At 67.3% G+C, this 222,211-nt stretch carries 230 protein-coding genes, 1 tRNA gene and 3 pseudogenes (1 of these 234 cut by a window edge); 113 read left to right on the top strand and 121 right to left on the bottom strand.

Annotation, left to right across the window (positions count from 1 at the left end; translation table 11 throughout):
* Positions 1 to 697: the 5' portion of an SDR family oxidoreductase gene (locus tag GNX95_RS23480; protein ID WP_163509539.1), read on the bottom strand. 47 nt of this gene lie to the left of the window's left edge; 697 of the gene's 744 nt are visible here — the first part of the coding sequence; its start codon is at positions 695 to 697; the stop codon falls past the left edge of the window.
* A gap of 103 nt (positions 698 to 800) precedes the next feature.
* Here GNX95_RS23480 and GNX95_RS23485 point away from each other — a divergent pair, with 103 nt between their 5' ends.
* Positions 801 to 1,655 (top strand): helix-turn-helix transcriptional regulator, encoded by an 855-nt coding sequence (locus tag GNX95_RS23485; protein WP_163509540.1) that lies wholly within the window; start codon positions 801 to 803, stop codon positions 1,653 to 1,655.
* Between the two features lie 115 nt (positions 1,656 to 1,770).
* Here the strand turns inward: GNX95_RS23485 and GNX95_RS23490 are convergent, their stop codons facing one another.
* From GNX95_RS23490 to GNX95_RS23500, 3 genes are all read right to left on the bottom strand, one after another.
* Positions 1,771 to 2,334, bottom strand: coding sequence for a kinase (locus GNX95_RS23490; RefSeq protein WP_163509541.1), 564 nt, complete (start codon positions 2,332 to 2,334; stop codon positions 1,771 to 1,773).
* Positions 2,335 to 2,357: 23 nt separating this feature from the next.
* Positions 2,358 to 4,130, bottom strand: a complete 1,773-nt coding sequence (locus tag GNX95_RS23495; RefSeq protein WP_163509542.1) for an alpha/beta fold hydrolase — start codon at positions 4,128 to 4,130, stop codon at positions 2,358 to 2,360.
* Positions 4,131 to 4,230: 100 nt separating this feature from the next.
* The gene (locus GNX95_RS23500) at positions 4,231 to 5,403 is read right to left on the bottom strand and encodes a Gfo/Idh/MocA family protein (RefSeq protein ID WP_163509543.1); all 1,173 of its coding nucleotides are present in this window, start codon (positions 5,401 to 5,403) and stop codon (positions 4,231 to 4,233) included.
* 78 nt (positions 5,404 to 5,481) lie between these two features.
* Here GNX95_RS23500 and GNX95_RS23505 point away from each other — a divergent pair, with 78 nt between their 5' ends.
* On the top strand, positions 5,482 to 7,107 hold the full coding sequence (locus GNX95_RS23505) for a polysaccharide deacetylase family protein (RefSeq protein WP_163509544.1): 1,626 nt from the start codon (positions 5,482 to 5,484) through the stop codon (positions 7,105 to 7,107).
* A gap of 403 nt (positions 7,108 to 7,510) precedes the next feature.
* Here the strand turns inward: GNX95_RS23505 and GNX95_RS23510 are convergent, their stop codons facing one another.
* On the bottom strand, positions 7,511 to 7,909 hold the full coding sequence (locus GNX95_RS23510; RefSeq protein WP_163509545.1) for a PNPOx family protein: 399 nt from the start codon (positions 7,907 to 7,909) through the stop codon (positions 7,511 to 7,513).
* A gap of 53 nt (positions 7,910 to 7,962) precedes the next feature.
* Complete coding sequence (sigI, locus tag GNX95_RS23515) at positions 7,963 to 8,850, bottom strand: RNA polymerase sigma factor SigI (RefSeq protein WP_163509546.1); 888 nt, start codon at positions 8,848 to 8,850, stop codon at positions 7,963 to 7,965.
* 115 nt (positions 8,851 to 8,965) lie between these two features.
* Here sigI and GNX95_RS23520 point away from each other — a divergent pair, with 115 nt between their 5' ends.
* On the top strand, positions 8,966 to 9,802 hold the full coding sequence (locus tag GNX95_RS23520; protein ID WP_163510184.1) for an NmrA family NAD(P)-binding protein: 837 nt from the start codon (positions 8,966 to 8,968) through the stop codon (positions 9,800 to 9,802).
* Positions 9,799 to 10,449, top strand: coding sequence for an NAD(P)-dependent oxidoreductase (locus GNX95_RS23525; RefSeq protein ID WP_163509547.1), 651 nt, complete (start codon positions 9,799 to 9,801; stop codon positions 10,447 to 10,449). The genes GNX95_RS23520 and GNX95_RS23525 overlap by 4 nt, the downstream gene beginning before the upstream one ends.
* A 2-nt stretch (positions 10,450 to 10,451) precedes the next feature.
* Here the strand turns inward: GNX95_RS23525 and GNX95_RS23530 are convergent, their stop codons facing one another.
* Positions 10,452 to 11,390, bottom strand: coding sequence for an AraC family transcriptional regulator (locus GNX95_RS23530; protein WP_163509548.1), 939 nt, complete (start codon positions 11,388 to 11,390; stop codon positions 10,452 to 10,454).
* A 93-nt stretch (positions 11,391 to 11,483) separates the two neighbouring features.
* Between GNX95_RS23530 and GNX95_RS23535 the strand changes: the two genes are divergently transcribed.
* Entirely contained in the window at positions 11,484 to 11,966 is a 483-nt protein-coding gene (locus GNX95_RS23535) for an anthrone oxygenase family protein (protein WP_163509549.1), read from the top strand.
* Here the strand turns inward: GNX95_RS23535 and GNX95_RS23540 are convergent.
* The 3 genes from GNX95_RS23540 to GNX95_RS43860 form a co-directional block, all read right to left on the bottom strand.
* Positions 11,935 to 13,095, bottom strand: a complete 1,161-nt coding sequence (locus GNX95_RS23540; protein WP_163509550.1) for a Bcr/CflA family efflux MFS transporter — start codon at positions 13,093 to 13,095, stop codon at positions 11,935 to 11,937. The genes GNX95_RS23535 and GNX95_RS23540 overlap by 32 nt on opposite strands.
* A 528-nt stretch (positions 13,096 to 13,623) precedes the next feature.
* Positions 13,624 to 14,055, bottom strand: coding sequence for an aminotransferase class I/II-fold pyridoxal phosphate-dependent enzyme (locus tag GNX95_RS43855; RefSeq protein WP_281356944.1), 432 nt, complete (start codon positions 14,053 to 14,055; stop codon positions 13,624 to 13,626).
* Positions 13,961 to 14,377, bottom strand: coding sequence for a hypothetical protein (locus GNX95_RS43860; protein ID WP_281356945.1), 417 nt, complete (start codon positions 14,375 to 14,377; stop codon positions 13,961 to 13,963). The genes GNX95_RS43855 and GNX95_RS43860 overlap by 95 nt, the downstream gene beginning before the upstream one ends.
* 96 nt (positions 14,378 to 14,473) lie before the next feature.
* Here GNX95_RS43860 and GNX95_RS23550 point away from each other — a divergent pair, with 96 nt between their 5' ends.
* Both GNX95_RS23550 and GNX95_RS23555 read left to right on the top strand, forming a co-directional pair.
* The gene (locus tag GNX95_RS23550; protein ID WP_163509551.1) at positions 14,474 to 15,559 is read left to right on the top strand and encodes a carboxylate-amine ligase; all 1,086 of its coding nucleotides are present in this window, start codon (positions 14,474 to 14,476) and stop codon (positions 15,557 to 15,559) included.
* A gap of 146 nt (positions 15,560 to 15,705) precedes the next feature.
* Entirely contained in the window at positions 15,706 to 16,029 is a 324-nt protein-coding gene (locus GNX95_RS23555) for a hypothetical protein (RefSeq protein ID WP_163509552.1), read from the top strand.
* Between the two features lie 38 nt (positions 16,030 to 16,067).
* On the opposite strand, the gene GNX95_RS23560 is transcribed toward GNX95_RS23555, so the two are convergent.
* The gene (locus GNX95_RS23560; RefSeq protein ID WP_163509553.1) at positions 16,068 to 16,283 is read right to left on the bottom strand and encodes a hypothetical protein; all 216 of its coding nucleotides are present in this window, start codon (positions 16,281 to 16,283) and stop codon (positions 16,068 to 16,070) included.
* On the opposite strand from GNX95_RS23560, the gene GNX95_RS23565 reads away from it, so the two are divergent.
* A complete protein-coding gene (locus GNX95_RS23565) occupies positions 16,282 to 17,376 on the top strand; it encodes an alpha/beta hydrolase family protein (protein WP_163509554.1) in 1,095 nt (364 codons plus the stop codon). The two genes, GNX95_RS23560 and GNX95_RS23565, sit on opposite strands and share 2 nt — an antisense overlap.
* Here the strand turns inward: GNX95_RS23565 and GNX95_RS23570 are convergent.
* Positions 17,357 to 17,665 (bottom strand): hypothetical protein, encoded by a 309-nt coding sequence (locus GNX95_RS23570; protein WP_163509555.1) that lies wholly within the window; start codon positions 17,663 to 17,665, stop codon positions 17,357 to 17,359. The genes GNX95_RS23565 and GNX95_RS23570 overlap by 20 nt on opposite strands.
* Before the next feature lie 243 nt (positions 17,666 to 17,908).
* Here GNX95_RS23570 and GNX95_RS23575 point away from each other — a divergent pair, with 243 nt between their 5' ends.
* From GNX95_RS23575 to GNX95_RS23585, 3 genes are all read left to right on the top strand, one after another.
* The gene (locus tag GNX95_RS23575; RefSeq protein ID WP_163509556.1) at positions 17,909 to 18,559 is read left to right on the top strand and encodes a carbonic anhydrase; all 651 of its coding nucleotides are present in this window, start codon (positions 17,909 to 17,911) and stop codon (positions 18,557 to 18,559) included.
* 50 nt (positions 18,560 to 18,609) lie between these two features.
* Positions 18,610 to 19,872: a vanadium-dependent haloperoxidase gene (locus tag GNX95_RS23580; protein ID WP_163509557.1), complete on the top strand. Its 1,263-nt coding sequence runs from the start codon at positions 18,610 to 18,612 to the stop codon at positions 19,870 to 19,872.
* A 379-nt stretch (positions 19,873 to 20,251) separates the two neighbouring features.
* The gene (locus GNX95_RS23585; protein ID WP_222853838.1) at positions 20,252 to 21,139 is read left to right on the top strand and encodes a cytochrome P450 family protein; all 888 of its coding nucleotides are present in this window, start codon (positions 20,252 to 20,254) and stop codon (positions 21,137 to 21,139) included.
* Positions 21,140 to 21,270: 131 nt separating this feature from the next.
* Here GNX95_RS23585 and GNX95_RS23590 read toward each other — a convergent pair whose 3' ends face one another.
* The 4 genes from GNX95_RS23590 to GNX95_RS23605 are packed head-to-tail and all read right to left on the bottom strand — an operon-like array spanning position 21,271 to position 25,433.
* Positions 21,271 to 22,224 (bottom strand): carbohydrate kinase family protein, encoded by a 954-nt coding sequence (locus GNX95_RS23590; RefSeq protein ID WP_163509559.1) that lies wholly within the window; start codon positions 22,222 to 22,224, stop codon positions 21,271 to 21,273.
* On the bottom strand, positions 22,221 to 23,537 hold the full coding sequence (gene melA, locus GNX95_RS23595) for an alpha-galactosidase (protein ID WP_163509560.1): 1,317 nt from the start codon (positions 23,535 to 23,537) through the stop codon (positions 22,221 to 22,223). The genes GNX95_RS23590 and melA overlap by 4 nt, the downstream gene beginning before the upstream one ends.
* Position 23,538: 1 nt before the next feature.
* A complete protein-coding gene (locus tag GNX95_RS23600; RefSeq protein ID WP_222853839.1) occupies positions 23,539 to 24,603 on the bottom strand; it encodes an amidohydrolase family protein in 1,065 nt (354 codons plus the stop codon).
* Between the two features lie 11 nt (positions 24,604 to 24,614).
* On the bottom strand, positions 24,615 to 25,433 hold the full coding sequence (locus tag GNX95_RS23605; RefSeq protein ID WP_163509561.1) for a spherulation-specific family 4 protein: 819 nt from the start codon (positions 25,431 to 25,433) through the stop codon (positions 24,615 to 24,617).
* A gap of 133 nt (positions 25,434 to 25,566) precedes the next feature.
* Between GNX95_RS23605 and GNX95_RS23610 the strand changes: the two genes are divergently transcribed.
* The 6 genes from GNX95_RS23610 (at position 25,567) to GNX95_RS23635 (ending at position 31,093) form a co-directional block, all read left to right on the top strand.
* A complete protein-coding gene (locus GNX95_RS23610; RefSeq protein WP_163509562.1) occupies positions 25,567 to 26,316 on the top strand; it encodes a GntR family transcriptional regulator in 750 nt (249 codons plus the stop codon).
* Positions 26,317 to 26,401: 85 nt separating this feature from the next.
* Positions 26,402 to 27,703 (top strand): ABC transporter substrate-binding protein, encoded by a 1,302-nt coding sequence (locus GNX95_RS23615; RefSeq protein ID WP_163509563.1) that lies wholly within the window; start codon positions 26,402 to 26,404, stop codon positions 27,701 to 27,703.
* A complete protein-coding gene (locus GNX95_RS23620; protein WP_222853840.1) occupies positions 27,700 to 28,614 on the top strand; it encodes a carbohydrate ABC transporter permease in 915 nt (304 codons plus the stop codon). The genes GNX95_RS23615 and GNX95_RS23620 overlap by 4 nt, the downstream gene beginning before the upstream one ends.
* On the top strand, positions 28,614 to 29,492 hold the full coding sequence (locus GNX95_RS23625) for a carbohydrate ABC transporter permease (RefSeq protein ID WP_163509564.1): 879 nt from the start codon (positions 28,614 to 28,616) through the stop codon (positions 29,490 to 29,492). The genes GNX95_RS23620 and GNX95_RS23625 overlap by 1 nt, the downstream gene beginning before the upstream one ends.
* Positions 29,493 to 29,502: 10 nt before the next feature.
* Positions 29,503 to 30,384 carry a 6-phosphogluconolactonase gene (locus GNX95_RS23630; protein ID WP_163509565.1) on the top strand — a complete coding sequence of 294 codons (882 nt, stop codon included), beginning with the start codon at positions 29,503 to 29,505 and terminating at the stop codon, positions 30,382 to 30,384.
* Positions 30,377 to 31,093 carry an L-ribulose-5-phosphate 4-epimerase gene (locus tag GNX95_RS23635; protein WP_163509566.1) on the top strand — a complete coding sequence of 239 codons (717 nt, stop codon included), beginning with the start codon at positions 30,377 to 30,379 and terminating at the stop codon, positions 31,091 to 31,093. The genes GNX95_RS23630 and GNX95_RS23635 overlap by 8 nt, the downstream gene beginning before the upstream one ends.
* On the opposite strand, the gene GNX95_RS23640 is transcribed toward GNX95_RS23635, so the two are convergent.
* Complete coding sequence (locus GNX95_RS23640) at positions 31,018 to 31,371, bottom strand: hypothetical protein (RefSeq protein ID WP_163509567.1); 354 nt, start codon at positions 31,369 to 31,371, stop codon at positions 31,018 to 31,020. The genes GNX95_RS23635 and GNX95_RS23640 overlap by 76 nt on opposite strands.
* A 13-nt stretch (positions 31,372 to 31,384) precedes the next feature.
* Complete coding sequence (locus GNX95_RS23645) at positions 31,385 to 32,227, bottom strand: 3-hydroxyacyl-CoA dehydrogenase family protein (RefSeq protein WP_343034940.1); 843 nt, start codon at positions 32,225 to 32,227, stop codon at positions 31,385 to 31,387.
* A 77-nt stretch (positions 32,228 to 32,304) separates the two neighbouring features.
* Between GNX95_RS23645 and GNX95_RS23650 the strand changes: the two genes are divergently transcribed.
* From GNX95_RS23650 to GNX95_RS23660, 3 genes are read left to right on the top strand one after another with little or no spacing between them, the layout of a single operon-like run.
* Entirely contained in the window at positions 32,305 to 33,282 is a 978-nt protein-coding gene (locus GNX95_RS23650; protein WP_163509569.1) for a LacI family DNA-binding transcriptional regulator, read from the top strand.
* Complete coding sequence (hisD, locus tag GNX95_RS23655) at positions 33,279 to 34,523, top strand: histidinol dehydrogenase (RefSeq protein WP_163509570.1); 1,245 nt, start codon at positions 33,279 to 33,281, stop codon at positions 34,521 to 34,523. Before GNX95_RS23650 ends, hisD begins: the two co-directional genes overlap by 4 nt.
* Positions 34,511 to 35,266, top strand: a complete 756-nt coding sequence (locus GNX95_RS23660; protein WP_343034941.1) for an SDR family NAD(P)-dependent oxidoreductase — start codon at positions 34,511 to 34,513, stop codon at positions 35,264 to 35,266. Before hisD ends, GNX95_RS23660 begins: the two co-directional genes overlap by 13 nt.
* Positions 35,267 to 35,416: 150 nt before the next feature.
* Here the strand turns inward: GNX95_RS23660 and GNX95_RS23665 are convergent, their stop codons facing one another.
* The 7 genes from GNX95_RS23665 to GNX95_RS23695 all read right to left on the bottom strand — a co-directional run bounded on the left by GNX95_RS23665 (position 35,417) and on the right by GNX95_RS23695 (position 41,032).
* Complete coding sequence (locus tag GNX95_RS23665) at positions 35,417 to 35,794, bottom strand: MBL fold metallo-hydrolase (RefSeq protein WP_163509571.1); 378 nt, start codon at positions 35,792 to 35,794, stop codon at positions 35,417 to 35,419.
* Complete coding sequence (locus tag GNX95_RS23670; protein WP_163509572.1) at positions 35,748 to 35,897, bottom strand: hypothetical protein; 150 nt, start codon at positions 35,895 to 35,897, stop codon at positions 35,748 to 35,750. Before GNX95_RS23670 ends, GNX95_RS23665 begins: the two co-directional genes overlap by 47 nt.
* A complete protein-coding gene (locus tag GNX95_RS23675; protein ID WP_163509573.1) occupies positions 35,881 to 36,558 on the bottom strand; it encodes a TetR/AcrR family transcriptional regulator in 678 nt (225 codons plus the stop codon). The genes GNX95_RS23670 and GNX95_RS23675 overlap by 17 nt, the downstream gene beginning before the upstream one ends.
* Before the next feature lie 27 nt (positions 36,559 to 36,585).
* A complete protein-coding gene (locus GNX95_RS23680; RefSeq protein ID WP_163509574.1) occupies positions 36,586 to 37,269 on the bottom strand; it encodes a flavin reductase family protein in 684 nt (227 codons plus the stop codon).
* Positions 37,270 to 37,332: 63 nt separating this feature from the next.
* Complete coding sequence (locus GNX95_RS23685) at positions 37,333 to 38,901, bottom strand: hypothetical protein (protein ID WP_163509575.1); 1,569 nt, start codon at positions 38,899 to 38,901, stop codon at positions 37,333 to 37,335.
* A 67-nt stretch (positions 38,902 to 38,968) separates the two neighbouring features.
* Positions 38,969 to 39,985: a hypothetical protein gene (locus GNX95_RS23690; RefSeq protein WP_163509576.1), complete on the bottom strand. Its 1,017-nt coding sequence runs from the start codon at positions 39,983 to 39,985 to the stop codon at positions 38,969 to 38,971.
* Positions 39,986 to 40,111: 126 nt separating this feature from the next.
* On the bottom strand, positions 40,112 to 41,032 hold the full coding sequence (locus GNX95_RS23695; RefSeq protein ID WP_163509577.1) for an NADP-dependent oxidoreductase: 921 nt from the start codon (positions 41,030 to 41,032) through the stop codon (positions 40,112 to 40,114).
* 101 nt (positions 41,033 to 41,133) lie between these two features.
* Between GNX95_RS23695 and GNX95_RS23700 the strand changes: the two genes are divergently transcribed.
* Positions 41,134 to 41,640 (top strand): MarR family winged helix-turn-helix transcriptional regulator, encoded by a 507-nt coding sequence (locus tag GNX95_RS23700; RefSeq protein ID WP_246281713.1) that lies wholly within the window; start codon positions 41,134 to 41,136, stop codon positions 41,638 to 41,640.
* Here GNX95_RS23700 and GNX95_RS23705 read toward each other — a convergent pair.
* Positions 41,614 to 42,033, bottom strand: coding sequence for a hypothetical protein (locus tag GNX95_RS23705; RefSeq protein WP_163509578.1), 420 nt, complete (start codon positions 42,031 to 42,033; stop codon positions 41,614 to 41,616). The genes GNX95_RS23700 and GNX95_RS23705 overlap by 27 nt on opposite strands.
* 149 nt (positions 42,034 to 42,182) lie before the next feature.
* On the opposite strand from GNX95_RS23705, the pseudogene GNX95_RS43360 reads away from it, so the two are divergent.
* Positions 42,183 to 42,345, top strand: a pseudogene (locus GNX95_RS43360) (integrase core domain-containing protein); the annotation flags it as partial.
* Between the two features lie 140 nt (positions 42,346 to 42,485).
* On the opposite strand, the gene GNX95_RS44380 reads toward GNX95_RS43360, so the two are convergent.
* Positions 42,486 to 42,857 (bottom strand): DUF222 domain-containing protein, encoded by a 372-nt coding sequence (locus GNX95_RS44380; RefSeq protein WP_425483911.1) that lies wholly within the window; start codon positions 42,855 to 42,857, stop codon positions 42,486 to 42,488.
* Here GNX95_RS44380 and GNX95_RS44385 point away from each other — a divergent pair.
* Positions 42,856 to 43,542, top strand: coding sequence for a hypothetical protein (locus tag GNX95_RS44385; protein ID WP_163509580.1), 687 nt, complete (start codon positions 42,856 to 42,858; stop codon positions 43,540 to 43,542). The two genes, GNX95_RS44380 and GNX95_RS44385, sit on opposite strands and share 2 nt — an antisense overlap.
* On the opposite strand, the gene GNX95_RS23725 is transcribed toward GNX95_RS44385, so the two are convergent.
* From GNX95_RS23725 to GNX95_RS23755, 8 genes are all read right to left on the bottom strand, one after another.
* On the bottom strand, positions 43,512 to 44,015 hold the full coding sequence (locus tag GNX95_RS23725) for a hypothetical protein (protein ID WP_163509581.1): 504 nt from the start codon (positions 44,013 to 44,015) through the stop codon (positions 43,512 to 43,514). The two genes, GNX95_RS44385 and GNX95_RS23725, sit on opposite strands and share 31 nt — an antisense overlap.
* Positions 44,016 to 45,254 carry a YeeE/YedE family protein gene (locus tag GNX95_RS23730; RefSeq protein ID WP_163509582.1) on the bottom strand — a complete coding sequence of 413 codons (1,239 nt, stop codon included), beginning with the start codon at positions 45,252 to 45,254 and terminating at the stop codon, positions 44,016 to 44,018.
* Positions 45,255 to 45,264: 10 nt separating this feature from the next.
* Complete coding sequence (locus tag GNX95_RS23735) at positions 45,265 to 46,986, bottom strand: hypothetical protein (protein ID WP_163509583.1); 1,722 nt, start codon at positions 46,984 to 46,986, stop codon at positions 45,265 to 45,267.
* Positions 46,987 to 46,989: 3 nt separating this feature from the next.
* Entirely contained in the window at positions 46,990 to 48,819 is a 1,830-nt protein-coding gene (locus GNX95_RS23740; RefSeq protein ID WP_163509584.1) for a hypothetical protein, read from the bottom strand.
* A 158-nt stretch (positions 48,820 to 48,977) separates the two neighbouring features.
* Complete coding sequence (locus GNX95_RS44390; RefSeq protein WP_425483917.1) at positions 48,978 to 49,058, bottom strand: putative leader peptide; 81 nt, start codon at positions 49,056 to 49,058, stop codon at positions 48,978 to 48,980.
* Positions 49,059 to 49,222: 164 nt separating this feature from the next.
* Positions 49,223 to 49,588: a MerR family transcriptional regulator gene (locus tag GNX95_RS23745; RefSeq protein WP_163509585.1), complete on the bottom strand. Its 366-nt coding sequence runs from the start codon at positions 49,586 to 49,588 to the stop codon at positions 49,223 to 49,225.
* Between the two features lie 10 nt (positions 49,589 to 49,598).
* Positions 49,599 to 50,594, bottom strand: coding sequence for an MDR family NADP-dependent oxidoreductase (locus tag GNX95_RS23750; RefSeq protein WP_222853841.1), 996 nt, complete (start codon positions 50,592 to 50,594; stop codon positions 49,599 to 49,601).
* A 131-nt stretch (positions 50,595 to 50,725) separates the two neighbouring features.
* A complete protein-coding gene (locus GNX95_RS23755; protein ID WP_163509586.1) occupies positions 50,726 to 51,214 on the bottom strand; it encodes a hypothetical protein in 489 nt (162 codons plus the stop codon).
* Between the two features lie 269 nt (positions 51,215 to 51,483).
* Between GNX95_RS23755 and GNX95_RS23760 the strand changes: the two genes are divergently transcribed.
* From GNX95_RS23760 to GNX95_RS23780, 5 genes are read left to right on the top strand one after another with little or no spacing between them, the layout of a single operon-like run.
* Positions 51,484 to 53,931, top strand: coding sequence for a sensor histidine kinase (locus GNX95_RS23760; RefSeq protein WP_163509587.1), 2,448 nt, complete (start codon positions 51,484 to 51,486; stop codon positions 53,929 to 53,931).
* Positions 53,932 to 53,954: 23 nt separating this feature from the next.
* Positions 53,955 to 54,380, top strand: coding sequence for a roadblock/LC7 domain-containing protein (locus GNX95_RS23765; protein ID WP_163509588.1), 426 nt, complete (start codon positions 53,955 to 53,957; stop codon positions 54,378 to 54,380).
* Between the two features lie 4 nt (positions 54,381 to 54,384).
* Positions 54,385 to 54,756: a DUF742 domain-containing protein gene (locus GNX95_RS23770; RefSeq protein ID WP_163509589.1), complete on the top strand. Its 372-nt coding sequence runs from the start codon at positions 54,385 to 54,387 to the stop codon at positions 54,754 to 54,756.
* Positions 54,757 to 54,771: 15 nt separating this feature from the next.
* On the top strand, positions 54,772 to 55,365 hold the full coding sequence (locus GNX95_RS23775; RefSeq protein ID WP_222853842.1) for a GTP-binding protein: 594 nt from the start codon (positions 54,772 to 54,774) through the stop codon (positions 55,363 to 55,365).
* A 20-nt stretch (positions 55,366 to 55,385) separates the two neighbouring features.
* Complete coding sequence (locus GNX95_RS23780; protein WP_163509590.1) at positions 55,386 to 56,729, top strand: FAD-dependent oxidoreductase; 1,344 nt, start codon at positions 55,386 to 55,388, stop codon at positions 56,727 to 56,729.
* Here GNX95_RS23780 and GNX95_RS23785 read toward each other — a convergent pair.
* Positions 56,648 to 57,502 (bottom strand): LysR family transcriptional regulator, encoded by an 855-nt coding sequence (locus tag GNX95_RS23785; protein ID WP_163509591.1) that lies wholly within the window; start codon positions 57,500 to 57,502, stop codon positions 56,648 to 56,650. The genes GNX95_RS23780 and GNX95_RS23785 overlap by 82 nt on opposite strands.
* Positions 57,503 to 57,601: 99 nt before the next feature.
* Between GNX95_RS23785 and GNX95_RS23790 the strand changes: the two genes are divergently transcribed.
* Complete coding sequence (locus GNX95_RS23790; RefSeq protein ID WP_163509592.1) at positions 57,602 to 58,828, top strand: MFS transporter; 1,227 nt, start codon at positions 57,602 to 57,604, stop codon at positions 58,826 to 58,828.
* Here GNX95_RS23790 and GNX95_RS23795 read toward each other — a convergent pair.
* Both GNX95_RS23795 and GNX95_RS23800 read right to left on the bottom strand, forming a co-directional pair.
* Entirely contained in the window at positions 58,825 to 60,309 is a 1,485-nt protein-coding gene (locus tag GNX95_RS23795) for a right-handed parallel beta-helix repeat-containing protein (RefSeq protein ID WP_163509593.1), read from the bottom strand. The genes GNX95_RS23790 and GNX95_RS23795 overlap by 4 nt on opposite strands.
* Before the next feature lie 209 nt (positions 60,310 to 60,518).
* Positions 60,519 to 60,935: pseudogene (locus tag GNX95_RS23800) on the bottom strand (MFS transporter); the annotation flags it as partial.
* Between the two features lie 1,217 nt (positions 60,936 to 62,152).
* On the opposite strand from GNX95_RS23800, the gene GNX95_RS23805 reads away from it, so the two are divergent.
* The 8 genes from GNX95_RS23805 to GNX95_RS23840 all read left to right on the top strand — a co-directional run bounded on the left by GNX95_RS23805 (position 62,153) and on the right by GNX95_RS23840 (position 70,113).
* A complete protein-coding gene (locus GNX95_RS23805) occupies positions 62,153 to 62,494 on the top strand; it encodes a YbaB/EbfC family nucleoid-associated protein (protein WP_163509594.1) in 342 nt (113 codons plus the stop codon).
* Positions 62,495 to 62,499: 5 nt separating this feature from the next.
* Positions 62,500 to 62,826, top strand: coding sequence for a hypothetical protein (locus GNX95_RS23810; protein WP_163509595.1), 327 nt, complete (start codon positions 62,500 to 62,502; stop codon positions 62,824 to 62,826).
* Positions 62,826 to 63,860, top strand: a complete 1,035-nt coding sequence (locus GNX95_RS23815) for a WXG100-like domain-containing protein (protein ID WP_163509596.1) — start codon at positions 62,826 to 62,828, stop codon at positions 63,858 to 63,860. The genes GNX95_RS23810 and GNX95_RS23815 overlap by 1 nt, the downstream gene beginning before the upstream one ends.
* The gene (locus GNX95_RS23820; RefSeq protein WP_163509597.1) at positions 63,847 to 64,131 is read left to right on the top strand and encodes an SAV_915 family protein; all 285 of its coding nucleotides are present in this window, start codon (positions 63,847 to 63,849) and stop codon (positions 64,129 to 64,131) included. The genes GNX95_RS23815 and GNX95_RS23820 overlap by 14 nt, the downstream gene beginning before the upstream one ends.
* Positions 64,121 to 64,414, top strand: a complete 294-nt coding sequence (locus tag GNX95_RS23825; RefSeq protein ID WP_163509598.1) for a YbaB/EbfC family nucleoid-associated protein — start codon at positions 64,121 to 64,123, stop codon at positions 64,412 to 64,414. Before GNX95_RS23820 ends, GNX95_RS23825 begins: the two co-directional genes overlap by 11 nt.
* Before the next feature lie 201 nt (positions 64,415 to 64,615).
* Complete coding sequence (locus GNX95_RS23830; RefSeq protein WP_163509599.1) at positions 64,616 to 66,673, top strand: DNA gyrase/topoisomerase IV subunit B; 2,058 nt, start codon at positions 64,616 to 64,618, stop codon at positions 66,671 to 66,673.
* Between the two features lie 32 nt (positions 66,674 to 66,705).
* Complete coding sequence (locus GNX95_RS23835) at positions 66,706 to 69,192, top strand: DNA gyrase/topoisomerase IV subunit A (protein WP_163509600.1); 2,487 nt, start codon at positions 66,706 to 66,708, stop codon at positions 69,190 to 69,192.
* Positions 69,193 to 69,909: 717 nt separating this feature from the next.
* Positions 69,910 to 70,113 (top strand): hypothetical protein, encoded by a 204-nt coding sequence (locus GNX95_RS23840; protein ID WP_163509601.1) that lies wholly within the window; start codon positions 69,910 to 69,912, stop codon positions 70,111 to 70,113.
* On the opposite strand, the gene GNX95_RS23845 is transcribed toward GNX95_RS23840, so the two are convergent.
* Positions 70,106 to 71,284: a glycoside hydrolase family 64 protein gene (locus tag GNX95_RS23845; protein WP_163509602.1), complete on the bottom strand. Its 1,179-nt coding sequence runs from the start codon at positions 71,282 to 71,284 to the stop codon at positions 70,106 to 70,108. The genes GNX95_RS23840 and GNX95_RS23845 overlap by 8 nt on opposite strands.
* Positions 71,285 to 71,718: 434 nt before the next feature.
* Here GNX95_RS23845 and tuf point away from each other — a divergent pair, with 434 nt between their 5' ends.
* The 4 genes from tuf (at position 71,719) to GNX95_RS23865 (ending at position 74,072) form a co-directional block, all read left to right on the top strand.
* Positions 71,719 to 72,900 (top strand): elongation factor Tu, encoded by a 1,182-nt coding sequence (tuf, locus tag GNX95_RS23850; protein ID WP_163509603.1) that lies wholly within the window; start codon positions 71,719 to 71,721, stop codon positions 72,898 to 72,900.
* Between the two features lie 63 nt (positions 72,901 to 72,963).
* Positions 72,964 to 73,479 carry a mycothiol transferase gene (locus tag GNX95_RS23855; RefSeq protein ID WP_163509604.1) on the top strand — a complete coding sequence of 172 codons (516 nt, stop codon included), beginning with the start codon at positions 72,964 to 72,966 and terminating at the stop codon, positions 73,477 to 73,479.
* Between the two features lie 73 nt (positions 73,480 to 73,552).
* Positions 73,553 to 73,702: a hypothetical protein gene (locus GNX95_RS23860; protein WP_163509605.1), complete on the top strand. Its 150-nt coding sequence runs from the start codon at positions 73,553 to 73,555 to the stop codon at positions 73,700 to 73,702.
* 4 nt (positions 73,703 to 73,706) lie between these two features.
* On the top strand, positions 73,707 to 74,072 hold the full coding sequence (locus tag GNX95_RS23865) for a Uma2 family endonuclease (RefSeq protein ID WP_163509606.1): 366 nt from the start codon (positions 73,707 to 73,709) through the stop codon (positions 74,070 to 74,072).
* Positions 74,073 to 74,084: 12 nt separating this feature from the next.
* Here the strand turns inward: GNX95_RS23865 and GNX95_RS23870 are convergent, their stop codons facing one another.
* From GNX95_RS23870 to GNX95_RS23885, 4 genes are all read right to left on the bottom strand, one after another.
* Positions 74,085 to 74,792, bottom strand: a complete 708-nt coding sequence (locus GNX95_RS23870; RefSeq protein WP_163509607.1) for a 2OG-Fe(II) oxygenase — start codon at positions 74,790 to 74,792, stop codon at positions 74,085 to 74,087.
* Positions 74,789 to 75,265 (bottom strand): methylated-DNA--[protein]-cysteine S-methyltransferase, encoded by a 477-nt coding sequence (locus GNX95_RS23875; RefSeq protein WP_163509608.1) that lies wholly within the window; start codon positions 75,263 to 75,265, stop codon positions 74,789 to 74,791. The genes GNX95_RS23870 and GNX95_RS23875 overlap by 4 nt, the downstream gene beginning before the upstream one ends.
* A 48-nt stretch (positions 75,266 to 75,313) precedes the next feature.
* Positions 75,314 to 76,627, bottom strand: coding sequence for an NAD(P)/FAD-dependent oxidoreductase (locus tag GNX95_RS23880; RefSeq protein ID WP_163509609.1), 1,314 nt, complete (start codon positions 76,625 to 76,627; stop codon positions 75,314 to 75,316).
* Between the two features lie 290 nt (positions 76,628 to 76,917).
* Positions 76,918 to 77,238 (bottom strand): VOC family protein, encoded by a 321-nt coding sequence (locus GNX95_RS23885; protein ID WP_163509610.1) that lies wholly within the window; start codon positions 77,236 to 77,238, stop codon positions 76,918 to 76,920.
* Between the two features lie 47 nt (positions 77,239 to 77,285).
* Between GNX95_RS23885 and GNX95_RS23890 the strand changes: the two genes are divergently transcribed.
* Complete coding sequence (locus GNX95_RS23890) at positions 77,286 to 77,702, top strand: hypothetical protein (RefSeq protein WP_163509611.1); 417 nt, start codon at positions 77,286 to 77,288, stop codon at positions 77,700 to 77,702.
* Here GNX95_RS23890 and GNX95_RS23895 read toward each other — a convergent pair.
* On the bottom strand, positions 77,692 to 78,147 hold the full coding sequence (locus tag GNX95_RS23895; RefSeq protein ID WP_163509612.1) for a nitroreductase family deazaflavin-dependent oxidoreductase: 456 nt from the start codon (positions 78,145 to 78,147) through the stop codon (positions 77,692 to 77,694). The genes GNX95_RS23890 and GNX95_RS23895 overlap by 11 nt on opposite strands.
* 125 nt (positions 78,148 to 78,272) lie before the next feature.
* On the opposite strand from GNX95_RS23895, the gene GNX95_RS23900 reads away from it, so the two are divergent.
* On the top strand, positions 78,273 to 78,965 hold the full coding sequence (locus GNX95_RS23900) for a TetR/AcrR family transcriptional regulator (protein WP_163509613.1): 693 nt from the start codon (positions 78,273 to 78,275) through the stop codon (positions 78,963 to 78,965).
* A 40-nt stretch (positions 78,966 to 79,005) separates the two neighbouring features.
* Entirely contained in the window at positions 79,006 to 79,710 is a 705-nt protein-coding gene (locus GNX95_RS23905; protein ID WP_163509614.1) for an ArsR/SmtB family transcription factor, read from the top strand.
* 10 nt (positions 79,711 to 79,720) lie between these two features.
* On the opposite strand, the gene GNX95_RS23910 is transcribed toward GNX95_RS23905, so the two are convergent.
* Complete coding sequence (locus tag GNX95_RS23910; protein ID WP_163509615.1) at positions 79,721 to 80,203, bottom strand: pyridoxamine 5'-phosphate oxidase family protein; 483 nt, start codon at positions 80,201 to 80,203, stop codon at positions 79,721 to 79,723.
* Positions 80,204 to 80,213: 10 nt separating this feature from the next.
* Positions 80,214 to 81,545: an aminotransferase-like domain-containing protein gene (locus GNX95_RS23915; protein WP_163509616.1), complete on the bottom strand. Its 1,332-nt coding sequence runs from the start codon at positions 81,543 to 81,545 to the stop codon at positions 80,214 to 80,216.
* A 72-nt stretch (positions 81,546 to 81,617) separates the two neighbouring features.
* On the opposite strand from GNX95_RS23915, the gene GNX95_RS23920 reads away from it, so the two are divergent.
* Positions 81,618 to 82,403, top strand: coding sequence for an alpha/beta fold hydrolase (locus GNX95_RS23920; RefSeq protein WP_163509617.1), 786 nt, complete (start codon positions 81,618 to 81,620; stop codon positions 82,401 to 82,403).
* Here GNX95_RS23920 and GNX95_RS23925 read toward each other — a convergent pair.
* Together GNX95_RS23925 and GNX95_RS23930 are read right to left on the bottom strand one after the other, a co-directional pair.
* Positions 82,400 to 83,533 (bottom strand): aminotransferase class I/II-fold pyridoxal phosphate-dependent enzyme, encoded by a 1,134-nt coding sequence (locus GNX95_RS23925; RefSeq protein ID WP_163509618.1) that lies wholly within the window; start codon positions 83,531 to 83,533, stop codon positions 82,400 to 82,402. The two genes, GNX95_RS23920 and GNX95_RS23925, sit on opposite strands and share 4 nt — an antisense overlap.
* Entirely contained in the window at positions 83,517 to 84,191 is a 675-nt protein-coding gene (locus tag GNX95_RS23930) for a PAS domain-containing protein (protein WP_163509619.1), read from the bottom strand. Before GNX95_RS23930 ends, GNX95_RS23925 begins: the two co-directional genes overlap by 17 nt.
* A gap of 138 nt (positions 84,192 to 84,329) precedes the next feature.
* Between GNX95_RS23930 and GNX95_RS23935 the strand changes: the two genes are divergently transcribed.
* From GNX95_RS23935 to GNX95_RS23955, 5 genes are all read left to right on the top strand, one after another.
* Positions 84,330 to 84,713: a GntR family transcriptional regulator gene (locus tag GNX95_RS23935; RefSeq protein ID WP_163509620.1), complete on the top strand. Its 384-nt coding sequence runs from the start codon at positions 84,330 to 84,332 to the stop codon at positions 84,711 to 84,713.
* Positions 84,710 to 85,606 (top strand): ATP-binding cassette domain-containing protein, encoded by an 897-nt coding sequence (locus tag GNX95_RS23940; RefSeq protein WP_163509621.1) that lies wholly within the window; start codon positions 84,710 to 84,712, stop codon positions 85,604 to 85,606. Before GNX95_RS23935 ends, GNX95_RS23940 begins: the two co-directional genes overlap by 4 nt.
* Entirely contained in the window at positions 85,603 to 86,349 is a 747-nt protein-coding gene (locus GNX95_RS23945; protein WP_163509622.1) for a hypothetical protein, read from the top strand. Before GNX95_RS23940 ends, GNX95_RS23945 begins: the two co-directional genes overlap by 4 nt.
* 93 nt (positions 86,350 to 86,442) lie before the next feature.
* Positions 86,443 to 87,588 carry an acyltransferase family protein gene (locus GNX95_RS23950; RefSeq protein WP_163509623.1) on the top strand — a complete coding sequence of 382 codons (1,146 nt, stop codon included), beginning with the start codon at positions 86,443 to 86,445 and terminating at the stop codon, positions 87,586 to 87,588.
* Positions 87,589 to 87,654: 66 nt separating this feature from the next.
* Complete coding sequence (locus GNX95_RS23955; RefSeq protein WP_163509624.1) at positions 87,655 to 88,635, top strand: zinc-binding dehydrogenase; 981 nt, start codon at positions 87,655 to 87,657, stop codon at positions 88,633 to 88,635.
* A gap of 1,113 nt (positions 88,636 to 89,748) precedes the next feature.
* On the opposite strand, the gene GNX95_RS23960 is transcribed toward GNX95_RS23955, so the two are convergent.
* The 9 genes from GNX95_RS23960 to GNX95_RS24000 all read right to left on the bottom strand — a co-directional run bounded on the left by GNX95_RS23960 (position 89,749) and on the right by GNX95_RS24000 (position 97,461).
* Positions 89,749 to 90,990, bottom strand: a complete 1,242-nt coding sequence (locus GNX95_RS23960; RefSeq protein ID WP_163509625.1) for a styrene monooxygenase/indole monooxygenase family protein — start codon at positions 90,988 to 90,990, stop codon at positions 89,749 to 89,751.
* 29 nt (positions 90,991 to 91,019) lie between these two features.
* Positions 91,020 to 91,634, bottom strand: coding sequence for a GTP-binding protein (locus GNX95_RS23965; RefSeq protein WP_163509626.1), 615 nt, complete (start codon positions 91,632 to 91,634; stop codon positions 91,020 to 91,022).
* A complete protein-coding gene (locus tag GNX95_RS23970) occupies positions 91,615 to 91,962 on the bottom strand; it encodes a DUF742 domain-containing protein (protein ID WP_222853844.1) in 348 nt (115 codons plus the stop codon). Before GNX95_RS23970 ends, GNX95_RS23965 begins: the two co-directional genes overlap by 20 nt.
* A 10-nt stretch (positions 91,963 to 91,972) precedes the next feature.
* A complete protein-coding gene (locus GNX95_RS23975) occupies positions 91,973 to 92,428 on the bottom strand; it encodes a roadblock/LC7 domain-containing protein (RefSeq protein WP_163509628.1) in 456 nt (151 codons plus the stop codon).
* A complete protein-coding gene (locus tag GNX95_RS23980) occupies positions 92,425 to 93,774 on the bottom strand; it encodes a sensor histidine kinase (RefSeq protein WP_163509629.1) in 1,350 nt (449 codons plus the stop codon). The genes GNX95_RS23975 and GNX95_RS23980 overlap by 4 nt, the downstream gene beginning before the upstream one ends.
* A 218-nt stretch (positions 93,775 to 93,992) precedes the next feature.
* A complete protein-coding gene (locus GNX95_RS23985; protein WP_163509630.1) occupies positions 93,993 to 94,181 on the bottom strand; it encodes a hypothetical protein in 189 nt (62 codons plus the stop codon).
* A 120-nt stretch (positions 94,182 to 94,301) separates the two neighbouring features.
* On the bottom strand, positions 94,302 to 96,071 hold the full coding sequence (selB, locus tag GNX95_RS23990; RefSeq protein WP_163509631.1) for a selenocysteine-specific translation elongation factor: 1,770 nt from the start codon (positions 96,069 to 96,071) through the stop codon (positions 94,302 to 94,304).
* A complete protein-coding gene (selA, locus tag GNX95_RS23995; RefSeq protein ID WP_163509632.1) occupies positions 96,071 to 97,363 on the bottom strand; it encodes an L-seryl-tRNA(Sec) selenium transferase in 1,293 nt (430 codons plus the stop codon). The genes selB and selA overlap by 1 nt, the downstream gene beginning before the upstream one ends.
* 3 nt (positions 97,364 to 97,366) lie before the next feature.
* Positions 97,367 to 97,461, bottom strand: a tRNA-Sec gene (locus GNX95_RS24000).
* Between the two features lie 80 nt (positions 97,462 to 97,541).
* Between GNX95_RS24000 and selD the strand changes: the two genes are divergently transcribed.
* Positions 97,542 to 98,555 carry a selenide, water dikinase SelD gene (gene selD, locus GNX95_RS24005; protein WP_163509633.1) on the top strand — a complete coding sequence of 338 codons (1,014 nt, stop codon included), beginning with the start codon at positions 97,542 to 97,544 and terminating at the stop codon, positions 98,553 to 98,555.
* A gap of 753 nt (positions 98,556 to 99,308) precedes the next feature.
* On the opposite strand, the gene GNX95_RS24010 is transcribed toward selD, so the two are convergent.
* A complete protein-coding gene (locus GNX95_RS24010) occupies positions 99,309 to 100,832 on the bottom strand; it encodes a UxaA family hydrolase (RefSeq protein ID WP_163509634.1) in 1,524 nt (507 codons plus the stop codon).
* 250 nt (positions 100,833 to 101,082) lie between these two features.
* On the opposite strand from GNX95_RS24010, the gene GNX95_RS24015 reads away from it, so the two are divergent.
* Complete coding sequence (locus GNX95_RS24015; protein WP_163509635.1) at positions 101,083 to 101,916, top strand: GH25 family lysozyme; 834 nt, start codon at positions 101,083 to 101,085, stop codon at positions 101,914 to 101,916.
* A 54-nt stretch (positions 101,917 to 101,970) separates the two neighbouring features.
* On the opposite strand, the gene mobA is transcribed toward GNX95_RS24015, so the two are convergent.
* Both mobA and GNX95_RS24025 read right to left on the bottom strand, forming a co-directional pair.
* Positions 101,971 to 102,726 carry a molybdenum cofactor guanylyltransferase gene (gene mobA / locus GNX95_RS24020; protein WP_281356947.1) on the bottom strand — a complete coding sequence of 252 codons (756 nt, stop codon included), beginning with the start codon at positions 102,724 to 102,726 and terminating at the stop codon, positions 101,971 to 101,973.
* A gap of 14 nt (positions 102,727 to 102,740) precedes the next feature.
* Entirely contained in the window at positions 102,741 to 103,241 is a 501-nt protein-coding gene (locus GNX95_RS24025) for a hypothetical protein (protein WP_163509636.1), read from the bottom strand.
* Positions 103,242 to 103,448: 207 nt separating this feature from the next.
* Between GNX95_RS24025 and GNX95_RS24030 the strand changes: the two genes are divergently transcribed.
* Positions 103,449 to 104,153: a response regulator transcription factor gene (locus GNX95_RS24030; RefSeq protein WP_163509637.1), complete on the top strand. Its 705-nt coding sequence runs from the start codon at positions 103,449 to 103,451 to the stop codon at positions 104,151 to 104,153.
* A gap of 58 nt (positions 104,154 to 104,211) precedes the next feature.
* Here the strand turns inward: GNX95_RS24030 and GNX95_RS24035 are convergent, their stop codons facing one another.
* Both GNX95_RS24035 and GNX95_RS24040 read right to left on the bottom strand, forming a co-directional pair.
* Positions 104,212 to 105,504, bottom strand: coding sequence for a sensor histidine kinase (locus GNX95_RS24035; RefSeq protein WP_163509638.1), 1,293 nt, complete (start codon positions 105,502 to 105,504; stop codon positions 104,212 to 104,214).
* A gap of 36 nt (positions 105,505 to 105,540) precedes the next feature.
* Entirely contained in the window at positions 105,541 to 106,167 is a 627-nt protein-coding gene (locus GNX95_RS24040; protein WP_163509639.1) for an NAD(P)-dependent oxidoreductase, read from the bottom strand.
* A 71-nt stretch (positions 106,168 to 106,238) separates the two neighbouring features.
* Between GNX95_RS24040 and GNX95_RS24045 the strand changes: the two genes are divergently transcribed.
* A complete protein-coding gene (locus tag GNX95_RS24045; protein WP_163509640.1) occupies positions 106,239 to 106,820 on the top strand; it encodes a TetR/AcrR family transcriptional regulator in 582 nt (193 codons plus the stop codon).
* On the opposite strand, the gene GNX95_RS24050 is transcribed toward GNX95_RS24045, so the two are convergent.
* Both GNX95_RS24050 and GNX95_RS24055 read right to left on the bottom strand, forming a co-directional pair.
* Positions 106,817 to 107,107 carry a WhiB family transcriptional regulator gene (locus GNX95_RS24050; RefSeq protein ID WP_163509641.1) on the bottom strand — a complete coding sequence of 97 codons (291 nt, stop codon included), beginning with the start codon at positions 107,105 to 107,107 and terminating at the stop codon, positions 106,817 to 106,819. The two genes, GNX95_RS24045 and GNX95_RS24050, sit on opposite strands and share 4 nt — an antisense overlap.
* Before the next feature lie 131 nt (positions 107,108 to 107,238).
* Positions 107,239 to 107,682: a TIGR03618 family F420-dependent PPOX class oxidoreductase gene (locus GNX95_RS24055; protein ID WP_163509642.1), complete on the bottom strand. Its 444-nt coding sequence runs from the start codon at positions 107,680 to 107,682 to the stop codon at positions 107,239 to 107,241.
* A 77-nt stretch (positions 107,683 to 107,759) separates the two neighbouring features.
* Between GNX95_RS24055 and GNX95_RS24060 the strand changes: the two genes are divergently transcribed.
* Positions 107,760 to 108,527, top strand: a complete 768-nt coding sequence (locus GNX95_RS24060) for a DUF427 domain-containing protein (RefSeq protein WP_222853846.1) — start codon at positions 107,760 to 107,762, stop codon at positions 108,525 to 108,527.
* On the opposite strand, the gene GNX95_RS24065 is transcribed toward GNX95_RS24060, so the two are convergent.
* Positions 108,520 to 109,449, bottom strand: a complete 930-nt coding sequence (locus GNX95_RS24065) for a fumarylacetoacetate hydrolase family protein (RefSeq protein ID WP_163509644.1) — start codon at positions 109,447 to 109,449, stop codon at positions 108,520 to 108,522. The genes GNX95_RS24060 and GNX95_RS24065 overlap by 8 nt on opposite strands.
* 86 nt (positions 109,450 to 109,535) lie before the next feature.
* On the opposite strand from GNX95_RS24065, the gene GNX95_RS24070 reads away from it, so the two are divergent.
* Positions 109,536 to 111,359 (top strand): acyl-CoA dehydrogenase family protein, encoded by a 1,824-nt coding sequence (locus GNX95_RS24070; RefSeq protein WP_163509645.1) that lies wholly within the window; start codon positions 109,536 to 109,538, stop codon positions 111,357 to 111,359.
* A 6-nt stretch (positions 111,360 to 111,365) separates the two neighbouring features.
* Here the strand turns inward: GNX95_RS24070 and GNX95_RS24075 are convergent, their stop codons facing one another.
* Entirely contained in the window at positions 111,366 to 114,158 is a 2,793-nt protein-coding gene (locus GNX95_RS24075) for an AfsR/SARP family transcriptional regulator (RefSeq protein ID WP_163509646.1), read from the bottom strand.
* Positions 114,159 to 114,364: 206 nt separating this feature from the next.
* Here GNX95_RS24075 and GNX95_RS24080 point away from each other — a divergent pair, with 206 nt between their 5' ends.
* The 4 genes from GNX95_RS24080 to GNX95_RS24095 all read left to right on the top strand — a co-directional run bounded on the left by GNX95_RS24080 (position 114,365) and on the right by GNX95_RS24095 (position 118,450).
* Positions 114,365 to 115,789 (top strand): FG-GAP-like repeat-containing protein, encoded by a 1,425-nt coding sequence (locus tag GNX95_RS24080; protein WP_163509647.1) that lies wholly within the window; start codon positions 114,365 to 114,367, stop codon positions 115,787 to 115,789.
* A 10-nt stretch (positions 115,790 to 115,799) separates the two neighbouring features.
* Positions 115,800 to 117,212, top strand: coding sequence for a glucosaminidase domain-containing protein (locus GNX95_RS24085; protein WP_163509648.1), 1,413 nt, complete (start codon positions 115,800 to 115,802; stop codon positions 117,210 to 117,212).
* Between the two features lie 340 nt (positions 117,213 to 117,552).
* Positions 117,553 to 117,948 carry a transposase gene (locus GNX95_RS44395; protein ID WP_425483912.1) on the top strand — a complete coding sequence of 132 codons (396 nt, stop codon included), beginning with the start codon at positions 117,553 to 117,555 and terminating at the stop codon, positions 117,946 to 117,948.
* Positions 117,908 to 118,450: an IS5 family transposase gene (locus GNX95_RS24095; RefSeq protein ID WP_425483895.1), complete on the top strand. Its 543-nt coding sequence runs from the start codon at positions 117,908 to 117,910 to the stop codon at positions 118,448 to 118,450. The genes GNX95_RS44395 and GNX95_RS24095 overlap by 41 nt, the downstream gene beginning before the upstream one ends.
* A 94-nt stretch (positions 118,451 to 118,544) precedes the next feature.
* Here the strand turns inward: GNX95_RS24095 and GNX95_RS24100 are convergent, their stop codons facing one another.
* Positions 118,545 to 119,801, bottom strand: coding sequence for an HNH endonuclease signature motif containing protein (locus GNX95_RS24100; protein ID WP_163509650.1), 1,257 nt, complete (start codon positions 119,799 to 119,801; stop codon positions 118,545 to 118,547).
* A 223-nt stretch (positions 119,802 to 120,024) separates the two neighbouring features.
* Between GNX95_RS24100 and GNX95_RS24105 the strand changes: the two genes are divergently transcribed.
* Both GNX95_RS24105 and GNX95_RS24110 read left to right on the top strand, forming a co-directional pair.
* Complete coding sequence (locus GNX95_RS24105) at positions 120,025 to 120,951, top strand: SPFH domain-containing protein (protein WP_425483913.1); 927 nt, start codon at positions 120,025 to 120,027, stop codon at positions 120,949 to 120,951.
* A gap of 4 nt (positions 120,952 to 120,955) precedes the next feature.
* Positions 120,956 to 121,153, top strand: coding sequence for a type II toxin-antitoxin system antitoxin (locus tag GNX95_RS24110; protein ID WP_163509651.1), 198 nt, complete (start codon positions 120,956 to 120,958; stop codon positions 121,151 to 121,153).
* Here GNX95_RS24110 and araD read toward each other — a convergent pair.
* From araD to GNX95_RS24135, 5 genes are all read right to left on the bottom strand, one after another.
* Positions 121,150 to 122,868, bottom strand: coding sequence for an L-arabinonate dehydratase (gene araD / locus GNX95_RS24115; protein ID WP_163509652.1), 1,719 nt, complete (start codon positions 122,866 to 122,868; stop codon positions 121,150 to 121,152). The genes GNX95_RS24110 and araD overlap by 4 nt on opposite strands.
* Positions 122,865 to 123,773 carry a dihydrodipicolinate synthase family protein gene (locus tag GNX95_RS24120; RefSeq protein ID WP_222853847.1) on the bottom strand — a complete coding sequence of 303 codons (909 nt, stop codon included), beginning with the start codon at positions 123,771 to 123,773 and terminating at the stop codon, positions 122,865 to 122,867. The genes araD and GNX95_RS24120 overlap by 4 nt, the downstream gene beginning before the upstream one ends.
* Positions 123,774 to 123,776: 3 nt before the next feature.
* Positions 123,777 to 124,421, bottom strand: coding sequence for a GntR family transcriptional regulator (locus GNX95_RS24125; protein ID WP_222853848.1), 645 nt, complete (start codon positions 124,419 to 124,421; stop codon positions 123,777 to 123,779).
* Positions 124,422 to 124,580: 159 nt separating this feature from the next.
* Positions 124,581 to 125,255, bottom strand: coding sequence for a nucleotidyltransferase domain-containing protein (locus GNX95_RS24130; protein ID WP_163509653.1), 675 nt, complete (start codon positions 125,253 to 125,255; stop codon positions 124,581 to 124,583).
* A gap of 9 nt (positions 125,256 to 125,264) precedes the next feature.
* Entirely contained in the window at positions 125,265 to 126,614 is a 1,350-nt protein-coding gene (locus GNX95_RS24135) for an MFS transporter (RefSeq protein ID WP_163509654.1), read from the bottom strand.
* 129 nt (positions 126,615 to 126,743) lie between these two features.
* Between GNX95_RS24135 and GNX95_RS24140 the strand changes: the two genes are divergently transcribed.
* Positions 126,744 to 127,574, top strand: a complete 831-nt coding sequence (locus GNX95_RS24140; protein WP_246281715.1) for a helix-turn-helix transcriptional regulator — start codon at positions 126,744 to 126,746, stop codon at positions 127,572 to 127,574.
* On the opposite strand, the gene GNX95_RS24145 is transcribed toward GNX95_RS24140, so the two are convergent.
* Together GNX95_RS24145 and GNX95_RS24150 are read right to left on the bottom strand one after the other, a co-directional pair.
* On the bottom strand, positions 127,541 to 128,191 hold the full coding sequence (locus GNX95_RS24145) for a response regulator (RefSeq protein WP_163509656.1): 651 nt from the start codon (positions 128,189 to 128,191) through the stop codon (positions 127,541 to 127,543). The genes GNX95_RS24140 and GNX95_RS24145 overlap by 34 nt on opposite strands.
* Positions 128,170 to 129,345: a sensor histidine kinase gene (locus GNX95_RS24150; protein WP_163509657.1), complete on the bottom strand. Its 1,176-nt coding sequence runs from the start codon at positions 129,343 to 129,345 to the stop codon at positions 128,170 to 128,172. The genes GNX95_RS24145 and GNX95_RS24150 overlap by 22 nt, the downstream gene beginning before the upstream one ends.
* A 156-nt stretch (positions 129,346 to 129,501) precedes the next feature.
* Here GNX95_RS24150 and GNX95_RS24155 point away from each other — a divergent pair, with 156 nt between their 5' ends.
* From GNX95_RS24155 to GNX95_RS24165, 3 genes are all read left to right on the top strand, one after another.
* Entirely contained in the window at positions 129,502 to 130,086 is a 585-nt protein-coding gene (locus GNX95_RS24155) for a hypothetical protein (protein ID WP_163509658.1), read from the top strand.
* Positions 130,086 to 130,583, top strand: coding sequence for a hypothetical protein (locus GNX95_RS24160; protein WP_163509659.1), 498 nt, complete (start codon positions 130,086 to 130,088; stop codon positions 130,581 to 130,583). Before GNX95_RS24155 ends, GNX95_RS24160 begins: the two co-directional genes overlap by 1 nt.
* Positions 130,584 to 130,722: 139 nt before the next feature.
* Entirely contained in the window at positions 130,723 to 132,306 is a 1,584-nt protein-coding gene (locus tag GNX95_RS24165; RefSeq protein ID WP_163509660.1) for an ABC-F family ATP-binding cassette domain-containing protein, read from the top strand.
* A gap of 61 nt (positions 132,307 to 132,367) precedes the next feature.
* On the opposite strand, the gene GNX95_RS24170 is transcribed toward GNX95_RS24165, so the two are convergent.
* Complete coding sequence (locus tag GNX95_RS24170; RefSeq protein WP_163509661.1) at positions 132,368 to 133,057, bottom strand: SoxR reducing system RseC family protein; 690 nt, start codon at positions 133,055 to 133,057, stop codon at positions 132,368 to 132,370.
* 245 nt (positions 133,058 to 133,302) lie between these two features.
* Here GNX95_RS24170 and GNX95_RS24175 point away from each other — a divergent pair, with 245 nt between their 5' ends.
* Positions 133,303 to 134,061 carry a GntR family transcriptional regulator gene (locus tag GNX95_RS24175; RefSeq protein WP_163509662.1) on the top strand — a complete coding sequence of 253 codons (759 nt, stop codon included), beginning with the start codon at positions 133,303 to 133,305 and terminating at the stop codon, positions 134,059 to 134,061.
* Here GNX95_RS24175 and GNX95_RS24180 read toward each other — a convergent pair.
* The 8 genes from GNX95_RS24180 to GNX95_RS24215 all read right to left on the bottom strand — a co-directional run bounded on the left by GNX95_RS24180 (position 134,043) and on the right by GNX95_RS24215 (position 141,043).
* Positions 134,043 to 134,411 carry a hypothetical protein gene (locus GNX95_RS24180; protein WP_163509663.1) on the bottom strand — a complete coding sequence of 123 codons (369 nt, stop codon included), beginning with the start codon at positions 134,409 to 134,411 and terminating at the stop codon, positions 134,043 to 134,045. The two genes, GNX95_RS24175 and GNX95_RS24180, sit on opposite strands and share 19 nt — an antisense overlap.
* Positions 134,412 to 134,455: 44 nt before the next feature.
* The gene (gene soxR / locus GNX95_RS24185; RefSeq protein ID WP_281356959.1) at positions 134,456 to 134,890 is read right to left on the bottom strand and encodes a redox-sensitive transcriptional activator SoxR; all 435 of its coding nucleotides are present in this window, start codon (positions 134,888 to 134,890) and stop codon (positions 134,456 to 134,458) included.
* 105 nt (positions 134,891 to 134,995) lie between these two features.
* Positions 134,996 to 135,865 carry a S1 family peptidase gene (locus GNX95_RS24190; RefSeq protein WP_222853849.1) on the bottom strand — a complete coding sequence of 290 codons (870 nt, stop codon included), beginning with the start codon at positions 135,863 to 135,865 and terminating at the stop codon, positions 134,996 to 134,998.
* Positions 135,866 to 136,181: 316 nt separating this feature from the next.
* On the bottom strand, positions 136,182 to 136,949 hold the full coding sequence (locus GNX95_RS24195; RefSeq protein WP_163509666.1) for an SDR family NAD(P)-dependent oxidoreductase: 768 nt from the start codon (positions 136,947 to 136,949) through the stop codon (positions 136,182 to 136,184).
* Positions 136,946 to 137,938: an NAD(P)-dependent alcohol dehydrogenase gene (locus GNX95_RS24200; protein ID WP_163509667.1), complete on the bottom strand. Its 993-nt coding sequence runs from the start codon at positions 137,936 to 137,938 to the stop codon at positions 136,946 to 136,948. The genes GNX95_RS24195 and GNX95_RS24200 overlap by 4 nt, the downstream gene beginning before the upstream one ends.
* Positions 137,935 to 138,741, bottom strand: a complete 807-nt coding sequence (locus GNX95_RS24205; protein WP_163509668.1) for a carbohydrate ABC transporter permease — start codon at positions 138,739 to 138,741, stop codon at positions 137,935 to 137,937. The genes GNX95_RS24200 and GNX95_RS24205 overlap by 4 nt, the downstream gene beginning before the upstream one ends.
* Positions 138,738 to 139,604, bottom strand: a complete 867-nt coding sequence (locus tag GNX95_RS24210; protein WP_222853850.1) for a carbohydrate ABC transporter permease — start codon at positions 139,602 to 139,604, stop codon at positions 138,738 to 138,740. Before GNX95_RS24210 ends, GNX95_RS24205 begins: the two co-directional genes overlap by 4 nt.
* A complete protein-coding gene (locus GNX95_RS24215) occupies positions 139,601 to 141,043 on the bottom strand; it encodes an ABC transporter substrate-binding protein (RefSeq protein WP_163509669.1) in 1,443 nt (480 codons plus the stop codon). The genes GNX95_RS24210 and GNX95_RS24215 overlap by 4 nt, the downstream gene beginning before the upstream one ends.
* 112 nt (positions 141,044 to 141,155) lie before the next feature.
* Here GNX95_RS24215 and GNX95_RS24220 point away from each other — a divergent pair, with 112 nt between their 5' ends.
* The 3 genes from GNX95_RS24220 to GNX95_RS24230 all read left to right on the top strand — a co-directional run bounded on the left by GNX95_RS24220 (position 141,156) and on the right by GNX95_RS24230 (position 144,210).
* The gene (locus tag GNX95_RS24220; RefSeq protein WP_163509670.1) at positions 141,156 to 142,082 is read left to right on the top strand and encodes a sugar-binding transcriptional regulator; all 927 of its coding nucleotides are present in this window, start codon (positions 141,156 to 141,158) and stop codon (positions 142,080 to 142,082) included.
* Between the two features lie 435 nt (positions 142,083 to 142,517).
* Entirely contained in the window at positions 142,518 to 143,603 is a 1,086-nt protein-coding gene (locus GNX95_RS24225; RefSeq protein ID WP_163509671.1) for a hypothetical protein, read from the top strand.
* A gap of 154 nt (positions 143,604 to 143,757) precedes the next feature.
* Entirely contained in the window at positions 143,758 to 144,210 is a 453-nt protein-coding gene (locus GNX95_RS24230; protein ID WP_222853851.1) for a DUF3574 domain-containing protein, read from the top strand.
* Here GNX95_RS24230 and GNX95_RS24235 read toward each other — a convergent pair.
* Positions 144,207 to 144,770 carry a TetR/AcrR family transcriptional regulator gene (locus GNX95_RS24235; protein WP_163509672.1) on the bottom strand — a complete coding sequence of 188 codons (564 nt, stop codon included), beginning with the start codon at positions 144,768 to 144,770 and terminating at the stop codon, positions 144,207 to 144,209. The two genes, GNX95_RS24230 and GNX95_RS24235, sit on opposite strands and share 4 nt — an antisense overlap.
* A gap of 111 nt (positions 144,771 to 144,881) precedes the next feature.
* Between GNX95_RS24235 and GNX95_RS24240 the strand changes: the two genes are divergently transcribed.
* The gene (locus GNX95_RS24240; protein ID WP_163509673.1) at positions 144,882 to 145,811 is read left to right on the top strand and encodes a TIGR03620 family F420-dependent LLM class oxidoreductase; all 930 of its coding nucleotides are present in this window, start codon (positions 144,882 to 144,884) and stop codon (positions 145,809 to 145,811) included.
* Positions 145,808 to 146,710, top strand: coding sequence for a TIGR03620 family F420-dependent LLM class oxidoreductase (locus tag GNX95_RS24245; protein ID WP_163509674.1), 903 nt, complete (start codon positions 145,808 to 145,810; stop codon positions 146,708 to 146,710). The genes GNX95_RS24240 and GNX95_RS24245 overlap by 4 nt, the downstream gene beginning before the upstream one ends.
* Here the strand turns inward: GNX95_RS24245 and GNX95_RS24250 are convergent.
* The 6 genes from GNX95_RS24250 to GNX95_RS24270 form a co-directional block, all read right to left on the bottom strand.
* The gene (locus GNX95_RS24250) at positions 146,703 to 147,398 is read right to left on the bottom strand and encodes a helix-turn-helix transcriptional regulator (RefSeq protein WP_163509675.1); all 696 of its coding nucleotides are present in this window, start codon (positions 147,396 to 147,398) and stop codon (positions 146,703 to 146,705) included. The genes GNX95_RS24245 and GNX95_RS24250 overlap by 8 nt on opposite strands.
* 2 nt (positions 147,399 to 147,400) lie before the next feature.
* On the bottom strand, positions 147,401 to 148,318 hold the full coding sequence (locus GNX95_RS24255) for an alpha/beta hydrolase (RefSeq protein ID WP_163509676.1): 918 nt from the start codon (positions 148,316 to 148,318) through the stop codon (positions 147,401 to 147,403).
* Positions 148,319 to 148,538: 220 nt separating this feature from the next.
* On the bottom strand, positions 148,539 to 148,910 hold the full coding sequence (locus GNX95_RS42610) for an MFS transporter (protein WP_222853852.1): 372 nt from the start codon (positions 148,908 to 148,910) through the stop codon (positions 148,539 to 148,541).
* A gap of 2 nt (positions 148,911 to 148,912) precedes the next feature.
* Positions 148,913 to 150,004 (bottom strand): MFS transporter, encoded by a 1,092-nt coding sequence (locus GNX95_RS24260; RefSeq protein WP_222853853.1) that lies wholly within the window; start codon positions 150,002 to 150,004, stop codon positions 148,913 to 148,915.
* Positions 150,001 to 151,131 (bottom strand): C45 family autoproteolytic acyltransferase/hydrolase, encoded by a 1,131-nt coding sequence (locus GNX95_RS24265; protein WP_163509677.1) that lies wholly within the window; start codon positions 151,129 to 151,131, stop codon positions 150,001 to 150,003. Before GNX95_RS24265 ends, GNX95_RS24260 begins: the two co-directional genes overlap by 4 nt.
* Before the next feature lie 54 nt (positions 151,132 to 151,185).
* On the bottom strand, positions 151,186 to 154,221 hold the full coding sequence (locus GNX95_RS24270) for an ATP-binding protein (RefSeq protein ID WP_163509678.1): 3,036 nt from the start codon (positions 154,219 to 154,221) through the stop codon (positions 151,186 to 151,188).
* Between the two features lie 71 nt (positions 154,222 to 154,292).
* Between GNX95_RS24270 and GNX95_RS24275 the strand changes: the two genes are divergently transcribed.
* The 7 genes from GNX95_RS24275 (at position 154,293) to GNX95_RS24305 (ending at position 160,453) form a co-directional block, all read left to right on the top strand.
* Complete coding sequence (locus tag GNX95_RS24275; protein WP_222853854.1) at positions 154,293 to 155,912, top strand: CocE/NonD family hydrolase; 1,620 nt, start codon at positions 154,293 to 154,295, stop codon at positions 155,910 to 155,912.
* A complete protein-coding gene (locus GNX95_RS24280) occupies positions 155,909 to 156,418 on the top strand; it encodes a GNAT family N-acetyltransferase (protein ID WP_163509680.1) in 510 nt (169 codons plus the stop codon). The genes GNX95_RS24275 and GNX95_RS24280 overlap by 4 nt, the downstream gene beginning before the upstream one ends.
* Before the next feature lie 2 nt (positions 156,419 to 156,420).
* Positions 156,421 to 157,254, top strand: a complete 834-nt coding sequence (locus GNX95_RS24285; RefSeq protein WP_163509681.1) for an endo alpha-1,4 polygalactosaminidase — start codon at positions 156,421 to 156,423, stop codon at positions 157,252 to 157,254.
* An 80-nt stretch (positions 157,255 to 157,334) separates the two neighbouring features.
* The gene (vanH, locus tag GNX95_RS24290; RefSeq protein ID WP_187369679.1) at positions 157,335 to 158,357 is read left to right on the top strand and encodes a D-lactate dehydrogenase VanH; all 1,023 of its coding nucleotides are present in this window, start codon (positions 157,335 to 157,337) and stop codon (positions 158,355 to 158,357) included.
* Positions 158,350 to 159,384: a D-alanine--(R)-lactate ligase gene (gene vanA / locus GNX95_RS24295; RefSeq protein WP_163509682.1), complete on the top strand. Its 1,035-nt coding sequence runs from the start codon at positions 158,350 to 158,352 to the stop codon at positions 159,382 to 159,384. The genes vanH and vanA overlap by 8 nt, the downstream gene beginning before the upstream one ends.
* Complete coding sequence (vanX, locus tag GNX95_RS24300) at positions 159,381 to 159,989, top strand: D-Ala-D-Ala dipeptidase VanX (RefSeq protein ID WP_163509683.1); 609 nt, start codon at positions 159,381 to 159,383, stop codon at positions 159,987 to 159,989. The genes vanA and vanX overlap by 4 nt, the downstream gene beginning before the upstream one ends.
* A gap of 17 nt (positions 159,990 to 160,006) precedes the next feature.
* On the top strand, positions 160,007 to 160,453 hold the full coding sequence (locus GNX95_RS24305) for a GNAT family N-acetyltransferase (protein ID WP_163509684.1): 447 nt from the start codon (positions 160,007 to 160,009) through the stop codon (positions 160,451 to 160,453).
* Here GNX95_RS24305 and GNX95_RS24310 read toward each other — a convergent pair whose 3' ends face one another.
* Together GNX95_RS24310 and GNX95_RS24315 are read right to left on the bottom strand one after the other, a co-directional pair.
* Positions 160,454 to 161,533, bottom strand: a complete 1,080-nt coding sequence (locus GNX95_RS24310; RefSeq protein WP_163509685.1) for a sensor histidine kinase — start codon at positions 161,531 to 161,533, stop codon at positions 160,454 to 160,456. It lies immediately after the preceding gene.
* The gene (locus GNX95_RS24315) at positions 161,526 to 162,206 is read right to left on the bottom strand and encodes a response regulator transcription factor (protein ID WP_163509686.1); all 681 of its coding nucleotides are present in this window, start codon (positions 162,204 to 162,206) and stop codon (positions 161,526 to 161,528) included. The genes GNX95_RS24310 and GNX95_RS24315 overlap by 8 nt, the downstream gene beginning before the upstream one ends.
* An 87-nt stretch (positions 162,207 to 162,293) precedes the next feature.
* Between GNX95_RS24315 and GNX95_RS24320 the strand changes: the two genes are divergently transcribed.
* Positions 162,294 to 162,869: a M15 family metallopeptidase gene (locus GNX95_RS24320; RefSeq protein WP_163509687.1), complete on the top strand. Its 576-nt coding sequence runs from the start codon at positions 162,294 to 162,296 to the stop codon at positions 162,867 to 162,869.
* A gap of 166 nt (positions 162,870 to 163,035) precedes the next feature.
* Here the strand turns inward: GNX95_RS24320 and GNX95_RS44400 are convergent, their stop codons facing one another.
* Genes GNX95_RS44400 through paaZ form a run of 8 tightly spaced genes read right to left on the bottom strand, consistent with a single transcriptional unit; the run spans position 163,036 to position 169,996 of the window.
* Positions 163,036 to 163,587, bottom strand: a complete 552-nt coding sequence (locus GNX95_RS44400) for a DUF222 domain-containing protein (RefSeq protein ID WP_425483914.1) — start codon at positions 163,585 to 163,587, stop codon at positions 163,036 to 163,038.
* Entirely contained in the window at positions 163,526 to 164,320 is a 795-nt protein-coding gene (gene ppk2, locus GNX95_RS24330; RefSeq protein WP_163509689.1) for a polyphosphate kinase 2, read from the bottom strand. The genes GNX95_RS44400 and ppk2 overlap by 62 nt, the downstream gene beginning before the upstream one ends.
* 2 nt (positions 164,321 to 164,322) lie before the next feature.
* Positions 164,323 to 165,378 (bottom strand): 1,2-phenylacetyl-CoA epoxidase subunit PaaE, encoded by a 1,056-nt coding sequence (paaE, locus tag GNX95_RS24335; RefSeq protein ID WP_163509690.1) that lies wholly within the window; start codon positions 165,376 to 165,378, stop codon positions 164,323 to 164,325.
* Entirely contained in the window at positions 165,378 to 165,881 is a 504-nt protein-coding gene (gene paaD / locus GNX95_RS24340; RefSeq protein ID WP_163509691.1) for a 1,2-phenylacetyl-CoA epoxidase subunit PaaD, read from the bottom strand. Before paaD ends, paaE begins: the two co-directional genes overlap by 1 nt.
* On the bottom strand, positions 165,875 to 166,762 hold the full coding sequence (gene paaC / locus GNX95_RS24345) for a 1,2-phenylacetyl-CoA epoxidase subunit PaaC (RefSeq protein WP_222853855.1): 888 nt from the start codon (positions 166,760 to 166,762) through the stop codon (positions 165,875 to 165,877). The genes paaD and paaC overlap by 7 nt, the downstream gene beginning before the upstream one ends.
* Positions 166,759 to 167,043 (bottom strand): 1,2-phenylacetyl-CoA epoxidase subunit PaaB, encoded by a 285-nt coding sequence (gene paaB / locus GNX95_RS24350; protein ID WP_163509693.1) that lies wholly within the window; start codon positions 167,041 to 167,043, stop codon positions 166,759 to 166,761. The genes paaC and paaB overlap by 4 nt, the downstream gene beginning before the upstream one ends.
* A complete protein-coding gene (gene paaA, locus GNX95_RS24355; protein WP_163509694.1) occupies positions 167,040 to 167,972 on the bottom strand; it encodes a 1,2-phenylacetyl-CoA epoxidase subunit PaaA in 933 nt (310 codons plus the stop codon). Before paaA ends, paaB begins: the two co-directional genes overlap by 4 nt.
* On the bottom strand, positions 167,969 to 169,996 hold the full coding sequence (paaZ, locus tag GNX95_RS24360; RefSeq protein WP_163509695.1) for a phenylacetic acid degradation bifunctional protein PaaZ: 2,028 nt from the start codon (positions 169,994 to 169,996) through the stop codon (positions 167,969 to 167,971). Before paaZ ends, paaA begins: the two co-directional genes overlap by 4 nt.
* A gap of 123 nt (positions 169,997 to 170,119) precedes the next feature.
* Here paaZ and paaI point away from each other — a divergent pair, with 123 nt between their 5' ends.
* The 4 genes from paaI (at position 170,120) to GNX95_RS24380 (ending at position 173,328) form a co-directional block, all read left to right on the top strand.
* The gene (paaI, locus tag GNX95_RS24365; protein WP_163510198.1) at positions 170,120 to 170,500 is read left to right on the top strand and encodes a hydroxyphenylacetyl-CoA thioesterase PaaI; all 381 of its coding nucleotides are present in this window, start codon (positions 170,120 to 170,122) and stop codon (positions 170,498 to 170,500) included.
* Positions 170,497 to 171,771, top strand: coding sequence for a phenylacetate--CoA ligase PaaK (gene paaK / locus GNX95_RS24370; protein WP_163509696.1), 1,275 nt, complete (start codon positions 170,497 to 170,499; stop codon positions 171,769 to 171,771). Before paaI ends, paaK begins: the two co-directional genes overlap by 4 nt.
* The gene (locus GNX95_RS24375) at positions 171,768 to 172,361 is read left to right on the top strand and encodes a TetR/AcrR family transcriptional regulator (RefSeq protein ID WP_163509697.1); all 594 of its coding nucleotides are present in this window, start codon (positions 171,768 to 171,770) and stop codon (positions 172,359 to 172,361) included. The genes paaK and GNX95_RS24375 overlap by 4 nt, the downstream gene beginning before the upstream one ends.
* Positions 172,362 to 172,509: 148 nt before the next feature.
* On the top strand, positions 172,510 to 173,328 hold the full coding sequence (locus tag GNX95_RS24380) for a hypothetical protein (RefSeq protein ID WP_163509698.1): 819 nt from the start codon (positions 172,510 to 172,512) through the stop codon (positions 173,326 to 173,328).
* A 95-nt stretch (positions 173,329 to 173,423) separates the two neighbouring features.
* Here the strand turns inward: GNX95_RS24380 and GNX95_RS24385 are convergent, their stop codons facing one another.
* The 3 genes from GNX95_RS24385 to GNX95_RS24395 all read right to left on the bottom strand — a co-directional run bounded on the left by GNX95_RS24385 (position 173,424) and on the right by GNX95_RS24395 (position 175,471).
* Positions 173,424 to 174,356: a CPBP family intramembrane glutamic endopeptidase gene (locus tag GNX95_RS24385; RefSeq protein ID WP_163509699.1), complete on the bottom strand. Its 933-nt coding sequence runs from the start codon at positions 174,354 to 174,356 to the stop codon at positions 173,424 to 173,426.
* 65 nt (positions 174,357 to 174,421) lie between these two features.
* Positions 174,422 to 174,604 (bottom strand): DUF397 domain-containing protein, encoded by a 183-nt coding sequence (locus GNX95_RS24390; RefSeq protein WP_222853856.1) that lies wholly within the window; start codon positions 174,602 to 174,604, stop codon positions 174,422 to 174,424.
* Between the two features lie 18 nt (positions 174,605 to 174,622).
* Positions 174,623 to 175,471 carry a helix-turn-helix domain-containing protein gene (locus GNX95_RS24395; protein WP_163509700.1) on the bottom strand — a complete coding sequence of 283 codons (849 nt, stop codon included), beginning with the start codon at positions 175,469 to 175,471 and terminating at the stop codon, positions 174,623 to 174,625.
* Between the two features lie 315 nt (positions 175,472 to 175,786).
* On the opposite strand from GNX95_RS24395, the gene GNX95_RS24400 reads away from it, so the two are divergent.
* From GNX95_RS24400 to GNX95_RS24410, 3 genes are all read left to right on the top strand, one after another.
* Positions 175,787 to 176,629: a hypothetical protein gene (locus GNX95_RS24400; protein ID WP_163509701.1), complete on the top strand. Its 843-nt coding sequence runs from the start codon at positions 175,787 to 175,789 to the stop codon at positions 176,627 to 176,629.
* Between the two features lie 52 nt (positions 176,630 to 176,681).
* Positions 176,682 to 176,894, top strand: coding sequence for a hypothetical protein (locus GNX95_RS24405; RefSeq protein WP_163509702.1), 213 nt, complete (start codon positions 176,682 to 176,684; stop codon positions 176,892 to 176,894).
* 306 nt (positions 176,895 to 177,200) lie between these two features.
* Positions 177,201 to 178,199 carry a hypothetical protein gene (locus tag GNX95_RS24410; RefSeq protein WP_163509703.1) on the top strand — a complete coding sequence of 333 codons (999 nt, stop codon included), beginning with the start codon at positions 177,201 to 177,203 and terminating at the stop codon, positions 178,197 to 178,199.
* A gap of 3 nt (positions 178,200 to 178,202) precedes the next feature.
* On the opposite strand, the gene GNX95_RS24415 is transcribed toward GNX95_RS24410, so the two are convergent.
* Positions 178,203 to 178,967: an SDR family NAD(P)-dependent oxidoreductase gene (locus tag GNX95_RS24415; RefSeq protein ID WP_163509704.1), complete on the bottom strand. Its 765-nt coding sequence runs from the start codon at positions 178,965 to 178,967 to the stop codon at positions 178,203 to 178,205.
* A gap of 71 nt (positions 178,968 to 179,038) precedes the next feature.
* On the opposite strand from GNX95_RS24415, the gene GNX95_RS24420 reads away from it, so the two are divergent.
* Together GNX95_RS24420 and GNX95_RS24425 are read left to right on the top strand one after the other, a co-directional pair.
* On the top strand, positions 179,039 to 179,197 hold the full coding sequence (locus GNX95_RS24420; protein ID WP_163509705.1) for a hydrophobic protein: 159 nt from the start codon (positions 179,039 to 179,041) through the stop codon (positions 179,195 to 179,197).
* Positions 179,198 to 179,435: 238 nt separating this feature from the next.
* Positions 179,436 to 180,629, top strand: coding sequence for a MarP family serine protease (locus tag GNX95_RS24425; protein WP_163509706.1), 1,194 nt, complete (start codon positions 179,436 to 179,438; stop codon positions 180,627 to 180,629).
* Here the strand turns inward: GNX95_RS24425 and GNX95_RS24430 are convergent.
* Positions 180,616 to 181,197 carry a GNAT family N-acetyltransferase gene (locus GNX95_RS24430; RefSeq protein WP_163509707.1) on the bottom strand — a complete coding sequence of 194 codons (582 nt, stop codon included), beginning with the start codon at positions 181,195 to 181,197 and terminating at the stop codon, positions 180,616 to 180,618. The genes GNX95_RS24425 and GNX95_RS24430 overlap by 14 nt on opposite strands.
* 247 nt (positions 181,198 to 181,444) lie before the next feature.
* Between GNX95_RS24430 and GNX95_RS24435 the strand changes: the two genes are divergently transcribed.
* Positions 181,445 to 182,539: a Kelch repeat-containing protein gene (locus tag GNX95_RS24435; protein ID WP_163509708.1), complete on the top strand. Its 1,095-nt coding sequence runs from the start codon at positions 181,445 to 181,447 to the stop codon at positions 182,537 to 182,539.
* 61 nt (positions 182,540 to 182,600) lie between these two features.
* Here the strand turns inward: GNX95_RS24435 and GNX95_RS24440 are convergent, their stop codons facing one another.
* From GNX95_RS24440 to GNX95_RS24450, 3 genes are all read right to left on the bottom strand, one after another.
* The gene (locus GNX95_RS24440; protein ID WP_163509709.1) at positions 182,601 to 184,280 is read right to left on the bottom strand and encodes an ABC transporter substrate-binding protein; all 1,680 of its coding nucleotides are present in this window, start codon (positions 184,278 to 184,280) and stop codon (positions 182,601 to 182,603) included.
* Positions 184,281 to 184,467: 187 nt separating this feature from the next.
* Complete coding sequence (locus GNX95_RS24445; protein ID WP_163509710.1) at positions 184,468 to 185,346, bottom strand: class I SAM-dependent methyltransferase; 879 nt, start codon at positions 185,344 to 185,346, stop codon at positions 184,468 to 184,470.
* The gene (locus GNX95_RS24450) at positions 185,343 to 186,215 is read right to left on the bottom strand and encodes an arylamine N-acetyltransferase family protein (protein ID WP_163509711.1); all 873 of its coding nucleotides are present in this window, start codon (positions 186,213 to 186,215) and stop codon (positions 185,343 to 185,345) included. The genes GNX95_RS24445 and GNX95_RS24450 overlap by 4 nt, the downstream gene beginning before the upstream one ends.
* Before the next feature lie 108 nt (positions 186,216 to 186,323).
* Between GNX95_RS24450 and GNX95_RS24455 the strand changes: the two genes are divergently transcribed.
* The 6 genes from GNX95_RS24455 to GNX95_RS24480 all read left to right on the top strand — a co-directional run bounded on the left by GNX95_RS24455 (position 186,324) and on the right by GNX95_RS24480 (position 193,724).
* Positions 186,324 to 187,685: an FAD/NAD(P)-binding protein gene (locus tag GNX95_RS24455; protein ID WP_163509712.1), complete on the top strand. Its 1,362-nt coding sequence runs from the start codon at positions 186,324 to 186,326 to the stop codon at positions 187,683 to 187,685.
* Positions 187,682 to 188,221 carry an anthrone oxygenase family protein gene (locus tag GNX95_RS24460; RefSeq protein ID WP_222853857.1) on the top strand — a complete coding sequence of 180 codons (540 nt, stop codon included), beginning with the start codon at positions 187,682 to 187,684 and terminating at the stop codon, positions 188,219 to 188,221. Before GNX95_RS24455 ends, GNX95_RS24460 begins: the two co-directional genes overlap by 4 nt.
* 752 nt (positions 188,222 to 188,973) lie before the next feature.
* Positions 188,974 to 189,927, top strand: a complete 954-nt coding sequence (locus GNX95_RS24465; RefSeq protein WP_163509713.1) for an ATP-binding cassette domain-containing protein — start codon at positions 188,974 to 188,976, stop codon at positions 189,925 to 189,927.
* Positions 189,924 to 190,634 (top strand): ABC transporter permease, encoded by a 711-nt coding sequence (locus GNX95_RS24470; RefSeq protein ID WP_246281716.1) that lies wholly within the window; start codon positions 189,924 to 189,926, stop codon positions 190,632 to 190,634. The genes GNX95_RS24465 and GNX95_RS24470 overlap by 4 nt, the downstream gene beginning before the upstream one ends.
* Positions 190,635 to 190,710: 76 nt before the next feature.
* The gene (locus tag GNX95_RS24475) at positions 190,711 to 192,963 is read left to right on the top strand and encodes an ATP-binding cassette domain-containing protein (RefSeq protein WP_163509714.1); all 2,253 of its coding nucleotides are present in this window, start codon (positions 190,711 to 190,713) and stop codon (positions 192,961 to 192,963) included.
* 8 nt (positions 192,964 to 192,971) lie between these two features.
* Positions 192,972 to 193,724 carry a TetR/AcrR family transcriptional regulator gene (locus tag GNX95_RS24480; protein WP_163509715.1) on the top strand — a complete coding sequence of 251 codons (753 nt, stop codon included), beginning with the start codon at positions 192,972 to 192,974 and terminating at the stop codon, positions 193,722 to 193,724.
* 4 nt (positions 193,725 to 193,728) lie between these two features.
* On the opposite strand, the gene GNX95_RS24485 is transcribed toward GNX95_RS24480, so the two are convergent.
* Positions 193,729 to 194,223 carry a MarR family winged helix-turn-helix transcriptional regulator gene (locus GNX95_RS24485; RefSeq protein ID WP_163509716.1) on the bottom strand — a complete coding sequence of 165 codons (495 nt, stop codon included), beginning with the start codon at positions 194,221 to 194,223 and terminating at the stop codon, positions 193,729 to 193,731.
* A gap of 73 nt (positions 194,224 to 194,296) precedes the next feature.
* Here GNX95_RS24485 and GNX95_RS24490 point away from each other — a divergent pair, with 73 nt between their 5' ends.
* Both GNX95_RS24490 and GNX95_RS24495 read left to right on the top strand, forming a co-directional pair.
* The gene (locus GNX95_RS24490) at positions 194,297 to 194,875 is read left to right on the top strand and encodes a UbiX family flavin prenyltransferase (protein ID WP_222853858.1); all 579 of its coding nucleotides are present in this window, start codon (positions 194,297 to 194,299) and stop codon (positions 194,873 to 194,875) included.
* Complete coding sequence (locus GNX95_RS24495) at positions 194,859 to 196,337, top strand: UbiD family decarboxylase (protein ID WP_163509718.1); 1,479 nt, start codon at positions 194,859 to 194,861, stop codon at positions 196,335 to 196,337. Before GNX95_RS24490 ends, GNX95_RS24495 begins: the two co-directional genes overlap by 17 nt.
* 5 nt (positions 196,338 to 196,342) lie before the next feature.
* Here GNX95_RS24495 and GNX95_RS24500 read toward each other — a convergent pair whose 3' ends face one another.
* Positions 196,343 to 196,987 carry a hypothetical protein gene (locus GNX95_RS24500; protein ID WP_222853859.1) on the bottom strand — a complete coding sequence of 215 codons (645 nt, stop codon included), beginning with the start codon at positions 196,985 to 196,987 and terminating at the stop codon, positions 196,343 to 196,345.
* Between the two features lie 17 nt (positions 196,988 to 197,004).
* Between GNX95_RS24500 and GNX95_RS24505 the strand changes: the two genes are divergently transcribed.
* The gene (locus tag GNX95_RS24505) at positions 197,005 to 197,163 is read left to right on the top strand and encodes a hypothetical protein (protein ID WP_163509719.1); all 159 of its coding nucleotides are present in this window, start codon (positions 197,005 to 197,007) and stop codon (positions 197,161 to 197,163) included.
* Between the two features lies 1 nt (position 197,164).
* Here the strand turns inward: GNX95_RS24505 and GNX95_RS24510 are convergent, their stop codons facing one another.
* Positions 197,165 to 198,406, bottom strand: a complete 1,242-nt coding sequence (locus tag GNX95_RS24510; RefSeq protein WP_163509720.1) for an MFS transporter — start codon at positions 198,404 to 198,406, stop codon at positions 197,165 to 197,167.
* Positions 198,407 to 198,426: 20 nt separating this feature from the next.
* A complete protein-coding gene (locus GNX95_RS24515) occupies positions 198,427 to 199,023 on the bottom strand; it encodes a TetR/AcrR family transcriptional regulator (RefSeq protein WP_163509721.1) in 597 nt (198 codons plus the stop codon).
* Positions 199,024 to 199,073: 50 nt separating this feature from the next.
* Here GNX95_RS24515 and GNX95_RS24520 point away from each other — a divergent pair, with 50 nt between their 5' ends.
* Together GNX95_RS24520 and GNX95_RS24525 are read left to right on the top strand one after the other, a co-directional pair.
* A complete protein-coding gene (locus GNX95_RS24520; RefSeq protein WP_163509722.1) occupies positions 199,074 to 200,216 on the top strand; it encodes an MFS transporter in 1,143 nt (380 codons plus the stop codon).
* Positions 200,206 to 201,396, top strand: a complete 1,191-nt coding sequence (locus GNX95_RS24525; protein ID WP_163509723.1) for a GNAT family N-acetyltransferase — start codon at positions 200,206 to 200,208, stop codon at positions 201,394 to 201,396. Before GNX95_RS24520 ends, GNX95_RS24525 begins: the two co-directional genes overlap by 11 nt.
* A gap of 197 nt (positions 201,397 to 201,593) precedes the next feature.
* Here the strand turns inward: GNX95_RS24525 and GNX95_RS24530 are convergent, their stop codons facing one another.
* Positions 201,594 to 202,709: an FHA domain-containing protein gene (locus tag GNX95_RS24530; RefSeq protein WP_163509724.1), complete on the bottom strand. Its 1,116-nt coding sequence runs from the start codon at positions 202,707 to 202,709 to the stop codon at positions 201,594 to 201,596.
* Positions 202,710 to 202,852: 143 nt separating this feature from the next.
* Positions 202,853 to 203,641 (bottom strand): polysaccharide deacetylase family protein, encoded by a 789-nt coding sequence (locus GNX95_RS24535; RefSeq protein WP_163509725.1) that lies wholly within the window; start codon positions 203,639 to 203,641, stop codon positions 202,853 to 202,855.
* A 198-nt stretch (positions 203,642 to 203,839) separates the two neighbouring features.
* On the opposite strand from GNX95_RS24535, the gene GNX95_RS24540 reads away from it, so the two are divergent.
* From GNX95_RS24540 to GNX95_RS24555, 4 genes are all read left to right on the top strand, one after another.
* Positions 203,840 to 204,340, top strand: a complete 501-nt coding sequence (locus GNX95_RS24540) for an OsmC family protein (RefSeq protein ID WP_163509726.1) — start codon at positions 203,840 to 203,842, stop codon at positions 204,338 to 204,340.
* On the top strand, positions 204,337 to 205,629 hold the full coding sequence (locus tag GNX95_RS24545; RefSeq protein WP_163509727.1) for an O-acetylhomoserine aminocarboxypropyltransferase/cysteine synthase family protein: 1,293 nt from the start codon (positions 204,337 to 204,339) through the stop codon (positions 205,627 to 205,629). Before GNX95_RS24540 ends, GNX95_RS24545 begins: the two co-directional genes overlap by 4 nt.
* Positions 205,626 to 206,108: a CoA-binding protein gene (locus GNX95_RS24550; protein ID WP_163509728.1), complete on the top strand. Its 483-nt coding sequence runs from the start codon at positions 205,626 to 205,628 to the stop codon at positions 206,106 to 206,108. The genes GNX95_RS24545 and GNX95_RS24550 overlap by 4 nt, the downstream gene beginning before the upstream one ends.
* Before the next feature lie 125 nt (positions 206,109 to 206,233).
* The gene (locus GNX95_RS24555) at positions 206,234 to 207,046 is read left to right on the top strand and encodes a LuxR C-terminal-related transcriptional regulator (RefSeq protein WP_246281717.1); all 813 of its coding nucleotides are present in this window, start codon (positions 206,234 to 206,236) and stop codon (positions 207,044 to 207,046) included.
* Here GNX95_RS24555 and GNX95_RS24560 read toward each other — a convergent pair.
* From GNX95_RS24560 to GNX95_RS24570, 3 genes are all read right to left on the bottom strand, one after another.
* Complete coding sequence (locus GNX95_RS24560; RefSeq protein WP_163509729.1) at positions 207,043 to 207,333, bottom strand: hypothetical protein; 291 nt, start codon at positions 207,331 to 207,333, stop codon at positions 207,043 to 207,045. The two genes, GNX95_RS24555 and GNX95_RS24560, sit on opposite strands and share 4 nt — an antisense overlap.
* Before the next feature lie 42 nt (positions 207,334 to 207,375).
* Positions 207,376 to 208,053 carry a GTP cyclohydrolase I gene (folE, locus tag GNX95_RS24565; RefSeq protein ID WP_246281718.1) on the bottom strand — a complete coding sequence of 226 codons (678 nt, stop codon included), beginning with the start codon at positions 208,051 to 208,053 and terminating at the stop codon, positions 207,376 to 207,378.
* Between the two features lie 75 nt (positions 208,054 to 208,128).
* Positions 208,129 to 208,893: an AraC family transcriptional regulator gene (locus tag GNX95_RS24570; protein ID WP_163509730.1), complete on the bottom strand. Its 765-nt coding sequence runs from the start codon at positions 208,891 to 208,893 to the stop codon at positions 208,129 to 208,131.
* 49 nt (positions 208,894 to 208,942) lie between these two features.
* Here GNX95_RS24570 and GNX95_RS24575 point away from each other — a divergent pair, with 49 nt between their 5' ends.
* Entirely contained in the window at positions 208,943 to 209,326 is a 384-nt protein-coding gene (locus GNX95_RS24575) for a helix-turn-helix domain-containing protein (RefSeq protein ID WP_222853860.1), read from the top strand.
* Here the strand turns inward: GNX95_RS24575 and GNX95_RS24580 are convergent.
* Positions 209,239 to 210,774: an MFS transporter gene (locus tag GNX95_RS24580; RefSeq protein WP_222853861.1), complete on the bottom strand. Its 1,536-nt coding sequence runs from the start codon at positions 210,772 to 210,774 to the stop codon at positions 209,239 to 209,241. The genes GNX95_RS24575 and GNX95_RS24580 overlap by 88 nt on opposite strands.
* Before the next feature lie 59 nt (positions 210,775 to 210,833).
* Between GNX95_RS24580 and GNX95_RS24585 the strand changes: the two genes are divergently transcribed.
* Together GNX95_RS24585 and GNX95_RS24590 are read left to right on the top strand one after the other, a co-directional pair.
* Positions 210,834 to 212,105, top strand: a complete 1,272-nt coding sequence (locus tag GNX95_RS24585) for a cytochrome P450 (RefSeq protein ID WP_163509731.1) — start codon at positions 210,834 to 210,836, stop codon at positions 212,103 to 212,105.
* Positions 212,106 to 212,167: 62 nt separating this feature from the next.
* Positions 212,168 to 212,623, top strand: a complete 456-nt coding sequence (locus GNX95_RS24590; protein ID WP_163509732.1) for a COG4315 family predicted lipoprotein — start codon at positions 212,168 to 212,170, stop codon at positions 212,621 to 212,623.
* A 1,121-nt stretch (positions 212,624 to 213,744) separates the two neighbouring features.
* Here GNX95_RS24590 and GNX95_RS24595 read toward each other — a convergent pair.
* Complete coding sequence (locus tag GNX95_RS24595; RefSeq protein ID WP_163509733.1) at positions 213,745 to 215,070, bottom strand: MFS transporter; 1,326 nt, start codon at positions 215,068 to 215,070, stop codon at positions 213,745 to 213,747.
* Positions 215,071 to 215,233: 163 nt separating this feature from the next.
* On the opposite strand from GNX95_RS24595, the gene GNX95_RS24600 reads away from it, so the two are divergent.
* Positions 215,234 to 215,653: a MarR family winged helix-turn-helix transcriptional regulator gene (locus GNX95_RS24600; RefSeq protein ID WP_163509734.1), complete on the top strand. Its 420-nt coding sequence runs from the start codon at positions 215,234 to 215,236 to the stop codon at positions 215,651 to 215,653.
* A gap of 8 nt (positions 215,654 to 215,661) precedes the next feature.
* On the opposite strand, the gene GNX95_RS24605 is transcribed toward GNX95_RS24600, so the two are convergent.
* Positions 215,662 to 216,402, bottom strand: a complete 741-nt coding sequence (locus tag GNX95_RS24605; RefSeq protein WP_163509735.1) for a VOC family protein — start codon at positions 216,400 to 216,402, stop codon at positions 215,662 to 215,664.
* A gap of 76 nt (positions 216,403 to 216,478) precedes the next feature.
* Here GNX95_RS24605 and GNX95_RS24610 point away from each other — a divergent pair, with 76 nt between their 5' ends.
* Positions 216,479 to 217,423: a threonine ammonia-lyase gene (locus GNX95_RS24610; RefSeq protein ID WP_163509736.1), complete on the top strand. Its 945-nt coding sequence runs from the start codon at positions 216,479 to 216,481 to the stop codon at positions 217,421 to 217,423.
* On the opposite strand, the gene mftD is transcribed toward GNX95_RS24610, so the two are convergent.
* On the bottom strand, positions 217,413 to 218,573 hold the full coding sequence (mftD, locus tag GNX95_RS24615; RefSeq protein ID WP_163509737.1) for a pre-mycofactocin synthase MftD: 1,161 nt from the start codon (positions 218,571 to 218,573) through the stop codon (positions 217,413 to 217,415). The two genes, GNX95_RS24610 and mftD, sit on opposite strands and share 11 nt — an antisense overlap.
* 54 nt (positions 218,574 to 218,627) lie before the next feature.
* Here mftD and mftR point away from each other — a divergent pair, with 54 nt between their 5' ends.
* The 3 genes and pseudogenes from mftR to GNX95_RS24630 form a co-directional block, all read left to right on the top strand.
* Entirely contained in the window at positions 218,628 to 219,278 is a 651-nt protein-coding gene (gene mftR / locus GNX95_RS24620) for a mycofactocin system transcriptional regulator (RefSeq protein WP_163509738.1), read from the top strand.
* Positions 219,259 to 220,056 carry a TIGR03084 family metal-binding protein gene (locus tag GNX95_RS24625; RefSeq protein ID WP_163509739.1) on the top strand — a complete coding sequence of 266 codons (798 nt, stop codon included), beginning with the start codon at positions 219,259 to 219,261 and terminating at the stop codon, positions 220,054 to 220,056. Before mftR ends, GNX95_RS24625 begins: the two co-directional genes overlap by 20 nt.
* A gap of 647 nt (positions 220,057 to 220,703) precedes the next feature.
* Positions 220,704 to 222,179: pseudogene (locus GNX95_RS24630) on the top strand (MFS transporter); the annotation flags it as partial.
* Positions 222,180 to 222,211: the final 32 nt, after the last annotated feature.

Raw genomic sequence — 222,211 nt, forward strand, 5'->3', positions numbered from 1 at the left:
GTCCGCCGGCCGGTGTCATGACCTGGCTCGCGATGAACTCGCCGCCGCGCTCGGCCGGCAGCTCCCCGGTGTGCTCGTTCAGATCGGTCGCGCAATAGCCTGGTGACAGAGCGTTGACCCGTACGCCGGCCGCCCGCAGTGTGTTGGCGTAGATGACCGTGACCGCGTTGAGGGCCGCCTTGGACGAGTTGTAGCCGAGCAGGTTGGCGAAGGACGCGTGCGGTGCGCCCTGGTCGGTGAGAAACGCGAACGTCCCCAACCCGCTGGACACGTTGCCGACGCGAGGGTTCCGCGATCGACGCAGCAGCGGAAGCATCGCGTTGGTGACCGCGACGACGCCGAAGACGTTGGTCTCGTAGATCTCTCGCAGGTTGTCGATCGGCAGGTCGGTCGGTCCGTACGGCCGGTCGCGGCTGATCCCCGCGTTGTTGACCAGCACGTCGAGCCGGCCGTGGGTGGACTCGATCAGCTGCGCGGCCGCCTGGATCGTCGTCGGTGCGGTCACGTCGAGGCGTACGAACCGCGCGTCCAAACCCTCTCGCCCCAAGGCCGCCGCTGCCGCCTGTCCGCGTTCGTCGTCTCGCGCGCCGAGCAGGACGACGTGTCCGGCTCGCGCCAGCACCTGCGCGGTGGCGAAGCCGATTCCTTTGTTGGCGCCGGTGATCAGGATGATGTCACGCTCTGCAGTGGAGGTCATGCCGCCAAGGCTGACCCGCGGAGCGTACGGCCGGGAGAGCAGCGGCGAGGCTGGTATCGCCGGTCCCATGGTGACCGGTCGGCAGGGCAGGCACGATGGACGGATGGGACATCTCGACCGCAGCGAGCTGGCCGCGTTCCTGCGCCGCAGCCGAGCGCGCCTGCAGCCGGCGGATGTCGGCCTGGCGGCCGGAAACCGGCGGCGTACGCCGGGACTGCGGCGGCAGGAGGTCGCTCAGCTGGCCGGCATGTCGGTCGACTACTACATCCGGCTCGAACAGGGCCGCGGACCGCGGCCGTCGCGGCAGATGCTGGCCGCGCTCGGTCGCGCGTTGCGGCTGTCCGACAACGCGATGAGCCACCTGCACCACCTGGCCGGCGAGGTGCCGGCGCCGCCGCCGGAGCCGGCCCGGACCGTACGGCCAGGTGTGCTGCACCTGCTCGACCGGCTCGACGACACGCCGGCGTTGGTGTGCGACGCCGCGTACGACGTGCTGGCCTGGAACGCCATGGCGGCGGCGTTGCTGGTGGACTTCTCGGCGATCCCGGCCGACGACCGCAACGTGGTCTGGCGTTTCTTCACCGACCCGGCTGCGCGCGACCGCCACGACGGGGACGGCGCGGAGCGGTTCGCGCGCGAGTCGGTGGCCGACCTACGTGCCGTCGCCGCCCGGTATCCGCGCGCGGCCCGCGTACGCCGGCTGATCGCGCGGCTGCGCGCCGCGAGCCCCGACTTCCGCGCTCGCTGGGACGCCGGAGACGTCGAGACCGGGCGTTCGACGCACAAGCGACTGCATCATCCGCTGGTCGGCTGGCTCGACCTGGACTGCGAGGGCCTGCACGATCCGGTCCAGGACCAGTGGATCGTCTTCTACACCGCCGCGCCAGGCACCCGCTCGTACGACGCGCTTCGGCTGCTCAAGGTGGTCGGCACCCAGAACCTGTCAACACCAGGCTGACAACCGACAGTTGGTGTAATACATGTTTAACAAGACATCAAATCGGAACATTTAGCGCTCCAGCTGGCGCTGGCGCGAGGCAGCCCAACCGCAAACAACGGAAACCCAGCGGTCTTCAGGCGGTGAGATGGGGACGGAAGTCGTCGTCGCGTTCCTCCAGCGGCAGGCCGCTGACCTCGGCGATGGTGGCGATGGCGTCTTCGAGCGAGGTGTCCTCCGGCAGTACGTGCTCGCCGGCGGCACCGAGCAGGTCCCGCGGCTGGTACCACTCGCGCATCTCCTCGGCGGTGAAGTCCGCCGCCTGCGGCCGCGTTTGGTGCCGGCGAAGGGTTTCGGCGAAGCTCACGTCGAGATAGAAGACGGCGGTCCGGCCGCGGTGGTCGCGGCCGAGCCGTAGGAGCATGTCGCGGTATTTGTCGCTGTGCAGGATGCCTTCGACGATCGCGTGATATCCATGGTCGAGGGCGAAGCGCGCGGTGGTCTCGATGAGAGCCGGCGCGGCGCCGCCGGGGAGGTCGCGCTCGCGGAGCACGATCCGCCGGAGGTAATCCTGTTGTACGAGCGCGCAACCGCGGCCGTGGCGCAGCTGCAACTGGCGGGCGATGGTGCTCTTGCCTGATCCGGAGTTGCCGCGTATCACGATCAACCTGGTGTCCGGAAAACCCGCCGCCGCATGCATGACCACGATTATCTCCCGTCCGTTCAGTGACCGGGTATCCGGGTGGTGAACGGACGTCCGTCGACGGTGCCGGTGACGGTCGTCAGGTCCTCGGCCTGAAATGCTTTCCAGGAAAGCGAAACATGCTGTGACCTCAGCGTCAGGTCGGCGATCGCCATGCCGGTCGAGGGATCGATCCTGACCGTGCCGTCCACCGTGGTGCCGGGGAGATAGCCGAATCCGGTCAGGGTCAGCTGGCCGGTTTTCTCGTCATGGTCACGATGTCCTCCACGCAGGCCGGGTTCGCGTGCGGTAACCGGCAGGGACGCGTTGGGGTTGAGCGGACCGATCGCGTCGAGCGCGGTTTGGTACGCCGCCACGATCGTGCTGGCAGCACGGGGAAAACCGCCAAGCAGCCGATAGTTTTCGGCCGTACAAGGCACCTCGATGCCGGCGTCCGGCTCAGCGAGGAAGCCCCGCAGGACCGACTGCGGACAGGCGCCGGCCGGTGTCATGCTCAGCAGCAGACCGTGGCCACCGAAAGGCGTCGTGACGGCTCGGCCACGCGGAAAACGCGAGGCGACTGTGGCCGCGTCGGCAGGTGCGGTGACGGTGTCGAACTGGCCGCTCATCGCCAGTACGGGAACGTCGGGTCGACCGGCGGAAACCGGTGGGCTTTGCCGTTGCGTCGGCCAATAGGCGCACAGCCGGGTCCAGAGCAGGGTCGGGTCGGTCGACTCGGCGCGCGCGTACGGCCAGAAAATCCGGTTCTTGGCGGTGAAAGCGTCGAGCTGCCTGATCCGCTGGTCCGCCGTGGCGTTGCGATCGTACGGAAAACGCGGGTCACCACAGTTGTAGGTAAAAAGCGCAGGCGATAGCGAGTTTCCCAGCGTCGGCGCCGCTTTGACACGCGTGGCCAGCCGATAGAGTGGAGCTCGGTCGCCGTGCAGATACGCGCTGACCGCGGCGAGCTTCTCGCTCGCGTCCGGCACGGAGACCGCGGACGCCAAAGCCGCCGTCGACGACACGGAAAGACGCGGATCGCGGATCGTACGCAGGCGCTGCACCAATGCGGCCCAAAGCGCGGTCGGATTCCGGAAGGTGGTCCGGCACGCCGACGATCGGGCGCAGGCCTGCGTCAAGGCGGACAGCCCCATTCTGTACGGGTTGCGAAATCCCGACGGCTGATAGCCATCGGTCCCGGTGGCGACAACACTGTTGAGCAGCATCGCCCGCGTCGCGTCTGGATATCGGGACGCGTACGCCTGCGCGAACAGCGTTCCGTACGAGTTGCCGACGAACGTCACGTTTCCCGCGCCGACCACCTGACGGACCGCCTCGATGTCGGCGACATGCTGGTCGGTGCTGTAGAAACCGGCCTGGTTTCCGAGCTGCCGAGCGCATGACGTAATCGTCGCCGGCTTCGTCACGTCCAACCCCCGACAGGTCAGCGGCGAGGATTTCCCGAAACCGCGCGGTTCGACCATGAGCACGTCGACGCGATCAGCGAGCGGTCCGAGCAACGCGCCGGTGAGCTCGGCATAGGAGGGATCGAGCGGTCCTGGTCCGCCGCCGTCGGCGACGACCGTGGTCAGTGCCGGCCGGCTTTGATCGGTCCGCGGCACCAGGGTGTACGCGACCGGAATGCGCGGCGATCGCGGATCGGCCCAGTTTGTCGGCACCATCAGCTGTCCGTCGCAGCGTTTCGCGGTCGGTGGACACGCCGACTTCGCCACCGCCGGTGGCTGCCATTCCACCAGGCCGGCAACGAAAACCGACGCGACTGCCATCGCCGCCGTGACTTTTCGAAATCTCATTATCTGTGCTCCAGGTCCGTGCTTCGAAGTGTCGGCAACGAACATAGGAGCGAGGCTCAGGGGGTGGCGTCCTCTTGTGGGCGTAGGTGAGCTGGGGATGTTACCGATCCCGGACCCCCGATACCCTGAGAGCATCCGGTGACTGTCGGTCCGGACTGCCGGGACGGAAGTCCGGCACGGCCTGCGGCTGCGAACCGGCCGCGATCGAAGTGGCGGCCAGGATCGCCGGCGCGGCCGTGTCCATCGCCCGGTAGACGTCCATTTCCGGCTCAGCCACCCCGAAAACGCTGTCGCGAAAGGCGATGTGCGTGTAGTAGTCGGCATCGCCGTGTCCACTGCCGGACGCCTCTGGCGGCGCGTCGGCGCGTTCGTACGTCCACGACTGGTCGACCGGCGCCGGCGTGCCGGCGGTCCACCGCCGCGGCTGGTCGGTCTCGGTACGCCGCCATTCCAGCCGGCCGCCGGTGCCGATCACCTGATACCAATGCCAGCCGGTTTCCGGATGCGGCTGCGCGAAACTCGTGGACATCCGGAGAATCGCGCCGCGCGCGGTTTTCATCAGCGCGGTCTGCAGGTCTGGCTGCGCGATCTCCGGATGCGCACGGCTGACTGGCGCAGTGCTCATCGCCACCACCTCCGTGACCCGGTCGTCCAGCACCTTGAGCATGGGGCTCAATGAGTGCGGCAGATAATGGATCGGCGGCATCCGATGGGACCAGGTGCGGCGCGCGTCGGCGGACGCCGCGCTCGGATGGACCGGGTCGCCGGTCACCGGATCGGCGAACATCCCCTCCGGCAGATAGTGGAAATACTGCGCTTCGGCAAGGGAAATGTCACCGAGCTCGCCGGCCGCGACGATCCGCCGCCAATCGTCCACAAAGGACCAGTAGCGCGTCTGTTCGGCGAGTTGGTAGACCCGGCCGGCACGCTCGGCGGCGAGGACGATCCGCCAGCAGTCCTCGATGGAATGCGCCGCCGGCACCTCGGCATGGACGTGTTTTCCCGCCTCCAGAGCCTGTGCGGCCATCGCACCCTGGTGTTCGGAACGTACGGTCAGCGCGACCGCGTCCACGTCCGGATCGGCGAGCACGGCTGCGTAGCTGTCGTGGCCGCGTACGGACGCCGGCAAGGCGTCGAGCGCACGGCGGGTGCGGACCGCGATCGGATCGTGGATCGCGGTGATGACATAGCCGGGGACCACAGTGAGCATCGGCAGCCAGGTGCCGATGGCGCGCGGCCCGAGACCGACGACGGCTATCCGAATACGGTCCATTTCGGTCCATCCTCTTGTGGTTTGGTGAGATCGATGGATGATATCTCGAAAGAATCTTCGAGATATGGAAGAGGAGTCATGTCCTTCCCGATCCTGAACAGAGGCGGCACGTACGGTCCGTATCTGGCCGAGATCTGCCGCAGCGAAGGATTGCCAGGCGACCTGCTCGATCTGGACAGCGTCGAACTTGCGGCAGTGCTGGCCGACGCGCCGGTGGTGCTGCTCGCGCGCTGTCCGGTCTATCGCGCCGAAGCGGAACTGCTGCGCGATTACGTACGAGATGGCGGCGGACTGGTGCTGATCCGGCCATCGCGGCTGCTCGCCGGATATTTTGGCTTCACACCGGCGGATCGCCACGTACTGCCTGCGTACGTCCAGGTCAGCGACGCCGATCGGATGCAGACCCATGTCGCCGCCGACCTCTACGACGGCCTGCCGGACGGCGCGACGGTGGCAGCGAAACTGGTCGGCGAAGAGGGGCCGGCGATCACCGAGATCGGCCGGATGATCGCTTTTCATTACGACGTGGCGGCGGCGATCACCAGGCTGCGGCAAGGCGATCCGGCCCGCGCCGGCAGCCGCGCGCACGGCGTTTTGCCTTACCGGCAAATGGATCTGCTCAACGAGGATGTCGACCGGTCGTGCTGGCACCAGCCACAGGCCGACATCCACGGCCGGTTGCTGGCCAACGCGGTCGTCCGCGCCGCCAGCCGGCCGGTGCCGCGTTGGTGGTATTACCCCGATCCGGCGATGCGGTCACTGGTCATCCAGGATTCCGACGACGACTGGTCGACCCGGGAACAGTTCGAGAAGATCCTGGAGTCGGTCGAGGAGTTCGGATTCCACGACACGTTCTATCTGATGATGGGTGACCGTCCTGGCGTGCTGACGCCGGCGGACGTGGTCGAGCTGCGCAAGCGCGGCCATTCTTTCGGCATCCACCACGACGCGCTCGGCGACTGGGCCGACGGAGAGGACCAGGAGCTGGTCATCGAGCGCATCGTCCGCGACGATGTGGCGACTTTCCAACAACAGCACGGATTCCGGCCGCTGGTCAACCGGAATCACTGCATGGTCTGGAAAGGCTATGCCGATCTCGCGTACGTGCTGGCGGATGTCGGCGTACGGATGGAGCTGAACACGCACGGCATGGGGGACGTGTGGCTCAACTTCCTGCACGGCTCGTCGCGGCCGATGCGGCACGTCGACGTTGACGGCACCATGATCGACGTTTTCCAGCAGCCGACCCAGGTTTTCGACGACGTGACCATCGTCGACCGGCTCGGCGGCAGTCCGGAGATCGAGGCCGCGGCGGTCGCCGACCACCTCGCCGGACTGATACGCGACGGCCACGGACCGCTGTCGATGCAGTCCCATCCAGTGTCTTTTGCCACGTACAGTGCGAAGTTCTTCCGTGCGGTGTGGAAGGCGGCGCGTGACCTCGGCCTGGAGATCTGGAGCTCCGAGGAATGGGCCGCGTACACGATCGCGCGTGACGCTTCGACGATCTCCGCCGATGCCGACGGATGGACGGTGACGGCGTATGGCGGCTCGCAGACGCTGATGATCCCGACCGAGGCGGTGGTGCGTGTCGATGGCGAGCCGGCGTCAACGACTCGCGCGACGGTGCACGGCATTTCGTACCAGCTGGTCCAGGTCACCGGATCGGCCGACGGCGTCAGGCACCGCATCAGCCTCTCCTGACCGATCACCGGCCGGGGGTGCTTTCGCGTGGCACAACGGCATCGGCCGTGGTCCGACACCGTGGCGCGGTGACTCGATGCTACTCGGCCACACTTTCACCACCCCGGAGCGGCTGATCTTCGGCTAGGACAACAGGGCTACTCACGTGGATAAGAGTCACGTACTCATCGAGTCCACATAGTGGTCCTTTTCGCCACCTGCCGGGGACGCCGTGACGTGTCCGACTTGTCGATCATGGGATTGTCGCGCGCATTTTGATCCTGACGTGCGCGAAAACCCCATGGTCAACAACACACTCTCTCGCGGCGACCCGGCCGGTGCTCGGCAAACCGATGTTGGACATGCTCGCCTTCGTTAGCCGTCACGTCACGCCGGCGCGCCCCTACCCTTTGGAATGAATCGTCTAGGCCCGGCGTACGGTCGGCAGCAACAGGAACATCCGCAGTTTCACCATTTTGATGAACAGCCGCTCGAACGGATTGAAGTCGGTACGGATCGTCGACCGGAGATCGTCAGCGCTGACGATCTCCGGGTCGCCGGCGACGTAGTCGACGCCGTGATATCGGATCTGGCATTCGCCGGCCACCATGATGTTGCGGCACCAGTCGACGGTTTCGCCGTACGGCATCGGGACCAGGAAGCCGTGCTCGGTGAGCCGCGCGTTCACCGGGATCGTGTACGTACGGCCGGACTTGCGGCCGCGGTGGGTGAGCCGGGCCTGCATCGCCAGCCGGCGGCCACCGGCGAGCTTGACCATGTACGGATTCACCGCGCGTGCGATCCGCATTGCTGTTGATGACATTGGATGACCTCCTCGCCATCACGACGAGGCAGGCGTCCCGGAATGTGACATCGTCAGCCGTCCAGCCTGCCGACAAGGTGGACCTTGGCGACCCGCTGACCGACCACGGTGAGGGTGATGACCGCGTACGGCCGGCGCTGCCGGAAGGCGAGCAGGGTCGGCTGACTGGCCCCTGGCAGCGACACCATCGTCGCGTCGGGCCCGTTGAAGCGAACCATGTTCGCGGCGACCAGCTCGCGGCCGTGGTTGACCTGCGGCGGCAGCGGTGCGTCGGCACCGAACTCGGCGACTCCCCAGACCTCCGGACTGAGCACGGCCGTCAACGCCTCGAGGTCGCCGTTGGCGCAGGCGGTGATGAACTTCTCGGTCACCACGTCGTGCTTGTCGTACGTGACCGGTCCACCGTGTTTTCGCGAGTCGGCGATCTTCTGCCTGGCGCGGCGGGCGAGTTGACGGCAGGAGGCGATCGGCCGGCCCAGGGTCTCGGCGATCTCCGCGAACGGCGTTCCGAACACGTCGTGCAGGATGAACGCGACCCGTTCGGCCGGGCCGAGTTGGTGCAGGACAACGGAAAGAGCCGTGCGGACCTCGTCGTCCAGCGTGACGCGGTCGGCCGGGTCGGCCGGCGGCAGGCTGCCGAGCGCCGTCGTCGGCTCCAGTACGGTGGTGTCCCTGGCGTGCTCACGCCGAGCGGCCGCCGAACGCAGGTGGTCCAGGCACAACCTGCTGGTGACCACGGTGAGCCAGGCACGGTCGTCCTCGATCGTGTTCAGGTCGGCGCGGGCCAGTCGCGCGTACGCCTCCTGGACCAGGTCCTCGGCGTGGCCGATGTCGTTGAGCATGCGAAACGCCAGGTTCACCAGATAGGCGTGGTGGGCGTGCCAGGCAGCCGCGAAGCGATCGGTGACTTCGGCCACGGTCAGGTCCCCTGAGTCGTTCATGTCGTCACGACGAGACAGCGACTGGAAAAGTTACCAATCCACGTCGTCACTTTTCTTCCGGCCACTGCGTCCTCGTTGTCGCGCCGCCGCGGATGGCGGCCTGACGAGAGGACACATCATGATCCTGGTGACCGGAGCGACCGGCAACGTGGGACGGCCGCTGGTCGAGATGGTCACGGCACGCGGCGCCGAGGTGCGTGCCGTTACGCGCGACCGGCAGGCGGCCGGCCTGTCCTGTGAGGTTGTCGAAGGTGACGCGGCCAGTCCGGACAGCCTCCGCGGGGTGACCGCGCTGTTCGTCAATCCGCGAGCCGTTGGCACCGAGGTGGACCGGTTGCTGGCGGCAGCCGCGGGCAGTGGCGTACGGCGAGTGGTCGCACTGTCGGCCAACAACGTCGACGACGACTTCAGCCGGCAGCCGTCGCGGTTTCGCGGCGACCGCAACAAAGAAACCGAGGACGCGGTCATCGCGTCCGGCCTGCAGTGGGTGAGCGTACGCGCCAGCACGTTCGCGCCGAACTCGGTCGGCATGTGGGGTGAGCAGATCCGCGCCGGGGACGTCGTCCGCGGCCCGTACGCGAATGCCGCCGAGACGCCGGTCGATCCGCGGGACATCGCCGCGGTTGCCGCCGTCGCGCTGCTGGAGGACGACCTGCTCGGACGCCGGGTCGAGGTGACCGGCCCGCAGACGCTCACGCAGCGCGAAATGGTCGGCGTCATCGGGACCGTGCTCGGGCGGCAGTTGGAGTACGTCGACATCGCGCCGGAGCTGGCCAGGAAGGTCATCCTCGGCAAGGGATTTTCCGAGGCGTTCGTCGATGCCAATCTCGCCCGGCTGGCCGCTTTGGTCGACTCTCCGGCGGTCGTGGCACCTGACGCGGAGAAAATCCTCGGTCGTCCGCCGGCGAGTTTCGCCGACTGGGTCAGCAGGAACGAGGCCGCGTTCCGGTGAAACTCACGGTGGTCGCCGCGACCGGCGGCGTCGGAAAGCACGTGCTGGAACAGGCCATCGCGGCCGGTCATGACGTGACCGTCGTGGCCAGGAACCCAAGCAAACTGCCAATGGACATACGGACGGTGCAAGCAGACCTGCGTACGACCGCGCCGGATGTCGACGGCGCCGACGCTGTCTTGTCGTGCCTTGGCGCGACGACGAACGCCGAGGCCGGCATCGCGTCGGCTGGTACGAGGAAAATCGTGGAGGCCATGCGGATCGCCGGCGTACGGCGGCTCATCGCGATCAGCGCCTCACCGATTTCCACCATGCCATCACCCAACCGACCGCATCCGCCGCGGCACGACCCTGGCGACGGCCTTTTCGTCCGCTATTTTGGTGCGCCGCTGGTAAAGGCGATGTTCCGCAAGCAATACGCGGACCTCGCGGTCATGGAGGACGTGCTGCGGGACAGCGGCCTGGACTGGACCGCGATCCGGCCGCCGCGGCTGGTCGACAAGCCGGTCACCGGCCGCTACCGGGTCGCGGTGGGGGAGAATCTGCCCGGCGGTCTGGCGATTTCTCGCGCCGATCTCGCACACTGCATGTTGAGCCTGGTGGACCGCACCGAGACGTTCCAGCGGACGGTTGGCGTCGCGTACTGACGCTACTTCGGTGTGGGCTGGCCACGGCGATGCTCCTGCGGGCTCATGCCGCGTACGCGCTTGAACGCGGTGCTGAGCGCGAACGACGAGCCATAGCCGACCTGGCGCGCCACCGCGTCGAGCGTCGCGTGTGGCTCGCGGAGCAGGTCGGCCGCGATGGTGAGCCGCAGGTTGGTGAGATAGCCGATCGGCGGCTCGCCAACCAGGTCGGCGAAGCGGCGCGCGAGCACGGCACGTGACACGCCGACGCGGGCGGCCAGGTTGCCGATCGTCCAGGCCTGGTCGGGCGCCTCGTGCAGGAGCTGCAGTGCTTTGCTGACGACCGGGTCGCCGTGCGCGCGATACCAGGCCGGCGCGTCCGGGCGGTCGAGCCAGGCTCGCAGCGCCGCGATGAGCAGCAGGTCGAGCAGCCGGTCCAGCACCGCCTCCTGACCTGGCAGGTCCTTCTCGACCTCGGTGCTCAACAGCGGCAACAGCGGACAGTCCCAGCTGTCGGCCGGCAGCACGACGCGCGTGGGGAGCGTCTCGAGCAGCCGGTGGCCGATTTCGCCGGGCAGCTGGTACGAGCAGGTGATCATCATGACCGAGCCGCGTGGGTTGTCTCCCCAGGCGCGTACGCCGAGATCCATGGCGGCACACAGCTCGCCGCCGCGCAGGTCGGTGGTCCGCTGTCCCGGCTGGACGACGATCTCCGCCTGCCGCGACGGCGTGTCGGCGACCACGTACGGCTCGGTGCCACGGACGAGCGCCACGTCGCCGGGACCCAGCCGCACCGGGTCGTCCTGGCTCGGCACCAGCCAGGCCGCTCCGCGTACCAGGCAGATCAGGGTCAGCGGCGCGTCGTCCTCGATCCGGATACCAAACGGCGGATCGAAGATCGACCGGATGAAGAAGGCGCCCCGGGCCCGCGGACCGTCGAGGAGGCCGGCGAGCGCGTCCATGCCGCCGATTTTAGCCTCAGGAAGACGATCGCGTATGCGACCGAGCGGCCGAGCCATGTCCGGTTCGGCCGCGGACGCGTTGACTTTGTCGGCATGACAACTCATCCCGTCAGAGGCGCCGTGACCGCCTCGGCCACCGTACTGACCGGCCTGCTCGGCGGTGTTTACTACGCGTACGCCTCGTCCGTGATGCCCGGCCTGGCCAAGCTCGACGACCGCGCGTTCTCGGCCGCGATGAACCACATCAACGTGGTCATCGTGAATCCGGTGTTTCTGCTCAGCTTCCTCGGAGCGCCGGCGTTGAACGTCGTCGCGGCGGCGATCTCGTGGCGGCGCGGGTCGCGTACGTCCGCGGCCTGGATCACCGGCGCCGCGCTGCTCAACCTGGTCGGACTCGGCGTCACGGCGGCGGTCAACATCCCGCTCAACGACCAGCTTGCGGCCGGCGGTGACCGGGCCGGCTTCGAGTCGGCGTGGGTTGCGTGGAACATCGTCCGTGCGCTCGCCACCACCGGCGCTTTCGCCGCGCTGACCGTCGGCCTGCTCACCGCGCGTGGCTCAAAACGACCGGCTTGACGACGATCCAGGTCGCCAGCACCGCGACCGCCGAGCAGCCGATCAGGACCGTCGACATGGCCGCCGCGTCGACTTTCCCGAACAATCCCGTCAATGGTGTGACGATCGCCGCGAATGCCAGCGTCGAGAAGCCGAAAATCGACGCGGCGGTGCCGGCCTGCTCGCCGTTGTCGTCGAGGGAAAGCGCGTGCGCGGGCGGAAAACACGTGCCGCAGGCGGTGATGAACAGCCACAACATGACCACGAGCGCCGGCAGGCCGAAGGTGTCGGTCACGATGCGCAGCGCCAGTGCGGTGACCAGCATCGCGACCGTGCCGCAGCCGAGCATGCGCGCCGACCCGAGGCGGCGCGCCAGCATGCCGCCGGCCTGCACGCCGACCACCACGCCGAGCGAGTTGACCAGGAATATCACCGAAAAGGCGGCCGGCGACAGGTGGAATCCGTCTTCGAACAGCAAGGCCGAGGCGGCGACGTACGCGTAGATGCTCGCGTAGACCATGCCGCCAGCCACCACGACACCGAGGAATCGCCGGCTGCCGAGCACCGTACGCGCGCCGGCGAGTACGTCGGCGGATTGTCGAGCCTGTGACCGATTGTCCGGCAGAAGCGTGACAGCGCACAGCAGAAGGCCGCTGAATGCGGCGAGTACGGCGAAAATCATCCGCCAGCCGAAGCCCAGAAGCTGCGCGCCGACGACCGGCGCGAAAAGCGGCGCGACGGTCGTCACGAGGGTCACGCGCGCCAGCATCCGTACCAGCCGCGGCCCCGACGCACGGTCGCGGATCATCGCCAGCACCAGGACATTTCCAGCCGCCGCGCCGAGCCCCTGGCCAAACCGGCACGCAATCAGCACCGGCACCGCCGGCGCGACAGCGCACCCGACACTCGTGACAACATGCAGCCCCGTGGCCGCACCCACCAGCGGCCGCCGCCGCCCGATCCAATCGCTGACCGGCCCCGCGACCAGCTGTCCAACGGCCAACCCAGCGGTCGTCGCCGCCAACGTAAGCTGAAGCTCTGTCGCACTGGCGCCGAACTCCCCACCCAACACCGGAAACGCCGGCACGTACAAATCGATCGTCAGCGGGCCGAGCGCGGTCAGCAGTCCCATGATCAGGATGACCAGCATGGGGTTGATGCTATTACAACGTTGTAAAATATGGGTTTTTGATCGGTGTGCTTTGGGCGGTTACGTCCGCATTTTGTTTGCGTTTGGGGGCGGTCCGGTTTGTCCGTTCTCGCCGACGGGGGAGAACGGACAAACCGGACCAGGAGTGTGGCTGGGGCGCCGGCGGTGCCGTGGCGTCCCGGTGGGTGGCGTGAGGGTCCAGTATGTGGGATCCGGACGCACGTGGAGCGCTAAATGTCCGGCTTGAGAGGTTCGCGGGCGGCATGAATGTCGAGTTACTTGCGCTGGATGCAAGAAACAAGGCTTTCACGCCGCCGCGATCCCTGGAGGCTGTGACGGGTGTGACTACTGAGGCTGACAATGCTGTTGTGACTGCTGGCTGCAACAAATGCCCGTTTTGATGTCTTGTTAAACAAGTATTACGCAGTCAGCCCGCCTCACCCGCATTATCAGCCACGCCAGTCACACCAGCACCACTCCGGACGCTGTGACGGCGTCCAGACCGACGGGTTGCTTCTCACACGTGACCTAGCAAGCCCAGAAAACCCAGCCCCGCCCACAAACGCGCAGCCGCATCCCCAATGCACGCTCGATCGCGGCGCCGATTTTGTGCACGCTGGTCACACAAAGGTCCGCGCCGCGGTCCATGGCCCGCGGCGGCAGATCCGGATGGAACGGCAGATGCGCACCCCAGGCCTCATCGACGATCAGCGTACGGTCGTGCGCACGGCAGGCATCGGCGATTTTCTCGATGTCGCCACATGTTCCGTAATCGGTCGGGGTGACGAGCAGCCCTTTCGCGTCGGAGTCGTCACGTAAGGCCTTCGTCACCTTTTCCGCGCTAGGTGGATGAGCCAGGTGCCGTTCACCATCCCAGTTGGGATGCACCCACACCGGTTCCACGCCACTGCTGATCAGGCCGGAGATCACCGATTTGTGCCCGTGCCGCACGACCAGCATCTTCTCGCGCGGCGCCGGCCACCGCCAGCATCGCGCTCTTGACCGACAGAGAGCTGCCACAGGTGGAAAAGAACGTGTGGTCGGCGCCGACCGCGTCGGTCATGAGGTCCCGCGCCCGGGAAAGTGCGCCATTGCGCATCAGCCGGTCGTCGAGGCCGTTGAGGGAAATGATGTCGGAAGCGAAAACGTCCTTGCCGACCACGTCCAGTACGCGCGGATCGACGCCTCGGCGCTGCTGTGTCCCGGTGCGTTGAACGGCGTGTATTTGCGCGCGTGATAGTCGTGAAGAGCATCCAGCACCGGCCGCGCGTTCGTGGTCCATGCCGCCAGAGTGCCCCGTCGTGGCCGAGCCAAACGGCCTGTCCACAAAGGACCGCCGGCCGGTTTGCCGGCCGGTGAAGCGGGTACCAGCCATCTCGTGGACACGGACCTGACCGTCGGGGTCGAGGAGGAGTTTCTGCTGGTGACGGCGGACGGCGCGCTGTCCGCGATGGGGCCGGCCATTGCCGACAACACGGCTGAGCCGGACGGCGAACTGCAGCGCGAGTTGGCGCGCTGTCAGGTCGAGGCGGCCTCGTCGGTGTGCCGGACCGCGCAGGAGGTGCTCACCGCGTTGAGTGACATGCGCGGCCGGTTGGCACGCGCGGCCGCGCGGCGCGGTGGGCGACTGGTCGCCACCGCGACGCCGATCCTGCCGCAAAACTCGCCGCTGGAGCTGACCCCGGAGCACCGCTATCGCCGGATGGCCGAGCATTTCGGTGAGATCACCCAGACCGGCAGCACCTGCGGCTGCCACGTGCACGTACGCCTGCCGGACCGAGAGACCGGCGTGCGCATCGCCAGTCATCTGCGTCCGTGGCTGCCACTTTTCCTTGCGCTCACAGCGAATTCGCCGTACACCGAAGGCCGCGACACCGGCTATGCGAGCTGGCGCCAGGTGCTGTGGTCACGCTGGCCGTCGTCCGGTCCGCCGCCGGTTTTCGGTTCGCTGGACGAATACGAGGCGTCGGTGGCGGCGATGTTGCGGTCCGGCGCGATGCTCGACCGCGGCATGCTCTATTGGGACGTACGGCTGTCCGACCAGCATCCGACGATCGAAATGCGGGTCTGCGACGTGACCGCCGAGCCGGTGGTCGCGGCGATGGCGGCCGCGCTGGTACGCGCGTTGGTCGCACGCGCGCTCGACGACATCGAGTCCGGCCGGCCGCCGATCGCCGTGCCGACCGAAGTTTTGCGCGCGAGTTTCTGGCGTGCCGCACGCGACGGCCTGTCGGGGTCATGCCTGACGCCAGACGGTCAGAGCCTGCGCCCGGCGGTCGCTCAGCTGCGCGATCTCGTCACCGACCTGGCGCCGACGCTGAAAGCCTTGGGAGACGAGGATTTCATCGACAGTACGTTGCACGACGTGCTGGAAAGTGGTGGCGGAGCCAAGAAACAGCGGGACGCGTACGCGCGCCGGCACGATCTTGCCGACGTCGTCGACGAAATGGTCGTGGCCGGCTAGCCGGACTCCAGCGTCAGCTGTGCACACTCCAGCGCGTCACAACCTTGCAGAAACCTTGCCGCTGATGAGAAATCTGCAAGATTGACCGGTGATGTAACGATTGGCGGGAACTTCCAGTTCGGCGGTTCTCATCGATTGGAGTATCCATGAAGAAACTCGTGTTGGCGGCCGTCGCCGGCGCGGCGATCGCGCTCGCCATCGGAGCCCCGGCTCCGGCATCCGCGGCGACCACCACCTCACCGGAGGCGGTGTCACCGGCGGCCTGGCCATGCGGCTGGTTCGTCGTCGACGGTTGGGGTTACTGGCACAACTGCGACCGGATTCCGCATCGCGTGGAGGTCACGCATTACGACCCACCGCACGAGCGTTACATCTGCGTCGACGCCGGCCAGATCCGCAAGCTCGGCTGGGTCGGCGGCGACTTCGGCGGCATCATCGGCGCCAGCCAGGCCGGCAACTGTCCAGCGTAGAAACCGGGATCGAGTACGCGGTTTTCCCGCCATGGACCCTAATCGCGTACTCGCTCACCGAAACGCCAGCGCAGAAGCGGGTCGCCGGTCGGGTCGCCCAGCACCAACCTGGCCGCGAGGTTCCAGCCGGTGCCGCCGGCACGGACAAGCCGCACAGCCGGGTCGGACCGGTCAAAAGTACGGTTTGCTGCGGCGTCGAACGGTCCTCCAAGTCGATGTCCGGCCACCGCGGCCGGCAGCAAAATGGCGGCCATGCGTAAAAGAACCCATGTTCGATCGGCCGTCGTCGCCGGACTGCTCGTCCTCGTTCTGGCCGTGTCCGGCGCGGCCTCGGCGGCGACCAGCACGCCGTATCTGCCTGAGCCGACCGGTCCTCATCCGGTCGGCACCACCTCGCTGTATCTGAAGGACACCTCGCGCGCGGATCCGTGGGTCCCGTCGGTCAAGGCGCGGGAGCTCATGGTTTCCTTGTGGTATCCGGCGAAGTCGCGTGGCAAGCAGCGAGCGCCTTACATGACGGCAAAAGAGTCGGAGCTGCTGCTGCGCAGCGGTGACATCACCAACGTACCGCTCGACGTGCTCAGCAAAACCCGCACCGACGCCTACCCCGATGCCGCACCGGCCGGCCGCCATCTGCCGCTCGTCGTGCTCTCTCCCGGATTCAACTGGCCGCGCAGCTCGCTCACGTCTTTGGCCGAGGAACTGGCAAGTTGGGGATATCTGGTGGCCGGCATCGACCACACGTACGAGAACGCCGGCATGACCTTTCCCGGTGGCCGGGTCGTCACCTGCCTCGCGTGCGCACAGCAGGACAACCCGGACTTCGAGAAGAAGGTCGTGGAAGGTCGCGCGCGCGATGTTTCTTTCGTGCTCGACGAGTTGACCCGTCGCGCGTTGGTGGACCGGTCCCGGATCGCGATGGTCGGCATGTCGATGGGTGGTGCGAGCGTCGGCGAGACGATGCTGGCCGATCCGCGCGTACGCGCTGGGGCCGACCTGGACGGCACGATGTTCAAGGACCTGCCGGCGAGTGGACTTTCCCGGCCGTTCCTGCTTTTCGGCGAGGATGCCGCGGACCCTTCGTGGGACAGCAACTGGTCGCGCCTGACCGGCTGGAAACGCCGGCTCGCGGTGACCGGCGCGGTGCACGCCTCGTTCACCGACTATGACGTGCTGACCCAGCAGATCGGTGTCGATCTCGGCAGCAAGCTGACAGGCACGCGCTCGGTCGACATCACGCGTGCGTACGTCCGCGCGTTCGTCGACCAGCACCTGCGCGGCATTCCGCGCCGTTTGTTGGACCGGCCCTCGTCGCGGTTTCCCGAGGTCAAACTGACTGGACGTTAGTCCGGCTGGTTTTGGGCGTACGTAACGCCGGGACGGTCTTCGTGATCGCCGCTGCGTTTCCCCGGGACGTGTCCGCGCACATTCGGCAGGTGCAGCGGCCGTCGATCCGTTCGTCCACAAGCCAGCCGTCATCGCCGGCGACCGACCGTAAAGCCACCCAGCTGTAGCAAAAATCGTCGTAGCGCGCGTAAGTCATCCCGCACATGTCGCACTCGATGACGAAATACGGCAGGTCGCCAGTGATGTAGTAGGTCCGACCACTCATGTCCGTCACCTCCGCCGCGGTCACGGTGGCCGCCGTCCGCCAGTACCCGCGGCGATCACGACTAATCGCGAATCGTGTTTGGAATCGAATGTGCGAACGTGGGCCACTTTTGCCGCGGAAGTCGCCCACGCCTGCGCCGTCGATTCGGAGGTGTCCTCCGAATCGCACTGGAAAGTCGGACAATGAGCCGAAGGCAAGCCGGATCTCATTGATCTATGTCACTTTTCCGATTCTCATCGCGGTCGTTCGCGCGGCTAGGCTGCGGTTATGGCCGAGATCGAGTCTCCGACCCCCGCGGACGCGTACGAGCTGCTGCTGGCCGGCAACCGGCGCTTCGTCGACGGCATCGCCGAGCATCCGAACCAGGACGCGGCGCGGCGGGCCGAGATCGCGCCGGCGCAGCGTCCGTTCGCGGTGCTGTTCGGCTGCTCGGACTCGCGGCTGGCCGCGGAGATCATCTTCGACCGCGGCCTCGGTGACCTGTTCGTGGTGCGTACGGCCGGTCACGTGATCGGCCCGGAGGTGCTCGGCAGCATCGAGTACGGCGTGGACCTGCTCGGTTGCCCGCTGGTGGTGGTGCTCGGCCACGACTCCTGCGGCGCGGTCGGGGCCGCGTACGCGGCGCTGGAGGACGGCAAGTCGCCAGCCGGCTATGTCCGAGATGTCATCGAACGCGTCACGCCGAGCATGCTCGCCGCCAGGGCCGCCGGCCGGGTGGCCGCCGACGAGCTGATCGCCGAGCACGTACGGCACACCGTCGACCTGCTCCTGGACCGCTCACGGGTCCTCGGCGAACGGGTCGCCGCCGGCCAGGTCGCCGTCGTCGGCCTGCGCTATCAGCTGGCCGACGGCCGCGCGAACCTCGTCACCACCCGCGGCCTGGAAACGACCACGTCGCTCAGCGAGAACGTGTCGTAACCCTCGTCGCTATCTCCTTTGCGCGAAACCCGATAAGCAGAGGAGACCAGATGAGGAAGGTATTGGCCGTGATCAGCGTCATTATGGCGATGATCGCCACAACCACAACGTCTGCGCCGGCCGCGACGGCTGACACGAGACAGGCGAGTGGAAAGCTGGTCGTCGACTGGAACGCGGCGCTGCTGAAAATCGTCCGAACAGCGGGAGCGCAGCCGGCGACCAAACATCCGACCCGAAGTTTTGCGATCATGCAGGTGGCGATCTACGACGCCGTGCTGTCCGCGACCCACGCCGTACGCGGGGCCAACGCCTCAGAAGCCGCGGCCGCGCAGGCGGCGCACGACTCGCTCGCCGCGCTTTACCCGGCGCAACGGACGGCACTCGACCGCCAGCTCGCCGACGAATTGGGCGCGATTCCCGATGGATCGGCGAAATCCAGCGGCATTCACATCGGTGCGTCCTCGGCCCGCGCCGTGCTCGCCGCGCGTGCGTACGACGGGTCGGACGCGACTCCGCCGCCATTCGTCGCCGGCCACCAGCCCGGTGACTACCAGCTCACTCCGCCGGCGTTTCCGAAGCCGGTTTTCACGCACTGGGCCAATGTGCGGCCATTTGTGTTGACAGGCGCCAACCAGTTCCGGCCGCGGCCGTACCCGGCGTTGAGCAGCCGTCAATACGCACGTGCCATCAACGAGGTGAGCAGCCTCGGCCGCGACAGCAGCACGACGCGTACGGCGGACCAGACAACGCAGGCGAAGTTCTGGGCCGCGCCGATCTGGAACTACTGGAACGAGATCGCGCAGGCGGCGGCGCTGCGGCATCACCTCGGACTGTCCGCGACGGCTCGGCTTTTCGCGGTGCTCGACGTGACGTTCGCCGATGCCACGATCGCCTTCTACGGCGCCAAATATCACTTCGAGCGGTGGCGGCCGGTCACCGCGATCCGCGCCGCCGACACCGACGGCAACCCGGCGACGACCGCCATTCCGGACTGGAATCCGCTGGCCACCACGCCGCCGGACCCGTCGTATCCGGGTGCGCACAGCGTCATCGGCGAGGCAGGCGCCAGCGTCCTCGGCGCGTTTTTCGGCCCGGTTGACCGGTTTATCGTCAGCTCCGAGGTGCTGCCTGGGGTGAGCCGGTCGTTCGTACGCTATCAGGACGCCGCCGACGAGGCCGGCCTGAGCCGCATCTACGCCGGCATCCACACGCGGCTCGACCACGTCGCCGGACAACAACTCGGCCGCCAGGTGGCCGCGTACGTCCTCACCCGCGCCGCCATCCGACAGCGGATCAGCGAACTCGACGTTTGAGACGGCCAAACGTCGAGTTCGCGCCCGGAAAATCCGTGGTGAGGATCCGGTCCGCGGACTAGCGTGGCCGGACATGACCGATGCGATTCTTCCGGCGTCTCTCGACGAAGAGTCCTATTTCCAGGACTCGACGAGGTTTTTCGCGTCGTTGCGCGAGTCCCAGCCGATCGCGCCGGTCCGGTTGCCGGGTCAGACGCGGATCGCTTGGCTCATCACGCGTTACGCCGACGCGCGGCTGGCTTTCGCAGACCCGCGGCTGGCCAACGACCTCCATCGTTGGCCAGGCAGCGCGAGGTCCCGGCCGAGCGAAAGCGCTGGCGGTGTGCACGCGCACCTGCTCAACACCGATCCACCGGACCACACGCGACTGCGTCGGTTGGTGCAGAAGGCGTTCACCCCGCGCAGCGTGGCGCGGCTTCGTCAGCGCGCGGAGCAAACGGTCGCGGTGTTGCTGGACGACCTGGCGGCAGCCGGCGACGAGGTGGTCGATCTCCTCGACGCGTACGCGCGCCCGCTGCCGATCACGATGCTCTGCGACCTGCTGGGGATCCCGGAATCGGACCGCCGCATGATTTCCGCGACCGTGGCCGACTACGACAAACCAGAGCGGGCAGCGCGCGTCACGCAGAAGCTCGGCGCGTATTTCGACGAGCTGATCGCTGTCAAACGCGCGAAACCGGGACAGGACGTGCTGTCGGGGCTCGCTGGCGAGGATGGCCTGACCAATGTCGAAGCTCGGTCCCTCGCTTTCCAGCTCGTCATGGCCGGTTTCGACACCACGGTCAATCTGATCGGCAACGGCATTCTGGCGCTGCTCACACATCCGACTGAGTTGGCACGCCTTCGCGCGGATCCTTCTGTGCTGCCGGCCGCCGTCGAGGAACTGCTCAGGTTTACGAATCCGGTGCGGCATTCGACGGATCGGTTCACCACGCAGGAGACAACGATCGGAGACGTCGTTATTCCGCAAGGCGAGTGGGTTTTCATCGTGACCAGCTCCGCCAACTACGATCCCGCGCAGTTCCCCGATCCCGAACGCCTCGACTTCGACCGAAACACCAGCGCGCATTTGGCGTTTGGTCACGGCATTCATTACTGCCTCGGCGCGTCGCTGGCCCGCATGGAGGCCGAGGTCGCATTCGGCGCTCTGATCCCGCGTTTTCCCGGACTGTCGCTGGCGGTTTCTCCTGAGCAACTCCGCTGGCGTGCCGTCAGCCTCATGCACGGGCTCGAATCGCTCCCCGTCCGTCTCGGCGCCCGTTCGTGAGGTTGGCTTTTCTGTTTTGTTGCGTCGGGAGGGCCGGGCTCTTCATTTTCGTTGCGTTTCGGGTTGGTGGCGCCTTCGCGGCGGCCGACCTCAAAAAGGGCGCTGGATGCAAGTATGGGGCCTTGCGACCATCAGCCGAGGTGAGTGATCGCGGCGGCGACGGATTCCGCCGTGATGTCGGGGTTGATGGTGTGGCGACTGGCGACCTTGAGCATCGCGACGACCGCGCCGTAGGTGGTCGCGTCGTGCAGTCTTTCGCCGCGTACGAGCGCCGTGACCAGACCGGCGAGGTAGGCGTCGCCGGCACCGGCGGTGCTGGCGACCACGGCCGGAAGCGCCGGAGCGTGCACGAGCTCGACGCCGTCCCAGGCCCACGACCCGGATTTTCCAGCCGTGACGACGATGTCGACCTTCGGATAAGCATCGACCACCGCGCCGACGATGTCGACCGGGTCGGTCGCCGCTGTCCGTGCGAGCGCTCGGGCCTCGTCGAGGTTGATCGCGACGAGATCGGTGCGGTCGAGCAGCGACCGCGCTTGTTCGGCCTCTCCGCTGACAAAAGCGGTGACGCGGAGAAAACCGTGGTCGGTGGCGAGGTCGAGCAGCGTGGACCGCGCCGCGATCGGCACCTCTGGTAGCGCCAGCGCGATTCCTTTGCCGCGATGCTCAAGGAAAACCGGCAAGGCCGCGCGTACGTCCGCCGGTCCGACGCTGGAGCTGGCGGAATTCCGCGAGGTGAGGTTGCCGCCTTCGCCGGACGGATAGCTGAAGCACACGGCGAAAAGCGTCGGATGGCTGGTGTCGGTGCGTACGTAGGTGGCGTCGAGGCCGGTCGTGTGAAACTCGTCCAGCAGGCCGGTGCCGCGGTCGTCCGCACCGACCGCTCCGATCGGCACGACCGGAAACTCCGGTCCCAACAACTTACGCAGATAGTGACAGACGATATGGAGTTTGGCATAGTCGCGGCTGTCCAACAGATCGGCGGCGCGGCTCTCCTCGCGGCCGATGGTGTGGTCGGAATCCAGTGCGAAGACGATGCCGGTGCCGATCCCGCCGGTGCCGACGACGGCGTCGTACGCGGTCATCGCGTCAGCTCCGGCAGCCACTGCCGCTGCGCCTCGATCAGGTCGTCGGTCATCGCGCGGATCTGGTCGAGGCTGAGCAGCGAGCTGGTCAGCCGGTCCATGGAAACCGCCGCATACACCACATCCCGCGACCGTTGCCGATAGGCCTCGACCACGCAACCCTGGAAACCGACCGACGCGAGATTCAGGCCGGCGCAGGCGGCCGGCAGCGCGCCGACCTGGGTCGGCTGCACACCGGACGCGTCGACCAGGCACGGCACCTCGACGCAACAACCGTCCGGCAGATTGGTGATCAGGCCGGTGTTGGGCACGTTGCCATAAACCGTACGCGGCGTGTTCGTCACGACCGAGTCGACGATCCGGGCCGCGTATTCTTCGCTGACTTCCAGCTCCCCGGCGGCGAGCTCGTCGGCGAGGTTCTCCTGGTCGGCATCGGTGGTTGCCTTCGTCAACTCCAGATAATCCCAGCGCTGCGGCAGAAAACGCTCGACGTCGGCAGGCGTACGGCGAAAATGCGGGTAATACTCGGACGCGTGGTGGCTGGACTCGGTCTGGAAATATCCGGTGAGCCGCAGGATTTCGGTGCGTACGCCCTCGCGGCCGCCGGCATACCACTCGTCGATCGGCTCGGCCGGCTCGCGTTCGCCGCGTTGGTAGGCCTCGACCGCGGCGGCCAGCTCGGCGCGTACGTCCAGGCCGCGATTCCGGAACTCCAGCATCCAGGCCTGGTGGTTGATGCCGGCCGCGCGAAAGCTCCAGTCCTGGTAGCCGGCGATGGCGGCCAGCTCGTCGGCCGTGTGCTGCACAGAATGGCAGAGGCCGACCGTACGCGCGCCGGCGCCGGCCGCGAACCAGCAGTTGATCGACATCGGATTGGCGTAGTTCAACAACAATGCGTCCGGACACAGCGCGGCCATGTCACCGACGATGTCGTCCAGCGCGCGCATCGACCGCAGGCCACGGAAAACCCCGCCAGGCCCGAGCGTGTCGCCGACGGTCTGGTCGATGCCATAGCGCCGCGGGATCTCCACGTCGTACGCGTATGCCTCGCGGCCGCCGACCTGGAAGCAGGTGACGACGAAATCGGCGTCGGACAGGGCTTTGCGCCGATCCGTGGTCGGCTCGACAACCGCCGGAAAACCCCGGCTGTCGACCAGCCGGCGCGCCAGCCGGTCGGCGCGTTTCAGCGCGATCGGGTCGACGTCCATGAGTGCGTACGTGGCGTCGCGCAGGCTGGGGAAGGACAGGAAGTCGTTCATCAACCGCAGCGGAAACTCGTAGCCACCGGCGCCGATCACCGCGATCTTGGTCATGTCATGTCTCCTCGACCGACAGCCGCGGCAGCAGCCGCAGCGCGTTGCCGGCGTAAATGTTGGCTAATGTGTCGTCCGGCAGATGCAGGCCGGATATCGTCCACCGGCCAAAGGACGGCGGATCGTCCAGCGAGTGCGGGAAGCACTCGTCGGCGGTTTCCAGAAACCGGAAATGGATCGGATAGCTCTCTCCGGTGGACGGGATTTCGTCGCATCCGAACAGGACCCGGTCCGGATGCGCCACCAGCAGAGCGCGGGTCGCCCGGGGTTGCCGGCCGAGCTGCGCGACGCGCGCGGCGATGTCGATGTGCAGATTCGGGTAGGTGTCGAGCATTCGGCTGACCCAGCCGAGATTTTCCGCGTAGTTGCCGCCATGCACTGCCACGAACGTGGTCGACGGATGCGCCGCGACGACCGCTTCCATCGCGTCGATCAGCCGGTGAAAGCGGGGAAACGCGCCGCCCGCGTACGACCAGGCCGGTCGGCCGGCGAGCATTTCCAGGTATTCGTTGCGTTCGTCGACCGGCTCGAAGAAGGCGACCGGATCTGCCACGTGCCACCAGACCGGGACGCCGAGGTCACCGGCGGCCGACCAGAGGTCGAAAAGCCGCGGATCATCGGGCAACACCAGCTCGCCGCGGTGATCGCGTACGTGCAGGCCGAGATCTTTCCAGACCTTGAGGCCAGCCGCGCCGGCGGCTGCCGACGCGGCCAGGCCGGTGACGAGCTGGTCCGCCTGACCGGGTCTGGCCAACGCCGACCAGTCGACGTGGCAGAAAGTGGCGATCCGGCCGGGAAAGGCACGATCGAAGCGATCGAGGTTCGCTTCCAGCTCCGCGCCCCATCTGCCGTCCAGGTTGACGAAGGCACGGACGCCATAGCGATCCATGTCGTCCAGCCATGTCGACACGTCCGGCACCAGCCACTGGCCATCGCGGCCGACCCAGTCGCTGAGCCACCTGCCGAGGTGCGCATGTGCGTCCACGGCGGGAAAACGCGCGCGCTCGACCCGATGTTCAGGCAGAACGAGCTGCGAACGCGGCCGGTAGTCGGACAGGCTCGTCACAGGCGTTCCTCTCAGTCGTAGACGGAGTCGATCTCCTGCTGCCAGTACGGCGGCAGGTGATCCCAACGTTCGTCACCGGTGCCATCGGTCACATAGACGTAGCCTGCCTGCAAAGTCCGCGATCTGGCTACCGCGGCGGCCAGATCGGCGGCGCTGGTCGCATATGCCATGTGCCAGAAATGGCTGGCACCGTTGGGATGGGTGCTGATCCAGCTGGCCACCCAGGCGTCCGGCTGCCAGTCCTGATAGTTGTAGCCGACCGGACTTCCTGACCATGGGCCCTCGAAAATCGCCAGGATATCGGAAATGTCGGCGTACGCCTCGACGGTGTTCTGGCCGGCGTTGAGCACGCGCAGGGCGTTCGGATGGTTTTGCCGGACGTACGCCGACAACGTCCGCACGCCGGCCAGCCGCGCGGTCGTGCCCTGCACCTCGTCGAGGAAAATGCCGGCCGGCTGATATTGCGCGAAACAGCGGTCGATGTCGCGTTTCGCGTCCGCCAGTGGTCGTACGTCAACACCGTTCGCTTCCAGCGTTTCGACGTAACAGACCGCTTTGATGCCTTTTGCCTGAGCGCGGCGTACCACGTCCTGATAATCCGGGTCAGGTGTCGGTCCGGGGCCGAGATTGCCGACGGTGAAGACCACCACGCCGCCGGCGGGCGTGGTGTCGATGAGCTGGTTCCACGCGTCCAGGCCGGCTCCGGGGGACGGGCTGAAATACGCCGGGACCGCGACGTTCTGGGCCGGCGCGCAGTACGCGGCGGCCGGACTCGCGCCGGTGAACAGCATGGCGATCGCGGCGGCGACCGCGAGGCGTTTTCGTGCCATCGCTGGTGTCCTTTCGGTAGCGGGGGATGCGGGAGATAGTGCTTCCCGACGGGCAGACATGTCAATAACTTGTATGAACTTGTTTGGTCCCGCGCCTTGACAGGTATGAATCCCGGCGGGCAGCATGGCGAGCGTGGAGACAGACACCGTCGCGCCGGAAGCGACCGCACCGCGCTGGGAACAGATCGCGGCGGCGCTCGCCGGCGAGCTGCGGACGGCGCCGGCCGGATCCCGGCTGCCGTCCGAAGCCGAGCAGTGCCGCCGTTTCGCGGTCAGCCGGGTGACCCTCCGGCAGGCGCTGACCGAGCTGCAGAACCGCGGCCTGGTCGAGTCGCGCGCCGGCCGCGGCTGGTTCGTGGCGGCTCCGGCCGGCGCGCCGGACCGTACGCCGGTGACCGAGCCGCCCGGCAAGCTGATGAGCTTCACCGAGATGGCCAGGTCCAAGGGACACGTGCCCGATTCCGAAGTGCTCGCGCAGGAACTGCGGCCGGCGACCTTCGAGGAGGCCGAGCGGCTCGGCCTGGTCGCCGGCACGAGCCTGTTTTCGTTGCGGCGACTGCGAAGGCTCAACGGCCTGCCGGTCGCGGTCGATCACAGCCTGGTGCCCGGCGACCTGCTGCCGGACGCACTCGGCACGGATTTCTCCACCGCATCACTGCACGACGCGTTTCGCGCTGCCGCCGCCGCACCGGCCGGCGCCGACCTCGAGATCGAGGCGATCGTGGCGGACGCCGAATTCGCCGGCCTGCTCGGAGTCGAGGAGGGTTTCCCGCTGCTGAAGGTGCGGCAGCTGATCCGCGACGCCGGCGGCCGGCCGATCGAACGCGGCGTCATCGTCTATCGGGCCGACCGGTACCGCTACCGGGCCAGCGTGCATTCGTAGCACGTCGGTTTCGTTCTTTCTTTCACCGTACGCACAAACCCTGGCTTGGCCATGCCCGCGTACGGTCGCACCCCAGGAGGCCGTTATGGCACCCAAAAAACTCGCCTACGCGGTGATCGCCGTGCTGTCCGCGGCCGCACTGCTGCTCACCGGATGCACCAGCGGCGGCCAGAAAGTCGCCGCCGACCCGAGAGCGCCGGTCACGCTGACCTGGTGGACCGGCCAGGCCGGTGAGCCGCAGGCGGTGCTGCAGAAGCTGGCCAAGGACTTTTCCCGGCTGCATCCCAATGTCACCATCCGGCTGTCGTCGGGCGCGCCGACCACCACCGAGCTGCTGCAGAAACTGACGGCCGCCTTCGCCACCACCAACTATCCGGACCTCTCCTACACCTACGGCAGCTGGACCGGGCAGCTGGCGGCCAGCGGCCGTACGCTCGACTTCACCGACCAGGTCAAGGATCCGTCGGTCGACTGGACCGAGTTTTCCAGCACCGCGCGGCATGCCTGCAGTCCCGGCGGCAAGGTGATCGGCTTTCCGTCGCTGGTCGACGATCTCGCCTTGGTCTACAACAAGAAACTCTTCGACGACAACCACATCCCGTATCCGACCGCCAACTGGACCTGGGACGACTTCCGCGCCGCCGCCAAGAAGATCACCAACCCGGCGACGCAGACCTGGGGGACCGCCTTCCACGTGAGCGGCGGCGAGGACACCACCTGGCGGCTGTGGCCGCAGCTGTGGCAGCTCGGCGGGAAGATCGCCGAGCCGAACGGGAAGGCCGCGTTCAACTCGCCGGCCGGCGTAGCGGCGCTGGACTTCTGGCGCGCGATGGCGGTGGACGACAAGAGCGTCTTCATCGACCAGACCGACCAGAAGGCCGAGCCGCTGTTCGCCAGCGGCAAGATGGGGCTGTTCATCACCGGCCCGTGGTCGCTCTACACCTTCGTCCAGGCCAAAACACCGTACGGCGTGCAGATCCTGCCCGGCTACAACGGCGATCATCAGACGGTGTCAGGTCCGGACGTGTGGACCGCTTTCGACCACCAGGACCCCAACCGCGCGTACTGGACCTTCCAGCTGCTGAAGTGGCTGTCGTCGCCGCAGATCGATCCAAGGTGGACGATGGCCACCGGCAACCTGCCGCTGCGCAAGTCCGAGCGGGGATCCGCGGAATACAAGCAGTTCGTCAAGGACTTTCCCGGTGTCGACGTGATGGTCGACAACCTGGCCAACGACAAGCAGGCACGCCCGACCGACGACTGGTATGTGCCGTTGTCGCGCGCCGTCGGCGAGGCGATCGGCCAAGTGCTGCAGGGCACGGTGGGTACGAAGGAAGCGCTGAACGCCGCCGCGCGTAAATCCGACGCGAGTCTGGCGAAAAATTGACCGCGCCGCGCCGCAACCGGTCCCGCGCCCGGCTGGCCGTCGCGGTCAGGCGGAACGCGACGGCGTGGCTGTTCGTCGGCCCGGCCACGCTGATCATCGTCGGCCTGTCGATCTTTCCGGCGGCCTGGTCGCTGCTGATCTCCCAGCAACGCTGGAACGGCATCACCGCGCCGAAACACATCGGGTTCCGGAACTATTCGGCGTTGATGGCCGATCCGGAGATGTACGACGCGGTGCGGCACACGATGGTGTTCACCGGGATCTTCGTGCCGGTGTCCATCCTCGTCGGCATCCTGCTGGCGGTCGCGCTGAACCGGCGGATCAAATTTCTGGCGTTCTATCGTACCTGCATTTTCGTGCCGTTCGTGATGTCCGCGGCGGCGACCGGCATCCTCGCCAACTTCGTCTTCGATCCACGCGCCGGCATCATCAACTCCGCACTGCGGATGGTCGGCATCCCGCCGCAGGGATTCCTGGAGGATCCACAACAGGCGATGTTCGTGCTGTGTGTTGTCGCGCTGTGGGGTGCGCTGGGGTTCACCGTCGTCGTGTATTTGGCCGCGTTGCAGGACATCCCGGCCGAGCTGTACGAGGCGGCGCAGATCGACGGCGCGTCGCGCTGGCAGGCGTTTCGTAGCGTGACCGTGCCGCAGCTGCTGCCGGTGACGGTTTTCACCAGTGTCTGGCAGACGATCACGGCCTTGCAGCTTTTCGACGTGGTCTTCACGACGACCCGCGGCGGCCCGGTCGGCGTGACGCGTACGATCGTGTATTTCGTCTATCACCAGGCTTTCGAGCTCGCCGACTACGGCTATGGCTCGGCCGCGGCGCTGGTGCTGTTCCTGGTCACCATGCTCATCACGATCGGCATGATCGTGTATGCGCGCCTCAAGCGAATCGAGGCGTTCTGATGTTGTCCACCCCTGTCATCGAAAACGCCGTGCCCTCGCCTGAAACGGCCGTACGGCGGCGCCGCTGGCGGCTGCCGTTCAGCCCGTGGCACCTGCTGCTCATGCCGGTCGCGCTGGTCTTCGTCTTTCCGCTGGTGCAGATGATCCTGACCTCGTTCATGTCGTCCGCGGAGATCAACACCTATCCGCCGCGTTATCTGCCGAGCTCGCCACAGATCACCGGCTACATCGGCCTGTTCACGCAGGCGCCGGCGTTGCGCTGGCTCGGAAACTCCGCCATTGTCGCCGGCACGGCGGTGCTGTCGCATCTGGTGTTGTGCTCGGCGGCCGGATACGGCTTCGCCCGGCTGCGGTTTCGCGGCCGGCAGGTCGGTTTTCTCACCATCATCGCCACCATCATGATCCCGACGCAGCTGCTGATGATCCCGACGTACGTGATGTTCAGCCGGCTCGGCCTGGTCGACACGCTGGCCGCCGCGATCGTGCCGTGGCTGTCGTCGGCTTTCGGGATTTTCCTGATGCGGCAGTTCTTCCTGTCGCTGCCCTCGGAGCTGGAGGACGCCGGCCGGATCGACGGATGCTCGACTTTCGGGGTGTTCTGGCGGGTCGTCCTGCCGCTGGCGAAGCCGGCACTGGCGACGCTGACGATCTTCACCCTGCTGGGTTCGTGGAACGACCTGCTGTGGCCGCTGGTGGCGATCAGCGACGAGCGCTGGTACACCATCCAGCTCGGGCTGGCCAACTTCCAGGGTCCGCGGCGCACCGACTGGTCGATGCTGATGAGCGGCAACGTCGTGGCGACCCTGCCGCTGATCATCGGTTTCGTGCTCGTACAACGACAGTTCATCGCGACCATGACCATGTCAGGCCTCAAATGAAGGGCTGCTTGTGAACAAGAAGGATCTGCACACCTGGTGCGGCGTGCCGGTCGACGACCTGCTCGACCACCCGGACCGCCGGGTCGCGCTGCGGCTGTGCGCCGACCGCGCCGAGATGGCGCGGCTGATGGCGACCGAGCTGGTCGAGGACATACGCGCGGCGGCAACGGAAAACCGGCCGTTCCGGGTGATCGTCCCGTGCGGGCCGACCGGCTGGCTGGAGCCGTTTTGCCGGCTGGTCAACGAGCAGTCCGTACGGTTGCGCCACGTCGAGGTGTTCCACATGGACGAATGCCTTGACTGGCAGGCCAAAGTGCTGCCGCGTGCGCATCCGTACTCGTTTCGCGGCTACATGCAGCGGCACTTCTACGACCCGATCCGGCCGGAGCTGGCGGTGCCGGAAGGCAATCGTTACTGGCTGGAGCCGGACACCGTCGACGAGGTGCTGGACGCGATTTCGGCGGCACCGATCGATCTCACGTACGGCGGGTGGGGTCAGGACGGCCACATCGCCTACAACCAGGCCAGGCGCAACGCGCTGAGCACCGTGACGGTCGACGAACTGCGTACGTCTTCGGTGCGGATCCAGGAAAACAACGTCGACACGGTGATCGCGCTGGCGCAACGCAAACTCGGCGGTGCCTACCAGTTCGTGCCGCCGATGTCGGTGACGCTGGGCGTACGCGAAGTGCTGTCGGCCAGGAAGGTGCGGCTGTTCAGCGACACCGGCGGCTGGAAGCAGACCGCGCTGCGGGTCGCGCTGTTCAGCCCGCAGACCGCGGAATATCCGATCACTTTACTGCAGGAGCACGAAAACGCGCTGCTGACCGCGACCGTCGAGACCGCCGACCACCCGATCAGCCGGCATCCGGAATGGGCCTTCGATGTTTGACCGGTTGCGGGCCGAGGTCGCCGCTCTGCACGCCGAGCTGACCGGCCACGGCCTGGTCGCGTGGACCTCCGGCAACGTCTCGGCGCGAGTGCCCGGCGAGGACCTGATGGTGATCAAGCCGAGCGGCGTACGGTATGCCGAGCTGACCGCCGACGCGATGGTCGTCTGCGATCTGGACGGCAACTTGGTCGACGGGAAATGGTCGCCATCCAGCGACACCGCGGCGCACGCGTACGTTTACCGCGAAATGCCGGAGGTCGGCGGCGTGGTCCACACGCATTCGCCCTACGCGTCGGCGTGGGCCGCGCGCGGCGAGCCGATTCCGTGCGTACTGACGGCGATGGCCGACGAGTTCGGCGGCGACATCCCGATCGGGCCGTTCGCGCTCATCGGCGGCGACGACATCGGCCGTGGAATCGTCGCCACGCTGCGAAAGTCACGCTCGCCGGCGGTTTTGATGCGTAACCACGGCGTTTTCGCGATCGGCGGCACGGCCAAGGCGGCGGTCAAGGCCGCGGTCATGTGCGAGGACGTGGCGCGTACGACCCACCTCGCCTGCCAACTCGGCACGCCGCCGCGCATCCAGACCGACGACGTCGACCGCCTGCACGATCGATATCAGCACGTTTACGGTCAGCGCGACGCCGGAAAGAACTGGCGCACCGGCAGCAACAGCCCGCCGAGCGAGAGCACGATGAACACGACCTGATGGATGTGGTCGGTGCCCGGCGGCAGGCCGAACACCAGGTGTGCGAGCCAAAACACCGGATAGAACCACAATGCCCACCAGGCCCACCGCTCGCGCCGCCGGAAGGGGATCACCGCGAGCAGCAGGCCGAAGCCGCCGAGGCCAACGGAGGCGAGGCCGTCGGCGCGGTAGAGCAGGCTGTCGCCGGCCGGCGGCACGATCGTCACCACCGCACCGAAACCGAGAATGCCGACGCTGACCACGGCCAGGCAGAGCCAGCTGGCTCTCATCGCAACCATGCGGCCACCGTACTCACTCAGAAGCCGCCAGGAGGCGTCGATACGTTTCGTCGCGGCGGCTGAGCATCGCGCGCAGTTCTTCCTCCGGATAGCGGCGCAACCCGGCGCCGCTTTTCGTGCCGAGCCGCCCTTCGGCGATCAGATCCCGCAGTTTTTCCGGCAATGCGAAGCGTTCGCCGTACGCGGACCGCAATGAGTCCAGAATCGCGGCATACACGTCCAGACCGGCCATGTCGGCGATCGCCAGCGGACCGAAGGCGCCGAGCCGGAAGCCGAAGGTTTTCCGTACGACGGCGTCGATCTCCTCCGGCTCGGCCAGGCCTTCCTCGACGCACGCCAGCGCCTCGAGGAACAGCACCAGCTGGAGCCGGTTGGCGATGAAGCCGGGCACCGCCTTGACCTGGATCGGCTCCTTGCCGAGGTGGCGCAGGAACGCGAACGTCCGCTCCAGCGTCTCGGCGGACGTACGCGGGCCGGCGGCGACCTCGACGCCAGGCACCAGGTCGGCCGGATTGAAGAAGTGCGCGGCCAGGAACCGCTCCGGATCCGGCACGACCTCCGACAGCGGCTCCAGCGGCAGCGACGAGGTGTTGGTCGCGACGATCGCCTCGCCGGTCAGCTGACCGAGGATCGCGCGTTTCGCGTCGACGTCTTCGGTGACCGCCTCGAAGACCAGCTCTGCCTCGTCCACTGCCTCCGCCAGCGATGAGCTGAGCCGGACGCCGGCCGGCGCCGCGTCGACGTTCGGGTCGTAGGCGCGTACGTCCTCACCGGCGGCGGCGACGACGCCTGCGATCCCTCGTCCCATGGTGCCAAGGCCAAGCACGGCGATCCTCATGACTACGTATTCATGCATATGACGAGCGGCTTTTCAAGACTTGATCGAGGCGTGAGAGGCGATATCGTGTATACGTATTCATCGGCAGGAGGCACATGGTCACCACCAAGGACGTCGCGGCGCTGGCCGGCGTCTCGCAGGCGACCGTCTCCCGTGTCGTGCACAACCATCCCGGAGTGACGGCGCAGACCCGCGAGCGCGTGCGGGCGGTGCTCGCGCAGACCGGATACCAGCCCAACCTGGCCGCGCGGATCATGCGTACGCGCAGGTCAGGCACGGTCGGACTGGTGGTCGACGATGTCGTCAACCCGTTCTATCCGGAGCTGATCCACAGCATCAGCGCCGAGCTGGCCGGCCGCGGCCTGCGGATGATCCTGTGGGACAGCGCCGGTCCCGGCGAGGAGTCGGCGATCGAGGCCATCGACCAGCGCCTCGTCGACGGCCTGGTCTTCACGACCGCGACGCCGCAGTCCAAGGCGCTCTCGCGTGCGATCCAGCGCGGCGCGCCGGTGGTGCTGGTCAACCGTACGGTGGCCGAGCTCGACTGCGACCAGGTCGACGGCGACAACCGCGCCAAGGCGCACGAGGTGGCCGGCTATTTCGCGGCAGCCGGTCACCGGCGGGTCGCGATCGTCGACGGCCCGGCCGCGGCGAGCACGGCCCGCGAGCGCGGCGCGGGCTTTCGCGCCGGCTGTGCCGCGTACGGCCTCGACCTGGTGACCCGCGACGGCGACTTCACCTTCGAGGCGGGTCGCGCGGCCGCAGCCGACCTGGATGGCGCCACCGCGGTCTTCTGCACCAACGACCTCAGCGCGCTCGGCGTCCTGGACGTAGTCGGCAGGCGAGTGCCCGACGAGGTCTGGGTCGTCGGCTACGACGACGTGGCGATGGCCGGCTGGGACACCTTCAGCCTGACCACCGTCCGCCAGCCGCTCGCCGACATGGCGGCCGCGGCGCTGGACCTGCTGCTGCAGCGCATCGAGCAGCCGTCCGCCCCATTCACGCACCGGCGGTTCAAGGACCCGTGGCGGATCCGCCGGTCCACCGCACACACACCTCTGGAGAGCACATGAACGTCAGTGAGACGGTCGCCGCGATCATCGCGGACGTACGGACCCGCGGCGACGAGGCCGTACGCGAACACTCGGCGCGGCTGGACCGCTGGTCGCCGGAGTCGTTCCTGCTCGACCGCGAGGAGGTCGAGCGGATCGTCGGCGGCGTCGACGACCAGGTCATCGAGGACATCCGGTTCGTGCAGCAGCAGGTGCGCCGGTTCGCCGAGCACCAGCGTGCCTCGCTGACCGAGTTCGAGGTCGAGACGCTGCCGGGCGTACGGCTCGGCCAGCGCCACCTGCCGGTGTCCGCCGCCGGCGCGTACGTGCCGGGCGGTCGCTATCCGCTCACCGCGTCGGCGCACATGACGATCGTGACAGCCAAGGCCGCCGGCGTGGAGCGGGTCGCGGCCTGCACGCCGCCGCTGCGCGGCGAGATCCCGCCGGCGACGGTCGCGGCGATGCACCTGGCCGGCGCCGACGAGATCTACATCCTCGGTGGCGTGCAGGCCGTCGCGGCGCTGGCGCTCGGCACCGAGTCGATCGGCAGGGTGGACATGCTCGCCGGCCCCGGCAACGCGTACGTGGCCGAGGCCAAGCGGCAGCTGTTCGGCGAGGTCGGCATCGACCTGTTCGCCGGACCGACCGAGATCCTGGTCATCGCCGACGAGACCGCCGACCCGTTCGTCGTCGCCGTCGACCTGCTCAGCCAGGCCGAGCACGGACCCGACTCGCCGGCCGTGCTGATCACCACCTCACCGGAGCTGGCGGCGGCCGTCGGACAGCACATCGAGGAGCTGCTGCCGGGCATGCCGACCCGCGACTACGCCGAGCCGGCCTGGCGCGACCACGGCGAGATCCACACGGTCGCCTCGCTGGAGGACGCGTACGCGCTGGCCGACCGCTATGCCTTCGAGCACGTCGAGGTGCTGACCGCCGAGCCGCGCAAGGCACTGGACGCGATGCGCGACTATGGCGCGCTGTTCCTCGGCGAGATGACCTGTGTGTCCTACGGCGACAAGGTCATCGGCACCAACCACGTGCTGCCGACCCGCGGCGCGGCGCGCTACACCGGTGGCCTGTGGGTCGGCAAGTTCCTCAAGACCGTGACCTATCAGGAGGTCACCGACCCGGCGTCCAGCGCGATGCTCGGTGAGGTGTGCGGACGCGCGGCGCGGGTCGAGCTGTTCGAGGGACACGCGCGCTCCGGAGACGTACGCGCCGCGAAGTTCGGCGACGGCCAGCTCGCGTGGAAGCCGTGATCGCCGGTCGTACGGCGCTGGTCACCGGCGCCGGCAGCTCGCTCGGCCGCGCGATCTCGGGCGAGCTGTCGGCGCGCGGTGCGCGGCTGATCCTGGTCGGGCGTACGGCGCAGACGCTGTCGTACGCGCTGCCAGGCGAGAGCCGGGTCGCGCTCTGCGATGTCGGCGATCCGGCCTCGGTCGAGGCACTCCGGACCGAGCTGGCCGGCGAGACGATCTCCATCCTGGTCAACAACGCCGGTGTCGCCGGTCCGGTCAAGCCGCTCGTCGAGATCTCGCCGGAGGAGTGGGACGAGGTCTTCGACGTCAACGTCCGCGGTGTCTACCTGATGTGCCAGGCTTTTCTGCCGCCGATGATCGAGCGCGGCGGGGGAGATGTCATCAACATCGCGTCGGTGAGCGGAAAACGGCCGTTGGCGCGGCGTACGCCGTACTGTGCCTCGAAAGCGGCGGTGATCGGCCTGACCACCACGCTGGCCACCGAGGTCGGTCCGTCCGGCGTGGCGGTCAACTCGCTGTCGCCGGGACCGGTGCGGGGTCCGCGGATGGAACGCAACTTCCGGCTCGAAGCCGCGCGTACCGGGACGACGGTCGAGGAGGCGGAGCGTGCGTACGTGTCGCGCGCGGCTCTCGGCCGGATGCTCGAGGAGCGCGAGGTCGGCCTGGCGGTCGCGGCGATGCTGGAGATGCCTGGTTTGACCGCTGCCGACATCGACCTGTCCGCCGGGATGGTCGGTCGCTAGTGGTGCGTTTCCGACAGCCAGCGGTAGGGTCGTGAGGATGTTCAGCCGGTGCAGTGACCGGATCGTGTTCTGCACCTCGGATGGCGCTGGTGGCAACGAAAATCCCCACATCGGCAGGTCGTACAGCTGGTCGAGCGGCTGTCCGGAGTCCTAGCCACGGCGTACGGCGGTGGCGAGGTTTTCCAGATAGCTGACCAAAGCCGACAGCGCCGGCTCGGCGTCGCCGACGAACGCGTGGCCTGGTACGAGCGTGTCGGTGTCGATGACGGCCCGCACGGCTCTGACCGTACGCGCGTACCCGACCGGATCGCCGATCAGCGCCATCGGCGGCATGCCGGGAGAAATGAAGTTGCCGGTCCAGGTGATCTTCGCGTCCGGCACGTGCGCGAGCGCGTCGCCGGCGCCGTTTCCCGGTCCGCAGTGCCACAGCCGTACGACCCGGCCACCGAGGTCGATCGCGCAGTAGCGGTCGAAGGTCAGGTCAGGCAGCCGCCAAGCTGACCACCTCGTCGAGCACTTTTCGGTCACCGTACATGCTTTCCGACCGTATCCGCTTCTCCGCCGGCAGGTCGGTCATCGCGGCTTTGTTGATACGCGAGGAAACGATCGTCCGCTCAGTTGTCTCGTGCACGACGGGAAGCATTTCCGCACCTTTCCGGGACGAGTGCAGCGGCGAGGAAAAATGCGACATGGTCGTCGACCATCTTGCGTGCCGCGGCGAGATCGGTCGGTTTTACGTTGGCGTGCAGGTGAAGCACACGCGGCACCTGCAGCGGAGCGAACAGCTCCCACACAAGCTGCCGCGCCGGCACGTCCGAGCGCAGCAGGCCGGCGCTTTGCCAGCGCTCGAACGGCTTCCGCAGCAGATCGCGGGTGGCCTCGATCGAGTCGGTCAACCCCCGGACGCCGGCCGCGCCGCTGCCATCCTGCAGCATGACGCGCAGGAAGCGGCGCGCTCGCGGAGTGCACCACTGCGTCCAGATTTCGTCGACCAGACGCGGAATCGCCTCAGCTGGAGGAGTGGCGGCCAACGCGTCCACCTCGATCGGCGGCGACTGCGCCGACATCGGTCCGGCCGCCGCGAAGAGCGCGTCGTAGATCGCCTGTTTGCCAGCGAAATGGCCGTAGATCGCGCTGTCGGTGACATCTGCAGCGACGCCGATCTGCCGCACCGTGGTCGCCGCGTACCCCTGCCGCGCGAACAGTTCCAGCGCCGCGTCGAGTAACCGCTCCTTGGTCGCCGCGCCGTCACTGTTCGGCGGCCTGCCGGGCCGGCGCGCTGAGGTGGCCATGCCTGAATTAAATCAGCGCTCACTTAATTATGTAAGCCGCGCGCGATCCACGTCGGGGCTGCGATAGGCACGCTCGGGGATCTGAGCGAGCGTCGACTCGTGCACCTGCGGGCCGAGGCCGTAGAGCTTCTGGAAGCTCATGATCAGCGGCCGCCATTTGTCCGGGTCGATCCTGTTGGCGGTGCCGTCCATCCGGATGTCCTCGTGCACGTGTACGCGCTGGATGCGCACCTCGACGGCGGCGATGCCGCCTTTCTGCTCCGGATCGTCCTCGGCGACCGGATGTACGGCCTCCACGACCGCCTCCAGGTTGACCGGACACTCGGCCACTCTCGGCGCCAGCACGGTCTCCGCGGCCAGCGGCGTCAGGCCGGCACGGCCGAACTTGTCCGGAACGAACCGATAGCCGCGTTCCTGCTTGTACGGCGGCACCGGATTCACGCCGGTCGTCAACGCCAGCCGGTCGACCGCCGCGACGAGCGCGTCAGACGGCAGGTTCAGCACGCATTCGCCGGTGCGCTGCATGTTCCTGACGGTCTGCGACCGCCTACTCATGCCGAGCATCGCTCGCCAGCCGAGCCAGAACGCCGACGACATCGGCGCCAGGTTGGCCGAGCCGTCCTCGTTGCAGGTGGAAATCAGCACCACCGGCGTGCCGAAGTACAGGATGGCCGGCTCGATGCTGGTGTGCGTCGAAATCGTCGTTGTCATGATTTCCATCCTGGCGGCGGATCCGGACCGACGCTGGCGGAAATCGGACGTGTGTTTACCGCACTACCGGTGCGCCGGCTGTGCCGCGCACTCGGTGCTCGGCGCCTGGCCGGGGTCCTGGCAGCTCATCGGTGTGGTCTCGGCCGGGAAAAGGTCGAGGTGATAATGCAGGATCAGCGGTCCGTGCCAGTTGATGCCGGCCGGTGTCGGTGGCGCGGCCGGCGCCGCCGGCCGCTGGCCGTGCTGTCGGCCGGTGGCGGCCTCGCGCCGAAACGTCGTGCTGGCCTCGAAACCGACGTGCCGATAATTGCTTTCCCTGTTGAAATCGTGCGCGACCGTGAAGTCGTTGTAGAGCACGCGCCAGTCGGCGCCGATGCTCCGAGCTGACGCGTCGATGGCACGTAGCATCGCCATTGCCGACTGGTACGGATAAAACCCGCGATGCTCCGGATCGAGCCGGTCGACGGTGTGCAGGTCGATGTCGACGGAAAGGCCAAAGCCGGAAACGTCGCCGGACGCATGCGTGCAGCTGTAGTTGTTGACCGAATAATGGCCAAGCGCGGCGGCGACCGGCGACGGTGCGCTGGACGCGCGGTCGGTTGCTTCGCCGCGCAGCCGGCAGAGGAATTCGCGCAGTGGCGCGGCGATTCCGACACCGGTGCCGTACGGCGCGATCGCCACTCGTGGCGGTCGCGGTCCGGTGAGTGGATGCCAGCCGCGGCCGGCCAGTCCGCGCGGCATCAGCGTCTGGAAGTCCAGCTCCTCGCGTCGTGCGATCGTCCAGCCGCGCCGGATCGTCTGCAGCTGCTCAAGCAACCAGTCATGCTGCCGGCACCATTCGGCCGTCATCTGGCGCGCGTACTCGCCAGCCTCGACCGGCGCCGCCGGCCGCCGGCGTCCCGGTGGTGGTAGGAGTTGGTCGCGCAACCGGTTGAGGCGCGGACGCATCCGCCTGACCCACACCTCGCCACGCAGTCGCGCTATCGCGCCGAGCATCGTTTCGTTGTAATCCGTACGATAATGAGCGAACTGGCGGTCGGACGCGGCCTGGCGACCGGCACTGTCGCGCGGCCGCTGCCGGTCGGCGAAGCAGTCGGCCAGCTGGCGAGCGAAAACGGCCAGCACCGCGATGCTCTCGAAGTCCTCCGCGGCTCGTGGCGGTGTCGGCGGGACCGGCAGTTGGGGTCGCGGACCGGTCGACGGTGGAGGTGTGGTGAGCGCCGGTGGCGCGTCGGGACATGGTGTCGTGACCGGTGGAATGTCTGGCAGCTCCGCGCAAAACACGCGTTCCGGTGGGGCTTGCGGCGCGTTGGGGTCGACCGCCGGCGGTGCCGCGGCTTCACCGGGACACTCACCGGCGGTCGCCTGAGCCGGCGGCGCCGTATCGGTCGCAGCGGCGTCCGGACCGGAGGCGGCGGCATCGCCAGTGTCGCGCTGGAGCTGTGCGGGCCGCTCGTCATCGTGGCAGGGACATTCGGATGGCGGAATCGACCCGCAGCGTTGGATCGCCAGTGTGACGGCGCGATTGCCGGCGGACTGCTGCAACATCAACAGGCCGTGCCGGCCGGCCGGTCCGCGTGGCGTACGCCGAGCGGCCGTCACCGGCGGTGCGTCCACGGCCAGGCGCAGCATCGAATCCTCCGAGGTGGCGGCGGTTTCGACCATGATGCCGGCCGGCCGGGGATCGTCACATGAGTATTCAGGTACTCAGGTTTTCGGCGGGTTCCGCCGTCGTGGCGCGGCGCCGGATCCGCGAGTCCAGCAGGAGGACCAACGCGGCCGTGACAACGGTGACGACGAGCAGGCCGACCTGGTCAAACGTCGTATGCGCCGCCGCGCTGCCGACGAGACTGTGTCCGACCAGCGCGCCACCGGCCAACGCCAAGGCGTGTCGGTCCGTCCAGCCGGCGGCCGCCGACCACCGGCGTATCGGCACGTACGCGCCGACACAGACGGCAGCGGTGGCGACCATCGGCGCCAGGACCCACCAGCCACGTGTGAACGATGGTTGTGTCGCACCGCCAAACGGAAACAGCAGTCCGAGCGCGAGGATGGCGGCCACGCCGCCGACAATCCACAGCACCGGCAACGGCGGCACCTTCACCGAAGTGCGATCGACGTTCGCGACCTTTCGTGGCAGCACCTTCAGCGCGATCACGCCGACAACGACGACCGCCACCACGGTCCCAACCAGGACCCACAACGGCGCGACGTAACCTGGATCCTGGCTCGGCGGCACCGAAATCCGCAGCAACCCCAACCCCAGCAGCGCCACGATCGCGGTCACCACCAGACCAAACGTCTTCAGGTACGGCACATCGCGGTGCGAAGGAAACATCAGGTCGGTCAGCAAGATCGGGATAGCCGCACTGAAAACCACGTGATAGATGGCGTTCAGTTCCCAGTACGGCAGGTTCAGGCCGAAAACCCGCGCACCCCAGTCGGCCGCGTGGTAGAGGTGCGGACTGGACAGCGCCTGCAGGCCGATGCCGTCCTCAACCAGCTCGTACGCGAAGCCGAGCAACAGAATGCTCGGCCAGCCGCGGCCGGCGCGGCGCACCAGCTCGCGCACCAGCAGGATGCCGGCGCCATAGATCGGCAGCCACAACAACACCAGCCACGCCATCCGCAGCGGCGTACTGAAGGCCAGCTCGGCGACCAACGGTGTCACCAACACCAGCACCAGCGCGGCAACACGATTTGGAGTCGTTTTCACGCGGCGAACCTATCGCCGCCGAACACAGGCCGCCATTTATCACGCACCGGCGGACCGGCGGCCGATACGGAAGTGGCAGCGCACACCTACTTTCGGACCATGCCGCCGGTTACCGCTAAAACGCCGTCACGGGGTCAGCACGGTCTTGCCGGTGAGCTTGCCGGCCGCCGCCGCGTCGTGCACCGCGGCGAGGTCGGTGAGCGGCCGCCGATCGACCACGTCGACCACGAGCTCGCCGCGGTCGACGAGGCCGACAAGGTCGGTGAGCTGAGCCGCGTCGCTGCGTACCATGACGTTCCGCGTACGGACGTGGTCCGGACCAGGAGTCGTGGTGCTGACGAAAACGCCGCCATCGGCCACCAATTCCGCCAGCTGTGCGGTTTCCTCGGCGCTGGCGCGTACAAGTTGCAACACGATGTCGAAACGCCGGCCGGCGACCGCCTCGAGCACCGGTGTCGCGGTGTAGTCGACGACCTCGTCGGCACCGTACGACCGGACGCGGTCCTGGCTGCGCCGGCTCGCCGTCGCGGTCACCGTCGCACCGGCGCGTTTCGCCAGCTGTACGGCGAATCCGCCGACTCCGCCGCCGGCGCCGTTGACGAGCACGGTCTGGCCGGCGGTCAGCTCGGCGTACTCGAACAGCGCCTGCCAGGCCGTCAGGCCGGCGACCGGCAGTGCCGCGGCATCGGCCAGCTCACCTGACCGTGGCGCCGCGGCAAGGATTTTCGCCGGCACCACAACGTATTCCGCCGCCGCGCCTGGCTCGGTCGCCGGCAGGAACGCCACCACCGCGTCGCCGACGCTCCAGCCGGTGACACCGTCGCCGACCGCACTGATGACGCCGGACACGTCGACGTTTGGCGTGTGCGGAAACCGTATCGGCATCGCGTCGCGCAGGATCCCCAGCCGGATCGCCACGTCGAGCATGTTGAACCCGGTGCCGGCGACCCGGACGACAACCTGCCCGGCACCGGCCACCGGCTCCCCGGTTTCCTCGTACGCCAACACGTCGCTGTCGCCGTACGCGGGATAACGCATCGCCTTCATGACCACTCCAGTTGCTTCGAAGTTGAAGTACAAGACGAAGCGTAAGTGCTTCGAATTCGAAGTGCAAGCGCTTCGGACTCGAAGCAGGTAAGTTGACGGGAGTGAGTGGATCACTGGTCGATCCCGGCATCGACTCGCCGGAGCCCGAGCAGCTGGCTGCCTATTTCGCGCTCACCGAGGCGGTCAGCCTGCTGCAGCACCAGGTCGAGCTGCAGTTGCGTGCCGACAGCGGACTCAGCTCGGTGCAGTTCGGGATCCTGACGCGGTTGGCCGGCGGCGACGGCCAGCTGACCATGACCCAGCTCGCCGACGGGGTCGTCTACAGCCGCAGCGGACTCACGTATCAGGCCGGCCTGCTGGAAAAAGCCGGCCTGATCACCCGTGGCCCGAGCGTTGACGACGAGCGATCGACGGTGGTCACGATCACCGGGAAAGGCGTGGCGCTGGTCAACCGGCTGTTGCCCGGCCACATCGAGGTCGTCCGCCGGCTGCTGTTCGAGCCGCTGTCCGACCGTGACCTGCGCCGCCTCGGCGACATCATGTCGCGCGTACGCGACCACATGCGGCGGCAGCCGCCACGGTCAGCGACGCCGCGTAAGCGCCGCTAGCAGCCGCGACTGCGCGAGCGCACCGCCGACCACCGCGCACATGGCGCTGATCGCGACGATCGGCAGCAGGAACATGACGCCGTAAAGGATCCAGGCGATCGGATAGATCGTGGCCGGCTCGGTGATCGCCGTGACGATGGCCTCCACGACGGTGACCAGGCCGACGTTGACCAGGGCCGTGACCGCGCCGACGCCGCCCGCGATCGGCACCGGCCGGCGACGTCCGACGACGAAGCCGGCGATGAGGCCGTACGGGACGAGGATGAGGCTGGCGAACAGCGGGACCGGCGCGTCGACGCCGCGCCACCAGTAATCGCAAAACGTCACGAACAGGCCACAAACCAGCCCGTGCAGGCAGCCAGAGGACCAAACGAACCGAGCGGCACCGCTCATCGCGCCCTCCTTCCGCCGCGATTCTAGTTGCACCCGGCCAGGACGTTGGTGGTGGCGCGGCTGGTTGATAGAGGGAGAACCTCCGGGTCGGAGTGGCGTGTCGAGGCCGAGGAGGCCGAGCGTGGCGGCAGGTCTACGCCAGAAACACCGAACGATCGGCCGCCCCTTGCACCATGGCTCCAGCACTACAACACTCAACACCGCCACAGCGCACTCGGAGACAGGCCGCCAATATCTGCTCCCGAGCCGCCCTGCCATGCCAGGCTGAGATGCATGGGGACGCGCTTGGTCCTCGTCTCAACATTCCGATAGCTGAGGCGAGGAAACAAGCGCTTGTGTTGTTGGTTGGTGGTCCACCTGTTCGGTTCAGCCGTACAGGTGGTAGGTATTTCGCAGCGGCTTTTGCTCGTAGTCCACATCGAGTGGTGGGATGAACTCCGGGTGGCCGTTGTTCATCCGTACGGTCCAGTCGGTGTGGTGAATTTTCGCGATGATGGCGGTCGCAGAGCAACACGCAATTTTCCAGACATGTGGTGCCACCGTCCACCCATGACGATGTGGTGCGACCGCGTGTGCCGGACGGGCCGCGTGCATCCGGGCCGGGTGCAGCCTTTGTCTCGTGCGATCAACGCTTTCCGCAGCTCTGGGCCGGCCAGCCGTTCCTTGCGGCCGACGTCCAGTGGTACGCCTTCGGAGTTGAGGATGACCGGAATAATGTCCGCGTCGCAGGCGAGGCGGCGGGCGGTTTCCGGGCTGATGGTGAGGCCTTCGTACGCACGCGCCACACCCAGACAATCGCGGAGCATCTCCCAGGAGATAGGCATGCAACCGGGTGCCGAGCCGGTAGAGCCGACCGGCGTCCATGTGCTTGGCGCACTCCACCACGGCCGCTTCGGCTTCGCGGCGCTGCTGGAAGTCCACGTGCGCCGGCAACCTCGTGATCACCGTACGGATCGCGTCCAACTGCGAGTCCGCGAGGTCGCCGCGGCGCATGGCTTGGGCGGCGAGGTCCAGCTTCGGCGCCAACATCTCACCGTTCAACGCCATGCCCGGGCAGAACGCGCGAGCGCGCTGCACCCGGCGACTGGCCTCGGTCGGGGAGAGCAACAACTGGTCTTCCAACAGCTGCTGGATGTTTTTCGCCTCCAGCTGCTCGTACGCCTCTTTGTGCTCGATCGCGTTCACGATATTCAACACACGCGCCGCGGCCTTGCGATATTCACGCTCGGCGTCACGCAGCATCGCCGCGAGCGCGTCCGCGTCTTCTTCCGGCCATGGGTCACCGACTGGCGCGGTGGTGGCGGAAGGAGTGGTCATGGCTCCAATAATACCGGCCACACCGACAAAACCACGCCACCAACCACGTCGGTGGATAGCATTTTCCCTTCGCTGCGAGTGAAACTGACTTCGAGGCGCCGGCGATTTGAAGCCGACGGCGAGGCGGTGACCTCGGCCAATGTTTTCTGGCGAGGCACCAGCTACCATCTCACCGGGGCGAACTTCGCGTAGCAGACGGCGACTGGCTGGCCGGCCGACGATGACTTGGTGACCGCCACCCTGCCGTCGACGGTGACCGTGCAGGTGACGGTCTTTCCGTCGGCCGCCTGGACAAGCAGTTGTACGACCTGCAGCGGCTGGTCGGCCGGCCACTGGTAGTTGTCCTGCCACGGCAGCGAAACGCCACTTTCCTTGCGCACCAACCCGGTTCCGGTCGTGTCGTAGGTGAGCGACACCGGTCCGGCGCCGGTCACGGCGAGCTTGACGTGCCGCACCGGATGCTTCTTCGGCGCCGGCTGACCGGCGGTCGCACGTCCCTGGTCGACCTCGGCTTTCGGTGTGGTCGTCGACGAAACCGTGGCAGCGGTGGTCGCGCGCTGCTGGCTGGATCTTAGCCAGATCGTGCCGCCGGTCGCGGCCGCGAACACCAGCACGGCCGCGACCGACGAATACAGGACGATCCGGAGCTTGGTGACGGTCGGCATTCAGCACACCGCGTCGGTCGGTTTGGGGTTGGCCAGGCCGAAAAGCGGCCGCAGGCGCAGGCCGGCGTACGTGCCGGCGATGGCCAGCAGGCCCCACAGCCAGCCGTGCAGGCTGAAGGAGGCGATGCCGGAGAAGTACGCGCCGATGTTGCAGCCGCCGGCCAGCCGCGCGCCATAGCCCATCAGCACACCTCCGATCACCGCGCCGAGCGCGAGCTTCCACGGAATTCCGCGGTGCAGCACGAAAGCTCCGGCCGCGGCGGAGGCGATCAGCGCGCCGAGGATGATGCCGAAGTCCATCACCGAGGTCTTGTCGAGCAGGACCGAGGCGTCCAGCGCGGCGGCGTTTTTCGGCACCTGCCAGTAGGCCCAGTGCGCCACGTCGACACCGAACAGTTGCAGGAATTTGGAGCCCCACAACGCAAACGCGAAGGTGATGCCCCACGGGCTTCCGGAGAAGAAGAGCGTCGCCGCGTTGAGCACGGCCAGGCCGATGGCGCCGACCCACAGCGGCCACGCGCCACGGACGGCGCGCAGGAATCCGCTCGCGGTCGGCGGTTCCTCGACCGCCGGAGGCTTGCGGCGCCGCTCGACCCAGTACGAGATGCCGACGATCACCGCCATCGCGGCCAGCGAGATCGCCAACGCACCCGGATATCCGAGCGGTGTCTTGGCCAGCGACACGGTCGGCCCGGTCGGGATCGTCTTGCTCCAGAAGGTGAAGTTGGCGGCGCCCAGCACCGATCCGGCGATGAAACCACCGAGCGTGATGAGGATCGAGGTCTGTCCGCTGCCGACGGCGTACAGCGTGCCGGAGGCGCACGAGCCGCCGAGTTGCATGCCGACACCGAAAAGAAACGCTCCGACGACGACCCCGGCGCCGACCGGTTGCAGCGATGCCTGTGGCGTGGCACCGAAACCGATGCCGCCACCGAGCAGGATCGCGAAGAGCACGCACGCGACCGCGAGCATCAACATGTGTGCGCGCAACGCTTTCGGCTGGCCGACCGCGACGAGCTGCCGCCAGGCCGAGGTGAATCCGAACCGTGAGTGGAAAAGTACCAGACCGAAAAGCAGGCCGAGGACATACAGGATGACCGTCTTGCCGCCGCCGACCGCGAAAATCCAGCCGCCGAGGCCGACGGCCAGCACCGCGCCGACGCCGATCACCGCCCATTTCGCCGGTGGCGCCACCGGTCTCGTGATCCCCGTGGACAGGCTTTCGTCCGCTACCGCCATGTCAAACCTCCTATGATGTCGCCGGATCCGGCAAAGACCCGGTGATCGGTACGACCGTGCCGTCCGGCAGCCAGCCGAGCGCGGCACCTTCGTGATGCATCTCGAACTCGGCCGGCAGGAAGCCGACCGGCGATGCCGCGTAGAGCTGCGTCGGCGCGGCCAGCGGTTTTCCCAGCCAGCCAAGATAACCCGACGCGGTCGGATAGTCAGAGCCGAAACCGCGCGCGACCGCTGCCGCGTACTGGCCGGGCCCGGTCTCGTGCGGGTTGAACCGCAGCGGCAGGATCGACCCGGCGTTGTTGCTGAGCACCGGCGCCGACAGCAGCCACGGCGCCAACCAGACGCCGGCCGTGTACGCCGTGCCGGTCACCTTCAGCTTTTCCGCCGCCGGCGTCCAGCCGGAGACGACGACCAGGGCACCTGGCCGGTTTCCCTTTTTCTCCGCCGAAACCGGCAGGTGCAGCGCGGCCGCGGTGGTGCGTACGAGTGCGGCCGCCGCCTGCGACCGTGGCGACAGGTCCGACAGCACGGTGATGGCTGGCACCTTCCGCGCGGCCAGGAATGTCAACAACGATCGCAAAGACGCGTCGTCGGCGGCCGACAGGCGATCGCTCGGGCAACTGGTCAGTGGCGTGTTTCGACCGGCCACAACGGATCCGAGCGCCGCGCTCGCGCACTCGGCGGCGTCCGGTCCGATCGCGCCGGCGACCGTACGGCCAGCCGCGCCCGTGTCCGCGCGGACGGAAGCGCTGCTGTTTTCGTGTGAGATGGTCAAAGTGCTGCGGCCGGGCGGCAACGTGACCACCGCCCAGCCGCCGGCCGCACCCGGCTGTGCACCTGCGCGTACGGGTGCGCCACCGTCGACTGCAACCGACACGTCGTTGGCATTGGCGCCACCGATGTGCACGAGGTTGAGTCCCGGCCGGCTCGGCGTGACCAGCACCGGTGTGCGTGCGCCGGCCAGGTTCAGCTGACGCAGCAACGGTGTTCCGGGAGTCGGCAGTGGATCCGGTGGCGGGAACGCGGCCAGGCTCGACCAGGCCGCGAGCGCAACCGCGACGCCGGCGGCCTGGAAGGTCGCCAGCGGCACTCGGCGCGCCTGGATGGCCACGCCGGCGATCACCGCGATCGTTTCGATGACGGTCACCAGTCCGTACGGTGTCAGCCACAGCCGCTCGTCGAAGGCCAATCCCTGCAGCGCTGCCAAAACAACCGCGCTGACGAGCACGACGGCGGCAGCCGCGTACGAGATGACGCCGGTCCGTGGTGCCGTCACGGCCCGGTCGCCGGCGGTCCACAACGCGACCGCCGCGCCGAGCCAGACCGCCAGCGCGGTGACGTGGACGAACCCGACCCACGCCACCGCACCGGTGGAGTCGATGACCGCTTCGACCGCGACGAGCACGGCCAGGACCGCGCCGCCGGCGACGCTGAACCGCGACAGGTTTTCGGTTGCCGGCAACGCCGCGACCACCAACGTGACGGCGACCTGCGCCGCGACGACCGGCATCGGCACGCCGTCGCCGGTCGTCGTGAGGCAGGTCAGCGCAGCCACCCCGGCCGCGGCCCAACCGATCCACCTCGCAACGGTGGACGGCGGACCGGCCAGTGGACGCACCAGTGCGCCACCGGCCACCGTGGCGGTGCTGAGGATCAACAGCACGCGGCCGATCGCGGCCAGGGTGAGCTCGCCGGCGTCGGTGCCGCCGGCGTGCGCCATTTCGGTGATCATCTGTTACGCGACATCCTCATCCGCGACGACGAACAGCTCGGAGTGCGGTTTGGCGTTGCCGAGCTTGCCGTGTGGCCACGACTGCCGGTTGAAGTCCACGCACGGCGTGCCCTCGTTCTCGTCCCGGAACGTGGTGTCCAGTGACAGCGCACCGGTTTTCGGGTTGGAGTCGACGATGCAGACCTTGTGGTTGCCGTCGATCCCGGTGCGCGCGACGAAATAGTTCGACGTGGCGATCCGGGTGGTCTGCTTGGTCTCGTGGTAAAGACCGTCGCCGCCCAGCACGAAGTTGTCGAGCGTGCCCCAGTGCGGCCCGCCGTCGATCTTCTGGATGCCGGCGATCGTCGGCGCGTCCGGCTCGTCGCCGCCGCCGGTGATCTCGTCGGCCGTGTCGATGCTGACCTTCGGGTTTTCGCCGGAGGCAAGGAGTTTCTCGATGTTCAGCGACACGACGTAGCCGGGCGAACCGGGATCGCTCGGACCGTAGATGCCGGCCGGTCGGCCGATCACCGCGTGGTAGAGGTATTTGTCGTCCAGGCTGGTCTGCAGCCAACCGCCACCGTCGTTGCCGGCCGGGAACTGCGACGATCCCAGCGCCGCCGCGGCGGTGGTGTCGTCGAACACCTCACGCCACTTCGGATTCGCCGCGGTGATGTCCGGTGTGTAGAAGATCGCACCGCCGGACATGGTCTCCGCGAAGGCCCCCTTGTGGTTGGGCAGGTTGGTGACCGTGGTCTCCATCACCGCGCGGTTTTCGTTGCGCAGTGGATCATCCGGGTTGGACCGCGGACCTTTCGGCAGGTAGTTCACCGACACGACCTTCGGATGCGCGCGGTCCTTGATGTCCCAGATCCGTACGGTCGGACGCCGCAGATAAGGCGACGGCGCCTTTACCGGATCCAGGATGATGTTGCGCGGTTCGGCGTAATCGCTGGTGATCAACCGGTCCAGGTCTTCGCGCACCTGGATGCCGTGCGGGTTGGCGCAGGTCGGCGTCACGGTCGTCGGCAGGTCGAGGCACTGGCTGGCGTCCTCGGCCTTCCCGGTCGCCGCCGGCGCCTGTCCGAGCACCTTGCCGTGCTGGTCGAAATGCACCAGCTCACCGGGAGAACCGGCGAACCCGTTGCCGATCACCGTCTTGCCGTTGGGATAGACGTACGGACCGGGGACCACCGGACCACCCATGTAGGTGCCGTAGGCGGTGCCGTCCTTGAGCACCCAGTACGCGTCCGGCACCGAGCCGCCGAGCGTCTGGGTCGGCAGGCTGATGCCGCTCAGGCTCACCTCTGGCAGCTTCTTCACGTCGAAAACGTAAGTCGCGGCACTGAAAAGTCCACCGGCGTAGATCTTGTCACCCTTGTGCCAGATGTACTGCACGTGGTGTGGCTCGTTTTCCACCAGCGGACCGACGGTGACGGTGTTGACCACCTTGCCGTAGGTCGGCGAGCCTTTCGTCGCGTCGATGACGGCAAGGAAATCGGGGCCAGGCAACGCATCGGTGACCGTCTTGCCGAGCGAACCGAGGTCCACCGACAGGCCGCCGGGCAGGCTCTTGCCGGTTTTCACCGCGGTGTCGGCGATGTTCTCGTCGCCGGCCCAGACGACCAGCCATTCCTTGCGTTTTCCGGTCGCCGCGGTGCTGGCCAGTTGCCGGTCGAGATGGTTGGTCGCGGTGTAGAGCTTTCCGTCCGCGCCGGTCAGGCTCGACACGAGCTGTTCGACACCGGCGCTCGCGGCCTGCTGGCCTGGCAACACCAGCGCCGCCGCCGCCAGGCCGAAGGCTGCCACCAGTGCGGCCGGCCTTCGTCGGCGGGATTTTCCGGGCAGGGGCATCTGCCACTCCTTGCTGGGAAAAGGGGAGAGAGAGGAGTGTGGTTTGGGCACGCGGCACCGACCGGTCCGTACGAACACACCGGTTGTGGCGGGAAAAAAATCAGGAAGCCGGTCGCCGGTTGACCGGGACCGCGAAGAGAATCAGCGCCGCGACGCTCTTATGAGCGCGGACAGACGCTGCTCGCCTGCCGGACAAGATCGACGTACCGGCGAGCGACCAGAAGAAGTCGCCATTCCACGCGGAGGAGTATTCAGACCAGTACACGACAATGTCAAGTCAAGGTGGTCTAAAACGCCCACCATTCGGGAACTTTTTCCGCTCGTACCCCGACCGGGTCGGATTTCCGCTGCTCAGCAACGATATCTCGGGTCCAGAGGAATAAATATCTCTTGATCCGAGTCATCAGCGGCGCACCGTTTGGCTGGCCAGCCGGTCGCGCAGCTCGGTCAGCCGCCGGATTTCCGCGTCGATAACGGCGAGCCGGCGTTCGACGACCCCGCTCGTGCGCGCACACACGCCTTCGCCATAGCGCGGCATTTCGCCGGGCTCCAGCAATCGCAGGCGGTCGGCGCGCGCTGCGAGGTCGTCGACGGTGAGACCAAAGGCCAGCAGCTCGCGGATGACACGTACGCGCGCGATGTCGTCGACGCCGTATTCGCGTTGGCCGGCCGGGGTCCGGCGAGGTGGTGGCAGCAGTCCGCGTTGCTCGTAGAAACGCAGCGCGCGCGGCGTCGTGCCGGCGGCCGCGGCCGCGTCACCAATTCTCACCGGTCACTCCTCACAACTCCACGACGACAGTCCCGATGTGCTTGCCGCTCATCACTTCCTGCAACGCTCGCGGCGCGCTTTCGATACCCGGCACCCGTACGTGCGGAAATACGACGTGCCCGCCGGCCAGCCAACCGCCGAACCGGTCCTGCCATTGCGACCGGATCGCCGGATCGTCGACCCTGCCGACACCGCGGATGCTGATTCCTTTGAGGATGAGCGAAAAGGTGTCCAGCTCGACCGGCGCGGTGGCGCCGTCGCCGGCCGGCGAGAGCTGGCTGGCCAACGTGCCGACCAGGCTCACACGCGCTCCCGTGCGGGCGGCGGCGACCGCGGCACGCAGCTCGTCGCCGCCGACGTTGTCCACGACCACGTCGATGCCGTCGGGCGCCGCATCGGCGATGGACCGCTGACCGCGTACGACTGCCACGTCATAGCCGAGTTCGGACACCATCCGGTCCGCCTTGGCCGGCGATCCGGTCGTACCGATCACCCGCGCCGCACCGAGCTGGCGAGCGATCTGCGCGGCCAGCGAGCCGACACCACCGGTGCCGCCGGTGACGAGTACGGTCTCGCCCGGCCGCAGGTCGGCACACTGGGTCAGCGCCAGATAGGCCGTCCACCCGGAGCCGAGATGGACGACCGGATCGTCGAAGACCTTGCCCAGCGGCGTGCAGGCCCCGGCCGGTACGGCGGCGTACTCGCGCCAGCCGGACCAGTGCGAGACCAGGTCGCCGGCCGCCAGGCCGCTTCCGCCGGGCGCCGTGACGACCTCACCGACCGTCGCCGACGGCAACGAGTCTCCTGGCCGTACGGACGGCAGCGGGGTGCCTTCGGTCGCCCCTGACAGCAACGGACGCAACCGCGCGGAAACCTGGAAGAAAAGATTGCGTACCAGAACCTGGCCGGGTCCGGCGGCCGGTGTCGGCACCTCGACGACGGCGAAGTTTTCCAGCCGTGGCAGGCCGTCTGGCACCGACACGAGCCGGATTTCTTTGGACGACACGATAACGCTTCCCTTGGGTAGGTGACGGAGTCAGGCGCGCCACGCTAACCCCTGACGTCCGCGTCAAAGGCAACACCGCACGTCACGACGATGGCCCGGACGGGAAACCCGCCCGGGCCACGCCGATCGGGTCAGGTGCAGACGAACCGCATGTTGTCGACGTTGTTCTGCGCGGCCGCCGGCAGGTTTCCCCACGCGTTCTCGTCGGCGGTGAACACGACCTTCGCGCCGTCCTTCAACTCCCAGGTCCCGCTGGTCATGTTGTTGATCGAGCCCATCCGGTTTCTGATGCCGGCACCCAACTCGAAGAGCTGTCCGCACGGGATGGTCCCGGAGATGTCGAAAAGCAGCGTTGCCGGATTGGGACCGGTCTGGTCCCAGGCACAGAAATGATAGAGCTGGCAGGGGTAACCCGGCCGTGACGCGGCCGTGACGCTGGCCGAGGCGGCGGTCGGCACCGCCAGCGCCACCCCGGCAACGGCGGCCAGCACGGCCAGCCATCGTTTGTTCGGCATCCAGTTCTTCCCTTCGTACGCGCGGCGACCGCGGCCGCCGCGAACGGAATCGTCGTTGTCACCGCCGTGACAACCGCCGTCGACGCTGTCAGCGACCTGCTTCACCGCCGTCCCGGCGCGGTGTCAGATCTGCTTCAGGGGAGCGCGAGCGGCGCCATTTAGCGGTCAAGTGGTCAGGTTGTCAACCACCGGACGGAAAACTTCGGGGTCGCACATCGCCGTTTCCGGCCAGGAGTAAGCTGCCGGCCACGTGCGGTACGTCGGATGCGGGTAGGTATATTGGCTGCCTTGGAGGGGTTTCACGGAAGTCAGCTGACTGCTACGTCCACCCCGTTGTCCAGTTCTGGCCGTGCCGGCGCATCTCATGGAGCGCGATGAGTAAGCAGCGTGTTGATCTCCCGCGACGTACCAAGACCAGGAAGCGGCGCAGCCCGTCGATCAAGTGGCGCATCCGCCGGATGGTGCTGGTGCCGAGCGTGCTGCTGGCGCTGATCGTGCTGGTCGGCGGCGGTTTCCTGAGTTTCCAGGGTTTCTACGTCCGGCAGGTCGCGGTCAGCGTGCGGCAGGTCTCCATCCCGGCGGTCGACGGCCTGACCTCGATCGAGAAGGAGCGCCGGCTCAGCATGGCGCTGCTCACCGAGCCGTCGCAGAGCCGCCAGCAGCTCGACGCGCAACGCCAGGTCAGCGACCAGCGGCTCGACCTGATGAGGTCGCGCGCGACGGCCGCGCTGGCGCAGGCGCCGCAGGACATCAAGGACCGGATGGCCGACCTCACCGTCTACCTGGACCGGCTGGCCGGCGTACGCAACCAGGTCAACGCCGGCACGATCAGCGCGGCCGGGGTGTTCGCCTTCTACAACGACCTGCTGGACGCGGCGATCCGGCTGTTCAACACGCAGGCCCGCACGGTGCCGGACGTGACCGCGACGCAGGGCGGCATCGCCGCGACCAACCTGTTCCGGCTCGGTGACCTGATGTCCCGCGCCGGATCGCGCGCGGCCACCGCGTTCGCGGCCGGCAAGTTCGACGCGGCCGACTTCAACTCCTTCGCCCAGCTGGTCGGCGCGTACCACTCCCAGCTCCAGCTCGAGCAGCTCAACGTGGTGCCGGACGTGCAGGCCGGCGTACGCACGCTGGTCGCCAGCGAGGCGTGGAAGAAGCTGGTCACCGCGGAGAACGCGCTGCTGGCGAAGGGCCCGTGGACCGAAGGCGTGCCGTCCGGCCTGCCGGTCGGCGAATCCAGCTGGAACCTGCTGGCCACCACGGTGTCCGACGGCCTGATCGCGCTGGCCAAGCAGCAGGCCGACATCGTGTCACTGGAGGCCCTCAACAGCGGAAACGGACAGCTGCTGTCGGCCGGCCTGGGCAGCCTGCTGGCCCTCGTGCTGGCCATCGCGGTGTTCGTGTGGTCGCTGCGCCAGTCGACCGCGCTGGCGGCCCGGCTCGGCAGCCTGCGTGACCGGTCGCTGGCGCTGGTCGGCGGCCTGCCGGACGTGCTGCGGCGGGTACGCGAGAACGAGTCCAGGGACACCAGGCCGGAGATGCTCGGCCTGACCGGTTTCGGCGAGGACGAGATCGGCCAGGTGGCCGACGCGATCGGCCAGGCGCAGGTCGCGGCGGTCGGCGCGGCGGTACGCGAGGCGGACGGCCGCGAGGGCACGCAGAAGCTGCTGGTCGGCATCGCGCGGCGGCTGCAGGGACCGCAGCGGCAGCTGCTCGACCAGCTCAAGGCGTTGCAAAACGAGGAAAAGGACCCCGACCGGCTGCAGCAGCTGTACGCGCTGGACCACCTGGCCGCGATGCTGCAGCGCAACGTGGAAAACCTGGTCATCCTCGGCGGCGAGCGGCCGGGCCGGCGGTGGCGCGACCCGGTGCCGTTGCGCAACGTCGTACGCGCCGCTGCCGGCGAGACCAAGCACTTCAAGCGGGTCAAGGTGGAGGTGGTGCCGGACGCGCTCGACCTCAACCAGAACGCCGTCGCCGAGGTCATCCACATGATCGCGGACCTGCTCGACAATGCCCTGCAGTTCTCCTCGCCGGGCACCATCGTGCAGGTGCGCAGCTTCCGGGTCGACCAGGGTGTGGTCGTCGAGATCGAGGACCAGGGCTTCGGCATGTCGCCGCAGGACCTGGCCAGGTTCAACAAGCTGCTCGGCGAGCCGCCGACGTTCAGCGTGCGCGACCTCGGCGACGCCTCGCAGCTCGGCTTCTGGGTCATCGCCAGCCTGGCCGGTGCGCTGGACGGGCGCGTACACCTGCGCGACTCGCCATACGGCGGCGTACGCGCGATCGTCCTGCTGCCGCGCGAGCTGTTCGTGGAGACCTCCGAACGTGCCGCGCCACCGGAGCTGCCGGCGGCCCGCCGCCAAGACGAGCCGGCCGAACTGCCGGGAGAGGTGCCGGCGCCGGTGCAGGCGTGGCCGGACGCCGACGGAGTCTCCGAGCCAAACGCGCCGATGCCGGGTCTGCCGCTGCCGAAGCGGCTCGGCGAGACCGCGCCGGACAACTCGGATCCGCGCTACGCGGCGCCGTTGGTGATGACGCAGTCGGCCATGTCCGGCCGCCACGCCGCGAACAGCGCGCAGCGTCCCTCGCCGCGACCGGTGGTCACGCCGTTGGCGCCGGAGCAGCGGCCGGCCATGCCGAGGCTGCCGGTGCGTGAGCGCGGCCAGAGCCTCGCGCCGGAGCTGCGCGACGGACCGCCGGCGGACGCCGGGCCGGAGTCGGACGGTTGGTCGGAGGCCGACACCAGGTCGTCGGAGGACATCCGGCGGTCGCTGTCGAGCCTGCAGGAGGGCACTCGCAAGGGCCGCGAGTCATGAACACCGCAGACAGGGAAGCCCGCATGAACACGAACAAGTCCACCAACGTGGATTGGATGCTCGATGATCTCGTCGGTGCGACCGGAGCGAAATACGCCGTCGTCCTGTCCACCGACGGCCTGGTGATCCAGAAGTCGGCCAACATCAGCAAGGACGAGGCCGACGCGCTGGCCGCGCTGGCGTCGTCGCTGTCCAGTGTCACCTCCGCGGTCAGCGACCGGTTCAGCGGCGGTCCAGTGCGCCAGACCTTCGTCGAGATGGCGCAGCAATATCTGGTCGTCACGGCGGCCGGTGCCAACGCGCGGCTCGCGGTGATCGCCGACGGCGAGGTCGACCTCGGGCTGGTCGGATACGAGATGAACCGGTTGGTGAAGAAGGTCGGCCAGCACCTCTCCACCGCGGTACGCAATCCGGCGGCGGTCGGCATGGACGGCGGCATGAGGTCCTAGGTCGATGGCCGACGAGGAGTGGTACTACGCCGACGACTCCGACGGCACAGACGGCACGGTCCGGCCGTACGCGCTGACCGGCGGACGTGCGAAACCAACTCACGACCTGGACGTGTCGACCCAGGTGATCGTCACCCGGATCGACGTCGACCGCACTCGGCTCGAGCCGGAGCAGATCAAGATCGTCGACCTGTGCCGGCAGTGGCAGTCGGTGGCCGAGATCGCCGCCAAGGTGCGGCTGCCGATGCTGGCCGTACGCGTGATGCTGAGCGACCTGCTCGACCGCGGCATCGTGGTGACCGGCGCCCGGATGCGGGACACCGGACCGGAGCGGAAAGTGCTGCTGCAAATTCTCGACGGACTGCGCGCACTGTGACTCAGGAGGACATAGGTGGCGGCTGAAACACCGGAACCGCAGTCGGTCAAGATCGTGGTGGCCGGCGGCTTCGGCACCGGCAAGACGACGCTGGTCGGCTCGGTCAGCGAGATCCAGCCGCTGAAGACCGAGGAGATCCTCACCGAGGCCAGCCTCGGCGTCGACGACCTGAAAGGCGTCGAGGCCAAGCGGAGCACGACCGTGACGCTGGACTTCGGCCGTATCACGATCAATCCGCGTACGCCGATGAGCCCGACCATCGTGCTCTACCTGTTTGGCACGCCGGGCCAGGAACGTTTCTGGTTCATGTGGGACGAGCTGTCCCGCGGTGCGGTCGGCGCGGTCGTCCTGGTCGACACCAGGCGGCTGCACATCAGTTTCTCCGCGGTCGACTATTTCGAGCAGCGGCAGATTCCGTTCATCGTGGCGGTCAACCGCTTCGAGGGCGACCAGACGGCGTATCCGGTCGAGCAGATCCGCGAGGCGCTGACGCTCGGTCCGGCGGTGCCGATCGTGATGTGCGACGCGCGTGACCGGGCCTCCAGCCTGGCCGCGCTGATCGAGCTGGTGCGGCACGCGCTGGCCACCGCGTCGGTTGCGACCGGCTGACTTTCGGAGGGTTGGCAGTCATGAGTGTGCGTCGTGCGGTCGTCATTGGCGCGAGCGTGGCCGGCCTGTTGGCGGCTCGCGCGCTGAGCGAGACGTTTTCCGAGGTGGTCGTGCTGGAGCGGCACGACCTGCCGGCCGAGCCGAAGCCGCGCCGAGGCGTGCCGCAAAGCAACCAGCTGCATGTGCTGCTCTCTCGCGGCGCCACCATCCTGGACGGCTTTTTTCCTGGATTCACCGACGAGCTGGTCGCCTCCGGCGCATTGCGCAACGACCCGCAGGTGGATTCCACGTACTATCTGGACGGCCACCCGGTCGCCTCCAGGCCGTCCGGTCTGACGTTGATCGGCGTCAGCCGCGCGCTGCTGGAGTTTCACCTGCGCCGGCGGGTGGAGGCGGCGCCCAATGTGGTGATCCGCCAGGCGACGGCGACCGGTCTGCAGACCGACCAGGACCGGACGGCGGCGACCGGGGTGTTCGTCGACTCGGGTGCCGCGCTTGACGCCGATCTCGTCGTGGACGCCTCCGGTCGCGGTTCGCAGGCGGTGAAATGGTTGACCGGCCTCGGATTCCCGGCTCCGGACAGCACCGAGATCACCGTCAACGTCGTCTACGTGACGCGGCACTATCAATGGGAGGCGCACCACCTCGGTGGCCGCAACGGCCTGCTTTGCGTGCCGTATCCGGGAAAGCCGCGCGGCGCCGGCGTCGTACGCGTCGAGGACAACCGGTGGGAGCTGGTGCTTTTCGGCCTGTTCGGCCACAATCCGACGACCGACGAGCAGGAGATGCGGGCCTTCGCGAGGTCGCTGCCGGTGCCGCAGGTGGCGCGGCTGATGGCCGAGGCGACCCCGCTGGACGACGCCGTGCTGATGCGATATCCGTCCAGCGTACGCCGGCATTTCGAGCGGCAGCGCCGTCATCTGGAGGGTTTCGTGGTGACCGGCGACGCCAACTGCAGCTTCAATCCGACCTATGGCCAGGGAATGACCTGCGGCGCGATCGAGGCGCTGATCCTGCGCGATCTCGCCCGCGCCGGGACGGCCGGCCTGCCGGCACGTTTTTATCCGCAGGCCGCGAAAGCGATCGATCCCGCGTGGGATCTCGCGGTCGGCGGCGACCGGCGTTTTCCCGAGGTGGAAGGACAACGCAGCTACGCCGACAGGATGCTCAACCGCTATCTCGACCGCTATCGGCTGGCCAGCAGCGTCGATCCGGCGCTCGGCCGGACCTTTCTGGAGGTGGCCAACATGGAGAAACCGGCCACCGCGATGGTGTCGCCCGGTCATCTCCTCAAGGTGTGGCGCGCGGCCAGGTCGATGACCCGCGTCGCGGCCGCGGACGCCGGTGGCAGCCAGACCAGCTGAAGGTCTGGCGCCGGTGGCCGCTCTGTCAGCGACAGCGTCACGCCGGCGGAGGGTGGGTTGTCGCCGAGCGTACGCGGCACGATGGTGACCGTGCGGCCGTCGAGCAGGTCGTCGGTGTGTCGCCAGCCGCCGATCTGGCTGTTCTGAACGTCGTCGACTATCCCTGCCACGACTCGTAAAACCGCGTCGCGATAGGCCGGCTGGTGGTGGTCGGAGAGCAACAGCCGGCTGCCGCGCAGGTCGCCAACGGACACCTCGGAACGGCCGGCGAGCGGATGCGTACGGCCGACGACGGCGACGAACGGCTCGCGGCTGACCGTCAGCCGCCGGAAGTCGTCGTCTTCCGGGATGCTGCGGGAAAGCGCCAGATCGAAGCGGCCGTCGCGCAGGCCGCCCGCGAGGTCGGCGGACTCCTCGCTGCTTTCCACGCGTATCGACTGCGCAGCCGTGACGGCGAGCAGCCGCGGCAGCACGTCGTACGCGGCGCTGACGACGTAGCCGAGCCGGACGGTTGCCGCGGTGGCGGTCGTACGGGCGACCGCCCGGTCGACGTCGTCGAGGATTTTCCTTGCGGAGTCGACGAAAGTGGTGCCGGCGGCGGTGAGCCGGGTGGGCCGGCGCTCGAAGAGCCGTACGCCGAGCTCACGCTCCAATTCGGCGATCTGCCGGCTGAGTGGTGGCTGGGCCATGTGCAGCCGGGCCGCCGCTCGCTGGAAGCTGCCTTCCTCGGCGATCGCGACCACGTAACGCATCAACCGGATGTCGACCGACATACCCGCAGGGTAACTCATCTTCCCACATCGGTATTGGGCATCGGCCGCCGCGCGGGCAAGACTTTCCGGTGACGGAAAGACAACTCGAGATGGGATTTCATGACCCGCGTTCTTCCCGCTGTCAACCCGGTGAGCGTCGGCTTCGGCCGGCGGTTCGTCGTCGCCATCTGCACCGGATCGGTGCTCAATCCGATCAATTCCTCGATCATCGCGGTCGCGCTCGTGGCCATCGGACAGGCCTTCGGCGTCGGCGCCGACCGTACGGCGTGGCTGGTTTCCGCGCTGTATCTGGCAACCGCCGTCGGCCAGCCGACGATGGGCAAGCTCGCCGACCGCGTCGGCCCGCGCCGCGTCTACCTGGCGGGGTTGGCGCTGGTCGCCGCCGGTGGCCTGATCGGCTTTCTGGCCAACGCCTTCGGCTGGGTCGTCCTTGCGCGAGTGATCATCGGCCTGGGGACGTCGGCGGCGTATCCGGTGGCCATCACGATGGTGCGCCAGCAGTCTGAGCGGCTGCACCAGTCGGCGCCGGGCGGCGTGCTCGGTGCGCTGGCCGTCGCCGGTCAGGTGACGATGGCTGTCGGACCGCCACTCGGCGGCCTGCTCATCGCGGCCGGTGGCTGGCGGTCGATCTTCCTGGTGAACATTCCGCTGGCACTGATCGGCGCTGCGCTGGCGTTGCTTTGGCTGCCTACGGACGAAAAACCTACCGTTGAGTCGTCTGCCGGAGCGCTGCACTTCGTGACCGGACTCACCCGCATGCTCGTCGGGAATCGTGCGCTGGTCGCGACGTATCTGCGTTACGCGCTGACTTTCCTTGTCACGTACAGCTTTGTCTACGGATGGACGCAGTGGTTGGAACAGTCGGCAGGCCTGAGCGCGTCAGCCGCAGGTCTGGTCCTCATGCCGTCTTTCGTTGTCGCAGCAGTGGTTTCGGCGATCGTCTCGCGTCACCGCGCGATCTGGTTGCCGCTGCTGATCGGCGCCGTGCTTCTCACCGTCGGCTCGGCGGCGCTGCTGATGCTCACCACCTCCACACCGGTGTGGGTTTTCGTTGTCATCAGTGTCATCTTCGGCGTACAGAACGCGATGATGGTGGTCGCCAACCAGGCTGCCATGTATGCTCAGGCGCCGGCCGCCGACACCGGCACGGCCGCCGGTTTGCTGCGTACGTTCATGTATCTGGGCGCGATCGGCGCGGCGAGCCTGATCAGCGTCACCTATCGCGACAGGGCCACCGACGCCAGCCTGCACAGCCTGGCCGTCGTACTCGTCGGCGCGAGCATTCTGGTGGTCGTGATGACCGTCTTGAATAGCCGCTCGCGCTAGCTGAGCGTGCTTCCGGCGTCCTGGCCGTACGGTGCCGCCTGCCATTCGGCGAAGCTGACGATATTGCTTTGATCGTATGGCAGGAACCGCCACGGACCGCGATAGGTGTTGGCGCTGAACACGTTTCCCTGGTGGTAGGTGATCGCGTCCTGCACGGTCGTGCCGCGATATGGCGACCAGTCGGGATAAGTGCCGTAGTTGGACATCAGTGCGTTGAAGCCGCAACCGTTGTCTGGCGTGCAGGCAGAGCCGGCATTTGCCGCGGTCAGCTGGAAAAGGTTGTCGTGGACCTTGACGTTCTGCGTCTTCCACCGGCAGTCGCCGAAGTAGGGACTGTTGGCGATGTTGGTGGCGTTGCAGCTGTCCGCGGTCACCACCGACGGGTTGACCAGCGTACATTCTCCGGTGCTGGTGTTGGCCGGCGAACCGCAGAACCGGTCGGCGTTCTCCCACAGCACGACACCGCTCCAGTTGTCGACGAACTGGTTTCCGGAGATGTCGAGGGTGGTGTTGTAGGCAGTGTCGACGCGGCTGTCGGCACCGGACTCGGACACGTACAAGGCGGCGGTTGGAAATCCGGGGTTGCGCGGGCCGCTGACCAATGCGTTGCGGATCAGTGTGTTGTTACGGATCGCCGCGTTGTAGCTGGTCTCGTACATGATGCCGGCGTCGTCGTTGTCGGCGATGTAGTTGCCTTCGATGAGAAAACCGCGGTTGTTGTTGTCGGCCCAGATGCCGACACTTTTGTTGTGGTGGACGTAGTTGTTGGTCACCGTGACATTCGCCGAGCTCCAGAACTTGCCGCCGCCGGTGCAGCCGCAGCCGTCGATCCGGCTCTCCCAGTCGTCGGTGTTGTTGTAGGAGATTTCGTTGTGGTCAAGGACGATGTTGGCCGGACCGGTCGGTGTGTACGCACTGAATCCGTACTGCCCATTGGCGGTCAGGCAGTTGTCGCTCACCTTGTCGCCGGACCCCAGCATCACGCCGGCACCGGCGTTGTCGCGTATCGTGCTGTAGCGGATCGTCCAGCCGCTGGCCGCGTCGTGGTTGACCACGCCTTCGTTGTTGTTTCCGGCCGGCTTGCCAAAATTCTGGATGGTCAGGTATTCGATGACGACATTCGTCGCCTGCTGTGTGAAGGCATACCGGTTGACGTGCTGGCCGTCCAGGACCGCTCCTGGCGCACCGACGAAATGACTGCCGTCGCCGGGGATCACCTGGTCGAACTCGTCGCCGCCGAGCGTGTGGACGCCGCTGGCGAACCAGTACGTTTTGCCTGGCAACCGAAAGTCGACGCCGCTGTTGTCGCCGGCCGGCACCACGACCGCACCATCCGGCGCAGTGGTCGGCCCGCCGCCGAGCACACTGTCGTTGCCGCAGATCTCCGCCGGCGGCGCGGCCGCGTCCGCCGCTGCGACCGTGCCGGGGAGGCTGCTGAGCAGGAGAGCGCAGATAACCGTGACGATGTGCCGGATTGCCATGTCCGCCGCCTTCCGTATCGAGGCGACCGAGACTGTAACGCTAAAGAGGTGTCAGGTGAACGCCTCCGGCCGCACCGGCCACATCCAACCCTGGCCGATGCCGGTCAGCGAGGCGGTTCTGGACGTGGGGCGGCCGTGAACAGGCGCCCCCGGTCCGAGAGTGTCGGGGTCGTGGCGTTGGGTTGGTGGGTGGTCCACTGTTCCGTTCAGTTGGTCGCCGAATACTCACCACCGATGCCGGCGCCGGTGAGGAAGCGCATCAGGAAAAACCACCATGGGCTGAAGGAAAACGCGGTGAGGATGGTGGCCAGCAGGTAAACTGCCAGGGTGAGCAGGAAAAGTTTTTTCCGGCCGATACGATCGGTGAGATAGCCGAAGAAAAGCGCACCGGCCACCGCGCCGACGACATAACATGACGCCGCGAAACCAACTGCCGTCGGCGAGAGCACGAGGCCGGAGTCCGGCTCGGTCAGCCGGTCACCGATCGCACCGACGATCGTCACCTCCAGACCGTCGAGAATCCACACCGTGCCAAGCCCGATGACAACGGTCCAATGCCAACGCGACCACGGCAACCGGTCGAGCCGCGCCGGCACATCGGTCACGATCGTCTGTTGACCAGCCATTCCAGGTGGCTACCCAGTCATCGCACGAAGAAACGTCGGGGTCGTGGTGGCCGGGGGCGAGGGGTGGCGGCTCTGATGGTCAGGGTCTTCATGTTGTTGTGGTTGGGGGCGTGGTCCTCAGGTTGTCGCGTTGGGAGATGGTTGGGTTTTGTGTTTGGTGGGCTGGGAGGTGGTTTGGGTCTTCATGTTTGTCGCGTTGGGGAGGTGGTTACGTCTTCATGTTTGTTGCGTTGGGTGAGTGGTTGGGCCTTCATGTTTGTTGCGTTGGGTGGGTGGTGGTTTTTCGCCTGCCCGGCGGGCGCTCCTGCGCGGAGGGCGACCTCAAGGGAGGGGGCGCGTGGATGCCAATCGGTGTGCATGGGGGTGCGGGCGGCGGTTGTGGGCGGGGCTGGGTTTTCTGGGCTTGCTCGTTCTCCCCGTCGGCGCCCGGAGGGAACCACATTGTCGGAGGGGCCGCCGAGCTTGGGAGGGTGGTTGCGTTTGTTTGGCGGCGGCCCCTCCGACAATGTGGTTGGCTGCGCCCGCCGACGGGGAGAACGAGCAAGCCAGGTCCCGTGTGGGAAGCAACCCGTCGGCATGCACGCCATCACAGCGTCCGTAGTGGTGCTGGTGTGACTGCTGTGGCTGATAATGAAGGTGATGCGGCTCGGCTGCGTAATACTTGTCTAACAAGACATCAAAATAGACATTTGGTGCAGCCGAGTAGCCACAACAGCATTACTAGCCTCAGTAGTCACAGCCGTCACAGCCCCTGGCGGTCGCGCGGGTGTGAAAGCCTTGTTTCTTGCGTCCAGCGCTAGTAACTCGACATTCATGCCATCTGCGACCCTCGCAAGCCGGACATTTAGCGCTCCACATACCTTCTGATCCCACATACTGGACCTTCACGCCATCTACCGGGACGCCGTGGCGATTCGGACTTGCCAGTCGCCCTCAACGCAAAATCGCAGCGCGCGTGTTGGAATGCAATAGCTACCGTCGTTGCGACACCTTGAGCGCGGAATGCGTGGGCACGGGGTGCTTTGCGGGACCAGGCTCCGTCAACACGACTGGACCCGCGGAGATTTGCTTGAGCTGCAGGCGATTCTCTGGCTGAGCGCCGGTACGGTGGCGGTCGCGACGCGCGCACCTGGCTAAATCGTGGCACCTTGCTGCCAGCCGGCGGCGGAGGTGACCGACCGCTGGCAAGTTGGGTCGGCAGCAGGGGAGGTGGCTCGATGTCGAAATCGACGGCGGACCAGGTCCATCGGCTCAACCGCGCGCTGTCCGCGCTGGAGAGCGAAGCCGAGTCGGCCAGCGGACTGGTGACGGCCGTGGTGGGCGTACGGCATGACCTGCGGTCGCTTCGGATCGATCCACACGTATTCCGCGTACGCGACGCCGACGCCCTGGTGGCCGACGTGCTGGAGGCCGTACGCGCCGGATGCGCCGACGTCGACCGCGAGGCTCGTGCGCTGGCCGAGAAGGCCGGCTTGGTCGGACGCGACGACCGCGAAGTCGACCTGGCGTACGACCCGCTGCTGCGCGAACTCGATGAGCTGCTCGGCGAGAGGTGGTGACGGCGGTGAACGGCGCCGACATCGACGCACAGAACACCGGCAAGGCGCTGACCGGTGTGGCCAACGCGGCCAAGGCCGTCCAGCAGGCCTGGAGCGGTGGCCAACAGGCCATCGGTGCGTCCCAGGGACAGGTCGGCAAGGGGCCGATGGGACAGGCGTTCATGAGCGTCTACACGCCGGCCGTGCAGGAGGCCGGCGCCGTCGAACAGGCGATGACCGCCGGCGCCGGCCAGCTGGTCAGTGCCGGCAATGACGCGATCACGCAGTACATCCAGACCGACGCGCAGCTACGTACGACCTTCGACGGACTGCGCCAGGGCGGGGTGAACTGATGGGGATGGCGCCGCCGCAGGGTCCGCTCTGGGACGCGATCGTGCGTGAGGGCGGCGGCGTCGAGGCCGTGTGGCCGGCCGACGACGAGGACGCGGTGAACGGCCTGGCCAAGCAGTGGGAGCAGGTGGCCGACCAGGCCGGCGAAGGCGGCTTCCAGGCGGCGCACGCGGCCTCCGGCATCGACCAGGCGTGGCGGGACGGTGCCGGACGCGCGGCCGTCGAGAAGGTCAACAGCTATCACGAGGCGGTCAAGGCGCTGGCACTGCAGATCAGCCAGCTCAACGTCATGGGCCTGTCGTACGCGCAACACCTGGTCAGCGCGAAGAACCAGGTCAACGCGGTCGTCGCGAGCTATCAGGACATGTACGCGAAGGCCGGCATGATCGCGCCGGGCAGCATCGGCGGCGGCGACGCGCCCGGCGCGCCGGTCAGCGCGGCCGGCGCGCAGGCGCAGGTCGCCATGATCGCGGCGCAGAAGTGCATGAAGGTCATCGACGAAGAGGCCAAGGCGGTGAAGAACACCCTGGCCGCGCAGGACGCCGCGGCGAAGAAGGCGCGCGACGGCGCGATCCGGTCGCTGCCGGGCCTGGCGCAGATGCTCCCCAACATGGTGCGGGACAAGCTGCTCAAGGGGCTGGCGGCGGCGGATCCGGAAGGGGCGGCGACCGCCGCCAAGGCGTTCAAGTGGGCCGGCCGCGGGCTCGGCGTCGCGATGCTGCCGACCTCCATCGCGCTGGACGTGAAGAGCGGCAAGCCGGTGGGCCAGGCGGTCGTCGCCAACACGGCCGGCCTGCTGGCCTCGGTCGGCGCCGGCGCGGCGGTCGGCACGGTGATCGGCGGACCGGTCGGCACGATCGTCGGCGCCGGTGTCGGGTTGGTCGCCGGAGCCTTCACCTCCGGCGCGGTGAACTCGCTGTTCGAACACGGCGCCACGCACATCGGTACGGCACTGGAGGATGGTGCGACCAGCGTCGGCGACACGTTCGGCGGCTTCGGTGGCAGCGGGACGGGAGAGCGGAATGTCGCCCACTGACGAGGACGCCCTGCCGGACCTGGTCTACCTGCCGTGCAAGGAGCACGTCGCCGAGGTCGCCGACGCGCGGCCACTGCTGCACCGGCTGCCGGACGGCGAGTTGCTGCTGCCGGCGTACTCGACCGCGGACCGGCTGTACGCCGCCTGGGGTGACGGCCATCCGTGGCTCGCGTTGCCGAGCGCCGGCCTGGAAGCGCTGCACGACAGCCAGCACTTCGACGTGGTCGCGCTCGACCTTCCGCCAGCCGAGGAGGCCGACGATGCTCGATGATCCGCACCGCGTCGCACGGCTGCGCCGGCTGGCCGAGAACGTACGTGCGATCCGCGACGGCGTCGACCGCGTCGAGACCGTCGCGGACTCGCCGGACGGCCGGATCCGCGCACGTGTCGGCGGTCGCGGCGACCTGATCGGCCTGGAGGTCGACGACCGGGTCTTCCGGCAGCCGGACTCGGCCAGGCTGGCCGCCGAGATCGCCGCGACCGTACGCACCGCGCAGCAGGCCGCCGACCGCGAGATCGCCAGGATCTGCACCGAAACCTTCCCTTCCCACTGAGCTACGTACACCCAGGTCAGCGCCTCGCGGCTGAGGCGTACGGTGTCGGTGGCCGGCGCAGTGCGGGGAAACACGGTCCAGATGCGCGGAGTTGTCGGTGCGTCCGGCTACCCTCGTGGGTGCTGGCCCGCTGCCTCGCGACTGTTCGCCGCCGGCCGGCCAGCCGCCGCTACACACCTGTTGACCTGGGAGAACGACCCTGTGACTGCCGCCGCCGAGATCCTCTATGGGGCCGATGACCTGACCCATCTGGAAGGTCTGGAAGCGGTCCGCAAGCGACCCGGCATGTACATCGGGTCCACCGACAGCCGCGGCATCAACCACCTTTTCACCGAGATCGTGGACAACTCGACCGACGAGGGGGTCGCCGGCCACGCCACCAAGGTGGTCGTCACGTTGCACGCCGACGGCAGTGTGCAGGTCGACGACGACGGCCGCGGCATCCCGACCGGCGTGCACGCCAAGTCCGGTCTGTCCGGTGTCGAGCTGGTGCTGACCCGGTTGCACGCCGGCGGCAAGTTCGGCGGCGCCGCTTACAAGACCTCAGGCGGCCTGCACGGCGTCGGCGCGTCCGCGGTCAACGCACTCTCGCACCGCTTCGACATCACGGTGCGGCAGGCGGGCAAGGTGCACCAGATGTCGTTCAAGCACGGCGCGCCGGGCAGCTTCGACGGGCCGGGACCCAAGGCCAAGTTCACCGCGAAGTCCGGCCTGAGCGTGGTCGGCCGGATGAAGCGCGGCGAGTCCACCGGCACCTCCATCCGCTACTGGTACGACGCGCGCTACTTCGAGGCCGGCGCCGCGCTGGACGTCGAGGCCGTGCGGATGAAGCTGCGCAACACCGCCTTCCTGGTGCCAGGTGTGTCGTACGTGCTGCGCGACGCCACCGGCGGCAGCATCTCCGAGGAGACCTTCCACTTCCCCAACGGCCTGTCCGACATGGTGGAGTTTCTGTCTCCTGCCGGGGAAAAGCCGGTGTCCGGCACGCTGGTCATCAAGGGCGAGGGGACATACAAGGAAAACGCCGCCGACGCGAGTGGCGTGATGCAGTCCAATGTGGAGCGTCACGCCGAGGTCGAGGTGGCGCTGCGCTGGGGGACCGGCTACGAGCGTACGGTCGAGTGCTTCACCAACACGATCCGCAACATGCACGGCGGCACGCACCGCAAGGGCTTCGACCGCGCCGCGGTGCGGGCGATCCAGGACGCCATCTCCAAGACCCGCGGCCTGCTCAAGCCCAAAGAGGACATGCCGACGCTGGACGACGTGCTGGAGGGCATGACCGCGGTCATCCACGTCCGGATCCCGGAGCCGCAGTTCACCTCGCAGACCAAGGACGAGCTGTCCACCGCCGGCATCACCAAGGTCGTCCAGGGCGTGGTGGAGACCCACATCAAGGCCTGGACCGAGGCGCGCAAGACCAAGTCCGAAGCCAAAATCGTCCTGCAGAAGGTGGTCGACGCCTCGCGCGTACGGCTGGTGCAGAAGCAGCAGAAGGACGCGGCGCGGCGCAAGACCGCGCTGGAAGGCGCGTCGATGCCGCCGAAGCTGGTCGACTGCCGCACCACCGGCATCTCCCGCAGCGAGCTGTTCCTGGTCGAGGGTGACAGCGCGATGGGATCGGCCAAGATGGCCCGGGTTTCCGAATATCAGGCGCTTCTGCCGCTGCGCGGCAAGATTTTGAACGTACAGAAGGCAAGTCTTGGCGACACCCTGAAAAACGTCGAGATCGCCTCGATCGTGCAGGTGCTCGGCGCCGGCAGCGGCCGCACGTTCGACCTGTCGACCATGCGTTACGGCCGGGTGATCCTGATGGCCGACGCCGATGTCGACGGCTCGCACATCCGTACGCTGTTGATCACGCTTTTCGCCCGCTACATGCGGCCGGTGATCGAGGACGGCCGGCTGTTCGCCGCGATGCCGCCGCTGCACAAGATCACCACCAAGGGCCGCAACGCCGAGACGTTCTTCACCTTCACCCAGCGCGAGATGGAGCAGAAGGTCGCGCAGCTGGAAAAGGCCGGCAAACAGGTCGTCACGCCGATCCCGCGGTTCAAGGGCCTCGGCGAGATGGACGCCGAGGAGCTGTGGGAGACCACGATGAACCCGGCCACCCGGTCCGTACGTCGGATCACGCTCGACGACGTGGAGGCCGCCGACAACGCGCTCGAGCTGCTGATGGGGGAAAAGGTCGAGCCGCGCCGGGTGTGGCTGGTCGAGTCGTCCGCGCGGGTCGACCGCGAAGCCATCGACATCTGAGTTTTGCGTACAAAAGAGGGGTGTAGGACATAATGGCTCGCCGTAAGGCGCCGACCACCAAGGTGGACCCGGCCGCGTTCGACAGCGCCGGCGCGAACGTCTACGAGAATCCGGTGAAGACCGAGATCGAGGACTCCTACCTGGAGTACGCGTACTCGGTCATCCACTCGCGCGCGCTGCCGGACGCCCGCGACGGTCTCAAGCCGGTGCACCGCCGGATTTTGTTCTCCATGAACGAAAACGGCTATCGGCCGAGCCACGCGTACGTGAAGTGCTCGCGGGTCGTCGGTGACGTGATGGGCAAATACCATCCGCACGGCGACCTGGCGATCTACGACGCGCTCGTACGCCTGGCGCAGGACTTTTCCTTGAACGTCCCGCTCATCGACGGCCACGGAAACTTCGGGTCGCCAGACGACGGCCCGGCCGCCTCGCGTTACACCGAGAGCCGGCTGTCGGCCGAGGCGATGTTGCTGGTCGGTGAGCTCGGCGAGGAGACCGTCGACACTTACCCCAACTACGACGGCTCGCTCATGCAGCCGATGGTGTTGCCGGCAGCCTATCCAAACCTGCTGGTCAACGGCTCGTCCGGGATCGCGGTCGGGATGGCGACCAACATGATCCCGCACAACATGGGTGAGGTGATCGCGGCCGCGCGGTGGCTGATCACCCATCCGACCGCCACGCTCGACAAGCTGATGGAGTTCGTACCGGGTCCCGACCTGCCGACCGGCGGGATTTTGCTCGGCCTGGACGAGGTCCGCAAGGCATACGAGACGGGCCGTGGTGTCGTACGGATGCGTGCGCGCGTGCAGACCGGTCCGCTGGAAGGCAGCCGCGGCCGGCAGGCGATCACCGTGACGGAGCTGCCGTACGGTGTCGGGCCGGAGAAGATCATCGAGCGGATCACCGACGAGGTCACCAAATCCAAGCGGCTGACCGGCATCGCCGACGTCAAGGACCTCACCGACCGGGAAAACGGCACGCGGCTGGTGATCGAGTGCAAGGCCGGCATCAACCCGCAGGCTCTGCTCGCCGACCTTTACCGCCTGACGCCGATGGAGCAGTCGTTCGGCATCAACAACCTGGTACTGGTCGACGGACAGCCGCAGACGCTCGGTCTCAAACCGCTGCTGGAGGTCTTCCTCAACCACCGCTACGAGGTGGTGACCAGGCGTACGGCCTATCGCAAGCGCAAGCGCGAGGAGCGGCTGCATCTGGTCGAGGGCCTGCTCAAGGCGCTGCTGGACATCGACAAGGTCATCCGGCTGATCCGCAACAGCGACAACGCGCAGGCCGCCAAGGAAGGCCTGATGAAGCAGTTCAGGCTGTCCGAGATCCAGGCGACGTACATCCTGGACACGCCGCTGCGCCGGCTGACCAAGTACGACAAGCTGGAGCTGGAGGCCGAGCAGGACAAGCTGCACGAGGAGATCGCCGAGCTGACCCAGATCCTGGAGGACGACTCGGTCCTGAAGAAGCTGGTGTCCAGCGAGCTGGCCAAGGTCGCCAAGGACTTCCCGACCGAGCGGCGGACCACCCTGATGGACGGCGACCTCAAGGAGGTGCTGGCCGCGTCCAAGCCGGCCGGTCCGCTGGAGATCGCCGACGACCCGTGCCAGGTGATCCTGTCCGCGACCGGGCTGCTGGCGCGTACGGCCGCCGAGTCCGAGGAGGTCGCCGAGGCCAAGCGGCGCAGCGGCCGCACCAAACACGACGCGGTCGCCGCGGTCGTCCATTCCACCGCTCGCGGACAGATCCTGATCGTCACCAGCCGCGGCCGCGCGTTCAAGACCGACGTGTTGCCGCTGCCGGTGCTGCCGGAGCAGGACGGTGTCGTATCACTTCGCGGCGGCATGCCGGTGCGCGAGCTGATCAGCCTGGAGAAGGGCGAAAACGTCGTCGGCATCGCGCCGTTGGCTGAGGACAACGGAAACTCGCCCGGTCTGGCGATGGGCACGCGGCACGGCGTGGTCAAGGTGTGCGCTCCGGACTGGCCGGTGCGCTCCGACGAGTTCGAGGTGATCGGCCTCAAGGACGGCGACGAGGTGGTCGGCGCGACCTGGCTGACCGACGGCGACGAGACGCTCGCCTTCCTGGCCAGCGACGCGTCGCTGCTGCGCTATGCCGCCTCGCTCGTACGCCCACAGGGACTCAAAGGCGGCGGCATGGCCGGCATCAACCTGGCCGCCGGCGCGCACGTGGTCTTCTTCGGCGCCCTGCGCACCGACGACACCGAGCACGGCGAGCCGATGGTCATCACCGCCACCGGCACCAGCGTCAAGGTGACCCCTTTCGCCGAGTATCCGGCAAAAGGCCGCGCCACTGGTGGCGTACGCTCGCACCGGTTCCTGAAAGGCGAGCACGGCCTGGTGGTCGGCTGGATCGGTCCGCGCCCGGCCGGCTCCAGCCTCAAGGGCGACCCGATCGAGCTGCCCGAGCCCAACCCCCGCCGCGACGGCTCCGGCTCCTGGCACCCCGGCCCCGAGGTCGTCGGCCACCTCATCGAACGCGGCTAGCCCGGGCCACCCGCCGCCGGAGCCTAAATGTCCTAGTTTCATGTCTTGTTAAGCAAGTATTAACGCACTGAGTCGCAGCACCCGCATTGTCAGCCACACCAGTAACACCCACCCTGGCAGCCGCTCAATGTTCGCAAGGCCCCCATGCGTGCGTCAGACGCACGTAAGGAGGCCCTGCTACCAACACACAAACCGTCAAGACGGATATGTAGCGCTACAGGAAGATCGTTTGGCGTCCAGACCGACGGGTTGCTTCCCATCCGTGACCGAGCAAGCCCGGAAAACCCAGCCCCGCACGAAACCGCCGCCCGCACCCCCATGCACACAGATTGGCGTTCGCGCGCCCCCTCCCTTGAGGTCGCTCGCCGCGTAGGCGCGCCCGCCGCGCAGGCGAAAAACCAACCACCCACACACGCAACAACCAGAAAACCCAACCACCCCCCAACGCACCAAACAGAAACCCGCCACCCACCCACCCAACGCAACATCCAGAACCCCGCAACCACCTAACGCAACAAAGGAACATCCCAACCCGATCGCCAGCGGTCTCCTGCTGCTCGCGGCCGGCCAGGGCGGTGTCGCGTTTCGGCGTGGAAACGCTTTTCGTCGTCCTCGTCGTCTTCCTGCTGTCGATGAGGCTGGGGATCAGCCTGGTCATGCCGGCCGCGACCGATCTGGTGGTCGGCTCGGCGCCACGGCAGCTGCCCGGAGCAGACGGTGTTGATGCTGTCCGGGACGCTCGGCGCGGCGGTTTCCGGCTCGGTGATCGCGGCCAGCGCGCCGGGTTTCGCCGGCCAGGCGGTCGCGACCGGCGTACGCGTCGGCTTCGTCGCCGGATTCGCGCACGCCGCCGTCCTCGGGGCCGCGATCAGCACGGTCGCCGCGCTGGTCGTCGCGGCGACCATCCGCCGCGTCAGCTGAACGGGTCCAGCGTGACCGACGCCTGTTGCGGATTTCCGTCGTGCACCAATGATTCGAAGTTTCCGACATCGTCGAAGGCGAAACCGTACGCCTTGCCGTCGACCATCTGCGCGTGGATGAGCCTGGCGTAGTGGTTGGTCAGTGACTCCTGATAGAAGTCGGCCGGGTTGGTGTCCGGCTGGTTGGCGTTGGCCAGCAGCGTCGACCGGTTGAAACCGGCGCACAGCGTACGCGAGATCGGTCCGCGCACCTGGTCGTTTGGCGCGTCCAACAGCTTGTAGCAGCCGAAAACGCTGTCCGAGTCGGGTTTCTGGAAGCTGGTGACGACCGCCCCGGAGCTGTTGGTGAAGTTCATGATATTGCCGGAAACTTTGCCGAAATAGCGCGTGTTCGGCTGATCCGCGAACGGGGTCACGGTCAGCGTCGACGTGCTGTATTTGGTCCAGACGCGGTTGATGTAGTCGTCCAGATAGCCGTTGGAGATCGCGCCGGTCTCGATGCCGTGTCCTGGCGACAGAGCGCGGATGACGTTGCCGCCGGAGTCGGTCTGGATCAGGTTTCCCCAGCCGCCTGCCTGGTTGCGCAGGCCGGACAGCACGGCGTTGTATCCGCCGGATCTCAGGTGTCCGGTGGTTTTCGTGGAGCCGTCGGCGAGCCGCACCCCGACCGCGTACGGCGCGGAGAACATGTCGACCTGCGTGCTGTTGATGTAGAGACCGGAGTCGTCGAGCGTGTATTCCGACCAGTTGAACAGGATGTCGTGGTTGGGGTCGCTCGGGTTCTGCACCGCCGGCTGCACGAGGCCGCCGGTCGCCAACTGGAAGACGAGCTTGCGGCCGTACGAGAAATACAACCGGCCGGAAAACTTGGGGATCTGGATGGTGACCGACTGGCCGTTGGCAGGTCCGGGGATCGATGCGTCCGGAGCCGGCACCGGCGGCGCGCCGCCGGGCGGCCAGGCGTGGAAGTTGCCGCCCGCGTCGGCCCAGCCCTGTTGGCCGGTGGCGAGGAATGTGCCGAGATCGTAAAGGAAAACCGGATCCGACCGGCCGGAGTTGTTGGTGATCGTCAGCGGGATCGTGGCCGGGACGGCGCTGGCGGCCGCGGCCGGTGCCAAGCCGATCGCCAGCGCCATCGCGCAGGCGGCGGCCAGCAGCTTACGTCTGTCCATCACGACCTCCGGTGCAGGGGAGGGAAGCTGGCAACGTTCCCGGGAACGTACCCGGTGGGACATCTCGTGTCAATGCTTGAGTAAAGCCGTGAAAAAGGGTGCCGCGAAAACTCCTGGCGGTCCGGCCGTACGGCTGGCAAACTCGTGATCATGTTCGCGACGGTCGTCACCGGTGTGCCGGCAGGCGTCAGCCTGTCTGGTGCGGTCGAGGCTGCGCGGGTTCAAGGACAGGCCGCAGTCGACGCGTTGTTGGACGGCGCTCGAATCTGACCCTCCTCCGTCGCGGAGGACCACCGGAGGAGGGTCGTCTCCGGCAGATTTCCTTTGTCTGCAACGGTTCTGGACATCGTCTCGGATGGCAACCGGGCGTGTCCTCGTTTCCTCGCCACCAGCAGCGGCCGGCAGCCAACCGGTCGCCAGTTTTCGAGGACGTCATGAGCAAGCAGCAGTTCGTACGGACCAAACCACATCTGAACATCGGCACCATGGGACACGTCGACCACGGCAAGACCACGCTGACGGCGGCGATCACCAAGGTGCTCTCCGAGCAGGACGGCTCGACGACGAAGTTCGTCGCCTTCGACGGGATCGACCGGGCGCCGGAGGAGCTGGCGCGCGGCATCACGATCACCATCGCGCACGTCGAGTACGAGACGCCGACGCGGCATTACGCGCACGTCGACATGCCCGGCCACGCCGACTACGTGAAGAACATGATCACCGGCGCGGCTCAGCTGGACGGCGCGATCCTGGTCGTCTCGGCGCAGGAGGGCAGCATGCCGCAGACCCGCGAGCATGTCGTGCTGGCCCGCCGGATCGGCGTGCCGCACCTGGTCGTCGCGCTCAACAAGGCCGACGCGGTCGACGACCCGGAGCTGCTCGATCTGGTCGAGCTGGAGGTGCGCGACCTGCTCAGCGCGTACGGTTTCGCCGGCGACGAGGTGCCGGTCGTACGCGTGTCGGGCCTGCGCGCGCTGGAGGGCGACCCGGTGTGGACCCGGAGCATCGTGGAACTGCTGGAGGCCGTCGACACGTACGTGCCGGAGCCGCCGCGCCGGCTCGACGAGCCGTTCCTGATGCCGATCGAGAACGTCCTGACGATCACCGGTCGCGGCACGGTCGTGACCGGCGCGGTCGAGCGCGGCGAGCTGCGCATCGGTCAGCCGGTCGAGGTCGTCGGGTTGGGAGAGACGGTGGCCACCGTGGTCGCCGGCATGGAGACCTTCGGCAAGTCGCTGGAGCAGGTCCAGGCCGGTGACAACGCGGCGCTGCTGCTGCGCGGTGTCAAGCGTGATCAGGTGCGCCGCGGTCAGGTCGTCGCGCTGCCTGGCAGCGTACGGCCGCACCAGCGCTTCCGCGCGCAGCTGTACGCGCTGTCGGCGGCCGAGGGTGGGCGGCGCAAGCCGTTCTTCTCCGGCTATCAGCCGCAGTTCCACTTCCGGACCGGTGACGTGTCCGGGGTCATGGACTTCGACGGGATGGTGCTGCCCGGCGACTCGGCGCGGGTCGTGGTCGAGTTGGTGCAGCCGGTCGCGCTCGACGAGCGGTTGGGCTTCGCGGTCCGGGAAGGCGGACTGACGGTGGCCGCGGGTACGGTCGAGGCTGTGCTCGACTGACCCAGGCGGCGGTTGCGATCGGATGCCGATTGCGACCGCCGCCGCCCTGTTTGGAGGAACGCCATGAACACCGCGGAGCTGCTGCTCGACGCGTTCGGACGCGTGCATGAGGCCGTACACCGCTCGGTCGACGGCCTGAAGCCGGCCGACCTGCACCACCGCATCGACCCTGACGCCAACTCGATCGCCTGGCTGGTGTGGCACCTCACGCGCGTGCAGGACGACCATGTCAGCGAGGTCGCCGGCGTCGAGCAGGTGTGGACGGCGAAAGGCTGGAAGGACCGGTTCGGCCTGCCGTTCGACGCGGCCGAGACCGGCTATGGCCACGGGTCGGCCGACGTGGCGGCGGTGACGGTCAGCTCCGGCGACCTGCTGACCGGCTATTACGACGCCGTACACGAGCAGACGACCCGCTATGTCGGCGGCCTGACCGATGCCGACCTCGACCGCGTCGTGGACACCAACTGGGACCCGCCGGTGACCCTCGGCGTACGGCTGGTCAGCGTCTTCGAGGATGACATCGAACACGCCGGCCAGGCCGCCTTCCTGCGCGGAGTCCTCGGCCGCACGGGCGGTTGACGACCGGCGCGGTTCTGTCGGACGCTCTTCGTACGGTGTGAGTGATCGCGCCGATTGGAGCAGACTGATGACGATGACGGATATCGAGATGGACCCTTTCACTATCGACGGGCACACCGCGGCCGATCTGTCCAACGAGCCTGAGGACGGGCTTGGCCGTGAGCTGCACGACGGGGTGATCTACGTGGTTCCACCTCGCTCCCCACACGCACCAGTGGACTGAAGACGTGGTCGGCGACGCTCTCAAGGCGCGTCGGCCGGGCGATGTCTACGTCTTGCATGGAGTTGCCGTCCGCGATGAGACCGACTTCCATGACAATGGTTACGACGCGACCGGCGTGCTGCTCGCGGTGGAGGTCGCGTCGCGGTCGTCGGTCACCATGGACCGCACGGCCAAGCCCGCCATTTACGCCGAGTGCGGCATCCAGTGGTATTGGCGGGTCGACCGCGACTACACCGTGCACTGCTTCCGCCTTGAGGACGGCGCGTACGTCCCGATCGCCAAGGCCGGCCGCGGCGAGCGGATCGAGCTCGACGAGCCGTGGCCGGTCAGCTTCGCGGCCGACGACCTGGTGCTGCCTCGGCTGAGGTGAGCCGCGCCGCGGTCAGGCGGCGTCGTGGAAGACCAGGCCGAGTGTGTGCCGGATGCCGGAGCGTACGACGCTGACGCCGTGCCGCACCGGCCCGGTCGACCAGCCGCGCGCCGAGGCCACCGGCCGGTCGCGGGTGGTGAAGATCAGCGCGTGGCCCTGCCGCAACACCGTGGCGGTGGCGCGCGACTGCGCCCGCGGTCGTTGCTCCACCAGCAAAAACTCGCCGCCGGTGTGGTCGATGCCGGGGCGGTCCAGGCCGATCACCACCTGCAGCGGGAAAACCAGGTCGCCGTAGAGGTCGCGGTGCAGCGCGTTCCAGTCGTTTTTCTTGTAACGCAACAGGATCGGCGTCGACTTGGACTGGCCGGCGGCGTGGCACATCTCCAGCCACTTGGTCAGGTCGTCCGGCCACGGCGCCGGCTTGCCGAGCTTTTCGGCCCAGTCGCGGGCGATCGGCAGCAGGTGCGGATAGAAAGCCTGCCGCAGCTCGGACACCAGGTCGGGCAGCGGATAGTCGAAATATCGGTACTGGCCGGCGCCGAACCGATAGCGTTCCATGTCGATCGTCGACCGGAACAACGCGGGCTTGTCATACAGAGCCGAAATACGCGCGCACTGCGCGCCGGTCAGCACCTGGCCGACCGGCGCACAACCATACGCGTCCAGCTCCTCGACGATGCCGTCCCAGTCGGCCTTGTCGATACGCTGAACCACGCTCATGACAGCTCCAGCTGCGGCTGCAGCACGCCTTCGTGGGTCAACAGGAACTCCTTGCGGTCCAGCCCGCCGGCATATCCGGTGAGTGACCCGTCCGCACCGATGACCCGGTGACATGGGCGTACGACCAGCAGCGGATTGGCACCGATCGCCGCCGCCACCGCGCGGACCCGCTCGCGTGGCAGCCCAAGCCGGTCGGTCAGGTCGCCGTAGGAAATCGTTTTGCCGTAAGGAATCCTGTCGATCTCGTCCCACACGCGCCGCTGGAAGTCGGTGCCGGCGGTGGCCAGCTCCAGCTCGAAAACCGTACGTGTGCCGGCGAAATACTCCGCGAGCTGCTGCTTTTCCTTGTCGAAGGCGGCCAACTGCCAGTCGGGGTCGACTGTGCCGGACATCGACACCGACGCCAGCTTGCCATCGACCGCGGTGAGCACCAGCTCGCCGACCGGGCTGTCGATCCTCGTGTACGTAATCATGTTTCTATTCTGGGACGCGAGGTCAGCAATGGCTGGCGGAAATCGGACCTAGGCCTGAGGGTTCGGCTCCGGTGCCTTGTCGGCGTCCTCCAAGCGTACGCCGGCTTCTGGTACGACCCCGAAATGCACCAGCTGACGCTTGGTCAGCAGGTCGGTGAACCAGGTCGTGCCGACCCGCAACCGGTTCGCCGGCAGCGCGAGCAGGTGATAGCCGCGCGCCACGACCTTGGCCGGAAAACCGCTCAGCGGAATGTGCAGCGGATCGGCGACCGCCTGCATTCCGGCCAGGTCCACGACGAAGCCGAGGTCGTCGTGCCGATAGGCCTTGCGTTTTCCGAAACCGAGGTCGGCGGCGATGTTCTTCGCCAACGCCACGCCTTGTCGCTGTGCGTGTTGCGCGGTCATCGCGCAGATCTCGCCCGGCCGGGTCAGGTCCGGCACGGCGGCGACATCGCCGGCGGAGTAGACGCCGGGACAGTCCGGCACGGCCATGAACTCGTCGGTGTTCAGCCGGCCTTTCGTGGTCGGCAGGCCGAGCGGCTCGACCAGCGGATCCGGCCGTACGCCGACGCACCAGGCGACCGTACGCGTCGCGATTTCGCTGCCATCGGTGAGTTTCACGCTCGTCGGTGTGACTTTTTCGACGCTGGTCTCCAGGCGTACGTCGATGCCGCGTTTCTCCAGCACCTTCCGGGCCGGACCGGACAGCCGCTCGGACAGGTTGGGCAGCACGCGCGGGGCCAGATCGACCAGGATCCAGCGCAGTTTGCCGGTGTTCATGCGCCGCGACCGGACCGCCTCGACGCTCAGCGCGTGACCCTGCGCGGCCAGCTCGGTGCCGGTGTAGCCGGCGCCGACCACCACGAACGTCATCCGTTCCTGGCGCTCCTGCTCGGAGTCGGCCTGCTCGGCATACTCCAGCTGGCGCAGGATGTGGTCGCGCAGATAGATCGCCTCGGCGATCGACTTGAAACCCTTCGCGTATTCGGCGACGCCGGGGATCGACAGCAGCCGCGTGACGCTGCCGGAGGTGATCGCCAGCCGGTCGTAGTCGATGTCCCGCGCCCGGCCTTCGTCGTCGACGACCCTGACCTTCTTGCCGGCCAGGTCGACGCCGGTCACGGTGGCCAGGACCATTTTTGTCTTGCGCAGCTTGGGTCCGAGCGGCACGGCCACCTGCCGCGGGTCCAGCGTGGCGCCGGCCACCTCCGGCAGCAGCGGGATGTAGAGCATGTAGTCGTTGGGGTTGATCAGCACCAGCTCGACCTCGCCGGTCGGCACCAGGCGTTCGAGCGTACGCAGGCAGTGGAAGCCGGCGAACCCGGCGCCGATCACCACGACACGCTGTCGGCTGGCTGTCATGTCGGATCGCCCTTCCGTGGAGATTCCCATTCAATTGCCTGCTGGACCGGCCCGCAAACCCGACGCGATGCACCTGACCTGACTCCATCGACTCGTTGACGTGTCAGATGTGGCGGCCTGGTCGGGGTCGGGTGGGGTTTGGTGCGCTGGCTGGAAGGACATCGCCCGGTCGCTGCGCCACCGGACGATGACCCGGATGGGCAGCTCTGGGAGCCGGGTAGGCCAGCCGGGGGACCCAGCCGTCGGGCGTCCAGTGGCGCGGAACCAGTCACCAACCCAGAGGCTCAAACTCAAGACTGGCGCACGTGGAAGATCAGGCCGTACGGATCTCGGAGGACCGCGGCGTCGGAGCCGTCGCCGATCGGCAGCGGCGTACAGCCGAGAGCGCGCAGGCGGCCGATCGGATCTGCGTCTCGAGCGGTGAACTCCTGGACGGCGAATCCACCAGGCTCGCCGGCGTGCAGCCAGATGGTGAAGCCGGCTCCGGTGAGCCGAGCCGACTGCTCGCTCGCCTCGGACAGGTCCATGTCGAAGGCGTGCCGGTAGTAGTCGATCGCGGCGGGCAGTTGCGCCGGCGGCACGACGACGATGGTGACGGAGGAGCGTTCCACGACTGTCAGGGTACCCTGACGACTGCCGTCAGGATATCCTGACAGGTATGCGCTTCGACGACGTACCGGGACATGAGGGCCGTGTGGACACCGTGGCCGGCACCTGCCGAGCGGCCTGTTCGTGTGGCTGGCTGGCGGAGGCGGACCATCCGGCCGACGAGTACGGCCGGATGTCCGCGGAGGTCGACTGGTCGCGCCACCTGGTGCCGATGCTCGCCGCGGCGCCGCCGGGCTGGCTGCTGAACCGGTCGGACGGCCTACGCGACAACGTGGACGAGCTGTCGGTGACCTGGCCGCTGCAGGCGCTCGGCGTGCTGGCTGAGGTCGAACGGTGGCAGCGGCCGCTGCTGGAGAAGGCGGTGACCAACGCTCGCGCCATGGGCTCGTCGTGGTCGGAAATCGGCAACGCCCTCGGTGTCACCCGGCAGTCGGCGCACCAGCGGTTTCGGCACGTCAGCTCGTGACCCGCAGCCGGAAGACCGGATGGTTGGCGGCGATCTCCAGCAGCTTCGCCTCCGGCGCGTTGTCGTCGACGCCGTCGAAGAAGACGCCGATGTCCTCCTTCCAGACCTTCAGATACGGCCGCAGGACCGGCGGCTTGTCCGCGTCGGCGACCTCGGTGGCGGTGAAGTGCTCGACACGCCGGCCGAGTCGCAGTTGGCCCTCGCCGGCCGCGCGCAGGTTGCGGGCCCACTGTGTGTTGCCGCGCGGCGCGACCAGATAGAGCTGCCCGTCGACCTCCAGCGGACCGACCACGGCCGACCGCGGCTCGCCACTCTTGCGGCCGCGTACCGACAGCAGGCGCATGCCGCGCATGGTGATGCCAGCCTTGATCAGCGTGCTCAGCACCCGGTGGAACATCAGGTCCCGGGACTTGGGTGCCAGATAGCGAGGTGCGGTGTCGTTCATCTCGATCTCCTCGGTTTGGGAGAGCAGTGCTCTCGTCTGAGATCAGTGAACTACCGGATCGTACGACTGTCAAGAGCGCTGCTCTCGAATTTGTGCAGCGCTCTGACGGATGGCACACTGGCCGCATGAACGCCAGCCAGACAGCACGCGAACGCGCGCGTACGGAGCTCACGCGCGAGATCAAGGAGGAGGCCCGGCGACAGCTCGCCGCCGAGGGAGCCGAGCGGCTGTCGCTGCGCGGTGTGGCTCGCGAGCTGGGCCTGGTGTCGTCCGCGCTCTACCGTTATTTCCCCAGCAAGGACGAGCTGCTGACGGCGTTGATCATCGACGCGTACAACGCGATCGGCGACGCCGCCGAGACCGGAGCGGCCGGGTCGGCGGACCTGGTCGGCCGGTGGCGCGGAGCCTGTCACGGCGTACGCGCGTGGGCTCGCGCGCATCCGCGTGAGTATCTGCTGATCTATGGCGCGACGATCCCCGGATACGTGGCACCGCAGGACACCGTCGGACCGGCGGCACGCGTGGCGTTGGTGCTGCTCGGCATCGTGCGCGAGGCCGCCGCGGCCGGCGAGTTGACGCCGGTGACCGCACCGCCGCTGTCGCCGGGATTGAGCCGGCAGATCCAGGCGCTGGCCGCCTCGGTCGGACCGGAGCTGCCGCATGGTGTGCTGGCGCGCGCGGTGCTGGTGTGGACGCAGCTTTTCGGCCTGATCAGCTTCGAGCTGACCGGCCAGTACGTCGGCAGCGTGGACCCGGCCGACGAGTTCTTCGAGTACGCGATCGGTGAGCTGGCCGGCTTTCTCGGTCTGCCTGGATAGTTCGGCGCGCGCCGAAGCGTCCGGCGGCGAAGATGGAAGCATGTCGACGCGCAACGCGGAGCTAGCCAGTCTCGCGAGCCTGCTCGCCGACCGTACGCGCGCCGGCTTCTGCCTGGCGTTGCTGGACGGCCGCGCGTGGACCGCGTCCGAGCTGGCGCGGCACGCCGGTGTGGCGGCCTCGACCACCAGCGAGCACCTGGACCGGCTGATCGGCGGTGGCCTGCTGGTCGAGCGGCGACAGGGCCGGCACCGCTACGTGCAGCTGGCCGGTCCGCAGGTCGCCGACCTCATCGAGGCACTCGCGGCGCACGCCGAGCCGGTCGCCAAGCCGGCCGGCACGCTGAAGGCCGCCACCGTCGCGAGCGCGCTGGCTCGCGGCCGCACCTGTTACGACCACCTCGCCGGCCGGCTCGGCGTCGCCATCACCGACGCGATGACCCGGCGCGGCCTGCTGGACCAGGACGGCGGCTTCGCGCTCACCGGCGCCGGCCTCGACTGGCTCACCGGCACGCTCGGCGCCGACGCGCGGCGGCTGCGCTCCGGCCGCCGGCCGCTGGCTCGGGCCTGCCTGGACTGGACCGAGCGCCGCTCGCACCTGGCCGGCGTGGCCGGCGCGTACATCTGCGAGCACTTCCGCGCCAACGAATGGATCCGTCGCATCGGCAGCGACCGAGCCGTACGGCTGACACCGGCCGGCGAGTCCGCGCTGCACGACCTCCTCGGCCTCGACGCCGCCGCGCTGTGACCGTCGCAGGTCACCAGGGGAGGGTTTGGCCGGTCCAGTGGGTGAGGTCGTCGATGTCGTCCGGCCGATAGAGGTGCCGCGGCGGCGTCTCGAAGGTCATGTACGGCTTCAGCCGCAGCGTGACGCGGTCCTCGTCGTCGCACATCTTCTCCACCGCCGGCCGCTTCGACTCGTCGATGTCCTGGCCGGCCATCACCGCCATGATCCGCATGCCGAGGTCGACGGCGGCCGCCGGATCGTCGTCGAGCGTCACGTGACCGTAGACGACGACGTACGTGGTCGGCCATTTCTCGTCCAGCACACACAAAGACGCGTGCGGATTGCGCGCCACCGCCTTGGCCTTGCCGCGCTCGGCCATCGTCCAGACCAGGATGTCGTCGCCGTCCATCACGTAGTAGACGATCGACATCGCCGGACCGTGGCGCTGGCGGCCGAACCCGTAGACGGCCGTACGGTGTCGCCGGACGAACTCGCGCCGCTCCTGCTGGTTCATGCCCGGCAAGTTACTCGATTCCGCCGGCATCCGGGACCTCCCTGGCCAGCGAAGCCAGCGTTTCCAAGGCATTTCCGAGCACGTCGCGCGGCGGCGCGGCGAGCGCCAGCCGTACGGCGTGCGGCGCCTGGCCGCCACCGACCGCGAACGCGGCGGCCGGACTGACGGCGATGCCGTGCCGTGCCGCTGCCGCGACGAAGGTGTCGGCGCGCCACGGCCGCGGAAGCTGCCACCAGCAGTGGTACGCGTGCGGGTCGGCACGCACCGCGAAGCCGGCCAGCTTCTCCGCCGCCAGCTCCTGCCGCCAGCTGGCGTCGGTGCGTTTTCCTTTCTCCAAGGCCGAAACCGTGCCGTCGGTCATCCACCTGGTGGCCGCCGCGAGCGCCACGTGCTGTGCCGCCCAGCCGCCGGATCTCAACGCGGTCGCGATCCGGCTGGCCAGGCCGGCCGGCGGCATCGCGAAGCCGACAGTGAGGCCTGGCGCGACCCGCTTGGACAGGCTGTCCACCACGACCGTCCACTGTGGAGCAAAGGCCGCCAGCGGTGGCAGTTCGTCATGCAGGAAGCCGTAAATCGTGTCCTCGATGGCATACATGCCGCGGCTGTCCAGCACCTCTGCGATCCGCTCCCGGCGTGCCAACGACATCGTCATGCCGAGCGGATTGTGCAGCGTCGGCTGCAGATAGACGGCGCGTACGTTGGCCTCCGCCAGCGCCTCCGGCACCAGACCTTCGTCGTCCACCGGCAGTGGCACCGGCGTGATGCCCAGCCGGCTCGCGATGCCGAGCACCACCGGATACGTGTACGCCTCGATGCCGAGCCGGTCGCCGGGGGACAGCAGCGCGGCGATCGCGCCGGCGATCGCCTGCCGGCCGTTGCCGGCGAACAGCAGATGCCGTGGATCCGGCGTCCAGCCGGTCCGCGCGAGCGTACGCGCCGCCGCCTCGCGCGCGTCAGAGCTGCCGGTGACCGGCACCGGTCGGAGCGACATTGCCAGGAGGTCAGATCGGAGCAATTGCTCCATCGACGCCGCCATCCGGTCGGCCTGGCCGGGCAGGATCGCGAAGTTGAGCTCCAGGTCGACCCTGGTGTCGCGTACGTCGGCCAGCGCCGGCTGCGGTCCGGTGTCCGCGGCGCGTACGTAGGTGCCGCGGCCGACCTCGCCGACGGCCAGGCCGCGTCGTACCAGCTCAGCGTACACGCGGGCGGCAGTCGAGTCGGCGATGCCGCGGCGGCGCGCGAACTGGCGTTGCGGCGGCAGCCGGTCGCCCGGCCGCAGCACCCCGCTGGCGATGTCCTGTGCGACGGTGTCGGCGATGCTCCGGTAGTCAGCGGTCGGCATGAGATTGCTCCGAGTGCATTGTCGTCATTGCACTCCGATATTCGCCTGCATAGCATCGGATCGTCAAGCGAAATGATCCGAGGGGAAACGACAGTGGACATCGCGTACGACGACGTCGGTAATGGGGCGCCGCTCCTGCTCGTGCACGGACATCCCTTCGACCGGTCGATGTGGCGGCCGCAGCTGGACTGGTTCGGCGGGCGTGGCCGGCGGGTGATCGCGCCGGACCTGCGCGGCTACGGCGAGTCGGTCGTCACGCCTGGCAAGGTCACGCTCGACGTGTTCGCCACCGACCTGCGCGACCTGCTGGACGCGCTCGGCCTCGACCGCGTGGTGCTCGGCGGCCTGTCGATGGGTGGCCAGATCGTGCTGGAGTTTCACCGGTTGTACGCCGGCCGGCTGGCCGGCCTGGTGATCGCCGCGTCGTCGGCCCGCGCGGACGATGCGACCGGCCGCCGCTTCCGGCGCGAGACCGCCGACCGGATCGTCCGCGACGGAATGGACGCGTACGCGGCCGAGCTGCTGCCGAAAATGGTCGCCGCCAACTCGCCGCGACTGGTCGCCGAGAAGGTGACCGACATGATGCGCAACGCGCCGGTCGACGGCGCCGCCGCGGCACTGCGCGGCCGCGCCGAGCGACCGGATTATGTTGACATGCTGGTGAAAGTCGAGGTGCCGACGCTCATCGTGGTCGGCACCGAGGACGCGTTCACGCCGGTGACGGAGGCGGAGCTGATGGCCAGCCGGATCCCGGGCGCGACGCTGGCCGTCGTCGACGGCGCCGGCCATCTCCCCAACCTCGAACGCCCGCACGAGTTCAACACCGCGCTGGAGCGGTTCCTGTCAACGTCTTCTTAGCCATGTTTTCGTAGCCATGAGGCGAAAACCTCCAGGCCGGCGGCGGAGTCCGTACGGCCGAGGCCGATCCGGAACCGGTCGGTCGGCACCGGGTTGAGGTCGGAGGCGAAGATGCTCGCCGGCAGCAGCAACACGCTCGCCTCCTCGACCAGCGCGCGGCAGAAGTCCTCGACGCCGTCGGCGCCGAGATAGCGCGGAAAGATCACCGACCCACCGTCCGGCGGCGACCATTGGAAAAGGTCGGGAAACTCGGCGAAAAACTCGCCGAACAGCGCGATGTTGTCGGCGATGATGGCGCGGTTGCGGCGCAGGATCGTCTCGCGCGCCTTGACGGCGATCCGCGCCAGCACCTCGCTCGGCGCCGCGTTGCAGATCGTCGTGTAGTGCTTCGCTCTTTCCAACCGTGACAACAGGTCCCGGTCGCGGCAGGCGATCCAGCCGAGCCGCAGACCAGGCAGTCCGAGCGATTTGGACGTGACGTTCAACGACAACGCGCGCTCGGAGAGGTCGGCGGCCTGCGGCAGCGTACGCGCTGGATCGCTTTCCAGGCCGCGATAGACCTCGTCGCTGAACAGTCTCACGCCGCGTTCGTCGCAGCCCCGGACCAGCCGTTCGAAGTCGGCGACGTCGATGACTTTTCCGGTCGGATTGTTGGGAAAGTTGACGTAGACGACCCGAGTGGCTGGCCGGATCGCGGCCAGCACCGCGTCCACGTCCAGCGACCAGTCGTCGTCCGCGTCCAGCGGCACGCCGGTCACGTCGGCGCGCGACAACGGTACGGTCTCGGCGGACTGGTAGCTCGGCGTCACCACGACCGCGTGATCGCCTGGTCCGAGCAGGGTTTGCATGGCCAGATAGACGCCTTCCTCGGCGCCGGAGAAACACAACACGGCGGCACTGTCCACTGTGGAGTACATGCCGGCGATCGCCTCGCGCAGCAACGGATCCCCGTACGTCTCGGTGTAGCCGAGGGTCAACGTCCGCCAGCTCTTGCGGTCGTCGTCGTCGGCCAGCGCGAGCAGGTCGGCCATCGGCATGCTCTGCACGTCGGAGGCGGCCAGGTTGTGCGCGGCGGTGAACTCCCACCGAGAAAAGTAGGCCTCGATGCGAAAGTCAGGAAGTGCGGTCACGTTCATACTCCTCAAGCGGATTTCTTGGCCAGGTCGGCGTGCTCTTGGCGTCGATACGGTCGTTGTAGAGCGTGGCGCGGGAGATCTTGAGCGCACGTGCCGCGGCGACCGCGCCGCCGCGTACGTCGAAGATGCCGGCCGCCTCCAGCGCCTCCACCAGGTCCATCCGCTGGTTCTGGTTGAGGTCCTCGATCGTGCAGCCGCGTTTTCGGACGTACGCGCCGATGATGTCGTTCATCCGCTCGCGCCAGTCCAGCTCGAACAGGCCTTTCGGCCGCTCGGCGTTCGCCGGCGGCGCCGCGAAGGCCATCAGCAGCTCGGCCGCGCGCTCCAGCGGTCCGCGGTCGAGGTTGACGCAGAGCAGCAGCTCGGCGCCGCGGTAGGACCGGTGGAGGACGGCGCTGATGGAGGTGAGCTGGCGGCCGTCCGGCAGCATCTTGGCATACCGGTCGGACACCTCGCTGCCTGGCGCGAAGGTCAGGTTTTCGCTTTGCAGCAGCGATTCGTCGCCGACCTGCCGTCCGGACATCGGATTCCAGATCGCCAGGACGCGGTCGGCGAGTACGTCGTGCAGCACCACCTCGGCGTGCGGACTGAGCAGTTGCGCGATGGCCTCGCAGACGGTGGCCCATTGGCGTACGCGTGCGTCCGATTCCATAACTAGACACTCTGTCTAACGCTAGACGATCTGTCTAGTACGCTGGTCGGCCACATTGCGCTTGACGTCATGAGGTTCGCTGCTGCTATGGTTCATTACATGAGTAACGAACCAAGCAACCACGGATGACGGCGCGCCATGGACACGCCTGCGTTCGATGACCAGAGGTTTGAGGGGCACAGCCCGATCTACCAGCAGATCGCCGACCGGATCAAGAACGACATCCTCAGCGGCACGTTGGCCGAGGGTGAGCAGGTCATGTCCACCAACCAGTACGCCGCGTTCTACCGGATCAACCCGGCCACCGCGGCGAAAGGCTTCCACCTCCTGATCGAGGAGGGGATTCTGCACAAGCGGCGAGGGATCGGCATGTTTGTGAGCGAGCAGGCCCGCGAGACGCTGCGGGACGAACGGCGGAAGCGGTTCTTCGCCGAGGTGGTGGACCCGATGCTGGCAGAGGCCAGGGTCATCGGCATCCCGCTGACGGAGATCGTCGAGCGGATCAGAGACGGGGAGTCATGAGCAAGGGCTTGGACATCGAGGTCAGGGACCTGCGGATGGAGTTCGGCGACACGGTCGCCGTCGACGACCTCAGCTGCCGGCTCGCCGGCGGCAAGATCTACGGCCTGCTCGGCCGCAACGGCGCCGGCAAGACCACGCTGCTCGCGGTGCTCGCGGCCTTCCGCAAGGCGACCGCCGGCGCGGTGCTGGTGGATGGCGAGGACCCGTTCGAGAACACCCGGCTGATGCGCGACATCTGCTTCGTCCGCGAGGGCAACGACGGCACCGAGCAGTTGCGCGTACGCACCGCGCTGTCGTTCGCCAGCACCTTCCGGCCGCACTGGGACCAGGCGTACGCCGACCGGCTGATCGAGCGTTTCGAGCTGCCGCTGAGAAAACGCGTCGGCCGCCTCTCGCTCGGCCAGCGGTCCGCGATGCGGGTCGTCATCGGCCTGGCCAGCCGGTGTCCGCTGACCATCTTCGACGAGGCCTACCTCGGCATGGACGCGCCGTCGCGCTACTCGTTCTACGAGGAGGTCCTCAACGACTACCTCGACAACCCTCGGACGGTGATCCTGTCGACGCACCTGATCGAGGAGTTCGGCTCGCTCTTCGAGGAGGTGCTGATCCTCGACCGCGGCCGGCTGCTGGTCCACGAGGACACCGACACGCTGCGCGAACGCGGCACGACGGTGACCGGCCCGGCCGGCGAGGTCGACGCGTACGTGGCCGGCATGACGGTGCTGAACGAGCAGCGGCTCGGTGGCACCAAGGCGGTGACGGTCAACGAACGGCTCGACGCCGACCAGCGGCGGCAGGCCATCGCGGCCGGGCTGGAGCTCGGGCCGGTCGCGTTGCAGGACCTGTTCATCCACCTGACCGAACGCAACGCTGACCGGGAGAAGCGGCCGTGACCACTCCAAGCATCCACCCCGTGCCGCTCGTGCTGCGGACCATGTGGCGGACCACGATCCCGTGGATCCTGCTGTTCATCGGCGGTTTCTACCTGATCTACCTGACCATCGACGCCGTCATCCTGGCCTCGGGCAACCAGCCGACCACCAGCATGGTCGACACCGCGGTCGGCGGCGGGCCGAAATACGTGTTGTTCAGCTATGGCATCGTCTTCGTCTCGATGTCGCTGCAGACCTACGTGGCCTTTGGTGTGACCCGGCGGCATTTCGCGGCCGCGCTTGGTGTTTTCGCGCTGTCGCTGTCGGCCATCATCGCGGTGGTGCTGGTGTTCTCGTACGCGATCGAGCACGCCTTCTACGTGGCCAACGACGTGCTGCCGCGACTGCACGACTACTCCTACCACTCGAGTGCCGACATTATCCCGCTGCTGCTGGAAAACTGGCTCGTCTTCTACGCGCACCTGGCGGCCGCGGCGCTGATCGTGGTCGGCTATGCGCGCACCGGCGCGTACGTCGGCACACTGCTGATCCCGGTGATGATCCTGCCGGTTTTCCTGACGGAAGGCGTGTTCGGGGCGAAGTGGCTCGGCGTCGGACTGGTCGCGCTGTTCCGCGTCGGACCCGCGCCGTGGCCGGTCGCCACCATTGTTTCCGTGCTCACCTGCGCCATCGCGTCGGCCGCCGTCTATCTGCTGATGCGCAGGATGCCGGTCGGCGCCAAGATCGGCCAGCTCGGCTTCTAACTCATTCCCGCGCTCACCTGCCGGCAATTCCCACTGTTGAACTGCCGGGTGGTGAAGCGCGCCCAAAAACCAGTCGTAGAAAGGAAAATCGCCATGGTGCACGCAGTCCAACTGCCGCCGCCGGTCGCCGAGAAGCCGCGTACGCGGCTGTTCTTCCTCGACCGCATCAAGGTGGCGCTGACGGCACTCGTCGTCGTCCACCACGCTGCCGTCACGTACGGGCACATTCCGGCCTGGTATTACTACGAAAAGCCGGTGCACGTGGAGGCCGGCCTGCTCGACCTGCTGGCACTGCTCAACCAGTCGTTCTTCATGGGGATGTTCTTCCTCATCTCGGCGTTTTTCGTGCCGGCGTCCTACGACCGCAAAGGCGCGAAGGCGTTCGTACGCGACCGGCTGCTGCGCCTCGGTGTGCCGCTGGTCGTGTTCTACTTCGTGATCAACCCGATCACCGGAATGGCCGGCGCGCTGGCGCAGAATCCGCACGTCTTCGGCGACGCGCCGTGGTGGCTGATCTACCGCGACACCATCGGCGCCGGCCCGCTGTGGTTCGCCGAAGCGCTCATCGCGTTTGTCCTCGGATACGTGATGTGGCGGAAGGTGGCGAAGAAATCCGCCGCGCCGGTGGCCGCCGTGCCACGGCCGTTCAGCTATCGCGGCATCGGTGTGTTCGTAGTGGCCGTGTCGGTGATCACCTTTGCGTGGCGGCTGTTCGTGCCGCAGGGGATGTACGTGCCGATCATCGGATTTCCGTCGGCGGCCTTCCTCCCGCAGTATGTCGGCCTTTTCGTGCTCGGCCTGATCGCGTACCAGCGCGGCTGGCTGACCACTGCGCGGCGGGGCCTCGGCTGGGTCGGACTGGCGGCGGTTTTGGTCGGTGGCATCGTCGATGTCGCGCTGACCGTCACGGGCGGAAGCGTCGGTCTCACCGCGACCGCCCTGGTCGCGGCCTTCGCGGAGACCGTCTATTGCATCGGCATGTGCCTCGCGCTGCTGAGTCTGTTCCGCCACTTTTCGCGGCGAGAAGGTGCGTTTGGCCGCTATCTGTCGCGGCACGCGTTCACCGTCTACATCATCCACTCGCCGATCCTGGTCGGCGTGTCGATCGTGCTGCACCTGGTCGTGCCGACCGCGCCGGAGCTGGTCAAGTTTGCCCTGGCCGCCGGGATCGCGGTGCCGCTGAGCTTCGCGCTGGCCTATCCGGTGCGCCTTGTTCCCGGTGCGCGGCGGATTCTCTAGGTTGACCTCGACTTTGGTTGAGGTCGTACGGTCTCGGTGACCTGCCACGAGATCCATGGAGTCCAGATGCACGCGATTCGCCAACACGAGTTCGGACCCGCCGAGACGCTGCGTTACCAGGAGGTGCCGGATGTCGTGCCGGCCGCCGGACAGCTGCGTATCGCGGTCCGCGCGGCCGGTGTGCATCTGGCGGACACCATGATCCGCAAAGGCCAGTCCGGCGGGCCGTTCGCGCCGCCGGAGCTGCCGATGACGCCGGGCCGCGAGGTCGCCGGGGTCGTCGACCAGGTGGGTGACGGCGTCGACGCGTCCTGGATCGGCAAGCGCGTGGTCGCGCATCTCGGTTTCACCAGCGGGGGATACGCCGAGCTGGCGGTCGTCAGCGCGGCGTCCGTACACGAGACGCCGGACGGGCTGACCGACGAGGTGGCGGTCGCGTCGATCGGCACCGGACGCACGGCCGCGGCGATCCTGGAGATCGCGGCCATCACCGGTGACGACGTCGTGCTCGTGCCGGCGGCGGCCGGCGGCATCGGCAGCTTGCTCGTACAGGCGGGGAGAAACGCCGGAGCGTACGTCGTCGGCCTGGCCGGACCGTCCAAAGTGGACATTGTACGCAAGCTCGGCGCCGACGCGGCCGTCGACTACACAGCCGACGGTTGGGCCGAGGCCGTACGCGAGGCGCTGGGGGGCCGCGAGGTCACGCTGCTGCTGGACGGTGTCGGCGGCGAGGCGGGACGTGCCGCCTGGGACCTGGTCGGCATCGGCGGCCGGGTCGTACTCTTCGGCTGGTCGTCGGGGGACCCGCTGGAGGTCACCACCGACGCGTTGTACGAACGCGGGCTGACCGTCACCGTCGCGGTCGGTCCGCGTGTGCTGAAGCGACCAGGCGGATTGCGCGGCCTGGAGACGATCGCCATCGCCGAGGCGGCCGCCGGCCGGCTCGTCCCTCTGGTGCACCAGCCGTACGCGTTGGCCGACGCCGCGGCCGCGCACCGCGCCCTGGAAAACCGTGAGACGACCGGAAAAGTAGTGCTTAAGCCGTGATCAGCGCGGCCGCTTGGTGCGAGCCGTCAGCTCTGGTTCGTTGCATTGAGGTGGTTGCGTTTCCTGACTGTTGCGTGGATAGGTGGTTGCGTCTTCATGGTTGTTGCGTTGGGTGGGTGGTGGCGCCTTCGCGGCGGGCGCTCCTGCGCGGAGGGCGACCTCAAGGAGAGGGGCGCGCGGGGTTTCGCTGTTGGTCCGGTTGGGTGCCGCGGGTGCGGTTGGTCTGTGGGTGGACCAGGAGTGTGGCTGGGGCGCCGGAGCTGCGGTGGCGTCTCGGTGGGTGGCGTGAAGGTCCAGTATGCGGGATCAAAAGGTATGTGGAGCGCTAAATGTCCGGCTTGTGAGGGTCGCGGATGGCATGAATGTCGAGTTACTAGCGCTGGATGCAAGAAACAAGGCTTTCACACCGCCGCGATCACCGGAGGCTGTGACGGGTGTGACTACTGAGGCTAGTAATGCTGTTGTGGCTGCTCGGCTGCACCAAATGTCTATTTTGATGTCTTGTTAAACAAGTATTACGCAGCCAGGTCGCCTCACCTGCATTGCCAGCCACAGCAGTCACACCATCACCACCCCCGGCCGCTGTGATGGCGTCCATGCCGACGGGTTGCTTCCCACACGTGACCTGGCTTGCTCGTTCTCCCCGTCGGCGGGCGCAGCCAACCACATTTTCGGAGGGGCCGCCGCCAAACAAACGCAACCACCCTCCCAAGCTCGGCGGCCCCTCCGAAAATGTGGTTCCCTCCGGGCACCGACGGGGAGAACGAGCAAGCCCAGAAAACCCAGCCCCGCCCACAAACCACCGCCCGCACCCCCATGCACACCGATTGGCATCCACGCGCCCCCTCCCTTGAGGTCGCCCTCCGCGCAGGAGCGCCCGCCGCGCAGGCGAAGACCCAACCACGCCCCTGACGCAATAAACAGAAAACCCAACCACCCATCCACGCAACAAACAGAAAACGCAACCGCTCACCTCACGCAACAATCGGAAAACCCAACCACCCTCCCCACCGCACTAATCAAAACCCAACCAATCACCCAACGCACCAAACAGAAAACCCAACCAACCACCCACCGCACCATCAGAAACCAGCCACCTCGCAGCCCGCCGCACTACTCCGCCAGCGACCCCAGATACGCCTTCGCCGCCTCCGGCGTAGCAAACCAGTGCTGAAAATCGGTCGGATCGGAGAACCCGTTGGCCAGCCGCCGCGCGATCCGCTGGTCCTGCGACGCCGCGCCGAGCAGCTGCTGCACGTGCTCGGGCAGCGGCTGCAGCATGCCGTTGGTCCACATTGTCGTGTGTACGGCGGTCTCGATCCAGAATTTCTCGAACGTCTCCTCCATCCACTCGCGGTCGAACGGCGCGTCGCCGTGCGCGAGGATGGCCTGGAGGTATGCGTGCGCGCACTTGGCGGCCATGTTGCTGCCCTGGCCGGTGATGGGGTCGTTGGCGACCACGACGTCGGCGGCGCCGAGGACCATGCCGCCGGAGGGGAGGTCGCCGACCGGGTGGCGTACGGTCGGCGTGAACCGGCCGGAGAGTGTGGCGCGTGCGTCGGTGAGCTCGACGTTGGCGCACCTTTCGTAGACCCACGGCAGATATTCGCGGATCAACTCGAGCGTACGTTTCAAATGCTCGGCCGGGTCGAGGCGTTCCTTCCAGAGGTCCAGCGGGCCGTCCGGGATCACTTCCCAGAACAGGATGTCGCACGGCCCGGACAATGTCAGTGCCGGAATCACGAACAGTTCCCCGAAACCGCCGGGGATCGCGTTGAAACCCACGCTCGGCTGCGGAAACATCGGGTCAGGTGCGAGGCCGTGGACGTACGCGACGGCGAGACCGCGTTGTGGCGACACGAAAGGCGAACGGGACGGGTTGCGGTCGAAGAGCGCGCCGAGCTCGCCGCGGCCGGCGGCCACGATCGTCAGGTCATAGCGGCCGAGCGCGGTGAGGCCGTCCAGGTCGGCGGTGGTCACGCCCTGATAGATGACCGTGCCGCCGCGCTGCTCGATCAGCTCCAGCCACGCGGCCATTTTCAGCCGCTGGTCGGTGCTTTCCCCGTGGTGGTCCAAAGGCCCGATCACGTCGAGCGCTTTTTGCCCAGGCGGCGCGGAAAGTGCGATGTGCAGGCCGGCCACGTGCGGCACGCGGTCTTCCCACAGGTTCAGGCCATAGTCGCGCTCGCTCTGCAGCGCCAGGTTGAACATGCATTGAGTGCTGGTCGGCCAGCCGCCGCGGATCTCCTCCGGCGTACGTGCGGACATCACGGTCACGTCGTAGCCCTCGGCCAGCAGGCTCAGCCCCAACTGCAGCCCGCACTGTCCGGCGCCGACGATCAGCACTCTGCGCATCGGTTCTGCCTTTCGAAAAACGAGACGGATTACCGTCCGGCGATGACGCCAAAGTCGCTCGGCGCGTCCTTACGTAGGTTCAGCGTGTGCGTCACGACCTCCATCAGGGCCTGCGCCGACGACCGGCGTTGTCGTGCGTCGACGGTGATGATCGGCACGTCCGGTTTGAGCGCCAGCGCCTCGCGTACGGCGTCCAGGTCGTGCCACAGCTTGCCGTCGAAGAGGTTCACCGCCACCACGAACGGCAGGTCGGAGTCGTTCTCGAAGTAGTTGACCGCCGGAAACGAGACCTCAAGATTGCGAGTGTCGACCAAAACCAGCGCGCCGATCGCACCGCGGCACAGGTCGTCCCAGAGAAACCAGAACCGCGGCTGTCCCGGCGTACCGAACAGATAGAGGATCAGGTCGTGGTCGATGGTGATGCGGCCGAAGTCCATCGCCACCGTGGTGGTGGTCTTCTGGCTGCTCTCGTCGAGCGCGTCGACCCGTTTGCTGGCCTGGGTCATCCACGCCTCGGTGTTCACCGGCGGGATCTCGCTGACCGACCCGACCAGGGTCGTCTTTCCGACGCCGAATCCGCCGGCCACCACGATTTTCGCGGAGATGGCCTGATCCGACGGTAACTCAGAGCGCGGCGAGGCCATTGCGAATTCTCTCCAGGGTCAGGCTGGGAATGATGTTGTCCCGGTCGGAATGCGCGGTGGCGTGTACGGCGACCAAGTGGTTGGCGGCGAGGTCACCGATCAGCACCCTGGTCACCCCCAGCGCAATCTTGGAATGCGCGGACAACTCAGCAATGGACATGGTACGGCCGGCGAGCTCGTACAGCGCTCGCGACTCCGGCAGCAGCGACGCGGCGACCTGCGGGTCATAGCGCGGCACCGACACCAGGGTTTCCACCAGCAGCCGCTGTTTGGTACGGGTCCGGCCCGCCGTCAGCACGTATGGCCGCACCCATGGGTTCGGCATCATGTTTCCTCCGCTAGCCATTCGTGGCTTGACTTGTCGACATCCGCCGGAGATCGTCTCTCAGCTGCGGAGTGAGCACGTGACCGACGCTGTCCACCAGCTGCGCCATCTGGAAGGCGACCACGCTCAGGTTGGCTCCTTCCTCGGTCAGTACGGCCAGGCCGGCCAGCGTGGAGATGTTCATGAAAAGGAAGTGGCCGCTGGGAAACCGCAGCATGATCTGGTCACAGCTGTGCTGTCCGATCAGCGCCGCGATGTTGTTGCCCAGGCTCAGCATGCCGCTGGTCATCGCGGCCAGCGGGTCGGCCACGTCGCGCGACATCCGGCCGGCGGCGATCAGCGGCAGGCCGTCGGAGGAGACCAGCAGCGCGTGCGACACGCCGGCGGTGGAGCTGGCGAAATTGGTCAGCAGCCAGGCAAACTCCCGCGGGTTGCGGGGACGCTGGCCGGATGGCGCGGCCCTGGTCATCGCGGTTGTCCCTCGGGTATGGAGTCCGGCTGGTCGGCGACCGGCGGGGCCGACCGCTGCCGCGCCGCGTTGACGCCGGCGGTGAAGGAGTCCAGATCCTCGGCGAAGGACCGGGCCTGCGGCCGCGGTGCCGGTCGTACGCTCGGCTGCTCGCCACCGCCGCCGAGCTCGACCGGATCGTCGCCATAGTCCACATCGGACGGTCCGTCGGCCAGCGGGGCGGGCAACGGTGAGGTCGTACGCAGGCTCTGGCTTTCCCGCCGCGGCAGGCCGGATTTCGTGGTCTGCGCTGGATTGTCCGGCGTGGCGACCGCCGGCAGCGGACTCTGCGGCGCCAGCCTCGGCTGCGGCTGTGCGGACGGCTGTGCGGATGGTGTGGACGACGGCCGGCTCGAGCGCGGTGCCAGCTCCGGTCGCGGCAACGCCGTCTCCGGCGGTGCGGTGCGGCCGCCGGAAGGCCGCTGGATCAACGAAAGATGCGCACCGTGCAGCTCAGGAGCGGACGGTACGCCGCGCGGCCAGCTCGCCTCGCGGTGCCGGCCCTGGCCGGCCGCGGCCGGAAACTCCGGCGGCATCTCGCACAGCAGTTCCGGTGGCAGCAACACCATTGCGACGGTGCCGCCGCCGGCACCTGGCCGGGACGCCAGCCGTACCCGGATGCCGTGCTTGCGGGCGAGCCGGTGGATGATCGGAAAGCCAGTGTGCCGCGCGATGTCGTCGGTCACGTCCGGCACCGCGCCGGCCAGCACGGCGTTGAGATTTTCCACCCGTCGCGGGTCGATCCCGATGCCGGAGTCCTCGATCCGCATCATGATGCCGCCGTTGTCCAGCAGATGCGCGCTGACCACGACGGCGGCCGGCGAGTACGCGGTGGCGTTGTCGATCAGCGCGGCGACCAGCCAGGCCACGTCCTTGGCGGCGTATTCGACCACGCCGAGCTCGGCGACCCGGCCGATGTTGACGCGTTTGTAGTGCTCGATGGCGGATTCGGCTTCACGTATGACATCCACCAGCGACGACCGGTAGCCGGTCAGCTGCTCGTCGTCGGCGCCGGACAGGATCTGCAGGTAACCGGCGACCCGGCGCAGCCGGGTGATGCCGTGGTCGACGCGATAGAGCCGTTCCAGGGTGGCCGCGTCGTCCTCGTGCAGTTCCAGGTGATCCATCTCCGGCCGCAGCTGCTCGACCAGGCTGAGCATCCGCAACGCGAACTGGTGGCACACGATCGGCCAGGCCGACGGCTCCGGTCGCTCCAGCTGAGCCGGCTCGGGAGCCGGTTGCTGCTGGACCGACTGCGCCGCCGGATCCAGCCGGCGCGCCAGCCGCTGCCGCCACCGGCTCACCACCGGCGCTCACCACTTGGCCAGCAGTCCCGCACCTTGTCCATCCTCCTGGATCCGGTTCCTCCCTGCACCGCGAGCGCCGGGTCTCACGCCGGTTTCCTCGGTCCGTCGCGAAAACTCGCGCGGCCGGAAAACTCAGGCTGGTCAAAGGTAGACCATTCCGGTGGTCGCCAATGTCCCGGGCCCGGCCGCGACGGACTCGCCAGCCGGCGATCACGCAGTTAACCATCCGCCGGCTGGCGGTCGCAATGCGCGTGCTTCATATCCGGACGGTGTCGGCGCGGATCGCCTGCGTTGTCAGGCAAGTTGGCCACATGCAGCCAAAACAACGCCGAGTAAGCGGCGAAATCGTGGCTCGGTGACCGGGAAGCCCGGCGGTGAACTGGCAATTCGGCGCTGGCGACGGTCATCGCAATTCCTCACGCACCGCAATGTCGGACGAGTTCCCGCGCCATTCACCTTGGCACAGTCAGGACAGTGACGCGGTCGACATTTTGGTCATGCGTACGGCAGATATTCCCTACGCCGACCTACGAGTCGTCAAGATCAACTTGACGGACCCGCCGGCGATCGTCCAGAAGACGTTCGGTGCTGCCGTGCCGGTCCAGGAATTCCAGCAGTGGCATGGCCACTCGGCGGCTGGTCCCGAGTGCCTGTCGTGCCGCGCTCATGGTGAACGGCTGTGGCAGTTTCGCCAGCAACCGTACGGCCTCACGCGGCGCGTCCGGCAGCAGCACCACGCCGCCGGTCAGCCGGAGCAGCTGACCGGTGCGAGCCGCCGCCGCCAGCTGTGCCGGACCGAGACCCAGATCGGCCAGCCGCTGTCCGTCCGGTGCGTCGAAAGGACTGGTCAGCAGGTGGTCGCGGAGCTGCGCCACGGCCGCGGATATCGCTGCGGGTAAAGCATTTCCCGGGTTGGTCGGCGACGTGACCACACCGTGCCCGAGCCGCAGGCCGGCGCGGTCCACCAAGGCGGCGAGGATGTCGCGATCAGGCAACGCCAACCGGTGCCGGAGCGCATCCGCCGGCATGCCGGCGGACAGCGGGTTTTCGGTCTGCCAGGCCGACAACAGCCGCGGCATCCGGCCGGCCAGCTCGGCCAGCCGGTCGGGGTCGGCCTGCCAGCCGGCGATGTTCTCGCCAGCCGGCGGCAGGCCGGCGCGGCGCAGGTCGGCCGGTGTCACAAAGCCGCGGTCGCGGATCGCCAGCAGGCTGGCCGCTTCCGGACTTCGTGCGCTGGCAAGGTGATCGGCGCGCGCGGCCGCGGCACCACGACGGCGTAACGGCGGCGGCGCGAGTGCCACGACGGTCGCGCCGGCGGCGATCTGGTGCCGGCCGGGTTCGCGGAGCAGCACGCGATCTCCATAGCGCAGCGGCAATCCTCGCGCGAGCGTCAGCCGCGCCGCGTGTTTTCCCAGCGTACGCACGCGGACCGGCACCGCGGCCGAGCCGATGTGCAGCATCAGCCGGGCCGGCAGTCCGTCGGTCGCCACGGCCACCTCGACGACTTCGTTGACCAGCCAGGCATCCGGACTGACCAGCGCGTCTCCGGCCGGCACCTGGTGGCGCTCGACGCCGCGCAGGTTGACCGCGACGCGAGCCGTTGCGGCGACTTCGTCGCGAGCCCTGCCAAGTGCGTGCAGGCCGCGGATTTTGACCGGCTGGCCGGTGGAGGCGATGACCAGCTCGTCGCCGGCGTGCAGCCGGCCGGCGGCGAGCGTGCCGGTCACCACCGTGCCGGCGCCGCGCAGGGTGAAGGATCGGTCGATCCAGAGGCGCACGTCGGCGTCGGCGTCGGCTGGCGGCAATGCCTTGACCAGCGCGGAAATCGCCGATCGCAGGTCGTCCAGGCCCGCGCCGGTGACCGCGCTGACCGCGACGGAGGAGACCTGGCGCAGGCTCGTACGCGCGATGATCTCGGTGGCCTGCCGGCGTGCCGGCTCCGGATCGGCCAGGTCGGCGCGGCTGACCACCAACAGTCCACTGTGGACACCGAGCGCGTCCAACGCGGCCAGGTGCTCGGCGGACTGCGGCATCCAGCCGGCGTCGGCGGCCACCACGATCATCGCCGCCGGCACCGGTCCGACGCCGGCCAGCATCGTCGGCACGAACTTTTCGTGTCCCGGCACGTCGACGAAGGCGATCTCGGCGCCGTCCAGCTCGGTCCAGGCGAAACCCAGGCCGATGGTCAGTCCGCGCCGCCGTTCCTCGTCCCAGCGGTCCGGCTCCATCCCGGTGAGCGCGCGTACCAGCGTCGACTTGCCGTGGTCGACGTGGCCGGCGGTCGCGATGACCTGCATCAGCCGGCTTCTCTGACCGCGCGCACCAGGTCGGCGTCTTGTTCTGGATCCACCGCGAAAAGATCGAGCAGGCACTGGTTACGCTCGGTGCGGCCAACGATCGGACGGCTGGTTTTCCGTAGTTTCGCGGCGTATTCCGGCGGCAGGCTGACCGCCGCACTCGGCAGCCGTACGCCGGGCGCGCCGCCGCCGCCGACCGCCGCCTCGGACTCCACGGATGTCGCGGCTATGCCGGCGTTTCGCAGCTCGGCGGCGATCTTTTCGGCTCTGGCCAACAAATCCCGCGTGGGGGTGGCGAGCATCGCACGTACTGGCGGCAACGGACCGCGCAATGTCGCCTCCAGTGCCGCCAAGGTGAGCTTGTCGACGCGCAGCGCCCGGGCCGCCGGGTGGCGGCGAAGCCGTTCGACGAGCTCGGTTTTTCCCAGCATCAGGCCGGCTTGCGGCCCGCCGAGCAGCTTGTCGCCGCTGGCGGTGACCAGTGTCGCGCCTTCGGCGAGGCTGGTGGTGGCGTCCGGCTCGTCGGGCAGGAGCGGATGCGGCTTGAGCAGGCCGGACCCGATGTCGGCGACCACCGGCACGCCGAGACCGGCCAGCTCGCGTACGCCGACTTCTCTGGTGAATCCGCTGACGATGAAGTTGGACGGATGCACTTTCAGGATGAACGCGGTGTTCTCGCCGATGACGTCGGCGTAATCGGCCAGCCGCGTGCGGTTGGTGGCGCCGACCTCGCGCAACACCGCGCCGGTCGAGGCCAGCAACTCCGGGATGCGGAACCCGTCGCCGATCTCCACCAGCTCGCCACGGCTGATCACGATTTCCCTGCCGTCACCGGCCAAAGCGAGTGCGACCAGCAGCAGCGCCGCCGCATTGTTGTTGACGACGTGCGCCGCTTCGGCGGTTGGCACGGCGTCGGCGAGTGCTTCGACGGCGCTGCGTCCACGTCGTGCGCGTTGTCCCGCGCCGAGATCGAACTCGACGTCGGTGACACCGGCGGCTCCGACGATCGCCTCGATGGCGGCCGACGACAGCGGCGCGCGGCCGAGGTTGGTGTGGACGAGAATGCCGGTCGCGTTGACGACCGGCCGCAGGCTGGTGGCGCGCTCCGGCAGTGACCGTACGACGGTGTCCACAATGGACTCCGGTGCGATCGTGCCGTCTCTGGCTGCCTGTTGTGCCGCGGCGACCGCCGTTTTCACCAGCTGGTAACCGATCCGCTCGGCCGCCGCGACCAGCCGCGGGTCGGCGAGCAGCATGTCGGTGCGCGGGATCTGCCGCCTCGCGTCGGTCATCGGTGGCGGAGGTGGACGGGAATCGAACCCGCCAGCGACAGCTCCTGCCGCTCAACGGTTTTGAAGACCGCGCCGGCCACCAGGCCGGAGACACCTCCCTGGACCATCCGCTCATCATGGCATGCCAGAGCCGGCCAAAGGACCTGCGGCGCGGCCGGCGTGCCGGCAGGATGGACCCATGACGGCCTCTCCAGCGGTGCACCGGTTGACGCAGTACGCGCACGGCGGCGGCTGTGCCTGCAAAATCCCGCCCGGTGAGCTGGAGGCGGTGGTCGCCGGCCTCACCGGCTCGATGGCCGACCCTGGCCGCACTGTCGGCGACCTGCTGGTGGGGCTTGAGGACGGCGACGACGCGGCGGTCGTACGCCTGCGGGACGATCTTGCGGTCATCGCGACCACCGACTTCTTCACGCCGGTCGTCGACGACGCGTACGACTGGGGCCGGATCGCCGCCGCGAACGCGCTCTCCGACGTCTACGCGATGGGCGGCCGGCCGGTCGTCGCCGTCAACCTGCTGGCCTGGCCGCGCGAGGTGCTGCCGTTCGAACTGGCCGCCGAGACACTGCGCGGCGGTCTCGACGTGGCCAGCCAGGCCGGCTGTCACGTCGCCGGCGGCCACAGCGTCGATGATCCGGAGCCAAAATACGGTATGGCGGTGACCGGCATCGGTGACCCCGATCACCTGATCCGCAACGACGCCGGCCGCCCCGGCGTGCCACTGTCGCTGACGAAACCGCTCGGCATCGGCGTACTCAACAGCCGCCACAAGGCAACCGGCGAGCGCTTTCCACACGCCATCGAGGCGATGACCACCCTCAACGAAAAAGCCGCCCAAGCCGCCGTGGCCGCCGGCATCACCGCCGGCACCGACGTCACCGGTTTCGGCCTGCTCGGCCACCTTTACAAGCTCGCACGCGCCTCCGGCGTCACCGCCATCATCGACTCCGCGTCCATACCCTATTTGTCGGGCGCCCGCGAGGCCCTTGCCGACGGTTTCGTCAGCGGCGGCACCCGCCGAAACCTCGACTGGGTCCGCCCGCACGTCGATCTGTCCACAGTGGACGAATCGGAGGCGCTGTTGCTGGCTGATGCTCAGACGTCTGGGGGGTTGCTGTTGGCGGGGGAGGTGCCCGGTGCGCCGGTGATCGGGGAACTGGTTGAGAGGCAGGAGTTTGTCGTGGTCGTACGGTAGGTGGGGTTGCTTGAGCAGATAGTGGTTGCGGTTGAGTTTGGTTGCGTTTCCATGATTGTTGCGTTTGGGAGGTTGTTTCGTCTTCTTTGATTGTTGCGTTTTGGGGTGGTGGCGCCTTCGCGGCGGGCGCTCCTGCGCGGAGGGCGACCTCAAGGGGAGGGGCGCGCGGGGTTTGGCTGTTGGTCCGGTTGAGTGCGGCGGGTGCGGTTGTGTTTGTGGTGTGGTCCGGTTTGTCCGTTCTCCCCCGTCGGCGTCCGGAGGATGAGCACATTCTGGCCGGGCCTGCCGAGCTTGGGTGGGTGGTTGCGTCGCGTACGCGGCAGGCCCGGCCAGAATGTGCTCAAGCAGAGCTCGCCGACGGGGGAGAACGGACAAACCGGACCAGGAGTGTGGCTGGGGCGCCGGAGCTGCGGTGGCGTCTCGGTGGGTGGCGTGAGGGTCCAGTATGTGGGATGCGAAGGCGTGTGGAGCGCTAAATGTCCGGCTTGTGAGGGTCGTGGATGGCATGAGTGTCGAGTTACTTGCGTTGGACGCAAGGAACAAGGCTTTCACGTCGCTGTGATCCCTGGAGGCTGTGACGGGTGTGACTACTGAGGCTGATAATGCTGTTGTGACTACGAGAGCTGCAACAAATGTCCGTTTTGATGTCTTGTTAAACAAGTGTTACGCCACGCAACCACCTCGTCAACGCAACAACCAGAAAATCCGACGACCTCACCGCCGCACCATCAAAAACGCACCCCCAAGACCGGCCTACATAACCGTCCCAAGATGCCAGGGAACGAATTCCTCGTCCCCATAATCAAGAGCTTCACTCTTGGTCGCCTCACCCGACGCGACCCTCAACACTCGCTCAAATATCTCCCGGCCAACCGCCTCCACAGTCTGACCACCGTCGACAATCCCACCACAGTTGATGTCCATGTCCTCGCTCATGTGCTCATAAAGCGGCGTGTTGGTGGCGAGTTTGAGGCTGGGGACGGGTTTGCAGCCGAAGGCGGAGCCGCGGCCGGTGGTGAAGCAGACGATGTTGGCGCCGCCGGCGACGATGCCGGTGACCGAGACCGGATCGTAGCCGGGGGTGTCCATGAAGACGAACCCCTTGCTGGTCACCGATTCCGCGTATTCGACAACCTCGCGCAGTGTCGTGGTGCCGCCTTTGGCGACTGCGCCGAGAGATTTCTCCAGGATGGTGGTCAGGCCGCCGGCTTTGTTGCCAGGAGACGGATTGTTGTCCATCGACCCGCCGTTCTTGGCGGTGTAGTCCTTCCACCAGTCGATACGCCGCAGCAGTTTCTCACCGACCTCGCGGTTGGCGGCGCGGCGTACGAGCAGGTGTTCGGTGCCGTAGATTTCCGGGGTTTCGCCGACGATTCCGGTGCCGCCGTGGCGTACGAGCAGGTCGACGGCGGCGCCGAGTGCGGGGTTGGCGGTGAGGCCGGAGTACGAGTCCGAGCCGCCGCAGTTGGTGCCGAGGATCAGCTCACTGGCCGGCGTCGTCTCACGGCGCGCGCGGTTGGCGTCCGGCAGCATGTCGGTCAGCCGCGCCACGCCTTCGCGTACGGTTTTCGCGGTGCCGCCAAGCTCCTGGATGGTGGCCGAGACGACCGGCAGGTCCGGCCGCAGCACCGCCTCACCGGTCAGCTTGACGATCTGGTTGTCCTCACATCCCAGCCCCAGCACCAGAAAACCGGCGAAGTTGGGGTGGCTGAGATAGCCGCGCATGACCCGGCGGAGCACGCCGATGCCCTCGCCGTCAGGTGCCATCCCGCAGCCGGTGCCGTGGGTCAGCGCGACGACGCCGTCCACGTGCGGAAAGTCGTCGAGTACGCCGGAAAACTGCATCTGCCGCGCGATGTGTTTGGCCGCTGTGGCCGAACAGTTCACGCTGGTGAGCACGCCCAGATAGTTGCGCGTGCCGACCCGGCCGTCGGACCGGCGATAGCCCTGGAAAGTGGCCTGCCGCTCGACCGGCAGGATCTCCTCTTCGCGCGCGTCCACGGAAAACTCGTACGCCCGGTCGAACTCGCGATATTCCAGATTGTGCAGGTGTACGTGCTCACCGGCGGCGATGTTCCGGCCAGCGAAACCGATCACCTGGCCATAGCGGTGTACGGCCGCGCCGGCCGGCACCGGCCGGACCGCGACTTTGTGGCCGCGCGGCACGTCCTGGCGCGTGGTGACCGTACGGCTGCCGCTGCTGGCCTCGCGACCGGCCGGCAGGTCGGTGTTGGCGATGGCGACGTCGTCGGTGTCCCGCAACTGGATGAGTTCCACGACCTCAACGTATGGACGCCGTTTTAGCGCTGTCAAAGCGATCGCTGACCGGATGCGGACCGGCTACGCCCGGTTGCTAGTGTCCAGGGTCGTCGGCGATATGTCGCCCGATCGTTCCCCGCTGGAGCATTTACTAGGTTTTGCCTTGTATGCCGGGAAATTTCGCTACCTAAAGTTTGCCTTGGGTATGGCCGACATCACCCTCCTTCGCGTACATTCCTGCACGGGAGTTTCGGGAGAGGGAGGGAATATGCACGGAATTTTCAGCCAAAAACCCGGTCGAGGCTGGAAACGGTTGACGTACGCGGCGGTTTCCGCTATCGCCGCCGTCGGTCTGGCGCTGGTGACAGTAACGCCGGCATCGGCCGCGCAGCCACTCGGTCCCGGCAACGAAGGCATGAACGGTCCGCGTCCGACCACCAAGTCCGCGCAGCCGATGATCGTCCCGGCCGGCATCCCCGGCATCGACGTGTCCCACTACCAAGGCACGATCAACTGGAGCTCGGTGCGCGCCGCCGGCATCCAGTTCGCCTACATCAAGGCGACCGAGTCGACCAACTACAAGGACCCGACGTTCAACGCCAACTACGTCAACGCGTACAACGCCGGCGTGATCCGCGGTGCGTACCACTTCGGCCGGCCGGGGGCCTCCAGTGGCGCGGCGCAGGCCAACTACTTCGCCTCCAACGGCGGCGCGTGGAGTGCGGACAACCTGACGTTGCCTGGCGCGCTCGACCTGGAGGCCGGCTGCGCCGGCCTCAGCCAGTCGGCGATGGTCAACTGGATCCGCGACTTCTACAACACCTACAAGACGCGGACCGGCCGTGACGTGGTGATCTACACCGCGGCTGGCTGGTGGAGCTCGTGCACCGGCAACTCCAGCGCGTTCCGGCCGCTCACCCCGCTGTGGGTCGCCAGCTGGACTTCGGCCAGCAGCCCCACCATCCCCGGTGGCTTCGGCGGCTACACCTTCTGGCAGTACACCAGCACCGGCTCGGTCAGCGGCATCGGCGGCAACGTCGACCGCGACGTGTTCAACGGCAGCCGCGACCGCCTGCTCGCGCTCGCCAACAACACCCCCTGATTCATCGAAAATCGGAGCGTTTCTTTCCGCACCTGGAAAGGGACGCTCCGATCTTTATCCGAGGTGGAGAGTGTCACCGGGGGACAGTGGCGTGAGCGGGTCGGGCGCGGGACGGCCGTCGAGAGTGGCGGCGTACGACGTCAACGACAACGCGTCGGCGGCCTCGGCGATCGTCCAGGCGGCTACGGTCACCGGCCCCGGGTAGACCGTGACGAGCGGGGCCGGCCGGGTCAGCGCCGCCTCATAGTCGGCCGGCTCGTTGACGTTGACCAGCGACTCCAGCTCCGGATCCACGGCGACCAGCGCCGGATCGGCGAGCAGCGTCGCCTCGTCGAGTCGTACGACCCGGCAGTGCTCGAACAGAAACGCCGGCTTCAGCCGGCCGTCGGCGACCAGCGACCCGACCAGCGGCGCCAGCGAGGTCGCGTACGCGGCGGCCAGCGGCTGTTGGAATCCGCGCGCGACCGGCAGCGCCACGTCGAAGTCCTCGAGCGCGGCGACGACGCGGCGGACGAAGACCGGATGCAGAAACGGGGCGTCGGTGGCCGTCACGAACGCGCGGTCGGCGCGTACGGCCGCCAACCCCACCGCCATGCCGTGCAGCGGCCCCAGGCCGACCTGCTCGTCCTCCAGCACGTCGACGCCTGGCGGCAGCGAGGGAAGCCGCTGACCGGCGGCGCGTACGACCACGACTGGACCATCGACAGCGCGCGCGACCGCACGGACCGTACGCGCCAACAGGGTCGAGCCGTGCCACTCCAACGCCGCCTTCGCGCGCCCCATCCGCACCGACCTGCCACCGGCCAGCACGACTCCGCCGCTGGTCAGGAGCTCACCGTGATGACGCGGATGGTCCAGTCGCCGTTGTCGGACACGGAGGCCTGGACGGTCTGCACGGTGTGGTCGCTGGTGAACTTCACCTCGGCTCGCCGGGTCTGCAGCTTCGTCACGCGCGCGGTGTAGCCGTCCTGCGGCTGGGTGTTGGCCACCGCCATCTTGCCGTCGGTGTACGCGAAGACGACCGAGCCGTGCGACGCGTCGACCTGCCGCTGGGAGTCGATGCGTGGCGACGCCGGATTGGTGGTCGGCGTGGTGCTGGGCTCGTTGCCGTATTCCTGCGAGCCGCCGACCTCCGGATGCGGCTGGTCGTTGTCGCTGCTCCTGCGCGTCGGCGTGCCAGTGGTCTTGCCGGTGGCCTGCTGGCCGGCGGCCGCGCGGTGGTCGCCGGCGGTGTTGCCGTCCTGCGGCGGTGCGTCGCCGGCGGCCGGTGCGTGCGTCGTACGCTGCGGTTGTCCGGCCTGCAGGCGCTGCTTGTCGGTCAGCACGCGCGGAGACTGCGTCGGCGCCGCGACCGATATCGTCTGGTCGACTGGTCGCGGCTGCAGAACCTGGTTAACTGCGTAGCAGACAGCGGCGGACGCGAGGAGGGTGAAAGCCACCCAAACCAAGCCCAACTGCCGTGTGCTGCTCACCACCGCACAATACTTGACCAACGCCTCTCACCCGCCGACATTGCTGGAATCACCCCCACTATGAAGCTCCTGCTGGTCGAAGACGACCCGAATGTACGCCGGTTGCTCACCGACTATCTGAGGTCGAGTAAGTACGACGTACGATCCGTGGCTACCGGTTCGGCCGGGCTGTCCGAGACCGTCTCGTGGCGACCGGACCTGATCGTGCTCGACCTCGGCCTGCCCGACCTGGACGGCGAGTCGCTGCTGCGGATGATCCGCGCGATCTACTCGGCGCCGGTGCTCATCGTGACCGCGCACGCCGACGAGGAGACCACGATCCGGCTGCTGCACGCCGGCGCCGACGACTACCTGATCAAGCCGTTCTCGCCGCCGCATCTCGGTGCGCGTGTCGAGGCGGTGCTGCGCCGCGCCGGCATGTCGACGCCGAGCGCGCCGCTGGCGGTGGGGGAGCTGGAGGTCGACCTGGCCAGCCGGGTTGCCACGCTGCGCGGCGAGCAGCTCAGCCTGTCGCGCAAGGAGTTCGACCTGCTCGCGCATCTGGCGCGGCGCGCCGGTCAGGTGGTGTCGCGGCGTGAGCTGCTGCGCGAGGTCTGGCAGCTGCCGAGCGGCGACGACGACCAGACCATCGACGTGCATCTGTCCTGGCTGCGTCGCAAGCTCGGCGAGACCGCGCAGGCGCCGCGCTATCTGCACACCGTACGCGGCGTCGGCATCAAGCTGGAGCCACCGGCCAACGCGACCGCCGAACCCCCGCGAGGGTGACGTTTTGACGGCGGTTTGGCCAATGTGGACCGCTAAAACGTCACCCTCGATGGGGTCCTCAGGTGGCGTAGGGGAAGACCAGGGTGACGCGGGCGCCGCCGTACGGGCTGCGGCCGATCTCCATCCGGCCGCCGGTCGACTCGACGGTGCGTCGCGCGATGTCCAGGCCGAGGCCGGTCGACCCGGCCGCGCTCGCACCCCGACGCACCGCGCGTGCCGGCGCGGCGATCCCCGGCCCGGCGTCGTCGACCACCACCGACACGGCGGTGGCCAGCTGGAGGACCCGGATCCGCGCCGCCGCGCCGGCCGGCGTGTGCCGGATGACGTTGCCGAGCAGGGCGTCCAGCGCGGCCGCGAGGTCCTTGTCGGCGACCGCGACGATCGCCGGGACGTCGCCGTTGCGTTCGAACTCCCAGCGCCGGCCCTGTTCCTCGGCCAGCGCCGACCAGAAGCGCGTACGGTCGGCGACCGCGCTGGCCACGTCGGTACGTGCCGGTGGCCGGGGCGTACGCGACCGTCGGCTCTCCGCGATCAGCGCGTCGACCTCGCGCTCCAGCGAGACCGCCGCGTCGAGGATCTGGTCCCGGTCGGAGCCGGCCGGCAACGCCTCGGCGCCGAAGCGCAGCGCGGTCAACGGCGTACGCAGCCGGTGCGACAGATCGGCGACCATCTCGCGTTCGGCCGCCAGCAGTTCGACGATCCGGCCGGCCAGTTCGTTCAACGCCTGACCGGCCGCGCGGATCTCCGGCGGACCCTCCGGCTCGACGCGCGTTTCCAGCGCGCCGGTGCCGAGTGCACGCGCGGTCGCCGCCAGCCGCTGCGTCGGGCGTACGGTGCCGGTCGCGATCCGGTCGGCCACGAGTACGGCGACGACGGCCAGCGCGAGCGTACAAACGGCGCAGATCGCCAAGGCCAACGGCAGGTTGTGGTGCAGTTGCGCGTCGGTCACGAAGATCGTCACGACCGCGACGCCGCCGTGCGGCAGTGACACCGGGCTGAGCAGGATCTCGCCACCATCGACCGGCACATACAGCGGCGTCGCCGCATCACGTACGCGTGCGAGTGAGCCGCTGGCCGCCGTCACCAGCGGCGCGCCGACCACCGAACCGTCCGGCATCGCGATCGACAACCGCTGGTCGCGCCCGGCGGCCGTCGCCGCGATCGCCTTCTCCAGCGACGGCCGGTCGCCGGTCACCAGCAGGACGCTGCCGATGACGTACGCCTGCCGCTCGGCCTCCGCGCGCGCGGACCGCTCCGCCGTCGCCACCAGCAGCCACACCAGCGGCACCAGGAAGACGATGGCCATCATGACGGTCACCGCGATCGCGACCAGCATGAACCTGCGTCTCATGCCGCACATCTTCACACGCGGCGGCGGCGCAGCCGCTCAGTTGGCGATGGCGATGGCCTGTCGGATCGATCCCGCGTCCGGCAGATAGCGCAGCAGCGCGTCGGCGAGGTCGGCCCGGGAGATCCGGTTGCCGCCGCGGATCGTGTGGTTGACGGCCGTACGGTAGGCCGCCGTACGCGGGCCTTCGGTCAGCATCGGCGGACGCAGGATCGTCCAGTCGAGCCGGGTCGCGCGGACGACCTCCTCCATCCGCGCCATGTCCGCCCAGCCTTCACGGAGGATCCGGCTGAGCAGCGGTTTGACGACGAAATGCGTCAGCGGACCGTCGGCGGCGTCGTTGATCATGCCGCTGTTGCTGACCACCAGCAGCCGGCGTACGCCGTGCGCGGCCATCGCCGCGGCGATGGCCGCGGTGCCCTCCGTGCAGATGGTCGCCGGCTCGCGGCCGCGCGCCCCGAGCGCCGAGATGACCGCGTCGCGGCCGGCGACGGCGGCGCCGATGGCCTCCGGGTCGCGTACGTCGGCGGTGACGACGTCGAGGTCGCGGCGGCTCAGCCGACTCGCGTCGCGTACCACTGCCGTGACCTCGTGGCCAGCGGCGACGGCCTGGTCGATGACATGGCGGCCGGTGCCGCCGGTGCCGCCGAAAACGGTGATCTTCACGTTCTGCCTCCATGGTGAGTGAGTGCTCACTAACCAGTATAGTTAGTAAGCACTCACTGACAAGGGGGACGATGGCGACGACCCGGGACCGGATGCTCGACGCGGCCGCACACGTGATGCGCGTACGCGGCCTGGCCAGAGCGACGACCAAGGAGATCGCGAAGGAGGCCGGCTTCTCCGAGGCGGCGCTCTACAAGCACTTCAGCGACAAGACCGACCTGTTCGTGGCGGTCCTCACCGAGCGCGTACCGAGCGACCTGAACGGCCTGCTGGCCGGCCTGCCGGACGCGGTCGGTCGCAAGCCGGTGCGTGAGGTGCTGGAGGAGGTGGCCCGTACGGCGGTCGGGTTCTACCGGCAGACCTTTCCGATCGCCGGCTCGCTCTTCTCCGATCCGCGGCTGCTCGCGGCGCACCGCCGGGCACTGGCCGAACGGGGATCGGGCCCGCACATTCCGCGTGACCTGCTGGCCGGCTATCTGGCCGCCGAGCAACGCGCCGGACGGATCAAACCGGCCACCGATCCGACGGCGGCGGCGCAGCTGCTGCTCGGCGCGTGCCTGCAGACGGCCTTCCTGGAGACCTTCTCCACCGAGTCAGCCGATCCGGCGGAGACGGCGTCCGTGCTGGTCAGTACGTTGGTGAACGGCTTCTAGGCGGATGCGCGCCGGTGGTTGGCGATCCAGGCGCGCCGGTCGTCCTCGGTCTGGCCGCCCCACACGCCGTACGGTTCCTGAGCGCGCAGTGCGTGCTGCCGGCACTGCTCGATGACCGGGCAGCTGCGGCAGATCTGTTGTGCTTCCGCGGTCCGCCGCGCGCGGGCCGCACCTCGCTCGTTGTCCGGATGGAAGAACAGCGCACTGTCCATGTTCCGGCAGGCGGCCCGCAGCTGCCACTCCCACTGGGAGACCAACGCCGCTGGCAGCAGCTTCACGTTCGGCATGTCGGCGTACCTTTCGCTCTTCCGCGACCGAAGTCAGACCGTTGGTGCGCGGGATACCCGGCGCCGACATGATCGAAACCAGCGTTAAATGAAAACGGCATGAGGCTTGCCGCGGCGGCTCCGTACGTGCGTCAGCGCTGGCCGGAGACCCGCTCCGGTGTCACGAGTACGGCGACCCGTCGCTCCTCGCGCATCACGCGGTCGTACTCGTCGAAGTCCTCGTGCGTACCACCGGCCGCGGTGAAGATCTCGCGCAACAGCAGCCGCAGGCGTTCCGCGTCGATGCCGTCGGCCGGGTCGTCCGGACCGATCAGCTGCACCGGTCCCTCCACGCCGGCCCACTGCCAGCCGACCCGGATCGTGACGTTGGCGCGCGGCCGCGCGCGCAGGTAGTCGAGCTTTTTGGCGCCACCGACCACGACCAGCGCCACGACCGGCTCGCCGGTGATCGGATGGTCGATGACGCCGGCGTTGACCACCGACGCCTGGATCGTGCCGTCGTCGCGCAGCGTGGCCACGGTGACCAGGCCATGCTCGCCGGGCACCAGCTTGCGGAAACCACTCAGGTCAGTCATGTTTTCCCACCCTAATGAGGGAACAGGTTCACCATCGGCAACTGTTCTGGCCTAGGAAGACTTCCAGGAGGCGAGAAGTGGGACTGACTTTCGGTGGCGCGCCGCTGGCGAGCGACGCCCCGGACACGGTGAACTACACGATCGACGGGCCGGCGCACAAGCTGTTCTTCCGGCCGTTTCCCCGGCGCGTACGCGGCGTGGTCGACGGCGTGACGGTCGTCGACACCGAGCACGGCAAGCTGCTCTACGAGACCAACCTCGGGCCGGTGCTGTACGTGCCGGAGGAGGATCTGCGGCACGATCTGCTGACCGACACGGAGCTCAGTACGCACTGTCCGTTCAAAGGCGACGCGTCCTATCGCACGATCACGGTCGGCGACCGGGTCATCGAGGACGCGGTCTGGGCGTACAAGCAGCCGTTGGTGCCGTGGCTCCAGGGCTACGCCGCGTTCTACTGGGACAAGATCGACCAGTGGTACGACGAGGACGAGGAAGTGCTCGGCCACCTGCGCGACCCGTACCACCGCGTCGACATCCGCAAGAGCAGCCGCAAGGTGGTCGTACGCGCCGGCGACACGGTGCTCGCCGAGACCAGCCGGCCGTACGTGCTCTCCGAGACCGGCCTGCCCAACCGCTACTACATCCCGCGTGAGGACGTACGCGCCGACCTGCTGACGCCGACAGCCACCTCGACGGTGTGCCCGTACAAGGGGACGGCGTCGTACGTGCGCACCGCCGACATCGACGACGTGGCGTGGAAATACGAGGAGCCGCTGGCCGAGTCGCTGCCGATCGCCGGCGCGCTCGCCTTCGACGACTCGAAGGTGACCGTCGAGGTCAGCTGAGCTGTACATCTGGTCGGCGTCGCGGATCGGCCGCGGCGTCGACCAGCCAGTCCAGCGCCTCGATGCCGGCGACGACCGGGTTGGTGAGGCTGCCGACCTCGTCGACGTCGATGCGTACGGTGTCGCCGGCGGTCAGCGTGAAGTCGATCGCCGGCACGATCCCCGTGCCGGTGGACAGCACCGCGCCATCGGGGAACGGCTGGCACTGGAACAGATAGTCGACCAGGTCGGTGAGCTTGCGGTGGAAGGCCGCCGTGGTGATCGACTCGTCGAAGACCGTCTCACCTGCGCGGGTGATCGTCAGCCGGATCGTCAGCGCCGTCTGTGGCAGCTCCCAGGCCGGCCGGATGCCGGCCGAGATCGCGCAGCTGCCGGCGTAGATCTTCGCCTGCGGCAGATAGAGCGGGTTTTCGCCTTCGATCGACCGCGAGCTCACGTCGTCGGCGACCAGATAGCCGACGATCTCGGCCTGTCGGTTGACCACCACTGCCAGCTCCGGCTCGGGCACGTTGAGCGGTGAGTCGGCGCGTACGGCGATCGGCTCGCCGTCGGTGACGACCCGCCACGGCAACGCCTTGAAGAACAGCTCTGGCCGTTGCGCGTCGTAGACCTTCTCGTAGACCGACTGCTCGGTGCTCTCCTCCACGCGCGCCTCGCGAGAGCGTTGGTAGGTGACGCCGGCGGCCCAGATCTCGGTGCGGCCGTCGACCGGCGGCAGCAGCTGCACGTCGCCGACCGCCGACACCGGGCCGGTGCTGGCCGTACGCTCGGTCAGCTCGCGCAGGTCGTCGGTGGCCAGCCGGAGCAGCGAGCCGACCTTCAGCTGCTCGGCGTAGACGCGCAGCGGCGCGTCGGCCCGCATCGCCTCGGCCAGACCGATCCGCACGTCGCCGTACTGGTCCACGAATCTGACGATCAGCATGAGCCCACCCTATGGCCGCCGGTTTTCCGCAGGCGGGCCGGGTGAGGCCGTTTTACCCTGAGAAACGGCACATTTCGGAGGGGTGAATGTCGATCACGGCGAGTTTGCGGCAGCTGTTGGACGGCCGGTGGTCCGCGGCGAAGGCGGCGGCCAGGGACGGCCTGGAGAAGGCCGGTTTCGAGCCGACCGACCAGCTCGGCACCGAGGAGCACCGCGCTCGGATCCATGAGCAGATGCGGCTGCTGGCCGACAGCGGTCACGCGCGGCTCGGTTTCTCCAGCGCGGTCGGTGGGGCCGACGATCTCGGCGGATCTGTTGCGTCGTTCGAAATGCTCGCGTACGGCGACCTGTCGCTGATGGTGAAAGCCGGCGTCCAGTGGGGACTGTTCGGCGGCGCGATCCAGGCGCTGGGCACCGAACGGCACCACATGGCGTACTTGCCGGCGGTGATGAGTTTCCAGCTGCCAGGCTGTTTCGCGATGACCGAGACCGGCCACGGCTCGGACGTGCAGCACCTGCGTACGACCGCGACGTACGACGTCTCCGCGGAAGAGTTCGTCATTCACTCGCCGGATCCCGCTGCTCGCAAGGATTACATCGGCAATGCCGCGCGCGACGGCCGGATGGCGGTGGTTTTCGCGCAGTTGGAGGACCACGGGGTTCATGCGTTCCTGGTGCCGATCCGCGACGAGAGTGGCGCGCCGATGCCGGGTGTGTGGATCGGTGACTGTGGACGAAAAGCCGGCCTGAACGGTGTCGACAATGGACGGTTGCTCTTCGATCGGGTGCGGGTGCCGCGTTCGGCGCTGCTCAACCGCTATGGCGATGTGGCTCCGGACGGCACGTACACGAGCCCGATCGAGAGCGCGTCGCGGCGGTTTTTCACCATGCTCGGCACGCTGATCCGCGGCCGGATCAGCGTGGCCGGCGCCGCCGGCAGTGCGACCAAGGTGGCGCTGGCGATCGCGATCGGCTATGGCGAGCGGCGGCGGCAGTTCGCCGCGCCTGGCGGCGAGGAAAACCTGATCCTGGACTACCTTGTGCACCAACGCAAACTCCTGCCGGCGCTGGCGCGGACGTATGCACTGCATTTCGCGCAGGAACAACTGGTCGCCACCATGCACGACGGCCCGGCCGACGAGCAGGGCCAGCGCGAGCTGGAGGCACGCGCGGCCGGCATCAAGGCGGTGGCCACCCAACACGCCACCGAGACCATCCAGATGTGCCGGCAGGCCTGCGGCGGCGCCGGCTATCTGTCGGCAAACCGGTTGCCGCAGCTGAAAGCCGACACCGACGTGTTCACCACCTTCGAAGGCGACAACACGGTTTTGCTGCAGCTGGTGGCAAAAGGCCTGCTGACCAGTTATCGTGACCATTTCGGCGAGCTGGACGTGCTCGGCACGGTCCGGTTCGTCGCCGACCAGGTGGTGGAGAGCGTGATCGAGGCGACCGCCGCGCGTACGCTCCTGCAGGCCGACCTCGGCGACCGCGCGTACCATCTGAAACTCTTCGAGGACCGGGAAAAACACCTGCTCGACGGCGCGGCCCGGCGGCTGCGCCGGGCCGGCAAGGACAACGCGTTCGAGGTTTTCAACGCCAGCCAGGATCATCTGCTGGCAGCGGCACGCGCGCACATCGACCGGCACGTGCTGGAGGCCTTCGTCGCCGGCATCGCCGCGTGTCCGGACGAGGAAGCCGTGGCGTTGCTGGAAAAGGTGTGCGACCTGTACGTACTGTCCACAGTGGAGTCCGACCGCGGCTGGTTCCTGGAGCACGGCCGGCTGTCGCCGAGCCGCGCGAAGGAGGTCACGCAGCGGGTCAACGCGCTGTGCGGCGAGCTGCGGCCGCACGTGGACGTCCTGATCGACGCGTTCGGCATCCCGGATGCGTGCCTGAGCACCGAAATGTAGTCGTCGTCAGACCAGCGCCGCCGGTGGGCGGTCGGTGCCGAGGTCGGAGTAGGCGTGCGCCAGATGGCGCTCGGCCACCGCCCGCTCCAGCGGCTCCTCGGTCGCCTGCGCGATGGCGAGCGCTCGCCGGTGGTGCTTCAGCGCCACCACCGGCGCGCCGTGCCGGCGCGCCAGCTCGCCGAGGTTGTTCAGGATTTCGGCCTGGTGGCTGCGGTTTCCGGTGTCGCGCGCGACACCGTAGGCGTGCTGGAAATGCGTGCCGGCGCGCCGGTCGTCGCCGAGCAGCCGGTGCGTACGACCGAGGCCGTTGAGCGCATTGCTTTCCACGTAACGGTTTCCGCTGCGCCGCGCGACCATCAGCGCCTGTTCGAACCTGCTCTGCGCGTGGCCGAGCTGTCCGATGCGGCTGTGGATCAGGCCGAGGTTGGTCAGCGCGTGCGCCGCCACGTACGGATTTCCGGTGCGGCGCGCCAACATCAGGCCCTGCCGCGAGCAGTGCAGCGCGTTCTCGTCGTCGCCGGCGAACCAGTACGCGATGCCAAGGCCGACCAGGCACCGTCCGTGCAGGTCGTGGTCGCCGATCTCGCCGGCGACCGCCACACTTTTCCGTGCCGTGGCAACGGCTTCGTCGTATCCGCCCAGACGCGCGGTGGCGGCGCTGAGATGGTGCAACGCATATCCTTCGACGTCCAAGTCGCCTTGCTGCTGAGCGATGTCGATCGCGTGGCGAAAATCGGCGGCGGCGCGTGCGTAGCGGCTCCAGCGCCAATGCACGACGCCGAGCGCGTGTGCCGCATGTGCCTCACGGCCGTCCGCGGTCAAAGCGGCTTTGTGCAATGCGTGTGCGTCGTCGTTGTAGCCGCGGAGGTCGAGAAAGTGCCACAGCGTACGGGAAAGCTCGCCGAGCGCGCGCCGGTCGCGGTGTGCCAGCGCGAGGAGGTTGTGGCGTTCGGTTTCCAACCATGTCATCGCCTGCGCATAGCCGTCCACCGAGTCGTGCGAGGAGATGGCGTCGGAAGCCGCGGCGGCGGACCGCAGGTAATAGCCGGCGATCCGGTGCAGGCCAGCGTCATGGTCGCCCGCGTGCTCGGCGGCGTACAGGCGGACCAGGTCGTGCATGCCGAAGCGGCCCGGTTTGGCTTCCTGCAACAGATGTATGTCCACGAGCTGCCGCAGGCACGCGCGCGTCGGACCGGTCGGCAGGTCGAGCAGGCTCGCCGCGGCCGGCACCCCGACGTCCGGGCCAGGCGCCAGGGCCAGCTGCCCGAGCAGTGCGGCGGCAGGTGGGTCGAGCGCCTCGTACGAGCTGGACAACACCGTCCGGACGTTCGCGGTCAGGTCAGCGCTGGCCAGCACGTCCAACCGGTCCGACGCTTTTTCCAGGTCCGCGGCCAAACTCGCCAGCGAGAAGTCCGGCTGGCTGTGCAGCCGCGCGGCGACGATCCCCAATGCGAACGGCAGTCGCGCGCATCGCCGCACCAGTGCCGCCGCGGCCGCCGGTTCGGCGGCCAACCGTTCGCGGCCGACAGCGCGCTCCAGTACTGCCACCGCGTCGGCCATGTCGACGACGTCCAACGGCAGCTGCAGCGCGTTGTGACCGCTCACCAAACCGGTCAACCTGTTGCGGCTGGTGACGATGACGGTGCAGCCGTCGACACCCGGCAGCAGCGGAGCGACCTGACCGCTGTCACGAGCGTTGTCCAACACGACAAGGATCCGTTTGCCGGCCACCAGGCTGCGAAACAGGCCGGTCTGGGCCTGTGGCTCGGCCGGAATCGCGGTGACGCCGAGACCTTCCAGGAGCGCGCGCATCGCCGCGGCTGCCGGCAACGGCGGATCGGCCGCGGAGAAACCGTGCAGCTGGACGAAAAGTTGTCCGTCCGGGAAGTCGTCGAGGTGGTCGTGCGACCAGCGCAGCGCGAGCCAGGTCTTGCCGACTCCGGCGCCGCCGGTCACCGCGATCACCGAGCTGTCACTCCGCTGCACCAGCCCGGTCAGGCCGGCCAGATCCTTGGCGCGGCCGGCAAACCTGCGCGGTGCGGCCGGCAGTTGACGCGGCACCAGGCCGGTCGCCGCAGGTCCTGGCGGCGATTTCTCGGCCAGCACGTCGGCGTACGCCTGCCGCAGCGCCGGCGTAGGATCCGTGCCGAGCTCGGTGGCGATCTGACGGCGTACGGCCTCATAACACCGTAATGCCTCGGCCGACCGTCCGTTCTGGTGCAGCAGAAGGATCAGCCTGACCCACAATGACTCACGCAACGGATATCGCGCGGTGAGCGCGGTCAGCTCGGCGATCAACGGCGTGCCGACACCTTTGGCGATATCGATGTCGATGCGGCGTTCGACCGCGGTCAGATAGCGCTCGACCAGCAGCGGACTCGCGGTGCGGCGCAGCCATTCGCACTCCAGGCCGTCGAATGGCTCGCCTCGCCACAACGCCAACGCCTCGGCCAGCACGGCGCGCTCGGTGGTGGATTGGTCAAGCAAGGCGCCAAAACGCAGGGCGTCCACGGCGTACGGACTGACATCCAGCCGAAAACCCTCCGGCCGGGTCTGGACGTACGGTCCGCGCAACGCCGTCCGCAGTCGGGTCGCGTACGTCTGCAGGGTCCGCCGCGGACTGACCGGCGGCCGCTCGTCCCAGACGATCTCGGTCAGCCGGTGGACCGACACGGACCTGCCGGCCGACATCGCCAGCGCGGCCAGCATCGCCGGCAACCGGCCGGCCGGCAGCGGCACCGGTCGACCATCGACCTCGACCTCGACCGGGCCGAGCACATTTATCGTTATCGCAGGCACGGCTCCTCCGTGGGGGGTGCGCAACCCAAGCCGGCAGGCAGATCTACCATAACGCCACCACCGGCGCGCTCGATCAGAAAATGTTCGCAGTGATGAGATTTGTTGCTGTTTTGCCGAAATGTCGGTGAAGCTGTTGTGAAGCAGTTGAGAAGACACCGGCTGTTTCGATCTCTCCGGCTTTCTGTCTGAGCGCGGAGGAGGAATGGATGTACGGACGAATCAGCCGGCGGTTGCTGCTTGCGTTAGCTCTGGCCGTCGTGATGGCGCTGGCGCTGACTGGCCAGCAGCATGCCGCGTACGCGGCGGTGACGCGGGCCGGGATCGCGGAGACGGCACGCGCCGAGGTCGGTTATGTGGCGTCGCCGAGCCAATGCCAGAAATACGGACCGCTGTGCGACGACTGGTGCGCGATGTTCGCCACCTGGGTCTGGGAACACGCCGGTGTCGCCGGTGCGCCACGATCGACGTACGTGGCGACCGCCATCGGCAGCTGGGGTGTGAACAACGGCCTGTTCAAACGGCGTCCGGCCGGCGGCGTCGGTTCGCCGCTGCCGGGTGACCTCGCCGTCTACGGCGAGCCGGGTTCCGGGCAGGGCGGCCACGTCTCGGTCGTCTACTCGGTGAACACCAACGGGACGATCACCACGATTGACGGAAACTACAACAACGCCGTGAAAATGCGCGAGATCAACCCGGCGACCGCCAGGGCCGGCGCGCGTAACGTCCTCATCTCCGGATATGTCGCGCCGCCCGGCGTGACCGACGAACCCTTGCCGCCGAGCGGAAACGTCGGCGATTTCTCCGGCGACGGATATTCCGACGTGCTCGGGGTCGACGGCGCCGGGATGTTGTGGTTCTACGGCAACAACTCCAGGTCCAGCGGGCAGTTCGTGCCGAGCCTGGCCGTGCGTGCCGGCATCGGAAACGGCGGCTGGCAGTCGTTCCGACGTGTCGTTTCCGCCGACTTCTCCGGCGACCGCTACGCCGACGTACTCGGTGTCGATGGCGCTGGAATGCTGTGGTATTACGGCAACAACTCGATGAGCAGTGGCTCTTTCGTGCCGAGCCTGGCCGCGCGTACGCAGGTCGGCAACGGTGGCTGGCAGAACTTCACGTTCTTCCAGGCCGGTGATTTCTCCGGTGACGGCTTCGCCGACGTACTGGCCGTCGACTCAGCGGGCATGTTGTGGTTCTATCCCAACAGTTCCAAGAGCACCGGCTCTTTCGTGCCGAGTCTTGGCGCGCGGGTGCAGGTCGGCAACGGCGGCTGGCAGAACTTCAGGTTCCTCCAGGTTGGTGATTTCTCCGGTGACGGCTTCGCCGACGTACTGGCCGTCGACGCCAACGGACAGCTGTGGTTCTATGGCAACAACTCGATGAGCACCGGCACCTTCGTGCCGAGCCTGGCCGCCCGTGTCCAGGTTGGCAACGGCGGCTGGCAGAACTTCTCGTTCATGCAGGCGGCCGACTTCTCCGGCGACCACTTCGCCGACATCCAGGCGGTCGACGCCAACGGACAGCTCTGGTATTACCCCAATTCCTCGATGAGCAGCGGCCATTTCGTCCCGAGCCTCGGCGCGCGCGTCCAGGTTGGCAACGGTGGCTGGCAGTCGTTCACGTTCTTCGCCTGATAGGAAAACCATGAAGACTCTTCTGAGATGGCCGCTCGTGGCAGCGGTCACGACGGTGTTGCTCGCCGCCGTCGCGGCGCCGGCCTACGCGGACGCGAACACGGATTACATCAACGCGGCCGCGCCGTCGGCGCAGCAGGTGCAGGCGGAGTTTCGCGTGCCGGCCTCGGTCGCGATCGGCCAGTCGGCCCTGGAGTCCAACTGGGGTCGCAGCAAGCTGACGGTGAACGACAGGAACTATTTCGGGTTCAAATGCACCTCGGCTGGCGATCCGGGACCGATCGCGACCGGCTGCCACGACTATCCGACGCAGGAGTGCGGACCGTCCGGTTGCCAGACGGTGCACGCGTACTTCCGTGTCTACGCCACCGCCGCCGACTCGTTCCGCGACTATGGCCGTCTGCTGGCCACGTCGTCGCGTTACGCACCGGCGTTTCAGTACGTCGACAATCCGGACCAGTTCATCCGCGAGGTCGCCAAGGCTGGCTATGCCACCGATCCTGACTATGCCAGCAAAGTCATCGGCCTGATGCAGACCTACGACCTCTACCGGTTCAACCAGTTGCGCCACTCCGGCGCAGTGAGCGACTTCTCCGGCGACGGATATTCCGACGTGCTCGGCGCGGACAGCGCCGGAATGCTCTGGTATTACCCCAACAGCTCCAAGAGCACCGGCGCGTTCGTGCCCGCACTCGGTGCGCGTACGCAGGTCGGCAACGGTGGCTGGCAGTCGTTCCAACGTGTCGTCTCCGCCGATTTCTCCGGTGACGGTTACGCGGACGTGCTCGGCGTCGACTCCGGCGGACAGTTGTGGTTCTATGGCAACACTTCCAGGACCACAGGCACCTTCGTGCCCAGCCTCGGCGCGCGGGTGCAGGTCGGAAATGGGGGATGGCAGAGCTTCAGGTTTGTCCAGGCCGGCGATTTCTCCGGTGACGGTTACGCGGACGTACTCGCCGTCGACTCGGCCGGACAACTGTGGTTCTATCCCAACAACTCCAAGAGCACCGGCTCCTTCGTGCCGAGTCTGGGCGCGCGGGTGCAGGTCGGAAATGGGGGATGGCAGAACTTCACGTTCTTCCAGGTCGGTGACTTCTCCGGTGACGGTTACGCGGACGTACTCGCCGTCGACTCGGCCGGACAACTGTGGTTCTATCCCAACAACTCCAAGAGCACCGGCTCCTTCGTGCCGAGTCTCGGTGCGCGCGTGCAGGTCGGAAATGGGGGATGGCAGGGCTTCAGGTTCTTCCAGGCGGCCGATTTCTCCGCCGACGGCTACGTCGATGTGCAGGCCGTCGACGGCAACGGCCAGCTGTGGTTCTACCCGAACAGTTCCAAGAGCAGCGGCGGGTTCGTACCGGCACTCGGTGCGCGGACGCAGGTCGGCAACGGTGGTTGGCAGTCCTTCCGGTTCTTCACCTGATCCGGTTGCCTGTGGTCGCGTGCCGGGGCGCCGTCGCCGCCCGGCACGCGACCGCCCATCTCGGCTGGCCGGTCCCGAAGCCGGGTCGCGAGTATTGGGCGGGGGAAGCGGCGTCGGAGTTTGACGAAGCATGTAGAAGTATTCTGGCCGACGTTCGTGGTCGCGAGGCAGGTGTTCACCCCGCCCACGCCCGGCACCGCCTGGACGGCGGGGTGCCAGCGCTGGACCTGCGCCACCGCCAGCACGCTCGGGTCGAAGACCGTATCCGGCAACGCCGCCTGGCTCCAGATCGTGCTGACCGCCATCGAAGTGGAAGGGGAATGGTCGGCCGATCTCGGATATGCGGCGGGTGGTGGAGGGGATCGCGTGGCGGTTTCGGACCGGGGCGCCGTGGCGGGATATGCCGGAGCGTTTCGGGCACTGGAACACGATTTATGGCTGGTTCTGGGACTGGTCGAAAGACGGTACCTGGGATCGAGTGCTGCAGGAGGTGCGGAAACAGGCCGCCAGCGCTGGTGACCTGGAGTGGGTGGTGTCGGTGGACGGGTCGATCGTGCGTGTCCATCAGCACGGCGCAACCCTCGCGCGCGACACGAGTGATGCAGGTGACCACACAGGGGGCTCTACAGGGGGCTCTACAGGGGGCTCTACAGGGGGCTCTACAGGGGGCTCTACAGGGGGCTCTACAGGGGGCTCTGTCGAATTACAAGAAAACCCGCGACCCCGGACCAGGTGAACCGGCCGGTCACGGAATCGGTAAGTCCAGGGGTGGCCTGACGACGAAGTTCCACGTCGCGGCCGACCTCAAGCAGCGACCGTTGGGGCTGGTGGTCACCGGCGGACACGCCGCGGACTCCACGTTCATGCACGTGGTACTGGAGACCATCAGCATCTCCAATGGCCGGCCCGGCCGGCCGCGGACCAGGCCGGACCGGGTGATCGCCGACAAGGCGTACACCGGCAAGCCGTGCCGCGACTACCTGGCCCGGCGCGGCATCAAAGCCACCATCCCCGAACGTGGGGACCAAAAACGTGGTCGCGCCAACCGCGGGTCCGCCGGCGGCCGACCTCGCACTTTCGATCCAGAAATCTACAAAGGCCGCAACGTCGTGGAACGCTGCAACAACAAACTCAAACAATGGCGCGGCATCGCCATGAGAACAGACAAAACCGCACGCAGCTACCTCGCCGGACTCACCCTCGCCGCCACGCTCATCTGGACCAAATCACTAGTTTAGAAACACGGCCTAGATAACGAAGACAGCGCTGTGTGACGCTGCTTTCGTTATCTGACGTGATGATCTGGTTGGAGAGGAGGTCCACCTGTTCTGTTCAGTTGAACAGGTGGTAGGTATTTCGTAGCGGCTTTTGCTCGAAGTCCACGTACTGCGGTGGAATGAATTCCGGCACGCCGTCGACGATGCGGACTTGCCAGTCGCCGTGGTGGATCTGCCGGTGGTGGAACTCGCACAGCAGCACGCAATTGTCGATGGAGGTCTCACCTCCGTCGGCCCAGTGCCGCACGTGGTGTGCTCTCGTCCAGCGTACGGGCCGGGTGCAGCCGATCATCGCGCAGCCACGGTCACGCGCGATCAACGCTTTGCGCAGTTCATCGGTGACCAGCCGTTCGGTGCGGCCGACGTCCAATGCTTCGCTTTGGGTGCCGAGCACGAGCGGGGTGATGTCGCAGTCGCACGCTAGCCGGCGGGCGGCTTCGGGGCTGAGGACGGTGTTTTCGTACGCGCGGACCTGGCCGAGCTTGTCCCTGAGCATCTCCCACGACAAGGTGATCGTCAGGTGGGGACGCTCGCGGCCCTGGATCGGCAGCTTCTCACTGTCGGCGATCAAGTTCAGCGCATCGGCCAACGCATCACCATTGCGCTCAGCAGCCGAGCGGCGGTCTCTGGTTTTGCCTTTGTCGTCGGTCCGTGGCTTGGCCAGCGGCGAGAGGAGTTCCTGCATCAGGCTGCCCGTCTCGGCATCGAAGCTGCCGCGGAAGGCGAGCCGACCATCGGTGCCGGTGCGCAAATACAGCTCGCGGCGTGGCGTGGCGTTTTCTTCTTCCGAGGGCTGTGTTCCGTCGGGGTCGAGGTGGCCGTGGACGCGGTTGCCGAGCTGGTGCAACTCACGCGCCCGCAACTGCGATGCCGCGTCGACCAACGTTTTCTCGGCGAACCGCCGCTCCTGGATACCGATCCGACGCGGCAACTTGGTGATAATCGTCCGGATCGCGTCCAACTGCGAGTCGGCCAGCTCGCCGCGGCGCATGGCCTCGCCGGCGTATTCCAACTGCGGCGCCAGCTTCTCACCGGTGGCCAACGCGCGGCTGCCGCAGAACGTGCGAGCGCGCTGCACGCATCGGCTGGCCTCGGTGGGGGAGAACTTCAGGAAATCCTCCAGGAACGCGGCCGTGTCGGCGTGCCCGAACTTCGTCGCGATCGTCTGGTCATCGGCGGCTTTCACCACCGCCAGAAGCGCGGCTTTGGCCGTACGCACCGCCTGCTCCGCACACCGCAACGCGGCCGCGAACTCCTCCTTGCCGGACAGCAACGACGGATCACCCGCCAGCTGAAACGAAGGAGTGGTCATGCCGCCAATAATACCTCACCGGCCGACAAAACCAGACTGCCAGGGTTGCGCGTTTCCGTTGTCGCGAAATGTAAATCGCAGCGCGCGCGTTGGACAGCAATAGATGCAAAGCTGTCAAGCGATGTCCCTCTCGCGATGGCTGTTGATGCTGCCGTCCACCTCGGAGGCGAAAGTGATATCACTATGATATGCTGAGGACAGCAGTCGGACGGAGGGGCGACTCATGCCGGACATGGATGCCAACGAGCTGGGTTTGGAGCTGCCGGCGCCGCAGGTCCGCGAGCGGCTGACGCCGGGTGCTCCGGGGTTGGGGATGCTGGCCGTGGGATTGCTGCTTCTCCTCGGCGCGGCCGCATTCCTGGTCATCGGCCTCATGCAGTCGGGTGGCGGCGGCGCGGGCTTTTTCGCGCTCGGCGTGCTGTGCCTGATCGCCACCTGGATCGCGCTCAAAGGCCTCACCGCGGTCGCTCCCGGCGAGGCGCGCGTGCTGCAGCTGTTTGGCCGTTATGCTGGCACCGTACGAAAAGACGGCCTGCGCTGGGTCAACCCGTTCTACAACCTGCGAAAGATCTCCACCAGGATCCGCAACCACGAGACCGCCGCGTTGAAGGTCAACGACGCCGACGGCAATCCGATCGAGATCGCGGCGGTCGTAGTGTGGCAGGTCGCCGACACCGCGCGAGCGGTCTTCGAGGTGGATGATTTCGTCGCGTTCGTGGCGATACAGACCGAGACCGCGGTGCGGCACATCGCCAACGGCTATCCGTACGATGCGCACGACCCGAGCCAGCTTTCGTTGCGGGACAACGCCGACGAGATCACCGCGAAGCTGTCCGCCGAGGTGGCGGCGCGAGTCGAGGCGGCCGGTGTGCGGATTGTCGAGTCGCGGATCACGCATCTGGCCTACGCGCCGGAGATCGCGCAGGCGATGTTGCGCCGCCAGCAGGCAAACGCGGTCGTCGCCGCGCGGCAGCGGATCGTCGAAGGCGCGGTCGGCATGGTCAAGCTGGCGCTCGACCAACTCGCCGCCTCGGAGGTCGTCGCGCTCGACGAGGAACGCAAGGCGACGATGGTGTCCAACCTGTTGGTCGTGTTGTGTGGCGACCGTGACACGCAGCCGGTCGTCAATGCCGGCTCGCTGTATTCGTAAAGCCGTGGCAGACCGGAAAAGTCTCCTGCTCCGGCTCGATCCGGCGGTCCACGACGCACTCGCCAAATGGGCCGCCGACGAGCTGCGCAGCACCAACGCGCAGATCGAGTTTCTGTTACGGCGCGCGCTGACCGAGGCCGGCCGGATGCCGCGCTCCGCCGGCGACATCCCGCGTCGCGGCCGACCGCGCCAGGATTCCTAGCGGGGATCCGGAGTGGGGTTATTGCCCTGCCTGGCCAGGAAATCGAAGTCGCAGCCTTGGTCGGCCTGGGTCACGTGCTGCTGATAGAGCGCACCATAGCCGCGCTCGTAGCGCGGCGGCGGCGCCGTCCACGCGGCTTTTCGCGAGGCGAGCTCCTCGTCGCTGATTTCCAGCGTGAGTTTTCGGGCGGCCACGTCCAAAGTGACCAGATCGCCGTCGCGTACGAGCGCGAGCGAGCCGCCGACGTACGACTCCGGCGCCACGTGCAGCACGCACGCGCCATAGCTCGTGCCGCTCATCCGCGCGTCGGAAATCCGTACCATGTCACGGACTCCCTGTTTCAGCAGCCGGTCGGGGATCGGCAGCATGCCATACTCCGGCATGCCGGGACCGCCCAGCGGACCGGCATTTTGCAGCACCAGCACCGAATCAGCGTCAACCACCAGGCCAGGATCGTTCACTCGCGCCTGCATGTCCTGGTAGTCGCGGAAAACCACCGCCGGGCCGGTGTGCTTGAGCAACCGCCGCTCGGCGGCGATGTGCTTGATGACGGCTCCGTCCGGCGCGAGGTTTCCGGACAGTACGGCAAGTCCACCGTCCGGCGACAGCGGATTGGACCGCGGCCGGATCACCTCCGGCTTGTGGATCGCCGCACCGTCCAACTGCTCGCCGAGCGTACGGCCGCTGACCGTACGCCGCTCGGTGTGCAGCAGATCGCGGATCTCGTTGAGCAGCGCCGGCAGTCCACCGGCGAAATAGAAGTCCTCCATCAGAAACTGGCCACCTGGCCGGATGTTGGCCAGCACCGGCGTTTCCCGCGCTATCCGGTCGAAATCGCGCAGGCTCAGGCCGACCCGGCCGCGCCGCGCCATCGCGATGAGGTGGATGACCGCGTTGGTGGAGCCGCCGAGCGCGATGACGGTCGTGACGGCGTCGGCGTACGCTTCGGCAGTGAGGACCTCACCAATGGACAGGTTTTCCCAGACCATGTCGACGATCCGCATTCCGGTCGCGGCCGCCGCGCGGTGGTGTGCCGAGTCGACCGCCGGAATCGACGCCACGCCAGGCAGGGTCATGCCGAGCACCTCGGCCGCCGAGGTCATCGTCGAGGCGGTCCCCATCGTCATGCAGTGGCCCGGGGAGCGCGCCAACCCCGACTCCAGCTCGGACCACTCGCAGTCGCTGACGTTGCCGGCGCGCCGCTCGTCCCAGTATTTCCACATGTCGGTGCCGCTGCCGAGCTCCTGGCCGCGCCAGTTGCCTCGCAACATCGGTCCAGCCGGCAGGAAAATCGCCGGCAGACCGGCGCTCGCGGCCCCCATCAGCAGCGCTGGCGTGGTCTTGTCGCAGCCACCCATCAGCACTGCGCCGTCGATCGGATACGACCGCAGCAGCTCCTCGGTTTCCATCGCCAGCAGGTTGCGATAGAGCATCGGCGTCGGTTTTTGGAAGGTCTCCGACAGTGTGGCGACCGGAAACTCGACAGGATAGCCACCGGCCTGCCAGACGCCACGAGCGACTTCCTCGGCGCGCTCACGGAAATGCAGGTGACAGGGGTTGATGCCGCTGTAGGTGTTGAGGATGCCGATGACCGGCTTTCCGAGATGTTCCTCGGGATTGAGGCCGAGCTGACGGCTGCGCGCGCGGTGGCTGAAAGAGCGCAGGCCGTCGCCGCCGTACCAGGCCTGGCTGCGCAGGTCCTCGCGTTTTCTCATGCCACGTCCCAGGTTTTCAGGATCTCCGTGACCGCTGCCGCGTCCTTTTCCGACGGCGTCGTGCTCGGCGCGCGTACGTCCCGCCGGCACAGGCCGAGCTGTGCCAGTGCTTCCTTGACAATGCTGACATTGTTGGCGCTTTCCGAGGCGGCGCGCAGCTCCTCGAACCGTCGGATCAACCGCCACACCTCGCGAGCCGTCGCGAAATCGTTGCCCCGCAAGGCATGCAGCATGCGCAGCGACACGTGCGGTGCGACATTGGCCAGGCCCGAGGTGAATCCGGTCGCTCCGGCGGCGAACGCACTCGGCGCGTACGGCTCGGCGAGACCGGCGATCCAGGCGAACCGGTCGGCGCCGGCGTCGGCGATGGTGGCCGCGAACCGCACCGGATCCGGCACGGCGTATTTGATGCCGACCACGTTCTGGCACCGGTCGCCGAGCTCTTTCAGTTGCTGGCCACCGATTCTCGCGTTGCGTACGTAGAGGACGACGCCGATTTCCGGCACCGCACCGGCGATCGCGGCGTGATAGTCGACCCAGCCGGTCAGCGACACGTGCGGATGGACCGGTTGGTGGATCATGATCAGCTCGGCACCGGAGTCACGCGCGTGCTGCGCCGCGTCGACCGCGGTCGGCACGTCGTGGCCCACACCGACCAGCACTTTGGCCCGTGACGACACGGTTTTTACGGTGATCTCGGTAGCCAACCGGGCCTCGGCGCGGCTGAGCGCGTAGAACTCGCTGGTGTTTCCGTTTGGCGTCACCACGGTGATGCCGCCGACGATCAATCGCTCGAGCAGCGCCGCGTACGCGCCGGCGTCGAGCCAGCCGTCCGCGTCGTACGGCGTGACCGGAATGGCGACCACAGTGGACAGTGCGGCTTTCAGTGACTCGGCGTCCATCATCCCTCACCCTGGCAGCTCGGCGAAAACTCGGTCGATGAAACTCTGGATGTGTTGCTGGAGCAGGCCCGCGGCCTGTGCGGCGTCGGATTTCCGTGCTGCCGCGAGGATCGCGGCGTGTTCGGCGGCCTCGTCGCGCCAGCTCGCGGTGATTCCCCAACCGGCGACGGTGATCAGCGCCGCCTGGTCGCGCAGGCCGTCGAGCGTCTGGACCATCAGCGGATTGCCGCAGCCGGCGTAAAGTGCGCGATGAAAGTCGCGGTTGGCCATGCTGCGCTCGGCATCCGACCGCGCCTGAGCCGCTTTTTCCAGCTCCGCCGCGGCTTTGTCGAAGCCGGCGCCGGCGCGTACGGCTCGCGCCAGTGCTGCCGGCTCGAGCACCAGGCGGAGGTCATAGACGGAATACGCCATGTCGGCGTCGACGATGCGGACGGACGCGCCTTTGAACTGGCTCATGGTGACCAGGCCGCTGCCGGCCAGCGTCTTCAGCGCCTCGCGCACCGGCGTCTTCGACACGCCGAACCGCTCGGCCAGCTCTGTCTCGACCAGTTGCTGGCCCGGCGCCAGCTCACCGGTGAGGATCATCCGCCGCACCGTCGCCAGCACGAACTCCGTACGCGACGCCGGCGCCGCCACCATCTGGTCACTCATATCTCATATATGATACGCGACGACGCAATCGGATTCCGATTGCGTCTCCTGATGTGCCGCTACCTGCAGCTTTGTCGCGCCAGGCGGCAATCGGACAGCCCAAATGCCACCCAGATGTAACTTTGTTGGCCGCTTTCGCCGCCGAAGTGGTCAAGAAGGCTACAAACGGACAAGAAGGTCATCGAGCAGCGCCAGCTGGAGGCGCAAAGACTCCGCCGGCGGCGCGGACAGCAGCGTACGGACCCGGCCGGGTGCGTCGGCGGGCTGAGTGAGATCGTCGAGGTGTCGCTGGACCGTGCCGAGGTCGAGCGACGGGTTGGGCAGGTCGTTCGCGGCCCAGGCGGTACGCAGCAGCTCGTTGGCCATCACCGCCGCCGACCAGCCGATCTCGACCGGATCGCCGCCCCGGAGCGTCGCCACCATCTTCGGCCGCACATGCTGCCAAAACTGGCGATAGTGCGCTTTGATCGCCGGAGGCGTGCGATATTCCGCATGCATCCGCCGCGCATCGGCGACCAAGCCGGCGGCGATGCCATGAGGATCATGGAGAATCACGGCGTCGAGAAACGCATATCCCCACGACTCGTCGCCGACGCCCGAAGGTTGAAAGCGCTGCCGCCAGCCATCGGCCGTACGCACCAGCAGGTCGACGGGCATTGGATAGTCATCACGACGCGGTACGGCGTCATCCGCCACGACCAGGATGTCCACGTCGGAATCACGGCGGGCGGTGCCTCGCGCGAGCGAACCGGCCAGCAGGATGGCTCGTACGCCGGGAGAACACCGCAGCTCGGCGACGACCTGGTCCACCAACACCCGATGCGCGTTTGTCACCGCCGAAGTCTAGGCCCGAGAACGGGATCGCCAGGCGATCGTCGCGATGGTCGCGAACGCGGCGCAGGCGACGACCGCCAGCAACAACATGGCCGCGACGAACGAGCCGCCGAAGAGCCGGAAGACGCTCAGACTGACGGCCAGCCCGATCGCGCCGCCGACGTTGTGTACGGTCCAGGTCGCGCCGACCGCGAGCCCGGTCTGGTCGCCGGCGACCGACAGCATCGCCGCGGTGGCGGACGGACCGAGTACGCAGGCCCAGCCGATCCCCATCGGTACGCCGGCCGCGACGAGATAGCCGATCGGACTGTCAGCGGCCAGTCCACCGAGCAGCACCGCGGACAACGTAAACGCGGCGAAGCCGACAAGGATGACGGCCAGCGGACCGAACCTGTCAACGAAACGTCCGGTTATCGGTGACAGGACGGCGACGGTCAGCGTGATCGGCAGCATCAACAGGCCAACGGCGGCCGGACCATACCCACGAACGGTGGTCAGGTAGAGCGGAAGCAGGAACAACACGGTGGTGTAGAAGAACGCCAGGCCGAGCTCGGCCGTCATCGCGGCCCGCAGTAATGGATGGCGCAGCAGTCGAGGTGGAATCAACGGATCCCGATGGCGCCATTCCACCACGACGAAGGCGATGATCGCGGCGCCTCCGGTGACCAACGCGGTCAGGACAGGCCAGGACGACCAGCCGAGCAGGTCGTGGAAGGTCAGCGCGAAGATGAGACCACATACGCCGGTGGCCAGCAGCGCGAGGCCCGGCCAGTCGAGACTCCGCTGGTGCCGCTCGGATTCCCGCAGCCTGGTCGCGCAGAGACCGAGCGCGACGATCACCAGCGGGACATTGAGCAGGAAGATCCAGTGCCAGTCCAGCACGGCGACGATCAACCCACCGAGCAGCGGTCCGATCGCGAGTCCGGCACCGTTGACCGCGAACAGCGCGCCGACAGCGCGGCCGCGTCGGCTTTCCGGGAAGGCCTCGGCGACCAGTGTGCTCGACGTCGTGTACAGCGCCGCGCACGACAGGCCTTGTACGAAGCGGCAGGCGATGAGCGCGGGGATGGTCGGCGCGAGACCGGCGCCAAGTGAGGCGAGGCCAAACAACACCGCACCCGCGTACAGGACTCGATGGCGTCCGTACGTGTCGGCGAGCCGCCCGGCGGCGACCATCGCCATCGACAGCGCCACGACGAAGACGTTGACGATCAGTTGCAGCTGTTCGACGTTCGCACCGAGGTCGGTGCCGATCCGGGGCGCCGCGGTGTTGACGATCGTGAGGTCGACACACCCCAGAAAGCTCAGGACACTGACACCGGCCAACGCGAGCCACTGTCGTGCTGCGGATCCAGGCACCGCGTCGCGCTCCTTTCGTTGCGGACCTCGATCAGCGTGCGGTGACCGGCGCCGGCGCGACCAGACCGCGGTTTGGCACCCCACGCCATGGTGTGGATAGCGGGCGTACAGGGAGGGACAATCGGCTGCGTGACCAGCCTCGGTGAGTTCCTACGAGCGCGGCGCGCTCAACTGGAGCCGATCGACGTCGGGCTGATCGGATACGGCCGCCGACGCGTGCCCGGCCTGCGCCGCGAGGAGCTGGCGCAGCTCGCCGGCGTCAGCGCGTCGTACTACGCCAGGCTGGAGCAGGGGTACGTACGCGGCGCGTCACCGATGGTCCTCGACGCGATCGCCGGCGCGTTGTGCCTGGGCGAGGACGAGCGTGACCATCTGCGCCGGCTCGCGGCGGCCGACAGCCGGCCGCGGCCACCGCGCCGGGCCGCGCCGGAGCGGGTCACGCCGGCGACCCGTCACCTGCTCGGGCAGATGAGCGACGTGCCGGCGATCGTGCAGGGCGTCCGTACGGACATCCTTGCCTGGAACGAGCGCGGTCACCGGCTGCTGGCGGGGCACCTCGACACGAGTACGGACCGGCCGAACACGGCGCGGATGGTCTTCCTCGACCCGCACACGCGCGACCTCTACGCCGACTGGCCGCGCAAGGCGCGAGCGATCGTCGGCAACCTGCGCCTGGCCGTCGGCCGCTATCCGGACGACGAACCGCTGGCCAGTCTGATCGGCGAGCTGTCCATGAAAAGCGACGAGTTCGCGCAGCTGTGGACCGACCATCGCATCCGCCAGTGCGACGCCGCCGACTACGTCATGCGCCATCCGCTGATCGGCATGGTCACCGTGACCCAGCAAAGCCTCGCGCTGGTCGCGTCTCCCGGGCAGTCGCTGATCACCTTCACCGCGGCCGCCGGCTCGCCGTCACATCACGCGATTCAGTTGCTGGACGCCGAGCTTCGAGAGAAATAGACGGCCAGCTGCGTACGGTCGCGGAGTCCGAGCTTGCGCAGAGCGCTGGAAATGTGGTTTTTCACCGTACCTTTGGTGATGAACAGCTGCGCCGCGATCTCCCCGTTGGTCGCAGCGGCCGCGACGAGCCGGCAGACTTCGGCTTCACGTAACGACAATCCGGCCAGGTCAGGGTCGCGCGGCGGTGGCGCCGTACGGCGGAGCTCGGCGACGACGCGGGTCGCGACCGTGCCGGCGAGCGGGGTTTCCCCGCGAGCCGCTTTCTCGATGGCCGCGACCAGTTCCTCCGGCGCCGCGTCCTTCAGCAGATAGCCCCGCGCGCCGGCGCGCAGGGCACCAAAAACCAGCTCGTCCTCATCGAAGGTCGTCAGCATGATCGACGCGACATCGGGATGGTCGCGGGAAAGCCGCTCGATCAGCGCGACTCCGTCCATCCGCGGCATACGCGCGTCGACCAGCACGACATCGGGACGGAGCCGGTTGGCCTCCGCCAAAGCCTCGACGCCGTCGGCGGCCTCGCCGACGACCTCCACACCGTCTTCCAGATCCAGCAGGTTGCGCAGGCCGCGCCGCATCAGGCTCTGGTCGTCGACGATCAGTACGCGGACGGCCGGCATGGCAGATCAGCTCGCAGCACGAATCCTCCTTCGCGGCCGTTTTCCGTGGTCAGTGTGCCACCGACGGCACGTGCGCGTTCGCTCAGCGACGACAGGCCGAAGCCTTCGTCGGTCCGCGCGGCCGCGCCGGTCCCGTCGTCGCCGACCTCCAGCATCACGTTGTCAGCGCCGAAAACCAGCCGCGCCACGGCTTTGCCGGCGTTTCCGTGCCGTACGGCGTTGACCAGGCCTTCCTGCAGCACGCGATAGAGGACCAGCTCGACATCGGAGTCCAGCGGCCGCTCCGGGCCTTCCACCTCAAGCCGTACGGAAATTCCAGTGCCTTCGAATGATTTCGCCAGCGCCTCGAGTGCGGCGCTGCCGACCGCCCCGTCGAGTGCGAGTGGACGCAACGCGCGCACCCATCGCCGCGTCTCGGCCAACGCGTCCTCGGTCAGCTCTCGCGCCTGCCGCACCTCGTCCCAGGCACTTTCCGGCCGCTTCTTCCGAAAACGCTCGGCATTGCGCAGACCGACGGTGATGACGGTGAGGTGGTGACCGACCGAGTCGTGCATTTCCCGCGCCATCCTTGCTCGCTCCCGCGCCACCGTGAGCTCGCGTACGCGATCGGCATAGCGCGCCAGCTCCGCATGCGCGGATTCCAGCTGAGCCAACAGCTCGCGGGCCTTCACCACCGCGGCGGCGATGCCGAAAACGAAGGTGGAGATCAGCGTCAGCTGCAACGCCTGAAAGAACAGGTCGCTGGGAGAACGGTGGTAGAACAACGGCAGCGCGACCAGATACATCGGTGCGATGGCGAGCAAGGCGAGCGCGATCGCCGACCGCATGCCAAACATGATCAGGATGTTGGCCAGCGCGACCATCATCAGCGGCGCACCGAGACCGGTGCCGTCGAAGGTCACCACGGCGGTGGCGAACAGCAGGAACAGCGGTGAGAAAAGCTTGCGCCGCCCGGTCGTACGCGCGTCCCACGGCATCAGCAACCAACTGCCGACCGTGCCGACGACCAACGGCGCGACCACCGGAAAGCCGAATGGCAGAGTCGGCACCTGTCGATACGCGTACGCGGAAAACCCGAGCGTCGCGGCGATCGACAGCCAGAAGGCGACGGTCAGCGCGAACGGCCGGTCGGTGACGGTGAACGTGCGCCCCACGACCCGCACATTAGCCAATGAGTCGCGCGTCCGCGTCGGTCGTACGTAGGGGATGCCCCCATGACCGCGGTCATGGCCGGCTCTATCGGCGGCGCGATGCGACCGGCACCGACCTTTCCTTAATCTGCGGTCGACACTGAGAAAGGAATCTCCTCCATGACTGATCGACGCACCGTCATAGGCGCTTCGCTGGCGACCATCGCCGGCGCCGGACTTGGGCTGTCGGCAACCACGCCGGCAGCCGCGGAGACCACCGGCCAGACCGTACGCTGCTCGTTCAAGGTGGTCGACAAGCGTGGCCGGCAACGCTTCCTCGCCGTCACCACGAAACCGCCGGCGATCGTCGGCGGCAAGGAATATCCCCGCCAGGGACCGGAAAACTCCTCCTATCTCGTTTTCAACGACGAGAACGGCGACGAGAAAGGCGGGATCGTCGCCGACAGCCACGGCGCGTTGGTCTCGCTCGACTACGCGACCGGCGACGCGATCCATCTGCAGACCGGCTGGCAGGACAAGCGCGGCGGTGCCTCGCTCATCATGAACCACATGCCGGATCCGGCTTCGGGGTTGGGGATCCGGCACTTTCCCGGTGTCGAGCTGTTCACCTCAACCGAGCTGGGATCGGTGCTGTCCCTGTGCGATACGCAGGGCCGGCCGCGGATCCGGCTGCGGGTCGCGATGGACGGCACGCCGTCGATCTCGGTCCTGGACGAGGACGGCACGACCGTACGGAGCCTGTGATGATCGCGCCTGGATCGTTCACCGTCGTCGACAACCGTGGACGGCAGCGTTTCCTTGTCGATACGAAGAAACCGCCGATCATCATCGGCGGAAAGACCTATCCGCCGGAGCAGCGCAGCGGTGCGCCTGACGACCTGTCGTGCCTGGTCTTCAACGCCGACAACGGCGACGAGAAAGGCGCCATCGCCGTATACTCGACCGGCGGGATCGTCTCGCTCGATTTCGCCAATGCCGATGGCGTCCACCTGGAGACGTCATGGGAAGGCAGCGTCGGTGGCGCCGTGTTGCAGTTGCGGCACATGCCGGATCCGGCGTTGCCGCCCGAGCAGGCACGAAACCCGGTCGGTGCGGTGCTGGCCGCGCACTCCGAGTCGGGTTCGTCGCTGCAGTTGTGCGATCCGGCCGGCAAGCCGCGCCTCAGCGTACGGGTCGCGATGGACGGGCGGCCGTCGATCGCGTTCCTGGACGAGCGCGGCGAGGTGGTGAAAGAGCTGTAGAACACAGCGGCTTGACGCCACGCGCATCGATGCGGTTATAGTCGGACCATCATGGAGAGCTGACATCGCGACCCCGACCCGCGCCCGCGGCCTGTTGCGCCCGGTGGGTCACCAATCCGATTTCCTCGGTGGTGTCTCGATGTTTTCGTTGATCGCGTCCGATCTTGTCAAGGTGTACGGCGACCGCCGCGTACTCGACGGCGTCTCGCTGACCGCCTCACCCGGCCAGCGCCTCGGCCTGGTCGGCGAAAACGGCGTCGGCAAGTCGACCTTGCTGCGGCTGCTCGCCGGCCAGGAGAGCGCCGACTCCGGCACCGTCACCAGACCGCCGGATCACGGCTTCCTGGCGCAGGAGCTGCCGTACGATCCGGCCGCCACGCTGGCGTCGGTGATCGACGACGCACTCGCCGAGATCCGTGCCGCGCAGGAGAAACTCGACCAGCTGACCGCGCGGCTCGGCGACCATCCCGAGCTGCTGGACGAGTACGGCGAGGCGCTGGAGTGGGCTCAGGCACACGAGCTGTGGGACGCCGACCGGCGTGCCGAGCTGGTGTTGGCCGGCCTCGGCGTCGGTGAGCTCGGCGCCGACCGCCGGCTCGACCAGATGTCCGGCGGCCAGCGCGCCCGGGTCGGCATGGCCGCGCTGCTGATCCGGCAGCCGCGTGCCCTGCTGCTCGACGAGCCGACCAACCACCTCGACGACGATGCGTTGGCGTTCCTGGAAAAACAGCTCAGCCAGCTGCCTGGCGTGGTGGTGCTGGCCTCGCACGACCGGGTTTTCCTCGACGCTGTCTGTACGGACATCGTCGACCTGGATCCGGCGCGTGGCGGTCCGCAGCGCTATGGCGGCACCTACACCGACTATCTGGCCGAAAAACGCGCCGAGCGGCAGCGCTGGCAGGAGCAGTACGAGGCCGAGCAGGACGAGCTGAAACAGCTGCGCCATGCGGTGAACGTCACCGCTCGGCAGGTCAGCCACAACCGGCCGATGGGAAACACCAGCAAGCTGCAATACGACTTCAAGGGCGGTCGCGTCCAGAAACAGGTTTCGCGGCGGGTGCGCAACGCGCAGCAGCGGCTGGACGAGCTGACCCGTGACCAGGTCAGGAAACCGCCGGCTCCGCTGCGGTTTTCCGCGACGCTGACCGGAAAGGTACGCACCGAGCTGCTCGGCATCTCACTCCGGGACGTACGGGTCGACGGCCGGCTCCAGCTGGATCTGCTGGATGTTTTCAGCACGACGCGGCTGTTGGTGACCGGTCCGAACGGCTCAGGCAAGTCGACTTTGCTTGCCGTGCTGGCCGATCGGCTGCCGGTGGACGCCGGTGTCGTACGCCGGGCGAAAGGCATCCGCATCGGGTTGCTGGAACAGGATGTGGTTTTTCCCGATCCGTCGCGTACGGCCCGGTCGCTTTACGACCAGACCAGCGACGAGCAGAGCGCGAGGCTGGTCGGTTTCGGTCTGGTGGCGCCCAAAGACCTGGACCGTCCGGTCGGTGAGCTGTCGGTCGGCCAGCGCCGGCGGGTGGCGTTGGCGTTGCTGATCGCCAGGCCGCCGCACATCCTGCTGCTGGACGAGCCGACCAACCACATTTCGTTGAAACTGGCCGAAGAGTTGGAGGAGGCGCTGCGCGCGGCTCCCGGCGCGATCGTCGTCGCGACCCACGACCGGTGGTTTCGGCGCGGCTGGGACGGTGAGGAGATCGTCCTGCGCTCAACATGAAAATTCGCTGGCCACCTCGACCGGAGAATACCGGTCGATGGCCAGCGAAGCCGGTCAGTGATCAGGCCACCGACGGGCTTTTGGAACGACCTGGCTGGTGGGGTCGCGGCGTCAGCGTGGTGACCCCGCCGGTGCGGTGAAAGTCCAGCCAGAGCCGCGACGGGTCGGTGTCGCGGCGGATTGTCATGCGTACGGCCCCAAACGTGGCCGCCAGCTGGCTCGCCACCTCGGCGAAATCCGAGGCGGTCTGGCCGGCGGTCATGGAAACCTGCACCAGATCGCGGCGGTCGGTGCTGCGTACCCGCCGGATGATCGGCAGGTATTCGCTGCCGTGCACCGTCCGGCCGAGGCCGGTGAGCACCATCGCCGGCTGCCAGTTGCGTTCGTAAACCCAACGGCGGCGCCATTTCGAGCGCGCCGGCGTGCGTACCCATCTGCCGAAGGTGACCTCGTCGGCATAGCGCCAGACCAGGCCGCCGGCGACGGCGGTGAAAACGATGGAGCCGACGACGATGGCCAGCGTGGTGGGACCCCACGCGATCCAGCCGGCCAGCAGGGCTCCGGTGATCAGTGTCGCGACTGGATGGCGCCACATCGCGCCGAGCAGCCGGAGCAGTCCGCGACCGATCAGCAGCACCGCGACGGTGCCGATGCTCAGTCGCACGGTGGGGACCAGGAACAGTCCACGGTCACGGGTCCGCCTGCGGTGCGGCCGGCCGATGAACGCTTCCGGGCCTCGGTCGGTGTTCATTGTCTGCCTCCCCGACTTCGGTATGTCGTCCGTTGCTCGGCGGGCTCCGCGACGCTGAGGCTCCGGCCGTGCTCTGGCATCCCCCCTGGTAGTGCCGAAAGATCCGTGTGTTCAACTTGTACCAACAATAGGGACCATACAGCATGGCGAGTCGGTGCGCATCCACCTTTGGGTACTGAACCTATTGTTGGTACAATTAGACGCTAGCAGTCGTCGGCAAACAGCGCCGGACCGGGAGACGAACCGTGACAGTAGAGCCGGAGACCGGCCCCAAATACCGGCAAATCGCCGCCTGGCTGCGGACGAAGATCACTCGTGGTGAGCTTCGGCCGGGCCAGACCGTGCCGACCGAGAAAGAGCTCTCCGACAAGTACGGCGTGTCGCGCAACACCGTACGGCTGGCGCTCGGCGCGCTGACCAACGAAGGCCTGATCACCGGTGGCCGTGGCCGCGGCCGGGTCGTACGCAAGATGGAGCCACTCGTCTACTATGCGCATCGTCGCAGGTCAGACGAGCTGGACGGGGTCAGCAGCACGGACGCGTTCCTCCAACAGGTGAAGTCGCAGGGCCACGAGACCGTGCAGCAGATCGAGGTGTCGATCGTGCTGGCCAACGCCGACATGGCCAAGGCGCTGGAGGTCAACGTCGGCGAAAACGTGGTCGTACGACGACGGTTGCAGATCATCGACGGCCAGGCCTGGTCGACATCCGACTCGTACTATCCGCTGGAGGTCGTGCAGGGCTCGGCGATCATGAGCCCGGCCTCGATCCCGCAGGGCGTACGCAAGCTGCTGGCCGACATGGGGTTCGAGCAGACGCATTATGTCGACGAGCTGACCGTACGGATGCCGCGGCCGCCGGAGGCCAACCGGCTGGACATCGGTCCCGGCATCCCGGTCATGGTGCACGAGCGGATCGGCATGACCGCGAACGGGCCGGTGCGCTGGACCAGGACGATCTTCCCCGGCGACCGGCACAGCATCGTCTACGAGGTGCCGGCGTAGACCCGCCGATACGTCCAGCCGGCGATCGCCGCGCTGGCCAGCACAAACGGTCCCTCGACGGTGACCGCGAGCAGGATCGAGGCTCCAAGCCAGCCGGCCTCGGCGGTGGTCACGTCGAACCAACCGTCCAGCAGCACCGCCGCGCCGGTGGCCGCCGCGACCAGCCCCAGCCGCGGGTCGCCGCGATGGGCCAGCCGCGCGGCCAGCAGAAACGCGACGACCAGGGCGCCGTCCAAGCCGACCCAGGTGACGATGTCCGGCGGCTGGTCGAACAGCAGGCCGACCGTCCAGACGGTGAGGACCGCGGCGGCCACCAGATAGCCGGCGCAGATCCACCTGTACGTCCGCATGACCACCAGTCTCGGACGCGCACCTGTGACCGCACTGTGAACGGCTATCCGGCGAGCAGGCGGCGCGGACCGGGTCCTTCCTTGGCGTACGCGTCGTACGGATTGGACAGCATGCAGGTCTTCAGCGACAGGCAGCCGCAGCCGATGCAGTCGGTCAGATCGTCGCGCAGCCGGGTCAGCTGGTTGATCCGCGCGTCCAGCTCCTCGCGCCAGCCGGCGGACAGCGCGGCCCAGTCCTCCTTGGTGGGCGTACGCTCGTCCGGCAGGCTTTCCAACGCCTCCCGGATCGTCTTGAGCGGGATGCCGACCCGCTGCGAAACCTTGATGAACGCGACCCGGCGCAGCGTGTCACGTGCGTAGCGGCGCTGGTTGCCGCTGGTGCGCCGGCTGCTGATCAGGCCTTTGGCCTCGTAGAAATGCAGCGCCGAGACGGCCACGCCGCTGCGCTCGGCCAGCTGTCCGACGGTCAGCTCGCGCAGGATCGGCGGACGATCGCTCACGCCACCGAGCGTACCTCGCGTTTGGTTGAGGTCCACGAAAAGTGCGGCCGGCCACCTCGGCCGGCCGCACTTTGGGTCGTACGGTCAGTAAACCTGCACGCCGTAGGCGTTGAGCGCCTCGACGACCGGCTGGAAGAACGTCGTGCCACCGGAGCTGCAGTTGCCGCTGCCGCCGGAGGTCAGGCCGAGCGCGGTGCTGCCGGCGTAGAGCGGACCGCCACTGTCGCCACCCTCGGCGCAGACGGTGGTCTGGATCATGCCGGTGACGGTGCCTTCGGCGTACCGCACGGTCGCGTTAAGCGCGGTCACGCGGCCGCTGTGGATGCCGGTCGTGCTGCCGCGCCGCGTCACCGTCTGGCCGACGCTCGGCGTGCCGGCGGAAGTGATGTCCTGGCTGCCGACGGTGCCGGGGTGGTTGGTGAAGCTGCTGGCATAGCGCACGATCGCGTAGTCGTTGCCGGGGAAGCTGCTGTTTTGCGTGTTGCCGATCAGCGTGGTGTGCGAGGAGTTCGAATACCACGAGGAGGCGATGTTGCCGCAGTGGCCGGCGGTCAGGAAGTAGTACGTGCTGCCGCTGCGGACGTTGAAGCCCAGCGAGCAGCGGTACTGGCCGCCGTAGATCGCGTCGCCGCCGCTGATGTAGGTGTGGAACTCACCGGCGGTGCGCTGGATGCGTACGGCGTTGCCGTACTGCTGCGTGAGTGCCTTGACGCGGTCGAGTTTCGCGCCGGTCACGGTGCTGTCGAGGGTGACCAGGATCTGGCCGGTCGCCGCGTCGACGGCCCACGCCGAGCCGGGGACCATCGTGGACTTGTCCAGCGCGGCTTTCACGCTGTTGAGCTTGGCGGCGCCGTAATGCGGCGCGGCCTGCGCGGGTTGCGCGGCGGCCAGGCCGGCGGCCACCAGGCCGACAGCCGCGGCGGCGATCGCGATACGACGGAACGTGAGCCTCACGTGCGCCTCCTGTGGGGGTGCGGACACGGCCGGGGTGACGTGTCCTTCAGGTGGCCCGGATCGACGCCAGGCACCACGAGTCGCGGCGTCGAGGCGGCATAATTGCCGCACATTGCCTTGATGGGGCCAATGCCAAGCCGTTGGAAGTATCGACGCAAGACGGCCGGCAACACAAGACTTTCCTGTGATACCGGAAATATTACGTTAAGCTGCTGACGGACCGTAACGATGGCGACGACATTTCGGTCATCGGCCACCAAAAAAGCCGCTGGACCCGGAAGTTGTCCATTTCCATCCGGGTCCCCGCGGCGGCTACTTAGTAAATCGTGTAACCACCGTCGATGACGAGGACGGATCCGGTCATGAAAGCGGACGCGTCGCTGGCCAGATAGAGGACACTCGGCGCGATCTCCTCCGGCGTCGCGTAGCGTTGCTGCGCCGAGTCCTCGATCCACATCCGGCGAAACTCCGGCCGGTCCACCGGCGCCATCTCGGTTTTCACATAGCCGGGCGCCAAAGCGTTGATCCTGATGTTGTGCGGGGCCCATTCCGCGGCCAGTGACTTGGTCAGCTGATGCACCGCGGCCTTCGAGGCGTTGTACGTCGCCTGCAGCTGCGGCCGGTTGACGATGAGTGCCGAGATCGAGCCGACGTTGACGATCACGCCACCACCGCTGTCGGCCAGGTGCCGGCCGAAAACCGTGCTGCAGAGCCAAAGGCCGCGTACGTTGAGGTCGAAGATCTGGTCGAACTCGGCATCTGGCACGTCGAACGCGGCTTTGTGGATGCACAGGCCGGCGTTGTTGACCAGGATGTCGACACCGCCGAGTCCATCGACGGTTTCGACGAGCATCCGTTCGACATCGGCGCGCTGCGTCACGTCACCGGTGATGGCGACCGCGGTGTGGCCGGCGTCTTTGAGCTCTGCCAACACATCCGCGTTACGGCCGGCGTCGCGGCCGGTGATCGCGACGCTCGCGCCGGCCTCGGCCAGCGCCACCGCGAAGGCCCTGCCGAGGCCGCGGTTGGCGCCGGTGACCAGCGCGCGTTTGCCGGTCAGGTCGAAACTGTCGAGCACCGTCACGGAATGACCACCGCCTTCATCGCATCCGGGCGCTCGTCCGCGCGCAGCGCCGCCTCCACGTCGGTGAGTCCGAACGTACCGGTCACCAACCGATCCAGCTCGACGGACCGGCTCGCCGCCAGCGCGATCGCGGTCGGCCAGGTGTTGGCGTACCGGAAAACGCCGGTCAGCCAGAGTTCGCGGTTCTGGATCAGCGAAACCGGCAGCGTCAGCTGGTCGGATCCCATCCCCACCAGCACGATCCGGCCGCCGCCGCGGACCGCCGGGATGCCGCTCGCGATCGCCGGCGGCGCGCCGGAGCACTCGATCAGAGCGTCCACATCGGACACCTCGGCGACCTGCGCCGGTTCGGCGGCGGTGAAGCCGAAATCGGCGACGCGGGTGCGGCGAGCGGGCACGGGGTCGCTCACGATCACCTCGGTCGCGCCGGCAGCGCGAGCTGTTTGTGCCGCGATCAGGCCGATCGGACCGGCGCCGGTGACGAGTACGCGCGAGCCGGTGCCGACATCGGCCTTACGGCAGGCCCAAACGCCGACCGACAGTGGCTCCAGCAAGGCGGCGGCCGTGTCGGAAACAGCGTCGGGGACCGGATGCGCGAAATCCGCCGGCACGGTCACGTACTCGCAGAACGCGCCGTCGACCGGTGGCGTCGCGAAGAAACGCATGTCCGGGCAGAGGTTGTAGCGGCCGGCCTTGCACTGCGCGCAGCGCCGGCACGGAAGCTGCGGCTCGATCGCCACGCGCTCACCGATCCGGCCGGCGGCGATCGTGGAGCCGACACCGGTGATCCGGCCGGACACCTCGTGGCCGAGCACGATCGGCTCGCGTACGACGAAATCGCCGATCCGGCCGTGTTTGTAGTAATGCACGTCCGATCCGCAGACACCGACCGCAGCGACCCTGATCAGCACCTCGTCCGGTTTCGGCTCGGGCACTGGCCTTTCGCGCACCTCGATGACGCCGGTCCCGACCAGCACACTGGCTTTCATTCTCCGGTCACCGCTCCGAGGGTCAGACCGGTGACCAGCCACCGGCGTACGGCCAGGCCGGCCAGCATCATCGGGATCACCACGATGGTGCCGATCGCTGTCATCCTGCCCCAGTCGATGCCGGTCGAGGTGACCAACTGGCTGGCCGCGATCGGCAGCGTCTGCGAGTGCGGACCGGCGAAAACCGTGGCGAAGGCGTAGTCGTTCCAGGCGAAAACCAGGCACAGCACGCCGGTCGTCACCAGGCCGGTCTTGGACAGCGGCAGCACCACGTGCCAGAAGGTCTGCCACCGGCCGGCACCCTCCACCGTCGCGGACTCCTCCAGCGACTCCGGAATGTCGGCGAAAAACGCGCTCATCAGCCAGATCGCGAACGGCAGGTTGAAGGTGAGATAGGCCAGCACCAGGCCGGGCAGCGAGTCGACCAGGCCGAGGCCGCGAAACATCAGGAAAAGCGGCAGCACCACGGCCGCGATCGGCGCCATCCGGGTCGAGATGATCCAGAAGGACAGGTGCTTCTTGCCGCGCATCCTGGTGCGCGCCAGGCCATAGCCGGCGAGCGTACCGAGGACCAGCGAGATTGCCGTCGCGCTGACCGCCGCGACCACGCTGTGCCACAGGTACGGCCAGAGGTTGTTGCCTTCGCTGAACAGCCCGGCGTAGTTTTCCAGCGTAGGACTGAAAAGCAGGTCACCGATGGCGGCAGGTGTCTTCAGCGAGCCGAGCAGCATCCACAGCAGCGGCACCAGCGTCCAGGCCAGCGCGACGGCCAGTCCAATGTAGACAATGACCTTGGTTTTCATCCGGCCAACCCCCGCACGTCGAGCATGCGTACGAAACCTCGCGCGAGCGCGATGGTGAAGACCAACATCACGATGCCGATCACCGCGGCATAGCCGAAGTCGAGAAACTGGAACGCCGTCTCGAAAACCCGGACCGGCGCGGTCTTGGTCGCATCGGCTGGTCCGCCGTTGGTGGTGATCGTGATGATGTCGAAATAACGGACCGCGTCCATCGTGCGGATCAAAAGGCCGACCAGCAGCACGTTGGAGATCGCCGGCAACGTGATGTGGCGCAGCTTTTTCCAGCCGTACGCGCCGTCGAGCGCCGCGGCCTCCTGCACCGACTGGTTCATCGAGGTGAGACCGGCCAGCGCGATCAGCGTGATCAGCGGCGTCCATTCCCACACGTCCATCAGCGCCACCGCGACGAACGAGCTGACCGGGTTGACGAAGATGTCGCCGCCGAGACCGACCGCCTGCAGGATCCGAGCGTACAGACCGAAAGTCGAGTCGGTGAGAAACCGTCCGAGCAGGCCGACGATGACCGGCGCGACGAACATCGGCAGCAACAGCATCGACAACAGTGCGCCGCGTCCGCGTACCAACCGGAAAAGACCCAGCGCCAGGGCGACACCGAGCAGCATTTCCAGGCCGAGGGTGAGGACGAGATAGAGCACCGTCGTCCCCCAGCTCCGCCACACGTCGCCGTCGGTGAAGACGCGGGCCCAGTTGGTCAGGCCGGCCCATTCCAGCCGCGCGCCGCCGATCAGCCGTACGTGCGCGAAACTCATGGCCAGCAGGGCAACAGTCGGGATGATCGACAGCGCGGCCAGCAGGATGACACCGGGGGAGAGCATGCCGCCGGCGAAGGTCAGGCGCCTCATACCGACCATCCCCGCGAGACGATCCGGTCGAACCGGTCACGGATGTTGCGCATGGTCACGTCGGCGGCCTGGCCACCGACCATTTTGGACAGTTCGGTGAACTGCGCGGTGTTGCATTCTCCCCACATCGGGATTTTCGGTCGACGGCCGATGTTCTTCTCCTCCCAGGCCACCTTCACCGCCTGCGCCGAGAGCATGTTCGGCAGTTTGCTCGGCCGTTTTTCCGCGGCCACCACTTCCGGCATGGCGTAGACGGACGTACGCGTCGGCGTGCCGCCGCCGACCTTCGAGGCCAGGTTGGCCAGCTCGATGGACGGCTGCGTGGCCCAGTTGGCGAACAGCCAGGCGGCGCCACGCTCGGCACCCTTGGCGGTGCCGTTGATGCCGATCCCGGTGCCGCCGAAGATGTGCGCGCTCCGTTTCGGGCCGCGCGGCAGCGGCGCGTACGCGATCTTGCCGGGCAGCGCGGCCTCGTTACCGGCCGCGTTTTCGTGCCAGTTGGGACACATCACGATCTGCTGGCCGCGCAGCGCGGCGGTCACCCCGTCCCAGTCCCACGCCGCCGAGCCGGGATGCGCGATCTTCAGCAGCTTCTGGTAAAACTCGGCCGCTGCTATCGCCGCGTTGGAGTCCAAAGTGGACGGTCCTGGCGCCACCTTGCCGATCTTGCCGACGGTGTCGCCGTCATGGAAATAGTCGCCGCCATAGCTGACCAGCACGTTGAGGAAGTCGCAGCCGAGCGAGTCGTGCTGTTTGGCCATGTGGCCGGTGCCGTACGGGATTTCCTTGACGTTGTCGTTGAGCCAGCCGGCGATCCGGAAATACTGGTCCCAGCTGAGCTCGCCGCGCGGTGTCGGGTCGAAGCCGAGCGCGTTGGCCATGGCGTCGTGATATTTGGCGAAAATATCGGCGCGATAGTGCCAGATCATCGTCGGGCAGTCGTACGGCAGCGCGTACACCGCGTCCGGACGGCCAAACCTGCCGCAGATGTCCAGCTGCGCCGGCACGAAGTCGCCGATGCCGCCGGGCACCTTCGGATAGCCGGGTTGGTCGATGAACTCGCGCAGGTCGGCGAAGCCTTTCGCGTACGGCGCCAGGATCTGGTAGGGATCGGCGTAAATCACGTGATACTGGCAGTCGCCGCTGGCGAAGTCGAGCGCCACTCGCTGCGCCACCGAGCCGAGATCGGTGATCGCGATGTTGACCTCGATGCCGGTCAGCTCGGTGAACGGCCGCAAATTCGCCGCGATCGCGACGGTCGGCGCGGTGTTCTCCGAAATGAAGTTGATGGTGGTGCCGGCGAACCGGCGCCATTCCTGATCGGGTACGGCCGGCGGCGCCGGCCTGATGTCGGAGCCGCAACCGGCCGCGCCGGCGGCCAGTGCGGTGACGCCGGCTGCCATCAGCGCGCGGCGGCTGATGCCTGATGGTGTGCGCATGGGAAACCTCGTACGTCGCTGGACTCGGTTGACAACCTCAGGTGAATCAGCTCATATGGTCAAGATCGTATGCTCAGATGAGCAGTTGGCTGCTCAAAGCGGTGGAGGATCGATGGGACCTGACGAGGCGCTGCAGGCCGCGCTGGTGGCTCGCCGGTTTTTCCTGGAGCGGCGCACCAAGACCGAAATCGCTGCGGAGTTGGGCCTGTCCCGCTTCAAAATCGCCAGACTGTTGGATGCCTGCCTGGCCGAGGGGATCGTCCGGATCGAGATCAACCTGCCGGGTCAGCTCGACGCGGATCTGTCTGACCAGTTCCGGCGCGCTTTCGGTCTGCGCCGCGCGATGGTGTTGGTGACACCGCCGGATCCGGCCGGTTTACGCGACCATCTCGGCCGGGCCGCCGCCGAGCTGCTCGGCGACATCGTCACCGAGGACGACGTGCTCGGCATCGGCTGGGGCCGCACTTTGTCAGCGATGGCGCGACAACTGCGTACGCTCGCGACCTGTCCGGTGGTCCAGCTCACCGGGGTGACCGGTTCGGTCTCGGAAAACTCGATGGAGCTGGTGCGGCAGGTGACCGCGGTGTCCGGCGGCTCGGCCTATCCGATCTATGCTCCGCTGGTCGTTTCCGACGGCGGCACGGCGGCCGCGATCCGTCGCCAGCCCGGCATCCGCGCCGCGATGGCACAGTTTGACCACATCACCATCGCCGCGGTGACGGTCGGCAGCTGGGACCCGCCGGACTCGCAGCTGCGCGACAGCCTCAGTGCTCGCGACCGCACGGAGTTGACCACTCGTGGCGTACGTGCCGAGGTCTGCACCACGTTGTTGCGCGAGGACGGTCGTCCGGTGGTCGAGCTGGACGACCGCAGCATCGCGATCACGCTGGACCAGTTGCGCGCCATTCCAGAGCTGATTCTGGTCGCCGGCGGCGAAACCAAGACCGGCGCCATCGCCGCCGTACTGGCGACCGGGATGGTGTCGTCGGTGATCACCGACGCCGGTGTGGCCAGGCGGCTGCTGTCCACAGTGGACTAACACGATTCTCGTAGGCAAAGAACGGATCGCGCGCGACCGCAGCTGCGCGATGATGGCGTCCCGGCAAGTGACGAGAAGGTCCAGCATGGGGGACCCGCAGCGAGTGTAACGCTAAATGTCTGCCTTGAGAGGTTCATTGATGCTGGCAATGCTGTTGTGACTGCCAGGCGGCGACAAATGTTCGGTCGATATCTTGTTAAACAAGTATTACGTGGCCAGGCCGCCTCACCTTCCGGTTGACCAGGTTTTTTGCTCGGTCGGTGGCCGGGTCGCTGATCGTGCACCCGCGCCGGCGACGCCGGTAGATGCCGGTACGGGGCCCTGGATCCCGGCCTCGCGAATCAGCCGGGCGACCCGCTTGCGGTTCACCTCCAAGCCAGCCTCCGCTACTTTGGGAGAATATGACGTGACCTTACTGGGAATGGGTGGCGACTGGTGACGAGACGGTGTCGCCCGCATCCGCAGCTGGTCGGGGCGGACAACTGGCTGCCGGTCGAGGCATTCGAGGTCGGCTGGGCCATGGCCGTCGGCTGCAACAATCTGCGCTGCCCGGACTGCGGGGAGACGGTGCGGTCGGATGGACAGCAGGGCCATACGGTGCGCCGCTACTGGTGCGCCTGCCTGGAGCACCTGGAGACCTGGACGTATTGGGTCGGCGGTGAGCCGGAGGACCTGTACCCGGAAAGGCTCAGCTGGATCTGCGCCGGCCATCCGAGCCTGAAGCTGCCGGCCATTCTGGACGGCGTGACGCTGGACGCCGGGACGGACTGGGTCGCGGTCGCCGCTGCCGCCATGGTGGAGGAGCCGTTCCGGCCGCCGGGCATCGACATTCGCCAGGCGTGGCTGGTCCGACTGCTCCACCTGCTCCCCCGGGAGCAGCGGGTGGCGTTGGGCACGGCGATCGCCACGCTGTTGTACTCCACCGATCCGCGCCAGGTCTCGGGCGCTATCCGCTTCTTCATCACCGAGTGGAAGGCTCCCGGCGCGGAACGCATCAGCGCTATGGTGATCTCGCGCCGGGACTGGCTGGCGGAGACTCCGGCCCCGGATACGCCGTCGGCGTCGCTGTTCGACAATGCGTTGCTCCTGCTGCACTCCCGTCTCCTGGACACCGGCCGAAACGCTGACCGGCCGGCGTTGGCCCTTGCCAAAGAGCTGGCGCTTTCGGGTGTCGGCCCCGGCAACACCGCGATCTCACTGCTCAATCACGATCCGAAGTGGCTCTGGGCGAACGCGCGTTCGCTGGTTCGCGCCCGTCCGGACTGGGCGGACCTGCTCGCTTACCTGGCCATCCTGCAACGTCCCACAAGGCGCTCCCGGCTGCTGCGCGATCTTGCCGCCGTCGCGCCGGACGCGGTCCGTAAGGCCGTCATGGAACGCATCTTCGAGCCGGAACGGCAGCGGCTCCTCGATCTGCTTCAAGAAGACGAGGTGAAAGCCGACACCGAATTCGTCGGCTCGCCCACGCTCACCGACAAACGAAACGCCAGAAAAGCTAGCCAGAGAGGGAAAATCCCGTGACGCTGTCGAAGAGGCGACGCACGGTCTGATCAACCTTGTGAAAATGGGGCAAGCTTTCCCTTTCGGGTAGCGATTTGGTCCCTGGCGGACATTGCGACGGTTTGTACGGTTGGTAACTTGGCTGACAGTTGACCAAGACCGAAAGTAGGCAGTCGTGCGTGTGTCCAACAACGTTCTCGTCGGTGCGGTCGTGGCCGTGTCATTGTTCGGCATCGGTGGCGCCGCGCCAGCGGTCGCGTCCGGAGCGGTCGACGCCGTGCCGGCCGGCACCACCGTGCGATCCGACCTCTATCAGCGCACCGAGCTGTATTTTGGCTCCAGCGAACCAAATGGCGGCGTGGTCACGCCGGCCGAGTTCGACAACTTCGTCGACAAGGACATCACGCCGGCGTTTCCGGACGGCCTCACGCAGCTGACCGGCAAGGGGCAGTGGCGGGACAGCTCAGGTCACATCGAGAAGGAAACCTCGTACGTCGTCATCATTCTCTATCCGGTCACCGACCGGAAAGCCGACGCGAAGATCGAGCACATCCGCGCCGACTACAAGACCTTCTTCCATCAGGAGTCGGTGTTGCGCGCGGACAGCTTCCAGAAGGTTTCCTTCTAGCGCGATCGCAGGCCGTCGATCAGTACGTCCAGGAAACGCTCGACCCTGGCCGGATCCTCGGCGGCGCGTTCGGCGGCCCAGCTGATGCCGGCGGCCATCAGGAACGCGTCCGGCGCCGACACGTCCTTGCGTACGGTGCCGGCTTTCTGTGCGCGCTGCCAAAGTTTGGCCGCCGACTCCTGCATAGCGTGGCAGCTGGCGTAAAGCTGCGACTCTGGATCGGTCAGTACGGCCATCACCGACTCCGGCAGCCCTCGATAGGCACTGGCGCCACGGATGAATTCACGCAGCCAGCTGCGCAGCGCGTCGACCGGGTCCGGCTCGGACAACAGTTGGCCCGCGGAGTCCGCGGCACGCTGGAACCGCTCCGCCATCAACGCCTCCAACAACGCGTCGCGCGTCGGAAAATGCCGGTAAAGCGTGCCGATGCCGACCTCCGCGGCCCGCGCGATGTCCTCCAGCGACGCGTCGACGCCGTGCGCGTTGAAAGCTTCCTGTGCGCACGCGAGCAGTCGCTCGTAGTTGCGCCGGGCGTCCGCACGCATCGGCTTGACCGTCATCGCCGGCTCCCTTGCAAATCGGAGGCAGCCTCCGTATATTAACCGGAGGGGCCCTCATATTAACTCTCGCGCGCCGGCTCCGCTCGGCGACGCGTCATGAAAGGTGCTCGAATGACCTCGATAGTGACCGAAACCCGTCAGAGAATGGGAAAAGTCGGTGTCTTCGGCAGCGGTGTCGGCTCGTTGGCCGGCATCAGCGCGGACGGCGAACGCCGTCATGCCGAGGCCGTCGAACGGCTCGGCTACGGCTCGCTGTGGATCGGGGAGGCGATCGGCGGCAAGGACGTGTTCGTCCGGCAGGCGGTCTCGCTGGCAGTGACCTCGCGGCTGGTGACCGGGACCGGCATCGCGAACGTCTGGTCGCGGCACGCGCGTACGTCCCATGCCGCCGCCGCGACCCTCGCGGACGCCTATCCCGGCCGGTTCGTGCTCGGACTCGGCATCGGGAATCCGTTGCAGGCCAAGGCGGTCGGAGCGGACTACCGGCCATTGCGGCAGTTGCGGGAATATCTCGACCGGATGGACGCGCCGCTGCAGGACGAGGGACGTGCCGAGGTGCCGTCACCGGCCGCGCCGTACGCACGCATCCTCGGCGCCGTGGGACCGAAAATGCTTGCGCTGTCGGCAGAACGCGCAGACGGCGCGCAACCATTCGTGCAGCCGGTGGAACATACGGCGGCGGCGCGGAAGATTCTCGGACCGGACAAGCTGTTGATCCAGCCGCTGGCGGTGTTGCTCGCCGACGACAGGGCGGAGGGGATGGCGACGGCGACGGTTCTTTTCGAACGAGTCCGGGAGGTCCCCGCCTACGCGCGAAGCTGGCGCCAACTCGGCTTTTCGCAGGATGCCATCGATACGTCTGATCCACGACTGGTCGAGGCGATCATCGCGGTCGGTGACGCGGACACGATCGCGGCGAAGGTACGCGAGCACCTCGATGCCGGTGCCGACCACGTGCCGGTCCTGCCGATCGTGCCGACACCGGAGGAAGCCGTCACGCAGCTGGAGAAACTGGCACCTACGCTGCTGGGAGCGTTGTGAACACGGGGAAAGTCGGCCTGTGGACGTTTGCTTTCGATGGCCAGCCGGCCGGTGCCGTGCGTGATGCGGCGGCGGAGATCGACGAGCTCGGCTTCGGCGCGTTGTGGTTTGGTGAGGCCGGCGGTCGCGAAGCCTTCACCCAGGCCGCGATGTTGCTCGCCGCGACCAGCCGGATCGTGGTGGCCACCGGCATCGCGCGCGTGTTCTGGCGCGAGCCGGCGGCCGCCGCGCACGCTCAGCTGACGCTGGCCGAGGCCCATCCGGACCGCTTTCTGCTCGGTCTCGGCGGCAAGATCGCCAGCAATCAGCAGCGCGTTCCCGGATTCGTCGAGCGCACTGGTACGCCACGACCGGTCGAGGCGATGCGTGGCTATCTCGACGCCATGGACGCCGCCGCGCGGAAGTCGGCCGTACGGCCGGAAAATCCGCCACGCCGAGTGCTCGCGGCCCTAGGGCCGGCGATGTTGCGGCTCGCTGCCGAGCGAAGTTGGGGCGCTCATCCCTACTTCGTCACCGTCGACCACACCGCCCAGGCGCGGAAAATCATGGGTCCGGACGCGTTCATCGGTGTGGAGCAGGCGGTTGTGCTGGAGCCGAGCCGCGACCTCGCGCGGCAGCACATCCAACCGTACGTGAAGATCGCGCAACACCACCAAAACAACCTGCGCCGGCTCGGGTTCGGCGACGACGACCTGGTCGACGGCGGCAGCGACCGGCTGGTCGACGCACTCGTCGTCGGTCACACCGGCGGCGATCCGCTGCCGCTGATCCGGCAGCGGATCGAGGACCATCTGCGGGCCGGCGCGGATCACGTCTGCCTGCAGGTGGTCACCGCCGATCAGCGCATTCCGCTCGCGGAATGGCGAGAACTGGCACCGATCCTGGCGGATGTCAGATAGCTGAGGCACCACCGAGACGAGTGACCACTGTGGACTCGGCGAGCATGACCGCGGCGTCGTGTTCCGGCGACGGCTCGCCGGTGAGCTCGGCGGACTCGACGCGGTCGAGCCGGAATCCGCGGCCGGCGCGGCGTTTCCGGCACCAGCCGATCAGATACCAGTGTTGGCGCGAGGTGAGCAGACCGGCCGGCTCGACCTCGCGTACGCTCGACCCGCCGCCGGCGTCGACATAGCCGATCCGGATCACCACGCGTCGCGTGACGGCGTTTTCCACCGCTTCCAGGATGTTTCGCCGGTCCGCGCGCGGGATCGTATGGATGGCAACACTTTTGGCCTCGGCAGCGATCGCCGGAGACATCGCCGCGGTGAGTTTTTGTACGGCCGTACGCGCCGCCGAGCCGAACGGGGCGTCGCGCTCAGCCGCGGCGGCGGCCGCGGTGAGCGCGATCGCTTCGGAAACCGTCAGGTTGACCGGCGGCAGCGTCATCGTGGGATCGATGAACCAACCACCGGCAGGACCCGGCACCGCACGCACCGGCACACCGGTGGCCATGAGCGCCTGCAGGTCGCGCTGGATCGTCCGCACCGATACGTCGAAACGCTCGGCGAGCCACGGAACGGTCCGTTGCCGCGGCGCTGTCGCGCGGAGTTCTTCGACCAGCGCGTAAAGACGTTCGGTGCGGTTCATGCCTACGCTTTCGCGATGAATTCTTCCTGCCGGTGGTGCTCACGTTCGCTGATCGCCAGCGGATAGAGGGTGAATCCGTGGCCGGCCTCGGCGACCACCTCCAATTCTGCCTGATTTCCGGCGGCTCGCCAGCGCGCGTGCATGAACAGGGTGTCGTCCAGCAGCGAATCGGCCGTGCCGACGGTGAACCGGGCCGGCGGCAGGCAGCGCAGATCGGCGTAGAGCGGCGAGACGGCCGGATCGCGGCGTTCCTCCGCGGTGGTGCCTGGGACGAACATCTCGGCGAACCACGACGGTCCAGGCGTACGGTCGAGCCAGCCGCCGGCCATCGACCGGCGGCTCGGCGTGAGTGACAGGTCGTACATGCCGAAAGTCAGCTGTGCGGCGCGAAATGCGGTGTGACCGCGGTCGCGCATGCGGAGCAGGGTGAGCACGCTGAGGTGAGCACCGGCCGACTCGCCGCCGATCATCAGCCGGTCCGTACTGAACTCGCGCTCGCTGTTGTCCACCAACCACAGCGCGACCCGTTCGCAGTCGTCCGGACCGGCCGGATACGGATTTTCCGGCGCCAGGCGATAATCGACGCTCACCACCGCGACCGACGCGCGTTCGGCCAGCCGCCAGAGCCGATCGTCCTGGCCGTGCGCCGACCCGAGCGACCAGCCGCCTCCGTGGATGTGCAGGAAAACTCCGCGTACGTCGGCCGGCGTGAACACTCTGACCGGTACGTCGTCGACGATCCGGTCCTGCCCGTGCGCGAGCGGGACCGGCGCGGTCGTGCCGTCGAACTGCCGTGTACGCGCCGCCTGGATGGCCGCCAGGTCGGTCAGCGGCGGTCGTGTCGCGTTGTCTGCCTGGAGTCGTCGCGCGAAGGCGCGCGTCTGGTCGAGATCTTCGTCGCCAGTGGTCACAATGCTCATGTGGCGAGCGTGCCAGCTGGTCGCGACACCGTTATGTCACCGTTAGGGTCTGTTTCGAAGTCCCACGCGGATGAGAGTCGAGATCCAAACGTCGCCTGCCGGTGCCGGGCGGAAGCCCAAACAGCAGCGCTGTGGTGGGTTTTCGGCCGGTGCCGGCAGGCGGCCCGAGAAAGATGTGACAGCGGCTCGGCTATCGCCGCGTGGGACTTCGAAACAGACCCTAGCCGGCGGAGTTTGTCGCCGTCGTCTCAATGACGCGCGGAATGTGGCGGAGCGCGTAGAGCACCGCGACCGCCAACACCGCGACGACGGCTGCCGAAGTGAACAGGGTGACCTGCATTCCGTCCACATATGCCGCGCGCGCCACCGCCAGGTCGGCCGGTGCCGCGCCGACGGCGTTTCCCAGCGACTCACGGATTGCCGGTGTCGCGTTGGCCGGCAGATGCAGCCGATAGACCACGCTCAGCAGGCTGCCGAGCACCGCGATCCCCAGGGCGCCGCCGAGCTCCATCGCCGTTTCCGAGATCGCGGAGGCGGCGCCGGCTCGCTCTTTTGGCACGGCGGCGAGGATCGTGTCGGTGGCGACCGTCATCGTCAGCGCCAGGCCAGGCCGAAGATGAGCATGGTGACCAGCAGATAGCCGTACGTCGGCCGCAGCCCGAGCAGACCGTACAAAACCATGCCAATGGCCGACAAGACCAGGCCAGCTGTCATCGTGGCGGCTCGGCCGAGCACGTTGATGGCGGCCGGGCTCATCAGCGCGCCGGCGACCGCCGCGACGATCGCCGGCAGTCCGGCGACACCGGCCAGCAGCGGTGACCAGCCGAGGACGAGCTGCAGATATTGTGCCAACACCAACGAAATCGCCAGCTGCGCGAACATCGCGGCCAGCGCGGCGCCGACGGTCAGCGAGAACGGACCGCGGCGAAACAGTCGCACGTCGATCAACGGCTCGGGCAACCGCGTCTGCCGGCGGATGAACACGATGATTGTCACCACCCCGACTGCCAGGGAAATCAGGACCTCGGCGGTGAATCCGTTGTGTGCGGCCTGTTTGATCGCGTAGACGACGGCGACCACGCCGACGATCGACAACGGTACGCTCAGCCAGTCGAGCCGGCCGGGCGACGGGTTGCGAGACTCCGGAAGGACAATGCCGCCGGCCACCAGGATGAGCAGCACGACCGGCACGTTGATCAGGAAAACCGATCCCCACCAGAAATGGTCGAGCAACGCGCCGCCGATCAGCGGTCCGAGGCCGAAGCCGGCGATCGCGACGCCGTTCCACAGGCCGATCGCGGCCGTACGCTCCTTGGGATCGGTGAAGACGTTACGCACCAACGAAAGTGTCGACGGCATGATCGTCGCGCCGGCGACGCCGAGGAGCGCGCGAGCCGCGATGAGCAACTCGGCGGTCGGCGCGTACGCGGTGATCACCGACGCCACACCGAAAGTCGCGGCGCCGACGAGCAGCAGCTTCTTGCGGCCGATCCGGTCGCCGATGTTCCCCATCGTGACAAGCAGCCCGGCCAGCGCGAAGCCGTACGCGTCGACGATCCACAGCAGCTGCGTGGACGTGGGAGCCAGCTCGGCGGTGAGTTTCGGTACGGCCAGATGCAGGACGGTCAGGTCGAGCGCGAGCATCAGCATCGCCAGGCAGGCGACGCCGAGCGTCCCCCACTTCATCGGCGCACCTCGAAGACGATCTCCTCGCTGTGCCGGAGGTGTCCGGCCGCGTCCTCGCCGAGATGGAACCGGGTCGTCATGGATCGACCGGACAGGTCGAAAACCGAGCGCCACAGCGTACGCCACGGCCATCCCGGCGCGGCTTTCTGCGCGACCTCGTCCAGTGCCTCGCGGATGCCGGCGGCCGAGGAGGCCGGATGCTTGGAGATCGTCCGCAACCGTTCGTACGTCGCGAAAGTCTCCGGCGTGTCCGGCGGAAGGTCGTCCACCGACGGAAACTTGTGCAGCGGATGGTTGGTGACGCAGAGCGGGCCGTCGGCGAGCGGGATGATGTGCTCCGAGTCGTACGCGCCGCGTTCCCACACGAACCCGTCTCCGGAGGCGTCCGCGACCAGGTAGTGGCAGGCGACAGAGGCGTTGTCATATTGTTTGCCGCTGAGCAGAGCCACTCGTGCCTCGGCGGCGGAAGTGCAGGTGTCCAACAGAAAACGCGGCACCTGAGTCGGATCCAGGCCGGCCTGCGGACCGCGGCCGAAGTCCGGCGGCGCGGTGGCGGTGATGTCGGCCAGCAGCAGCACGACGGCCAGACCCGCCTCGTTGATCCCGTCCATGCAGCCGTCCACATTGGACATCGTCAGCACCGTGCTGGCCAGGCCGTCGTCGGGATACGAGGTGATGACGTACGGCCGAGACGCCATCGGGGGCTCGTCGCTCGGCTGCGGCGCCGCACCGGACAGGCTCTCGACCAGCTGTTTCTGGCTCAGGGTGAAGAAATCGTAGTTGCGGCCGAGCCGGCCGCGGCCGTCGGCCGAGGCGGCTGGCGGGCAGAAGGTCGCCGAGCAACCGGACCCGGCGATGCTGGACATGCCGTCCATGCTCATCGGATCGGCCTGGAAGACCTCGGCGGCGCCGGTCATCCGGTCGCGGTGTTGTGGCCAGTTTCGCGCGAACCACACATCACGGGCGCGCGAGACGAGCGGATCGACCGCGCGCGGCTGCCAATCCGAGGCCGCCTGGATGTCCAGCGCGAGTGCGCGGCCGATTTCTCGTTGGCCGCCGCGAAGAACGAGGTGCCGGACGGTCATGAAGTCGTTGCGGCCACCGGCCACGATGGAAGTTGTCGTCATGCCGCGAGGATCGCCGGTGCCGCTGACCGCCCGCGCACCGATCGCTGACGGTGGTCAGCGCAGGCCGGTCAGCGTCAGCGCTTCCGCACGGTCCAACGCACGTCCGGCCGCGTACGTCCGCTCGAACTCCTCGCTCCCAAGCCGCATGCGAGCCATATCCGTGATAGTCCCCGATATGTCGAGGCCGCGGAAAGTGGCGCCGGCGCCGAGCAGCATGGCGGCGCGCTCCGGATCGCCCGATGCCACCGCCGCGCCAGCCAACGCCTCGAAAATCCTGGACACCAGTTCGAACTGCTCGCGAGCCGTCGCCTCGTCCAGCGCCGGCCGCAGATGGTCGGCGGCAGACCGGCCGGAATCGACCGCGAGCACACCCAAGGTGATCCGGATGCGCGTACGCACCTCGTCCGGCCGAAACCATCCCTCCGGACACTCTCGCAACGCCTGCTCGCACAACCGCCACGCCGCCGGCAGATTTCCGCGCGTATGCTCCAAAAGTCCGAGCGTGTGGTGGCCACTCGCGACGAGGTCTCGAGCACCGCAGCGTTTGGCCAGCGTCAGAGCGCGCAGGCAGTCGGCCTCGGCGCCGGACTGGTCGCCGACGACCAACCGCTCGGCGGCGCGTTGCAGCAGGATTTCGGCGAGGTCGTCGATCGCGCGCAGCGGTGTGATCAGCTCGATCGCCTCGCCGAGCAACGAAACCGCCTCCGCGTGCCGTCCCTGCCAGCTGGAAACCTGAGCCAGCGCACCGATCGTCAGCGTGAGACCCCAGCGCTCGCCGATCACCCGAAACCGTTCGAGCGCGACCAGGATCGATTTTTCCGCATCGCGAGGTTGCGCGCGAAAAAGCTGGAGGAGCCCATGGCCGAGCGGTTCGAGCGCCTGGCACCACGGATCGTCGCTGAGCGTGGTCAGCTCGACCAGGTCGCGACCCAGCTGGCCAGGCGGCGGACCGGCCACGATGCCCCACATCATTTGCAGGAACGGTCGCCGCAGCGCCTGCCGGTGGGTGGCGATCACGCTTACGTTCCGTAGCGACTGCTGCCAGCGCTCGGCGTCTGGGGCATGGATGATCGCGTTCAGGACGGCCAGTGCGTAGTCCTCGCGGCGCTCCACCGACAGCACCGGTCCGATGGCGTCGACCAACTCGCCGGCCAGCGGCGCGCCCTCCGAGCGGCGGCCGGCCATCCACCAGTACATCGACAGCGCGGCGACCAGCCGCAGCGCCAGGTCGGTGTCCGAGCGTACGGCCCAGCGCAGCGCCGCCAGCAGATTGTCGTTGTCGGCTTCCAGTCGCGTGAGCCATTTCAGCTGGTCAGCGGTCCGCAGCCGCGCGTCGCCGAGCTCGGCGAGAGCCAGGAAGTAGGTCGCGTGAGCGCGCTGGTCGGTGTCCTCGGCATGCTCGGCGCAGTACGCCCGGATCGTCTCGAGCATCCGGTAGCGGTCGCCGGACAGCTCGATGAGCGACCGGTCGACGAGCCGCGCCAGCTGATCGGCGCCGGCGCCACACACGGCCTCGACGGCCTCGACGGTCGCGCCGCCGGCGAAGACGGTCAGCTTGCCGGCCAGCGCGCGCTCGTCCTCGTCGAGCAGATCCCAGCTCCACTCGACTACAGCGCGTAGCGTACGGTGGCGCGCCGCGGCGCTCCGGCTGCCGCGGGACAGCAAGGCGAAACGGTCGTGCAGCCGGTCCGCGATCTCGGTGACGGGCAGTGACCGTACGCGCGCCGCCGCCAGCTCGATCCCCAGCGGCATCCCGTCCAGCTCAGCACAGATCCGCGCGACGGCGTCGACGTTTTCTTTGTCCACGGCAAAACCGGCGCGCGCGGCGGCGGCGCGATCGGCAAACAACCGTACGGCTGGGAAACTCAGCGCGGTCTCCGGATCCGTTCCCGGTGGCGGTGCGGCCAGCCGCGGCACGGCGTACAACGTCTCGCCGGTGATCTCCAACGGCTCGCGACTTGTTGCCAGTACGCGCAAAGACCGGCAGTTTGCCAACAACGTCGTCACCACCTCGGCGGCGCTTTCGACGACGTGTTCGCAATTATCGAGTATCAGCAGGAATGTCCGGTCGGTCAACGCGCTGACCAACCGCTCGAGCGTTGGCAGCTGCCGGTGCGGTGTCATCGTCGCGTCGCGCAGCCCGAGCGCGGACAACATCTGCCGCGACACGTCGGCGCCGCGGACAAGCGTTGCCAGATCGACGAAACAGACCGGCGTGGCGATGCCGGCCGCGACCTCGACCGCGAGCCGCGTCTTGCCGGCGCCGCCTGGCCCGGTGAGCGTCACCAGCCGCGCGTGCGCCAGCGCGTCGGTCACGTCCGAGATTTCCTCGGCGCGACCGACAAAACTCGTCAGCTGCGCCGGCGGCCGGGTTGGATCGAGGGATTCGTCGCGCAACGCGGCGGCATGTGCTTCGGCGAGCTCGCTGGACGGGTCGGCGCCGAGCTCCTCGGCCAACGTGCGCCGCGCGTCCTCGTACGCGAGCAATGCCTGCGCCGACTCGCCGTTGGCGGTGAGAGCGCGGACAAGCTGAGCACGCGGTCGCTCACGCAGCGGATGCGCGGCGATGAGTTCGCGCAGCCGCGGGACTTGCTCGCGGTGGCGGTGCAGGGCGAGCTGCGTGTCGACATGGTCCTCGGTCGCTTCCAGCCAACGTTGCTGGAGGTTCGCGCGCGTGGCCTCGTCGACTTCCGGTTCACCGCGCCAAAGTCGCAGCGCCTCGTCCAGGGCGCCGGCCGCGTGGTCGTACGCGCCGGCCTCCAGAGCGGACCGGCCCTCCTCCGCCAATCGCAGGAATCGGTGCAGGTCAACGTCATCCGGGTCGACCGCCAGCCGATAGCCGCGCTCGGTGAACTCGATCGGCGCGTCGAGCTGCTTGCGCAGCCGTGAAACCTGCGACTGCAGCGCGTTGGCGGCGCCTGTTGGCGGTGCGCCGTCGTACATGCCGTCGATCAGCCGGTCGGCGCTCACGTATTTTCCAGCGTCGGCAAGCAGCATCGCCAGCAGCGCATGCGTGCGCCGGCCACCGAGTGTGACCGGGTGGCCGCCGGAGTCCTCGGCGCGTACCGGACCGAGGATGCCGAACCGCATGCCGTCTATTTGAGCACGTTTGGCGGTTGTCTGATTTGATCGACTCGATGGACGGCGAAAGGAGCACGCTCGTGCGCAACAGTCTCGCCGCGGCGGCGATCGACCGGCTGCTCGGCCTGCCACCGGCGACGACGCCGGATGTCGAGATCCACCGGGAGCTGACGCCGATGCCGGACGGTGTCGTGCTGGTGGCCGATCGCCTTCGGCCGCGCGGCGACAAGCCACTGCCGGTTGTGATCGTCCGCACCCCGTACGGTCGCGACGCGCTCAGCCGGCAGCTGTTCGGTGCCGCCCTGGCCAGACGGGGATTCCAGATCTTCCTGCAGAGCGTACGCGGCACTTTCGGCTCAGGAGGGCGGTTTCAGGCCTTTCACCACGAACGCGACGACGGCATCGCTACGGCGGAATGGGTCCGCGCGCAGCCGTGGTGTGACGGCAGGATCGCGACCGCCGGCGCGAGCTATCTGGGATATACGCAGTGGTCGATGGCGCCGTATCTGGAGGAGCAGCCGCGCGCCGTCTGTTTGGGGGTTACCGCGTCGAATTTCGACGCGATCCACTACGACGGCCAGACCGTCGGCCTGCAGACAGCCCTTACCTGGTCGGCGATGACTGCGACGCAGGAAGGGCCGCTCGGGCTGCTGCGCCAGCCGCTGCGGGACCGCCGTACGAATGCCGCGATGTCCACGATTCCGTTGAACGGCGCCGATATCGCCGCGATCGGGAAACAGTGGCCGTATTGGCGCGAAGTCATCGAACACACCGGTCCCGGCGGCGACTTCTGGTCCGGCATCGACCACAGCGGCGCGGTCGAGCGGTTGACCGCGCCGGTGTCCATGGTGACCGGCTGGTGGGACATCTTCCTTCCGTGGCAGCTGGCCGATTTCACCGCGCTCGCCGCGGCCGGCCGGTCGCCGCGGATCACCGTCGGGCCGTGGCGGCACGCGGAGTTCGGTGGCCTGAAGGCGATGGTCGACGACCAGCTGAGTTTTCTGGCCGCACACCTGCAGGACGACACGGCCGGCCTGCGGCGTGCGCCGGTGCGCGTCTATCTGCAGGGTGCGCATCGCTGGTTGGACCTGGAAACCTGGCCACCGGCCGAGGCTTGTGACCACGTGCTGCATTTCCTGCCGGCCGGCCGGCTCGGCCTCGAGCCGGCGGCGGCCAGCACGCCGGACGTCTTCCGCTATGACCCCGCCGATCCGACGCCCAACGTCGGAGGACCGGTTTTCGCCGGAAAACCGAAACAGCAGGATCAGTCCACAGTGGAGAGTCGGCCGGACGTACTCACCTTCACCGGACGACCACTGGCAAAGCCGCTCGACCTGGTCGGCACGGCCGTGGCCGAGGTTTACCTCGACACCGACACCGGTTTCGGTGACCTGGTCGTACGGCTCTGCGATGTCGATCCGGCCGGTCGGTCGCGCAACGTGTGCGACCGGATCGTACGGCTGCCGGCCGGTCTGGACGGGGCGATGCGGCTGGAGCTCTGGCCGACGGCATACCGTTTTCGGCCTGGCCACCGCGTACGCGTGCAGGTCACCGCCGGCGCCTTTCCCAGATATCCCCGAAACCATGGTTTCGGCGAGCCGGCGGCGACCGCGACGGCGATGCGGCCGACGACGTTTCGCGTACACCACGACGCCGACCATCCGTCACGCGTCGTCCTGCCGGTGCTGGCCGGCACGTGACGGCGGTCCGGCTGCGCCGGTTTCAGGAGGCCGACGCTCACGCGCTGCTGCGGTGGATCAGATCCGAGGAAGAGATGGTGATGTGGTCGGGTCCGTCCTTCCGCTGGCCGCTGGATGTCGAGCAGTTGATGGCTTTTCCTGACACGCTGCGGGTTTTCGCTGCCATCGACGCGGAAACCGGCCGGCTGGCCGGACATCTGCGGCTGTGGGTGGCCGAACCGTATCGTCTCGGCCGGTTTGGCGCGGTGCTGGTCGATCCGGAACTTCGCGGCAGAGGCTATGGAAGCGCGCTGATCGGGGCCGCGCTGGAGGTCGCTTTCGGCGAGTTGCGGCTGCACCGAGTCGGGCTCGGCGTCTACACCCAAAACGAAGGTGCACGACGGGTCTATGAAAAGGCCGGCTTCGTCCGTGAAGGCCTGATCCGGGACGCTGTCTTCGTCAACGGCGCGTACTGGTCGGACATCGAGATGGGAATCCTGGAGTCGGAAAGACGTGCGAAGCTGTGAGCATGCGGAGAAGGCGGCTCGCGGCGGCGTTGGTGCTGGTGCTGGCCGTTGCCGGCTGTGCGACACCTTCGTCGCAGGCGAGGCCGCTGCCGCCGGCGCACGGCGTTTTCGACTACCAGATCGGCGGTCCGTACGCGCCGGATCCGTCGGTGCAAATCATCAGCCGTGACCGGCGGGCCGCGCCAGTGGCCGGAAAATACAACATATGTTACCTAAACGCGCTGCAAACCCAGCCTGACCCGGTGCAGCCCAACGGCGCGGAAGGCACGCTGACCTGGTGGGTCAGGAACCATCCGGATCTGGTGCTCAAGGACTCCGACGGCGATCCGGTGATCGACGACGACTGGGCCGAGGCCGTCCTCGACGTGTCCACATCGGACAAACGGAGGCGCCTTCTGGAGATCGAAAAACCGTGGATCGACGGCTGCCGCGCCGCCGGCTTCCAGGCGATAGAGCCGGACAACCTCGACTCGTACGATCGCTCGGACGGCAATTTCCTGTTTGACGCCGACCGTGACTTCGCGGTCTCCTTCGTGGCGTACGCGCACTCGCGTAACCTTGCCGTGGCGCAGAAAAACGCCGGCGACGACTTCGGCGCGGCCGGCCGCACCGAGGTCGGTTTCGACTTCGCGATCGCCGAGGAATGCGCGGACTATGACGAGTGTGCCGACTACACGGCGGCGTACGGCGATCACTACATCGACATCGAATACGACGACCAGGACGGCTTTCGCAAGGCCTGCCGCGATTATGGCCGCGCGATCTCGGTCATCCTGCGCGACCGCAAGGTCGTGCCGAAGGGGACAGCCGGCTATCGCTACGAAACCTGCGCCTGAAGTTACCTGTCGGTAACATATCGTCCTCGTATGGAAAAGCCGATACGCGCTGACAACATCGTGCCCCGTTCACTGGGCGCATGTGCTACAACGAAGCAGCACGCGCAGCGGCGAGCACGCTGACGTCCTCGGCCGTCGCTGGGACCGGGATCACGATCTACGGATGCGGACCGGACGAGGCCGAGCTGTTTCGGGAGATAACACCGCGCTTTGGTGTGACGCCGGTCATCACCGACGCGGCCGCGTCCGAGGCCAATGTCGAGCTGGCGTCCGGAAATCGTTGCGTCAGCGTCGGCCACAAAACGCACATCACCAATCCGACGCTCCTCGCACTCAGCCAGATCGGTGTGCGTTACATCTCCACGCGAAGCATCGGATTCAACCACATCGACCTGCCGTACGCGCGGAGCGTTGGCCTGACGGTGGGAAATGTCGCGTACTCGCCGGACAGCGTGGCCGACTACACGCTGATGTCGATGCTGATGGTGCTGCGACATGCGAAACACACCGTTCGTCGTACGGATGTCCATGACTACCGGCTTCACGCCATACGCGGAAAAGAGCTGCGCGACCTGACGGTCGGAGTGGTCGGCACGGGTCGTATCGGTGCGGCCGTCATGGACCGGCTGCTCGGCTTCGGGTGCCGGATCCTGGCATACGACACCAATCCGACGACCTCGGCGGACTACGTCCCTCTCGACGAGTTGGTGCGGCAGAGCGACATCGTCACGTTGCACACTCCGCTCACCGCGGAAACACACCACCTTCTCGACCGCCGGCGTATCGAACAGATGCGGCACGGCGCCTTCGTCGTCAACACCGGTCGCGGCGGACTCCTGGACACGATGGCTCTGGTTTCCGCATTGGAAAACGGAAATCTCGGTGGTGCGGCCCTGGACGTCCTCGAAGGAGAGGAAGGGATCTTCTACGCCGACTGCCGGGACAAGGCCATCGACAGCGAGCTTCTGGTGCGGCTGCAGGAAATGCCGAACGTGCTGATCAGTCCGCACACCGCCTATTACACGGACCACGCTCTGCGCGACACCGTCGAGAACAGCATCATCAACTGCCTGACATTCGAAAGCGGGAAGCAGTATGGATAGGTTGAAGGTCGGGATCCTGTTCGGAGGCACCTCCGAGGAGCATCCGGTCTCGGTGAAGTCCGCGCAACACACCGCGAAGCACCTGAACACCGACAAATACCAGCCGTACTGGATCGGCATCACCAAGAGCGGCGCCTGGAAACTGTGCGACGGCCCCGACTCCGACTGGGAGAACGGCCGCACCGCCGTGCTGTCACCGGACCGCACCATGCGGGGATTGTTGGTGCTGGACGAGGGACACTACGACCCGATCAGCCTCGACGTGGTGTTTTCGGTCCTGCACGGCAAGTTTGGCGAGGACGGTGCGATCCAGGGCCTGCTGGAGTTCTCCGGCATTCCGTATGTCGGCTGCGACATCCAAAGCTCGGCTCTGTGCCTGGACAAGTCGCTCGCGTACGTCGTCACCGGCAGCGCGGGGATCGCGACACCGACATACTGGATCGTCGAGGCCGGTGACAAGATCGACCCCGACCAGCTCACCTATCCGGTCTTCGTGAAGCCGGCGCGCTCGGGTTCGTCTTTCGGTGTCACCAAGGTGTCCGAGAAAGAGGAACTGCCGAGCGCGATGGATGTCGCGCGAGAGTTCGACTCGAAAATCCTCATCGAGGAAGGCGTTGTCGGCAGTGAGGTCGGCTGCGCGGTGATGGGGTCCGGCGCGGACCTGTTCGTCGGCGAGGTGGACCAGATCACCCTGTCGCACGGATTCTTCAAGATCCACCAGGAGGCCAACCCGGAGAGTGGCTCGGAAAACTCGACGATCACCGTGCCGGCCGGGATCTCGCCCGAGACGCGTGCGCTCGTACAGGAGACGGCGAAGGCCATCTATCGCGCGCTGGGGTGTGGGGGATTGGCACGTGTCGACATGTTCCTTACCGAGGACGGATCCGTCGTTTTCAATGAGGTCAACACGTTGCCCGGCTTGACGTCTTACAGCCGTTATCCGCGGATGATGGAGGCCGCCGGACTGCCCTACGCCGAGGTGATCGATCGGGTCGTGGCGCTGGCACTGGCGGGCGACCGGCGATGAATGCCGACTTTGCCTTCGTCGACGAGCTGGTCACCGGAATACGCTGGGACGCCAAATACGCCACCTGGGACAACTTCACCGGCAAGCCGGTCGACGGGTATCAGGTGAACCGGATCGTCGGCACCAAAACACTGTGCGCGGCGCTGGAAAGAGCGCGGAAAGAGGCCGCGTCCGCCGGCTTCGGCCTGTTGCTGTGGGACGGCTATCGCCCGCAGCGTGCCGTGGACTGCTTTCTGCGCTGGTCGAGGCAGCCGGAGGACGGCCGCACCAAGCGGCGGCACTATCCAAACATCGACCGGCCGCAGATGTTCGAAAAGGGTTACGTCGCGGCGAAATCCGGTCACAGCAGAGGCAGCACGGTCGACCTGACGCTTTACCACCTGGAGACCGGCGAGCTCGCCGCGATGGGCGGCGACCACGACCTGATGGACTCGGTCTCCCATCATGGTGCGCCGCGAATTTCGCCGGCGGAGGCGGAAAACCGTGAGCATCTTCGCGCGATCATGGAGGCCAGCGGCTTCAGTGCGTACGACTGCGAATGGTGGCATTACACGCTGAAGGACGAGCCTTATCCGGACACCTACTTCGATTTCCCCATCACCTGAAGCCGGAGCGTCCGAGCATGCAGATACGACTGGCGCGCGGCTCTGACGCCCAAGCCGTCAACGAGTTGCTTGAGCAGCTCGGATATCCGCAGGATGGCGAGGCGGAGACCGCGGCCCGGATCCGGGCCTGGGGTGACGAGGCGTCCAGCGCGGCCTACGTCGCCGAGGCTGACGGCGAGCTTCTCGGTGTCATCGCCGTGCATGTCAGTCCGTTTTTCGAGCACGATGGCAAATGGGGCCGGATCGTGGCACTGGTTGTCTCCGATCGCATACGCGGGCAAGGTGTCGGCTCGCAGCTCGTCGCGGCTGCGGAGGCTTTCGCCACCGGCCACGGATGCGGCCGGATGGAGGTCACCAGCAACGACCGGCGTACGGCGGCACACAAGTTCTATCGCGTCCGCGGATATGCCGAGCAGACCGGAATATCATCCCGGTTTCTGAAGGACGTGCCGGCCGTTGGTTGACTATCTCGCGGCCGGCAGCTCCACCGTGACGCACAGGCCTCCGGTGGTGAGTGGTGTGAGAGTGAGTGTGCCGTCGTGCGCCTTGGTGATGCTCTTGACGATGGCCAGCCCCAGGCCGACACCGGCATGACCGCCGCGGATGCGTTCCATGCCGCGCTGAAACGGCTCGGCGAGTGTCGACGCCATCTCAGGAGTGAGCCGCGCACCGGTGTTTTCCACGGTGAGCACGACACTTCTGGGATGAACGCTGGTGATGACCCACACCGAGCCGTGCTCGGGCAGGTTGTGAACGATCGCGTTGTGCACGAGATTCGTGGTCATCTGCAACAAAAGCGCGCGCGAGCCCTTGGTCGGGGTGATGTCACCGATGGCCTGCAGCGTGACGCCGTGTTTTTCGGCGAGCGGAAGAAGAGTCTCGACGGCTTCCTCGGCCATCAGCGAAAGGTCGAGATGTTCACGCGTGAAGGACCGCCGATCGGCGCGGCTGAGCAACAACAACGCCTCGGTCAGGTCGATCGCGCGGGAGTTGACGACGTGCAGCCGGTCGACGAGCTCACCGGGATAGCGGTTGGGATCGTTGCGTGCGACATCGAGAAGCGTCTGCGTGATCGCCAGCGGAGTGCGCAGCTCGTGAGAGGCGTTGGCGGCGAATCTCTGTTGCTCGGACACCTGCGCTTCCAGCCGCGCCAACATGGTGTCGAACGCGTCGGCGAGCTCGCGAAACTCGTCCTTGCGGCCTCTCAGCCCGATCCGGTGCGACAGCGATCCGTCGGCGGCCAGCCGCGTCGCGTCGGTGATGCGGGTCAGCGGAGCGAGCATCCGGCCGGCCAGAATCCATCCGCCGAGCAGGCCGAACACCAGCAGAAACGCAAACAGGCCGATCGCCGCCGGCACGAAGGCGCCGAGCAGGACGGACCGGTTGACCAGGAACTGGCCGCGGATCAGGAACGCGCCATCGGGGAGAAACCAGATAAAGTAGGCCCACACCGCGCCGATCCCCAGCGCGCCGGCGAAAAGCAGGAATCCGGCGTAGCTGAGGGTGAGTTTGAGCCGTACGCTCAAACCGGGTTCTCTATCCACCGCCTCCTCCCTCGCCTGTGTCGATACGATAACCGACACCAGGCACGGTGGCGATCAGCCACGGCTCGCCGAGACGTTTGCGCAGCGCCGAGATCGTGATGCGCACGGCGTTCGTGAACGGGTCGGCGTTTTCGTCCCACGCTCGCTCCAGCAGCTCCTCGGCGCTGACCACACCGCCTTCTGCGGCGACCAGGACCTCAAGCACGGCGAACTGTTTCCTGGTCAGCGCGACGTATCGGCCGTCCCGGAAGACCTCGCGGCGAAACGGATCCAGCCGCAGACCGGCGATCTGCAGCACCGGCGGCCTGGTGTGCGTACGCCGCCGGTTGAGCGCACGAAGCCGCAGCACCAGCTCCTGCAGCTCGAACGGTTTGGTGAGATAGTCGTCGGCGCCGAGCCCGAAACCGGATGCTTTGTCATCGAGCCGGTCGGCGGCGGTGAGCATCAGGATCGGCAGCCCGCTGCCGGAGGCGACGATGCGTTTGGCGATCTCGTCGCCGGACGGACCGGGAATGTCACGGTCGAGCACGGCGACGTCGTATGTGTTGATGCTCAACAGTTCCAGCGCGCTGTCGCCGTCTCCGGCGATGTCGGCCGCGATCGCTTCCAGTCGCAGTCCATCGCGGATGGCCTCGGCCATATAGGGCTCGTCCTCGACGACCAACACACGCACGGTGTCAATATTACGAGCTGTTGCATATCGCCGGTATAACGACAAGCACATACGTGCTGGCAACATCGGTTTGCCTTGACTGGCAGCATGAGTCAAACCGCGGCCGTACGCATCAGGATCCGCAGGATCCTCCGGCCCGTCGCCGTCGGCCTGGTAGCCGGCATCACCAACCTGGTCCGTCGTCCGGCATCGTCCGTCGAGCTCGTCAGCACCAAGGCCGACGGCGTCCTTCCCGACGGTGTGACGGTGTTCGACGACAGCTATCCCGGCGTGGCCAATCTCGACCCGGATCTGTTACGCGCCCTGCGTGAGGCGGCGACCGACGCCGCCGCCGATGGAATTACGTTCTACGTCAACAGCGGCTGGCGTTCACCGGAATACCAGAACGAGCTTCTGCGCGAGGCGATCGCAAAGTATGGCTCGGCGGCGAAGGCCGCCCGGTGGGTCGCCACCGCGGACACGTCTCCGCACGTGTCCGGGCAGGCGGCCGACATTGGTTCTTTCGACGCGACCGCGTGGCTGTCGAAGAACGGCGCCAAATATGGATTGTGTCAGATCTATCGCAATGAACCGTGGCACTATGAGCTGCGCCGCGAGGCGATCGACGGTCGTTGTCCGGCCATGTACGCAAATCCTTCACGCGACCCGCGAATGCGCCGGTAACTGCTGCTCCCGGCCATAAATCGTGTTCCACGCCACCTCAGCATGACAGAAAACAAAGTCTACAGGTGGTAGGTATTTCGGAGCGGCTTTTTGCTCGTAGGCAGCCTGACTGCGAAATACTCGTTAAACAAGACGTCAAAACGGACATTTGTTGCCGGGGCGGCGGTCACACCAGCCCGACATTTAGCGCCCCACCTGGCTTCCGATCCCACATACTGGACCTTCGCGTCTCCCACCGGGACGCCACCGCAGCTCCGGCGTCCCAGCCACACTCCTGGTCCGGTTTGTCCGTTCTCTCCTGTCGACATGTGCCCATCCTCCGGACCGCCCGCGTGTAACCGGGCCGGGTGCAGCCTTTGTCGCGTGCGATCAACGCTTTCCGCAACTCTGGACCGGCCAGCCGTTCCTTGCGGCCAACGTCCAGCGGCACGCCTTCAGAGTTCAGGATGGCCGGAATAATCTCCGCGTGGCAGGCGAGCCGCCGGGCGGTTTCCAGGCTGACAGTGAGGCCTTCGTACGCGCGCGCCACACCCAGACAATCGCGGAGCGTCTCCCAGGAAATTGTCAACGTCAGGTGCGGCCGCTCCGTGCGCTGGATCGGCAACTTCCGGGTATCAGCGCGCATTCGATCTGAAGCTGCCTGAGCAACAGGCGTCCTAAAGCAAGGTGGCGGCGTGATCCGGGACGTATGTTTGGAGGTCGTGTGGCGGTCGCTCATAGCCGGTCGACGGCGGACGCGGTGGCAGCTTGAGTTTTGGCTGCGGCACGTCGGTGTACGGGATGGTCGACAGAAGGTGTGCGATCATGTTGATCCGCGCGCGCCGTTTTTCCTCGCTGTCCACGACATACCAGGGCGCTTCCTGGATGTCGGTGTGCACCATCATCTCGTCCTTGGCGCGCGAGTACGCCTCCCAGCGCGTCACCGACTCCAGGTCCATCGGCGAGAGTTTCCACTGGCGCATCGGATCGTCCAGCCTCGACCGCAGCCGGCGCTCCTGCTCTTGCTCGCTCACCGAGAACCAGTATTTCCGCAACAACACACCATCCTCGACCAGCAGCCGCTCGAAGACCGGTGCCTGGTGGAGAAACCGCTGGTATTCGCGCATCGTGCAGAAGCCCATGACGTGCTCGACGCCGGCGCGGTTGTACCAACTGCGGTCGAACAGCACGATCTCGCCGCCAGCCGGCAACTGCTCGACGTATCGCTGGAAATACCACTGCGTCTTCTGTCGCTCGGTCGGCGCTGGCAGGGCCACGATCCGCGCGACGCGGGGGTTGAGATATTCGGTGAAACGCTTGATGACACCGCCTTTGCCGGCCGCGTCGCGCCCTTCGAAGACGATGACCACGCGCGCATTCTCGGCGCGCACCCACTCCTGCAGCTTGACCAGCTCAAGCTGCAGGCGCTGCAGTTCCTTCTCGTAGACCGCGCGCGGAATCCTGTTCGCCATGGTCACGCATCATAATCGACGGTGACCGAGTCCGAAACCGGAAACGACTGGCAGGTCACGACGAAGCCGGCGTCCACTTCGGACTTCTCCAGCGCGAAGTTGCGCCGCATGTCCACCTTTCCGGACAGCACCTTCGCGCGGCAGGTGCCGCACACGCCACCTTTGCAGGCAAACGGAAGGTCCGGTCGTACGCGTTGGAGGCCGTCGAGAATACGCTCGTCGCGCGGCACTGGCACCACCGTGGAGCGACCGTCCAGCAAGACGGTCACTTCGCTCACCGGTCCGTCGATGATCGGATCGTCGTGATGAGCTGGTTCCGGCGGTGCCTCCTCGACGAAGAACAGTTCCTGGTGGACGCGGGTTTCCGGCACGCCGAGCTCACCGAGCACGGCCTGCACGTCGGTCACCATCCCGTACGGTCCGCACAGCCACCAGTGATCGACCGCATCGACATCCATCAGCAGCGGCAACAACGTACGCACCTTCTCGGCGTCCAAGCGACCGGTGAACAGCTCAGCTTCTCTTGGCTCGCGCGAAAGTACGTGCGCCAGCTCAAGTCTGGTCGGATAGCGGTCCTTGAGATCGGCCAGCTCGTCGGCGAACATCACGGTGTCGGTCCGCCGGTTGCCATAGAGCAACGTGACCGTGGTGTCCACATTGGACAGCAGCGAGGCGGCCATCGACAGCATCGGGGTGATGCCCGAGCCGGCGGCGATCAGCACGTGCTGGCCGGCGGCCCCCAGCTCAGGGGTGAAGGATCCGGATGGCGGCAGCACCTCGATCTCGTCGCCAGGCCGGACATCTCTGACCAACCAACGAGAAAACAGGCCGTCCGGCACCTCACGCACACCGATCCGCGGTGCGCTGCCGGCCGGCGAGCAGATCGAGTACGAGCGCCGTTCCTCACGTCCGCCGACCATTCGTCGCAGTGTCAACGACTGGCCGGGGCGGAAGGCGTACGCCTGCGCCAGCTCTTCGGGGACGGCGAACGTCACAGCGGCCGCATCATCGCAGAGCGGCTGCACCATCGACACCGTCAAGGGATGAAAAGTGCGCATCAGATCTCCTTGACGTGCTCGAAAGGCTCCGCGCACGACCGGCAGCGGTGCAGCGACTTGCACGACGTGGAGCCAAAAGCCGAGATCAGTGCGGTGTCGGCCGAGCCACACAGCGGACACCGGACGGCACGTACGGTCGGGCCGAGCGTCAGCGGCACCGGACCTTTCTTGCGTGGCCCGGAAACTCCTGGCGGCGCGATGCCGGCATCGACGAGTTTGCGGCGACCGCCAGCGCTGATCCAGTCGCTGCTCCACGCCGGCGACAGCGCGACCTTGACCTCGACATCGGCATAGCCGGCGTTGTGCAGCGCGAAAACCAGGTCGTCGCGCATCGCGTCCATCGCCGGACAGCCGGAGTAGGTCGGCGTGATCGTGACGACGACCACGTCGCCGTCGACCGAGACGTCACGCAGGACGCCGAGATCGGCGAGCGTGAGCATCGGCAGCTCGGGATCGGTGACGGTTTCCGCGACATCTCGCGGATCCGCGAGGGTCGTCACCATGTTGCCTCCGGATGTGCGCGCGCGACGCTCTGCAACTCGGCGAGGAGGTAACCCATCCCCTCGGTGTGGATGCCGTCGCGGCCGGCCATGCCGGCCACCTGAGCCAGCGGCGGCACGTCCGGCAAAGTGAGGGTCGCGGCCGACAACACCTGCTCGATGACGGCGTCGAACTCCGCGCGCAGCGTCGATGGATCGACCGCCACACCGGCCTCGGTGAGCCTGCGCTCGACCGGATGTGCCTGGAACAGCTCGGAAACCAGCGGCCACACGGCATCGAGGCCGGCCTGCATGCGCTCATGCGACAGCTCGGTGCCGTCGCCGAGTCGGATGACCCAGCCGGCCGCATAATCGCGGTGATACCTCACTTCCTTGACGCCCTTGGCGGCCACCGCGGCGAGCACCGGATCGCGTGACTCCGACAGCCGGTCGAGCAATGCCAGCCGGTACGCCGAAAACACCAGCAACCGGGCCATCGAGAAGGCGAAGTCGCCGTTGCGGGCCTCGACCAGTCGTACGTTACGGAAGTCGCGTTCCTCCCGGAAGTACGCGAAAGCGTCCTCGTCACGGTCGCTGCCGTCCGCTTTTCCGGCCCGTGCCAACAGAAGCCGCGCCTGACCGAGCAGGTCGAGGCCGATGTTGGCGAGCGCGACCTCGTCCTCCAGCTCCGGAGCGTGCGAGCACCACTCCTGCAGCCGGTGCGAGGCGATCAGCGCGTCGTCGCCGAGCATCAGGCAGTATGCGGCCAGGTCGGCGCCGTCCACATCGGACGGTATGGTCGTGTCGAGGCCGGCCAACGGGTCGACGAAACCCGTGCCATAGGCCCAGCGGGCCTCGTCGTTGTCCTCGGAGATCGCCTCGTAGGCGTTGTCGAACCCCATCACATGTGTGGCACGTTGTCGGGGATGTCGTAAAAAGTGGGATGGCGATAGACCTTGTCCGCCGCCGGAGCGAAAAACGGATCCTTCTCGTCCGGACTGGATGCGACGATGTCGCTGGCGGGTACGACCCAGATGCTCACGCCTTCGTTGCGCCGCGTGTAAAGATCGCGCGCGTTTCGCACCGCCATCTCACCGTCGGCGGCGCGCAGCGAGCCGACGTGCACGTGGTTGAGACCACGCTTGCCACGGACGAAAACCTCCCACAATGGCCAGTCGCTTTTCACGCCGCGACTCCCTCCGCGTGTTTGGCCGCATAGGCGGCCGCGGCCTCGCGGACCCACTCGCCGTTGTCGTGCGCGCTCTTGCGATGCGCGATCCGCTCGGCGTTGCACGGCCCGTTACCGGAGACGACCTGCTTGAACTCGACCCAGTCGATGTCGCCGAAATCGTAATGATTCCGATCGGCATTCCAGCGCAGCTCCGGGTCCGGCAGCGTGACGCCGAGCGCCTCGGCCTGGGGCACCGACATGTCCACGAACCGCTGCCGCAGCTCGTCATTGGTGTGTCGCTTGATCTTCCAGGCCATCGACTGCGCGGTGTTGGTCGAGTCCGCGTCCGGTGGACCAAACATCATCAGCGATGGCCACCACCACCGATTAGTGGCGTCCTGCACCATTTTCCTCTGCGCGTCGGTGCCGCGCATCATCGTCATCAGCAGCTCGAAACCCTGCCGCTGGTGAAAGGACTCTTCCTTGCAGATCCGGATCATCGCGCGTGCGTATGGACCGTACGAGCTGCGGCACAGCGGCACCTGGTTGCAGATCGCGGCGCCGTCGACGAGCCAGCCGATGACACCGACATCGGCGTATGTCAGCGTCGGGTAGTTGAAGATCGAGGAGTATTTCTGCCGGCCGGTGATCAGCCGCTCGGTCAGGTCCTGCCGGTCGGCGCCGAGCGTCTCCGCCGCGGAGTAGAGATAAAGGCCGTGCCCGGCCTCGTCCTGCACCTTGGCCAGCAGGATCGCCTTGCGCCGCAACGAAGGCGCGCGGGTGATCCAGTTGCCTTCCGGCTGCATGCCGATGATCTCAGAATGCGCGTGTTGCGCGATCTGCCGGATCATCGTCTTGCGATAGCCGTCCGGCATCCAGTCACGCGGCTCGATCCGCTGCTCCGCCGCGATCGTGGCGTCGAAGTGTTCTTCCAGAGAAGTCATGATTTGGCAACCAAGGTCAGTACGTCGTATTTCGCCACCGACGAGCCGTCCTGCTTGGTCACGTCGGCATCCCAGCGCACCTCGCCATAGTCGGCGTTTTCCCGCGGGGTGATCTGCTTGGCGGTCAGCGTCACGGTCAGCTCGTCGCCCGGATAGACCGGGGTGAGGAACCGCAGGTTTTCCAGGCCGTAGTTGGCAAGGACAGGCCCTGGCCGCGGCTCGACGAACAGGCCGGCGGCCAGTGAGACCACCAGATATCCGTGCGCGACAATGCCGCCGAACAACGGATTGGCCGTGGCGGCTTCCTCATCGGTGTGAGCGTAGAAAGTGTCACCGGTGAACTCGGCGAAATGGTCGATGTCGGCCAACGTGACCGTGCGTGGACCGGCGACAACCGCGTCGCCGACGCGAAGCTCGGCGAGGCTTTTGCGGAACGGATGTACGTCGTCGGTCCTGCGCTCCGCGCCTGCTATCCACTGGCCGGTGACTTTCCCGAGCACCGCTGGACTTCCTTGCACCGCCGTACGCTGCATGTAATGCAGCACACCGCGCATGCCGGCCATTTCCTCGCCGCCGCCGGCACGACCAGGACCACCGTGCACGAGAGCCGGCAGCGGTGAGCCGTGACCGGTCGACTCGGCGGCGTCGGTGGAGTCGAGCACCAGCAGGCGGCCGTGCCACGGTGCCGTGCCGGTGACGACCTGGCGAGCGAAGTCGGCGTCGGCGGTGACGATCGAGCCGGCGAGACTTCCCTTGCCGCGCGCGGCAAGACCGATCACCTGGTCGGCGGACGCGTACGGCAGCACCGTGCTCACCGGACCGAAAGCCTCGACCTCGTGTGGTGCGGCCGAATCCGGGTCGTCGCAGCGGATCAGGATGGGGGAGATGAACGCGCCGCGCTCCGGGTCCGCGTCGACCAGCTCGACGTGCTCGGGGTCGCCGAACGCCAGCTTTCCGGCCTCCAACAGGGATTTCAGCGACCGGCGGACTTCCTCTCGCTGCTCCAGACCAGCCAGCGCACCCATGCGTACGTCCTTGTTGGCCGGGTTGCCGACGGTGACTTTGGCCAGCCGCTCGGAAACCGCGGCGACCACGTCGTCGACCAGCTCTGCTGGCACGAAAGCACGGCGGATCGCGGTGCACTTCTGTCCGGCCTTGACCGTCATTTCGGTCACGAGTTGTTTGACGTACAAGTCAAACTCGGCGGTGCCCGGGGTGGCGTCCGGTCCGAGGACCGACATGTTGAGCGAGTCGGCCTCTGCGTTGAACCTGACCGCGTTGCGTACGACCACCGGATGCGCGCGAAGCCGAGCGGCGGTGGACGCGGAGCCGGTGAAACCGACGAGATCCTGCTCGGTCAGGTGGTCGAACAGGTCGCCGACGCCGCCGCAGACGAACTGCAGTGAGCCCTCCGGCAGGATGCCGGAGTCGACGATCAGCTCGACGAGTTTCGCGGTGAGATAGGCGGTCAGGCTGGCCGGCTTGACCAGACTCGGCACACCGGCGAGGAAGGCCGGCGCGAACTTCTCCAGCGGTCCCCAGACCGGAAAGTTGAACGCGTTGATCTGCACCGAAACTCCGTGCAACGGCGTGCAGATGTGCTGGCCGAGGAAGGTGCCGCCGCGGCCGAGCGGCTCGACCGCTCCGTCGACGTAGACGGTGTCGTTTGGCAACTCGCGCTTGGCTTTGCTGGCATATCCCAGCAAAACGCCGAAACCGCCGTCGATGTCGAACTTCGAGTCGAAGAGCGTGGCACCGGTCTGCGTGGAGACGGCGTACAACTCTTCGCGGTGCTCGCGCAAATGCGAGCCAAGTGCCTTGAGCAGCGCCGCGCGTTGGTGGAACGTCAGCTCGCGCAACGCCGGACCACCGACCCGCCGGCCGTAGTCGAGCGCGCCGGCCAGGTCGACGCCGGCGGAGGAGATCCGTGCGACTTCGGCGCCGGTGACCGCATCGTGCAGCGGTGTCCCGGCGTCGGTCGGTTCATACCAGTTTCCGGCCACATAGCTGCGCAACGGTGCCATCCGACCCGGCCTCCCGATTCCGAATTACTGACCGTCCGTTCGTTCAGTAGATGCTACCCTGAGCCGGTGCTGGAGGGAACCGGAGACGCATCTGGACTGGTCGGCGCGGCGGCCGTGCGGCGGATGATGGCCGAGGACCGGGCGTCCGCCGGCCTCGGCATCGAGCTGGTGGAGCTGTCCGCCGGCCGTGCGGTCGCGCGAATGACGGTCAGACCGGACATGGTCAACGGTCACGCGATCGCACATGGCGGCCTGGTCTTCACGCTGGCCGACACGGCTTTCGCCTGCGCGTGCAACTCGTACGGACCCGTCACGGTTGCCGCCGGTGCCGACATCACCTTCGTCGCATCGGCAAAGCAGGGCGACGTGCTCACCGCAACCGCACAGGAACGCGTTTCGTACGGCCGAAGTGGCGTCTACGACGTCACGGTCGTGCGGGCCAGCGGGGACGTCATTGCGGAGTTTCGCGGCCGCAGCAGGCAACTCAGGGAGAGTGCGGGATGAGCACGAGGTGGGACGACGCCGAGCGGATGTCGATCGACGAGCTGCGTGCCACGCAGCTCGAGCGTCTACAGTGGACACTGCGACACGCGTACGACAACGTGCCGGCCTATCGGCGCAAGTTCGACGCGGCCGGCGTGCATCCGGACGACTGCCGGTCGTTGGACGACCTCGCCCGTTTTCCGTTCACCAGCAAGCAGGATCTGCGCGACAACTATCCGTTTGACATGTTCGCGGTGCCGATGGAGCAGGTGCGCCGCATCCACGCGTCCAGCGGCACGACCGGCCGGCCGACCGTTGTCGGTTACACCGAGCAGGACATCGACACCTGGGCCACGGTGATGGCCAGGTCGATCCGCGCCGCCGGCGGCCGGCCAGGCGACCGCGTGCACGTGGCGTACGGCTATGGTCTTTTCACTGGCGGCCTCGGCGCGCACTATGGTGCGGAAAAGCTTGGCTGCACGGTGATTCCCATGTCCGGCGGCATGACCGCGCGGCAGGTGCAGCTGATCAACGATTTCAAGCCGACGGTCATCATGCTGACGCCGACGTACATGCTGACGATGATCGACGAGTTTGCGAAGGCCGGCCTCGACCCGCGAGAAAGCTCGCTGCGGCTCGGCATTTTCGGCGCCGAGCCGTGGACCGACGAGATGCGCAAGGAGATCGAGGAGCGCGCCGGCATCGACGCGACCGACATTTACGGCCTGTCCGAGGTGATCGGGCCCGGCGTCGCGCAGGAATGCCTGGAAACCAAGGACGGTCCGCACATCTGGGAGGATCATTTCTATCCGGAGGTCATCGACCCGGTCACCGGCGAGATCGCCGAGGAAGGCGAGCTGGTCTTCACCTCGTTGACAAAGCAGGCGATGCCGGTGATCCGCTATCGCACCCGCGATCTCACCCGGCTCCTGCCGGGCACCGCGCGGCCGAGTTTTCGCCGGATGGAGCGGATAACCGGCCGCACCGACGACATGATCATCCTGCGTGGCGTCAACCTCTTCCCGACCCAGATCGAGGAGCTGCTGGTGCCGATGGCGGGCCTCGCGCCACATTTCCAGCTGGTGCTCACCCGGCCGGACCGGATGGACGAGCTGACCGTACGTGTCGAGGCGCGTCCGGAGGCGTCGAGCGAGGCTCGCGAGCTGGCCGGCAAGGAGTTGGCGCAACAGGTGAAGGATCGAGTCGGCGTGAGCGTACGCGTGGCGGTCGTCGACCCCGACACTTTGGAACGCTCGATGGGAAAACTGCGGCGCATCATCGACCAGCGATGACGGCCGCGACCCGCCGGGGACGGCCCGGCTATGACCAGGAGTCACTGCTGCGCGTGGCAGTGAAGGTTTTCAACGAGCGCGGCTATGACGGCACCAGCATGGAGGACCTGTCCCGCAAGCTCGGCATCACCAAGTCGGCGATCTATCATCACGTCGCCAGCAAGGAGGAGTTGCTGCGGCTCGCGCTGGACCGCGCGCTCGACGGATTGTTCGCCGTGGCGGCCGAAGTCGAGGCCGCGGACGGGCCGGCGATCAACCGGCTGGAGCGACTCGTACGCGGCAGCGTCGGTGTCCTCGTCGAGCAGCTGCCGTTTGTCACCTTGCTCTTGCGCGTACGCGGCAACACCAAAGTCGAGCGCGCCGCACTCGCACGACGCCGCGAATTTGACCATCTCGTCACGGATTTGGTCAAGCAGGCCGCGGCGGAAGGCGACGTGCGTCCGGACGTCGACCCGGCGGTCACCGCGAGGTTGCTTTTCGGCCTCGTCAACTCGCTGATCGAGTGGTACAGGCCACGGGGCGGCCTGTCTGGCGACGAGTTGGCCGACGTCTTGTCCAAAGTCGCCTTCGACGGCCTTCGATCGCGGTAGTTCTTACGCGCGCGTGCGCGCGCGAACGCCGTTCCGGGCCGGCGCGCTCGGCGGAAACCGGCGGTGGGGGCGGAAAAGTCAGGGCTGACGGATATGGTTATGCTCTGCGGCGATGGGGATCGACTTCAGTCCGTAACGAGGAGACGGAATGTCGGTCTTGGGGACAAGCGCGGATCCGATGCGTGACGTGTTCAACCGCGGTCGCGTGCTGGGTCGAATGGAAGGCCGTTTCGAGGGTCGGTCGCAAGGGGTCGTCGAGCTGCTGACGGCGTTGGTGCTGTTGCGTTTTCACGAGGAGACGGACATCGAGGCGAGCGCTCGCCGCATCGCATACCGGTTCCGGGACGCCGATCCCGGTCATGTCGCGCGGAGTTTCCTGGCCGCCGGCAGCTCGGAGAATCTCGCCGACGATCCGTTCGAGAAGGCCGCCGGGACGCGACGGCGGCCGACGCTGCTGGAGCAGACATACGACGACGGCAATTTCGACGGCTGGGTCGAGGCGTCCGAGGACCTGTTGGAGGCCCTGCTGCAGTCGCGTTTTGGTGACGACGCGCAGATCCCGCGCGCCGCGCGCCGGCTCGCCTGCCTCACGCCGGCCAATGCCGTCGCGGCGGTGGAAAGCTCCAGCAATGTCGGCGAGCTGTTGGCCATCCCGATTCCGGAGCCGCCGCCGGAGGCGGTTTCCGGGGTGGAGAGGCTGATGTCCGAGCGTCGCAAGGTGATGATCGTCGAGGAGCTGACCGAGCGTTTCGGTGCGCAGGCGGTGCTCGCGCGGATTGACGACATCGGCCTGATCACGCATCGGCTGGCCCGGCTGGATTCGCGGTCGGCACTGGATGTGATCGCGAAGGCAACAGATCTGGATGTCATCCTGAGCGCGTTGCCTGGCCGCAATGTGGCCACCGAAGGCGAAGGAGCCGACATCGTCGAATGGATCCGCCGGACGACCAAAACACAGAAAACCTGAGCGTGGCCGTCTGCGGATGACGACTGCGGCGGTCGTCGTGGATCCGGAATCATGGATGGATGGATGGATGGAGAGGTGCGATTCGCGCTGGCCGGTCAAGCGCGGCTGTGGGCGTCCGCCTGAGTGGGGGAGAGCGAGGCGAGATCGCGGCGGAAGCGGCGGTTGAGGACGGTCAGCACGGCGGCCAGGGCGAGTGCGGCGGTGGTGATGAGCATGACGGTGATGACATCGAGTTTGCCGCTCTCCTCCAGCAATATGCCTGTGAGGAGTGAGAAAACCATGTTGTTGCCGGCGTGCGCGATGCTCGTCGGCCAGATGCTGCCGCTCCGTACGCGGATCCAGGCCAGCAGGATTTCCTGAAACTGGAACGAAACCGTCCAGACGAGCAGGCCGAGCGTGACGTTGGTGAACTCGATGTAGCCGAGGAAAGCCAGCGGATAATGCCAGATCGCCCAGATCAGGCCGGTCGCGATGACCGACAGCGCCGGCCGGTCGGTCCACAGGCGCAGCCGCAGATAGCTCGTCCAGCCAAACTCCTCACCCCAGTAGATCGGCGCGAGTAGTGGCGTCACCACCATCAGGATCGCGAGGCAGGCCCAGCCGGGCAGGCCAGGCACGAGGTGGTCCAGAATGCTGAGATCGAAACGCCACAGGCCAACGACCGCGGCGATGACGACCGCGACGACGGCCAGCGCGAGCGGACCGAGCCAGCTGATCAGATACCACCGTAGGTTGCCACGCCAGCGAAAACGCAGGCCGGCGTCGGCGAAGCCTTCCTTGGTCACCCATTTTCGCACGACCACCGCGGCGATCGCCGGCGAGAAGGCCCACGGCAGCTGGACGAGCGGATTGACCAGCGACAGTCCGAGCCACAGATGCGTACCGAACATGCCGGCCCACGCGAACCCGAACGAGATGGCCAGAAATGCGAGGATCCCCTTGGTATTTTTCGACACGCCACCAGCCAAGCCGAGCGCGGCGGCGCGCACATCGTTGCCAGGCAGCAGATCACCGGTAGAGCCAGCCATACCTGACAGTTGTCACAACGAAAAGCCCCGCGCCGAAGACCGGAGCGGGGCCGTTCGTCGTACGGTCAGCGCGTTTTGGCGAGAGCTAGGAACGCGCTCCACTGCGAGGTGGTGAACTGGAGGACGGCTGACGACTCGCCGAGCTTGGAGTCGCGTACGAGAATACGATCGGTCGCGTCGGCAACCTCAACGCAGTTGTCACCGCTGCCACTGCGGCTTGACTTACGCCACATGTGCGAATTGAGCATCCGTCCTCCCTAGGCCGGTCAGAGTCTGCGTGCTGCAGTCTTTAGACGCTCCAACGATTCATCCGGAGCAAGCGCTGCTGCACGGACGTGATCGAAGACCGTTGAGTACGCCTCGATTTCATCCGCTTCCTCGAGATAGAGAGCGCTGCCACCCATGGCCTCGATGTAGACCAACGGAGCGTCCTTTGGATCGGCGAAATCGAGAATCGTGAACGGTCCGTCGAGACCGGCATGTGCCTGCGCGTCGAAAGCAAGGACCTGGATGTCGACGTTCGGAAGCTGAGCCACCTCGGTCAGGCGTATGAGCTGTGCGCGCATGACGTCTGGACCGCCAACTGCTCGATGCAATATGGATTCGTCGAGGATTACCCAGTATTTCGGCGGTGCTGACTGCGTCAGCAGCTCCTGGCGCCGCAGTCGTACCTCGATCCGCCGCTCGATCTCCTCGTCCGTGGCGATTGGCTTGATCGCGCGAGTCATCGCGCGCACGTATGCCTCGGTTTGCAGGAGTCCAGGCACGAGCTGGACCTCGTACGTCCGAATCTTCGACGCTTCGCTCTCGAGTCCCACGTACGATCCGGCGAGTACGTCCTGGTAGCCCTGCCACCAGCCTTTCTTCTTGGCCTGCTTGGCGAGATCGACCAGCGCCTCCAGCTCGGCGCCCTCGACACCGCAAAACTCCAGGTAGTCGCGTACGTCCCGGGAAGTCACGTTGACCGATCCGGCCTCGATGCGGCTGATCCGCGACGGATGGCACTCCAGCTTCTCGGCGACCGCCTCGGCGGTGATGCCGGCGGCCTCGCGGTGTTGGCGCATCTCGGCGGCAAGCCGGCGGCGCTTGACGGTCTTCGCCTTAGCTACGGGCACAGCTGTCAGTCTGCCGCACTCGTGGTCTTGCGCGCCAGTCGGTTCCGGGTTGTTCATCCTCTTACGCATCCTCTCGTAAACGACACGTGGAGCGCAACTTGCGCAACACGCTCTGTGGTGGCATGCTGCCACTGGTCACGGAAAGCAGCAAACCGACTGTGAGGAGTGAGCGACCTCGATCTCCGGTGGCCCGCAGATGCAATGGCGCTGTGCGGGTTGCCGGCCTGACGACCAACCCGGCCGGCGGGGAATCCTCGATCCCCATCGTCACCCCGCCGGCCGGGTTGGTCCTTTTACTGGTACGCAAGGAGCTCGATGGTGCGGAACGACCCGCCGCAGCGGGTTTTCCGGGATTCCGCGAAAAGCTTGGCTAGCTACACCGCGGTGGTCGGGATTGTCTGGCTGGTGGCCACCTTTTTCTCGCGCTGGATCCCGCCGTGCAGGGTGGTCGTCACGATCGCCAGCTGGATTTTCCCCGGAATGCTCACCATCACTTTGGGCATGATCGGGGCGGCCATAGGAGCCTGGATCGGCGCCGGAAAGCCGCGCCGGCAGGACGTACGCAGGCAGTGCGCGCGTGACCTGTTTTTCCTGACGTACGATCTGACCGGAGCGCAGATCCTGGCCGGATATGCGCTGTCGGTGTACGCGTTCCGGCAGCGGTGGCTGGCCACTCATCTGACCTACACGGCCTATCTGCACGTACAGCTCGCAGCCGTGGATCTCAGCGACGCAAGGAAAGCTCCGCCGCCGTGTCCGCCAGAACGGCGAATCGTGCAGGCGGCATCGCGGCTGCACCATCTCACCAGGACTGATCGGCCCACGGATGCGCGGCGCGCGGAGCTCATCGAGCTGGCGCACTCGATCGCGGCCGACGGTCCGCCTACGCGCGCATCCGACGCGGAGTTGTTGCGGATCGGCGTGTCATTGCTGGAAATCGCACAGGCGACCATCGACGGCATCCGCGTGACGCCGGAGCTCACCGCGCGGGTTTCGGCTTATCTGGCAACGGCTTCCGAATGCCTCACCGACGCGCGGGCGCTGTGGTCGTTGCTCGGCACCGAAATCGGCGAGGACCGGCTGGCGTACGACGAGTTCGCCGCTCGCCGACAGTTTCCGGAGCTGCCCGGTTGGACCCCCGGGATGACCGTGCCCTGATCCCTATACTGATGCGGAGCGTGAACGCGCCCCGACGGCAGGTTTACTTCTGATGCCGAGCATCATCGTGCCGGTCGGCTTCGACAACGGTCCGCGCTACCCCGCGGACTCGTCCGAGACGTTCTACTACGAGTTACTGAGCGGTGAGGATGCTGTAGAGGTTCCAGAAGAGGCTTACCGGGTGGGCTTTGACTTTTCCAGACCTGGAGTCGCACCAACAGCTGACGTTCACCCGGGACAAGCTCGCATCGTTGGCGGCGAATGACCGGTCTGAGGTCTCGACAAAACACGACGTGGTCGATCAGCTCGTACGATCGGGCCTGCTCGCGGAGTACGAGCCAGACACAGCCTCGGCGATCAAGTTTCTTGAGCAGCGCCGCATCGCACCGCTTGCGCCTACCTCCAGCCGGCATGACCACGCTGCCGGTTTTCAACCGACGACTGCCAACTGGTGCTCATCGGCGGAGTAGACCGAAACGGCAAGGGCTGGACCTCAAGAACGCCGAGGTCCAGGCGAAGTACGACAAAGGATTGCCGCAACGCTCGCAAGGACAGTTGGCGTGACACGCGCTTGCGTACGCTGCTGACCGCAGGCGTCGGCATCGGCGCAGGTCTCGTCGCCTCGGCGGTGGCGCGGCTTTCCGGAGCTTTGCCGGCCGGTTTTGTTGGCTATGTTTCGTCCTCCTACCAAGCCGTCATCGCCGGGTTGTCGACGAATCCGATTGGCCAGTTCGTCGTCGACAACGCGCCGACGATGGGACCGGTCGTCACGGCTAGTGCGATCGCCGGCTGGGTTTCCTACCGTGCTGCTGGCCGTAAGGCGAAGCGGGAAGCGTTGGAGACGGACGCCAAGGCGACCGAGGAGCGGGATGCACTGGTCAGGGACGGCATCGATCCCGACGAACATCCGTTGCGTGCGGCGAAAAGACTCGCCGACGAGGTCGCGGCGCAGCGTACGCAACGAGGTCCGGACGCGGCCGACGTCGAGCGTCGCCATCAGGAGCTCATTGCCGAGCTGCAGCGCCAGCACGGAGAGACACTCACGGCTATGCAGCGCCAGTATGGGGCCGTCTATCAGCAGCAGCAGGCGGAAATGGCCGCGATGCAGCAGCAGACGATGGGCATGCAACAGCAACACGCCGCCGATCTCGCCGGCCTACGGCAGGAACTGTTCGACCTGAGGCAGCGGACGGATACCGGGCCGCGGCGACAACAGTCGGCCGGTTCGCAACTGCCGCCGGAGTTTCCGGTGAAGCCGGGCCTGTTCAGGCGGGTGGTTCGACCCGGCTCGATGCGCGAGTACGAGGCGAAGCAGGTGGCCTGGACGCGTTGGGAGGCTGACCGTGCTCGCCAACAGCAGGCACAACAGCAACCGGCGCAGGCAGTCCCCATGCCGCCACAGGACACCGGTCAGGCGGCGCCGAGTTGGGGGCCTGCGCAGGGGCCAGCCAACTATCCGTCAGGCCCGCGCGGTGGAGCCGCACCGGAACACCATCCGGGCGTGCGCCAGCAAAACCAGCAAGCAATGCAATACCAGCAGAGCCGGCACGCCCGGCGGCCGCAACAGTAGTAGCTACCAGAAGCGGCCGGCGCTTGGCTGGATTTGGCCGCCGTCGACGCAGATGTTGGCGCCGGTGATGCCGGAAGCGCGGTCGGACAACAGAAAACACGCCACGTCGGCGACCTGCTGGATGTCGACCAGGCGGCCGGCCGGGAAGTCCTGCTCGGCGAAGGCGGCCAGCCGGTCCGGAAACCGCTCACCGAAACTTTCCCAGCCACCGCCGGGAAACAGCGTCGAGCCAGGACTGAGCGCGTTGACCCGGATGCCGCGCCGGCCGAGCTCCTGCGCCAGTGTCGCGGCCAGGTGGATCTCGGCCGCCTTGGTCGAGGCGTACGACGAGGACGGTCCCGGCTTCCAGCCGGTGATGGACGAGACGATGACGACCGAGCCGCCGCGCTTTTCCAGGTGTGGGGTGGCGCACCGTACGGCGTGCGCCGCGTGCAGCACGTTCAGCCGATAGGTGTGTTCCCAGTCCTGGTACGAAGAATCGAGCAGGCTGCCGCCGACCGAGCCGCCGGCGTTGGCGACCAACAGGTCCAACCGTCCACTGTGGTCAGTCGCCGCCTCGACCGCGGCGGCCAGCTGTTCCGGCACCGTGACGTCGGCCACCACGCCGTGCAGGGCCTCGGCCTGGCAGACCTGCCGTAAATTTTCCTGGTCTCGTCCGCAGACCGTCACCGAGACGCCTTCGGCCGCGAGCGAACGAGCGATGGCGAGGCCGATGCCGCGGGTGCCGCCGGTGACCAGGGCCGCCTTTCCGGTCAGTCGCAAATCCATCCCCGAACCGTACACGGGTGACGTTTCGGAAGCCGGGGTTTACCCGCCGACCGACTGGGTATGGCCTTGTCATGCCTATTATTCTTCTCGTACTGGTATTGGTGGTGCTGCTCGGCGCGGGTGGCTTCGCCTGGAACGTGCTCTGGTATCTGGCCGCCGCGCTGCTGATCGTCTGGATCATCGGGTTCTTCGTCCGGATTGCCGGCGGGACACGCTGGTATCGGTGGTAGTGGCGCCAACGGCCCAGATGACCGTATTGTTAGCGCTCGCGTCCGGCCGCCGCTTCCCCTGACGGCCGGACGAAATCCTCTCTCCGCCCCGCACGGTCCACAATGGACAGTGTGGCTACGTCGTGGTGACGTAACCGAAATGGCATAGCGGCGCGGCACGATCGTACGCAAACTGGACCTTTTGCCCGCAGCGCGATGCCGATACGATCGCAAGCTCGGGGGGCTGGGAGGGCCGATCGTGACCGCGAGTTATCTCGACCTGGTGCTGCTTGCCGTCATGGTGCTCTTCGGCCTGAACGGCTACCTGCGCGGTTTCGTGGTCGGCGTGCTGTCCTTCATCGGCTTCACCGGTGGTGCGCTGCTCGGCCTGCAACTCGCGCCACTGCTGGCAAACCGGATCACCGATGTCGTCTGGCGGCTGGTGATCGCGCTGGTCACGGTGCTTCTGGTGGCGCTTTCTGGACAGGCGCTGGCCAACATCCTCGGCTCGATCGTGCGCGAAAAGCTCAAAAGTCGGCGGATCCGGGTGGTCGACAACGTGGCCGGCGCGGTGCTCTCGGTGATCGCGGTGCTGGTGGTCGGCTGGATGATCGCCGTGCCGCTGGGCACCGCGCCGCTGCCAGGCGTCTCCGCGCAGGTCCGCGACTCGGCGATCATCCCGGTCGTCAACAAGGTGATCCCGGCGCCTGCGCAGAAGGTCTACGCGTCCTTCGCGAGAAGCCTGGCCGCACGGGACGTCCCGGAGCTTTTCGCGCCGCTGACCATGTCCAAGCTGCCGGCGGTGCCGGCACCGAACCCGGCGCTGACCAGATCGCCGGCCGTGCAGGCGGCGCGCGCCTCGGTGCTCAAGGTGGAAGGCCAGGCGCCGGCCTGCGACCTGCAGCTGGACGGCTCAAGTTTCGTTGTCTCGCCACAGCATGTGCTCACCAACGCGCACGTTGTCGCCGGCGTGACCGCGGACCTGCACGTGGTCACGCCGGACGGCGTACGGATGCCGGCGCAGGTCGTGCGTTTCGACGCGGAGCGCGACCTGGCCGTCCTCTACGTCCCCCGGCTGACCGCGCCACCGCTGGTTTTCGTGCCAAACGCGGCAAACGGCGCGGACGCGATCGTGCTCGGCTATCCGATGAACGGACCGTACACGGCGACCGCCGCGCGCGTACGCGACCGCCGGTCGGTGCCGGAATTCAACCTGTACAAGCAAAAGACCGTCGTGCGTGAGATCTACACGTTGCGTACGTCGGTGCACACCGGCAACTCCGGTGGTCCGTTGATCGCGTCGGACGGTCGCGTCTACGGTGTCCTGTTCGCGATGTCGCAGGAGGATCCGGAGACCGGTTTCGCGTTGACCGCGGCCGAAATCAATCCCGCGCTGGTGGCCAGAGACAGCACAACGCCGGTCGGCACGGGGAAATGCGTCATGCGGTCCTGACGTCCGGCGACTGCCTGGCGGTGAACTCGTCGGCCAGGATCGCGTAGATGAACTGGTCCCACCACTCGCCTTTGACGTATGCGTATCGACGAAGATGACCTTCCCGGCGCATGCCGAGGCGTTCCAGCACCCGCACGGAGCCGGTGTTGCGGGGCTCGCAGCCGGCGCTGATCCGGTAAAGGTCAAGGCATTCGAAGCCGATCCGGAGCATCTCCGTGGCCGCCTCGGTCGCATAGCCGTTGCCCTGGTGGTCGGGGTGCACCATGTAGCCGAGGTCGCCTTGCCGCGACTGCTTGCTGGCCCACTTCAGCGAGACGTCACCGACGAACTCGCCGGAGTCAGGCAGGACGACGGCCAGGCCGAACCGGTCGCCTTCGGCTTCGAAGGCTCGCCGGCCGGCGCGGCGGCGCAGCGACTCGGCGGTCTCCTCTCGGGTTTTTGGCTCCCAGTACTCAAAACGCGCGACCTCGGGTCGGCGGGTGATGTCGTACAACGCGTCGAGGTCGGCCATCTCGAACGGCCGCAGCAACAGCCTTTTGGTGCGGAGCGGATAGTCGGGTGCCAGCATTTGGCCAGCGTACGTGTCGGTTGCCGGCACGTCTCGCGGTTTTTCACCGCCCGAAGGTTTCCGCAACCGACAAAGGAACGCGTCCATGGCCGCCGTGGCCGACGCTGACGGCCGGCATTGAGTTGTAGCGCAACATACGCCCGCCTGGACATCGCGCGGCGTGGCCGCTGCCGGCCGGTCAGGGCCAACGATGTCTCGGTTAACCTATGGCCCGCCGTCGTCGACCGAATCACCGGGTGGTGCCACCATGCGCAGAATTGGTCTCGTCCTTGTCGTCCTCCTTGGCTTACTCATCAGTCCAACGGCCGCGCACGCCACCGGCAGCGGCACCTGGAAAACGCTGGTGACGACCGGCGTCGGACCCAGCGAGCGGTCCGTGCCGGCGGTCGCGGGAGCGAGCAACAACTGGCTCTACGTTTTCGGTGGCGTGAAGGACGATTTCACCACCGGCACCAACACTTTCTACAACGACGCGTACGTCCTCGACGTGCGTGCGAGCCAGTGGAGGCAGATCCAGCCGACCAGCGCCGGTGGGCCGGCCGGTCGGGCTTTCGCCGCGAGTGCCACCACGCCGGACGCGAGATTCTACGTTTTCGGCGGATCGACGTACAACGACCAGGGCGGGGACTTCCACGCGTTCGACGATCTGTGGTCGCTTTCCGGTCGAGTGTGGACAAAACTCGCCAGCGGCCCGGTCGGCCGGTCCGGTGCGACGATGTGGTCGGCCGGCGGCAAGCTCTATGTCTTCGGCGGCATCGGCGCCGATTTCGCCACCCGCAACGACCTCTGGTCGTACGACATCGCGACGAACAAATGGCAGGAGGTGCTGCCAAACGGCGCCGCCGGCAACCCGCCGACGCGGCACGCGGCGCAGGCCGGTCCGGTCGCGGTGAACAACCAGCTGACTTTCTATGGTGGCGAAGGCGATCCGGCGCAGGGGTTTCCGGTGTTGGCCGACACCTGGCAGTTTGATGTGCTGCGGCAGCGATGGACCGAGGTCACGCCGGCCGTCGGCGACATCACTCCGGCGCGCAATTACGGCGCGGCCGGCGTGCTCGGTGGCGGACTTTACCTGCAAGGTGGCGATGTGCCCGGCGGCAGCGCCGGTTGTGGCGCGCCTTTCCCGCAGAATCCGACGAACGAGCTCTGGCGCTTCGACCTGACCAGCAGGACCTGGGACCAGCTCAAGCCGGCCGGTGAGCCGATGCCGCGGATCAAGCGGCACGCCGCCGGTGTGATCAACGGTCGTCTCTATCTGGTGTCCGGCTGGGACTTCTCGTGTCCCGGCGGCACCGGTCCCGGTCAGGTGTGGAACAAGAACACCTACGTTTTCACGCCGTAGTGGAGAAAAGCGGCTGGTCTCCAGGGGGATGCGTAGTGGAGACCAGCCGCTTGCCCCGTCCCTATGGTTGAACGCCGACGTTCAGCAGACTGATATCGCTGTAGACAGCGTGCATTTGCGCGCCGGTCACCTTCGATCCGACGATGTATACCGCCTTTTCGTAGCGCAGCGGGATGATCGCGCTGGCCTGCTGGACCTTCTCGTCGATCGCGGCCCACATCGGCTGCGCCTTGTCGAAGTTGGTCTCGCGTTGCGCGGCGTAGATGGCCTCGTTGATGGCCGGATCGTTGAGCTGCGCGTAATTCTGGTTGCCGGTCTTGGCGATCTGCTTGCCGTCGAAGAGCGGCCCGAGCACGGCGGCACCGGAGGACCAGTCGGCACCCCAACCGGCGTAGACCAACTCGTGCTCCTCTTCGGAACGGCCGGCCGTTGCGTAGAACTGCTTGCGGGGGATCGGGTTGGGGACGACGGTGACACCGATCCGGCCGAATGCCTCACGAATCGCGGCGGCCATCCGGTCGGTGGTCGGAGTCTGCGAATAGTCGAGTTTCACCGTACGCGGACAGGTCGCCGCGGCGGCCAGTGCCTGTTGTGCCTTCGCCACGTCACCTTCCGGTTTGCTGGCCAGGCCGTACGGGTCGATCTTCCGGTATGCCGTCAAAGTCGGTGCGACGATCGTGGTGGCGTAGTCACCGAAGCGCGGTCCGCCGAAGGCGAGCAGATACGTCCGCTTGTTCATCACGTACTGATAGGCCTGCCGGCACTTGAGATCCGGCACTTTCTTGGTGTTGATGGCCAGATACCAGACAAAGCCGGAAAGCCCGCTGACCGTGCGTTTGCGCAGCTGCGGACTGCCGAACACCTGCTCGGCCTGTTGCGCCTGCACCTGGGTGTTGCCGAAGGTGATCGCCTGCTGGTCCGGGCCGCGGTCGTTGATCAGCCGGTCGTTGATCACCGTGGCGTCCTGGCCGAACTGGATGTTGAAGGTGTCCGGCAGGTTTTTCCTGATCTGGTCCTGACTCTGGTCCCAGTACGGGTTGCGGACCAACACCAGGCTCTGGCCGATGACATGGCTCTTGATCATGTACGGGCCGTACGAGAATGGCTTCTCGTCGTATTTGGTCTTGGTGTCCATGTCTGCGCGTACGGCCGCGAAGATGCCCATCGTGACGGTGTAGTTGAAGTCGGCGACCGGCTGTTTCAGCTGATAGGTGATCGTGTCGCCGGTGCAGGTGACCGAAGGAATGCCGGCCTTCTGCTCGTAGATCCCCTTGTAGCTGTCGCCGCCTTTGAGAAACACCTTCTGGTAGGACGGGCCGTCGGTCAGCGTCGGCGCGAAGGACCTGTTCACACCGTAGCGAAAGTCCTCGCAGGTGACTGGTTTGCCGTCCTGCCATTTGAGATTCTTCCGGATGGTGAACGACCAGACCGAGGCGTCCGCGTTGTGCGTGCCGGTGGTGGTGGCCGCGTCCGGAGCGATGACGTTTCCGGCCACACCGGTGCGGTTGACGTACGAGGTCAGCGTCGGTGCGTAAAGCAGCGCGAGATGTTGTTGCGAGGCAACGTAGTTTCGCGCCGGGTCGAGGTGCTCGAACTCCGACTGCGCGAGCAGGTTGAGCGTGCCGCCGCGTTTGCCGGCGGTCGGCGCGCTCTGGTCACCCGGCGTGCCGCAGGCGCTCGCGAGCAGCGCGACGATCACGCCAAGCGCGAGCAACCTGCGACGGTTGGGTCTTGTGGGCATGGAAAACTCCGCCTCCCGGTGAAATGCGTTGTGCCGGCCGCGGCTGTTCCCAGAGAATGCGCGAACGCACACCGGTGCTCAAGAGTCGTCACTTTTCTGCCGCCGGATCGTGACCTTGCTGAGATTTTCCGGCGGCAGAGTTTACTAAGAGGTCGCGCAGATAGGGGAGTCGGCTATCGCCCGCTCCCTACCTGCGCGACCTCTTCGCGCCGAGATGAATGCTGCGCACGTCAAGGAGGAACAAATCGTCGCGATGACCGAGCCAGGCCGGGTCGTCCCGGTCCAGTAGCCGCTGCCAGCTCGCCAGGTCGTCGGCATCGACCGAACCGCTGTCGGCGCTGCGCTGGACGCGGTGTTCGATGCTGTCCAACACATGCGCGCGATCGTTGGCGTCGAGCGGTGCGGGTTTCTCAATCAGTACGCTGAAAGTCGTGACCTCGCGCAGGCCGGCGCGGCGCAATGCCTCGGTCCAGCCGTACGGCATTGGCTTGCTGCCTGGCAAACCGCCGCGCATCTGGACGAACCACTCGTCGTTTGCCGCGTCCAGCCGCAGCTCCAGGCCCGGCCGGCCGACGCCGACGTCCCACGGCATGCGGCGAGGTGGCAGGCCACCTTCGGCGAGCGCGAGGCGTCCGTCGTCGGCGAGCAGACTGGCCAGCTGGTCGATCGCGGCCTGTTGGTCGCCGACGTGATGGACCGAGGCCGAGGCCCACACCAGGTCGACCGGCTCGGTCACCGCCGCGCGCAGCTCGGTGAGGCCGCCGTGCAGGTCGCACTGCCGGAATGCCAGCCGCTCCTGCGAAAGCTGCGCGGCACGCGCGTTTTCCTTTGCGCCTTCGAGCACCTCGGCGCTGCCGTCGATCGCGATGACCGCGGCGTCGGTCGGCAGTGCGTGCGCGATTGCGATCGCCATTCCGGCGCCGCCGCAGCCGACATCGACGGCGAGGCGGTCGGTCGGACGCACCAGCCGGCTGGCGACAACCGCGTTCCAGTCGGCGTCGTTGCGCGCGTTGTCGCGCAGGTGGTCGCGCGAGGAGTCCCAGTCGATCGCGTACGGGTCGGTCATGTCGACGAGCGTACCGCCAGCCATTCCTGGTGTTTGGCCAAAACGCCGGACCAGAGCCGAGTGCGATCGGTGGCGGAGAGATCTGTCAGTGGCAGATGGAAAACGTCGGCCAGCACGGCAAACCAGTCGACCGGGTCGTCGAGCGTACGCGACTCGACCGGATCCGGTGCGTGTCGCTTGTAGACACAGCCGGTCAGCATGTCGACACCGCCGGCATCGCGCCGTTGTACGCAGAAAGTGCGGACGAAACTCGACTCCGGCGAGGTCGACATGTGGTGGTGCCGAGCGGCGAAATCGGCGACCGTGGCGGTCGCCGACATGCGCATGTCCATGCCGACGAAGCTGCCGCGCGGATCGTGATCGAGCCGCCAACCGCCGGCCTCGACCTCGGATGGCCGCAGCCGATAGGAAAACGGCCCCTGCCGGTAGGTGCCGGCGCGCAGCGGAACGGGATGGTGCAAGGCGTCGCCGAGGCCGGCATCGACCAGCCACACACCGTCGGGACACTCGTCGGACGGCAGCCCGCTGACCGTCAATGCCAGATGGTTGGCCAAATCCGGGCCCGGTGGCTCGGAATACGCGGCGGTCTGCACGGCGGCGCGGTGCCATCGTACGGCATAACCGAGGTTTTCCAGCAAAAGCGAGAAGCCGCCGTTGAGGTGATAGCAGTATCCGCCGCGGTGCCGGCGGACGAACCGGTCGGCGGAGGCGTGCCGGTCGATCGAGGTCGGACGGTCGAGGTGGATGTCGATCACCTCGTATGCGATGCGTTCGACGTGCGCGGCGTGCAGCGTGTGCAACGCATCGACGCTCGGCGCGCCTGGATGCGGCAGGCCGAGCCGGTGCAGATATCCTTCGACAAGATCCATAACGCCGACAGTAGGCGAGCCGGCCGGCCTGGCACAGGTCCAATCCGACCCCAAAATCGTGGACAACTCGAATGTATTACGATGCGGCCGTCGCGAGGGGTTTGAACATTGATTGACGACGACGGATTCGCGGTGGTCGTGGTGGGTGCGGGTGCCTCTGGCGCGCTCGCGACTATCCGTCTGCTGCGCGAAAGTGCGGCATGCCGGCGGCCGGTCCGGATCGGACTGGTCACCTCCGGAGCCGAGATCGGCCGCGGCCCGGCGTACGCGACAATGTGCGACACGCATTTGTTGAACGTACCGGCCGGGAAAATGAGTGCGGATCCGGACGCGCCGGATGGATTCCTGGACTGGCTGCTGTCCCGTGGCCGGCAGACCGGCCGGCTGGAATTCGTGCCGAGGTGGATTTTCGGGGCCTACCTTGGCGATCAGGTGGCGACCGAGGCGAAGCTGAACACCTCGACGGCGTCGCTGGACTACATCGCCGATCGCGCGATCGGTGTTTATCCGGTGCCGGGCGGCATGATGGTCGAGCTGGCCGGCGGCGAATGCCTGCGCACGCGGAAAGTCGTCCTCGCGCTCGGCGGTTTCGGGCCGAACCGCGACTGGGTCCCGGACGCGTTGCGCGGTTCGCCTTTGCTGATCGACAATCCGTGGGACTTCGCTCGGCTGCGTGAGGTGCCGCGGCACGCGGACGTACTGCTGGTCGGCACCGGTCTCACGATGTGCGACGTCGCGGTTTCGGCCTGTCGCGGCGAACGTACCGTCTACGCGGTTTCGCGCAGCGGTTTGCTGCCGCACTCGCACACCACGCCGCTGGCTGCCGCGATGGAGATGCCGATGCCGGCCGGCACGTCGTTGCGGGACGTGCGACAGGTGATCCTGCGGCACGTGGCGCGGTCGGTCCGCGCGACCGGCGACTGGCGGCCGGCGATGGACGGCCTGCGACCGCTGACCACGCGCATCTGGCAACGCTTCTCCGACCGTGACCGCGAGGACTTTCTGGCCAGTTACCAACGAATCTGGGAGACGCACCGGCACCGCATCCCGCCACCGACGGCCGCCGCGCTCGCCGCCGCGGTCGATCGCGGCGAGCTGGAGGTGAACGCGGCGGAGGTCGTCGCCGCGAGCCAGGAGCGCGGCCGCGTACGCGTGTGGCTGTCCAACGGCCGCAAACTGGAGGTCGGCGCGGTGGTCAACTGCGCCGGCCCGGAATACGACCCGCGCCGCATCGACGACCCGCTGGTCCGCCAGCTGCTCGACAGCGGTCTCGCGCGGCCGGGTCCTCAGCTGCTCGGTCTGGACACCACCGACGACGGCCAACTCATCGGCACCGACGGCCAGCCATCGCGTCCATTGTGGACAATTGGCTCGTTGCGGCGCGGCAACCTGTGGGAAACTACGGCGATCCCGGAAATCCGCGCGCAGGCCGCACACCTCGCGCGAATGCTGGCCGTGAAAGGTGTGTGAAAGGCCGGTTGCGCTGGGATGGGCGCGACGGTCCGCGAGGAGGAAAAATGGTGCTCAGAGGCATATTCCTGGTCCTGACGGTGATCACCACCGGCCTGATCGCCGGACTATATTACGCATACAGTGTGTCCGTGATGCCAGGCTTCAAACGAGCCGACGACCACACCATCGTCGACGGCATGCAGGGGATCAACATCGCGATCATCAATCCGTGGTTTTTCCTCAGTTTCCTCGGCTCGGTGATCCTCGGCGCCGTCAGCATCTTCCTCAACCTCGGCACGCCCGTATTGGTCTGGGTGATCGTCGGAGTGGGGCTCAATATTGTCCAGTTTGTGGTGACGATGGCGATCAACGTACCGCTGAACAACCGACTCGAGGCTGCCGGTCGTGTCGATGTCGTGAAGGACCTGGCTCGTACGCGCCGCGAGTTCGAGGCGGTCTGGACGAGGTGGAATCTGGTCAGGACACTGTTGTGCACTGGTGGGTTTGCGATGTTGTGCTGGGGTTTGGTGGTGTTTGGTCAGACGGCTTCGTAGGTCGTCGCCGCCGGAGCCGGCCATAGCCTCCCAGTAAGTGGCGAGAAAGTCCACTATGTGGGACCCAGGCATGCGTAACGCTAAATGTCTGGATTGCGAAGTTGGCGGATGGTGTGAATGTCGAGTTACTAACGTTGGACGCAAGAAGCGAGGCTTTCACGCCGCCCCGGTCGCTGGTGGCTGTGACGGGTGTGACTGTTGAGGCTGATAATGCTGTTGTGACTGCTGGCCTGCGATAGATGTCCGTTTTGATGTCTTGTTAAACAAGTATTACGCAGTCAGCCGCCACAGCGCGATCGTTTGGCGTCCATCCCGACGGGTTGCTTCCCATACGTGACCCAGAAAACCCAGCCCCGCCCACAAACCGCCACCCGCACCCTTATGCACACCGATTGGCGTCCATGCGCCCCCTCCCTTGAGGTCGCTCGCCGCGTAGGTGCGCCCGCCGCGCAGGCGAAAAGCCCAACCACCCCCTGACGCAACAACCAAGAGACGCAACCAACCACCCACCCACCCACCCACCGCAACAAACAAGAGACGCAACCACCTCCACAACGCACCAATCGGAGAACGGAACCACACCCAACGCAACAAACAGGCGCCCACCCGCCCACCCGCCCATCAACGGGCAAACCAGCCACCTTCAAATACACCCCACATAGCCGCACCCGCCCCACCGCACACACGACGCCGCACCCCACCACCCTGAACAACAACTCCGTACGATGTACAGTGTTACTCCGGAGGTGGAGATGGCGACACAGACAGCGGTTCTGGCCGAAGGACTACGCAAGCGCTACGGCGACAAGGTGGTGCTAGACGGGCTCGACCTGGCGGTGCTGGCGGGTACGGTGCGGGGGTTGCTGGGGCCCAACGGTGCCGGCAAGACGACGACGGTGCGGATTTTGTCCACGTTGCTGCGATTCGACGGTGGACGTGCGGAGGTTGCCGGCTTCGATGTTGTCCGGCAGGCGGCTCGGGCGCGGAGTCGGATCGGGTTGGTGGGCCAGCACGCGGCGGTCGACGAGGTGCTCAGTGGCCGGCAGAACCTGGTGATGTTTGGCCGGCTTTTCCATCTGAGCGTACGAGAGTCCAAGCGCCGCGCGGAGGCGTTGTTGGAGCAGTTTGGCCTGACGGACGCGGCGGACAAGCCGGCGGGGAAGTATTCCGGTGGCATGCGGCGGCGGCTGGATCTGGCGGCCGGCATGATCATGACGCCGGCGGTGTTGTTTCTGGACGAGCCGACGACTGGCCTGGATCCGCGCGGCCGCAACGAAGTGTGGGAGGCCGTGAGGCAGATGGCGGCGGCCGGCACGACCGTGTTGCTGACGACTCAGTATCTGGACGAGGCCGACCAACTGGCCGACCATATCTCGGTCATCGACGCCGGCCGGATGATCGCGGAAGGCACGCCTGACCAGCTGAAAGCCAAGCTCGGCGCGGATCGTCTCGAGCTGGTGCTGCATGATGCCGCCGACCTGGACCGCGCGGCGCGTACGGTTGCGCGGATCGTTGGAGCGGAGCCGGTCGTGGACCGTGACAGCCGGCGGATCGGTGCACCGGTCGGTGATCGAGCCGCGATGGTGAGCGCTGTGTTGACAACACTGGAAAACGACGGTGCCGGAGTCGAGGACGTGGCGTTGCGCCGGCCGACGCTGGACGAGGTTTTCCTGGTTTTGACGGAGAAAGAGCGGGTGACGGCGTGAGCGCGCTGGGGTGGGCCGTTGCCGACGGCTGGGTCGTCGCGCGGCGGGCGATGTCGCACTGGGTCCGCCGTCCGGATCCGCTGATCTTCAGTTTTGCCTTCAACATCATGATCGTGCTGATTTTCGCGTACCTTTTCGGCGGGGCGATCCAGGTGCCCGGTGGTGGCGACTACAAGCAGTTCCTCATGCCGGGCATGTTCGTCATGTCGATGGTTTTCGGCATCAGTACGATGACGATCGCGGTGACCGAGGACGCGAGCCGCGGCATCATGGACCGGTTTCGGTCGATGCCGATGGCGACCTCCGCGGTCGTGTCGGGTCGTGCCGTGGCCGACATGTTGTACGCGACGGTGACGCTCGTCGTGATGGTGGCCTGCGGCCTGGCGATCGGCTGGCGTTGGCAGCACGTACCGCTCGCGGCGCTCGGCGCCTTCGCGCTGCTTTTGTTGCTCCGCTTCGCCTTCGTCTGGATCGGCATCTTCCTCGGTCTGGTCTTCCGGTCGCAGTCGGCGGTCGTCGCGGTGCAGACCTTGGAGTTTCCGCTCGGATTCCTGTCCAGCGCGATGGTCTCGCCGGCGACCATGCCGGCGTGGCTCGGCGTCGTGGCCGAGTGGAATCCGCTGTCCTCGACCGCGACGGCCGCTCGGCTGCTGTTCGGAAATCCTGGTACGGCCGGGTTTCCTGGATCGCCGGGCATTCGGTGCTGATGGCGGTCGTCTGGCCGGCCGTGCTGATCGCGGTCTTCTTCCCGCTGTCGGTCGTCACCTACCGGAGGCTCAGCCGTTGACCGAGCACATCGTCGTACGCGGCGCACGGGAGAACAACCTGCGCGACATCAGCCTGGCGATCCCGAAACGCAAGCTCACCGTGTTTGTCGGCGTGTCCGGCTCGGGGAAATCGTCACTGGTCTTCGACACCGTGGCCGCCGAGGCGCAGCGGCAGCTCAACGAGACGTTCACGCCGTTTGTCCGCACGTTCCTGCCCAAACTCGGTCAGCCGGACGCCGACCTGATCGACAACGTGTCGACCGCGGTGATCGTCGACCAGAAACGGCTCGGCGGCAACTCGCGGTCGACGGTCGGTACGGTCACCGACATCAACCCGCTGCTGAGGCTGATGTTCTCCAGAGCCGGAAAACCGTACGCCGGACATGCGAACGCCTTCTCCTTCAACGATCCGACCGGCATGTGTCCGGACTGTCATGGCATCGGACGGAAAGTCGAGGTGGACGAGGCGGCGTTCTTCGACCGGTCGAAGTCGCTCAACGACGGCGCGCTGCTGCATCCGTCGTACGCGGTCGGCGGCTGGTACTGGAAGACATACGCGGAGTCCGGCCTCTTCGACAACGACCGCAGGCTCGCCGACTATTCGCCCGAGGAGTGGCAGACGCTGCTGTATGGCGCCGATGCCAAGGTCAGGTTGCGTACGCCGAGCGGGGTGTCGGTCTCGTCGGCTTTCGAAGGCGTGATCACGAAATTCACCAGGCTGGCGATCAACCGCGAGGACGGTGGTGATTCCTCGGCGAAGCGGGAAAACCTGGAGAAGTTCACCGTCACCCGCACGTGCCTGTCCTGCGAAGGCCGGCGGCTCAACGAAAACGCGCTGAGCTCCAGGATCGGCGGACGTACGATCGCCGACCTGACCGCACTGGACCTGGTCGCGCTCGATGAGCGGCTGCAAAAGACCGACGCTCCGCCGCCGCTGATCGAGTCGGCTCGCGGCCGGCTTGGCCAGCTGATCTCGATGGGGCTCGGATATCTCACGCTGGACCGCGAAACCAGCTCGCTGTCCGGCGGTGAGTCGCAGCGGATCAAGATGGTGCGCCACCTGGGCAGCAGCCTCACCGATGTCATGTACGTCCTGGACGAGCCGAGCATCGGCCTGCATCCGCGCGACGTACGCCGGCTGACCGACCTGCTGCTTGCCTTGCGCGACAAGGGAAACACGGTGCTGGTCGTCGAGCACGATCCGGATGTGATCCGAATCGCCGACCATGTGGTGGAAATTGGCCCCGGTGCTGGCGCCGACGGCGGCGAGATCGTCTTCGAAGGCAGCGTCGACGCACTGCGGCGAAGTGGTTCGCTGACCGGAAAGCACCTCGATCGCAAGCCGACACTGCGTACGCGGCCGAGAAAACCGAGCGGCCACCTGCGGATCGCCAACGCCGACGCGCACAATCTGAAGTCGATCACGGTCGACCTCCCGCTCGGAGTGCTGGCGGTGGTCAGCGGCGTGGCCGGCGCCGGCAAGAGCTCGTTGATCCGAGACGTGCTGGTGCCGCGACACCCGGGCCTGGTGTTCGTCGACCAGTCGGCGGTGACGACGTCGATCCGCTCCACACCGGCGACCTACACCGGCGTGATGGATCCGGTGCGCCGGCTTTTCGCGCGTACGAACAAAGTCAGTCCGGGACTGTTCAGCTTCAACTCGGCCGGAGCGTGCGACACCTGCCAGGGTCTTGGCGTCACCTACACGGACCTGGCGTTCATGGACGGTGTACGGTCGGTGTGCGAAACCTGCGGCGGCCGGCGCTACACCGACGAGGTGCTGGCTTACACGGTCAACGGACTGTCCATTTCGGACGTACTCGACCTGACCGCCGCGCAGGCGGTGGATGCCTTGGAAGGCAAGGACATCCGGCGCCGGCTGCGGGCCGTGGTGGATGTCGGCCTCGGCTATCTGACCCTCGGACAGCCGCTCAGCACGCTGTCCGGCGGTGAATGCCAGCGCATCAAGCTGGCGACCCAGCTGCACCGCGACGGCACGGTTTTCGTGCTGGACGAGCCCACAACCGGCTTGCACATGTCGGACTGCGGACATCTGCTGGCGTTGCTGGACCAGATCGTCGACGGTGGCGGGTCGGTGATCGTGATCGAGCACAACCTCGACGTGATCGCGTACGCCGACTGGGTGCTGGACCTCGGCCCGGACGGCGGCGACCAGGGCGGTGCGGTTGTCTACAGTGGACCGCCGGCCGGACTGGTCGAGCAGGTCGGCTCGCACACAGGTGCGCACCTGCGGCGGCATCTGAGTTAATGGTCGGCATGGCGGTCGAACATGGTGGCACGGGTGACCCGCGGCGAAGTCTGGAGCTGATGTGGGGTGTGCGGAGCAAGCCGACGCGCGGCCCCAAACAGCGGTTGACGGTGCCGCAGATCACCGCGGCCGCGGTCGCGCTGGCCGACGCGGAAGGTCTCGCGGCGCTGGCGATGCGTCGGGTGGCCGAGCAGCTCGGCGTCTCGGTGATGTCGCTTTACACGTATGTGCCGGGAAAGGGCGAGATGATCGACCTGATGGTGGACGGCGTGATGGGTGAGCTGGCCACCGCGTACGAGGCGACCGGCTGGCGTGACCGGCTGGCCGCGCTGGCGCACGACCTGTGGCAGCTGCACCGCCGGCATCCGTGGCTGCTGCAGGTAAACGCGACCAGCCGGCCGGTGATGGGACCGCACACCATCCAGGCGTACGAGCATCAGCTCAACGCGGTCGAGGGGATCGGCCTGACCGACCTGGAAATGGATTCGGTCGTGTTGCTGGTGCAGGCGTATGTGCAGGGAGCCGCTCGCGGCGCCGTTGACTCGGTGCAGGCGGAAAAACAGACCGGCCTGACCGACCAGCAGTGGTGGGCCGCGCACGAACCGGTGCTGGACAAGGTGATGGACGCGTCGCGGTTTCCGGTGGCGACTCGCGTCGGCACGACCGCCGGTGAGACGCACCAGTCCGCGTACGATCCGCAGCACGCCTTCGAATTCGGCCTCGAGCGCGTGCTCGACGGCATCGGCGCACTGATCGGCTAGGCCCCTAGTCCTTTTCCAAGCTCTGCAAGAGAAGTCCGAGCAGGTGGCTGAGTTGTTCGCGCTGCTGCTCGGTGATCCCGGCGAGCAGGTTGCGCGCGTTGGCCAGGTGTTCCGGCGCACATGCCTCGAAAGCGGCTCTGCCGCGCTTGGTGAGCTCGACCAGGCAGCCGCGGCCGTCCGCCGGATCCGGCCGGCGCACCACCAGCTGATCCTTGACCAGCCGGTCGATCCGTACGCTGACGGTGCCGGCGGTCAGGTCGAGCTCGGCCATCAGCCGCTTCTGTGACAGCGGCCGGCCGCCGAGCCGGACGATGGTGGCGAGCACCGCGAACCCCGGTCCGGTGAGGCCATGGCTGGCGAACACGCGCTCCAGTTCGGCGCCGATCTTGGTCCGCAGCCGCGCCAGCCGCGCGGTGACCGCGATCGGATCGACCTGAAGGTCGGGCCGGTTGGCACGCCAACCGGCGAGCACGCGCGCGATGGAGTCGTGCTCGGACATGGCGGCAAGCCTACCGGCCGTCTGTGGACGTACGCTTGCGTGGTAAGATAGTTTGAGTTCAAACTAGATGGCCATGAGCAGTCGAATTGTCGTCGGCATTTCCGGTGCGACCGGCATCGCCTACGGCGTACGCGTGTTGGAGTTGGCGAGGAAACTGGGGGTGGAAAGCCATCTGGTGGTGACACCGGCCGGACAGCAGACCAGGTCCTACGAGACCCGGCTCTCCGCTCGCGACCTGGCCGCGATGGCCGATTTTTCCTATCGTCCGGCCGATGTCGGCGCACCGATCGCCAGCGGCTCGTTTCCGGTGGACGCCATGGTGGTGGCGCCGTGTTCGATCCGTACGCTGTCGGCGATCGCCTACTGCCACGACGACAACCTGTTGACGCGCGCCGCGGACGTGACGCTGAAGGAACGCCGGCCGCTGGTGTTGCTGGTGCGCGAAACCCCGCTGACCATGAGCCACCTGCGCGCCATGGTCGCGGTCACCGAGTCGGGCGGCGTCGTGATGCCGCCGGTGCCGGCTTTCTACCTCGATCCACAGACCGTCGGCGACATCGTCGACCACACCGCCGCGCGGGCAATGGACCTGCTCGGTTTCCCGGACCCGGACCTGGCCAGATGGAAGGAAAAGAGTGAAACACCTGCGTAGTTTGCGTGAGTTCATCGACGAACTCGCGTCGATCGGCGAGGTCCAGCCGATCGACGCCGAGGTCGACTGGCGGCTGGAGATCGGTGCGATCATCCGGCGGTCGTACGACCTGACCGCGCCGGCGCCGCTTTTCGGCAACATCCGGGGATATCGCGGCAGCGGCTTCCGGGTGTTTGGCGCACCGGGCGGCCTGAGCGCGCCGGAGCACCGGTTGGCGCGGATCGCGTTGGCGCTGGGTTTGCCGGCGACCGCGAACGGACAGGACATCATGGAGACGATCGTGGCCGCGCGAGAGCGGCCGGGGATCGCGCCGGTCATGGTGGAAAAGGCGCCATGCAAGGAAAACATCCGGCGCGGCGCCGACGTCGACCTGGAGATCTTTCCGACGCCACTGATCCACGGCAACGACGGCGGACGCTATATCCAGACGTACGGCATGAACATCGCCCGCACACCGGACGGATCGTGGACCAACTGGTCGGTCAATCGGATGATGATCGCCGGGAAGGACCGGCTGGCCTGCCTCATCCCGGGGCCGCAGCACCTGGGGATCATCCGTTCGCAGTGGTCGAAACTCGGCCGGCCGATGCCGATCGCGCTGGCGCTCGGCGTCGAGCCGGCGCTGCCGTACGCCGGCGCGATGCCGCTGCCCGAAGGCGTCGACGAGAGCCATTTCGTCGGCGCGTTGTTCGGTGAGGGGATCGAAGTGGTGCCGGCCGAGACGGTCGACCTGCTGGTGCCGGCCACCGCGGAGATCGTCATCGAAGGCCACATCGCGTACGAGGAAACCGCGATGGAGGGGCCGATGAACGAATATCCCGGTTACAACGCCTTCGACGCCTCACCGAAACCGCTGTTCCAGGTCAGCGCCATCACCTATCGCGACGGCGCGATCCTGCCGGTGGTGGCGGCCGGTCCGCCGGTGGAGGAGGACCACACCGGCACCGGCACCATGCACGCCGCGGAAATCCTTTATCAGCTGCGAAAAGCCGGACTGCCGGTGGCGTCGGCGTGGTTCTCGTACGAGTCGGCGATCCACTGGCTGATCGTCGCCGTCCGGCAGGACTGGCACGCCACGCTCGGCGTGCACGCCGGTGAGCTGGCGCGGATGGTCGGTGACGTGGTTTTCGCCGGCAAGGCCGGATTCGGCGTGCCGAAGGTGTTGCTGGTCGAGGACGACATCGACATCACCGATGTCAACGAGGTCGTGTGGGCCTTCGCGACGCGTACCCATCCCGAGCACGGCGAGGTGCATTTCCCGGACAAGCCGACCGCCGCGCTTTCGGTTTATCTGGACGCGACAGAGCAGCACACCTATCGCGCCGGCAAGGTCGTCTACAGCTGCCTGCTCGCCGACCGGTTCGACGGCGACAGGCGACCGGTCAAAGGCAGCTTCGAGAACGGCTGGCCGGCGGACGTACGCGACCGAGTGCTGGCGAACTGGACGGCCTATGGCTATTGATACGGCTACTGATCCGGGATCTCGACGGTGATTTCGTTGCCCAGCCGGGCACCGAGGTCCAGCTCCAGGTCGTCGCCGCTCCAGAACCGGCCGGGGTCATACCAGTTGGGCCGGCGACCACGCGGCAGCAGGCCCATCTCCTCGTACGTGACGGCGACGACCTCGGCGCAGTAGGCGGTTTCCAGCGTGCCGGCCTTTTCCAGATCTTTGAGCCGGCGCCGCGGAATGCGGCCCTTGAACCAGCGACCGGCCAACCGCGCGGTGGACGGAAACGGCGTGCCGTCCAACCGCGCGATCATCCGCAGCGCGGCGTCCTCCATCTCGCGGGACGCCTCCAGGTCGAGCTGGCGCAGCCAGGCGCGCTGGCCATAGCGCCGAGCCCAGGTCAGCACCGCGTCGCGTGCGTCATGCAGCTGTACGCCGCGGTGGTGCGTGCCGGACCACATGTCACGCAACGACTTGCCGAGCTCGGCATGCCACATCAGCGGCGGAAGGTCCTCGATCACCACCGACATGCCGACGTGGTTGACCGGACTGTTGGTCATCATCTGGATCGCGCGGTCGGCCCGCGACGTGCCGCGGAAAACCCAGATGTCGCCGGTCCTGGTGATCTCCAGCGCCTCGGCCAGGTCGATGACATGTTCGGCCACCTCACTAACCTAGCGATATGAAGCTGTGGAAAATCATCGGACTCGCCGGAGTCGTCGGCGTGGTCGCCACCGGAGTGGTGATCGCACGCGCCGAGCGGCGCCGACGCGCGTACACGCCGGACGAGATCCGCGACCGCCTGCACGAGCGCTACGCCGACTCCCTCGACCAGTCCTAACTCACGCTCGTGCTGGTTGGGGCTCGGGGGTGGTAGGGATGCGATAGCGGACGAACGCGGGGAAGGCGAGCCGGATCAGCGCGACGCCGACGATCACCGCGATGCCGCCGCTGGCGGCGCTGATGGCGGGGGAGACCAGCGAGCCGACCGCGCCGGCGCGGAAGTTTCCCAGATGCGGACAGGCGGCACCGACCACGTAGTCGACGGCCGACGCGCGGCCACGGAGGTTGTCCGGCGTCGCGACCTGCAGGATCGTGTTACGAAAGACCACCGTCATCGAGTCGGCGGCGCCGGCGACGGCCAGCAGCGCGAGCGTCAGCCATAGGTTGCCGACCAGACCAAATCCGAACAGGCCGGCACCCCACACGGCGTTGCCGGCGAGGATCGCGACGCCTGGCCGGGCGATCCGGGCGATCGGTCCGGACAGGGCCGCGCCGAGTACGCCGCCGACCGCGACCGCCGTGGTGAGCAGGCCGAGCGTACGCGCGTCGCCGCCGAAGCGGTCCTGGTTGATGGCCGGGAACAGCGCGAACGGCATGCCGAGCACGGTCGCGTTGAGGTCGGCGACCATGGCCGCGGCGAGTACGCGCGTGCGCGCCACGAAGCCGAGCCCGTCGACGACCGCGCGTACGCCTGGCCGGGTCGTCTCGCCGATCGGCGGCATCGCCGGTATGCGCGCGACCGCGTACAAGGCGGCGGCGAAGGAGACGGCGTCGATCACATAGCAGGTCCGCAGGCCCCAGCTCGCGGTGATCACGCCGGCGAGCGCCGGACCGACGGTCAGGCTGGCGTGCATCATGATCATCTTCAGCGCCGCAGCGGCCGGCAGCCGATCGGTGGGCAACAGCCGCGGCATGAAGGTGGCGATCGCCGGACCGTTGACCGCGCCGAAGAGAGCCTGCGTCGCGACCAGCGCATAGAGCAGCCACAGTTGGTCGAGTCGCGCGTACGCCTGTGCCGCCAGCAGCACCGACACGACCGCCAGGCCGCTGGTGGTGAGCAGCACCAGCCGGCGCCGGTCCACCGCGTCGATGACCGACCCGCCGGCCAGTCCGACCAGGATCGCCGGCACCGCGATGGCCAGGCCGAGCGCGCCGACCGCCAGCGCCGAGCCGGTGAGCTGGAAGATCTGCAGACCGACCGCGTACGACGTCATCGTGCCGCCGACCGACGACAGCGCTCCGCCGAGCCAGAGCCGGCGAAATGCGGGGGATTCGCGGAGCGGTCGGATATCGATCAGCACCGGCCCACGTTACGGCCTGTTCACGCCGGTTTCGAACGAATATTCGCGAGCAGTGTCTCGGCGGTGCGTACGGCCTCGGCGCCGACGCTCGGATCGCGGTCGATCGCGCTGACCAGCGTCGCGCCTTCCAACACGATGACCAGCTGGCGGGCCAGCGCGGCGGCGTCCGAGGCGCCGGCTTCTTCCAACGACCGCTGGAAAAGTCGGCGATAGAACGCGAGGTGGTCGCGCGCCAGCCGGCTCGGCGCCGCGTCGTGGCCGCGGTCCTCGGTGGCCGCGTTCATCATCGCGCAGCCGCGAAATCCGGCCTCGGCAAACCACGACGTCACCAGCTCGAAGACCGCCAACACCCGGTCGCGACCGGTGGTCCCTTCGCTGGCCGCGCGCTCGTGCCAGCCGCGTACCCGCCGCGTACGGTCGGCCAGCACCGCCTCGACCAGGCCGTCCTTGGAGCCGAAATGCTTGTAGATCGTCAGTTTCGACGCTCCGGCCGCCGCCGCGACCTCGGCGACTCCGACCGCGTGGATGCCGCGGCGATAGAACACGTCGGCCGCCGCGGCGAGGATGCGGGCCCTGGTGGCCGCCGGGTCCAGCGGTTGGCCGGCCGCTACTGGCATGTGGTCCTCCTCTCCTTGACCAGATAATACCGATCGTTACCATCGTACCTATGGCTCCCGTCCGCCGGCTGTGGCTGGCTGTCCTGTGCGGATATCTGGCGCTCGGCGCGACACTGCAGGCGCTGCCGGCCTATGTGCCGGCGCGGTTCGGTGGCGGTGCGCTGGCGGCTGGTACGGCCGTCGGCATCGCGTTCCTGGCGACGGCCTGCTGCCGTCCGTTTGCCGGTCGTCTGGCCGACGCCGGCCGGTCGCGGCCGGTGGTGATGCTCGGTGGTGCGCTGACCGCGCTCGGCGGCATCGGTCACCTGGTCGCGCCGGACCTCGGCGCGCTGCTGCTCGCGCGGCTGGTCATGGGAGCCGGTGAGGCGGCGCTGTTTTCTGGCGCTCTGCCCTGGGTTTTGGCTGGCACGAAGGCAGAACACCGGGGCAGGGTCGCCGGCTGGTTCGGCCTGTCGATGTGGGGTGGACTGTCCGGCGGTCCGGTGATCGCGACCGTTGTCGGCGACGCGTACGCCGTGTGGTGGGTCGTCGTCGCGTTGTCCGGGTTGTCGATGGCGTTGGTGGCGACCACGCGGCAGGCCGGCGGTGGCGCGCTGGAGCCGATCCGGCATTGGCGCGAGCTGGTGCCGGCTGGCGTGGCGATGCCGGGGCTCGCGATCGGCCTGGCCGCGTACGCGTATGGCACGGTCGCCGCTCTGCTGGTGCTGCACCTGCGGGTGGACCGGATCGGTGCCGACGGCTTCGGGCTGACCGTTTTCGCGGTGTTTTTCCTGCTGACGCGGTTTGCCGGCAGCCCGTCGGTGGACCGCTATGGTGGCCGGCTGGTCGCGGTCTGGTCGGTCTCGCTGGAGGTCGTCGCGCTGCTGGTCGTGGCCTTCGCCGGGAGCGCGTCGGTCGCGATGGCTGGTACGGCGCTGGCCGGCGTCGGACTGGGCCTGATCTATCCGGCCTGCGCGGCGCTGACGCTGGACCGCGTACGCGGCATGCGGCCCGGGGTGGCGATGGGGGTGATGACCTCCTTCTGGGATCTCGGCGTGATGGCCGCCGGTCCGGCCGGTGGCGCGGTGGCCGCCGGTTTCGGCTATCCGGCGGCATTCTGCATCGCGGCCGGCATGGGCCTGCTGTGCGTGACGGTCGCGTTCGTCTTCCTGCGTACCAAAAACCATCTCGTATGCTCGGTGGATGCCAGCTGATCTTGATGTCCGCGTGCTGACCGCCGACGAACTGCCCGCTGCGTACGAGCTGGGGCGGGTCGCATTCGGATTGGCGGCCGAGCCGCCACAACGCGTGCTGGAGGAGCGGCCGGGGCTGACGCGCTGGGGTGCGTTTCTCGGCGGACGGCTGGTCGGCAAGGCCATCGACCTGCATCACGACCAGTGGTGGGCCGGCCGCAAGGTGCCGGCGGCCGACATCGGCGGAGTCGCGGTGGTGCCGGAGACCCGCGGCCGCGGAGTCGCGCGGTCGGTGTTGACGGCGTTGCTGGCCCGAGCGCGCGACCGAGGCGCCGCCGTCAGCGCGCTCTATCCGTCGGTCTCGGCGGCTTATCGGTCCTGTGGCTGGGAAATCGTCGGCGCGCTGCCGCATCGCGAGCTGCCTGTCAACGCGATTCCGCGGCTGGCGCCTGCGGAGAAGCTGACCGTACGACCCGGTGGTGTCGAGGACCTGCCGGCGATGGCCGCGCTTTATCAGCAGGTGGCGCGAAACCGGTGTGGAATGTTGACGCGCGAAGGCATTCTTTTCGGCACCGACGCGGGTGGACTGACGGCCAAGGTCGACGGACTTTCCTTGGTGGAGGAGGAAAACCGACTGGTCGGCTATATGTCGTGGCAGCGCGGCGAAGGATGGGGACCGGACGCGGCGCTGACCGTCACCGACCTGTTGGCGTTGACGCCCGACGCCGCTCGCGAACTGCTCGCCGTGCTGGCTAGCTGGCGGTCGGTCGTCGGTGCGATCCGGTTGCACACGCTCATTCTCGAGCCGCTGCTTTCGGTGCTGCCGTTGGAAAATACCCGCGAGCTGAAGCCGGAGCCGTGGATGCTGCGCCCGGTGGACGTCGTTGCCGCGGTGGAAAGGCGCGGCTGGCCGGCGTACGTGCGAGGGGCGGTCGAGTTTTATCTGGAGGACCGGCTCGCGCCGTGGAACGCCGGTGCGTGGCGGCTGGAGATCGCCGACGGTCGTGGCCGGTTGGAGCGTACCGATGGCACGCCGGGCCTGCGGTTGGCGGTCGGCGGCTTTGCGCTGCTCTATGCCGGCGCGGCGCGTGCCCACGCGTTGGTCGAGGCAGGTTTGTTGCGGTGCGACGAAAACGCCGATCCGTCCACTGTGGACATCCTCGGCAGCGGCGAGCAGGCGCAGCTCCTGGACCACTTCTAGGCCTGGCCACAGGTCCGGTCCGGGGTCCGGAGGTCCGATGGGAACTTTGTTGACCGTATTGCGCGCCGGACTGGCCAACAAGGTCACAGTCGGGCGCCGATTCGGCTGTCCGAATGGATCGGCGGGAGGCATCGTCGCAGGTCAGGCAGGTGCCGACGACGCAATCGGATTCCGATTGCGTCGTCGGTCAAGATCGACTAGCGGAGGCGGATGACGGTGGTCGGGGCCTCGGACATGACCGAGACCTCCTCGACCGGCGCCACTTCCTGCCGGTGCGTACGCATCAGCTGGACGCCGGGATGCAGCTCCACCACGTCCCACTCGCCGAGCGTGTGCCGCTCGTCGCGGTGCAGCCGGATCTGGCTCAGCTCGGTGCCCGGCCCACTGTGGATGTGCACCATCGTGCCGTTCATGCTGGTGTCGGTCACGGTCAGCAGGCCGCCGGCCACCTCCAGCCGCAGGTGGCTGCGGCTGACCCGGCCGACCACGTCGTCGTCGAGCAGGTCGGACAGGCCGATCGACTCCGGCTCCTCAGGCGCGCGCCCGACCGCTGTCGGCCGCGCCGAGGTGACGGTGAACTCCATCCGGTCGGTGCCGTCGACGCGTACGGTGATCGGCACGCTGTAGAGCCGCGGCCCGGCGTCGGTGAGCTGCTGGTTGTGCCGCGGACAGAACGGCCGTCCCTGGTGGATACGCGGCGGTGGCTGCTGGTGGTCGGGCAGGACGGCCGCGTACGCGCCGCAGCCGAGATTCTGGCAGTGCCAGTTGCGCGCCAGGATCGCGGCGGTGGCCTGGTCGGGCGCGGGTGGATGGGCCGGCGCGCCGGCCTGCGGCGGCCGCGCCATCAGCGCCGCGCCACCCATCCCCGGCACCGGCGACAGCAGCCGGCCGGAGGTGCCGAAGATCCACGGCCGGTGCTGCGCGTACGCGCCGAAGTCGTTGCGGCTGATCACCGGCAGGCCGGTGTACTCGGCGATCTCCAGTACCCGCCCGGAGGCGTCGTCGGCGACCTCCAGCAGGCCGTCGTCGGCCCACCGGCGCATCACCATCTTCTCGTTTGAGGTGAGCTCCAGGTCGCCGAGGATCGACCGGTCGACCACCGCGTACACCCGCGCGGCGCCGACCCGCAGGTGCGCGGCGAGCGCGTCGATGACCAGGCCGAGCCGGGTCAGGTTGAACGGTCTGCTGGTGTCACCGTCCAGTGCCGAGTATCCGACGACGGACGCCAGGTCGACCACCGCGCGTGCCACGCTCGGGTCGAGGGTCAGCTGGCGCTCGATCGAGTCCAGCACCTTGGTCACACCAAACCGCACCGGTCAGCCTCCTTGCTCCGGCCCCCACAAGCCGGCGTCCATCATGCCTGGTCACTGCCAGTGTCGCCTCCGGTGGCGGCCGGAAACCGCCGCCGAGGTGCCGTTTTGCCGGTTAATACGCGCACATCAACCGGCAAAACGCCTCACAGGGTGGTGACCTGCCAGTGCCGCTTGTTGATGATGTCGTCAAGGATCAGCCGCAGGCCGGCAACCGTGTGCCAGTGCGTGCCGGGCGAGCCGCCGTCGTGGAACAGGATGATGCAACCCGGCTGCATCGTGCGGCCGACCCAGTTGGCCATGTTGGCCGGCTGCATCAGCGGCTTCTGCCAGTCGGACGAGGTGACCCGCCAGCCGAGCGAGGCCAGGCCCAGGCCGGCCGCGACCTGCACCTCACGCGGCGTGAAGTCACCGTGCGGAGCGCGGAAATAGTACGGCCGCACCCCACCGCTGGCCTTGGTGATGATCAGGTTGGTCTGGCTGAGGTCCTTGGTGATCGTCGCCGCCGGCTGCTTACCGAGCTCCGGCTTGTGCCACATCGTGTGGTTGCACAGCGTGTGACCTTCCTTCACGATCTGCCGGGTCAGCTCCGGATGCTGGCGGACCCGGAAGCCGATCTCGCAGAACACCGCGTGCACGTGATATTCGCGCAGGACGGCGAGCACCTTGGGCGTCCACTGTGGATCCGGGCCGTCGTCGAAGGTGAGCGTGACGCCAGGCGTGCCGTTTTCCTCGTACACGGTCGCCGCCGGCTGCAGATGCCGTACGCCGTTGGGCGCTTGCGGCGGCGGTTTCGGCGTCGAGGCGGTCGGTGCGACGGCGACCGGATTTGTCGCCTGTGGTGTCGAAGAATTGCCGCAACCAACGAGAAGTAAAGCCAATATGGCCAGTCCGGCGACGCCTGACCGGCGGAGAAACCTCGTCTTCGGGGTCATTCGGCCAACGATACGCGCGTACGCCTGTTGACTGGACACCGTCGCGCAGCCGAGACTGTTTCCGTGCTCCTTCTCGTGCAGCGCATCTACGTCGACCTGGCTCGGTCGACCACCTCTGGCTGTCGTCCCTGCCGCTGATCCACGCAGCCGGCTTTTCTTTTCGTTTCAGCCAGATTTCCGCGCCCAGAGGGGACAACCATGTCTTTGACCGAGGTCATCGACGGCACCCAGGCCGCCGTCACCGCCGACCCGAAGAACGCCGCCGTTTCGTTCACCACCACCAACGATCTGGTCTCCGGCACCGCGACGCAGGTGGCGGTGGCCGTACGCGACCACAGCTTCGGCGTCGACGAGCCGGCCGTGCTCGGCGGCGGCGACACCTCCGCCAACCCGGTCGAGTACGCGCTCGCCGCACTCGGCTCCTGCCAGGTCATCACCTACCAGTTCTGGGCCGCAAGGCTGGGAATCCGGCTCGACGACGTGTCCGTCAAGGTGGACGGCGACCTCGACCTGCACGGCTTCTTCGGCTTCGACGAGACGACCCGCGCCGGCTTCGGCGACGTACGCGTGTCGGTGACGCTGACCGGTCCAGAGTCGCCGGAGCGCTATGAGGAGCTCAAGCGCCACGTCGACCAGCACTGCCCGGTGCTCGATCTGTTTCGCAATCCGACCCCGACCAAGACAGAATTGACCGCATGACAGACCGTCAGTGGGGCTTCCGCACGCGTGCGCTGCACGCGGGCGGGACGCCCGATCCCACCACCGGTGCTCGCGCCGTCCCGATCTACCAGACGACCAGCTTCGTCTTCGAGGACGCCGACGACGCGGCCAACCTGTTCGCGCTGCAGAAATACGGCAACATCTACAGCCGGATCGGCAACCCGACGGTGGCCGCGTTCGAGGAGCGGGTCGCCAACCTGGAAGGTGGCATCGGCGCGGTGGCCACGGCCAGTGGGCAGGCCGCCGAGTTCCTGACCTTCGCCGCGCTCGCCGAGTCCGGCGACCACATCGTGTCGGCCGCCGGCCTCTACGGCGGCACCGTGACACAGCTCGACGTGACGCTGCGCCGCTTCGGCATCGACACGACTTTCGTCGCCGGCGACGACACCGAGGCGTACGCGGCGGCCGTCACGCCGCGGACGAAGGCCATCTACACCGAGGTGATCGGCAATCCGTCGGGTGACATCGCCGATCTCGACGGGTTGTCGGCGTTGGCGCGGGCGCACGGCATTCCGCTGGTGGTCGACGCGACCGTCGCCACGCCGTATCTGTGCCGGCCGCTGGAACACGGCGCCGACATCGTGCTGCATTCGGCGACGAAGTTTCTCGGCGGTCACGGCACGACCCTGGGTGGCGTGGTCGTCGAGAGCGGCCGTTTCGACTGGGGAAACGGAAACTTCCCGCGGATGACCGAAGTGGTGCCGAGCTACGGTGGCCTGCGTTACTGGGAAAACTTCGGCGAATACGCGTTTTGTACGCGGTTGCGCGCCGAACAGCTGCGCGACATCGGGCCGGTGCTGTCGCCGCACTCGGCTTTCCTGCTGTTGCAGGGAATCGAGACGTTGCCGCACCGGATGGACGCGCATGTCGGCAATGCCGCGGCGGTCGCCCGGTGGTTGGCCGCCGACGACCGGGTTTCCTGGGTCAAGTACGCCGGCCTGCCCGACCATCCGCATCACGACCGCGCCGCGCGCTATCTGCCGGCCGGGCCGGGTGCGGTGTTTTCCTTCGGCATCCGCGGCGGCCGTGCCGCCGGCCAGAAGTTCGTCGAGTCGGTGGAGTTGTGCAGCCATCTGGCCAACATCGGCGACGCGCGTACGCTCGTCATCCATCCGGCCTCCACGACGCACCAGCAGCTGTCGGACGCGCAGCTGGTGGCTGCCGGCGTCGGACCGGATCTGATCCGGCTGTCGGTCGGTCTGGAGGACCTGGACGACATCCTGTGGGATCTGGACCAAGCACTGGCGGAGGCGGTGAAGGAGTCGTGAGCTGGGTCGGACCATCGGCACGCGAACGCCAGCGACTGTTGGCCGCGACCAGGTCGGTGACGCTGGTCGGCGCGTCGGCGAACACGGCTCGTCCGAGCTATTTCGTTGCCACCTATTTGCTTTCGTCCACGCCATACCAGATTTACTTTGTGAATCCACGGTTGGACAGCCTGCTCGGCCAGCCGGTCTATCCGTCGCTGACGGACCTGCCGGAAAAGCCGGACCTGGTCTCGGTTTTCCGCAAGCACGACGACCTTCCGCAGGTCACCGAGGAGGTCATCGAGGCCGGCGGCCGGGTTCTGTGGTTTCAGCTCGGGTTGTGGCACGAGGAGGCCGCGGCGACCGGCGAGGCGGCCGGCCTGACCGTCGTGATGAACCGGTGCGTGAAGATCGAGCACGCCAGGTTTGCCGGCGGCTTGCATCTGGCCGGCTTCAACACCGGCGTCGTATCCTCCCGGCGGCGCTCACCTTTGTCTTAGCCCTTTGGGGAAAAATCCCATACCTTTCCGGCTGTCCGGGAAATAGTGGCTGAAACGGTGCCGGTCGACGACACTTCGTAGTCGTGGATTCGCTGCCTTCCGGAGAACCCGAGATAGCGAGACGATTGCCCGGACGTGTGGTCGCCGATCTGCCGGCCGCGCCACCGGAGGTCACCGTGCTGCCGGTCGCGGGGCCGCCTGGCCTGCCGCTGGATCTCACCGTCCTGCTGGCCGACAGCCATCCGGTCGTACGCAGTGGCATGCGCGCGCTGCTGACCGCGGTCGACGGCATCCGGGTCGTCGCGGAGGCGGGTACGCCGGCCGAGGCCGTGCGCGCGGCGCTGCTGCACCGGCCCGACGTGGTGATCCTGGAGTTGGAGATGCCGGGGCCGTCAGTCGGCCGGACGATCCGCGAGCTGGTCAGGTCGGTGCCCGGCAGCGGTGTCCTGGTCTTCACGATGGTCGACGACGACACGTCGGTGGTCGCCGCGATGCGTGCCGGAGCGCGCGGCTATCTCCTCAAGCACGCCGAAAGCGACCACATCGTCCGCGCGGTCCATGGCGTGGCCGCCGGCGAGGCGATCTTCGCGCCGAGGATCGCCGAGCGGCTGCCGGCCCTGCTGGCCCACGGCGGCCGTACGTCCCGCGACGACCTGCCGAGCCTCACCGTGCGCGAACGCGAGGTGCTGGACCTGGTCGCCGAAGGACTGCCCAACACGGCGATCGCGCGCCGGCTGCGGCTGGCGCCGAAGACGATCAGCAACCACCTGTCGGCGATCTTCGGCAAGCTGCAGGTCACCAGCCGAGCCGACGCGGTCGCGCGGCTGCACCACGACACCTCGGGATCGGACTCGTCAGCAGGCGGTTGGGTGACGTACGCAGCATCCGACGCGGATGTGCCTGCAAAACGAAGTCGACGATCGGGGAGCGGTGCCTAGTGAATCTCCGCCGTGTTGCCGGCGAGCCCGCCGAGCAGGTCGCGTACGGCGGTCAACGCGTGATTGTCCGGATCCTTCTCGGCGAGCCAGGTCGCGTAGTCGAAGAGCGCCTTGCGCGCGGCGCGCTGCACCTGCAGCTCGTCGATGTCGACCGACTGCAGGCCGCGCAGGTCGTCGGCCTGGATGCGGTCGAGGATGGCGGACACCGCCTCGGTCAGGCTCACCTCCTGCTCAGCCGGCGCGTCGAAGGCGTTCGTGTCGAAGGCGGTCGCGTCGAATGAAGTCATGGACGCGTACGTACCCAGTCCACGCGGCTCCCAATCGGATGATCAGCTTTGCAATCCGGCGAGTGCGAAGAACTCCTGCCGCGACCGCGCGTCCTCGCGCAACATGCCGAGCAACGTCGAGGTCACGGTGGTGGTGCCGCGCGCCTGTACGCCGCGCAGCGTCATGCAGGTGTGCTCGGCCTCGATCACCACGCCGACCCCCTGCGGCTTGAGGTGCTTGGTCAGCCAGTCGGCCACCTGCTTGGTGAGCCGCTCCTGCACCTGCGGCCGGGCGGCGAAATACTCCAGCACCCTGGCCAGCTTGGACAGGCCGAGGATGTGCTCGCCAGGCAGATAGCCGATGTGCGCGACGCCGGTGAACGGCAGCAGGTGGTGCTCGCAGACCGACCGCACCGGCAGGCCGCGCGCCAGGACGAGCTGCTCATAGCCCTCGTCGTTGGGGAAGGTGGTGAGGTCGAACGGCCGCGCGGTGAACAGGTCCGCGTACGCCTGCGCCATCCGCCGCGGCGTGCTGCGCAGGCTCGGCGAGTCGGTGGAGATCCCCAGCGCGTGCAGGAAGGCCTCGGCGGCACGCTCGGCCTCGACGAGGTCGACGCCTTCGGTGTGCCGGACGACGCGTAGGGCCGTACGCGCCGCTGGAACCTTGCCGTCGGTGGGTTCCCTGGGGGGTGGTTGGACGGCCATCAGCGACCGACCAGCGGCACATACATATTTGAACACCGTCCGGTTCCACAGAGTGAGGTCTCTCCACTCTGCTGTGTGCGCGCGCGTGAAGCAATGGCCACCGGACGTGAATCAACCCGGGTTGCGCAACTGCGCCTGGTAAGTCCCCGGCGTGCTTCCGATCACCGCGGCGAAGGTCGCGATGAAGTCGCTGGCATTTGCCCAGCCGCAGCGGTGCGCGGTGACGATCACCGGAGTGCCGTCGGCGAGCAGCTCAAGCGCGTGGACGAGCCGCATCTGCGTACGCCACTGCTGCATCGTCATGCCGAGCTCGCGGCGGCACAGCCGCAGGATCGTACGTTCGCTCGCGCCGACCCGCTGGCCGAGAGCGGCCACCGAGCAGCGGTCGCCGGGTGCCTGCCGGAGCAGGTCGTCGATGGCGCGCAGCCGGTCGTCGCGCGGCTCCGGCAGGTGCAGTGGCGCGTCCGGCAGCCGGCGCAGCTGGTCGACGGTGACCTGCTCGAGCCGGCCCAGCTCGTCGCGGTCGGCCGGCGGGTTTTCCACCAGTGCCAGGATCAGCTGGCGCAGCAGCGGGCTGACCGCCACGATCACCGGCTTGTTGTCCGGGCTCGGACCGGTCAGCTCGGCGGGGAACAGGAGCGTACGCATCTCGGTCGGTCCGTGCGCGCGGTGCGCGTGCTGCGTGCCCGCGGGGATCCACACCGCGCGCTGGGACGGCGCGATCCACACGCCGACCGGTGTCGTCACCGCGAGCACGCCGGCCGCCGCGTACACCAACTGGTGACGGTCGTGCCGGTGCGCGGCGATCCGCTCGCCGGCACGCAGTTCGACCGTGCTGGGCAGGAGCCAGCCCAGCGGTTGACGGTTATCCGACATCCCCGCCGAGTTTACTGTCCTGCGCTCAGCGGGAGCGGACAATGAAGGCGTGACGCCTATTCGAGAGGTCGCTGACCACTTCGGCCTTCCGCTGTCCACGCTGCACTACTGGGAACGGCGCGGCCTGGTCGTGCCAGCGCGCCGCGGTGCTCGCCGCGTGTACGACACCGATCAGGTCTATCGGATCGCGCTCATCGTGCGGTGGCGCCGGCAAGGCCGGATGAGCATCGACGAGATCGCCAGGCTGCTGCGGCCCAACGTGCGGTGGCAGGAGGCGGTGGAAGGCCAGCTCGACGGCCTCCAGCGTGAGATCGGCCGGCTCACCGAGGCGTGTGACTACCTGCGCTATTTGCTCACCTGCCGGCAGGGCGAGGACCTGGAGCGCTGTCCGGCGTTTCGCGCCGAGGTCAGCGTGCCGCCGTCGGCCAGCTGACGAGTCGTACGCGCACGCGGCATCGTCACGGCAGCCCCGATCGATGCCAGCACGAGGCATCCGGCCGCCACCGCGAACGCGACGGCCTGGCCGTGTCCGATCGCGGCGGCGGGGTGACCTGGATGGCTGTGCGCCCAGTTCGTCGTGGCGGCCGAGGCGATTGTGGTCGCGGCGGCGAGACCGATGGCGCCGCTGGTCTGTCGTACGGTGTTGAGCACGCCGGCGGCCAGGCCGCTCTGTTGTGATGGTATGCCGCTGGTCGCCGCCACCGTGATCGGTGTAAACGCCGCCGCGCTGCCGAAACCGAGCAGCAGGCCGGGGCCGAGAAGCGTGATGGCATAGTCGTCGGTCATGCCAATAAGCAGTGCCACGGCCAAAAAACCGGCGGCGCCGACCAGGCACAGCAGCACCGCCGCGGATCGCGCGCCGATCCGGTTGGTGAGTGGCCCGGCGACCTGCGCGCCGACGAACATCGCGGCGCCGACAGGCAGATAGCCGATGCCGGCCCACAGAGCCGAATAGCCAAGCACCTGCTGCTGATAAAGCGACAGCAGCACCGGGCTCGCGAAGAACCCCAACCCGAGCAGCAGCAGCACCAGATTTCCGCCGCTGACCTGGCGAAGCCGGAAGATCCCCAGCGGCAGGATCGGATGCTGTGCCAGAAACCGTTGCTGTGCCAGGAAAACAATGCCGAGCACTGCGCCAGCCAGCAACGCGCCGGCCACCCGCGGCGCCGTCCAGCCGGCTGAGGACGACTCCATCACCGCATACACGAGCAGGCTGAGCGCGGTGGTTACCAACGCGGCGCCGGTGAAGTCGACCGTACGCAGGCAGCCGGTCGCGGATTTCGGCAGTGCCACCAATGCGAGCGCCATCGCGGCGATGCCGAGCGGCACCGTGACGAAAAACACCCAGCGCCAGCCGGCCAGCTGGGTGAGCGGACCGCCGATCACCGGTCCGAGTGACGCGCCGACCGCGCCGACCGCGCTCCACGCGCCGAGCATGCGGGCGCGGACCGGACCCTCCTCGAAGGTGGTTGTCAACAACGACAACGAAACCGGCATGAGCAGCGCGCCGCCGCAACCCTGGATCGCGCGAGCGGCGAGCAATGTCTCCGGTGAGATCGCGAGGCCGGCGACCGTACGCGCGACGGTGAACAGGCCGGCGCCGAGCACGTACATCGTGCGGCGGCCGAAAACGTCGCACAACCGGCCGCCGAGCAGCAGAAATCCGGCGAAGGTCAACGTGTATGCGTTGACGACCCACGGCAACGTGTCGGCTGAAAAGCCAAGCGTGCCACCGATCTGCGGCAACGCGACCGAAACGATGGTCGCATCCATCACCACCATGAACGCGCCGGCGCAGGCGAGCGTCATCGCCCGCCGGCCGCTGACCGTCACCAAGACCACGTCCTCCTCGCCGTCGCGAAACCTCGGAAATCGTGGCAACTCAACCGTGGTTGAACGCAAGCGAAGGCGCGCGGACGCCGACCGTAGACTTGTCGACCATGTCGAGCGTACGGTCGCGGGTGGTCAGCTGGATCGGTCGGAAATACCTGGCACGCGCGCTGCGTAACGGTTTCGATCCGGGCGCGATGCGGTTCCTGCCGAAGTCGGCGCTGATGCCGCTGCGCCGCGATGGCCTGGATCCAGTGCCGGAGATGGCGAAACTGCGCGCCGACCAGCCGATCAGCAAGATGCCGCTGCCGGTCGGCATGACCGTGTGGTTGGTCACCGGCCATGCCGAGGCCAAGGCCATACTCTCGCATCCGGACTTCAGCAACGATTTCACGCACCTGGTCGGCTCGGCCGGGGTGACCGCGGAGCAGAATCCCGGCGGCCTCGGTTTCACCGATCCGCCGGCGCACACGCGGCTGCGCAAGCTGCTGACGCCGGAGTTCACCATGCGCCGCCTCGGCCGGCTGGAGCCGCTGATCCAGCAGATCGTCGACGACCAACTCGACACGATCGCCGCCGCGCCGGGTCCGGTCGACCTGGTGGAGACCTTCGCGCTGCCGATCCCGTCGCTGGCGATCTGTGAGCTGCTCGGTGTGCCGTACGAGGACCGCGCCGATTTCCAGCGGCTCGGTGCGGCACGCTTCGACCTGTTCGCCGGTGCCGGTGCGTCGCTCGGCGCAATCAACGAGTCTTTGGCGTATCTGCTGGAAATCGTGAAAGGCCAGCGGCGGACTCCCGGCGACGGCCTGCTCGGCATGCTGGTGACCGAACACGGCGACGACGTGTCCGACCGCGAGCTGGCCGAGCTGGCCGATGGCCTGCTGACCGGCGGCTTCGAGACCACCGCGAGCATGCTGGCGCTCGGCGCCATCGTGTTGCTGCGCGACCCCGCGACTTTCGAGGCGCTGCGGACCGATGACGAGGCGGTCGGCCCGATCGTCGAAGAAATGCTCCGTTATCTGACCGTCGTGCAGGTAGCCTTTCCGCGCGTCGCCACGACCGACATGGAGATCGCCGGCACCTCGATCGCCACCGGCGACGTCGTACTCGTCTCCCTCAGCGGCGCCGACCGCGACGCGGCCTTTGGTGCGGATGCCGGGGAATTCTCCGGAAAACGACCACCGAGTCCGCATCTGGCCTTCGGCCACGGCATCCACCGCTGCATCGGCGCCGAGCTGGCCAGGATGGAGCTGCGGATCGCCTATCCTTCGCTGGTCCGCCGTTTTCCGAAGCTACGATTGGCGAAACCGGAGCCGGAGCTGGCCTATCGTCAACTGTCCATTGTGTACGGTGTGGATTCGCTGCCGGTTCTCGTCGACTAGATTGAACCATTCGCCGTCGGGGTCCGTGATAGTTGGCACGGTATCCTTTTGGAGGAGGCGGCGTGAAACCCTGGTTCGTCGCGGTCCTGACCCTCGCGTTGCTCGCGGCCTGCGGCCAAAACGCGGCGGTCAGCACGCGTACAGTCGCCGGCATCGGCACGGTTTTGACCGACAGCTCCGGCAAAACTCTCTATTTCGCCGACCAGGAAGCCGGCGGCAAGGTGGTCTGCACCGCCTCCTGCCTGGCAATCTGGCAACCTGTGATCGCCACGTCCGACCCCGTTTCCGGTAACGTGCCGGGAAAACTGGCGACCGTGAAGCGGCCTGACAACGGTAAGTCGCAGGTGACCTATGACGGAAAGCCGCTTTACACTTTCCAGGTGGACGGCGGCCCCGGCGACGCCAAAGGCAACGCCGCCAAGGACACCTTCGGCGGCGTGAGCTTCAGCTGGCACGCGGCGACGACTGGGGGAGCTGCGCCGGATAATGGTGGTGGCTCTGGAGGGACTACTTACTGACTGCCCGGTTTTCTGATTGTTGCGTTGGGTGGGTGGTGGGATTTCTGATGTTGCGGTTGGGTGGGTGGTTGCGTCTTCATGATTGTCGCGTTTTGGGGGTGGTTGGGTTTTCGCCTTCGCGGCGGGCGCTCCTGCGCGGAGGGCGACCTCAAGGGGAGGGGCGCGCGGGGTTTCGCTGTTGGTCCGGTTGGGTGCCGCGGGTGCGGTTGTGTTTGTGGTGTGGTCCGGTTTGTCCGTTCTCCCCCGTCGGCGTCCGGAGGATGAGCACATGTCGACCGGGCCTGCCGAGCTTGGGTGGGTGGTTGGGTTTCGTACGCGGCAGGCCCGGTCGACATGTGCTCAAGCAAAGCTCGCCGACGGGGGAGAACGGACAAACCGGACCAGGAGTGTGGCTGGGGCGCCGGCGGTGCCGTGGCGTCTCAGCGGGTGGCGTGAGGGTCCAGTATGTGGGATGCGACGGCGTGTGGAGCGCTAAATGTTCGGTTTGTACGGGTCGTGGATGGCATGAATGTCGAGTTACTTGCGTTGGACGCAAGAAAAAAGGCTTTCAGGCCGCCGTGATCTCTGGAGGCTGTGACGGGTGTGACTACCGAGGCTGATAATGCTGTTGTGGCCGCTCAGCTGCAACAAATGTCCGTTTTGATGTCTTGTTAAACAAGTATTAGGCAGTCGGCCCGCCTCACCCGCATTATCAGTCACAGCAGTCACACCAGCACCACTCCGGACGCTGTGATGGCGTCCATGCCGACGGGTTGCTTCCCATACGTGACCGAGCAAGCTCGGAAAACCCAGCCCCGCCCGCAAACCGCCGCCCGCACCCCCATGCACACCGATTGGCGGCCACGCGCCCCCTCCCTTGAGGTCGCCCTCCGCGCAGGAGCGCCCGCCGCGCAGGCGAAAAACCAACCACCCACCCACGCAACAAACAGAAAACCCAACCACCCACCAAACGCAACAAAGCAGAAAACCCAACCACCTCCACAACGCAACAACCAGAAACCCCAACTACCCCTCCAACCCAACAACCAAAACCGCAACCACTTTCCCACCAGAACAACCAGAAAACCCAGCCAACCCAAACAAGCGGCCCGCGACCACCTTGCCACGCTGCCAAATCCCGCCTACCAGCTCCCGCGATGATCCGGAACCAGCCGCACCAGCGGCAATATCCCCACCAGCACCGCCGCGAACACAATCAATATGTACGCCTGAGTCACGCCGGGATCAGCGCTACGCGCCAAGATCGCGGTCACCGCGGACACCGCAACGATGGACCCGGACTGTCGAAACATTCCACGTAGTCCGGCAATAGCGGCCACCTGGTCGGGTGCGAGTTGCAGGGTGGCGTTGTTGGTCGCTGGTACGGAAAGCCCCATGCCGACGCCGGTGATGCCGGCGGCGATGGCCAGCCAGAGGTACGCGGACATGCCGGCCGGCGGCAGGAACATCATGCAGAGGCCGGCGGCGACGATGCCGAAGCCGACGGTAATCGGCAACCGGCTGCCGGTGCGGCGTAGTGCGAAAACCGCGAGCCCGGCGACGCAGATCGTGCCGACGGCGCGTGCGGTCAACAGGGTGCCGGATTCCAGTGTGCTGATGCCATAACGCTGCTCGGCATAGACGGGTACGAGCGTGCCGAGGCCGAGGGCGGCGATGCCGAACAGCAGGTTGATCAGGTTCATCACGCCAAATCCGCGGCCTCGCAGCAACTGGATCGGGATGAATGGCGCCTTGTCGCGCTGTGTGTGTCGTACGAACAGCCAGCCGAGCACCAGCGCGGCCGCCTCGCAGACGGCGAAGACGGCATAGCCGGAGCTGCCAAGCGAGCTGATGCCAAACATCGCCACCAGGATCAGCGCGGCGAGCAGCGCCACGCCGCGCACGTCCATCCGGCTGGTGCCGCGTGGCCGGCTGGCCGGGATGAAGCGCAGGCCGAGCACCAGCAGCGCGATGCCGATCGGCACGTTGACCAGGAAGATCTCGCGCCAACTGGCGTACGTGACGAACAGGCCGCCGGCGATCGGACCGATGATGCCGCCGATCGGGAAGATGCTGGTGAACATGCCGAGCGCCCGGTCGCGTTGGTGGCCGAACATGTCCGACACGATGCCGGTCGCCGACGGCATGAACGCGCCGCCGCCGAGCGCCTGGAGCGCGCGGAAGAACACCAACAGATAGATGTTGTCGACCAGGCCGCAGCACAGCGAGCTGGCGGTGAAGAGTACGGCGGCCAGCAGAAACACCTTCTTGCGGCCGTACAGGTCGCTGATCTTGCCGGCCAGCGGCATCGCCACGATCTGGCCGAGCGAGTAGATGGTGATCGTCCAGCCGGTCCAGTTGATCGGCGCGCGCAGGTCGTGCTGCAGCGTGGTGAGAGCGGTGGCGACGATCGTCTGGTCCATGGAGGCCATGAACAACGCGATCGAGACGATGGCGAAGACCAGCATCCGCTGGGGATGTGGCTCGTTCCCGATGGCGACTGACGGGTGAACCGTATGCTTGACTCTTTCGGTTTCTTCGTCCAGTCGTCCCACAGCTCCGACAATACATTGCTTGCCGGCAGGCAACTAAGAGGATGATGACGTGGTAGACAGCGATACGGTTATCCGGATGCGGGTGGTCATCGGCAGGCTCGCTCGGCAGCTCAACGCGTCGGCGACCGGCGAGGGCCTGACGCCGACCCAGGCGTCGATCCTCGGCCTGGTCACCGGCCGCGGTCCGCTCGGCCTCGCCGAGCTGGCCGAGCTGGAAGGCCTCAACCCGACGATGCTCTCGCGGGTCGTCGGCAAGCTCACCGAGCTGGAGCTGATCCGCCGGATCCCGCATCCGTCCGACGCGCGGGCCGCGCTCGTCGAGGTGACCGCCGCCGGCAAGAAGGTGCACACGCGGATCAAGACGCGGCGTACGGCCGTCGTGTCCGAATGCCTCGACCGGCTGCCACCGGAGACCACGCAAATCCTTCTGCAGGCACTGCCGGCACTGGAAGCCCTCGCCGAGGAGCTCCGCGCCGCTGACCCCGTCACTTCCTGACCACAAAGCTAGGCGTGGCGGGAGCCGACGGAGAAGGTGGCGCCAAAGGGGTCGGTGAGCGTCGCCGAGCGGGCGTACGGATCGTCCGCGGCCGGCTTGACGACGATCGCGCCAGCCGCGACCGCGCGCGCGACCGTGGTGTCGCAGTCGGCGACCTCGAACAGCGTGTTCCACGACGAGCGCGCCGCCGACGGGTCACCCATGATGCCGCCGACCTCCTTCTCCGCGGTCAACCGCAGGAAGGTGAAGTCGACGCCGGGCAGGTCGTCGTTGCCGTCCAGGAAGAAGTCGAAAACGGCCGGATAGAAGGCGCGTGCCGGCCCCGGAGCCGGTGTGACGAGGTCGTTGCGTACGAGCGAGTCCGGCTCGTTCACCACCTCACAGCCGACTGACCGGCGACCCTGCCACAGGCCGAACCGCGCACCGACCGGGTCCTCCGCGTACGCGATCCGCGCCGCGTCGCCGAACTCGGCCGGCGCCTCCAGCACCTTGCCGCCGGCCGCGGCGACCCGCTCGGCCGTACGGTCGCAGTCGTCGGTCGCCAGGTGCACCAGCCACTGCGCCTCTCGCGCCGGCCGCAGTCCGGCGACCGTACGACCGTTGAGCAGGCAGCGAGTCGTGCCGGCCGGTCCCGGCTCGAAGGACCAGCCGAACACCGCGCCATAGAACGCCGCGGCCTGGTCCGGATCGGAAACCTCCAGCTCCAGCCAGGTCGGCGTGCCGGTGGTCGGATTGCTGTCGATGATCATGATCGTGTCCTTCGCGGTTGGTGGTGCTGGCCACGCTAGGACCGATCTAGGTCAGATCGTGTCCTAGAGTGAATCCGTGCGGAAAACTCGGCTCGACCTCTCTCGGATCCAGGCAGCGCGCGCGGTGATCGACCCGGTTTTCCTGGATACGCCGCTGTTTCGCTGCGAGCCGCTGGAGCCGCACCTGGGCTGTGCGCTGAGCATCAAGCTGGAGACCGCCAATCCGGTACGCAGCTTCAAGGGCCGCGGCACCGAGCTGGTCACGAGTCAGCTGACCGGACCGGCCGTGTGCGCGAGCGCCGGCAACCTCGGCCAGGCGCTCGCCTGGTCCGGTCGCCGTCGCGGTCTGGACGTACGCGTCGTGGCGTCCCGTTTCGCGCCGGCCACCAAGCTCGAGCGCATCCGTGCGTTTGGTGCGGAGTTGGAGATCGTGGATGCCGACTTCGACACGGCTCGCGCGCGGGCGGTCGCGATTGCGCAGCACGACGGCATCCGGCTGGTCGAGGACAGCCTGGACATCGAGACCTGCGAAGGCGCGGCGACGATCGGCCTGGAGCTGGCGCGTACGCCGAGCGACGTCGTGCTGATCGCGCTCGGCGGCGGCGCGATGGCCACCGGCGTCGGCTATGTGCTGAAGACGCTGGCACCGCAGGTCGAGGTGATCTGTGTGCAGCCGCTCGGCGCGCCGGCGATGACGTACTCGTGGCGTAAGCGCGAGGTCGTCACCACCGAGTCGACCAACACCATCGCCGACGGCGTCGCCGGCCGGCTGCCGATTGCGGAGGTGCTCGACGACCTGCTGGTGGTCGCCGACGACGCCGTACTCGTGGAGGAGGCGTCGATCATCGCCGGCATGCGCCTGTTGTACGAGCACGCCGGCCTCATCGTCGAGCCGTCGGCGGCGCTCGGCCTCGCGGCGATCCTGGAGGATCGGGAGCGCTTCGCCGGCCGCCACGTGACGACGATTCTGTGCGGTGGCAACGTCGACATGGACGCCTACCGCGGCTGGGTCAGCGGCTGAAACCGTCCGGCACGAGCACGTCGTCGCTGCTCAGGTCATGGATGCTGCGGTGACCGAGCGCCAGCAGTGTCGAGTCGATGCCGTTGCGCAGGATGTCCAGTACGTTCTCGACGCCGGCCTGGCCGTTGGCCGCCAGACCCCACAGATACGCGCGGCCGATCATCACCGCGCGCGCTCCGAGCGCCACCGCCTTGACCACGTCGCTGCCGCGCCGGATGCCGCCGTCGAGCAGCACCTCGACCTGGTCGCCGACCGCCTCCGCGACCGCCGGCAGCGTACGGATCGTCGCCGGCGTGCCGTCGAGGTTGTTGCCGCCGTGGTTGGAAACCGAGATCGCGGTCACACCGGCGTCGACCGCGCGCCGGGCTTCGTCCGGCCGATAGACGCCTTTGAGCATGAACGGCCCGTCCCACTGCTCGCGCAGCCACCGCACGTCGTCCCAGGTCGGTGGCGGTGTCATCATCCATTGGCCGTACGCGCCGAAAAACGTCGGCGGTGGCTCGCCCGGCGCGGCCATGTTGGGGACGGTCAGGTCGGGGATGTGGCCGGTGCGCACGTACGACCAGAGCCAGCCGGGTCGCGCCAACGTCTCCGGTGCGAAGCGCAGTGCCTCGCGGACGTTCAGCCGCTCCGGAATGTGCGGGCTGCCCCAGTCGCGGCTGTGCGAAAACGACCAGTCGAGCGTCAGGATGATGCCGACCGCGCCGGCCTTTCGCGCGCGGTCGAGCCGCTGGAGGATGTCGTCGCGGCTGCCGCACCAGTAGACCTGGAAAAACGTCTGCGGATTGGCGGCGACCACCTCCTCGATCGGTTTGCTCGCGAAGGAGCTGAGACCGAGCGCGGTGCCGCGCGCGGCGGCGGCGCGCGCGACCGCGACCTCGCTGTCTGGACAGATCGCCTGCACGCCGGTGGGGGAGATGAGCACCGGCATCGACACCGGCTGTCCCATCACGGTGGTGCCGAGGTCGCGGCTGCCAGGCAACGCGGCCGTACGCGGCTTGAAGCCCAGCTCGTCGAAGGCGGCCTGGTTGTCGCGCAGCGTGACACCGCGCTCGGAGCCGGCCACCAGCGCGCTGTAGACCGACTTCGGCAGCCGCTTGCGAGCCCGGCGACGGGCCTCGGCGACGGACTCGAACCACTCGTTGGCCATCGGAGACCCCTTTTGGCACGGTGTGACGAATAGCCGGTAGGATAATGTCACCGCGTGCCAGAAACAAGCCCCCGGCGCGGCCGGCCGCCGGGTACGAGCGCGCGCAGCCTCGAGGTGATCGCCTTGCGGCTGTTCACCGAGCGCGGTTTTCACGAGACCACGGTCGACCAGATCGCGGCCGCCGCCGGTGTCAGCCGCCGCACGTTTTTCCGTTATTTCGATGCGAAATCCGAGGTGCTGTGGTCGGCGTTCGACGCCGAGGTGGAGAGCATCCGGACCACGCTGGCGCAGACACCGGCCGGCCTGCCGGTGATGGAGGCCGTACGCCGCGCCGTCATCGCCGTCAACCACTACCGCGCCGATGACGTGCCGGAGCTGCGGATGCGGATGCAGCTGATCAGCTCGGTGCCAGAGCTCGCGGCCAGCGCGACTGTGCACTACGACGCCTGGGAACGCGCGATCGCGGAGTTTGTCGGCCGCCGCAGCGCCCAGCCGGCCGACTCCCTCTATCCGCTCGCCGCCGGCCGCACGACGCTCGCCGCCTGCCGTGCCGCGTATGAGCAGTGGTCCGTACGCGCCGACGCCGACCTCACCCACTATCTCGACGCGGCGCTGCGGGCGCTGGCCGCCGGCTTCCGCGACGACATCTTGTCGGTAACCTCCTCCGCAGTGGAAGGGACGACACATGGCCGTATCGATGACTGACCTGCTGGCCGATCTGGCCGCCGAGACCGAGGATTTGCGCGCCATCCTGGCAAAGCTGGCCGACGCCGACTGGGACCGGCCGTCCGCGGCCGCCGGCTGGCTCATCCGCGACCAGCTCAGCCACCTCGCCTTCTTCGACCAGGCGGCGACGCTCGCGGCGACCGAACCCGACCGTTTTCGCAGCGACACAGCCGAACTTCTGCAACATGGCACAGCTTTTCCCGACGTGATCGCGGAACGGCACCGAAGCATGCCGCGCGTCGAGTTGGCCGAGTGGTTCGACACCGCGCGTGGCCGGCTGCTTGAGGTCTTCGCGACGATGGATCCGAAGGCGAGAATTCCTTGGTACGGTCCGGACATGAGCGCCGCGTCGTCGGTCACCGCGCGGCTGATGGAAACCTGGGCGCACGGCCAGGACATCGCCGACGCGGTCGGCGTGCGCCGCACACCGACCGCGCGGCTGCGTAACATCGCGCACCTCGGTGTCAGCACCTTCGGATTCGCGTACGTCCTGAACGGTCGCGACGTGCCGCAGGTGCCGGTGACCGTACGGCTGACCGCGCCGGACGGCTCGCAGTGGTCGTGGGGACCAGACGACGCGGCCGACAGCGTCACCGGTCCGGCCGAGGACTTTTGTTTGGTAGTCACACAACGCCGGCACCGCGACGACACCGCGCTGCGGATCTCCGGACCGGTCGCGACGGAGTGGATGTCGATCGCTCAAGCCTTCGCCGGCGCCCCGGGTCCCGGCCGGCCGCGGTCAGGCCAGTCGGTGTAGCCGGTAGGCCACGTCGGTGTAGCCGGAACGGGGCTCGGGTTTCATGATTGTTGCGTTTGGGGGTGGTTGGGTTTTCGCCTGCGCGGCGGGCGCTCCTGCGCGGAGGGCGACCTCAAGGGGAGGGGCGCGCGGGGTCCCGTCGTTGGTTGGGTTGGGTGCCGCGGGTGCGGTTTCGTGCGGGGTGGACCAGGAGTGTGGCTGGGGCGCCGGCGGTGCAGTGGCGTCCCGGTGGGTGACAAGAAGGTCCACTATGTGGGATGCAAAGACGTGTGGAGCGCTAAATGTCCGGCTTGAGAGGTTCGTGGATGGCATGAATGTCGAGTTACTTGCGCTGGACGCAAGGAACAAGGCTTTCACGCCGTAGTGATCACCAGAGGCTGTGACTGGTGTGACTACTGAGGCTGATAATGCTGTTGTGACTGCTGGGCCGCACCAAATGTCGGCTTTGATGTCTTGTTTAACAAGTATTACGCAACCGAGCCGCCTCACCCGCACTATCAGCCACAGCAGTCACACCAGCACCCCACCGGACGCTGTGATGGCATGCATGCCGACGGGTTGCTTCCCATACGTGACCGAGCAAGCCTGGAGAGCCGGCCACCACGACCCCGACGTTTCTTCGTGCGATGACTGGGTAGCCACCTGGAATGGCTGGTCAACAGACGATCGTGACCGATGTGCCGGCGCGGCTCGACCGGTTGCCGTGGTCGCGTTGGCATTGGACCGTTGTCATCGGGCTTGGCACGGTGTGGATTCTCGACGGTCTGGAGGTGACGATCGTCGGTGCGATCGGTGACCGGCTGACCGAGCCGGACTCCGGCCTCGTGCTCTCGCCGACGGCAGTTGGTTTCGCGGCGTCATGTTATGTCGTCGGCGCGGTGGCCGGTGCGCTTTTCTTCGGCTATCTCACCGATCGTATCGGCCGGAAAAAACTTTTCCTGCTCACCCTGGCAGTTTACCTGCTGGCCACCATCCTCACCGCGTTTTCCTTCAGCCCATGGTGGTTTTTCCTGATGCGCTTCCTCACCGGCGCCGGCATCGGTGGTGAGTATTCGGCGATCAACTCGGCGATCGATGAGTTGGTGCCGGCGAGAGTACGCGGCACGGTCGATCTTTTCATCAACGGGTCATATTGGCTTGGCGCGGCGGTCGGTGCGGCGTTGACGATTGTCCTTCTGCAGCCGTCGATCCTGGCGCCGTCGCTCGGCTGGCGGATCGCGTTCGGGATCGGTGCCGTGCTCGGCGTCGGCATTCTGCTGGTACGTCGGAACGTCCCGGAAAGTCCGCGCTGGCTGTTCACCCATCATCGGGCGGAAGAGGCCGAGCGGCTGGTCGGTGACATCGAAGACAAGGTGCGGCAACAGATCGACGGAGACCTGGAGCCGGTGGACGACCGGATCAGGGTGCGGCAACGTGATCGTACGAGCTTCGGCGAGGTCGGCCAGACGCTGTTGCGCACCTATCCACGGCGTACGCTGCTGGGGCTCGGCCTTTTCGTCGGACAGGCGTTTCTCTACAACGCGGTCTATTTTACCGAGGCGCTGGTCCTCGGTAAGTTTTTCCACATCTCCGGCGCGATCGCCGGTCTTTACCTTATCCCGCTGGCGATCGGCAGCCTGCTCGGTCCGATCGTGCTCGGCCGGCTGTTCGACACGGTCGGCCGTCGTACGATGATCGCGACGAGCTATCTCGGCTCTGGCGTGTTGTTGGTGGCGACCGGGATCCTGTTCAGCAACGGCCTGCTTTCGGTGTGGACGTTGACGATCGCCTGGGCCATCGTGTTCTTCTTCGCCTCCGCCGGCGCCAGCGCGGCCTATCTGACCGTCTCCGAGGTCTTTCCGCTGGAGATCCGGGCGATGGCGATCGCGTTGTTCTACGCGGTCGGCACCGGGCTTGGCGGCATCGTCGGACCGCTGCTGTTCGGCAGCCTGGTCGACACCGGAAAAATGGGGCTGGTCGCGGTCGGCTACTACCTCGGTGCGGCGATGATGATCGCCGGTGGCGTGGTGGAAGTCTGGCTCGGTGTCGAGGCGGCGCAGCGTTCACTTGAGGATGTGGCGAGTCCACTCTCGGCCGACACCGGCGGCGAACCGGCTCCGATGCAACCGCGCGCGGCCGGCGATGGTCGCGTCGGGAGTCGATCCGCCACCAGGTC

It is taken from the genome of Fodinicola acaciae (assembly GCF_010993745.1).
Lineage (GTDB): Bacteria > Actinomycetota > Actinomycetes > Mycobacteriales > HKI-0501 > Fodinicola > Fodinicola acaciae.

Bases quoted from the DNA above. Each gene is read 5' to 3' on its own strand.
- GNX95_RS23485 (WP_163509540.1), top strand. From the start codon at position 801: ATGGGACATCTCGACCGCAGCGAGCTGGCCGCGTTCCTGCGCCGCAGC.
- GNX95_RS23490 (WP_163509541.1), bottom strand. From the start codon at position 2,334: ATGCATGCGGCGGCGGGTTTTCCGGACACCAGGTTGATCGTGATACGC.
- GNX95_RS23495 (WP_163509542.1), bottom strand. From the start codon at position 4,130: ATGAGATTTCGAAAAGTCACGGCGGCGATGGCAGTCGCGTCGGTTTTC.
- GNX95_RS23500 (WP_163509543.1), bottom strand. From the start codon at position 5,403: ATGGACCGTATTCGGATAGCCGTCGTCGGTCTCGGGCCGCGCGCCATC.
- GNX95_RS23505 (WP_163509544.1), top strand. From the start codon at position 5,482: ATGTCCTTCCCGATCCTGAACAGAGGCGGCACGTACGGTCCGTATCTG.
- GNX95_RS23510 (WP_163509545.1), bottom strand. From the start codon at position 7,909: ATGTCATCAACAGCAATGCGGATCGCACGCGCGGTGAATCCGTACATG.
- sigI (WP_163509546.1), bottom strand. From the start codon at position 8,850: ATGAACGACTCAGGGGACCTGACCGTGGCCGAAGTCACCGATCGCTTC.
- GNX95_RS23530 (WP_163509548.1), bottom strand. From the start codon at position 11,390: ATGGACGCGCTCGCCGGCCTCCTCGACGGTCCGCGGGCCCGGGGCGCC.
- GNX95_RS23535 (WP_163509549.1), top strand. From the start codon at position 11,484: ATGACAACTCATCCCGTCAGAGGCGCCGTGACCGCCTCGGCCACCGTA.
- GNX95_RS23540 (WP_163509550.1), bottom strand. From the start codon at position 13,095: ATGCTGGTCATCCTGATCATGGGACTGCTGACCGCGCTCGGCCCGCTG.
- GNX95_RS43855 (WP_281356944.1), bottom strand. From the start codon at position 14,055: ATGCTGGTCGTGCGGCACGGGCACAAATCGGTGATCTCCGGCCTGATC.
- GNX95_RS43860 (WP_281356945.1), bottom strand. From the start codon at position 14,377: ATGGACCACGAACGCGCGGCCGGTGCTGGATGCTCTTCACGACTATCA.
- GNX95_RS23555 (WP_163509552.1), top strand. From the start codon at position 15,706: ATGAAGAAACTCGTGTTGGCGGCCGTCGCCGGCGCGGCGATCGCGCTC.
- GNX95_RS23565 (WP_163509554.1), top strand. From the start codon at position 16,282: ATGCGTAAAAGAACCCATGTTCGATCGGCCGTCGTCGCCGGACTGCTC.
- GNX95_RS23560 (WP_163509553.1), bottom strand. From the start codon at position 16,283: ATGGCCGCCATTTTGCTGCCGGCCGCGGTGGCCGGACATCGACTTGGA.
- GNX95_RS23575 (WP_163509556.1), top strand. From the start codon at position 17,909: ATGGCCGAGATCGAGTCTCCGACCCCCGCGGACGCGTACGAGCTGCTG.
- GNX95_RS23580 (WP_163509557.1), top strand. From the start codon at position 18,610: ATGAGGAAGGTATTGGCCGTGATCAGCGTCATTATGGCGATGATCGCC.
- GNX95_RS23590 (WP_163509559.1), bottom strand. From the start codon at position 22,224: ATGACCGCGTACGACGCCGTCGTCGGCACCGGCGGGATCGGCACCGGC.
- melA (WP_163509560.1), bottom strand. From the start codon at position 23,537: ATGACCAAGATCGCGGTGATCGGCGCCGGTGGCTACGAGTTTCCGCTG.
- GNX95_RS23605 (WP_163509561.1), bottom strand. From the start codon at position 25,433: ATGGCACGAAAACGCCTCGCGGTCGCCGCCGCGATCGCCATGCTGTTC.
- GNX95_RS23615 (WP_163509563.1), top strand. From the start codon at position 26,402: ATGGCACCCAAAAAACTCGCCTACGCGGTGATCGCCGTGCTGTCCGCG.
- GNX95_RS23625 (WP_163509564.1), top strand. From the start codon at position 28,614: ATGTTGTCCACCCCTGTCATCGAAAACGCCGTGCCCTCGCCTGAAACG.
- GNX95_RS23635 (WP_163509566.1), top strand. From the start codon at position 30,377: ATGTTTGACCGGTTGCGGGCCGAGGTCGCCGCTCTGCACGCCGAGCTG.
- GNX95_RS23640 (WP_163509567.1), bottom strand. From the start codon at position 31,371: ATGGTTGCGATGAGAGCCAGCTGGCTCTGCCTGGCCGTGGTCAGCGTC.
- GNX95_RS23645 (WP_343034940.1), bottom strand. From the start codon at position 32,227: ATGCATGAATACGTAGTCATGAGGATCGCCGTGCTTGGCCTTGGCACC.
- GNX95_RS23650 (WP_163509569.1), top strand. From the start codon at position 32,305: ATGGTCACCACCAAGGACGTCGCGGCGCTGGCCGGCGTCTCGCAGGCG.
- hisD (WP_163509570.1), top strand. From the start codon at position 33,279: ATGAACGTCAGTGAGACGGTCGCCGCGATCATCGCGGACGTACGGACC.
- GNX95_RS23675 (WP_163509573.1), bottom strand. From the start codon at position 36,558: ATGGCCACCTCAGCGCGCCGGCCCGGCAGGCCGCCGAACAGTGACGGC.
- GNX95_RS23680 (WP_163509574.1), bottom strand. From the start codon at position 37,269: ATGACAACGACGATTTCGACGCACACCAGCATCGAGCCGGCCATCCTG.
- GNX95_RS23685 (WP_163509575.1), bottom strand. From the start codon at position 38,901: ATGCTGCGCCTGGCCGTGGACGCACCGCCGGTGACGGCCGCTCGGCGT.
- GNX95_RS23695 (WP_163509577.1), bottom strand. From the start codon at position 41,032: ATGAAGGCGATGCGTTATCCCGCGTACGGCGACAGCGACGTGTTGGCG.
- GNX95_RS23705 (WP_163509578.1), bottom strand. From the start codon at position 42,033: ATGAGCGGTGCCGCTCGGTTCGTTTGGTCCTCTGGCTGCCTGCACGGG.
- GNX95_RS44385 (WP_163509580.1), top strand. From the start codon at position 42,856: ATGCAACCGGGTGCCGAGCCGGTAGAGCCGACCGGCGTCCATGTGCTT.
- GNX95_RS44380 (WP_425483911.1), bottom strand. From the start codon at position 42,857: ATGCCTATCTCCTGGGAGATGCTCCGCGATTGTCTGGGTGTGGCGCGT.
- GNX95_RS23725 (WP_163509581.1), bottom strand. From the start codon at position 44,015: ATGCCGACCGTCACCAAGCTCCGGATCGTCCTGTATTCGTCGGTCGCG.
- GNX95_RS23730 (WP_163509582.1), bottom strand. From the start codon at position 45,254: ATGGCGGTAGCGGACGAAAGCCTGTCCACGGGGATCACGAGACCGGTG.
- GNX95_RS23735 (WP_163509583.1), bottom strand. From the start codon at position 46,986: ATGATCACCGAAATGGCGCACGCCGGCGGCACCGACGCCGGCGAGCTC.
- GNX95_RS23740 (WP_163509584.1), bottom strand. From the start codon at position 48,819: ATGCCCCTGCCCGGAAAATCCCGCCGACGAAGGCCGGCCGCACTGGTG.
- GNX95_RS23760 (WP_163509587.1), top strand. From the start codon at position 51,484: ATGAGTAAGCAGCGTGTTGATCTCCCGCGACGTACCAAGACCAGGAAG.
- GNX95_RS23765 (WP_163509588.1), top strand. From the start codon at position 53,955: ATGAACACGAACAAGTCCACCAACGTGGATTGGATGCTCGATGATCTC.
- GNX95_RS23770 (WP_163509589.1), top strand. From the start codon at position 54,385: ATGGCCGACGAGGAGTGGTACTACGCCGACGACTCCGACGGCACAGAC.
- GNX95_RS23780 (WP_163509590.1), top strand. From the start codon at position 55,386: ATGAGTGTGCGTCGTGCGGTCGTCATTGGCGCGAGCGTGGCCGGCCTG.
- GNX95_RS23785 (WP_163509591.1), bottom strand. From the start codon at position 57,502: ATGTCGGTCGACATCCGGTTGATGCGTTACGTGGTCGCGATCGCCGAG.
- GNX95_RS23790 (WP_163509592.1), top strand. From the start codon at position 57,602: ATGACCCGCGTTCTTCCCGCTGTCAACCCGGTGAGCGTCGGCTTCGGC.
- GNX95_RS23795 (WP_163509593.1), bottom strand. From the start codon at position 60,309: ATGGCAATCCGGCACATCGTCACGGTTATCTGCGCTCTCCTGCTCAGC.
- GNX95_RS23805 (WP_163509594.1), top strand. From the start codon at position 62,153: ATGTCGAAATCGACGGCGGACCAGGTCCATCGGCTCAACCGCGCGCTG.
- GNX95_RS23815 (WP_163509596.1), top strand. From the start codon at position 62,826: ATGGGGATGGCGCCGCCGCAGGGTCCGCTCTGGGACGCGATCGTGCGT.
- GNX95_RS23820 (WP_163509597.1), top strand. From the start codon at position 63,847: ATGTCGCCCACTGACGAGGACGCCCTGCCGGACCTGGTCTACCTGCCG.
- GNX95_RS23825 (WP_163509598.1), top strand. From the start codon at position 64,121: ATGCTCGATGATCCGCACCGCGTCGCACGGCTGCGCCGGCTGGCCGAG.
- GNX95_RS23835 (WP_163509600.1), top strand. From the start codon at position 66,706: ATGGCTCGCCGTAAGGCGCCGACCACCAAGGTGGACCCGGCCGCGTTC.
- GNX95_RS23845 (WP_163509602.1), bottom strand. From the start codon at position 71,284: ATGGACAGACGTAAGCTGCTGGCCGCCGCCTGCGCGATGGCGCTGGCG.
- tuf (WP_163509603.1), top strand. From the start codon at position 71,719: ATGAGCAAGCAGCAGTTCGTACGGACCAAACCACATCTGAACATCGGC.
- GNX95_RS23855 (WP_163509604.1), top strand. From the start codon at position 72,964: ATGAACACCGCGGAGCTGCTGCTCGACGCGTTCGGACGCGTGCATGAG.
- GNX95_RS23860 (WP_163509605.1), top strand. From the start codon at position 73,553: ATGACGGATATCGAGATGGACCCTTTCACTATCGACGGGCACACCGCG.
- GNX95_RS23870 (WP_163509607.1), bottom strand. From the start codon at position 74,792: ATGAGCGTGGTTCAGCGTATCGACAAGGCCGACTGGGACGGCATCGTC.
- GNX95_RS23875 (WP_163509608.1), bottom strand. From the start codon at position 75,265: ATGATTACGTACACGAGGATCGACAGCCCGGTCGGCGAGCTGGTGCTC.
- GNX95_RS23880 (WP_163509609.1), bottom strand. From the start codon at position 76,627: ATGACAGCCAGCCGACAGCGTGTCGTGGTGATCGGCGCCGGGTTCGCC.
- GNX95_RS23890 (WP_163509611.1), top strand. From the start codon at position 77,286: ATGCGCTTCGACGACGTACCGGGACATGAGGGCCGTGTGGACACCGTG.
- GNX95_RS23895 (WP_163509612.1), bottom strand. From the start codon at position 78,147: ATGAACGACACCGCACCTCGCTATCTGGCACCCAAGTCCCGGGACCTG.
- GNX95_RS23900 (WP_163509613.1), top strand. From the start codon at position 78,273: ATGAACGCCAGCCAGACAGCACGCGAACGCGCGCGTACGGAGCTCACG.
- GNX95_RS23905 (WP_163509614.1), top strand. From the start codon at position 79,006: ATGTCGACGCGCAACGCGGAGCTAGCCAGTCTCGCGAGCCTGCTCGCC.
- GNX95_RS23910 (WP_163509615.1), bottom strand. From the start codon at position 80,203: ATGAACCAGCAGGAGCGGCGCGAGTTCGTCCGGCGACACCGTACGGCC.
- GNX95_RS23915 (WP_163509616.1), bottom strand. From the start codon at position 81,545: ATGCCGACCGCTGACTACCGGAGCATCGCCGACACCGTCGCACAGGAC.
- GNX95_RS23920 (WP_163509617.1), top strand. From the start codon at position 81,618: ATGATCCGAGGGGAAACGACAGTGGACATCGCGTACGACGACGTCGGT.
- GNX95_RS23930 (WP_163509619.1), bottom strand. From the start codon at position 84,191: ATGGAATCGGACGCACGCGTACGCCAATGGGCCACCGTCTGCGAGGCC.
- GNX95_RS23935 (WP_163509620.1), top strand. From the start codon at position 84,330: ATGGACACGCCTGCGTTCGATGACCAGAGGTTTGAGGGGCACAGCCCG.
- GNX95_RS23940 (WP_163509621.1), top strand. From the start codon at position 84,710: ATGAGCAAGGGCTTGGACATCGAGGTCAGGGACCTGCGGATGGAGTTC.
- GNX95_RS23950 (WP_163509623.1), top strand. From the start codon at position 86,443: ATGGTGCACGCAGTCCAACTGCCGCCGCCGGTCGCCGAGAAGCCGCGT.
- GNX95_RS23955 (WP_163509624.1), top strand. From the start codon at position 87,655: ATGCACGCGATTCGCCAACACGAGTTCGGACCCGCCGAGACGCTGCGT.
- GNX95_RS23960 (WP_163509625.1), bottom strand. From the start codon at position 90,990: ATGCGCAGAGTGCTGATCGTCGGCGCCGGACAGTGCGGGCTGCAGTTG.
- GNX95_RS23965 (WP_163509626.1), bottom strand. From the start codon at position 91,634: ATGGCCTCGCCGCGCTCTGAGTTACCGTCGGATCAGGCCATCTCCGCG.
- GNX95_RS23970 (WP_222853844.1), bottom strand. From the start codon at position 91,962: ATGATGCCGAACCCATGGGTGCGGCCATACGTGCTGACGGCGGGCCGG.
- GNX95_RS23975 (WP_163509628.1), bottom strand. From the start codon at position 92,428: ATGACCAGGGCCGCGCCATCCGGCCAGCGTCCCCGCAACCCGCGGGAG.
- GNX95_RS23985 (WP_163509630.1), bottom strand. From the start codon at position 94,181: ATGACCGTCGCCAGCGCCGAATTGCCAGTTCACCGCCGGGCTTCCCGG.
- selB (WP_163509631.1), bottom strand. From the start codon at position 96,071: ATGCAGGTCATCGCGACCGCCGGCCACGTCGACCACGGCAAGTCGACG.
- selA (WP_163509632.1), bottom strand. From the start codon at position 97,363: ATGACCGACGCGAGGCGGCAGATCCCGCGCACCGACATGCTGCTCGCC.
- selD (WP_163509633.1), top strand. From the start codon at position 97,542: ATGACGGCCTCTCCAGCGGTGCACCGGTTGACGCAGTACGCGCACGGC.
- GNX95_RS24015 (WP_163509635.1), top strand. From the start codon at position 101,083: ATGCACGGAATTTTCAGCCAAAAACCCGGTCGAGGCTGGAAACGGTTG.
- GNX95_RS24030 (WP_163509637.1), top strand. From the start codon at position 103,449: ATGAAGCTCCTGCTGGTCGAAGACGACCCGAATGTACGCCGGTTGCTC.
- GNX95_RS24035 (WP_163509638.1), bottom strand. From the start codon at position 105,504: ATGAGACGCAGGTTCATGCTGGTCGCGATCGCGGTGACCGTCATGATG.
- GNX95_RS24045 (WP_163509640.1), top strand. From the start codon at position 106,239: ATGGCGACGACCCGGGACCGGATGCTCGACGCGGCCGCACACGTGATG.
- GNX95_RS24050 (WP_163509641.1), bottom strand. From the start codon at position 107,107: ATGCCGAACGTGAAGCTGCTGCCAGCGGCGTTGGTCTCCCAGTGGGAG.
- GNX95_RS24055 (WP_163509642.1), bottom strand. From the start codon at position 107,682: ATGACTGACCTGAGTGGTTTCCGCAAGCTGGTGCCCGGCGAGCATGGC.
- GNX95_RS24065 (WP_163509644.1), bottom strand. From the start codon at position 109,449: ATGCTGATCGTCAGATTCGTGGACCAGTACGGCGACGTGCGGATCGGT.
- GNX95_RS24070 (WP_163509645.1), top strand. From the start codon at position 109,536: ATGTCGATCACGGCGAGTTTGCGGCAGCTGTTGGACGGCCGGTGGTCC.
- GNX95_RS24080 (WP_163509647.1), top strand. From the start codon at position 114,365: ATGTACGGACGAATCAGCCGGCGGTTGCTGCTTGCGTTAGCTCTGGCC.
- GNX95_RS24085 (WP_163509648.1), top strand. From the start codon at position 115,800: ATGAAGACTCTTCTGAGATGGCCGCTCGTGGCAGCGGTCACGACGGTG.
- GNX95_RS44395 (WP_425483912.1), top strand. From the start codon at position 117,553: ATGCGGCGGGTGGTGGAGGGGATCGCGTGGCGGTTTCGGACCGGGGCG.
- GNX95_RS24100 (WP_163509650.1), bottom strand. From the start codon at position 119,801: ATGACCACTCCTTCGTTTCAGCTGGCGGGTGATCCGTCGTTGCTGTCC.
- GNX95_RS24105 (WP_425483913.1), top strand. From the start codon at position 120,025: ATGCCGGACATGGATGCCAACGAGCTGGGTTTGGAGCTGCCGGCGCCG.
- araD (WP_163509652.1), bottom strand. From the start codon at position 122,868: ATGAGAAAACGCGAGGACCTGCGCAGCCAGGCCTGGTACGGCGGCGAC.
- GNX95_RS24120 (WP_222853847.1), bottom strand. From the start codon at position 123,773: ATGATGGACGCCGAGTCACTGAAAGCCGCACTGTCCACTGTGGTCGCC.
- GNX95_RS24125 (WP_222853848.1), bottom strand. From the start codon at position 124,421: ATGAGTGACCAGATGGTGGCGGCGCCGGCGTCGCGTACGGAGTTCGTG.
- GNX95_RS24145 (WP_163509656.1), bottom strand. From the start codon at position 128,191: ATGCCGGCCGTCCGCGTACTGATCGTCGACGACCAGAGCCTGATGCGG.
- GNX95_RS24155 (WP_163509658.1), top strand. From the start codon at position 129,502: ATGACTGATCGACGCACCGTCATAGGCGCTTCGCTGGCGACCATCGCC.
- GNX95_RS24160 (WP_163509659.1), top strand. From the start codon at position 130,086: ATGATCGCGCCTGGATCGTTCACCGTCGTCGACAACCGTGGACGGCAG.
- GNX95_RS24165 (WP_163509660.1), top strand. From the start codon at position 130,723: ATGTTTTCGTTGATCGCGTCCGATCTTGTCAAGGTGTACGGCGACCGC.
- GNX95_RS24170 (WP_163509661.1), bottom strand. From the start codon at position 133,057: ATGAACACCGACCGAGGCCCGGAAGCGTTCATCGGCCGGCCGCACCGC.
- GNX95_RS24180 (WP_163509663.1), bottom strand. From the start codon at position 134,411: ATGCGGACGTACAGGTGGATCTGCGCCGGCTATCTGGTGGCCGCCGCG.
- GNX95_RS24200 (WP_163509667.1), bottom strand. From the start codon at position 137,938: ATGAAAGCCAGTGTGCTGGTCGGGACCGGCGTCATCGAGGTGCGCGAA.
- GNX95_RS24205 (WP_163509668.1), bottom strand. From the start codon at position 138,741: ATGAAAACCAAGGTCATTGTCTACATTGGACTGGCCGTCGCGCTGGCC.
- GNX95_RS24210 (WP_222853850.1), bottom strand. From the start codon at position 139,604: ATGAGGCGCCTGACCTTCGCCGGCGGCATGCTCTCCCCCGGTGTCATC.
- GNX95_RS24215 (WP_163509669.1), bottom strand. From the start codon at position 141,043: ATGCGCACACCATCAGGCATCAGCCGCCGCGCGCTGATGGCAGCCGGC.
- GNX95_RS24220 (WP_163509670.1), top strand. From the start codon at position 141,156: ATGGGACCTGACGAGGCGCTGCAGGCCGCGCTGGTGGCTCGCCGGTTT.
- GNX95_RS24235 (WP_163509672.1), bottom strand. From the start codon at position 144,770: ATGACGGTCAAGCCGATGCGTGCGGACGCCCGGCGCAACTACGAGCGA.
- GNX95_RS24240 (WP_163509673.1), top strand. From the start codon at position 144,882: ATGACCTCGATAGTGACCGAAACCCGTCAGAGAATGGGAAAAGTCGGT.
- GNX95_RS24250 (WP_163509675.1), bottom strand. From the start codon at position 147,398: ATGAACCGCACCGAACGTCTTTACGCGCTGGTCGAAGAACTCCGCGCG.
- GNX95_RS24255 (WP_163509676.1), bottom strand. From the start codon at position 148,318: ATGAGCATTGTGACCACTGGCGACGAAGATCTCGACCAGACGCGCGCC.
- GNX95_RS42610 (WP_222853852.1), bottom strand. From the start codon at position 148,910: ATGACGGTCGCCACCGACACGATCCTCGCCGCCGTGCCAAAAGAGCGA.
- GNX95_RS24260 (WP_222853853.1), bottom strand. From the start codon at position 150,004: ATGAAGTGGGGGACGCTCGGCGTCGCCTGCCTGGCGATGCTGATGCTC.
- GNX95_RS24265 (WP_163509677.1), bottom strand. From the start codon at position 151,131: ATGACGACAACTTCCATCGTGGCCGGTGGCCGCAACGACTTCATGACC.
- GNX95_RS24270 (WP_163509678.1), bottom strand. From the start codon at position 154,221: ATGCGGTTCGGCATCCTCGGTCCGGTACGCGCCGAGGACTCCGGCGGC.
- GNX95_RS24285 (WP_163509681.1), top strand. From the start codon at position 156,421: ATGCGGAGAAGGCGGCTCGCGGCGGCGTTGGTGCTGGTGCTGGCCGTT.
- vanH (WP_187369679.1), top strand. From the start codon at position 157,335: ATGTGCTACAACGAAGCAGCACGCGCAGCGGCGAGCACGCTGACGTCC.
- vanA (WP_163509682.1), top strand. From the start codon at position 158,350: ATGGATAGGTTGAAGGTCGGGATCCTGTTCGGAGGCACCTCCGAGGAG.
- vanX (WP_163509683.1), top strand. From the start codon at position 159,381: ATGAATGCCGACTTTGCCTTCGTCGACGAGCTGGTCACCGGAATACGC.
- GNX95_RS24305 (WP_163509684.1), top strand. From the start codon at position 160,007: ATGCAGATACGACTGGCGCGCGGCTCTGACGCCCAAGCCGTCAACGAG.
- GNX95_RS24320 (WP_163509687.1), top strand. From the start codon at position 162,294: ATGAGTCAAACCGCGGCCGTACGCATCAGGATCCGCAGGATCCTCCGG.
- GNX95_RS44400 (WP_425483914.1), bottom strand. From the start codon at position 163,587: ATGAGCGACCGCCACACGACCTCCAAACATACGTCCCGGATCACGCCG.
- ppk2 (WP_163509689.1), bottom strand. From the start codon at position 164,320: ATGGCGAACAGGATTCCGCGCGCGGTCTACGAGAAGGAACTGCAGCGC.
- paaE (WP_163509690.1), bottom strand. From the start codon at position 165,378: ATGCGCACTTTTCATCCCTTGACGGTGTCGATGGTGCAGCCGCTCTGC.
- paaD (WP_163509691.1), bottom strand. From the start codon at position 165,881: ATGGTGACGACCCTCGCGGATCCGCGAGATGTCGCGGAAACCGTCACC.
- paaA (WP_163509694.1), bottom strand. From the start codon at position 167,972: ATGACTTCTCTGGAAGAACACTTCGACGCCACGATCGCGGCGGAGCAG.
- paaZ (WP_163509695.1), bottom strand. From the start codon at position 169,996: ATGGCACCGTTGCGCAGCTATGTGGCCGGAAACTGGTATGAACCGACC.
- paaI (WP_163510198.1), top strand. From the start codon at position 170,120: ATGATGGCCGAGGACCGGGCGTCCGCCGGCCTCGGCATCGAGCTGGTG.
- paaK (WP_163509696.1), top strand. From the start codon at position 170,497: ATGAGCACGAGGTGGGACGACGCCGAGCGGATGTCGATCGACGAGCTG.
- GNX95_RS24375 (WP_163509697.1), top strand. From the start codon at position 171,768: ATGACGGCCGCGACCCGCCGGGGACGGCCCGGCTATGACCAGGAGTCA.
- GNX95_RS24380 (WP_163509698.1), top strand. From the start codon at position 172,510: ATGTCGGTCTTGGGGACAAGCGCGGATCCGATGCGTGACGTGTTCAAC.
- GNX95_RS24385 (WP_163509699.1), bottom strand. From the start codon at position 174,356: ATGGCTGGCTCTACCGGTGATCTGCTGCCTGGCAACGATGTGCGCGCC.
- GNX95_RS24390 (WP_222853856.1), bottom strand. From the start codon at position 174,604: ATGCTCAATTCGCACATGTGGCGTAAGTCAAGCCGCAGTGGCAGCGGT.
- GNX95_RS24400 (WP_163509701.1), top strand. From the start codon at position 175,787: ATGGTGCGGAACGACCCGCCGCAGCGGGTTTTCCGGGATTCCGCGAAA.
- GNX95_RS24405 (WP_163509702.1), top strand. From the start codon at position 176,682: ATGCCGAGCATCATCGTGCCGGTCGGCTTCGACAACGGTCCGCGCTAC.
- GNX95_RS24415 (WP_163509704.1), bottom strand. From the start codon at position 178,967: ATGGATTTGCGACTGACCGGAAAGGCGGCCCTGGTCACCGGCGGCACC.
- GNX95_RS24420 (WP_163509705.1), top strand. From the start codon at position 179,039: ATGCCTATTATTCTTCTCGTACTGGTATTGGTGGTGCTGCTCGGCGCG.
- GNX95_RS24430 (WP_163509707.1), bottom strand. From the start codon at position 181,197: ATGCTGGCACCCGACTATCCGCTCCGCACCAAAAGGCTGTTGCTGCGG.
- GNX95_RS24435 (WP_163509708.1), top strand. From the start codon at position 181,445: ATGCGCAGAATTGGTCTCGTCCTTGTCGTCCTCCTTGGCTTACTCATC.
- GNX95_RS24440 (WP_163509709.1), bottom strand. From the start codon at position 184,280: ATGCCCACAAGACCCAACCGTCGCAGGTTGCTCGCGCTTGGCGTGATC.
- GNX95_RS24445 (WP_163509710.1), bottom strand. From the start codon at position 185,346: ATGACCGACCCGTACGCGATCGACTGGGACTCCTCGCGCGACCACCTG.
- GNX95_RS24450 (WP_163509711.1), bottom strand. From the start codon at position 186,215: ATGGATCTTGTCGAAGGATATCTGCACCGGCTCGGCCTGCCGCATCCA.
- GNX95_RS24465 (WP_163509713.1), top strand. From the start codon at position 188,974: ATGGCGACACAGACAGCGGTTCTGGCCGAAGGACTACGCAAGCGCTAC.
- GNX95_RS24480 (WP_163509715.1), top strand. From the start codon at position 192,972: ATGGCGGTCGAACATGGTGGCACGGGTGACCCGCGGCGAAGTCTGGAG.
- GNX95_RS24485 (WP_163509716.1), bottom strand. From the start codon at position 194,223: ATGTCCGAGCACGACTCCATCGCGCGCGTGCTCGCCGGTTGGCGTGCC.
- GNX95_RS24490 (WP_222853858.1), top strand. From the start codon at position 194,297: ATGAGCAGTCGAATTGTCGTCGGCATTTCCGGTGCGACCGGCATCGCC.
- GNX95_RS24505 (WP_163509719.1), top strand. From the start codon at position 197,005: ATGAAGCTGTGGAAAATCATCGGACTCGCCGGAGTCGTCGGCGTGGTC.
- GNX95_RS24515 (WP_163509721.1), bottom strand. From the start codon at position 199,023: ATGCCAGTAGCGGCCGGCCAACCGCTGGACCCGGCGGCCACCAGGGCC.
- GNX95_RS24520 (WP_163509722.1), top strand. From the start codon at position 199,074: ATGGCTCCCGTCCGCCGGCTGTGGCTGGCTGTCCTGTGCGGATATCTG.
- GNX95_RS24525 (WP_163509723.1), top strand. From the start codon at position 200,206: ATGCCAGCTGATCTTGATGTCCGCGTGCTGACCGCCGACGAACTGCCC.
- GNX95_RS24535 (WP_163509725.1), bottom strand. From the start codon at position 203,641: ATGACCCCGAAGACGAGGTTTCTCCGCCGGTCAGGCGTCGCCGGACTG.
- GNX95_RS24540 (WP_163509726.1), top strand. From the start codon at position 203,840: ATGTCTTTGACCGAGGTCATCGACGGCACCCAGGCCGCCGTCACCGCC.
- GNX95_RS24545 (WP_163509727.1), top strand. From the start codon at position 204,337: ATGACAGACCGTCAGTGGGGCTTCCGCACGCGTGCGCTGCACGCGGGC.
- GNX95_RS24560 (WP_163509729.1), bottom strand. From the start codon at position 207,333: ATGACTTCATTCGACGCGACCGCCTTCGACACGAACGCCTTCGACGCG.
- GNX95_RS24570 (WP_163509730.1), bottom strand. From the start codon at position 208,893: ATGTCGGATAACCGTCAACCGCTGGGCTGGCTCCTGCCCAGCACGGTC.
- GNX95_RS24585 (WP_163509731.1), top strand. From the start codon at position 210,834: ATGTCGAGCGTACGGTCGCGGGTGGTCAGCTGGATCGGTCGGAAATAC.
- GNX95_RS24595 (WP_163509733.1), bottom strand. From the start codon at position 215,070: ATGCTGGTCTTCGCCATCGTCTCGATCGCGTTGTTCATGGCCTCCATG.
- GNX95_RS24600 (WP_163509734.1), top strand. From the start codon at position 215,234: ATGCGGGTGGTCATCGGCAGGCTCGCTCGGCAGCTCAACGCGTCGGCG.
- GNX95_RS24605 (WP_163509735.1), bottom strand. From the start codon at position 216,402: ATGATCATCGACAGCAATCCGACCACCGGCACGCCGACCTGGCTGGAG.
- mftD (WP_163509737.1), bottom strand. From the start codon at position 218,573: ATGGCCAACGAGTGGTTCGAGTCCGTCGCCGAGGCCCGTCGCCGGGCT.
- GNX95_RS24625 (WP_163509739.1), top strand. From the start codon at position 219,259: ATGGCCGTATCGATGACTGACCTGCTGGCCGATCTGGCCGCCGAGACC.